The organism is Pseudomonas sp. SWI7 (genome assembly GCF_006351945.1).
Lineage (GTDB): Bacteria > Pseudomonadota > Gammaproteobacteria > Pseudomonadales > Pseudomonadaceae > Aquipseudomonas > Aquipseudomonas fulva.
In genome coordinates this window covers 3,088,561-3,315,469 of the sequence record NZ_CP040930.1, presented here as the reverse complement: position 1 = coordinate 3,315,469, position 226,909 = coordinate 3,088,561, and the positions used below count along the sequence as shown (strand labels likewise).

Genomic DNA, 226,909 nt, shown 5'->3' with positions numbered 1-226,909 from the left:
GCCTGGCGGTGATGCACGGCACATTGTCGTTCGGCATCCTGGTGGATATTCCGGATAACGAAGTGGCGACCAAGCTACTGCAGAGCGTCCAGGCCAAGGCGCACGAGCTGAACCTGCAGGCGCGCTACACACCGATTTCCGAAGCGGACTACCAGCACTGGGCCGATGGCCATGGTGAAGCACGGCACGTGGTCACCCTGCTCAGCCGCAAGATCTCGCCAGACCAGTTGCAGCGTGTCAGCGCCATCATCAGCCAGCACGGGCTGACCATCGAGCGCATCGAGCGCCTGTCGGCCCGGGTGGCCCTGGACGCGGACACCAGCAAGGGCAAGGCTGCGGTGGAGATTTCGGTTCGCGGCGAGCCTGACGATGGCCAGGCGTTGCGCGCCGAGTTCTTTGCCTTGTCCGAGGCCCTGAACATCGACATCGCCTTCCAGCGGGACGACCTGTTCCGCCGCAACCGCCGCCTGGCCGTGTTCGACATGGATTCGACCCTGATCGAGGCTGAAGTAATCGACGAGCTGGCCAAGGCCGCAGGCGTGGGCGAGCAGGTCGCGGCGATCACCGAGCGGGCCATGCGTGGCGAGTTGGACTTCCGGGCCAGCTTCAAGGAGCGCATGGCGCTGCTCAAGGGCCTGGATGTCAGCGTGCTGGAAGAAATCGGCGCATCGCTGCGTTTGACCGAAGGTGCGGAAAACCTCTTTGCCGAGCTCAAGCGCCTGGGTTACAAGACCGCCATTTTGTCGGGTGGCTTCACCTACTTCGCCCGCCAGGTACAGGCGCGCCTGGGCATCGACTACGTTTTTGCCAATGAGCTGGAAGTGGTCGATGGCAAGGTGACTGGCGTGGCGGTGGAGCCTATCGTCGATGCCCAGCGCAAGGCCGAGCTGCTTCAGCAACTGGCCAGCGAAGAAGGCCTGCAGCTGGAACAGACCATCGCCGTGGGCGATGGCGCGAACGACTTGCCGATGCTGGCGTTGGCGGGGCTGGGCGTAGCTTTCCGCGCCAAGCCGCTGGTGCGGCAGTCGGCCAAGCAGGCAATTTCCACGCTGGGCCTTGATGGCGTGCTGTACCTGCTGGGCCTGCGCGATCGCGACACACGCGGCTGATATAGCCTGCGCTTGCGCAAAGCGGCCCCAGGGCTCTGGCGCTAGCGCCCGAACCCTGGGGCCACGTCTCAGGCCATTACGCCTGTAACGGCGTGGCCAACAGCTGGCCCATGCGCACGGCCGAGGCGGCGCCCACGTGTTCGGCCCATTTGACCTGGTCGGGGCCGAACAGCACGATCGCCGTCGAGCCCAACTTGAACCGACCCAGCTCGGCGCCTTTTTCCAGGTGAATCGGCGCACGGCTGGCGTCGTCGTAGCGGAAGGTCTTGAGCTCGCGCTTGGGCGGCGTGATCAGCCCTGCCCAGACGGTCTCGATGGAAGCCACGATCATGGCACCGACCAACACGACCGCCATCGGGCCGCGCTCGGTGTCGAACAGGCAGACCACCCGCTCATTGCGAGCGAACAGTTCGGGCACGTTTTCTGCGGTGGTCTGGTTGACCGAGAACAGCCGCCCCGGCACGTAGACCATCTCGCGCAACGTGCCTGCCAGCGGCATGTGCACGCGGTGGTAGTCCTTGGGTGACAGGTAGACAGTGGCAAACTCGCCGCCCATGAAGGGGGCCGCCATGGCCGGGTCGCCGCCCAGCAGTTCCTGTGCGCTGTAGCTGTGGCCCTTGGCCTGGAAGATGCGGCCGTGCTCGATCGGTCCCACCTGGCTCACTGCACCGTCGGCCGGGCACAGGATGGCGCCGGGGGTCTGGTCCAGGGGGCGTGCGCCGGGTTTCAGGGCACGGGTGAAGAACGCGTTGAAGTGCTCGTAGGCGGTCAAGTCTTCGACCAGCGCCTCACGCATGTCGACCTGGTAGCGCTTGGCAAACCAGGCGGTGAAGGCGTTCTTGAACCAGCGGGCGCGGCACTCGGCAACGCAGCCGGCCAGGCGCGACAGCAGGTGATGCGGCAGCAGGTACTGGCTGATGATGAACAGACGGGATTTCATTCAGGTTCCTTAAACTTCGACAGGCGTGTCCGGGTGATTGCCCCATTCGCTCCAGGAGCCAGCGTACGCTTTGACTCGCGGGTAGCCGAGGGCCTTTGCCACCAGATAAGTGAAGCCGGAGCGGCGATGCGTCTGGCAGTGGGTGATCACTTCCTTGTCAGGCGTGATACCAAGGGACTGCAGCACTTCGGCGATGTCCGGGCGGATGCGCAGATGGTCATTGAGGTCCATGCCGGCGGTCCATTCGAAATTGACCGCACCGGGTATGTGCCCGCCTTTGGCCGCGAGCATTTTTTCGCCGGTGAATTCCTGTGGGGCGCGAGCATCCCAGATTGCCAGGTCATCGGCGCCCAGGCGGCTTTGCAGGTATTCGCGGGTGGCGGTGGGTTCCGGATGCAGGTGCAAACTCACCGGCTGGGTACCCTTGGCAGGCACATCGGTACTGAGCCGGTCGGCAGGCCAGGTCTGGATGCCACCGTTGAGGTAGTGGTACCGGGTGTGACCGATCACATCGAGCAGCCAGATGAAGCGGCCAGCCCAGCCACCGCCATCATCGTCATACACCACATAGACGGCATCGCTGCGGTGGCCCAGTTCGCCGAACAGCTTTTCCAGGTCGCTCAACGGCGGTAGCAGCCCCGGTGCAGGCGGCTGACCGAGCTGAGTCCGCTTGCCCTCGACGAAATGCGCGCCCGGGATATGCCCGCTGACGTAACGATTGGCGCTGCTGAGGTCGACCAGGATCAAGTCGGGCGAGCCCAGGCGTGGCAACAGGTCGGCGGCTTCGATCACCAGCGGCAGGCCGGAAAAGTCGGTCATCCACGGTCTCCAGTGTGCAAAGAGGCGATTGTAGCGCAAGGCTCAGCCCTTGCGGTTGGCAAACACCGATAGCGCCCGTTCGATGCATTGCGAGGTTTTGCCAAAAGCCTGCACGCTGATGTCGGCCAGGGGCCGGCACCCTTGGTCGGCCACCAAGAGCATCAGCACCTGGTCATTGACCGCCAGCGAGCGCAGCAGCACATGCTCGCCTCGGAACAGGGCACGCAAGGGCGGCGGCAACAACGAGGCGAACTGGGTGTGGTTTTCGGGTGTAATGCGCAGTTGCCCGGCCTTGGACATCAGCTTTTGCAGCAGCTTATTCGCCGCCACCGGCAATATCAGGCTGCTCGCCTCTTTCGCTAGCCCGGCTGCCTGCTGCACGCGCAGACAGTCATTGGCACGGTCCAGGCCCAGCAGCAGCAGGCGTTGCATGCCGCACGCCAGTACCGCTTCACGGGCCTGGGCCGCCAGGTGCACGGTATTGGTGAAAGGACTGGGCTGGGCCAGCAAGTCCTGGCAGAGCGACCGCCAGCGCGCCAGTTCTTCGGCGGTGGGGGCGGGGGCGCCAGCATGTCCGGGTGGGGGCGGCGTTGATGCCAGGGCCAGATCAAGGCCTCGGCAGGGTGGAACAGTGCTAGGCGCGCATGACGCCTGGCACTGGCCGCAGCTTGTTGGTGAACCTGCTGTTGAACATCTTCGAGCGAGGTCTGCAGGTAGAGTGCGGTCAGCAGTTGCCAGCGCAGCAGGTGGGGATTGTCCCAGCCCACCTGCGCTGCCAGTGCCAGGTTGTTGGCAAGCAGCACGGTGTTGGCCGGTTGGTTGAACCAGCGCCGCAGGCCGGGCTCGGCATCGAGCCGGTGTTGTTGATTGAGCAGGTCTTCGTCCCGAGCGATGTTCAACACCTGGGCAAGCTGGTCGCGCTCCTCGAGCAGCAGGCGATAGCCCTGGGTCACCCATTGCGGCAGGCGCCACTGCTGGGCCACGGCCTGGCACAGCGCCATGATGCGAACACCGAACAGCTCCTGCTCGACAATGGCGGCGTCTTCACCTTTATGGATGACCCGCAGCTCCCAGGTGTCGAGCAGCTTCGGGTGGGCCAATGCCAGCGGCCATAACGGGGACAGGAACAGCAGGCTACCCCAGTGAATTTCCTGCCACAGCCGCGCCAGACGGCTGGCGAACAGGCCGCTGGCCTGCTGCGAGGCATGCTGGCTGATCAACTGGAACTGGCGCAGCACCGGCGGGATGTCTTCGATCGGCAGGGCTGGCAGGCGCCTGAGCAGGAGAGCGCTACGCTCAAGCCCCAGGCGATTGAGGGCGATCTCCAGGCTTTCGGCCGGCTCGGCCTGGCTGGCGTTGGTCGGGTGGTTGGCTTCGCGCATCACCGAAAGCACCAGGGCCGGGCTGTCCTGCATCAGCTCGGCGATGTCGCGCAATGAACGCCGGTTATCGTTGATGGCCGCCATGACCCGGTCGTAGCTGTGCTTGGGCACAGGAATGCGCACACTCTCCAGCAACTTCACCCAAGCCTCTAGCGTACGCGGGGCCTGGCCGGATACCTCGGTTTCGATTGGCATTTTGACATCAGTCCAAACTGGCTTTTCGCTTTTAGTGGCTATAGTCTGGCGCAGTTCTGCCGATAAGGAGAAGAAGAGTTTTGACGCTCCCGCCTCTTTCCCTGACCACGACAGCAAGTGCTTTGAATCTATGGCTAAAATTATCGGCATCATCGTCGTATTCGCGAGCGTGCTCGGCGGCTACGTCCTCTCCCACGGCAAGATTGCGGCGCTGATCCAGCCGTTCGAAGTGCTGATCATCGGCGGCGCGGCCTTTGGTGCGTTCCTGCAAGCCAACCCTGGCTACATGACGATGCACGTTCTGAAGAAGTCGATGAAGATGTTCGGCTCGCGCTTCACCCATGGCTATTACCTGGAAGTGCTGGGGCTGGTCTATGAGATTCTCAACAAGAGCCGCCGCGAAGGCATGATGGCCATCGAGGCCGACATCGAAGACGCCTCGGCCAGCCCGATCTTTGCCAAGTACCCGACCGTACTTGCCGATGAGCGCATGACTGCGTTCGTCTGCGACTACCTGCGCATCATGTCCACCGGCAACATGGCCCCCCACGAACTCGAAGGCCTGTTCGACATGGAGCTGCTGAGCATGAAGGAGGAGCTGGAGCATCCATCCCACGCGGTCACTGGGGTCGCAGATGGCATGCCAGGCTTTGGTATCGTTGCAGCCGTATTGGGCATCGTCGTCACCATGGCGTCGCTGGGCGATGGTGACCAGGCAGCCATCGGTATGCACGTGGGCGCCGCCCTGGTGGGTACCTTCTTCGGTATTCTCGCCGCCTATGGCTTCTTCGGCCCGCTGGCCAAGTGCCTTGAGCACGATGCCAAGGAAGAACTCAACCTGTACGAGTCGATCAAGGCCTCGCTGGTCGCTTCGGCCTCGGGCATGCCGCCGTCGCTGGCCGTGGAGTTCGGGCGCAAGGTGCTGTACCCCAAGCATCGCCCCAGCTTCTCCGAGCTCGAGCAAGCGGTACGCGGTCGCTGAGTCATGGAGAACAATCAGCCCATCATCGTCAAGCGCGTAAAGCGCTTTGGCGGCGGCCACCACGGTGGCGCCTGGAAGATCGCCTTTGCCGACTTCGCCACGGCCATGATGGCGTTCTTTCTGGTGCTGTGGTTGCTGTCGACGGCAACACCTGAGCAGAAGATCGCCATCGCCGGGTACTTCAAGGACCCGATCGGCTTCTCCGAAAGCGGTACACCTTACGTCATCGACCTGGGCGGCTCGCCCGAGCTGGCGCCGGAAAAGACCATCAACCCCGAGGTGAAATCGGAGCCGACCCCCGACACCAGCATCGAACTGAACAAGGACCAGGTGGAAACCATGGCCGAGCAGGTCGAGCGCGAGCGCCTCGAGCTGCTGCTGCAGGAGTTGCAGAACAAGGTGGAAGAGAACCCGCAGCTGCAGAAGTTCAAGGACCAGATCCTGTTCGAGATCACTCAGGACGGCCTGCGCATCCAGATCATGGACGCCGAGAACCGGCCCATGTTCGACATCGGCAGCGCACGCTTGCAGCCGTATTTCGAGGACATCCTGCTGGCCATGGCCGATACCATCAAGACCGTGCCCAACAAGATCAGCGTCAGTGGCCATACCGATGCCAAGCCGTACGCAGGTGCTGGCGAGTTCGGCAACTGGGAACTGTCGGCCAACCGCGCCAATGCTGCACGGCGAGCACTGGTAGCAGGGGGCTATCCAGAGGGTCAGGTGGCACGGGTGGTGGGGTATGCGTCTTCGTCGCTGTTCGATCGCAAGAACCCGCTCAACCCGGTAAACCGCCGGATCGACATCATCGTGCTGACCAAGAAGGCCCAGCGTGATATCGAAGGCGAGCAGGGCGCCGCGCCCCCGCCGGCTGAAGCGCCTGCCGGGGCGCAGGCACCGTCACCATCCGCACCGGCACCTTCGGCGGTCGATGACCAGACGCCCATGCAGCCACGTGAGTTGCGCCAGAAGCTCAACATCTTCGAGGACGGCACGTTGAAGATGGATGAGACCAAGGAGCAGTGAGGGCTTGGCAGCCCCGTGGGGCTGCCGGTCACTGCCGGATCGGACGAGGCGCCATGCCTGCATCGTGCTCGCAGGGGTTGATCAGTAGGTTTCTTCCGGCAGGCTGGCGATGATCGAGCGGTAGCTGTTCATTCGCTGAGGCTTGATTCGCCCGTCTTCCAGAGCCTTGAGCAGAGCGCACCCGGGCTCGCGATCATGCTTGCAGTCGCGGAAACGACAGGTGCCGAACAGGTCGCGGAACTCGATGAAGCCTTCTTCTACATCGGTGCGGCGGACGTGCCCCAGGCCGAACTCACGGATGCCCGGCGAGTCGATCAGGTCGCCCCCGTTGGGGAAGTGATAGAGGCGGGCGGTGGTGGTGGTATGGGTGCCCTGGCCAGACCATTCCGACAGGTCACCGACCCGGGTGCCGGCCTGTGGCAGCAGGCTGTTGACCAGTGACGACTTGCCCACCCCCGACTGACCGACGAAGACGCTGATGTGTCCATCCAGCGCCTGCTGCAGGCGCTGCATGCCATCCCCTTGGTGCGCCGACACTTCCAGCAGCGGGTAGCCCAGTTCACGGTAGACGTCCAGGAGCGCCTGCAGGCCTGGCCCGTTCTCGTCATTGACCAGGTCGGCCTTGTTCAGCAGCAACAGGGGCCGCAGGCCGGCATGTTCGGCGGCCACCAGGTAGCGGTCGATGAGGTTGGGGTGCGGTTCCGGCGCCGGTGCGAAAACGATGACGATGAGGTCGACGTTGGCGGCCACTGGCTTGAGCTGGCCATGGTTGTTGGGGCGGCACAGTTCGGTTGCACGGGGCATCTGCGCAACGATGACGCCGATCCCCTGGTTGCCGGCACGCCAGACCACGCGGTCGCCGGTGACCAATGCCGGGAGGTTGGCGCGCAGGTGGCAGCGAAATACCTGGCCTGCGGTGTCGCCATCTTGGGCTTCGACTTCGACTTGCACGCCGAAGTGTGCGATCACCAGCCCCAGCTGTTCGGGCCCAAGGTCGCCGCCTTCCAGTTCCTGCAAGGCATGCTGCTCGCGCTTTGCTGCACGTGCAGCGCGCTCGTTCTGGATTTTTTCGATACGCCAGTTCTGGCGACGGTTGAGCTGGCGTTTGGCCATGAACGCTCCGTAGAAGGCCCCGAGCGGGGCGTAGAAAACGACTGGCAGTCTAGCATGCCGGGCCTGAACGCTGTCCGCTTCACTTTGGTTCATGAGGGTGCACTGCGCTAATATAAGCCTCCATCGGAGGAGTGCCTGCATGCAAAACCCACAGAACCTGATCTGGATCGACCTGGAGATGACCGGGCTGGATCCGGACAGCGATGTCATCATCGAGATGGCCACCATCGTCACCGACAGCGACCTCAATACGCTGGCCGAGGGACCGGTCATCGCCATCCACCACAGTGATGAAGTGCTGGCGCGAATGGACGACTGGAACACCCGCACCCACGGCGCCTCCGGCCTGACCCAGCGGGTGCGTGAGAGCCAGGTGAGCATGGCCCAGGCCGAGGCCCAGACCATCGCCTTCCTCGAGCAGTGGGTACCCAAGGGCAAGTCGCCGATCTGCGGGAACAGCATCTGCCAGGACCGTCGGTTCCTGTACCGGCACATGCGTCAGCTGGAAAATTACTTCCATTACCGCAACCTCGACGTCTCCACCCTCAAGGAGCTGGCAGCGCGCTGGGCCCCCGAGGTGCGAGACAGCTTCAGCAAGGGCAACACGCACCTGGCGCTGGACGATATCCGCGAATCCATCGCCGAGCTGCGCCACTACCGCGAACACTTCATCAAATTCTAAAAAAACGTAGCTCACACGCTGCATGCGGCCAGCCAATGACGGGCCGGGCACTGATGCCCGGTTCTTTGCGCTGACGGCCGCTCGCGTGTGTGATCGGTGTGGGTCTTGCTCATGTTGCTGATGCTTTATCTGATCGCCATCACCGCCGAAGCGATGACCGGTGCGCTGTCTGCCGGCCGTCGCGGCATGGACTGGTTCGGCGTGGTGCTGATCGCGTGCGTGACCGCATTGGGCGGTGGTTCGGTGCGTGACATGCTGTTGGGGCACTACCCGCTGACGTGGGTCAAGCACCCGGAATACTTGGTGCTGACCAGCTGCGCGGCGCTGTTGACCATTTTCATCGCGCCGATGATGCGCCGCCTGCGCTCCCTGTTTCTGGTGCTCGACGCCTTGGGGCTGGTGGCCTTTACCCTCATTGGCTGCATGACCGCGCTGGAGATGGGGCAGGGGATGCTGGTGGCGTCCATCAGCGGTGTGATCACGGGGGTCTTCGGCGGAATTCTGCGGGATATCTTCTGCAATGACATTCCGCTTGTGTTCCGCCGGGAGTTATACGCAAGCGTGTCGTTCGCCGCGGCCTGGTTCTACCTGGGCTGCGACTACTTCAAGGTGCCCGCGGAGCAAGCCATGCTGCTGACGTTGTTCGGTGGGTTTCTGGTGCGGTTGCTGGCTATTCGCTTTCACTGGGAGATGCCCAAGTTTCATTACAATGACCAACAGTGAAGGTGGGCGCCCGCACCCGGCTAGCAGGCTCAGGCTTTGTGCTTCACCGCAAGGCTGCAGAGGCGGCGTAGCCTCCCAGCAGGTTCATGCCACCCCGTGCCGGGCAAGCGCCCACTCCACGTGCTCCCTCACCAGCGGCGAGGCATCGTCGCGCCTCGCCTTGAGGGCTTCGATGACCGGGATCGTGGAAGGGGCGTTGCCCAGGCCGACGGCCAGGTTGCGCAGCCAGCGCTCGTAACCGGCACGTCGCAGAGGCCCGCCTTCGGTCTTGCGCAGGAAAGTAGGCTCATCCCACAGAAACATCTGCGCCAGTTCCGCGTTCTCCAGGCCGTGGCGGGGCTGGAAGTCCTGCTCGCGGCTGGGCTTGGCGAAGCGGTTCCAGGGGCAGACGATCTGACAGTCGTCGCAGCCGAATACCCGGTTGCCCATCATCGAGCGCAACTCCACGGGAATCGGCCCTTTGAGTTCGATGGTCAGGTAGGAGATGCAGCGGCGGGCATCCAGCACGTACGGGCCGACGAAGGCCTGGGTGGGGCAGATGTCCAGGCAAGCCGTGCAGCGGCCGCAGTGTTCGCTGGTGGTGGCCTGGTCCACTGGCAGAGGCAGGTCGACGAACAGTTCGGCCAGAAAGAAATAGCTGCCGGCCTTGCGGTTGAGCAACAGAGTGTTCTTGCCGATCCAGCCAAGCCCGGCTTGTTCGGCCAGGGCCTTTTCCAGAACTGGCGCGCTGTCGACGAAGGCTCGGTAGCCAAAGGGGCCAATGGCCTGCTGGATGCGGTCGGCCAGCGACTGCACACGCTTGCGCACCAGCTTGTGGTAGTCCCTGCCCAAGGCATAGCGGGACACGTAGGCCTTCTCCGGCTGGGCCAGGCGCTGCGCCATCTGCGTGTCGCCGGGCAGATAGTCCATGCGCAGCGAGACGACGCGCACGGTGCCTGGGATCAGTTGCTCGGGGTGGGCGCGCTTGCTGCCGTGCGCCCCCAGGTATTCCATCTCCCCCTGATAACCGGCGTCCAGCCAGCGCTGCAGGTGGTGCTCGTGTTCGCCCAGGTCGATACCGGCGATGCCGACGTGGGCAAAGCCCAGTTCCTGGCCCCACAGCTTGATGTTGTGGGCCAATGCGTCGAGGTCAGGTGTGGAGGCGGACATGGATGGGCAAGCAATACGGGCAGAGGTGCGTATAATTCTGCCAGACATTGGAGCTTTTGACCCCATGCAACAGACCAGTAACCCCCTACACACCCCCACAGTGCTGAGCAGCCTGACCGTTGCCCACCTGCCGCCACGCCCTGCTCAGGCCCATAAAGGTGACTTCGGCCATGTGCTGGTGGTCGGCGGCGACCTTGGCACCGGCGGCTCCGTCCTGCTCAGTGCCGAGGCCGCCTTGCGCTGCGGCGCTGGGCTGGTGAGCGTAGCCACGCGGCCGGAGCACGTGGGCGCCGGGCTGACCCGGATGCCCGAAACCATGTGCCTGGGCGTGCAGTCGGCCAACCAGTTGATGACCGTGCTGGCCCGCGCTTCGGTGGCGGTCGTGGGGCCTGGCCTGGGGCAGGCGGCATGGGGGCGCAGCCTGCTGTCCGCCGTGGCCAACGCCGATGGCGCGCAGGTCTGGGATGCCGATGCCCTGAACCTGCTGGCAGCCACGCCCCTTGCGCTGCCCAGTGGCAGTATCCTGACCCCGCATCCAGGCGAAGCTGCGCGGCTGCTGGGTATTTCCACCGAAGCGGTGCAGGCGGATCGCCCGGGTGCAGCGCGCAAGCTGGCACGCCGCCACAACAGCGTGTGTGTGCTCAAGGGCGCAGGTACCCTGGTCGCCGACCCCGAAGGGCGGCTGGCGCGCTGCGACCGTGGCCATCCGGCCATGGCGGGCGCAGGCCTTGGGGATGTGCTCAGTGGCGTGTGCGGCGCGCTGCTGGCCCAGGGGCTTGGCGCCTGGGACGCCGCAGGCCTGGGCGTCTGGCTGCATGCCTGTGCTGGCGAGCGCCTGGGTAGCGGCGGCCGTGGGTTGGCCGCCAGTGACCTGATACCTGTGATTCGTGAGTTGTTGGAGGAGCATTCAGCGTGTCTGGCTTAAACCTGTTTCTGGCCGACGAAGCGGCCATGGTCGCCTTCGGCGGCCAACTCGCCCGGGTAACCGGTGGGCGCGGGATCATCTTCCTGGAAGGCGACCTTGGCGCTGGCAAGACAACCCTGTCTCGCGGCCTTATTCGTGGGTTGGGCCATACGGGTGCGGTGAAAAGCCCTACATTTACCGTGGTAGAACCCTACGAGATTGGTGATGTCCGAGCTTTTCACTTCGACCTCTATCGGCTGGTCGATCCGGAGGAGCTTGAGTTCATGGGCATTCGTGACTATTTCGAGGATGATCCACTGTGCCTGTTCGAGTGGCCACAAAAGGGTGCGGGCGTTTTGCCAAAGCCTGACCTGACCATTACCATAAGCCCCCAGGCGAGCGGACGCTCGCTTGTACTTTCGCCGCAGGGGGCTCGCGGCGACGCCTGGTGCGTGGCACTGGCCGAATACTATAAACAGCAAGCGGGGTAGGTATGCGCATACGCGCACTGGTCGCCATCGTTGGGCTTTTGCTGACAACGGTGACCGTTGAGGCTCTGGCCGTCACTCAAGTCAAGAGCGTGCGCCTGTGGCGTGCGCCGGACAACACCCGGTTGGTCTTCGACCTGTCCGGGCCTGTGCAGCACAGTGTCTTCACATTGAGCGCACCCGATCGGCTGGTCATCGACATCAACGGCGCAACCCTGGGCGCACCCTTGAAGGTGGCAACGTCCAATACGCCGATCAGCAGCGTGCGCTCGGCCCAGCGCACACCGACCGACCTGCGGGTGGTCGTGGACCTGAAGAAGTCGGTCACGCCCAAGAGCTTTACCTTGGCGCCCAACGCGCAATACGGCAATCGTCTGGTGGTCGACCTGTACGACCAGGAGGCGGACGCCATTGCCGCCAGTGCCCCAACGCCTGCGCCGCCACCGGTGCAGGCGCCGGCCACCACGCCAGCGGTGCCCGTCACGCCGACCCAGCCAGCCATCAAGCTGCCACCGGTGCCCAGTGGCAAGCGCGACATCGTGGTGGCCATCGATGCTGGCCACGGTGGCGAGGATCCTGGCGCTTCGGGCTCCAGCGGGCAGCATGAAAAAGACATCGTCCTGCAGATCGCCCGCGAACTGCAGCGCCAGATCAACAGCGAGAAGGGCTTTCGCGCCGAGCTGACGCGCACGGGCGACTACTTCATCCCATTGCGCAAGCGCACCGAGATCGCTCGCAAGAAAGGCGCCGACCTCTTCATCTCCATCCACGCCGATGCTGCCCCGTCGCGCGCTGCCTTCGGCGCCTCGGTGTTCGCCTTGTCCGACCGCGGTGCGACCTCCGAGACCGCACGCTGGCTGGCCGATACGGAAAACCGCTCCGACTTGATCGGCGGTGCCGGCAATGTCAGCCTCGACGACAAGGACCGCATGCTGGCCGGGGTGCTGCTCGACCTGTCGATGACGGCCACGCTCAGTTCCAGCCTCAACGTCGGTCAGAAGGTGCTGGGCAACATGGGGCGTATCACCTCGCTGCACAAGCAGCGCGTGGAGCAGGCCGGCTTCATGGTGCTCAAGTCCCCGGACATTCCGTCGATCCTGGTCGAGACCGGTTTCATCTCGAACAATGCAGAAGCCGCCAAGCTGGCTACGCGCAGCCACCAGCAGGCATTGGCCCGCTCCATTCACACCGGGGTTCGCCAGTACTTCCAGCAGAACCCACCGCCAGGCACCTACGTGGCGTGGCTACGCGACAGCGGCAAGATCGCCCAGGGCCCGCGTGAACATACGGTGCGGCCTGGTGAGACCCTGGCCATGCTCGCGGTTCGCTATCAAGTCAGCGTCACCAGCCTGCGCAGTACCAACAGCCTCAAGACCGATGAACTGAAGGTCGGCCAGCGCCTGGACATTCCTGCCACCACGTTGGCCTCGCAATGAGCGGCGGCTCACGCATCCAGCTGCTCAGCCCGCGGCTGGCCAACCAGATTGCGGCTGGCGAGGTGGTGGAACGGCCCGCATCGGTTGCCAAGGAGCTGTTGGAAAACAGTCTCGACTCCGGTGCTCGCCGGATCGACGTGGACGTCGAGCAAGGTGGCATCAAGCTGCTGAAGGTGCGCGACGATGGCAGCGGCATCTCTGCCGACGACCTGCCGCTGGCGCTGGAGCGCCATGCCACCAGCAAGATCCGCGAGCTGGAAGACCTCGAAGGCGTCCTGAGCCTGGGGTTTCGCGGTGAAGCCCTGGCGTCGATCAGCTCGGTCGCACGGCTGACCCTGACCTCGCGCACGGCCAACGCCAGCGAAGCCTGGCAGGTGGAAACCGAAGGGCGCGAGATGACCGCGCGGGTGCAGCCTGCTGCGCACCCTGTCGGCACGTCCGTGGAAGTGCGGGACCTGTTTTTCAACACGCCGGCGCGGCGCAAGTTTCTCAAGGCCGAGAAAACCGAATTCGACCACCTGCAGGAAGTGATCAGGCGCCTGGCACTGGCCCGGTTCGACGTGGCCTTCCATCTGCGGCACAACGGCAAGAGCATTCTGAGCTTGCACGAGGCCCGCGAAGAAGCCGACCGGGCCCGGCGGGTGGGCGCCATCTGTGGTCCCGGTTTCATGGAGCAGGCCCTGCCCATCGACGTGGAGCGCAACGGTCTGCGCCTGTGGGGGTGGGTCGGGTTGCCGACATACTCGCGCAGCCAGGCAGACTTGCAGTACTTCTTCGTGAACGGGCGCGCGGTGCGTGACAAGCTGGTGGCCCATGCCGTACGCCAGGCTTACCGGGACGTGCTGTTCAACGGTCGTCACCCGACCTTCGTACTGTTCCTTGAGCTTGAGCCCAACGGCGTGGACGTCAACGTTCACCCAACCAAGCACGAAGTGCGCTTCCGTGAAGGCCGCAGCGTCCACGATTTCCTGTACGGCACCTTGCACCGTGCCCTGGCCGATGTGCGTCCCGAAGACCAGTTGGCTGCCCCGGCTGCCCTGCCTGAGGCGACCCGGCCGACGGGGCAGCAAGCAGGCGAGTTCGGGCCTCAGGGCGAAATGCGCCTGGCTGCGGCCGTGCTCGAGCAACCACGTGCTGCGCCGTCTCCCATTGCCGGCAGTGGCAGTGGCGCGGGTTACCAGTACTCATACACGCCCAGGCCGTCGCAGCCATTGCCGGCTGCCGAGGCCCAGGCGGTCTATCGCGAGTTCTACAAGCCCTTGAGCGAAGGCGCTGCCGCGCTGCCGGAAAGCCAGGGCGACATCCCCCCGCTTGGCTTCGCATTGGCCCAGCTCAAGGGCATCTACATTTTGGCCGAGAACGCCGCGGGCCTGGTGCTCGTCGACATGCATGCCGCCCATGAACGGATCATGTACGAGCGGCTGAAGGTGGCCATGGCCAGCGAGGGTCTTAGCGGTCAGCCGCTGCTGGTGCCCGAAACGCTCGCCCTGAGCCAGCGCGAGGCCGATTGCGCCGAAGAACACGCGGCCTGGTTCCAGCGCCTGGGCTTCGAACTGCAGCGCCTGGGCCCGGAAACGCTGGCGATTCGCCAGATTCCAGCATTGCTCAAGCAGGCCGAAGCCAACCGCCTGGTGCAGGATGTGCTGGCGGACCTCATGGAGTACGGCACCAGCGACCGTATTCAGGCACACCTGAACGAACTGCTCGGCACCATGGCCTGCCACGGTGCCGTGCGTGCCAATCGGCGCCTGGCGATTCCTGAAATGAACGCCTTGCTGCGCGACATGGAAAATACCGAGCGCAGCGGCCAGTGCAACCATGGCCGTCCCACATGGACCCAGATGGGCCTGGATGATCTGGACAAACTATTCCTGCGCGGTCGATGACATGAGTGGCAAGCCCCCTGCAATATTCCTGATGGGCCCGACCGCGTCGGGCAAGACCGACCTGGCCATCGAGCTGAGCAAGGTCTTGCCCTGCGAACTGGTGAGCGTTGATTCTGCCCTGGTCTATCGGGGCATGGACATTGGTTCGGCAAAGCCCTCGAAGGTCGTCCTGGCTGCCCACCCGCACCACCTGATCGACATCCGCGACCCGGCCGAAGCCTACTCGGCAGCGCAGTTTCGTGCCGACGCCTTGCGCGTGATGGCCGAGATCACCGCACGCGGCAACATCCCCTTGCTGGTGGGCGGGACCATGCTCTATTACAAGGCGTTGACCGAGGGGCTGGCCGACATGCCGGCGGCCGATGCCCAGGTCAGGGCCGAGCTCGAGGCTCTGGCCGAGGCCGAGGGCCTGGCAGCGCTGCATCGGCAGTTGGCTGAGGTCGATCCGGAGTCGGCCGCGCGCATTCATCCCAACGATCCGCAGCGGTTGATCCGGGCGCTGGAGGTATACCGGGTCAGCGGGCAAAGCATGACGGCCCATCGCCAGCGTCAATTGGCTGAAAGTAGCGGTGTAGACGCAAGCGCCTGCGGTCATTTGCCCTATACTGTCGCCAGTCTTGCGATTGCGCCTACAGATCGTCACATTCTGCATCAGCGAATTGCGTTACGATTTTCACAGATGTTGGAACAGGGCTTTGTCGACGAGGTCCGATTGCTGCGAGCCAGAAGTGACTTGCACGCCGGGCTGCCGTCTATACGGGCAGTGGGCTATCGGCAGGTCTGGGATTACCTGGACGGCCAGCTGACTGAGAATGAGATGCGTGAACGCGGTATCATCGCGACCAGGCAGCTGGCCAAGCGGCAATTCACCTGGCTGCGTGGCTGGCCAGGCGTGCATTGGCTCGACAGCCTGGCCTGCGACAATCTGTCCCGCACCTTGAAATACCTTGGGGCCGTCTCCATATTGAGCTGAGTCCCTGCTGATTGCCGTCTATCCTTGTGAAAGCCGGCCTTACTTATCGTTTTTTCAGATTTTCCAATTATTTATCCTTACAGGAGTGCGGCATATGTCAAAAGGGCATTCGCTACAAGACCCTTACCTGAATACCTTGAGAAAAGAAAAGGTTCCGGTTTCGATCTACCTGGTCAACGGCATCAAGCTGCAAGGCTCGATCGAGTCGTTCGACCAGTTCGTGGTACTGCTGAAGAACACCGTCAGCCAGATGGTCTACAAGCACGCCATTTCCACTGTTGTACCTGCCCGCCCGGTTCGTCTGCCAAGCCCGTCCGATTCCGATCACGGCGACAGCGAGCCAGGCAACGCCTGATAGGAGCCTGCATTGTTCTTTGAGCGCCACGGTGGTGGTGAACGCGCGCTGCTCGTTCACTTGGAAGGTCAGAACCCTGAGGCGCGCGAAGACCCGCAGGAGTTTCAGGAACTCGCGTTGTCGGCCGGTGCCGACATCGTCTCGCTGGTAACGGTCACGAGGCATCAGCCCTCGGCCAAGTACCTGATTGGCAGTGGCAAGGTCGAGGAGTTGCACGACCGTGTCCATGCCGAGCAGGTAGACCTGGTGATTTTCAATCACACCCTCACGCCCAGCCAGGAGCGCAACCTCGAACGCGTGTTCGAGTGCCGTGTGCTCGACAGGACCGGGCTGATTCTGGATATCTTCGCTCAGCGCGCACGTACCCACGAAGGCAAGCTGCAGGTCGAACTGGCCCAGCTTGAGCACATGAGTACGCGGCTGGTACGCGGCTGGACCCACCTTGAGCGACAAAAAGGGGGTATTGGCCTGCGGGGGCCGGGTGAAACTCAGCTCGAAACCGACCGTCGCCTGCTGCGCGTGCGCATCCGGCAGATCAAGTCCCGCCTCGAGAAAGTGCGCAGCCAGCGTGAACAGGCGCGTCGCGGGCGTAAGCGTGCGGACATCCCGTCGGTCTCGCTGGTGGGCTACACCAACGCCGGCAAGTCCACGTTGTTCAACGCCCTGACCCAGTCGCAGGTGTACGCGGCCGACCAGTTGTTCGCTACCCTCGACCCGACGCTGCGTCGGCTTGAGCTCAACGACCTGGGGCCTATCGTGCTGGCCGATACCGTGGGCTTCATCCGGCACCTGCCGCACAAGCTGGTCGAGGCGTTTCGAGCTACGCTCGAGGAGTCGAGCAACTCCGACCTGCTGCTGCACGTGATCGATGCCCATGAGCCCGAGCGCATGGAGCAGATCGAGCAGGTGCTGGCAGTATTGGGCGAGATTGGCGCTGAAGGCTTGCCGATCCTCGAGGTGTATAACAAACTCGACCTGCTCGAAGAGGTCGAGCCGCAGATCCAGCGCAACGCCGACGGCAAGCCGGAGCGGGTCTGGGTTTCGGCACGTGACGGGCGTGGCCTGGAGCTGGTTGGCCAGGCGATTGCCGAGTTGCTGGGTGATGATCTGTTTGTCGGCACCTTGTGCCTGGAACAACGTTTTGCTCGCCTGCGCGCGCAATTCTTTGACTTGGGCGCGGTGCAGAGTGAAGCGCATGATGAAGAAGGGCGCAGCCTGCTGAGCGTGCGTCTGCCCAGGGTCGAACTCAATCGCCTGGTCAGCCGTGAAGGCATGGAGCCGCAAGTGTTTGTCGAGCAACACACTTTGCAATAAATGCCCCACGAGGTCGTCGGGCAGCAGTGACAGGCATTCTGTAGCATTGGACGGCGCGCCGTGGGCGCGTCTTTGCTTTATCAGATGGAGAGCGCTATGGCTTGGAACGAGCCGGGTGGCAACTCGAACAATCAGGATCCCTGGGGCGGCCGCCGCGGTGGCGGTGGTGGCGGCGACAAAAAAGGTCCGCCGGATCTGGACGAGGCCTTCCGCAAACTGCAGGACAGCCTCAACGGCATGTTCGGTGGTGGCAAGAAACGGGGTGGCGGTGACCGCAATGTCGGCAAGGGCGGCGGCCTGGGGCTGCTGGCCATCGGCCTGGCAGTGCTGGCGGCCATCTGGCTGTACAGCGCCGTGTATGTCGTCGACGAGCAGGAGCAAGCCGTTGTGCTGCGCTTCGGCAAGTATTATGAGACGGTCGGTCCCGGCCTGAACATCTACTTCCCGCCGATCGATCGCAAGTACATGGAAAACGTCACGCGCGAGCGGGCCTACACCAAGCAGGGCCAGATGCTGACCGAAGACGAGAACATCGTCGAGGTGCCGCTGACCGTCCAGTACAAGATCAGCAACCTGCAGGACTTCGTGCTCAACGTCGACCAGCCCGAGGTCAGCCTGCAGCATGCGACCGACAGCGCCCTGCGTCACGTGGTGGGCTCTACGTCCATGGACCAGGTGTTGACCGAAGGTCGTGAACAGATGGCCGTGGACATCCGCGAACGTCTGCAGCGTTTCCTCGACAACTACCGCACCGGTATCACCGTTACCCAGGTCAACGTGCAGAGCGCGGCAGCCCCGCGTGAAGTGCAGGAAGCCTTCGATGACGTGATCCGGGCCCGCGAAGACGAGCAGCGTGCCCGCAACCAGGCCGAGTCCTACGCCAATGGCGTGGTGCCCGAAGCCCGTGGTCAGGCTCAGCGCATCATCGAAGACGCCAACGGCTACCGCGATGAAGTCATTGCCCGAGCCAAAGGTGAGGCCGACCGCTTCACCAAGCTGGTCACCGAGTACCGCAAGGCACCTGACGTGACCCGTCAGCGCCTGTACCTGGAAACCATGCAGGCGGTGTATAGCAATTCGAGCAAGGTCATGGTGGCGACCAAGGACGGGCAGAACAACCTGCTCTACCTGCCGCTGGACAAGATGGTCGAAGGCAGCCGCAACCCGTCCGCGCCTGCAAGCGGCGTATCGTCGGCCAACGACGCTGCGGCCGCGCGCTCGGCGCAGGACACGCAACAGCAACAGCAGCCACTGCGCACTAGGGAGAGCCGCTGATGAGCAACCGATCGCTGATCGCCCTGATCGCCGCCGTGGTTCTGGCCATCGTGGCCTGGAACAGCTTCTATATCGTGTCCCAGACCGAGCGTGCAGTTCTGCTGCGCTTCGGTAAGGTCGTCCAGGCCGATGTCCAGCCAGGGCTGCACGTGAAAGTGCCGTACGTGAACCAGGTACGCAAGTTCGACGCCCGCCTGATGACCCTCGACGCGCCTACCCAGCGGTTCCTGACCCTGGAGAAGAAAGCGGTGATGGTCGACGCCTATGCCAAATGGCGCGTCAAGGATGCCGAGCGCTTCTACACGGCCACCTCCGGCATGAAGCAGATTGCTGACGAGCGTCTGTCCCGTCGTCTGGAAAGCGGCCTGCGTGACCAGTTCGGCAAGCGCACCTTGCACGAGGTGGTGTCGGGTGAGCGTGACGCGTTGATGGCCGACATCACCGCTTCGCTGAACCGCATGGCCAACAAGGAGCTGGGTATCGAGGTCGTCGACGTCCGCGTCAAGGCCATCGACCTGCCCAAGGAAGTCAACCGCAGCGTGTTCGACCGCATGAGCACCGAGCGTGAGCGCGAGGCGCGCGAGCACCGGGCCAAGGGTAACGAGCTGGCTGAAGGTATTCGTGCAGACGCCGATCGTCAGCGCCGTGTGCTGCTGGCCGAGGCCTATCGCGAAGCTGAAGAGACCCGCGGTGACGGTGATGCCCAGGCGGCTTCCATCTACGCCAAGGCCTACACGCAGGACGCTGATTTCTATGCGTTCTACCGTAGCCTGCAAGCCTACCGCGAGAGCTTCTCCAGCAAGAGCGACGTGCTGGTCCTGGATCCGAAGAACGAGTTCTTCCGCTTCATGGACAAGAGCAGGCCCTGAGTCGAATTCGGGCAGGCGCCCCGCCTGGCAGCTAAAACGCCAGGCAGGGTGCATCCCGAATCAAAAGGGGTGTATGATGAGTCAGCCGGGAAATTTCCCGGCTTTTTTGCGTCTGCAAGGTTGATCGGCCCGGTGTCGGTCCGCTTTTGACACGTTCGCAAGGCAATTCGAGGGTATCGGGTACGGTGGCTGCGCTGGGATCAGTGCTGCCCGTTGCTGTGCGCGATACCTGCTTTACTGACGGCCGGCCTGCTGGCGGCCGCCCGGACCAGAGGGGAAAAGGCGTAATGGCAACGGTAGACCGCTGGCTGCTGCCAGATGGCATCGAGGAAGTACTGCCACCTGAGGCTGCGCGTATCGAGATCGCGCGTCGCCAGGTGTTGGACCTGTTCCAGAGTTGGGGTTACGAACTGGTCGTCACCCCGCATATCGAGTACCTGGAGTCGCTGCTCACCGGCGCCGGCCAGGACCTGGATCAGCGTACCTTCAAGGTAGTAGACCCGCAGTCCGGCCGCCTGATGGGCTTTCGTGCCGACTTCACGCCGCAGGTTGCGCGCATCGACGCCCATACCCTGCGCCGTGAAGGCCCAAGCCGGTTGTGCTACGCCGGCAGTGTGCTGCATGCCCAGCCGCGTGCCTTGTCCACCTCGCGCAGCCCTATCCAGCTGGGTGCCGAACTGTATGGCGATGCCAGCCCCACCAGCGATGTGGAAGTCATCAGCCTGATGCTCGCCACGTTGCAGTTGGCCGATGTGCCTGATGTCCACATGGACCTGGGCCATGTGGGTATCTACCGTGGGTTGGCTCGGGCCGCCGGTCTGTCGGGCGCGGTCGAGCAGCAGTTGTTCGACGCCCTGCAACGTAAGGCGGTCGACGAAGTGCAGGCGCTGACGGCCGACGTGCCAAACGATGTGGGCAACATGTTGCGAGCCCTGGTCGAGCTATGCGGCGGCAGGGAAGTCCTGGCCGAGGCCCGCGTACGCCTGGGTCGTGCACCTGCCAGCGTGCTGGCGGCCCTGGACGATTTGCTGGCCATCGCCGATCGGCTGGCCGCCCGTTACCCGCAGTTGCCGTTGTACTTCGACCTGGGTGAGCTGCGCGGTTACAACTACCACACGGGCGTGGTGTTTGCGGTGTTCGTACCAGGTGAAGGGCAGTCGATTGCCCAAGGCGGCCGTTATGACGACATCGGCGCCGACTTTGGCCGGGCGCGCCCGGCTACCGGTTTCTCCACGGATTTGAAGACCCTGGTCACACTGGGGCGAGCGGAGGTCGTACTGCCCACGGGCGGCATCTGGATGCCGGACAGTGGCGATGCGGCCCTATGGCAGCATGTCTGCCAGTTGCGCAACGAGGGCCAGCGTGTGGTCCAGGCCCTGCCTGGTCAGCCGCTGAGTGCTGCCCTTGAAGCGGATTGTGATCGTCAATTGATTCAGCAAGACGGGCGCTGGCAGGTTCTGCCGCTGGCCCAGTGAGTTTCTGCGTCGGCAACAGGCCGGCAACCAAGTTTGCGTGAATGAGGACCAATGTAATGGGTAAGAATGTCGTCGTCCTGGGCACCCAGTGGGGTGATGAGGGCAAAGGCAAGATCGTCGATCTGCTGACCGAACATGCTGCCGCCGTCGTGCGCTACCAGGGTGGCCACAATGCGGGCCACACCCTGGTGATCAACGGTGAAAAGACCGTTCTGCACCTGATTCCATCCGGCATCCTGCGTGAAGGCGTGCAATGCCTGATCGGCAACGGTGTGGTCGTTGCACCCGATGCACTGATGCGCGAGATCACCAAGTTGGAAGAGAAGGGCGTACCGGTGCGTGAGCGCCTGCGCATTTCCCCGGCTGCGCCGCTGATCCTGTCGTACCACGTCGCGCTGGACCAGGCCCGTGAAAAAGCCCGTGGCGAAGCCAAGATCGGCACCACCGGCCGTGGTATTGGCCCAGCGTACGAAGACAAGGTTGCCCGCCGTGGCCTGCGCGTGGGCGATCTGTTCCACCGCGAGCGTTTTGCCGCCAAGCTGGGCGAGCTGCTGGACTACCACAACTTCCAGCTGGTGAATTACTACAAAGAGCCTGCCATCGACTTCCAGCAGACGCTGGACGAGTGCATGGCCTACGCCGAACAGCTCAAGCCGATGATGCTCGACGTCACTGCCGAGCTGCACAACCTGCGTCGTGCCGGCAAGGACATCATGTTCGAAGGCGCACAGGGCTCGCTGCTGGACATCGACCACGGTACCTACCCGTACGTCACCAGCTCCAACACCACCGCTGGCGGTATCTCGACCGGTTCCGGCGTGGGCCCGATGTACCTGGACTACATCCTGGGCATCACCAAGGCCTACACCACCCGCGTAGGTTCGGGTCCGTTCCCAACCGAACTGTTCGATGACACGGGCGCCACCTTGGCCAAGCGTGGCCATGAGTTCGGTTCCACGACCGGGCGTGCCCGTCGTTGCGGCTGGTTCGATGCCGTCATCCTGCGCCGCGCCATCGACGTCAACAGCATCTCGGGTATCTGCCTGACCAAGCTCGACGTGCTCGACGGCCTGGAGACCATCAACATCTGCGTAGGTTACAAGGATGCCAATGGTGAAGTGATCGAAGCCCCGACCGATGCCGACAGCTACATCGGCCTGCAACCGGTGTACGAAACACTGCCGGGCTGGAGCGAGTCGACCCTGGGTGCCAAGACCCTGGAAGCGCTGCCTGCCAATGCGCGTGCCTACATCACCCGCATCGAGGAACTGATCGGCGCACCGATCGACATCATCTCCACCGGCCCGGACCGCAACGAAACCATCGTGCTGCGTCATCCGTTCGCCTGATCTGCCCTCCAGGCTGATCTGACGCCGTGGCCCTGAACAGGGGTCGCGGCGTTTTTCATTGTGGGTACGAAGCTCGTATTGCTTGAGCTTGGCGTGTATCCCCGCTGCTACCGGCATAACCCTTGCTGTAAGAATTGTCTGTCGATGCCATCAAAGTAATGGCGCCAGAAAACACGAGGGTTTTACCGTGTCTGCCATCCTTTCGCTGTTACGAAGCCGCCTGTTGCGGCCTGTTTTTGTGGCCTTGGGTATCGCCCTTTTGGTGCAGGTGCTGGTGGCCGTTGCCCTGACACGAAGCACGGTTTCGGCCCTTGAGCGCGAACTGGCCCAACGCCTTGGGCATGACAGCCAACAACTCACGACTGATCTGGAACAAGCCGGCCAGGAGGTGCGCGCAGGCCTCGATGGCTTGTCTGCCAGTACTCGCCAACGCTTGAGTGCAGGGCTCTCGACACGCCTGCAGGCCGAGCAGCAGCAACTGCGCGAGACCCTCGAAGGCACCTTGAAAGAGTCCGCCAACGACATGGCAGAGTTGCTGGCCTCGGTGGCGCCGCGCGCCATCTGGGACAAGGATGTGCCGGTGTTATCGGATTTCGCCCGACGGGCGCAGCGCAATCCCAACGTTCTGTTCGTGATTTATGACGATGCAGAAGGCCAGCACCTGACCCGCTACCTGAACCGACAGAACCCAATCAACCAGGCATTGCTCGAGAAGGGGCAAGGGGAGCGGGCGCTGGACAAAGTAATCGAGGCCGCACGCCGCGACCCTGCTGTGTACATGGTCGAAGCGTCGATCAACCCGAATGGGGCAGAAATCGGCAAGGTGCTGATGGGTGTTTCAACCGCCGGCATCGATCAGCAGCTGGCCGCTCTGGATCAACGTTTCGCGGCCTTGATCACCAGCAGCGAACAGTTGGTTGGCGACAGCCTGGTGGGGGCGGCTGCCGACAGTGGCAAGACACTGCGTGAACGCCTGGAGGCTGCGCAAGGCAGCGCCGCGGCCATGCAGAACAATACAGCTCAAACCGTGCGCGATGCGGCTGCAGAATTGCGTTGGCGCATCGGCCTGGGCCTGGTGCTGGTGGGGCTGGGCGTGCTGTTGGTGGTGGCCATAGTGCTGGGCCGGCGTGTGGTGAGCAAGTTGCGCCTGTTGATCGCGGCGCTCGATGACCTGGCAGCGGGCGAAGGCGACCTGACCAAGCGGGTACCCCTGGACAGCCGCGACGAGATTGGCGACATGGCCTCAGCGGTCAATCGCTTCGTCGACAAGCTGCAACCTATCGTGCGCGAAGCCGGTGACGTGGCCGAGCGCACCGGTGTGGAGATCGGCGCCATGACCCAGCGCAACGCAGGCGCCGATGCCGCCGCCGCGTTGCAGCGTGATGAGGTGGCGGCCAGCCTGAGCGACCTGTCGAGCATGGCTGAAGAAGCCCAGGCCGAGAGCCATGCCATGCAGGCCGCCTTGCAGCAGGTGGTGGACATTCGCCAGGCCACTGACGAAAACAGTCGCACCTCGACGCAACTGGCCGGGCTCATCGAAAACCTGGCCGGGCAGGTGGATGCAGGCTCGCAGGTCATCGAGCGCCTGGCCAAGCAAAGCGAGCAGATCGAGGTGGTGCTGACGGTCATCCACGGCATTGCCGAGCAAACCAACCTGCTAGCCCTCAACGCCGCCATCGAAGCCGCCCGTGCCGGCGAGACGGGGCGAGGCTTTGCCGTAGTGGCGGATGAAGTCAGGGCGTTGGCGAGCAAGACGCAACGCTCCACCGGTGACATCCAGGCGCATATTGCCGCACTGCAGGCAGGGGCGAAGGAGGCGGTGGCCACGATCAGTCAGGCGGGTACAAAGGCCAGCGAAGGGCTGCTGGTGCTGCGTGACAACGAGCGTCGCCAGCAGTCGGTACAGGCTGCCGTCGAGCAGGTGCATGCGGCGATAGGCCTGGCCACCCGCGCCGCCGAACAGCAGGCCAATGGCGCGCAAGCGGTGCGCGGCAGGGTGCAGAACATTCATACCCAGGCCGAACGTTCAGCCGAAGTGGTGATGCAGACCACGGCAAGCAGCAAGGTGCTTGACGATCTGGCGGCCCAGCTTCGGGCAAGTCTGGGCCAGTTCCGGGCGTGATGCGCTTTGGGCCATCACGCGCGGTTCAGGTACATCCGCGTTGTCAGCAAATACACCGGCAACCCTGAAACCACGATCAGCAGCGCCGCATAGGGTGCCGCCGCTGCGAACTCGACATTGGCCGTGTGTGCCCAGACTTCGGTGGCAAGGGTCGTCATGCCGGTAGGACTGAGCAGCAACGTTGCCGTCAATTCCTTCATGGCGTCCAGAAACACCAGGGCGAAGGCCGCTGCCATCGCCGGGAAGATGATCGGCAGGGTCACTTTGCAGAACGCGGCAAAGCTGCTTGCACCCAGGGTGCGGGCCGCCTCTTCCAGCGTAGGGGATGCCTTGTTCAAGGCCGTGCGCACGGGCGACTGGGCCAAAGGCAGGAACAGCAGTGCATAGGCCAGAAGCAGTAACGCCGTGGTCTGGTACAGCGCCGGCACGTAGTGCAGGGCAAAGAACACCAGCGTCAGGGCAATGACAAGCCCGGGCAGGGCATGCAACAGGTAGGGCAGGCGTTCTGCCCAGATGGCCAGGCGCCCCTTGTAGCGCACCACCAGGAAGCTGATCGGCAGAGCCAGCACGACGCAGAAACCGGCGCCGCCTAGCGACACGGACAGCGATGTGAACAGTGCCCTGGAAATATCCGCAATGGGGAACGCTGCGGATGAACCCACACTGAGCCAGTAACCGAGCATGGCCAATGGAATACCGCTGCCCAATACGGCCAGGCCCAGGCAGAACACTTGAGCAGGTATCGCCCAGCCACGCAGCTTTACAGGTTGAGCGCGGCGTGCCACGCCCTGGCCAATGCGTACATGCCGTGCCTTGCCACGTACCCGCAGTTCCAGCCACAGCATGATCAAGCACATGGCCAACAGCACGGCGGACAACATGGCCGCGTTGGCGTTGCTGAATTCCAGCTCGAACTGCTGGTAGATGGCGGTGGTGAATGTCTGCAAGCCCAGAATCGACAGTGCGCCGAACTCCACGAGCATGTGCAGGGCGATCAGCAGGGCGCCACCCAGCATCGACGGCCACAGCAAGGGCAGGGTGACTTTCCGGTACACGCTCCAGCGGCTGCAACCCAATGTGCGCGCCGACTCCTCAAGGGAGGTGTCCAGGTTGCGTAAAGTGGCCGCCACCGGGAGGAAGATCAGCGGGTACTTGGACAGGGCCATTACCAGAATGGCGCCGCCCAAGCCTTCGAAGTCCGAGCTCAGCGAAACCCAGGTAAAGCTGCTGACGAACGACGGCACGGCAAAGGGCAGGCACAGCACCACCCCCCACAACCTGCGCCCGGGCAGGTCGCTGCGTTCCAGCAGCCATGCCAGCGCCAGGCCTACGACCATACAGGTCAGCGTAACCCCGACCATCAGCAGCAGGGTGTTGCGCATCAGCCCCCATACGTAGGGGCGCCACAACAGGTACAGCGCCTCTCGCCAGCCGGCTTCCCAGGCTTTGATGGCCACGTAGAGCAATGGCAGTACGCTCATCGCCACCAGGAAAAGCACGGGCAGCACCACCCAGATCGAGGGGCGCTTGCGGCGCGGTACGAAACGTACCGGCACCGGCTGGGTCAGGGCGGCAGTCATCAGAGCAGACCGACCTCACGCTCAAGCTCAAGGGCTTCTTCGGCATTGCCGAGGTCGGCCGGCGTGATCTTGGGCGGGCGCAACTCGTCGAACGGCTTCAGGCCGCGATCGGAAACCATGCCCTTGTGCAGTGGGTATTCGGCCGTGGTCTGGGTGATCACGCGCTGGCCTTCTTCGCTGGCCATCCAGTTGAGCAATGCCTGGGCTTCCTTGGGATGCTTGCTGGCCTTCACGGCCGCGGCACCCGAAATGGTCACCAGGTTGCCGGCGTCGCCATCGGCCAGGTAGTACAGCTTGGAGTCAAGCTTGCCGCGCTCGCGCTCCAGGGCGTACCAGTAGTAGTTGTTGACCAGCACCGCGCCCACTTCACCTTTCTCCACGGCCTTGAGGGCGACCATGTTGTTGGTGTAGGTCTTGCCGAATGCCTTCAGGCCGGTCAGCCATTCTTCCGTTGCTTCGCGGCCATGCATCTTCAGGATGGCTACCGCCTGCTCCTGGAAGGCCCCGCTGGTGGGTACGAAGCCAACGCGCCCGTCCCATTCAGGGTTGGCGAAGTCCATGACCGTGGTCGGCAGGTCCTTCTCGTCGATTTTCTTGGGGTTGTACACCACCACCCGGGTCCGCGCGGTCACGCCCATCCAGATACCGTTGGCGGCGACATATTCCTTGGGCAGCATGTTGAGCGTGGCATCATCGATCTTTGCCAGCAGGCCCAGCTCACCCAGGTTATTCAGGGGTGGCGACTCTTCGGTATAGATGATGTCGGCCGGCGAGCGCTCGCCTTCTTCGATGATCTGGCTGGCCAGCTGGTTGCTGCTGCCCTTGCGGATATTGATATGGATGCCGGTCTTGGCTTCATAAGCCTTGGCGATGGCCTCGCCGATTTCCTTGTGCTGACCGTTGTACATGGTCAAGGTGACCGGCGCATCTGCCATGGCGGCCGGAGCGCCGATGACCAGGCTCAACACGGCGGCGGCCAGGGTGCGCATCAGCGGTTGCGGGCGGATCGTCATGCGGGTACTTCCTCGCTTACGGCTACATATTTGGAAACAATGGTAAACGAAATCGTTTCTCATGTGGCGAGGTGACGATAAATTCATTGAGCGGGGTGCTTGGGGCTATGCACGCGTCGGAAAGGGCGAGGCGTTGGGTTTTGTGCGCCATCTTGCACAACGCCGAAAACACGGAAGGGCGGGGCCATGATGCTAAATTTCAGGCAAGAAAAAACCCACTAGCAAGCTAGTGGGTTTTTGTATGGTGCCCAGGAGAAGACTCGAACTTCCACGACCGTTAAGTCACTGATACCTGAAACCAGCGCGTCTACCAATTCCGCCACCTGGGCAAAGCTTTACATCATCTGATGAAGGCGACTATTGTTCGCTTCACACAGTAGTAACAGATCCTTGGTCATCTATTACTTGAAAATTTTGGTGCCCAGGAGAAGACTCGAACTTCCACGGCCGTTAAGCCACTGATACCTGAAACCAGCGCGTCTACCAATTCCGCCACCTGGGCACACATTCGAGATAAAAGATGCTTTACAGCGCCGCTCATCTCTACTACAACTTCGGGGTTGTCCGTCGTCGTGGTGCGCACTATACGGATGCCCTCGGGGGCTGTAAAGCCCTCGATCAAAAAAAATCTCAAAAAATTCAACTTGTTGATTTCATGGGCCTATTGCCGCTCGCCGGGCGCTCCTCAGGGGGCTGTCCAAGGCTGACATTTCCGGTTTCAATACGCCTATGCCAGAATTCCTATCTATATACCCCAAGGTGAACCCCTTCTGATGGCCGATTGGCAATCCCTCGATCCCGAGGCCGCTCGCGAAGCGGAAAAATACGACAACCCCATTCCCAGCCGTGAGCTGATCCTGCAGCGCCTTGCCGACCGTGGCGAACCGGCCGCGCGCGAGGAGCTGGCGGCAGAGTTCGGTCTGCACGAAGAAGACCAGATCGAAGCACTGCGCCGCCGCCTCAGGGCCATGGAGCGCGACGGCCAGCTTATCTATACCCGGCGCGGCACCTATGCCCCGGTGGACAAGCTGGACCTCATCTGCGGCCGCGTCTCCGGCCACCGCGACGGCTTCGGCTTCCTCATTCCCGACGACGGTAGCGAAGACCTGTTCCTGAGCCCGTCGCAGATGCGCCTGGTGTTCGATGGCGACCGCGCCCTGGCGCGTGTGTCCGGCGTCGACCGCCGTGGTCGCCGCGAAGGCGCCTTGGTCGAGGTCGTCTCCCGCGCCCATGAAAGCGTGGTAGGCCGCTACTTCGAGGAAGGCGGCATCGGTTACGTGACCCCTGACAACCCGAAGATCCAGCAGGAAGTGCTGGTCACGGCCGGGCGTAACGGTGGCGCGAAGATCGGCCAGTTCGTCGAGATCAAGATCACCCATTGGCCAACGGCGCGTTTCCAGCCGCAAGGCGATGTGGTGGAAGTGGTCGGCAACTACATGGCGCCGGGCATGGAAATCGACGTTGCCCTGCGCAGCTACGATATCCCGCACGTCTGGCCCAAGGATGTGATCAAGGAGGCCCGCAAGTTCCGCTCTGAAGTCGAAGACAAGGACAAGGAAAAGCGCGTCGACCTGCGCCACCTGCCCTTCGTGACCATCGACGGCGAGGACGCGCGCGACTTCGACGACGCCGTTTACTGCGAACCCCTGGGCAAGCTGCGGATGTTCTCCGGCGGCTGGCGCCTTTATGTGGCGATCGCCGACGTGTCGAGCTACGTCCGCCTGGGCTCGGCGCTGGATGTGGAAGCCCAGCAGCGCGGAAACTCGGTGTACTTCCCCGAGCGTGTGGTGCCCATGCTGCCCGAGGAATTGTCCAACGGCCTGTGCTCGTTGAACCCGCACGTCGATCGCCTGGCCATGGTCTGTGAAATGACCATGAACAAGGCCGGGCAGATGGTCGACTACCAGTTCTATGAAGGGGTCATCCACTCTCACGCCCGGCTGACCTACAACAAGGTCAGCAGCATGCTCGAGCATTCACGCACCCGTGAAGGCAAGGCGCTGCGCGAGGAATACAAGGAAGTCGTCCCGGACCTGAAGAACCTCTACAACCTGTACAAGGTCCTGCTCGATGCCCGGCACACCCGCGGTGCCATTGACTTCGAGACCCAGGAAACTCGCATCGTCTTCGGCGAAGACCGCAAGATCGCGGAAATTCGCCCGACCGTGCGCAACGATGCGCACAAGCTGATCGAGGAATGCATGCTGGCCGCCAACGTGGCCACGGCAGAGTTTCTGCAAAAGCACGGTGTGCCGGCCCTGTACCGGGTGCACGATGGCCCGCCACCGGAGCGCCTGGAAAAGCTGCGTGCTTTCCTGGGTGAGCTGGGGCTGTCACTGCACAAGGGCAAGGACCCGTCGCCCAAGGACTACCAGGCACTGCTGGCGAGCATCGCCGCCCGCCCGGACTTCCACCTGATCCAGACCGTGATGCTGCGCTCGCTCAGCCAGGCGGTGTACAGCACCGACAACAACGGCCACTTCGGCCTGAACTACGAGGCGTACACCCACTTCACCTCGCCGATCCGTCGTTACCCTGACTTGCTGGTCCACCGCGCCATCCGCAGCGTCATCCGCTCCAAGGTCGATACCCCACACGTCAAGCGTGCCGGTGCCATGAGCATTCCCAAGGCGCGTATCTACCCGTACGACGAGAACACCCTCGAGCAACTGGGCGAGCAATGCTCGATGACCGAACGCCGGGCCGACGAAGCCACACGTGACGTGGTCAACTGGCTCAAGTGCGAGTACATGAAGGACCGCGTGGGCGAGACGTTCCCGGGTGTGATCACGGCGGTGACAGGTTTCGGCCTGTTCGTCGAGCTGACCGACATCTACGTCGAGGGTCTGGTGCACGTCAGTGCGCTGCCGGGCGACTATTACCACTTCGACCCTGTGCATCATCGTCTGTCGGGCGAACGCACTGGCCGCAGCTTCCGCCTGGGTGACACGATCGAGGTCAAGGTCATGCGCGTGGACCTGGACGAGCGCAAGATCGACTTCGAAGTGGCCGACGCCACCCTGGCCGCTCCGATCGGTCGCAAGCAACGCGGTACACCTGCTGCCGCTGCCCCGACCGAGCAAGCGCCGGAGCAAGAGAAGGCCAGGGCCACGCCCAAGCCGCGCAGCCGCAAGAGCGAAGCCTCCGAGGCGTACTTCCCCAAGGACGCCGTGCAGCGCAACGCCGAGGTGCGCAAGAGCCGCGAAATGAAAAAGGCGCTGATGACCGAGGCCCGCAGTACCAGCCACGGCAGCAGCAAGTCGGACAAGGGCAGCAAGACGTCTGGCAAGCCTACCAAGCACCGTAAAGGGCCGTCGAAATCCGGCGCATCACGCAAGAGCAAGAGCAATTCATGAGTCAGTTGGAAAAGATCTACGGCGTTCACGCGGTACAGGCGCTGTTGCAGCACCATCCGAAGCGGGTCAAGCAGATCTGGCTGTCGGAGGGCCGCAGCGAGCCGCGCCTGCAAGCGCTGCTGGCCTTGGCCGCCGAGAACCGCGTAGCTGTGGGTCAAGCCGAGCGCCGCGAGTTGGACGCCTGGGTCGAAGGCGTGCACCAGGGCGTGGTCGCCGAGGTGAGCCCCAGCCAGGTCTGGGGTGAGCTCATGCTCGAGGAGTTGCTCGAGCGCACTGAAACCCCGCCTCTGATCCTGGTGCTGGACGGGGTGACCGACCCGCACAACCTTGGTGCCTGCCTGCGTACCGCTGATGCAGCGGGCGCAACGGCCGTGATCGTGCCCAAGGACAAATCGGCGACCCTGACGCCTGTGGTGCGCAAGGTCGCGTGCGGAGCAGCCGAGGTGATCCCGCTGGTGGCCGTGACCAACCTTGCGCGTACGCTTGAGAAGCTGCAGCAGCGTGGCCTGTGGGTGGTGGGAACCGCCGGCGAAGCCGAGCAGGAAATCTATCAGCAAGACCTGACCGGCCCGCTGGTGATGATCATGGGCGCCGAAGGCAAGGGCATGCGCCGGCTGACCCGCGAGCACTGCGACTTTCTGGTGAAGCTGCCGATGAGCGGCAGCGTCAGCAGCCTGAACGTGTCCGTGGCCACTGGCGTGTGCCTGTTCGAGGCCGTGCGCCAGCGCCAGGCCAAGGGTTGATCCGATGACCGTGCCGGTCTTTTGGCCGGCACGTGCCCGCTTGAACGGATCCTGCACGGGCCGCTGTACCCGCGACGCGACAGATGCCGCGTCGAAGTGTTTCCGGTTGTTCAAATAATCGCCAATTGCCTTGCTTGTCTGTCTGGCCTTCTCTACAATTGCGCCCCTTGCCGAGCTGGCAGGTGCGCATGTGCCTCTACTCCCTGGCAAGACACACCAGTGTCATTCACTCCTTGTCTGACCAGATTCGCTGGCAGACTACTAACCCGTAAGGAGCATTCATGCGTCATTACGAAATCATCTTCCTGGTTCACCCGGACCAGAGCGAGCAAGTCGGCGGCATGGTTGAGCGTTACACCAAGCTGATCGAAGAAGATGGTGGCAAGATCCACCGCCTGGAAGATTGGGGCCGTCGTCAACTGGCCTATGCAATCAACAATGTTCACAAGGCTCACTACGTGATGCTGAACGTTGAGTGCACCGGCAAGGCCCTGGCCGAGCTGGAAGACAACTTCCGCTACAACGATGCCGTTATCCGTAACCTTGTCATCCGTCGCGACGAAGCCGTTACCGGTCAGTCCGAGATGCTGAAGGCTGAAGAAAACCGCAGCGAGCGCCGTGAGCGTCGCGAGCGTCCTGAGCATGCCGAGTCCGCCGAAGGCGACGACAGCAATGACAGCGACTCCAGCGATAACGCTGACGAGTAATCCACGGACCTTTAGAGGAGCCTATTAAATGGCACGTTTCTTCCGTCGTCGTAAATTCTGCCGCTTCACTGCTGAAGACGTGAAAGAGATCGACTTCAAAGATCTCAACACCCTGAAAGCTTACGTATCCGAAACCGGCAAGATCGTTCCAAGCCGTATCACCGGTACCAAAGCTCGTTATCAGCGTCAGCTGGCTACCGCTATCAAGCGCGCCCGCTTCCTGGCCCTGCTGCCCTACACCGACAGCCACGGCCGCTGAGACCGGGTCGTCGACAAGCAGTAAGGGATTAGCATGCGAGCGTTAGCAAGTTTCATCATGCGCGGTCGTGTGCAGGCCACCCTCGTGGTGGTCATCAGCGCGGTATTGCCGCTGCTGTTCTGGTTGAGTGCCGCTGCCGGCAGCCTTGTGCTGCTGCGACGCGGGTTCAAGGATGCTTCAACGGTCATCGCTGGCGGCTTGCTGGCAGGGTTGGCCGTTTGGGTCATGGGCGATCCGATCACCTTCATGGTGATCGCGGGTGCCCTGGCACTTGCCGGCCTGTTGCGGGCCGAGCATCCCTGGAGTCGGGTGTTGGTGGTCAGTGCCGTGTTCGCCGTGGCGTTCAGCCTCGTGCTTGATCTGGCGCTGGCCCCTACCTTCGATGCGCTGGCCAAGGCGTTTGCCGAAGCCATGCCGCAAGTCGAAGGGCAGCCGGTACTCTCCGGTGAAGTGATCCGCCCATTGCTGGTCACTTCCACAGCCGTGACAGTGCAGTTGTTCTGCGTGCTGGCCCTGGTGCTGGCGCGTTATTGGCAGGCAGCGTTGTACAACCCTGGAGGCTTCGGTCACGAGTTTCGTGCCCTGAAGCTGCCGAAACAGACCATGGTGGCCCTGGTGGCAGTGATGGTGGGGGCCCCGTTCATCGGGCCGCAGTTCATCATCCTGGCATCGGCTTCGAGCCTGGTACTGGTGCTGGCCGGCATCGCTTTGATGCATGGGCTTGTGGCGCAGGGCCGACTGGCCGGTTTCTGGCTAGTAGGGATGTACGTGACGCTGCCGCTGATCATGCAGCTGATTTACCCGTTGCTGGTGGTCCTGGCCATTGTCGACAGCCTGATTGATTTTCGCGGTCGCAAGTCCCCCAAAGGGAATGACTCCGCGAACGGTGAAGGTTAAAAGTTAAGAGGTTTTACCAAATGGAACTGATCCTGCTGGAAAAAGTCGCCAACCTGGGCAACCTGGGCGATAAAGTAAAAGTTAAGGCTGGTTACGGCCGTAACTTCCTGCTGCCATTCGGCAAGGCTACCGTTGCCAACGCCGCCAACCTGGCTGCGTTCGAAGAGCGTCGCGCCGAGCTGGAAAAAGCAGCTGCAGACCGTAAATCGTCGGCTGAAAGCCGCGCTGCCCAACTGGCCGAGCTGGAAGTGACCATCACTGCCACCGCTGGCGACGAAGGTAAGCTGTTCGGTTCGATCGGCACCCACGACATCGCTGACGCCCTGACCGCCTCCGGCGTTGAAGTGGCCAAGGCTGAAGTTCGTCTGCCGAACGGCACCATCCGTCAGGTTGGCGAATACGACGTAGCCGTGCACCTGCATAGCGACGTTGAAGCCACCGTACGTGTGGTCGTCGTAGCTGCCTAAGCTGCGCTGACTGGCTGGCCCGTCAGGTGTCAGCCGGTTAACATCGGGCACGGTCCTGTCTTCGACAGGCCGTGCCCTTTGTCTTTTTCATCCTCCAGAATTCTTTCGTGGCCATGAACGAGATCACTACCTCCGAACAGCTCGACCTGCAAACCGCAGCCCTGAAAGTGCCGCCGCATTCCATCGAGGCCGAACAGGCCGTGCTCGGTGGTCTGATGCTGGACAACAACGCCTGGGAGCGGGTGCTGGATCAGGTGTCGGACGGTGACTTCTACCGGCATGACCACCGGTTGATCTTCCGTGCCGTGCACAAGTTGGCTGACGCCAACCAGCCGTTCGATGTGGTGACGCTGCACGAGCAGCTCGACAAGGAAGGCTTGTCGACGCAGGTCGGTGGCCTGGCATACCTGGCCGAATTGGCCAAGAACACGCCTTCGGTGGCCAACATCAAGGCTTATGCCGCGATCATTCGCGAGCGGGCCACGCTGCGGCAGCTGATCAGCATCAGTACCGACATCGCAGACAATGCGTTCAACCCGCAAGGCCGTGATGCGGCGGAAATCCTCGACGACGCCGAGCGGCAGATCTTCCAGATCGCCGAGGCGCGGCCCAAGACAGGCGGCCCGGTAGGGGTCAACGACCTGTTGACCATGGCCATCGACCGCATCGACACCTTGTTCAACTCCGACAGCGACATCACCGGTATCTCCACCGGTTATACCGACCTGGACGAGAAAACCAGCGGCCTTCAGCCGGCCGACCTGATCATCGTGGCGGGCCGGCCTTCGATGGGCAAAACCACGTTCGCCATGAATCTGGTGGAAAACGCCGTGTTGCGTACCGACAAGGCCGTGCTGGTGTTTTCGCTGGAAATGCCAGGCGAATCGCTGGTCATGCGTATGCTGTCCTCACTGGGTCGTATCGACCAGACCAAGGTGCGCTCCGGTCAATTGAGCGACGACGACTGGCCACGCCTCACGTCGGCGGTGAACCTGCTAAACGACCGCAAGTTGTTCATCGATGACACCGCCGGCATCAGCCCATCGGAGATGCGCGCGCGCACCCGACGCCTGGCACGCGAGCACGGTGAGATCGCCATGATCATGGTCGATTACCTGCAGCTGATGCAGATTCCTGGTTCTTCGGGTGACAACCGCACGAACGAGATTTCCGAAATCTCCCGGTCGCTCAAAGCCCTGGCCAAGGAATTCAATTGCCCGGTCATTGCCCTCTCGCAGCTCAACCGCTCTCTGGAGCAGCGCCCGAACAAACGCCCGGTGAACTCCGACTTGCGTGAATCCGGTGCAATCGAGCAGGACGCCGACGTCATCATGTTCGTGTACCGCGACGAGGTGTATCACCCCGAAACCGAGCACAAAGGCGTGGCGGAAATCATCATCGGCAAACAGCGTAACGGGCCAATTGGCTTTGTGCGCCTGGCGTTCATCGGCAAGTACACCCGTTTCGAGAACTTGGCGCCGGGGATGTATAACTTCGACGACGATGAATAACGCCTGATCCTGCTTCACCAGACGCACCTGCTTACCTGAATCGTGGGGCGAACGTGCCCCACAAGGCGTCACGCCCCAACCGTCGCACGCTTGCCAATTCCCACGAAGACAGTCGGATTTGGTTAAAATTTGTGCTATTCTCCGCGCCCGCGATTTCCCTGCACACCAGAGCCGGTCACTGATATGCAAGCAGCCAAACCACTTTACGATTATCCCAAGTACTGGGCCGAATGCTTCGGGCCAGCACCTTTCCTGCCAATGAGCAGGGAGGAGATGGATCTGCTCGGTTGGGATTCCTGCGACATCATCATCGTGACCGGCGACGCCTACGTCGACCATCCGTCGTTTGGCATGGCCATCATTGGCCGGTTGCTGGAAGCCCAGGGTTTTCGCGTGGGCATCATCGCCCAGCCGAACTGGCAGTCCAAAGACGACTTCATGAAGCTTGGCGAGCCCAACCTGTTCTTCGGTGTGGCTGCCGGCAACATGGACTCGATGATCAACCGCTACACCGCCGACAAGAAGATCCGTTCCGACGACGCCTACACCCCGGGCGGCCTGGCGGGCAGCCGGCCTGACCGTGCCAGCCTGGTGTACAGCCAGCGTTGCAAGGAAGCCTACAAGCACGTGCCCATCGTGCTGGGCGGCATCGAGGCCTCGTTGCGCCGCATCGCGCACTACGACTATTGGCAGGACAAGGTGCGCCACTCGATCCTGATCGACGCCAGCGCCGATATCCTCCTGTTCGGCAACGCCGAGCGTGCCGTGGTCGAGGTGGCGCAACGGCTGTCCAACGGCGAGAAGATCGAATCGATCACCGACGTGCGTGGCACGGCCTTCGTGCGGCGGGACACCCCGGACGGCTGGTTCGAAATCGACTCTACCCGTATCGATCGTCCGGGGCGTGTCGACAAGATCATCAACCCGTACGTCAACACCCAGGACACCCAGGCCTGCGCCATCGAACAAGCCAAGGGCGACCAGGAAGACCCGAACGAAGCCAAGGTGGTGCAGATCCTCGACAGCCCGCGCGTGACGCGTGAGAAGTCGGTGATTCGCCTGCCGTCGTTCGAAAAGGTGCGTAACGACCCGGTCCTGTATGCGCACGCTAACCGTGTGCTGCACCTGGAGACCAACCCAGGCAACGCCCGCGCCTTGGTGCAGAAACATGGCGAGGTGGACGTGTGGTTCAACCCACCGCCCATTCCCATGAGCACCGAGGAAATGGACTACGTGTTCGGCATGCCCTATGCGCGCGTGCCGCACCCGGCCTATGGCAAGGAGCGCATCCCGGCCTATGAGATGATCCGCTTCTCGGTCAACATCATGCGCGGCTGCTTCGGCGGCTGTACGTTCTGCTCGATCACCGAGCACGAAGGGCGCATCATTCAGAACCGCTCGCACGAATCGATCCTCAACGAGATCGAGGAGATGCGCGACAAAGTGCCCGGCTTCACTGGCGTGGTATCGGACCTCGGCGGCCCCACCGCCAACATGTACCGCATCGCCTGCAAGAGCCCGGAAATCGAGAAGCATTGCCGCAAGCCTTCGTGCGTGTTCCCGGGTATCTGCGAGAACCTGAACACCGACCACAGCTCGTTGATCGAGCTGTATCGCAAGGCCCGTGCGCTGCCAGGCGTGAAGAAAATCCTCATCGCCTCGGGCCTGCGCTACGACTTGGCGGTGGAATCGCCGGAGTACGTCAAGGAGCTGGTAACCCACCACGTGGGCGGCTACCTCAAGATCGCCCCCGAGCACACCGAGCGTGGCCCGCTGGACAAGATGATGAAGCCGGGCATTGGCAGCTATGACCGCTTCAAGCGCATGTTCGAGAAGTTCTCCAAGGAGGCAGGCAAGGAGCAGTACCTGATCCCGTACTTCATCGCGGCGCACCCCGGCACCACCGACGAAGACATGATGAACCTGGCCTTGTGGCTCAAGGGCAACGGTTTCCGTGCCGACCAGGTGCAGGCGTTCTACCCCTCGCCGATGGCGTCGGCCACCGCCATGTACCACTCGGGCAAGAACCCGTTGCGCAAGGTGACCTACAAGAGCGAGGGCGTGGACATCGTCAAGAGCGACGAGCAGCGTCGCTTGCACAAGGCGTTCTTGCGTTACCACGACCCCAAGGGCTGGCCAATGCTGCGCGAGGCGCTGCAGCGCATGGGGCGTGCCGACCTGATCGGGCCAGGCAAGCATCAGCTGATCCCGTTGCACCAGCCGCAATCCGATACCTACCAGAGCGCCCGGCGCAAGAACTCGACGCCAGCCGGTAGCCACAAGGTGGGCAAGGATCAGAAGATCCTGACCCAGCATTCCGGCCTGCCGCCGCGCGCCAGCGATGGCAGCAAGCCATGGGACAAGCGCGAGAAGGCCAAGGCGGAGGCGTTCGCCCGCAACCAGCAAGCGGCCAAGGAGCGCAAGGAGTCGGCCAAGGGTGGCAAAGGCGGGAAAAAGCCGCGTCAGCCAGTCATTCCACGCTGAAACCCCGGGCCGCCTGGCGGCCCCTCCTTCAGCGACTACCGGTTACTCGATCACTGCACATCGACATCATTCCGGGCATCACTCGGGGCGCGAGAACTCGCAGATCGCGCCTGTGGCAGCGTGGGCATAGGCAGCGAGCAGGCTGTTCAAGAAACTGGACATGGGCATTTGGTACTGCTCCTAAATGAGAGGTTGTCCCATCGTCTATTAAAAGGGCATGATGTGCCCTTAGATTGGTTGTATACAATCCATTGAACAATTCAACTGGCTGGCCCATTGACATCCCCTTGACGCACGTCACCCAGGGGCTGGACGGTTTCAGGCAGTCTCGCTGTTGATAAAACCCTGCCAAGGAGATTCACGATGTTTGCGAAAGCTGTAGCGGTATCCCTGCTGACCCTCGCCAGCGCCTCTGTCTTCGCAGCCGAGTGCTCGGTAACTGTCGATTCGACTGACCAGATGTCCTTCAGCACCAAGGAAATCACGGTCGACAAGAGCTGTAAGGAATTCACCGTCAAACTCACTCACTCCGGCAGCCTGCCGAAGAACGTCATGGGCCATAACCTGGTTATCAGCAAGACGGCCGACATGCCGGGCATTGCCACCGAAGGCATGAGCCAGGGTCTGGAAAAGGACTACATCAAGGCCGACAACGCCGCCATCATCGCCCATACCAAGATGATCGGCGCGCCAGAGAAGGAAACCGAAGTGACGTTCGACGCCACCAAGCTTGCAGCAGACGGCGACTACAGCTTCTTCTGCACCTTCCCAGGCCATATCTCGATGATGAAGGGCAAAGTCGTGGTCAAGTGATTTGACCGCGCGCTAGAACACGAACTGGGGCCGCAACGCGGCCCCAGTTGCGTATTCAAGGGGCGAACGGCAGTTCGCGCTTGTGCTGGGTCTTGCGGTAATTGGCAACGATGACATCGAAAGCGGCTTGATCGATTTCCTGGCCATGCAGGAATGCATCGATTTGCTGGTAGGTGACCCCATGCGCTGCTTCGTCTGGCTTGCCCGGGTCGAGGTCTTCGAGGTCAGCGGTAGGCACTTTCTCCACCAGTGACTCCGGCGCTCCAAAATGCCGCGCGATGGCGCGTACCTGATGCTTGACCAGGCCACTGAGCGGCGCCAGGTCGCAGGCGCCGTCGCCGAACTTGGTATAAAAGCCCATGACCGCTTCGGCCGCATGGTCGGTGCCGATCACCAGACCTGCGCGCGCGCCTGCGATGGTGTACTGGGCAACCATGCGCATCCTGGCTTTGATGTTACCCACCACGAAATCCACAAGCGTGGGCGAGCCGTTTTTCAACGCCTGCGTTTCGCCTGCCAGTGCCTTGACGGCCGGGGCGATGTCGATGGTATGCGTCTCGTCCGGCTTGATGACCTCCAGGCACGCCTGTGCATCATGCTCATCGTGCTGGACATGATAGGGCAGGCGCACGGCGATGAAGGTGTAGCCCTTGTCACCGGTTTCTTCACGCAACTCGTTGATCGCGCGCTGGGCGAGCAGGGCTGCGGTAAGCGAATCGACGCCGCCGCTGATGCCCAGTACCAGGGTCTTGAGCCTTGCATTGGCCAGGCAGTCCTTGATGAACGCTACCCGCCGGGTCACTTCGGCCTCGAGGGCGGCAGCGTCGGCGAACGGCGGTTGTACCTTGAGTGCCTGGGCAATCTCTTGCTGAACCGCTTGCATGGGGTTACTCCTTGCTGGGAACTTTGAAAACGTGACGTAGGTAAGTGACGAAGTTTTCGTCACGACACTGGGTCTTGGCCGCTTCGTCTGAAATCTTGGCCACCGGTGCGCCGTTGCAATCGGTCATCTTCAGCACGATGCTCATTGGCGTTACGCCCGGAATGTCGCAGGTCAGGTTGGTGCCGATACCGAAGCTTACGTTGATGCGACCACGCAGGGCACGGAAGATTTCCAGCGCCCGTGGCAGGTTCAGCCCATCGGAAAACACGAGCGTCTTGGTCATCGGATCGATGCCCAGGTGCTGATAGTGAGCAATGGCTTTTTCGGCCCAGAGCACAGGGTCGCCGGAGTCGTGGCGCAGCCCATCGAAGAGCTTGGCGAAGTACAGGTCGAAATCGCCCAGGAAAGCATCCATGGTCACGCAGTCGGTCAAGGCGATGCCCAGCAACCCTCGGTATTCACGCACCCAGCAATCGAGCGCGGCGATCTGGCTGTCGATCAACCGCGGGCCCAGCTGTTGGTGGGCCATGATCCATTCATGAGCCATGGTGCCCAGCGGCTTGATGTCGAGCTTCCAGGCCAGGTCCACGTTGCTGGTCCCGACGAAGCGGGCCGGGAAGTCATCGCGCAACACGCGCACCACGTCCTCCTGCACGCGGCTGGAGAAACGCCGGCGGGTACCAAAGTCAGCGACCTGCATTTCGGCCAGTTCATCGGTGCTGGCGTTGGCGCGCAGCCAATCGAATTTACGGTAAAGCTGATCCCGGGCAGCGGCCAGGCGCATGTGCGGGTGCAGCGAACGGTTGCGCACCTCGCTGATGATGGCGAGCAGAGGCACTTCGAACAGGATCACATGCAGCCACGGCCCCTTGAGGCGCAGCACCAGCTGACCGTCGTCGATACCCAGGTGCACGTAGCGCAGGTTGAAGCGGAACAACCTTAGAAAGCGCAGGAAATCGGGCTTGAGAAAGCTGATGCGCTCCAGGAAGGCGAGTTGGCCGTTATCCAGCGTCAGTTCGGCAAGCTGTTCGAGTTGCTGGCGAATGTCGTGCAGGTAGGGACGCAGGTCCTCGCCATTGCGGCAGCGAAACTCCCATTCGACATCGGCGTCAGGGTAGTTGTGGAGCACGCCCTGCATCATGGTGAGCTTGTAGAAATCGGTGTCGAGCAGGTTATGCACGATGCGCTCGGCGAATGCGCTCTCGCTCATCAGGGTGGCTCCAGAAACGGCAATAGGCGGTCATTGTGCCAGTCTTTGCCATGCCGATGTGATTGCGACGCAGACCCTGCGGCGAAGCAGCGCGAAACCTTTCAGAAGAATCTGAATACGATGTCGTACCGGCCAAACCGGACGGCGTTACGTTGCGTGTCGAGTGTAGTTACGGTGCGGGCTGTAGCAGTCACGCACCAGCGGTGTGCAGTTCGGTGACGTTAATTGTTACAGGTCGGTTGCCCATTGGCCTGTGCGCCAGTTGCAACACCCTGACGGTGCGGTTGCCCTGCGCCGCGATAATCGGTGCTACCAGAGGTGGGATAGACGGTTGCACGCTCAATAAAGAAACGGGCAGCGCCCGCCCGCCACGATATGCACGGTGGGGTTTGAAGATGATGCGAATCTAATGGCACGGCCCTTGCTCAGAGCACAGGGCTGAGTCGTTGTAGTGCCAATCAAAAAAACTCTAGGAGCACCACCTCATGTCGCAGACGTTTTACAAGAAAGGTTTCCTGGCCCTGGCCGTTGCCACGGCGCTGGGTGTTTCTTCGTATGTACAGGCCGACGTCAAGATCGGTGTCGCAGGCCCGATGACCGGCGCCAACGCAGCGTTTGGCGAGCAATACATGAAAGGTGCGCAGGCAGCGGCTGACAAGATCAACGCAGCCGGTGGGGTCAATGGCGAGAAGATCGTGCTGGTCAAAGGCGACGACGCCTGCGAACCCAAGCAGGCCGTGTCTGTGGCGAACCGGCTGGTTGACCAGGACAAGGTCATTGGCGTGGTAGGGCATTTCTGCTCCTCCAATACCATTCCGGCATCCGAGGTGTACGACGAAGCAGGCGTCATCGCCATCACGCCAGGCTCGACCAACCCGCAGGTCACCGAGCGCGGGCTGTCGGCCATGTTCCGCATGTGCGGGCGTGACGACCAGCAGGGCGTCGTCGCCGGCAACTATATCGTCGATGTACTCAAGGGCCAGAAAGTGGCCGTATTGCACGACAAGGACACCTACGGCCAGGGGTTGGCCGATGCGACCAAGGCACAACTGGAAAAACGCGGCGTCAAGCCCGTGCTGTACGAGGGCCTGACTCGAGGCGAGAAAGACTTCAGCGCCATCGTCACCAAGATCCGCTCCACCGGCGCCGACGTGGTCTATTTCGGTGGCCTGCACCCGGAGGCCGGCCCCCTGGTACGTCAGCTGCGTGAGCAAGGGCTCAAGGACGTGAGGTTCATGTCCGACGACGGCATCGTCACCGACGAACTGGTGTCCACGGCAGGCGGGGCGCAGTACGTCGATGGCGTCTACATGACCTTTGGCGCCGACCCGCGTCAATTGCCGGACAGCAAGGCGGTGGTCGAGGAATTCCGTAAAGGCGGCACCGAGCCCGAAGGCTACACCCTCTACGCCTATGCCTCGTTGCAGGCACTGGCGGCCGCGTTCAACGGCGCCAAGTCCAACAAGGGCGAAGACGCGGCCAAGTGGTTGAAGGCCAACCCTGTGCAGACGGTAATGGGTGAGAAGAAGTGGGACAGCAAGGGTGACCTGACGGTGTCGGACTATGTGGTCTACCAGTGGGACAAGGACGGCAAGTACCACCAGCTGGAAAAACAACAATAACAACGGCTCCAGGCCCCGGGCGCAAGCTCCGGGGCCGGGCCCCGCGGTACCCGTCTTTATCCGAAGATCAGCACAGTGCTGCAGCGCCATGGCTGCCTGGTACCGGGCCCTGCGTGGGCAGCACCGGTGCGATCTCGATCAGGTGAGATTGCGTTATGGATGGTATTTTCCTGCAGCAACTGGTCAACGGCCTGACCCTCGGGTCGGTCTACGGCCTGATCGCCATCGGCTACACAATGGTCTATGGCATCATCGGCATGATCAACTTCGCGCACGGCGAGGTGTATATGATTTCCGCCTACCTGGCGGCGATCAGCCTGGCATTGCTGGCCTATTTCGGCGTCGAATCCTTCCCCCTGCTGATGTTGGGCACCTTGTTGTTCACCATTGTGGTGACCGGGGTATACGGCTTCACCATCGAGCGCATCGCTTACAAACCCTTGCGCAACTCCACCCGCCTGGCGCCGCTCATCAGCGCCATCGGCATTTCCCTGATCCTGCAGAACTACGCGCAGATCAGCCAAGGTGCGCGGCAACAGGGGGTACCTACCCTGCTTGAAGGCGCCTGGCGCGTCGAGGTGGGCAGCGGTTTCGTGCAACTGACCTACACCAAGATCTTTATCCTGGTGGCGGCCTTCGTTGGCATGGGCCTGCTGACCTACGTGATCAAGTACACCAAGCTCGGGCGCATGTGCCGCGCGACCCAGCAGGACCGCAAGATGGCGTCGATCCTGGGCATCAACACCGACCGGGTAATTTCCTACGTGTTCGTCATCGGTGCCGTGATGGCGGCGCTGGCCGGCGTACTGATCACCATGAACTACGGCACCTTCGACTTCTATGCCGGCTTCATCATCGGCATCAAGGCCTTCACCGCTGCAGTGCTCGGTGGCATCGGCTCACTGCCTGGCGCCATGCTCGGCGGCATCATCCTCGGCATCTCCGAATCGCTGTTCTCCGGGCTGATCAACTCGGACTACAAGGACGTATTCAGCTTCTCGCTGCTGGTGCTGATCCTTATCTTCCGCCCCCAAGGCCTGCTGGGTCGCCCACTCGTGGCTAAGGTGTGACCATGTCCGTTGCCAAATCCGTATCCGTTCCCCAAAAGACAGGTTTCGATCTCAAGCGCAGCGTAGTGGAAACCCTGATTGCAGGGCTGCTGGCGCTCATCGTGTTCGGCCCGGTCGTCGGTGTGGTGCTCGACGGCTACAGCTTCAACGCCGAACCGCGGCGTGTGGCGTGGCTGGTCGGCGGCGTGATGCTCGGGCGCTTCCTGCTCAGCCTTTACCTGCAAACCGCTGCCGGTCGGCGCATGCTGCAAGGCTTCGACAATGGCGGTTCAGGCGTGCATGTGAACCCGCCGGACTACAAGTCGCGGCTGCGCTACATCATTCCTGCGCTCATCGTGATCGCCATCGTCTTCCCGATCTTTGCCAACAAGTACCTGCTGACGGTGGTGATCCTCGGGCTGATCTATGTGCTGCTTGGTCTTGGCCTGAATATCGTGGTTGGCCTGGCCGGGCTGCTGGACCTGGGTTATGTCGCGTTCTATGCCATCGGTGCCTATGGCCTGGCGCTGGGCTACCAGTACCTGGGGCTTGGCTTCTGGAGCGTGCTGCCCCTGGCGGCCATTGCCGCAGCGCTGGCCGGGTGCATCCTGGGCTTTCCAGTGTTGCGCATGCACGGTGATTACCTGGCCATCGTCACCCTGGGTTTTGGCGAAATCATTCGCCTGGTGCTCAACAACTGGCTGTCGTTCACCGGTGGGCCCAATGGCATGCCGGCCCCGGCGCCGACGTTCCTCGGCCTGGAGTTCGGTCGGCGGGCCAAGGACGGGGGCGTGCCCATCCACGAGTTCATGGGTATCGATTACAACCCCAATCTCAAGTTCGTGTTCATCTACGCGGTGCTGTTTTTGGTAGTGCTGGCCGTGCTGTACATCAAGCACAGGCTGACACGCATGCCGGTAGGTCGAGCATGGGAGGCCCTGCGCGAAGACGAGATCGCCTGCCGCTCCATGGGGCTCAATCATGTGCTGGTCAAGCTCTCGGCGTTTACCCTGGGCGCCTCGACTGCGGGGCTGGCGGGGGTGTTCTTCGCCACCTACCAAGGTTTCGTCAACCCGTCCTCGTTCACCTTCTTCGAGTCAGCGCTGATCCTGGCCATCGTCGTACTGGGCGGCATGGGCTCGACGGTCGGCGTGGTGATTGCCGCGTTCGTGCTCACCGTTGCGCCAGAACTGCTGCGCAGCTTCTCCGAGTATCGGGTACTGCTGTTTGGGGTGCTGATGGTGCTGATGATGATCTGGCGACCGCGCGGGCTGATCCGCATCAGCCGGTCCGGTGTGACCCCGCGTAAAGGAGTGGCGCCATGAGCGACGACATCATTCTTTCGGTAGACCACCTGATGATGCAGTTCGGTGGCATCAAGGCGCTCAGCGATGTGAGCCTGAAAGTCAGGCGCAATCAGATCTTCGCCCTGATCGGCCCCAATGGCGCAGGCAAGACCACGGTGTTCAACTGCCTGACCGGCTTCTACAAGCCCAGCGGCGGACGAATCGAGCTCAATGCACGGGGGAGCCATACCAACGTCATTCAGTTGCTGGGCGAGCGCTTCCAGGCGGCGGACTTCGTCTCGCCATCACGGTTCGCCAGCCGGCTGTACTACAAGATGTTCGGCGGCACCCACCTGGTCAACCGGGCCGGTCTGGCCCGGACGTTCCAGAACATCCGGCTATTCAAGGAGATGTCTGTCGTCGAGAACCTGCTGGTGGCCCAACACATGTGGGTCAACCGCAACCTGTTGGCTGGCGTGCTCAACACCAAGGGGTATCGCAAGGCCGAGAGCGACGCGCTGGACCATGCCTTCTACTGGCTGGAGGTGGTGGACCTGGTCGACTGCGCCAATCGCCTGGCCGGCGAACTGTCCTACGGCCAGCAGCGACGCCTGGAAATCGCCCGTGCCATGTGCACCCGCCCCAAGGTGATCTGCCTGGACGAACCTGCCGCGGGCTTGAACCCTCAGGAGACCGAAGCGTTGAGCCGCATGGTGCGGGTCCTGCGCGACGAGCATGACATCACCGTGGTGCTGATCGAGCATGACATGGGCATGGTCATGAGCATTTCCGACCACATCGTCGTGCTGGACCACGGCAACGTGATCGCCGAGGGCGCGCCTCAGGATATCCGCAACAACCCGACAGTGATCGCTGCCTATCTGGGTGCCGACGAAGAGGAGCTGATATGACTGCACCCATTCTGGAATTGAAGGACCTGGATGTGTTCTACGGCCCCATCCAGGCCCTGAAGCAGGTGTCCATGCACATCGACGAAGGTGAGACGGTGAGCCTGATCGGTGCCAACGGGGCGGGCAAGTCCACCTTGTTGATGTCCATTTTCGGGCAGCCCCGCGCCGCTTCCGGCCAGATCATCTACCGGGGCACCGACATCACCCGCAAGTCCTCGCACTACATTGCCGCCAACGGCATCGCCCAGTCGCCGGAAGGGCGGCGGGTGTTCCCGGACATGAGTGTCGAAGAAAACCTGATGATGGGCACCATCCCCATCGGCGACAAGCATGCCGACGAGGACATGCAGCGGATGTATACGTTGTTTCCACGTTTGAAGGAGCGACGCAATCAGCGCGCCATGACCATGTCGGGGGGCGAGCAGCAGATGCTGGCCATCGCCCGCGCCTTGATGAGCCGGCCTCGGCTGCTGCTTCTGGATGAGCCTTCGCTCGGGCTGGCGCCCATCGTCGTCAAACAAATCTTCGCCACCCTGCGCGAGCTGGCCAAGACGGGCATGACCATCTTTCTGGTCGAGCAGAACGCCAACCACGCGTTGAAGCTGTCGGACCGGGCTTACGTGATGGTCAACGGGCAGATACGCATGACGGGTACGGGCCAGGAGTTGCTGGTCAATGAAGAGGTGCGCAGCGCTTACTTGGGAGGGCACTGAGCCCTGATGGTGTTCCAGCCCTGAGTCAATCGGGGCTGGTCAACGCTTCAAGAAAGTGGCCTGCACGTTTCACCAGGCGGTGCCTGATGTGGACAACTGCAATGGCCTCGGGCTTATGCACAGGCTCGAAGCGACTGGCCAACCTTTGTTACCCACAGCCTGATTTAGTCCACCGTTCGTGTGGAGGTGCCTGTGGAAAACATGGTGGCATCTTTCTCCAAGCCAAGGAATTCAGGGGCTCCATAGACTTGATCGTTTTTTGATCAGGATCTAGCTGCATGACGATATCTCTACCTGACTAGTACTTTTCGAGAGTGATGTCATAAACCCGTACGCCTGTGGATAAGGTTGTGGAAAAGCGTTGGACAGACGTCTGGATGCGGCATGGGATAAAGGAATTGGCGCGGTTGAAAAAGGCAGGCGCGACCGTGTAATGCTGAAAGGGTTCCGCCTGGTGCCGCAGTTGCCCCCAATTGGCGGGGAAAGGCTTGTGGATAAGGTGCTCATAGGTGGCTGTAGCCCAGTGTATATGCGGCCTTCAGTGTGTTGATCAAAAAATGATCAGTGCGCGTGACGACTTGCCCGGCGCATCGGGCACGGGCATGCTGCGGTTTCACCCAGGATCTCTTACGTGAGGAACACTGCATGACTTCGACCGTCTTCATCACAGGCGCCACGTCCGGCTTTGGCGAGGCCACTGCCCGCCGGTTTGCCGAGGCGGGCTGGAAGCTGGTGCTCACGGGGCGCCGCAAGGACCGCCTGGATGCCTTGTGTGCCGAATTGTCTGCGCAAACCGAAGTCCATGGCCTGGTGCTGGATGTGCGTGATCGCCAGGCGATGGAACAGGCCATCGCCACCTTGCCAGCGGGCTTCGACACGCTCCGCGCACTGGTCAACAACGCCGGGTTGGCGCTGGGGGTGGACGCTGCACAGCATTGCAGCCTCGACGACTGGGAAACCATGGTCGACACCAACATCAAGGGGCTGATCTACACCACGCGCTTGCTGCTGCCCCGCTTGATCGCCCACGGGCGGGGGGCATCCATTCTGAACGTGGGGTCGGTGGCGGGTAATTACCCCTATCCGGGCAGTAACGTTTATGGCGGCACCAAGGCGTTCGTGGGTCAGTTCTCGTTGAACCTGCGCTGCGATTTGCGCGGTACTGGCGTGCGGGTGAGCAACATCGAGCCTGGCTTGTGCGAGAGCGAGTTCTCGCTGGTTCGGTTTGGCGGTGATCAGGCCAAGTACGATGCTACCTACGCGGGGGCCGAGCCGATCCAGCCGCAGGACATTGCCGAGACCATTTTCTGGATACTCAACCAGCCGGCGCATATCAACATCAATAGCCTGGAGTTGATGCCGGTTAGCCAGGACTGGGCTGGGTTCTCTATTGATCGCTCGGCGAAGGGGTAATTTGGGGTTTTGACCGGGGTGTATGACTGAGTTCTTCTCCACGGGCGAACCCCCGGCGAAATCCTGCCGCATTCGGAAGGGCTATTCGCGAACCTGAATGACCGTTGCCGTTGCCGTTGCCGTTGCCGTTGCCGTTGCCGTTGCCGTTGCCGTTGCCGTTGCCGTTGCTGTTGCTTTGGCTTTTGCTTCTAAGCGCGCGGTAGTCCAGGCGGCGCAGATCGCGACTTCAGGAGGCCGAGCGCCGGGCTTGCGGAGGGAGGTGACAGGCATGGATGCCTGTCAAGCGCTGGGCCCCAGGATGGGGCCTGCAGCGCGGTCCTCCCGGGAGCAAGCCCGGAGCGAGGGGACCCCGGAGCGCAGCGTAGGGGCCGGATGATAGGAGCAGGCGGTTTTTGCTTACTTTTTGACAAGACAAAAAGTGAGCCGCCGTAAGGGCGGAAGGGTGACTGTGCGCCACCCGCGCCAATGAATACCAACTTGCTGTATGTGCCCATGCTTTAAAGTTTGAAGTTTGAAGTTTGAAGTTTGAAGTTTGTAGTTCGATTGGGTTGGTGTGGGTATTGATAGAGAGCATAGTCCATTTGCGATGGCGACGCTTAATCACCTTTTCGCCCTTACGGCGAGTTACTTTTTGTCAAACGCCACAAAAAGTAACCAAAAAAGGCTGCGCTCCGTTCATACGGCCCCTACGCTGCGCTTCGGGGTTCCCTCACTCCGGTCTTGCTCCCGGGAGGACCGCGCTGTAGGCCCCATCCTGGGGCCCAGCGCTTGACAGGCATCCATGCCTGTCACCTCCCTCCGCAAGACCTGCGTTCGGCCTTCTGAAGTCGCGAAGATCAAAAGCAAGATCAAGATCAAGATCAAGATCAAGATCAAGAGCAAGAGCAAGAGCAAGAGTGTCTATAGTGGGGATGATAACGTCTAAACTTGCCGCTATACATAGCCTGTGTAGTGTTCAAGGAGTGTGCTAGCGTTAACTAATTTTGAAGTTATATTTGCTAGTGCAAGAGCAGAGAGCTTTGATTTTCGGTTATGTCATATTCCAAGTATTAGGCAGCGCTATTAGCAGTACGAACATGCGGCGCCATCAAGTCAAGCGCTTGATACTGTGGCAGTTCCTACAACACTCGCCATTGTACGTATTCCAGTGACGAAAACGTGCCAGCGCACTGGACGTCTCCAGGATCTGAGCCTCACTGCCCATTACGGTAACAACATTGCAGGCCCCGACCTCACCCCTCCAATCGCTTCAACCCTTCCAGGCAGGTGGCCAGATGATAAGGCGTAGTCGACGGCATATCATGCCGGCTGACATCGCCTTGCCCGTCCCGGCATTCATACCATCCCGCTTGCCGCAAGAACCGCCCCTGCAGGGCCTGCAACAGCTTGGGCAGCTTTACATCTGCATCAGGGCGCAAGGCCAGGGCCCTGGCGTATTCGGCCTGTGCCCAGATCCGCTGAGTCGCATCCAGCACATGCCCTTGCACATCCAGCATCGCCAGCACCGCCTCGTCCTTCACGCCATGGTGCTCGGCAAAAACAAAGCCCCGCTCAATGGACGCATGCAACGCCGTCCCACGCAGCAGCGGCGAAGTGTGCAGCAAATAGAACCACTCGAACTGATGACCCGGCTCGAACCAGTTATCCACAGTGCCCCGGGGCTTTTCCAGCATCACCCCGTGGGCAGGGTCGATGAAGTGGGCCTGCATCGCTGTGCATAACTGTAGAAGCAATTGCTGCACAGCCTGATCATCACGCACGGCCAACACCTGCAAGAAGGCCTCTGCCAGGTGCATCTGCGGGTTTTGCAGCGCGCCACTGCCCAGGTTGCCCCAGTCTTCACCCAGACTGGCCTCGTACAAGCCATCATCCCGGGCAAAGCGATGCTCGATGACGTCTAGCGCACCAGCCAGGGTGGAGGCCACCAGGCTGTCGCGGACCTGGCCCCAATAGTGCGCGCAGGCGAAGACGATGAACGCGTGGGTATAGAGGTCCTTGCGTCGGTCCAGCGGTTTGCCCTGGGCGTCGATGCTGTAGAACCAGCCACCGTGCTCGGGGTCATGAAAGTGCTTTTGCAAGGAGCGGAACAATGCCGCGGCGCGTTCGGCCGCGCCCGGTTGACCGATGCGGCTGCTGAACAGGTACAACTGGCGTGCGCAAGCCATGGCCCGATAGCGCTGCACCGGCAGCGGCTGATGCTCGGCGTCCAGGGCCTCGTAAGGCAACGCCATCTCGGTGTTCCAACCTGGCCCCTGCCATAGGGGCACGATGCACGCGGCAAAGTGCTGATTGAAGCGGGTCAGTTCGGGCAGGGTAGGGCGGGGGTTGCACATCTTGGCGCTCGTCGCTGTCGGGCAGGGCGCCATGGTAGCAGAAGTCGGGTCTGCCGAGCCCGTCAGCCGGGGTTGCCGAGCCCTTGCCAGTGCCGCGCACCGACGAAAATGAAGCGCAGTTGCTGGGTGATCTTCTCCTGAGGGGTCAACGCCTGCGGCTCACCCCTTTCCGGCCTGTCGATCAATTCGGGCAAGGTGGCGAACACGGTCTTGACCACCAGGTCCGCCATGACGGTAAGCGCCGCATTGTCCAGGTGCTGCCAACGCTGCATCCGGGCCAGGTCGGTGGCCAGGTCAGCGGTAATGTTTTCCCGCAACTGGGCGATGGCCTGGCGCACGGGCTGCGACCCTCCGTACTGCTCCCGTGCCAGGAATAGAAACTGGGCGCGGTGGGCAGCGACTACATCGAGAAATATACGAACTGACGCATCCGTGATACCGCCCAGCTCGAACTCGTTGTGCCGCACCAGCCGGATGGTCTGGCGGAAGGTATCGTCCACCTCATTGACCAGTGCCAGGCCCAGTGCATCCATGTCCGGGAAATGCCGGTAGAAACCGGTGGGCACGATGCCGGCCGCCTTGGCCACTTCGCGCAAGCTGATGCTGCCAAAGCCACGACCACTCTCCATGAGCAGGCAGGCGGCATCGAGCAGGGCCTGGCGGGTCTGTAGCTTCTGTTCGGCACGCGGCAACATGATGCAGGTTTCTATAAAGGGTGGCTGGGCACTCTAGTTAAAAAAACGAAGCCCGGTCAATGGACCGGGCTCGAAGGGGGAGGTCAGGTAGACGACAGCGCGGTGCGTCTTCCATAAGGTCAGCTCACCCGTGCCGTTTGCGACAAGCGATCTGCACCGCCCTCGGCGACACGGGCGCTGCGCTCGATCAGGCGATCGGAACCCCCTTCGGCAACACGGGCGCTGCGCTCGATCAGGCGGTCGGAACCCCCTTCGGCAACACGGGCGCTGCGCTCGATCAACCGGTCGGAGCCGCCTTCGGCGAGTGTTTCAAGTGGTTGGATGGTTTGAACAGCGCTCGAACGCGATTCGGCCGTCAGGTGCTGCTCGGCACCTGGCAGGGCGAACGCATTGGCTGCAAGCAGGGAAAAGGTGAGGGTCAACAGGTGGCGTTTCATGATTCGGTGCTCCTCTGCGGGGCTGGAAAGTGGGTGTGTAGCCAATGCTACGCCTCGCACCTGCACAGAGAAGTTCATCCGGGTAATGGTAAAAATCGACCCCATTGATATCAGGCGTCAAAGGCTCTATTCAGAGCCTTGCAGGGCCGCCGGGGGGCTTGATGGTAGGGGTGCGTAAGGGATGCACCGAGTGAGCATGACGAGCCAAACGCACCCAGACGCGGGAAATTCTTGGCTATCCTCCCCCTGAGATAAAACCCTCACGCCTTTCATCAGTCCCAGATACATGACCCCTCACCGCTACGCTTGTTTTCGCCTTGCCGCATGGAGACTCACGCAATGACGCGCCCCGCCAGAATCATCCTCTGGACCCTGACCACACTGCTGACCGTGCTGGCAATCCTGGTCGTGGTGATTGCCACCTTCGACTGGAACCGCGTCAAGCCGCTGCTCAACGAGAAGGTGTCCGAGGCCTTGCATCGGCCCTTCGCCATCAACGGCAACCTTGCAGTGCACTGGCGCACCGAGCCTGAAGAAGGGGGCTGGCGGGCATGGATACCTTGGCCGCATTTCACGGCTGAAGACCTCACCCTGGGCAACCCGGACTGGCTCAAAGAGCCGCAGATGGTAGCACTGGAGCGCGTGGAGTTTCGCCTGTCGCCGCTGCCCCTGTTGTTTCACCAAGTCAGCATCCCGCGCATCAACTTGACCAAGCCGACTGCCAGCCTGACACGCCTGGCGGACGGCAGGGCCAACTGGAACTTCGACTTCGGCCCGAAAGACGAAAACGAAGCACCGTCCAAATGGGAAATGGACATCGGCGCGATTGGTTTCGACCAAGGTAACGTCAGCTTCGACGACCAGACGCTCAAGGCTCGCATGAAGGTCCAGATCGATCCGCTGGGTAAGCCCATTCCGTTCAGCGACATCGTGGGCAAGGCCACGGCCGAGAAGTCGGCGCCTGCACAGGACTATGCATTCGGCCTCAAGGCGCAGGGGCGCTACAAGGATCAGCCCGTGTCCGGCACTGGCAAGATCGGTGGCCTGCTGGCACTCAAAGCATCCGATCAACCCTTCCCACTGCAAGCGGATGTGCGCATCGCCGACACCCATGTGGTACTGGCCGGTACCCTGACCGATCCGCTCAACCTGGGTGCACTCGACCTGCGACTGCGCCTGTCGGGCGCGAGCCTTGGCAATCTGTTCCCGTTGACCGGCGTGACATTGCCTGACACCCCGGCATATTCCACCGATGGCCACCTTAGCGCCAACCTGCACGCTGAGCAGGGCGCCACCTTCAAGTACCAAGGGTTCAATGGCAAGATCGGTGACAGCGACATTCATGGTGACCTGGCGTACGTCGCCAGCAAGCCTCGGCCCAAGCTCACGGGCAAGCTCGTTTCCAACCAGCTCCTGTTCAAGGACCTGGCGCCACTGATCGGCGCTGACTCCAATGCCGAGCAGAAAGCCCGTGGCGGTGCCAGCAAGCAGCCGTCCGACAAGGTCCTGCCGGTCGAGGAATTTCGTACCGACCGCTGGCGCGCCATGGATGCCGATGTCACCTTCACCGGCAAGCGCATCGTGCACAGCGAGCAGCTTCCCTTCAACGACCTGTCGGCCCACGTGATCCTGGAAGACGGCCTGCTGCGCCTGGAGCCTTTGAGGTTTGGCGTAGCGGGCGGCAACCTGGCATCGCGCATCCGCCTGGACGGCCGCAACGTTCCGTTGCAGGGGCGTGCACGGCTGACCGCCAGGGGATTCAAGCTCAAGCAGCTGTTCCCTTCTTTCGCGCCGATGCAAAGCAGCTTTGGCGAGCTCAATGGGGATGCCGACATTACCGGTAGCGGCAACTCCGTGGCAGCACTGCTCGGTAGCGCCAATGGCGACCTGCGCATGCTGGTCAACGATGGCGCCATCAGCCGCAGCCTCATGGAAATCGCAGGTTTGAACGTGGGCAACTACATCGTCGACAAACTGTTCGGTGATGAAGACGTGAAGATCAACTGCGCCGCTGCCGATGTCGGTATCAAGGATGGCCTTGCCAGCACGCGTCTGTTCATTTTCGATACCGAGAACGCGATCATCTACATCAACGGCACCGCCAACTTCGCCAATGAGCGGCTGGACCTGAAGATCACACCGGAATCCAAGGGGCTGAGGCTGTTCTCCCTGCGCTCGCCGCTGTATGTGCGGGGGGCTTTCGCCAAACCGAGCGCCGGGGTGCAGGCCGTACCGCTGGCGCTGCGCGGTGCCGGCATGGTTGCCCTTGGGGTGGTCGCGGGGCCTGCGGCCGGTCTCCTGGCGCTGGTCGCGCCCAGCAGTGGTGATGATCCCAACCAGTGCACACCGTTGTTGCAGCAGATGAAGGAAGGCAAGGCGCCGGCGGCCGTCAAAGGCCGCAAGTGATGGAAGACGATGGGCGCGGCGGTTCAGAGGTCCTGCCGCGCCCTGCGGCCCTGTTAGCTGCCGAGCTGGAATGCTGGGGGCTGCGCAGCAGCCCCGACCCTCTGAGCTGCCGAGCTGGAATCCCTTGGCGCTGCGTGGCCTGGCAGCCAGCCCAGCACCTCGGCGGGACCGATCACAGGGTTCAGTAACTCAAAGGTCTGGGACAAGACAGTCGGCGCTTCACAATCACCGAGGCTGGGAACGGTCCGATCAGGGCGCCGGACCGACCGCAATGGGCTGCGAAGCAGCCCTGCGTGACGAGCATTACCGCATCAGCGGCCTTGCGTGTTGCGATTGGCCTTACAGACCGTCGAGCAGGTCGGACATGTCATCGGCGTGCTCTTCTTCTTGCGCCAGAATGTCTTCGAAGATACGGCGAGTGGTCGGGTCCTTGTCGCCGATGTACTGGATGATCTCGCGGTAGCTGTCGATGGCGATACGCTCGGCCACCAAGTCTTCCAGGACCATTTCCTTGAGGGTCGCACCTGCCACGTACTGGGCGTGAGAGTTCTTGCTCAGGTTGTCCGGGTTGAAGTCAGGCTCACCGCCCAGTTGCACGATACGCTCGGCCAGCTTGTCGGCGTGTTCGGCTTCCTGGTTGGCATGCTCCAGGAATTCTTCGGCAGCCACACTGGCCTTGACGCCAGAAGCCATGAAGTAGTGACGCTTGTAGCGCAGGGTGCAGACCAGCTCGGTGGCCAGCGAATCGTTGAGCAGCTTGATGATGCGCTCGCGATCAGCATTGTAGCCTTCGGTCACTGCACCATTTTCCACATGCTCGCGTGCACGCTGGCGCAGGGTCTGGATATCGGTCATTTCAGTCGTGTTCATGTTTCATCTCCGAAAAGCATCAGGTAGTCGTAGTCAGGTAGCGGAAGCCTTACGCGCCTTTGACGGCCTCGCGGTCTTCTTCACGTTGTTTGCAGGTCTTGAAACCCTTGGCATCCACATGGCCGGTGGCATCGAAGCGCACGTAGTACGGCTGCTGCTTGCCGTCGCGGTTGAGGATGTAATCGTTGCAGGTACCGCCATTGGGCAGGTCGATGACATTGGACGGGCTGCCGCCGATGGCGATCACGCGCTGCATGGTCATGCCATTTTCGACCTGCTTGACCAGGGGCTCGTTGCGGTAGGTCACATAGTCCACCGGGTTTTCCGGGCGGCTGCCGCATGCCGCCAGGGTGGCGCTGGCCAGAAGGATTGCCAGAGTCTGCTTGAACATCGTCCCGCTCCTTGCACAAAAGGGTATGTGCAGGTTTTGAACCTCACGCAGCGCCAGGAGTTCGATCGAGCTAGCCAATTGCCTGCGTGCAAATGGTTGTCGTGCCTTGATGGCAAACCGGGCCTCGCGCCAGGCTTGTCTACACTGCTGGTGTCACCGTGCGTTGGGCGCGGGCTCAGGAGAACACGACATGAAACGGCTGCACATTCCGTTGCTGATGGTTGCGCTGGTGTTCAGCGCCCAGGGCTTTGCGGCAACTACCACCCAGCAGGAAAAGATGAAAACGTGCAATGCAGATGCCACGGCGCAATCGCTCAAGGGCGACGCCCGCAAGGCCTTCATGAGTGCGTGCCTGAAGAAACAGGTGCCGCCCACCCAGCAGGAAAAAATGAAGACGTGCAATGCCGACGCCACTGCCAAGGTGCTCAAGGGTGATGAGCGCAAGGCGTTCATGAGTGACTGCCTGAAGAAGAAATGATCGGTGCCTATGCCTGCAGGCCTAACGCTGGCAGACTGCGGATCTTCTTCGCTGGCTGCCGCTGAGGCTGTATGACCTTCACCCCCGCCAAGTCACCCTGGCAAGTTTGATCATCGTATTCGCAGGCTTGCTGATGGCGTTGCCGTTGAAGCTGCTGCCCAGCCTGCTGGCAGGCCTGCTGGTGTTCGAACTGGTCAACATGCTCACGCCGCGCCTGCAGCCGTTGATTGCCGGGCAGCGTGCGCGCTGGCTGGCAGTGGCGCTGCTGGGGACGCTGGTGGTGATCAGCCTTGCGCTATTGATCGCCGGGGCATTCAGCTTCCTGTTGCATGAAGCGGAAAATCCAGGCGCTTCGCTGGACAAGTTCATGGCGCTGGTGGAGCGGGCACGCGGCCAGTTGCCGCCGTTCATCGAGGGCTACCTGCCGGCCAGCGCGGCAGAGTTCAAAGTGGCGATCGGCGACTGGATCAAGAGCCACCTCAGTGATTTGCAACTGGTGGGCAAGGGCATGGCGCACATGTTCGTGACCCTGCTGATCGGCATGATCCTGGGGGCCATCGTCGCCCTGCAGCGCATACCCGACATCTCTCGGCGCAAGCCACTGGCTGCCGCCCTGTTCGAGCGTCTGAGCCTGCTGGTCCAGGCGTTTCGCAACATCGTTTTCGCCCAGATCAAGATTTCCCTGCTCAATACCGCATTCACCGGCATCTTCCTGGCCGTGGTGCTGCCGTTGTTCGGGGTGCATCTGCCGCTGACCAAGACCTTGATCGTGCTGACGTTCCTGTTGGGTCTGCTACCGGTCATTGGCAACCTCATGTCCAACACCCTGATCACCATCGTGGGGTTGTCGTTGTCGGTGTGGGTGGCTGCGGCGGCGTTGGTCTACCTGATCGTCATCCACAAGGTGGAATACTTCCTCAACGCCAAGATCGTCGGGGGGCAGATCAGGGCCAAGGCTTGGGAGCTGCTGTTGGCGATGCTGGTGTTCGAAGCGGCGTTCGGCCTGCCGGGGGTGGTGGCAGGGCCGGTCTATTACGCCTATCTCAAGAGCGAGCTGCGCAGGATGGAGCTGGTTTGAATGCGGCCACGGCGGGCCTGCTCAGGGCATAGCAGGGCCGGCGTCAGGCTTGGTCAGGCGGTGTTGACCAGCGCCACCGCCAACGAGGGGCGACCCAAGCGCCCCGTACCCCGGTCATTTCGTCACGCGCCGTAGCGCTTGCGTGCCTCAATGGCCAGCCCACTGCCGATGCTGCCAAAGATGTTGCCTTCCACATGACGGGCATTGGGCAACATCGCCGCCACGCTGTTGCGCAGGGCTGGAATGCCGCTGGAGCCGCCCGTGAAAAATACCGTGTCGACCTGGCCCTGGCTGACCCCGGCCTTGGCCAGCAAGTCCGTGACACTGGCCCGCACCCGTTCCAGCAGGCTTTCGATGGCCATCTCGAACAAGCTGCGAGACAGGTCCACGCCAAGGCCGGGTTCGATGCGGCCGAGGTCGACGTGACGACTGGGCTGTTCGGTCAGCTCGATCTTGCTGGCTTCCACTTCCATGGCCAGCCAATGCCCGGCGCGCTCCTCGATGAGCTTGAACAGCCGATCCACGCCGAGGGTGTCCTCGATGTCGTAGCGCATGTTGCCCAGGGCCAACTGCGACTTCTGTGAGTACAAGGCGTTGATCGTGTGCCAAGTGGCCAGGTTCAGGTGATAGCTGGTTGGCATCAAGGCACCGCTTTTCATGCGGCTGCCATAACCGAACAGCGGCATTACCCCTTGCAGGCTCAGCTGCTTGTCGAAGTCCGTGCCGCCGATGTGTACGCCACCGGTCGCAAGGATGTCGCTCTGGCGCTCGGCTACCGCGTGCCGCTCAGGCGACAGCCTGATGAGGGTGAAGTCGGAAGTACCGCCGCCGATATCGACGATCAGCACCAGTTCCTCCCGGCTGATGCCCGACTCGTAGTCGAACGCCGCAGCGATGGGCTCGTACTGGAACGACACGTCCTTGAAGCCGATCTTGCGTGCTACCTCGGCCAGCGTGTCCTCGGCTTCCTGGTCGGCTGCCGGGTCCTCGTCGACGAAGAATACCGGGCGGCCGAGTACCACCTGATCGAACTCACGGCCGGCCTCGGCCTGCGCGCGGTTTTTCAGCTCACCGATGAACATGCCCAGCAGGTCCTTGAACGGCAGTGCGCTGCCCAGCACGCTGGTGTCGTGCTTGATCAACTTGGACCCGAGCAGGCTCTTGAGCGAGCGCATCAGGCGCCCCTCGTAGCCTTCGAGGTATTCGTGCAGGGCCAGCCGACCGTAGACAGGGCGGCGCTCCTCGATGTTGAAGAACACCACCGAGGGCAACGTGATCTTGCCGTCTTCCAGGGCAATCAGCGATTCCGTGCCCGGTCGGTGCCAGCCAACCGTCGAGTTGGAGGTGCCAAAGTCGATGCCAAGGGCGCGGGCCGGGGATACGTCGGACATGGGGAAAAGGCTTCCGGAGGCAAAACGGCCGCGCAGTGTATGCCAGCTGGCGACAGAATCAAGACCGGTCGTCTGCCATGGAGCAACCCCAAGCGGGCCTTGAAAGGCTATGCTTGATCCCTATCTTCTCCAGCAACACGCACATTCTCACTGGTGATCCCTAGATGGACTTCAAAGACTACTACAAGATACTTGGCGTAGAGCCCACAGCGGACGACAAGGCGATCAAGGCCGCGTACCGCAAGCTGGCCCGCAAGTATCACCCTGATGTCAGCAAAGAGCGCGACGCCGAAGACAAATTCAAGGAAGCCAACGAGGCCTACGAAGTGCTGGGCGATGCGCAGAAACGCGCCGAATTCGATGAAATTCGCAAGTACGGCGGCCAGCATGGTCGGCCATTCCAGGCGCCGCCAGGCTGGGAAAGCCGAGGCGGGGCCGGAGGCGGTTTCGAGAGTGGCGATTTTTCGGACTTTTTCAGCTCGATGTTCGGCGGTCGTGGAGGCAACCCGTTCGGGGGCGCCCGTCAACAACAGCGCAGTGCCGGCAGGCGAGGGCAGGACGTGGAGCTTGAACTGGCGGTATTTCTGGAAGAAACCCTGAGCAAGGAGTCCAAGCAGATCAGCTTCCAGGTTCCGCAAACCAATGCCATGGGCCAGCGTACGGGGTTCACCACCAAGACCCTGAACGTCAAGATCCCGGCCGGCGTGACCGATGGCGAGCGCATTCGCCTCAAGGGCCAGGGTGCCCCGGGTGTCGGTGGCGGTGCCAATGGCGATTTGTTCCTGACCATCCGCATGGCCCCGCACCCGCTGTTCGACGTCGAGGGGCATGACCTGATCATCACCGTGCCGCTGGCGCCTTGGGAAGCGGCCTTGGGCACCAAGGTGGCGGTGCCCACGCTCGAAGGCAGGATCAACCTGACCATCCGCCCCGACAGCCAGAGCGGGCAGCGCCTGCGGGTGCCAGGCAAGGGCCTGGCCGACAAGCATGGCCAGCGCGGCAACCTCTATGCACAGCTCAAGGTCGTCATGCCGACCACCTCTGACGAATCTACCCGGGAACTGTGGGCCAAGCTTTCCGAGAAGGCCGCGTTCGACCCGAGGGCACAATGGAGTAAGTGATCATGAGCAGCACCCTGATCGTTCAACTGGACATGCATACCTTGTGTCAGGAAGCCGACCTTACGGCGGACTGTGTGATCGAGATCGTCGAGCACGGCATTGTGGAGCCAACCGGGCGCAGGCCTGAAGACTGGCTGTTCGACGATCAGGCACCGCTGCTGGCAAGGCGCGCGGCCAAGCTGCACCAGGAGTTGGAGCTGGAATGGGAAGGCGTGGCGCTGGCCCTGGAATTGCTCCAGGAGGTGCAGCAGCTGCGCAACGAGAACAGCATGTTGCGCCAGCGCCTGGGCAGGTTCACGCAGATGTGAGGGGAGTCAGGCGCGGGCAGGGCTGGAGCGCTGGCCTGCGCAGCCTTGTGTCACCGGGCAAGGCTGCGTGAAGGCGGCCTTGCCCAGTGTCATGACAGGTCTGGCTCGGCCCCTGGGTTCAGCACCCGCTGCATGAAGGTCAGGTCCAGCCAGCGCCCGAATTTCACCCCCACCTGCGGCATCTGCCCGGTGACCACGAACCCCAGGCGCTCGTGCAGGTGCACAGACGCTGCGTTGCCGCTTTCGATGGCCGCGACCATGACGTGCTTGCCGCCACCTTGTGCGCGCTCGATCAATGCACGCATCAGCGCCGGCCCAAGCCCTTTGCCGCGCTGATCGCTGCGCACGTACACCGAATGCTCGACCGTGTGGCGGAACCCCTCGAACGGGCGCCAGTCCCCGAACGAGGCGTAGCCCAGCACGTCGGCGCCGTCCACGGCTACCAGTATCGGGTAACCCTGTTGCGCACGGGCGTCGAACCAGGCCTGGCGGTTGGCCAGGTCCACCGGCGTCTCGTTCCAGATAGCCGTGGTGTTGCGCACGGCATCGTTGTAGATGTCGAGGATGGCCGGTAGGTCGGCAGGCAGGGCGTCGCGGATTTCGTGACTCATGGCAGCGTCTCGCAAGGTCGAAGCGTGCAGGTTAAATGGTTACCAGCCCGCGTACACCTTCGGCCTGCATGTTTTCGCCCCGGCCACGCTGTACGATCTGGCCGCGGGCCATGACCAGGTAGTGATCCGCCAACGCTTCGGCAAAATCGTAAAACTGCTCGACCAGCAGGATGGCCATGTCGCCGCGCTGCGCCAGCCGCTGGATCACCGCGCCTATTTCCTTGATCACCGAAGGCTGGATGCCTTCGGTGGGCTCATCGAGAATCAGCAGGCGCGGGCGACTGGCCAGTGCCCGGCCAATAGCCAGCTGCTGTTGCTGCCCCCCGGACAAATCCCCGCCTCGGCGTTGCTTCATTTGTTCGAGCACAGGGAACAACTCGTAGATGAAGGCAGGCACTTCACGTGCCTCGCGCCCCGGAAAGCGTGACAAGCCCATCAGCAGGTTTTCCTCGACGCTCAGGCGCGGGAAAATTTCGCGGCCCTGCGGTACGTACGCGATGCCGGCCTGCACCCGGTGGTGCGGCTTGAGTGCGGTAATGGGCTTGCCTTCCCACTCCACGCTGCCTTCGCGCACAGGCACCAGGCCCATCAGGCAACGCAGCAACGTGGTCTTGCCCACGCCGTTGCGACCCAGCAGGCAGGTGACCTCGCCCAGCCTGGCTTCGAAGGACAGGCCGCGCAGGATGTGGCTGCCGCCGTAGTACTGGTGCAGCGTATCGATCTTGAGCATGCGAGGCTCCTGAAGTAACCGGTTGTGCGACCCCGGTAGCTCACCGGTGTACGCATGATTAAACGTGCACTTGCTCAACGACCGAGGTACACCTCGACCACACGATCATCGGCCTGCACCTGCTCAAGCGGCCCCTCAGCCAGCACCGAACCCTGGTGCAGCACCGTCACATGGTCGGCGATGCTGCCCACGAACCCCATGTCATGCTCGACCACCATCAGCGAGTGCTTGCCTGCAAGCCCCTTGAACAGCTCGGCAGTGAAGGCGGTTTCGGCGTCGGTCATGCCGGCCACGGGTTCATCGAGCAACAGCAATTGGGGTTCCTGAACCAGCAGCATGGCAATTTCCAGAAATTGCTTCTGGCCGTGGGACAGCAGCCCGGCCTGGCGCGAGGCCAGCCCGTTCAGGCGCACGGTGGTCAGGACTTCGTCGATCCTGTCGCGTTGCTCGCCGCTCAAGCGCGACCTCAGGCTCGCCCACACCGACTTGTCGGTCTTGAGCGCCAGCTCGAGGTTTTCGTACAGGCTCAACGCCTCGAACACCGTGGGTTTCTGGAACTTGCGGCCGATACCCGCCTGGGCAATCTGGTATTCGCTCATGCGCGTCAGGTCGAGCGTGTCGCCAAAGTAGGCACTGCCTGCGCTGGGCCGTGTCTTGCCGGTGATCACGTCCATCATCGTGGTCTTGCCGGCGCCGTTCGGGCCGATGATGCAGCGCAGCTCGCCCACGCCGATATACAGCGTCAGCGCATTGAGCGCCTTGAACCCATCGAAACTGACGCTTACCTCTTCAAGGCTCAGCACGGTGCCGTGCCGCGCGTCCAGGCCAGGTACCCGGGCATGGCCCAGGCCTATGGCGTCGCGGCCGATACCCTGCGGGTCGAAGGCAGGTTCGAGCATGAACTCCGGGTGTACCGGGGGCAGGCCTCTCATGGCTGGCTCCTTTTGTTCCACAGGCCGACCAGGCCCTTGGGCAAGTACAGGGTCACGAGGATGAACAGCGCGCCGAGGAAAAACAGCCAGAATTCCGGGAAAGCCACGGTGAACCAGCTCTTCATGCCGTTGATCAGCCCTGCGCCCAGCAGGGGACCGATCAGGGTGCCGCGCCCGCCCAGCGCCACCCAGACAGCGGCCTCGATGGAGTTGGTGGGCGACATCTCGCTAGGGTTGATGATGCCGACCTGTGGCACGTACAACGCGCCTGCCAGGCCACACAGCATGGCACTGAGCACCCATACCAGCAGCTTGAAACCACGCGGGTCGTAGCCACAGAACATCAACCGGTTCTCGGCATCGCGAACGGCTGTCAACAAGCGCCCGAACTTGCTGCGCGTCAGCCGCCAGCACAGGTACAGGCTTGCGACCAGCAGTGCGACGGTGAGCAGGAACAGCACCGCGCGGGTCCCGGGTGCGGCGATGTCGAAGCCCAGCAGGGTGCGAAAGCTGGTGAAACCGTTGTTGCCGCCAAAACCGGTCTCATTGCGAAAGAACAGCAACATCCCGGCAAAGGTCAGGCCCTGGGTCATGATCGAGAAGTACACACCCTTGATCCGCGAGCGGAAGGCAAACCAGCCGAACACCAGGGCCAGCATGCCAGGCGCCAGCACCGCCAGGCACAAGGCCCAGGCAAAGTGCTGGGTCCCTGCCCAGTACCAGGGCAGCTCGCTCCAGGACAGGAACGTCATGAAACCCGGCAGCCCGTCCCCGGCGGCCTGGCGCATCAAGTACATCCCCATGGCATAGCCGCCCAGGGCAAAGAACAGGCCATGGCCAAGCGACAACAGCCCCGCATAGCCCCAGACCAGGTCAAGGGCCAGGGCCACGATGGCGTAACAGAGGATCTTGCCCACCAGTGTGAGCACATAGGCCGACACATGCAGGGCATGATCGGCGGGCAGCAGTGACAACAGCGGCAAGGCGAGCAGCAGGGTCAGGGCGGCGATACCCAGCGCCAGCGACAGGCGAGGGCCGGCTTTGTGCGCGGCGGTGACAAGCAGTGGCTGGTTCATCAGTCGATCACCCGTCCCTTGAGGGCAAACAGGCCTTGCGGGCGCTTCTGGATGAACAGAATGACCAGCGCAAGGATGAGGATCTTGCCGAGCACCGCACCGATCTGCGGCTCCAGCAGTTTGTTGGCGATGCCCAGCCCGAACGCCGCCCAGAGGCTTCCGGCCAGTTGGCCGACACCCCCAAGCACCACCACCAGGAATGAATCGATGATGTAGCTTTGCCCCAGGTCCGGCCCCACGTTGCCGACCTGGCTCAAGGCCACGCCGCCCAGGCCTGCGATGCCCGAGCCCAGGCCGAAAGCGAGCATGTCCACACGCCCGGTGGACACGCCGCAGCAGGCCGCCATGTTGCGGTTCTGGGTGACGGCGCGCACGTTCAGGCCCAGACGCGTGCGGTTGAGCAGCAGCCAGGTCAGCAGCACCACGGCCAGGGCGAAGGCGATGATCACCAGGCGGTTGTAGGGCAGGATCAGGTTGGGCAGGACCTGGATGCCACCCGACAACCAGGCCGGGTTGCTGACCTCGACGTTCTGTGCGCCGAACAGCAACCGCACAGCCTGGATCAGGATCAGGCTGATGCCCCAAGTGGCCAGCAGGGTTTCCAGGGGCCGGCCGTACAGGTGGCGGATCACCGTGCGCTCCAGCGCCATGCCGACACCGGCACTGACGGCGAACGCCACGGGCAGGGCGATCAGTGGGTAAAACTCCAGGGCGCCCGGGGCGTAGCGCTGCACCACGACCTGCACCATGTAGGTGCTGTAGGCGCCGAGCATCAGCATCTCGCCGTGCGCCATGTTGATCACCCCCAAAAGGCCGAACGTGATCGCCAGCCCCAGCGCCGCCAACAGCAGGATCGACCCCAGCGACAGGCCACTGAAGGCCTGGCCGAGCACTTCACCGACCAGCAGCTTGCGCTTGACCTGGGCCAGGCTGGTTTCGGCGGCGGTACGCACCGTGGGGTCCGTTTCCATCTCTGGTTGCAACAGCGCCTCCAGGCGGGTGCGGGCCGTTGGGTCACCGGTTTCTCCCAACAGGCGCACGGCCGCCAGGCGCACCGACGGGTCGCTGGCACCGAGCTGCAGGTTGGCCAACGCCAGGCCCAAGGCTGCCCGCACGGCCGCATCCGGCTCGCTGGCGTAGCGCCGGTCGAGCAAGGCGACCTGGGCCGGTTGTGCACTCTTTTGCAACTGCCTGGCGGCAGCCAGCCGGGTGGCGCTGTCGTCACTGAGTAACCGGTGGCTGGCCAGGGCATTGTCGATCAGCCCGCGCAGGCGGTTGTTCAGGCGCACCTTGCGGTTGTCGTCCTTGGCAATGCGGCCGGCCTGCAGGTTTTCCAACAGCGCCAGCCGGCCCGGCTCGGGTTGGGCGGCCCAGGTATCGAGCAGGCGCGCCTGCTCGGCGGGCTTGGCGGCGAGGAAAAACTCGCCCTCGCTGGCTTGGGCTGCCATGGGCAGCAGCAGTAGCAGGGTAAGCAGGAATCTGAGCATGAGGCTCTCCTGTAAATCAGCGCTTACGCGCAGGCGTACCCGAACGCCGGGCCGCCTACGGGCGGGCTGCAAAGCAGCCTTGGGCCTCAGTTACCTTTCACGGCGTAATCAGGGCGCTTGTCGTTGCCTGGGATGAAGGGGCTCCAGGGTTGTGCCCGCAGCGGTTGCTCGGTCTCCCACACCACGCTGAACTGCCCATCGTCCTGGATCTCGCCGATCATCACGGGCTTGTGCAGGTGGTGATTGGTCTTGTCCATGGTCAGGGTGTAGCCCGAAGGGGCCTTGAAGGTCTGCCCGGCCAGCGCTTCGCGCACCTTGTCCACATCGGTGGATTTGGCTTTTTCCGCCGCCTGCGCCCACATGTGAATGCCCACATAGGTGGCTTCCATCGGATCGTTAGTTACCGCCTTGTCGGCGCCAGGCAGGCCTTTGGCCTTGGCATACGCCTTCCAATCAGCGACGAACTTCTGGTTGACCGGGTTATCCACCGACTCGAAGTAGTTCCAGGCGGCCAAATGACCCACCAACGGCTTGGTGTCGATGCCCCGCAGCTCTTCTTCCCCCACCGAGAACGCCACGACCGGCACATCGGTCGCTTTCAGGCCCTGGTTGGCCAGCTCTTTGTAGAAAGGCACGTTGGAGTCGCCGTTGACCGTGGAAATTACCGCCGTCTTAGCCCCGGCCGAGAACTTCTTGATGTTGGCGACGATGGTCTGGTAGTCGGCGTGGCCGAACGGCGTGTAGACCTCCTCGATGTCCTTGTCGGCCACGCCCTTGCTGTGCAGGAACGCACGCAGAATCTTGTTGGTGGTGCGCGGGTAGACGTAGTCGGTGCCCAGCAGGAAGAAACGCTTGGCGCCGCCGCCATCCTCGCTCATCAGGTATTCCACCGCCGGAATCGCTTGCTGGTTGGGCGCAGCGCCGGTGTAGAACACGTTCGGCGACATCTCTTCGCCCTCGTATTGCACCGGGTAGAACAGCAGACCATTGAGCTCCTCGAATACCGGCAACACCGATTTGCGCGACACCGACGTCCAGCAACCGAACACCACCGCGACCTTGTCCTGGGTCAGCAACTGGCGGCTTTTTTCGGCGAACAGCGGCCAGTTGGACGCCGGGTCCACCACCACCGGCTCCAGCATCTTGCCGTTCACCCCACCTTTGGCGTTGATCTCATCGATGGTCATCAAGGCCATGTCCTTGAGCGACGTCTCGGAGATGGCCATGGTCCCGGACAGCGAATGCAGGATGCCGACCTTGATGGTCTCGGCGGCCTGGAGGCTCCAGCTAAGGCCCATCGCCGCCATCGAGGCGCTGAGGGTGAAGGCCTTGATCAGACTGCGTCGCTTCATGTGCTCTCTCCGCTGAGTTGTTGTGGTGTGGGCAGAAGGGCGATTGCAAAGGCTGTGCCGTGGTGCGCAAGGCTGCGGTCTAGAAGGGTTGTGCTTCTATGCAGGGCTTGGATAGGGGCCAGATTGGTGCTTGCGCGACTGGCCTGCACAGGATTGGGTCCAGGGCGGTGAACAGTTTTGACACATAAGCGGTACTTGAGTACCGTTCGGCACCGCAGTAGATTCTGCGACCGGGATTGGCGTCCCGTTTTACAGAGAGATCGAGCATTGACGCTCCTTGCGACTTTGCTCTGCATGGCTGCACCCGTCATGGGCGGAGCCGTGTGTGGGAGCCTTCGGGCTCACCGGTTCTCTCTGCCGGCACGCCAACCCGCACGGCTCCGTCCACCCATATTGGCGTATGGGCTCGGAGCGTCATAAAGAGAGAGCTGCAAGGAGATGCACCATGCTCAAGAAGATCGTTCCAGATCCACCCCGCACATCGCGTTCCGTGACCGCCAGTGCCGATTTCGGCACCTGCAATCAGGCTCATGATCCAATACTGTCGGTTCAGGCTGGAATCGATAGCGAGGATGCACTTGTGTGCGCCGTTGCCGCGCTGAAAGCGGCTTATGAAACCAATGCCGCAGCACTGGAAAGGGTGGGAGAGCCGCTTCGTAGTCTACTGACCGCGACGGAAAACTCGCTAGAGAAAGGCTTGGCCCTGGCCGAGGCAGTGCTCAAGGGGTTGGAGCAAGGCTGAAGCGGCCTGGCTGTTGTGCGCCCATTCGCCAGTTCTGCCTGAGAATGGGCTGCACAGTTTCCTCATCAGTTGCTCGACGACCCACGTACGGCAGTACGCGGCTGGCGCCGGCTACGCACGAACTGGTAGGTCACCGCCAGGATCACAAACCAGATCGGCGTCACCAGCAGCGCCGAGCGGGTGTCGGCTTCCAGGCTCAGCAGCACCAGGATGCCGGCGAAGAACGCCAGGCACACGTAGCACATCAAGCGCCCGCCAGGCATCTTGTAAATCGACTGCTCGTGCAGCGCTGCGCGGTGCTTGCGGTAGCTCAGGTACGACAGCAGGATCAACGTCCAGACGAACATGAACAGCACCGCCGACACCGTGGTGACCAGGGTGAAGGCTTCGATCACGTTCGGGACCAGGTAGATCAGCACCGCGCCGAGCAACAGGCACAGGCAGGAGAAGTACAAGCCGTTGGCCGGCACGGCGCGACGGGACAGTTTCTCGAACGCTTTGGGCGCATCGCCTTCCTGGGCCAGGCCGAACAGCATGCGGCTGGTGGAGAACACCCCGCTGTTGGCAGACGAGGCCGCCGAGGTCAGCACCACGAAATTGATGATGCTCGCCGCCGCTGGCAGCCCTGCCAGCACGAACAGCTCCACGAACGGGCTCTTGCCCGGAACCACGTCGCGCCATGGGGTCACGGCCATGATCGCGATCAGTGCCAGTACATAGAACACGATGATGCGGATCGGGATCGAGTTGATCGCCCTGGGCAGCGTGCGCTCCGGGTTCTTGGCTTCGGCCGCTGTGGTGCCGACCAGCTCGATGCCCACGAAGGCGAACACCGCGATCTGGAACCCGGCGAAGAAGCCCATCACGCCATGGGGGAACATGCCGCCGTCATTCCACAGGTTGGCCAGTTGAGCCGTGCGCCCGCTGGGGGAGGTGAAACCGGTGATGACCATGTACAGACCGGTGGCGACCAGGCCCAGAATGGCGATGATCTTGATCAGGGCAAACCAGAACTCCATTTCGCCGAACAGCTTGACCGTGACCAGGTTCAGCGACAGCAGCACGGCCACGCAGGTGAGCGCCGGTATCCACTGAGGCAGGTCGGGGAACCAGAACTGGGTATAGGCCGCAATGGCCACCACGTCGGCAATGCCAGTGACTACCCAGCAGAACCAGTAGGTCCAGCCGGTGAAGTAGCCCGCCCAGGGACCGAGCAGGTCGGCGGAGAAGTCGATGAACGACTTGTAGTTCAAGTTCGACAGCAGCAGTTCGCCCATTGCACGCATGACGAAGAACAGCATGAAACCGATGATCATGTAGACGAAGATGATCGACGGCCCAGCCAGGCTGATGGTCTTGCCCGAGCCCATGAACAGGCCGGTGCCGATGGCACCGCCAATGGCGATGAGCTGGATGTGTCGGTTGGTGAGGTTGCGTTGCAGGTGTTGATCGTCGGATGGAGTCGGCGCAGTTTGCGTCATAGGCTGCATTCCCTTGTAGAGGTCAGTCGCGTTGGCTGACGTAGCCGGCTAGGCTATCACGCACTGCAAAGGTGCGGGCGTGACAGATCGACACCATATCGTGAGTGCAGGGCGCTTTAGAAATGATCAGGGTCAAGCGTCGGCGCTTTGGACAATAAAGCTGCACCGACCGGCAGGGCCGTGAAACGCTCGGCGGGCCTTTCGGCTCGCCTGAGGTTCCACGACAGCCGCCTACCGTGCCCTATGCCTGCGCCGCCAACCTGGCGCGCCGTACCATCAGGTTGTCGAGTACCCACATCAGCACCATCGACACCCCCACCAAGGGGAAGACGAGCCCCAATGCCAGCATCACTACCACGGCCGTCTTCCAGCGCGGCAGGTCGTGGCGCAACGGGGGGACGCCCAGGCCGCCTTCGGGCCTGCGCTTCCACCACATCACCAAGCCACTGACCGACCCCAGCAGAATCATCAGGCACACCAGCGCAATGACGATCTGGTTCAGCGGGCCGAACATCTTGCCCTCGTGCAGCATGACCCCCAGTTCCGTGGCGCGGGCCACAGGGCTGTAGTCCTGCCAGCGCACATCGGCCAGCACCTTGCCGGTGTACTGGTCCACATGCAGGGTGGCATCGTTGCGTGGATCGTCGGCGAACACCGCAACGGTGAATACGCCGTCGGCCGTGGTAGGCAAGGTAATGCTGTAGCCCGGCTCCACCTGCCGCGCCGTGGCGATGTCCTCGACCTGTTGCACGCCCACGTTCGGTGCTGCCGGTTGGCTGGACAGGGTGTGATGCCCGGCGTGCTCGGCATGGGCGCCGGACTGGGGCATCGGCGTGTTCTCCACGGCCCAGGGCACGGTCTGGCGGTGAGCATGGTTGAGCTCGCGTGCCTGCTGGTCCGACTTCGGCACATCGTTCCACATCGCTACCGGAAAGCGGTTCCACAGGTCGGCATATTGCTTGCCCCAGAACCCGGTCCAGGTCATGCCGCTGAGCAGCATCAACAACAGCAGCGCCGAGCCCCAGAACCCACTGACCGCATGCAGGTCGCGCCAGAACAGCCGGCCTCGGGCGGCCAGGCGCGGCCACAGAACGCCTGCGCCCAGGCGCCCGCGTGGCCACCACAGGTACAGGCCCGAAACCACCAGCACGATGCCCCAGCCTGCGGCCAGTTCCACCAGGCGATCACCCAGGGTGCCCACCATCAACTCGCCGTGCAGGGCGCGGGCGATGGCTTGCAGGTTGCGCTTGCCGTCCTGCTCGCCGAGGATCTTGCCGCTGTACGGGTCGACGAACACATTCAGCTCGCGCCCGCCGTCGTGCACCACGAACTGCGCACTGCGCTGCGCGTTCAGCGGCGGCAGGTACTGGCCCACATGGCCTTCGGGGTACGCCGTGCGCACCTCGGCCAGCATCACATCGGCCCCTTGGCGATGATGGCCGGCCTCGACCACCATCAGGTCGCGGTACAGCCACGGATCGAGCTGCGGCTTGAACAGGTACACGAGCCCGGTAAGTGCCAGCAGGATCATGAAGGGGGCCACGAACAGCCCTGCATAGAAATGCCAACGCCAGGCCAGGTTGTAGAATGAAACGCGTGTTCCTCTCATGGGAACCTCCAGGTAAACGCACAGGGCGCGGTCACTGCCGCGCCCGCGGTGGATGTCAGAAGCTGAAATCGACTTTGGTCCAGACGGTCCGGCCGGGCTCGTTGACCGGTTGAGGGTCGCTGGCCGGGTAGCCGAAACCGGCGTTGCCTGCCAGGTTCAGGTGTTCGGCGTAGGTCTTGTCGAACAGATTGTCGACCCCGGCGCTGAGTTTCAGATTTTTACTGACCTTGTACGCGCCGTTGAGCGAGAACACCCCAAACCCTGCACTGGCGTCATAGTCCTTGCCGACCACATTGCCCTGGTTGAAGGCGATGCGGTTCTGCGCCGCGACCAGCCGCCAGAGCGCACCTGCACTCCATGCATCGCGGCTGTACGTCAGGCCCAGGCGGCTTTCCAGGGGCGGCATCTGGGGCAGCGCCTTGCCGTCGCTGCTGTTCTTGCCCCAGGCGTAGGCCAGCGTGGCATCGGCCTTCCAGGTATCGCTCAGCGAGTAGGCCGCACCCACCTCGCCACCCATGATGCGGGCGTCGATGTTCTGCGCCTTTGAAGCCCCCATGCCCATCATGCCGGTGCGGTAGTCGAACAAAATGTAGTCGCGGATCTGACCGACATAGCCCGAAGCCCAGGCTTCCAGCCGTTCGCTACGGTACTGGACACCAAAGTCGAGCTGGGTCGTTTTCTCGGGCTTGATGCCGTCGAAGGCATTGACCGACCCGGTGGGCGCCGTCTTCGGCGAAAACAGCTCCCAGTAGTCCGGGAAGCGCTGGGCGTGCCCAAGGCCAATGTAGGCCGTTGCCGGCAGGGCTGCCATGTCGTGTTCATAGCGCACGAAGCCGCTGGGCAGCGTGTCGGCGCGGGTGTCGTTGCGGGTCGGACTGGCCTGACGCAGATCCCGCGCAGACGCGCGGTCCAGGCGGGCACCGGTGATGACCCGGTCGTCGCCGCTGAGCGACCAGGTCAGCTCGCCGAACACGCCGTAATTGTGGAAATCGGCATCCTTGGTCCAGGCCTGGCCTTTGTGCGCGTCTACGCCCATGCCGCCGCGCTGGCGATGCGCGTTGGTCTGCGCGTCGATACCGCTGATCAACTGCACATCGGCCCAGCGCCAGGTCGCCTTGATGCGTGCGCCCATCGTGCGGCGGTCGACGTTGCTGACCATTGGCATGCCCATCATGCCGCTGCCAGAGGGTGTACGCAGGCTGTAGTTGTCCATTACATGGTCGGCATAGTTGTAATAAGCCTGGGCCTCGATCTTGTCGAGCACCTCACCCAGGTTGGACTTTTCAAAGCGCAGGCCCAGGCTTTCACGCTTGAACTGCGAACCGTCCATGCCCCGACCGGCATAGCGCGCCTCCCCATCGCCCTTGCCTGCGGTGAGTTCGAGCAATGTATCGGCATCGGGCGTCCAGCCCAAGGCGACATCGCCGTTCCACTTTTCCCAGCGCGACGGTACCGAATCGCCAGCCCCGTCGTGGTAGTCATCAGCGCGCGACTGATTGCCGACGAAACGGGCATAGGCCTGGCTGTTGCCGGCAGCAGCGTCCAGCACCTTGTCGAAGCGGCCATTGGAGCCGGTGAGCAGGCTGGCATTGACGCGGCTGCCCAGGGTGCCGAATGCCTCGGGATCACGCTCGAACAGGACAGTGCCTGCCGAGCCGCCCGGCCCCCAGATCACGCTCTGTGGGCCCTTGATCACGGTCAGTCGGTCGTAGGTTTCCGGGGCGATGTACGAGGTTGGGGCATCCATGCGGTTAGGGCAGGCGCCCAGCATCAGCCCGCCATTGGTGAGGATGTTCAGCCGCGAGCCGAACATGCCGCGCAGTACTGGGTCGCCGTTGGTGCCTCCGGCACGAATGGCCGAAAAACCGGGGATGGTTTTCAGGTAATCGGCACCGTCACTGGCCGGCACGGGCTGGCGAGGGTCCTTGGGGTTGGTGACCACGGTCAGTGGCGAACTGGGGGCGATGGCGGTGATCACCGTAGGGCCGAGTTCAGGTGCATCGGATGAATGGGCAAGGTGCCCAGGGTCTGCCGCCAGTGCGACAGGCGTCAACAACGAGCCACACAGGGCGGCGATGGTCCCGCGCAGGGACAAAAGAGGGGTGCAGCCGGACATAAGGATTCCAGTCGATCAGTCGTGAGAAGACGCGAAGCGATCAGGCTTCGCGCGCAAACGGGTCAAACACTGATCGATGCAGGCGGCGCGCGGCTGCGGGCGCCGGGGAAGACGGCCTGCCTGGCATGCCCGTGGCGCGTGGCAGGCTGAAGGTGGACTTGAGGCAGGGCGGCTGCCAGGCTGAGCGGGCTGAGCGCCTGGGGCAATGCAGGGCAGTTGAACAACAGGCTGCAATAGCCGCACTTCTCCCACATCACATGAAGCTGGCCGTCCTGGCTCGGGCCGTGATGAGCGTCGCCATGCTGATGAGCAGCCGGCATCGGCATGTCCATCGGCATGGGCATGCCGCCGCCGTGGTGATCCATGGGCATCGACTGGGAAACCAGCGGCCCGATGAAAATCATCCACATGGCGAACAGGCTCAGCCATCCGCCACCGGCGCGCCTGCGATCAGGGCGGGTGGTACGGGGCTGGCGGTGTGGCAGCGAGCGCATCACGCCCTGTCAGCGCCAATCAGTGCTGATGGGCCTGCGGCTGGCCGGTCGGCGGCGCTTTCTGCACCGCCACTTGCACGGTGACGGGGCCAGCTTTCTCGAAGCGAAGGGTCAGCGGGAAACGCTGGCCATCGGTCAGCAGGCTGCGATCCTTGGGCTGCATGAGCATCACATGGTAAGCGCTGGGCGCGAACACCAGATCCTTGCCTGCAGGCACTACTACGTTTGGCACTTGCTGCATGCGCATGGCACCGGCCGCGCTCATGGCGTGCGCATGCAACTGGGTGTCATCGCTGATAGGGGACTCGGCGCTCAGCAGGCGGTCATCGGTGTTGCCATTGTTGTGCACCACGAAATACGCGGCGACGTTGGGGGCATTGGGCGGCAGCTGCAAAGACCAGGGATGAGCGATATGCAGGTCGCCCACGGTGTATTCGTGAGCATGGGCGAAGACGGCGGGCAGCAGGAGGGCGGCCACGGCAAGGGCGTGCTTGAGCATGATGGATGTCCCGATGAAATGAGGTTCAGGCAGACAGCGAGAAACACTCAGGCAAGCGGGGAGGCACGGGGATTGAGCGCGGGCCGGAGCTGGCGCGGCGTAGGCGTGGGTGGCGCATCCAACGACAGTGGGCCGGCAAGACGCACAGGCGGGGCATGCAGTTGTAACGCTTGGCCGCCTGATGCGAGCGGCGGCGCAGCACCCAGGCAGCACCAGCAGTGCATCGTGCTGGCGCTGTCATCGCTTTGCGGACCCAGGTCGATCTTGGCCAGGGCCTGCACATCGACCTTGGCTTTGTTGGCCATGCTGGAACAGAACGCCCCCCACAGCAGTTGCTCTGCCGGGCCTTTGGGCGCAGCAGAGGACAACGGCATGGCCAGCAGGTTGAACAGCACCGCTAGGCAGGCTATCCAGGCGATGTGCCGACGTGGGGGCATGGAGAGATCCGGTCAGGAATCGTGGCGACTATTGTACGGCCGAGTATAAGCAAATTTGGCGGGGTGCGGTGACGTGACGCAGGTGGCGTGCATGGCGGCTGGCTTCGCGATGCTCTGGCACCGCGAAGCCGTTCAGGTTCAGGCCTTGTGGCGGCCCATCAGGCCGCGTACGGTTTCCTGCAGGTCGGCCGGCAGTACCACCACCTTGGCGTTAGTGCTGCTCGCCAGGTTTTCCATGGCGCCAACGTAGCGCTCACCGAGCAGGTACATGGCCGGGACGGTTTCGTTGCCGACCGCTTCGGTGACCAGCGAGATGGCCCGCGCCGAAGCTTCGGCCAGGCTGATCTGCGCCTCGGCATCCAGCCGGGCGGCTTGCAGGCGCGCTTCGGCTTCGAGTACTGCCGCCTGCTTGGCGCCTTCGGCACGGGTGACGTCGGCCTTGCGCTCACGCTCGGCGGCCGCCTGGCGCTCCATGGCCAGTTGCATGTTCTGGGACGGCTTGATGTCCTGGATTTCTACCGAGCGTACGGTTACGCCCCAGTCCTCGGTCTGCTCGGACATGGCCTCGCGCAGGCGCGCTTTGATCTGTTCGCGGCTGGAGAGGGCTTCGTCCAGGTCCATGGCGCCGACGATGGCGCGCAGGGATGTCATGGTCAGGCTGGTGACGGCAAAGGCATAGTTCTGCACGCCATAAGACGCCTTCTGCGGGTCGATGACCTTGGCGAAGCACAGGGCGTTGGCGACGATGACGGCGTTGTCGCGGGTGATAATCTCCTGTTCCTGCACGTCGAGGATGATGTCCTTGGTCGGCAGGCGATAGGCGACTACGTCCATGTAGGGGATGACGACGTTGAGGCCAGGCTTGAGGGTGGTGTGGTAGCGGCCCAGGCGCTCGACGATCCATTCCTCGCCCTGGGGGACAATGCGCACCCCCTTGAACACGGTGATCAGTACGAACAGGGCGATGGCGCCGACGACGATGAGGCTGGTCATGATGACAAATTCCTTTTTTACGGATTCAGGCCCGCATGACGCGGGCGGTATTTCCTTCGACGGCGATCAGGCGTACCCGCTCGCCTGCCGGGATGGTGGTATCGGCAATGCAGGTCCACTCCTCGTTGCCCAATACGGGCTTCTGGAAGCGCACCCGGCCTTTCTGGAACTCGGACACACCTGTGGTCAGCAAGCCGACCTCGCCGATCACGCTGGCGGCGGTCCAGCGCTCATCGGGCTGCTTGCGGCGAAACACCTTGAACCACAGCAGGGTAGTCAGCGATGACAGCACGACCCAGAGCAGCCCTTGCATGGCCAGTTCCAGGCCTGGAAACGCCAGGGAAACCAAGGCCACCAGCACGGCGCCGATACCGAACCAGAGGATGAAGAACGTAGGCAAGACCAGCTCGAGCAACGTCAGCGCGATGCCGAACACCAACCAGATCCACCATTGCAATTCCATATCAGGCACGTCTTCCGAGGGGGGCGCCCGAGTTTAAGGCAGGACTGCGACACATGGCCACTTGCGGGCGCTCGGAAAAAGCCTAAGGGTGTGTAGGAGTCCAACCCCACTAGGCGCGATGCAAGGGGCTTTCGCCACTAAGCAAACAAGGCCGCTACCAGTTCCGGCAGGGCATGGAACGTCCGATCGGTGATCGGCAATGTCGGGCGCTTGAGAATGAACACCGGCAGACCCAGCGCGCGGGCTACCTCCAGCTTGGGTTCGGTGGCGACGCTGCCGCTGTTCTTGCTGATCAGAACGTCGATGCGCCGGTCGATGAACAGCGCACGTTCCTGGTCCAGGTCGAAAGGCCCGCGTGCACCGATCACCTCGCAGCGCGCATTGCCAGGGCAGGCCTGCAAGGCGCGCAGGGTCCAGAACTGGCCATCCGGGATGGCGTCCAGGTGTTGCAGGGGTTCCCGACCCAGGGTGAACAGCGGTCGGGCATAAGGCCCAATGCCCTGCATCAGCGCCGGCCAGTCTTCCACTTCTCGCCAGTCATCCCCCGCTTGTGCCTGCCAGGCTGGACGGTGCAGGGCCCAGCAAGGAATCCCGACACGCTGCGCGGCGCTGGCCGCGTTGGCGCTGATACGAGCGGCATAGGGGTGGGTGGCATCGACCAGCAGTGTGATGCCGTTTTCACGCAGGTACTGGGCCAGCCCCTCGGTCCCTCCGAAGCCGCCCACGCGTACCTGGCACTGCAGGTCGTCGGGCACCCGGCCGATGCCGGCCAGGCTGTAGATGTGGTCTGGGCCCAGCAGGCGCGCGATGGCCAGCGCCTCGGTAATGCCGCCGAGCAACAGAATGCGCGCGTTCATGGCTGACCCGCCCGGCCGACGATGCCGCCCTGGCGGTCGATGGCGACCACCTCGACGCTGACCTGCGCCGGCACGACGCTGCGGGCGAAGGCGAGGGCATGCTGGCACACGGCATCACCCAACTGCACACCCGCGCTATGGGCCAGCGCCAGGGCTTGCTGGCTGGTGTTGGCGGCCACGATGGCTGCCTGAAGCGCCAGATCGGCCCCGCCTGCCGCCGCCCAGCCCGCCAACTGTGGCAGGTCGATGCTCGAATGACGGCTGTGCAGGTCCATGTGCCCGGCGGCGAGCTTGCTGATCTTGCCAAAGCCTCCGCACAGGGTCAGGCGGGGCACCGGGACCTTGCGCAGGTGCTTGAGTACCGCGCCCACGAAGTCGCCCATCTCGATCAGGGCGATTTCCGGCAGCCCGTAGACACGACGCATGGTGTCCTCACTGGCGTTGCCGGTGCACGCGGCGATGTGGGTGTAGCCGTTGGTGTGTGCCACATCGATACCTTGATGGATGGAGGCAATGTAGGCTGCGCAGGAGAAGGGGCGGACGATACCGCTGGTGCCCAGGATCGACAGGCCGCCGAGGATGCCCAGGCGTGGGTTCATGGTCTTGAGCGCCAGGGCTTCACCGTCCCGCACGTTGAGGGTGACCTCGAACCCGCCGGTGTAGCCGCATTCGACGGCCAGGCCCTGCAGGTGGTCCGTGATCATGCGCCGTGGCACCGGGTTGATGGCCGGTTCGCCCACTGCCAGAACCAGCCCCGGCCGGGTCACGGTGCCCACGCCTGCGCCCGCGACGAAGTGCACACCGGGCTGGACACGCAGGCGTACCTGGCTGAACAGCAGTGCACCGTGGGTCACGTCCGGGTCGTCGCCGGCGTCCTTGAGGGTGCCTGCTTCGGCGTAATCGTCGACCAGCCGGCAGAACTCAAGGCGCATCTGCACCACCTTGCCCTTGGGCAGGGTGATGCTCACCGCGTCGCTGTCTGCACCGGTGAGCAGCAGACGCGCTGCCGCCAGGCTGGTCGCGGTGGCGCAGCTGCCAGTGGTCAGGCCACTGCGCAGCGGGGCGGCCTGTTCGCGGGTTTCTTCACGCATCGGCCGGCTTGACCACGTCGAGCAATGTGATGGGCAATGCTTGGCGCCAGGTATCGAAGGCACCCAGGGGCTGGGCATGGGCAACATGGATGCGGGTCAGTTCGCCGCCGTGCTGCTCCTTGAAGTGGGCCAGGGCCAGTTCGCTTTGTACCGTCACGGCGTTGGCCACCAGCCGTCCGCCTGGGCGCAAGCTGGACCAGCAGTGGGCTAGAACCCCTGGACGGGTGACTCCGCCACCAATGAACACCGCATGCGGGGGTTCCAGCCCGTCCAGTGCCATGGGGGCTTTGCCGCGCACCAGGTGCAGACCAGGCACGCCCAAGGCATCGCGGTTGTACTCGATCAACCCCTGACGGCCCTCGTCGGCCTCGATGGCCACTGCGCGGCATGCCGGGTGTGCACGCATCCATTCGATGCCGATCGAGCCGCAGCCCGCGCCCACGTCCCAAAGCAGTTGCCCAGGCTCCGGGGCCAGCCGGCCCAGGGTGATGGCGCGCACATCGCGCTTGGTCAGTTGGCCGTCATGCCGGTAGGCGTCATCGGGCAGGCCTGCCAGACGGTGCAGGCGCGGCGCTTCGGGCGCTGCCACGCATTCGATGGCCACCAGGTTGAGCGCGGCCGTTTGCCCGTGCTGCCACGTGGATGCATGCCCGTGCAACTGGCCCTGAGCCTCGCCACCCAAGTGTTCGAAGACCCACAGGCGGCTGGGGCCGAAACCCCGTTCGCGTAACAACGCTGCAATTGCCGCCGGGCTGTCTCCATCGTTGCTCAATACCAGCAGACGCAGCCCACCATGCAGGTGCGCGTTGAGTGCGGCCAGAGGCCTTGCCACCAGCGACACCACCTGGACGTCCTGCAGCGCCCAACCCAGGCGCGCAGCCGCCAGGGCGCACGAGGAGGGCATCGACAGCACCTGCATCTCGTGGGCAGGCACCTGGCGCGCCAGGCTGGCGCCCACCCCATAGAACATCGGGTCGCCACTGGCCAGCACGCACACAGGCGCGCCACGCAGCGCAAGCACGGGCGCGAGCGAAAAAGGGCTCGGCCAGTGCAGCCGTTCGCCGGTCACGCAACGCGGCAGCAGGGCCAGCTGGCGGGGGCTGCCGAAAATCCGCGCGCCACTGAGCAGCGCTCGGCGAGCTTGTTTGCCCAGACCGCTGAAACCGTCTTCGCCGATGCCTACTACCGTCAGCCAGGGTGCCATTGATACCTCTAGAGTTCGTGCGTGTGCAGCACGCCCAATTGTGCCTTTACCCGAAAGATGCTCGACCACCGGCTTTTCATGCGGGCGGCCAAAGCAGGCATAATACCGCGCCTTCTCCACTCAAGCGCAGTTTCACGGATTGCCGGACACCTCAGCGATGCCACCTCACGCTTCCTACAGTTCGCCTCGCCCCTCGGCTTGCCCGGGGTTGTGGCGTATCGTCAGCGCCCTGGATGGCGGCATCTGCCGGATCAAGCTGCCGGGCGGGGTGTTGCTGGCCCAGCAGGCCGAGGCCGTCGCCAGCGCCGCCGAGCGCTTCGCAGGCGGTGTGATCGAGGCCACCAACCGGGGCAACCTGCAGATCCGTGGCGTGGGGCCTGATCACCCGGGCTTGGTAGCGGCGCTGCTCGCCGCTGGGCTGGGCCCGCGTGAAGCGGCCGGCGACGATGTTCGCAACCTGATGCTCAGCCCCCTGGCCGGGCTTGACCCAGCGGGGGGGCTGGACGTCAGGCCGCTGGCAGGGCAGATCCTCGACCTGCTCGAGGGCACGCCACGCTTTCACGCGTTGTCGGCCAAGTTCGCCCTTCAGCTCGATGCTGGTGAACGCCTGGCCATGCTCGATCACCCGCACGACCTGTGGCTTTCGGTGCTTGAGCTTGAGCAGCGGCCCTGGCTCGCATTCGGCCTGGCCGGCAGCCTTGGTGAGGGTGACGTACTGGGTGCGGTGCCGTTCAGCCAAGGCCTGACCCTGGTGCGCGCCGTGCTCGAACGTTTTCTGGACCTGGCCACCCCAACCCAGTCGCGCATGCGGCATGTGCTGCAGGCCTGCACGGCAGCCGATTTCATCGGTGGGCTTGGCGTGGCGTTGCGCCAAGACCCCGCCGTGCTGGGCTGGCGCCGACCGGTTCGCCCGGTGACGTGGCTGGGGGCACTGCCTCAGCGGCGTGGGGTTGCGCTGGGCGTGGCACCGCCACTGGGGCGGCTCACCCCGGCCATGCTGCGTGAGGCGGCGCGTGTCGCGCGTGAACAGGGCGACAGCAGCCTGCGCTTGACCCCCTGGCAGAGCCTGGTGCTGCCCAACCTGGCGCCCGGCGGCCTCGACCAGGCGCAGCGCAGCCTGATGACGGTCGGGCTGCTCTGCCACGCGGCCGAGCCCCTGGTGCGCATCAGCGCCTGCACCGGCGCCAGCGGCTGTGCCAAGGCCTTGAGCGAGACGAAGGCCGACGCCGCGGCATTGGCCGCATTATTGGGCCCCGGGGCGCCTGCCAGCGTGCATCTCACTGGCTGCCCCCGGTCCTGTGCCCTGGCCCATACCGCCCCGGCCACGCTGCTGGCCCGCGCGCCCGGGCGCTACGATCTTTACCAGCGTGATCCCCGCCTGCCGGGGTTCGGCGCCCTGCGCGCCACTGACATTACCTTGAATGAAGCAGGCGCCATGCTCGACCTGCCGACGGAGCACCTTGATGATTGACTACATCCGCGATGGTCAGGAGATCTATCGCAATTCCTTCCGGATCATTCGTGAGGAAGCCCGACTTGAGCGGATTCCCGCAGACCTCGAAAAGCTTGCGGTGCGCGTGATCCATGCCTGCGGCATGGTCGATGCGATCGATGGCCTGCAATTCTCCGAAGGCGCCGGCCAGGCGGGCCGCCAGGCCTTGCTACGTGGCGCACCGATCCTGTGCGATGCGCACATGGTCGCCGAGGGCATCACCCGGGCACGACTGCCGGCGAACAACCCGGTGATCTGCACCTTGCGCGACCCGAGCGTACCAGACCTTGCCAAGGCCGCTGGCAACACCCGCTCCGCCGTTGCCCTGGAGCTGTGGCGCCCACACCTTGAAGGCAGCGTGGTGGTGATCGGCAACGCGCCGACGGCGTTGTTCTACCTGTTGGAAATGCTCGATGCCGGCGCGCCGCGTCCAGCGCTCATCCTGGGGTTTCCCGTCGGCTTCGTTGGCGCTGCCGAATCCAAGGCCATGCTGGCGGCCGACAGCCGTGGCGTGCCCTTCGTGATCATGCAGGGGCGGCTGGGCGGTAGTGCCATGGCCGCCGCGGCCGTGAATGCCCTGGCCACGGAGGTGGAGTGATGGCCCCGCGTGGACGCCTGATCGGCCTTGGCGTAGGGCCGGGTGACCCTGAACTGATCACGCTCAAAGCCCTGCGCCTGCTGCGCGAGTCGCCCGTGGTCGGCTACTTCGTCGCCAAGGGCAAGCGCGGCAACGCATTCGGCATCATCGAAGCGCACCTGCAACCCGAGCAGACGCTGCTGCCGCTGGTCTATCCGGTGACCACCGAAGCCTTGCCCGCCCCCCTGTCCTACGAGCAGGTGATCAGCGATTTCTATGACGAAGCCAGCGTACAGGTGGCCGAACACCTGGACGCAGGGCGTGATGTGGCGGTGATCTGCGAGGGTGACCCGTTCTTCTATGGCTCCTACATGTACCTGCACGACCGCCTGGCACAGCGCTATGAAGCGCAGGTGATTCCTGGCGTGTGCTCCATGCTCGGTGGAGCCTCGGTGCTGGGTGCACCGCTGGTCTATCGCAACCAGAGCCTGTCGGTGCTCTCTGGCGTCTTGCCGGCCGAAGAACTCAAGCGCCGCCTGGCCGACGCCGATGCGGCCGTCATCATGAAACTGGGGCGCAATTTCCCCAAGGTGCGGCAGGTGCTCGGTGAGCTGGGCCTGCACGCGCGTGCGCTGTATGTGGAACGCGCCACCATGGCCAACCAGAAAATCGTACCGCTGGACCAGGTTGACCCACAGTCCTCGCCGTATTTTTCGCTGATCATCGTGCCGGGGGAAAAATGGCAGGGCTGAACACGCAGGTAGCACCGGCCATCGTCATCCTGGGACAGGGCAGCCTGGCCACTGCCCGTTGCCTTCAGCAGGTCTACGCCCAGGCCACGATTCACGGCCTGCAAGGGCGCGTTCAGGGTGCAGACCAGGATTACAACGCCTTTGGCGATCTGCTGCGCAGCCTTTACCAGCGCGGTACGCCAATCATCGCCTTGTGCGCTGCGGGTATCGTGATCCGCAGCCTGGCCAGCCTGTTGGGGGAGAAGGGCAGCGAGCCGCCGGTGCTGGCCGTGGCAGAAGACGGCAGCGCCGTGGTGCCCCTGCTCGGTGGCCTCAGTGGCGTCAACCAGATGGCACGGGACATGGCCTCGGCGCTGGGTGTGTCAGCGGCCATCACCACCAGCGGCGAGTTGCGCTTTGGTACGTGCCTGCTCAACCCGCCCCAGGGTTACGCCTTGGCGGACCTGGAACAAGGCAAGCGCTTCGTTTCCGACCTGCTGGCCGGGGAGCCGGTTCGCATCGAGGGTCAGGCGCCGTGGCTGGCGCAGGCACAGTTGCCTGCCAGTGATGCCGCGCAGCGCACCATCCATGTAGGCCATCTGGCGCGTCCCGCCAGCCGAGACGAGCTGTTGATTCATCCCCGCTCCGTCGTGGTCGGTGTCGCAAGCGGCGATCTGCAGATGATTCGTGACGCGCTGCAGCAGGCCGGTATTGCGCAGGCGTCACTGGCCTGCGTGCTGGCCGATGAGCGGGCCATGGCGGACACCCGGTTGCAGGCTGCCGCGCAGGCGCTGGGTGTCGAATTGCGCTTTGCCGCTAGGCCCGACGATGTGGCTGGCATGGTGGGCGCTGCACTGCCCGATGCGCGGTTGCAGTGCCAGGGTGAGGTGGTCATCGCCGTGGCACCTGCGCCGATCGAAGTGGCTCAGGTTGGCCGTCGCCGCGGGCGGCTGGCGGTCATCGGTCTGGGGCCAGGCGCAGCGGAGCTGATGGTGCCAGCGGTCAAGGCTGAGCTGGCCCGGGCCGAGGATGTGCTGGGCTACGAAACCTATGTACGAATGGCAGGGCCGTTCCGGGACGATCAGGTGCTGCACTGCACCGACAACCGTGAGGAGATGCAGCGCGCCCGGCACGCATTCGAACTGGCCGCGCGTGGCCGTTCGGTGGTGGTGGTGTCATCGGGGGACCCAGGCGTATTCGCCATGGCCGCTGCGGTGCTCGAGGCGTTGCACGCGTCCACGGACGCTGCCTGGCACGCTGTCGACCTGGAGATACTGCCTGGTGTATCGGCCTCCTTGGCAACGGCTGCACAGGCTGGCGCGCCGCTGGGGCATGACTTCTGCGTGATGTCGCTGTCGGACAATCTCAAGCCCTGGTCGATCATCGAGAAACGCCTGGACCTCGCTGCCCAGGCCGATCTGGTGCTGGCCTTCTACAACCCGATTTCCAAAGCACGGCCGCACCAACTTGGGACCGCGCTGGACGTCGTACGCCGGCACCGTGGTGCTGATACACCTGTAGTCCTTGGCCGTGACATTGGTAGGCCGGGGCAGACGTTGCGCGTCGTCTCTTTGGCCCAACTGGTGCCAGAAATGGTCGATATGCGCACCATGGTGCTGGTGGGCTCATCGACCACGTGCACGTTCGAACGCCCAAATGGTGGGCAGTGGGTCTACACGCCGCGGTGGTATGGCGCCAAGCCCTGAAGCACGGTAGCTCGATCCGAGGGGGAAGCGTTTCGGCGCAGGATGAGCAGCGTCGAGCGGTTAGGTTCAAGGCCGAAGCCACCTGGTTTCGACCGGACCTAACTGGAGCCTTTGACATGACCACCAACAAAGAAAACCTTGAACTGCAAGTTTTGCCTGACATGAACCTGTTCGTGTTCCCCGACACCATGAGCGAGGCCAACCGTACTGCGGCCAAGGCCTGCCACGCCCTGGCTACCCAAGGCGCCAACAAGCAGCACCACCCGATCCAGGAAACCCAGGCCTGGTTCAACCAGTACGTGTTCCTGATGTCGAAGATGGGCTGGACACCCACGCGCGTTGATGTTCAGCGCATTACCCAGAGCGACAGGCACCTGGAAATCAGCAACCTGGTTGGCAAGGGGCTGCAAGCTGCCTATGGCGCCTTTACTGGTGACGTGGCCTCGGCGCTGGAAGGGTTGGGCAAGACCGTCGTTTCCGCACTGGCTGCCAGCACCAAGAATGTCGAACTGCTGGACCGCAAGTCCGTGGAGGATGACCGCAACAGCCTGAGCCTGAACAAGTGTGAGCAGACCGGTGCTGGCCAAGTCGCCATGATGGTGAGCGCAGTCCAGACCGATGCCAAGCCTGACAAGAAAGCCAACTACCTGTTGGCCAAATGGGAGAGCAGCGGCACCACCAACTATGCCTGCGGTGCCGTGCTGAACCTTGATCAGCGCCAGTACGAGAAAGTACGCGCCGTTGTTGAAACCAAGCTCGACGACAACGCCCTGGAAGTGTTGCTGGCCCTCGAAATCTAACCTGTCGGTATGGCTCACCGGAGCCTTGGCTTCGGTGAGCCTGGAGGGTGCATCAATGTCAAATAACTACAGCGTGTGGCGCAATGGCAACAGCCTGGTGCTCGTCGACAAGACCATCAGCGAGTCCTGCAGGCTCGACATGCTCAATATCCAGCTGGCGGCCTACCTCGCCGCGTGCAATGGCGGGGTCTCAGGGGTTGATGGGGACAGCTGGCTCAAGGAATACATACGTGTGCAGAGCGGTTTCGGCTGCACGCTAGCCACGCTACGGTCGCAAACGACACCCATGGTGCCGGTTGCCGCTTTCAGGCCTTGGACCATGCTTTGCGACAGCCTTCTCCAGGCTACGCCTCACCACCTTCGCGAAGCTGTCGCGCAGTGTCTGGAAGCCTGCGCAAGCAGTGAAACATGTGATAACCGGATAGGGGGGCGCTGTGACCTTGGCGAACCCCTTGGCGACACCTGCCTGAACCACGCGCATGCCGAGGTTCGGCTGGTGCTGCCTGACTATTCCATCATCAGCACTCAATTGAACCTTGGAAGTCGAGCGCCGCTTGATACTGACTGGCTCTGGCAATCGTTCGACCCTCCGGCGGTGCCGGCCTGCTGGCAGTTCCAAGGGCAGTATTTGATCGATTCCAGGCGTATGAACCTCATCGGGCCGGGGCTTGCAAAAAAACTTCAGGCCAAGCTCGCCCTTCATCGCAGCGAAATCAGCGTGCAGGAGCCGAACCATGACTAACACCGACGCATCATCGATCGCCGGCCAGCTGGTACACAGCAGTGTGCTGGTCTTTTTGCCAGGCGTATGCCCGCAAGCACGTTCAGACATACTGCTGGCCAACGCTTTTGCTCAGCAGGTGGCATGGGGGGATTTGAAAGACGGTCTCGAACCTGACTGGTTCAGGAATTACTGGCGCAACCTCGCTGCCCTGGGCTTCGATGGCAAGCTGGCGCCAGCAGGGCGGCGGCCGGGGCCTGACCGGGGCAGCCTCGCTGCGCAGGCAATCGAGCACATCAGCCAAGCGGGCTCTGCCCGGCTGGGCGAAGCGGCCAACCAGGCGCTGGAGGCCTTACGTCGTGATGACAAGGCTCTGAAACTGTTCAGCAGCCATTCGATCGTGGGCACTCAAGCGCGTGTGCAGTTGTTGCCCTGCGCCCAGCAGTCCAATGGCTTCATCGACATGGTGCTGCTGCACATGGATGTCTCGATGGAAAAAAGCGCCAGCGACTTCCTGTTCAAGGGCGCGAGCAACGGAATCAGTGTGAGAGACCTGCGACTGGAAGTGATCCATTTCAATCTGCAAGGGTTTCGTGAGGATTATCGGCGCAGGGCAGAGGCCAGTGTTGCGCGAACGGCCGAGCGCGTCATCAGGGATTTGGTGCTCTAGTTGCGCGGCGAGCTGCCGTCCGGACCCAGGCCCTGATCGGCATTGGCCGGCTGCTGGCTGGCCCAGTATTGAATCAACTCTCGCAGTTGCGACAATTCGACGGGCTTGGCCATGTGGCCGTCCATGCCGGCTTGCTTGGCGCGGTCCTTGTGCTCGGCAAGGATATGCGCGGTCAGCGCAACGACGGGCGTGTGCGCGCGCTGGTTGGCGGCTTCCCATTCGCGCAGGCGCCTGGTTGCCGAGAAACCATCCAGAACCGGCATTTCGCAATCCATGAGCACCAAGTCATAGCGCTTGGCTTTCATCGCTTCAAGAGCTTCTTCGCCGTTGGACGCGGTATCGGGCTGCAGGCTCAGCTTGCCGAGCATACCGCGGATGACCTTGGTCGAAATGGTGTTGTCCTCTGCGACCAGCACGCTGAAATGCGGGGGCAGGTCGAGCGCCTGGGGCTGGCCGGGTGCAGCCGCCGGCAGCGCCTGCTCGCGGCCGCGTTGAGCCAGTTCTTCGGCCAGGGTGGTCTTGAGTGTGTAGCCAGCCACCGGTTTGGCCAAGATCCGCTTGATCCCGGCGTTGCGCGCGATGATCTTGCTGGGCGCGTTGCTGATACCGGTCAGCATGACCACCAGAATGTCGTGATTGAGGCTGGGGTCTTCCTTGATCTTGGCGGCCAGTTGCATGCCGGTCATGCCGGGCATGTTCTGGTCCAGGAGCACCGCGTCGAAGTAATCGCGAAGATGAGCCTTGGTACGCAATAGGGCCAGGGCCTCCTTGCCCGAAGGCACTGCGCTGACATTCATGCCCCAGGCGCTGCACTGTTGGACCAGCACCTTGCGGCACGTGTCGTTGTCGTCCACCACCAGTACCCGCGCGTCGCGCAGCGGTCCGTCCAGGTCGGTCGGAGGTTGCTCGAGGCAGGCTGGGTCCAGCGGCAAGGTCAGCCACAAGGTATTGCCGGTGCCGGTGCTGCTCTTGATGCCGAATTCCCCATGCATAAGGCCAATCAGCTGCTTGGCGATCACCAGCCCCAAGTGGCCGCCCAGCCGATTGCTGGACAGGAAATGCCTGCTGTGCAGTTCTGCCTGCAACAGCGCCTCGCGATCGGCTGCCGGCAAGGGATCGCCGCTGTCCTGTACGGCGATGCGCAAGCGGGGCACCTCGCCGCGCTGGTCCAGTGCAACGACAAGCAGAATTTCCCCCTGGTCGGTGTTTTTCAGTGCGTTTTCCATCAGGCTCGACAGCGCCTGACGCAAGCGGGTGGGGTCGCCACTGACCACGCGGGGCACCTGGGGCTGGGTGAAGCTGATCAGCTCGATGTTCTGCTGCTCGGCCTTGGCCCTGAAGATGTTCAAACAGTCTTCGATCAGCGCGTTGAGGTCGAACTGGACGTCGTCGAGTTCGATCTGGCGGGACTCGAGCTTGGAGATATCGAGTATCTCGTTGATCAATGTGAGCAACTCGTTGCCCGCGCTGTGAATGGTCTGGACGTAATCGCGCTGCTTGACCGATAACGGCGTGCCCAGCAGCAGTTCGGTCATGCCCAGCACGCCATTCATGGGGGTACGTATTTCGTGGCTGATCTTGGCCAGAAACTCGGCCTTGGCGTTGATTTCGGCGTCACTGGCCGCCAAGGCGCGGCTGACACTGAAGCGCTCTTCGTTGATACGCCGAAGCCGGTCGCTGACCGCCAGGTTCAACAGCAGCCCGCTCGCCACCGCCAGCCCCAACAGAATGCACAGCAACCAAGGCGTGGAGGTGCGGGTAAGCCCAAGCAGGGCAGGCAGCAGCACCAGCCCGCCAACGTTGAAGATGATCATCGCCAGACCGAACAAACGGGCCGGAGCGTAACCTCGGTACCAATGGTAGCTGCTGACCACCAGCATCGTGACGCTGCCCAGTGCCATCAAGGCATAGGTCATGAGATTGAGCGGCAAGGTATCGATGAACAGCAGCACGATCCCGCTCACCCCCACCAGCAGCATCTCGCCGCTCAACAGCCGGTTAAGGCGCGGCGTGTTGCGCGGTGCGAAGAAGTGCTGGGTGAAATACAGCCCAGCCAGCCCCGCCAGTACCAGCGTAAGGTACGCCGCTGGCGTCTGGGCGCTGTACCACACATGCCACCATGGGCCGCTGAGGTTCAGCAGGATCAGGCCACTGAGCAACATCAGGCCATGGTAGAACGCCAGGATCAGCGCAGTGCTCGAGCGGCTGTAGATGAAGCGAATCAGGTTATGCAGGATCAGCATCACCAGGCCACCGAACAGCATGCCGAAAAGCAACGGCTGGGTCTGGTTGGCGGCGGCTCGCGCAGCAGGCTCCAGGCTGATGGCCGGGCGCAGTTGGTGTTCCGATACCAGGCGCAGGTAGATATCCAGGCCTTGCTTGCTGTTGGGCAACGGCAGCACGTGGTCGCTGCCGCGCAATGTGGGGTTGGCACTGCCGGCTTGGCGGCCGTGATGCAGGTGGCGTATCAGCTTGTCGCCTTGCAGCGCATACAGGTCCAGACCCGACAGATCAGGTGCGAAGACGCGCAGCAATTGTTCCTGCTCACCAGGCTCTAGCCGATAATGCAGCCACAGGGCCTGGTCGGGGGGCGCTGCATCGAGTTCTGCCAGCTCCAGCGGGCTGAACTGGTTGCGATAACGGTCCGAGCGCACGTCGCTCAGTTGCAGGTTGCCTTGTTCGTCGAGCAGCAGGGCCCAGCCACTGTCATGTTCCGCCATCGCGGGGAGCATGCAGATCAGGGTCAGCAAGCTGACGATCAACGCTGAGGCAATCCGGAGCCGGCGCACTACGAAATCCCTTCTTGGCCCATGTGCGGGGTGCTAACTATGCGCGGCGTGCCGAGTTGAAGGCAAGGCCCGCGGGCACGCCGACAAGACGGTTGCCGTGCGCCCGGCTGCACGGGCCCGGGCGCCTCGACATTACAGCGGTGAAGCGGTTATTGCTCGGCACGTTCCCGGGCAATGGCCCGGTAGCCGATATCGGTACGGTAGAAGCTGCCGTCCCAGGTGATCTGCTCGGCCAGGCGATAGGCTTGCTGCTGGGCGGACTCGACGGTTTCACCCAGGGCGGTGGCGCACAGCACGCGACCCCCAGCGGTCACCACGTCACCGTCCTTCAAGGCAGTGCCTGCATGGAACACCTTGCCTTCGAGCTTCGCAGCCGCCTCCAGGCCCGAAATGGCTGCGCCCTTGGCGTAGTCACCCGGGTAGCCGCCTGCGGCCAGCACCACGCCCAGGCTCGGGCGTGGGTCCCACTGCGCTTCGACCTTGTCCAGGGCCTTGGCGAAGGCCGCTTCGATGAGCAGCACCAGGCTCGATTCCAGGCGCAGCATGATCGGCTGGGTTTCCGGGTCGCCGAAGCGGCAGTTGAATTCGATGACCTTGGGGTTGCCCGCCTTGTCGATCATCAGGCCCGCATACAGGAACCCGGTGTAGACATTGCCTTCCTCGGCCATGCCGCGCACGGTCGGCCAGATCACCTGGTCCATGACCCGCTGGTGCACGTCGTCAGTGACTACCGGGGCAGGGGAGTAGGCACCCATGCCGCCCGTGTTCGGGCCGCTGTCCTGATTGCCGACGCGCTTGTGGTCCTGGCTGGTGGCCATGGGCAGCACGTTGTGGCCGTCGACCATGACGATGAAGCTGGCTTCCTCGCCATCGAGAAATTCCTCGATGACCACGCGTGAACCCGCTTCCCCAAAGGCATTGCCCGCGAGCATGTCACGCACGGCGGCTTCGGCTTCTGCCAAGGTCATGGCGACGATCACGCCCTTGCCAGCGGCCAGGCCATCGGCCTTGATGACGATCGGCGCGCCTTTTTCCTGCAGGTACGCCAGGGCCGGTTCGATTTCGGTGAAGTTCTGGTAGTCGGCCGTCGGGATCTTGTGGCGGGCCAGGAAATCCTTGGTGAACGCCTTGGACCCTTCCAGCTGGGCAGCGCCCTGGGTCGGGCCGAAGCAGTCCAGGCCACGGCTGCGGAACAGGTCGACCACACCGATGACCAGGGGCGCTTCCGGGCCGACGATGGTCAGGTCGACGTTCTTCTCGGCAAAATCAGCCAGTTGCTCCAGGGCGCAGACGTCGATCGCGACGTTCTCGCACTTGGCCTCGATGGCGGTGCCAGCGTTGCCCGGGGCCACGAAGACTTTTTCGACGCGTGGGTCCTGGGCGACTTTCCAGGCCAGGGCGTGCTCACGGCCGCCGCTGCCGATGATCAAAACTTTCATGTCAAAACCTCTAGATCTGTCGAGCGAGAGGCCCTGCCTCTCGCTGTGCCAGGTCGCACCGCGGCAGTTGCCTGCCTGGGTGCGGCCGATTGCCGTGAATCAGTGGCGGAAGTGGCGCATGCCGGTGAACACCATGGCGATACCGGCTTCATCAGCGGCAGCGATCACCTCGGCGTCACGCATCGAGCCACCTGGCTGGATGACCGCGCTGATGCCGACCTTGGCCGCATTGTCGATGCCGTCACGGAACGGGAAGAAGGCGTCCGAAGCCATGACGGCACCCTGCACCTGCAAGCCGGCATGCTCGGCCTTGATGGCGGCGATACGGGCGGAGTTGACCCGGCTCATCTGGCCCGCGCCCACGCCGATGGTCTGGCGCTGCTTGGCATAGACGATGGCGTTGGATTTGACGAACTTGGCCACTTTCCAGGCGAACACCAGGTCGTGGATCTCTTGCTCGGTCGGTGCACGCTGGGTGACGATCTTCAGGTCATCGGCCGTGATCATGCCGATGTCACGGCTCTGGACCAGCAGCCCGCCGTTGACTCGCTTGAAGTCCCAGCCGGCAGCCCGCTCAGCTGGCCACTCGCCACATTCGAGCAGGCGCACGTTCTGCTTGGCTGCAACCACATCGCGGGCAGCCTGGGAGATCTTCGGTGCGATGATCACCTCGACGAACTGGCGCTCGACGATGGCCTTGGCGGTTTCGCCGTCCAATTCGCGGTTGAAGGCAATGATGCCGCCGAAGGCCGATTCGGTGTCGGTGGCGTAGGCCAGGTCGTAGGCTTTGCGGATACCGCCTTCGTCTTCAGGCACCACGGCCACGCCACACGGGTTGGCATGCTTGACGATGACGCAGGCCGGCTTGACGAAGCTCTTGACGCACTCGAGCGCCGCGTCGGTGTCGGCCACGTTGTTGAAGGACAGCTCCTTGCCTTGCAGCTGCACGGCAGTGGAAATGCTGGCTTCGCCTTTCTTGGCTTCCACGTAGAACGCCGCACGCTGGTGCGGGTTCTCGCCGTAGCGCATTTCCTGGGCCTTGACGAACTGGGTGTTGAAGGTGCGCGGGAAGTCGCCGCGTGCTTCGGTGCTCAGGGTTTCCTTGGCCTGGTCCACGGTGCCCATGTAGTTGGCGATCATGCCGTCATAGGCTGCGGTGTGCTCGAAGGCCTTGAGCATCAGGTCGAAGCGCTGGGCGTAGGTCAGGCCGCCGGCCTTCAGGCCCTCGACGACGCTGGCGTAGTCACCGGCGTTGACCACGATGGCCACGTCCTTGTGGTTCTTGGCAGCCGAGCGGACCATGGTCGGGCCGCCGATGTCGATGTTCTCGATGGCGGTAGGCAGGTCGCAGCCAGGCTTGGAGATCGTGGCTTCGAAGGGGTACAGGTTGACCGCCACCAGGTCGATGGGCTTGATCCCGTGCTCGTTCATGATCGCGTCGTCGGTGCCGCGGCGACCGAGGATGCCGCCATGGATCATCGGGTGCAGGGTCTTGACCCGGCCATCCATCATTTCGGCGAAGCCGGTGTAGTCGGCCACTTCCACCGCGTTGACACCGTTGTCCTTGAGCAGCTTGTAGGTGCCGCCGGTGGACAGTATCTCGACGCCGAGCTGTTGCAGCTCACGGGCAAATTCGAGGATACCGGTCTTGTCGGAGACGCTGATCAGGGCGCGGCGGACTGGCAGGCGGGTAGTCTGGTCGGTCATTTCGGGTTCCAATAACGCGGTGGAGTCAGCAAAAAAGGCGTCTGTGTTGAGACAGGCGCCTTTTTCGATCGGGATTCTGGCTTACAGCAAGTCGTATTGCTTGAGCTTCTTGCGCAGCGTGCCTCGGTTCAAGCCGAGCATCTCGCTGGCTTTGGTCTGGTTGCCCTTCACATAGCTCATCACGCTTTCAAGCAGCGGCGCCTCGACTTCGGAGAGCACCAGGTTGTACACGTCCGTGACGGTCGCGCCTTCGAGGTGGGCGAAGTAGTTGTGCAGCGCCTTCTCGACGCTGTCGCGAAGGGTCTGGCCCTCTTCGCTCGGCGTGTTCAGGTGCTGTTTCAGGTTGGCGTTGTCGCTCACGGGCGTTGTTCCACTCACAAATGTTTCGGTCATCATCGTCATGCGGCCACCCCTTGTCCGTCCTCTGTCTCAAGGCTCTGTCGACGTTCACTGAAAAACGCGCGAACGTTGGCGCACTGCGCTTGTGTGTCTTCCAAAGCGTTGAACCGGGAGCGAAACTCCTTGCCGCCGGGTCGTGTCGCCAGGTACCAGCCCACGTGCTTGCGGGCGATCCGCACACCCATGACATCGCCGTAGAAGGCGTGCAGGGCGGCCAGGTGCTCCAGCAGGATGCGTTCCACCTCGTCCAGCTGCGGCGCTGGCAACTGCTCGCCAGTGCGCAGGTAATGCTCGATCTCGCGAAAGATCCAGGGCCGGCCTTGAGCGGCCCGGCCGATCAGCAGGCCATCGACGCCCGTGGCGTCGAGCACTGCCTTGGCCTTTTGCGGCGAGGTAATGTCGCCGTTGGCGAAGACCGGAATGGACACCGCTTGCTTGATAGCGGCGATGGTGTCGTATTCGGCTTCACCGGTGTACAGGTCGGCGCGTGTGCGGCCATGCACCGCAAGCGCCTGGATGCCAGCCTGTTCGGCTATTTTCGCCACGTTCAGGCCATTCTTGTTGGCCCGGTCCCAGCCGGTGCGGATCTTCAGCGTCACCGGAACATCCACGGCGCCCACGACGGCCCGCAGAATGTCGCTGACCAAGGCTTCATCTCTCAATAAAGCAGAGCCTGCCGCCTTGTTGCAGACTTTTTTTGCCGGGCAGCCCATGTTGATATCGATGATCTGGGCGCCCGCGGCGACATTGGCCTGTGCAGCCGCCGCCATCATCTGTGCGTCGCCCCCGGCGATCTGGACCGAGCGCGGCTCGGGATCTCCTTCGTGGATGCGGCGCAGGCTCGACTTGCGGCTGTTCCACAGGGACAGGTCGCTGGAGACCATTTCCGACACCACCATGCCTGCGCCCATGCGCTGGCAAAGTGTTCGGAACGGCTGGTCCGTGACCCCAGCCATGGGTGCGAGGATCAGGTTATTGCGCAGTGTATAAGGGCCGATGCGTACCGCCGACATAGGTGTTCCCTGTTGTGGGGCCGAATCTTGAGGTTCGAAAAAGGGTTGGCATGATACCCGCTCTGGATGACCGGATAAAGATGGATTTGGATAAAATCTGAACAACTGAGGGTTGCCGCCCCTGCACCCTGGGCTCCGGGTCGTCAGACCCCGGACAAGCGGCATCATGGCCGGCGCAGCGGCAGCGTACCGGGTTGGCCGTCAGGGTTTATTCCGGCGAGCGGAAGCTCAGGCTGTAGTTCACCGCTCGCTGACCTGGGTCAAGAATATCCAGCGCGATGTGGATCGGCGTCTGGCTGGGCATTTCGCCGCGTCCGGCCAGCTCCCCGGACAGGTATTCGGCCGGCTTGAAACGGCGACTGGCGATCAGCTGGCCATTGAGGTCCGAGAAGCGCAGTTCGAGCAGTGGAAAGGGTTGGGCGAAGGGGGCACGGTTATAGATGATGGCGTCCACGATCAGCGCACCTTTGAAGTCCGGATGGCTGCGCACCACCAGGTTGCTGCTCTTGATCCGGTTCACATCGACACGAGAGGGGACCTGGCAGCCCACGGCCGGACACACCTGCTCGAACAGCGGGCGGTACTGGTCCTGTCGGGACAGCTCGTCGAAATGGAACCAGACGTACTGCAAGGCGAGCATGGCAGCAGCGATCAGCGTCAACCCACCCCACAGCAGGCGCTTGCCCCAGGCCGGGGCCGGCTTCTCCCAGCCCAGTTGCAGCGGGTCGTCCACCACATCCACCAAGGGTTCCTTGCGCCTTGGGCGTTCGGCCTTGTCAGTGACCTCAGGCTCCATGCGCCCCATGGGCAACGGCGCTTCGTCGTGTTCATCGTCGGCGCGCAGGCTGGTTGCCAAGGGTTCGTCGTCGTGCGCGGTGAGGCCGGCAATCGACACCTCGTCATCGTCTTCGGGTCGCAGTGGCGCTCCCAGTTTTGGCTCATCCTCATCCGTCACGATGCTGCCCAGCGGCGGCTCATCTTCTGCGTCTGCGTCCAGGCCGGCGGTGAAGGTCGGCTCGGTACGCGCCTCGCGCCGCGAATCTGCCTGGGGAGCAGGCTCGAGTACGGGGGCAGCAGCAGCCTGTTCCGGTTCAAACGGCTCGCCTGCTGCAGTGCCGAACACTTCGTCCAGGTGTTCGTCCGCGTCCTCCTCGTGACGCCATGCCTGCAGCATGGACGCCTGATCGGCCTCACGCACCTGTACGGGCGCGTGGCGGCGCTCCAGGCGCTCCAGTTCCTTGTCCAGGTCGAGCTCGTCCAAGGCCTGGGCGGTCTGGGCCCAGGCCTCGTCGTCCGGCGCGATGGGGTGCACGTGCGCGGGGGTGGGCGCGGCAGGCGCCGGCGCTGCCTCGGTGGCCGGCAGCGGGCTCGGCGGGAGGGGGGCGCTGCGGTTCTGCTCCAGTAGCTGCTTGGCGGCATTGAACACTTGCAGGCACTGGCCGCAACGCACCACGCCACGGGCCACGCTCAACTGGTGGTGGGTGACACGAAAGCTGGTCTGGCAATGCGGGCACTGGGTGACGAAACTGTCGGTCATGCGGCAATCCGGAGGCTGTGCTGAGGGCTATTCTAGGTTCGACTAGCGGCGGCGACCACTGATTCGCACCCAGCCATCGCGAACGACGATAGGGTCCAGGTCGAAATCGGCAGCGTAGGCGGCGGCCACTTCTTCGCCTTGTTCAGCGAGAATGCCCGACAACGCCAGCAGACCGCCCGGGCGGACCAGGCCGCTGAGCTGCGGTGCCAGCGACACCAGTGGCCCGGCCAGGATGTTGGCCACCAGCACGTCGGCCTGCATGGCAGGCATGTGCTCGGGCAGGTACAGCGCGAACAGCTCGTCGGCAATGCCGTTGCGTTGGGCATTGTCGCGAGAGGCTTCGATCGCCTGCACGTCGATGTCCGTGCCTACCGCTTCGCGCGCGCCCAGCAACAGTGCAGCGATCGCCAGAATGCCCGAGCCACAGCCAAAGTCCAGCACCTGGGTGCCCTGCAACTGCTGACCGTCGAGCCACTCAAGGCACAGCGCCGTGGTGGGGTGCGTGCCCGTGCCGAACGCCAGCCCAGGATCGAGCAACAGGTTCACGGCGTCCTTTTCCGGAGCATCGTGCCAGCTCGGCACGATCCACAGCCGGCGGCCGAAACGCATCGGCTGGAAATTGTCCATCCAGCTGCGTTCCCAGTCCTGGTCTTCGATCACTTCGGCCTGGTGCTGGGGCAGCTCGACGCCCGTCAGCAGGCGCAGGTGCGCGAACACCTGTTCAGGGTTGGTGTCAGCCTCGAACAGGGCCAGCAGGTGGGTGTGCGACCACAGCGGCGTGGTATTGAGGTCTGGCTCGAAGATGGGTTGATCTTCGGCGTCCATGAAGGTGACCGACACCGCGCCGACTTCCAGCAGCGCGTCTTCGTAGGTTTCGGCTTGTTCCGGGCTGATGGCCAGACGTACTTGCAGCCAGGGCATGGCGTGTACCTTTGATAGATCCAGAAGGGCAGCCCAAGGCTGCGCGGAGCCTGGCAGTTTACGCGAGTGCGTAGGGTTTGTAGAGACGCCTGCGCCTGTCAGGTGCCGGTGCCTAGACAAAGCACAGGGACAGGGATTCAGCCCGGTAGGCGGGCTTGTCCTCGTCTTTTATCTCCAGCGTGGCGATGGCCTTGAGCAACCATTGGCCGGGGCGCTTTTGCTGCACATCGGCCAGCTCGACATGCAGGCGCACCTGGCTGTCGACCTTCACCGGCTGAATGAAGCGCACGCTGTCCAGGCCGTAGTTGACGACCATCTTCAGCCCCTGCGGCAAGACCAGGATGTCCTCGATCAGCGTAGGAATCAGGGACAGGGTCAGAAAGCCATGGGCGATGGTGCCGCCGAACGCGGTTTGCGCAGCTCGCTGCGGGTCAACGTGGATGAACTGATGATCGCCAGTCGCCTCGGCGAAACGATCGATACGCTGCTGGTCGATGGTCAGCCAGGCCGAGTGGCCGAGGGACTTGCCGACGTATTGGGTAAGCGCGGTGGCCGGCACTAGCGGCATGGTAATCCTCCTGGGTATGAAATGGCACGCGCGTGCAAGATCAGCATGCTTGGCCAGGCCGGTCAAGTTGCGCTCGGCGCGGGCAGCCTGCCCATGCTTATAATGAGCCGCACGCCTGAAGGAGAACGTTATGCTGTTGCGGGGTTTGACCTGGCTGGTGCTGTTCCAGCTGTTGGGGACGGCAGTCAATCATCTGTTGGTTCCCGTCCTGCCGGGGCCGATCATCGGCCTGTTGCTATTGCTGGGTTTTCTGATGGTGCGCGGCGAGGTGGGTGCGCCCCTCAACGAAGCTGCCGGCAGCCTGCTGCGCTACTTGCCGCTGTTGCTGGTGCCTCCGGCCGTGGGGGTGATGGTGTATGCCCGTGACATCGCCGCCGACTTCTGGGCCATCGTCGGTGCGCTGTTGATTTCCTGCCTGCTGACGCTGGTGGTGGTGGGCGTGCTGATGCAGAAACTCATTCATCGTCAGGCCCGGCGCGAGGACCAGCCATGATGCTCGATTGGCAAGGCGCATTGGATGCAGTGGTCCACCACCCATTGTTCGGCATTGGCGTGACCCTGGGGGCCTACCAGCTGGTGCTGGCCGGGTATGAGAAGACCCGCTGGATCTTCCTGCAGCCGGTGCTGGTGTCGATGGCCCTGGTGATCGGCGTGCTGCTGCTGTGCGGCATCGACTACGCCGAATACCGCAAGAGCACCGAAATCATGAACATCCTGCTGGGCCCTGCCACCGTGGCCTTGGCGGTGCCGCTGTTCCTGAACCTGCGGCGCATTCGCCAGTTGTTCTGGCCGACCTTGACTACGCTGGTACTCGGAGGCCTGTTCGCCACGGTGTGCTGCCTGTTGCTGGGATGGTGGTTTGGCGCCGAGCACATGATCCTGATGACCATGGCGCCCAAGTCCGTCACCTCGCCCATCGCGATGCTGGTAGCCGAGCAGATCGGTGGCGTGGCGGCGCTGGCTGCGGTCTTCGTGCTGATTACCGGGGTGATCGGGGCCATTTTCGGGCCTGCCTTGTTGAGCCGCTGCGGTGTGCTCAGCCCTGAAGCGCGGGGCATGTCCCTGGGCATCACGGCCCACGCGGTCGGCACCTCGGTGGCCTTGCAGGAAAGTGACGAATGCGGCGCCTTCGCCGCGCTGGCGATGAGCCTGATGGGCGTGGCAACGGCAGTGTTCCTGCCGCTGGCCGTCAGCCTGGTGGCTTGAGGAGTGATGATGATGCTACCGCTGTTTCCCCTCGACACCGTGCTGTTCCCAGGGTGTTTTCTCGACCTGCAGATTTTCGAAGCCCGCTACCTGGACATGATCGGGCGTTGCATGAAACAAGGCGAAGGCTTTGGCGTGGTCTGCATCGTGGAGGGCGAGCAGGTCGGCAAGGCGCCGCCCGTGGTGGCGTCCATTGGCTGCGAAGCGGTGATCCGCGATTTCGTCCAGCAGGACAATGGCCTGTTGGGTATTCGCGTCGAAGGGGTGCGGCGTTTCGATCTGCAGGCCACCGAGGTGCAAAAGGATCAACTGCTGGTGGGGCAGGTGCAGTGGCTGCCTGAGCTTGACGACAGCCCCTTGCAGGAAGCGGACGACGACTTGCTGGCCCTGCTGCTGGCCTTGGGCGAGCACCCGATGGTCGAGGCGCTCGACATGCCCCGGCCTGTGGACGGGCGTCAGGCGCTGGCCAACCAACTGGCCTACCTGCTGCCCTTCACCGAGCAAGACAAGCTGGACTTGCTGGCCCAGGACTCGCCCGAGCAGCGGCTGGGCGAGATCCACAGGTTGCTCGAGCGCATCCAGGGTGAGCTGTTTGCCTGAATAGCGCCTGGCGTCAGTACTGGTACCTGAGCAGGGCGTGGGGCAGAGCGTGGGTGGCAAAGAAGGCCAGCAAGGCGATGCAGGCCGGCAACACCAGCCACCAGACCTTCAGGGGCAGGGCCGGCAGGGTCTGACGGTACTGGGACAACGTCAGGCTGATCGCGCAGACGCAGCAGGCCAGCAGGGCGCCGGCCAGGATGTCGGTGGGCCAGTGTGCACCCAGGTACACCCGCGACAGGGCAATGGCCAATGCCGGAATGCAACCTAGCATGATCCAGGTCAGGCGCATGCGCGGTGGCTGGCCGCGGCCGGCGAGCACCGCTAGCACCAGAAAGAACGCAAACGACGCCGAACTGTGGCCGCTGGGCATACTGTAGCTGGTCAGCGGGTCGGTCAGCACTTCCGGCCGGGCCCGGGCGAACAGCCACTTGAGCGTGCCATTGGCGATGGCGGTGCCCATCAGCGCCCCAGCTGCGAAGAAAGCGTGCCGCCACTGGCGTACCACCAGCAGCAAGCCTGTCAGCAGCCCGCCGAGGAAGAACTGGGTGCGAAAATCCCCGAGCCGCGTCACCACCACCACGGCGCCGTCGATGGCCTGGCTGCGATGCTCCTGGACCAGCGTCATCACCCCGTCGTCGAAGGCGTGCAGGTAGGGCCAGCCAAGAAATACCCCGGCCAAGGCCAGCAGGCACAGGGCACCAATCAGCCGTGTGCCGTGGCGACGGTCGCGGATGCTGGTGCTCAGGCTAAGGCCGATGATCACCGCCAGCGTGCCGAAAATGATCCCGGCCTGGGGCCAGAAGCCTTCGGGCAGGGGCAGGCGCATGGCCGCACCGGTGGCCCAACCGGGCAGCAGGTAGGCGATCGACCACCCTGCGGCTGCCACCAGGCTCACGGCGATGAACCGCAGTAGCGGCATGTCGAACATGCCGGCGACCATTGGCAGCATGGGCCGCAACGGGCCGATGAAACGGCCTACGAGCAGGCTGGCGATGCCATAGCGCTTGAAGTAGGTTTCGGCGCTGCCGATCCATTCCGGGTGGTGCCGCAACACCGGCAGGCGGCGAATGTTCTGGTGGAAATGCTTGCCGATCATGTAGGACAGCGCGTCACCCAGTAACCCGCCCAAAAAGCCCAGCAGCAAGGTTTCGCCAAGGCCCAGCACACCGCTACCTGCCAGCACGGCTACCGCAAACAGCAGCACCGTGCCTGGAACGATGATGCCGGCGATGGCCAGGCATTCGATGCACGCGACCAGGAAGATTGCGACGCCAAGCCACTGTGGGTTGGCACCCAGCCAACCGGTCAGGCCGTCGAGCCATTGTTCCATGGTTCAGCTCTCTTGTTCGATGATGGAGAAGTCACGGCCTTCGACCTGGCCGCGCCGCAATGGGTTGCGTGTGCAGAACCGGGCGTATGCGGCGTCGACGAAGCGGTACGGCAGGTGCTCGTCACGCCCGTGGGGAATGCCCAGACGGGCTGCCTGGATCACCCGCGGCACCGGGTTGGCGCAGTCGTCCACATACAGCCGCTGCGGGTCGAAGCGCTGCGCATCCCAATGTGGCACCTTGAGGCCCAGCGCCCGGCACAACAGCGTCTGCCCCGCGCACAGGCGCTCGGCGGAGCGCAGGTTGCCGCTGGCGTCGGGGTTGTTCAGGTGCATCTGCGCCAGGCTGTCGGGCCCTGAGAGGGCGTCCTGCCACGGGTAGGCGGACTTGATGAGCACCGCATTGCCGGGGCCCTGGGCGCTGAAGTTCAGGGAGTCGCCGCCGCGGGCGTAGTACATATAGATGTGCCCGCCATCGAGAAACAGCGCCTTGCGCTTCTCGGTGTAGCCCAGCGACGCATGGCTACCCTTGTCGGTGAGGTAATAGGCCTCGGTCTCGATGATGCGGGCGGCAAGCCACAAGTTGCCCTGGCGGTGGCGAATGACCTTGCCCAGCAGGGCTTTGGCCAAGGTTTGGGCGTCGCGGTCGAAAAAGCTGTCTGGCAGTGCTGGCATGCAAGGGCTTCGCAGGCTAAAGGCATGAGGGTAACAGGCGCTACCTTAACCGAATCTGAAACCTTCGAACATGTGACGGCGCAGGGCAGAGATTTCCACAGAGTTCTGCTTCCTTATGGATAAGACCGGTTACATCTTTCCTACAGATTTGCCACAGCTTTTTCTACCATCCGCCACCCACCGCTGGGCGTACACCTGCGCGACAGTTATAATCAGCCGTTTCCCCACCGCCAAGACACCGAGCCCATGACTGAGTCCGTTCTTGACTACATGACCCGCCTGGGTCGCGCAGCCCGTGAAGCCTCCCGGGTAATCGGCCGTGCCAGCACCGCGCAGAAGAACCGTGCCCTGCACGCTGCCGCCGACGCGCTGGATGCAGGCCGTGACGCGCTGATCGCAGCCAACGAGCAGGACTTGGCCCATGGCCGTGCCTCTGGGCTGGAAGCCGCGTTGCTCGACCGCCTGGCCCTGACCCCGGCGCGCATCGACGGCATGATCACCGGCCTGCGGCAGGTCGCCAGCCTGCCGGACCCGGTCGGCGCCATTCGCGACATGAGCTACCGCCCATCGGGTATCCAGGTCGGCAAGATGCGCACGCCGCTGGGCGTCATCGGCATCATTTACGAATCACGCCCGAACGTCACCATCGACGCGGCCAGCCTGTGCCTGAAGTCAGGCAATGCCACGATTCTGCGCGGCGGCTCCGAAGCCATCCACTCCAACCGCGCGATTGCCGCCTGTATCCAGCGCGGCCTGGCGGCGGCGGGCTTGCCCGCCGCCGTGGTTCAAGTGGTGGAAACCACCGACCGCGAGGCGGTGGGCGCGCTGATCAGCATGCCCGAGTTCGTCGATGTCATCGTACCGCGCGGTGGCCGGGGCCTGATCGAGCGCATCAGCCGCGACGCACGGGTACCGGTCATCAAGCACCTCGACGGTATCTGCCATGTCCATGTCAGCCAGCATGCCGACCTGGACAAGGCCTGGCGCGTGGCGTTCAACGCCAAGACCTACCGCTACGGCATCTGCGGGGCGATGGAAACGCTGCTGGTGGACCAGCTGGTCGCCGAGCGCTTCCTGCCCGAAATGGCGCGCCGTTTCCAGGAGAAAGGCGTTGAGCTGCGCGGTTGCGAGCGTACCTGTGCGCTGATCGACGCGCACGCGGCCAGCGAGGACGACTGGCACACCGAGTACCTCGATGCCGTACTGTCCATCCGTGTGGTGGACAGCCTGGATCAGGCCATCGAGCACATCAACCACTACGGTTCGCACCACACCGACTCGATCATCACCGAGCATCAGGGGGAGGCGCGCCAGTTCATGGCTGAAGTGGACTCGGCCTCCGTCATGCTCAACACCCCGACGTGCTTCGCCGACGGGTTCGAATATGGCCTGGGTGCCGAGATCGGCATTTCCACCGACAAGCTTCACGCCCGTGGCCCGGTCGGCCTCGAAGGCCTGACGTGCGAGAAATACGTGGTGATCGGCGACGGTCAACTGCGCGGCCAGGAGTCCTGCTGAGTTGAGTCAGGCCCAGGCAGTTCGCCGCGTCGGCATTCTTGGCGGCACCTTCGACCCGGTCCACATCGGCCACCTGCGCAGTGCGCTGGAAGTCGCCGAGTTCATGGCCCTGGACGAGCTGCGCCTGTTGCCCAATGCTCGCCCGCCGCACCGAGACACGCCGCAAGTGGCCGCGCACGATCGCCTGGCCATGGTGCAGGGCGCCGTCGCGGGCGTTGCAGGCCTGAGCGTGGACGCGCGTGAACTGGCACGGGACAAGCCGTCGTACACCATCGATACGTTGGAGTCGATCCGTGCCGAGCTTGCCGCTGACGACCAGTTGTTTCTGGTGCTGGGCTGGGACGCCTTCTGCGGACTGCCCGGCTGGCACCGCTGGGAAGAACTGCTGCAACACTGCCACATCCTGGTGCTGCAACGCCCGGATGCGGATGTAGACCCCCCCGACGAACTGCGCAACCTGCTGGCTGCCCGTTCGCAGAGCGATCCCACCGCCATGTCCGGCCCGGCGGGAAACATTTCGTTCGTCTGGCAGACACCGCTTGCGGTGTCGGCTACACAGATCCGACAGCTGCTGGCCAGCGGCAGGTCGGTGAGGTTCCTGGTGCCGGACGCCGTACTGGCCTACATCGAGGCGCACGAACTGTATCGTGCGCCCAACTGACGGTGCCCCTGGCACCTCATCCTACGAGTTGAACGAGTTTTATATGACCAAGCAGAAAATTTACGGCGACGAACTGGTCGCAGTGACCACGGCAGCGCTGGAAGACGTCAAGGCCCAGGATATCCAGGTCATCGACGTGCGTGACAAGCACAGCCTGACCGATTACATGATCATCGCCACCGGTACCTCCAACCGTCAGATCAACGCCATGGCCGAGAAGGTCCGCGAGGCAGTCAAGGCCAAGGGCGCCCAGCCTCTGGGTGAGGAAGGCAAGGGCGACAGCGACTGGGTGCTGCTGGACCTTAACGATGTCATCGTGCACATGATGACTGCGGCTGCACGCCAGTTCTACGACCTCGAACGCCTGTGGCAGGGCGCCGAGCAGAGCCGCGCCGCCGATGGCAAGCACCACAGCCCGGACCATGTCCACGAGTACTCCGACAAGCTCAAAGATCGCGAATAAGGAAAGCGCCGTGCGTCTGCGCCTGATCGCGGTTGGCTCGCGCATGCCGAAGTGGGTCGAGGAGGGCTGGCATGAGTATGTCAAGCGCCTGCCGGCCGAACTTTCGCTCGAGCTGGTGGAAATACCGCTGAACACCCGCGGCAAGAATGCCGACGTCGCCCGCCTGATTCGCCAGGAGGGCGAAGCCATGCTCAGCAAGGTGCAACCCGGGGAGCGCGTCGTAACCCTGGAGGTCCATGGCAAGCCGTGGAGCACCGAGCAACTGGCAGGTGAACTGGACCGCTGGCGCCTGGATGCGCGCACGGTGAATCTGATGGTGGGTGGGCCCGAAGGGCTTGCGCCGCAAGTGTGCGCCCGCGCCGATCAGCGCTGGTCCCTGTCGCCGCTGACCTTGCCGCACCCGCTGGTCAGGATACTCATCGGCGAGCAGGTCTACCGGGCCTGGACGGTGTTGTCCGGGCATCCCTACCACAAATGAGCCTGTAAGCAGCCCGATGTCGCAGCCGATCCGCCTCAAGGACCACGAAAAAGACGCCCGTCTGGTGCGCAACCGCGTCGTGGTCGGCGCCGTGGCGGTCATGCTGCTCATCTGCGTGCTGATTGCGCGGCTGTATTACCTGCAGATCATCCAGTACGACTACCACTCCACGCTGTCTGAGAACAACCGGGTGCATGTGCAGCCGATCCCGCCGACACGCGGGCTGATCTTCGACCGCAACGGGGTAGTGATCGCCGACAACCGGCCCAGCTTCAGCCTGTCCATGACCCGTGAGCGTGCGGGAGACTGGCAGCAAGTGCTGGACAGCATCGTCGAGATACTGGAACTCACTCCAGACGACCGCGCACTGTTCGAAAAGCGCATGCGCCAGGGACGCAGGCCGTTCGAGCCGGTACCCATCCTGTTCGAACTCAACGAGGAACAGATCGCCCGTGTGGCGGTGAACCAGTTCCGCTTGCCAGGGGTGGAGGTGGTCGCCCAACTGGTGCGTCACTATCCACAAGGGGCGCATTTCGCGCATTCGGTGGGCTACGTCGGCCGTATCAACGAGAAAGAGCTCAAAACCCTGGACCCTGTGAACTACAGCGGCACGCACCACATCGGCAAGACTGGTATCGAGCGGTTCTACGAGGCCACGCTGCACGGCCAGGTCGGCTACGAAGAAGTCGAGACCAACGCCCGCGGCCGTGTGCTCAGGGTGCTCAAACGTACCGACCCCAAGCCTGGCAAGGACATCGTGCTGAGCCTGGACATCAGGTTGCAGGAAGCGGCCGAAGCCGCCCTGGCCGGGCGCCGTGGTGCGGTGGTGGCGCTCGACCCACGTACCGGCGAAGTGCTCGCCATGGTGAGCCAGCCCAGCTTCGACCCCAACCTGTTCGTCACCGGCATCAGCTTCAAGGCCTATGCCGAACTGCGTGATTCGATCGACAGGCCGCTGTTCAACCGCATCTTGCGCGGCCTTTATCCGCCCGGTTCGACGATCAAGCCAGCCGTGGCCATCGCCGGCCTGGACAGCGGCGCGGTGACCCCGAGCAGCCGTGTGTTCGACCCTGGGTACTACCAGCTGCCCAACTACGATCACAAATACCGTAACTGGAACCGCTCGGGTGACGGCTGGGTGGACCTGGACACCGCCATCATGCGCTCCAACGACACCTACTTCTACGACCTGGCCCACAAGATGGGCATCGACCGGTTGTCCAGCTACATGAACAAGTTCGGCATCGGTCAGCGGGTGTCGCTGGACATGTTCGAAGAGTCCGCAGGGTTGATGCCGTCGCGGGAATGGAAGCGGGCTACGCGCCGGCAGGCCTGGTTCCCGGGCGAAACCCTGATCCTGGGTATCGGCCAGGGCTATATGCAGGCCACGCCTCTGCAACTGGCCCAGGCGACGGCGCTGATTGCCAACAAGGGTGTATGGAACCGGCCGCACCTGGCCAAGACCATCGAAGGGGAACCGCCGGTGGATGAAAACCCGATGCCGGACATCGTGCTGCGCGACAAGGCCGATTGGGCGCGTGTGACCCACGGCATGGAGCAGGTGATGCACGGCGCGCGCGGTACCGCCCGCAAGGCTGCCATCGGTGCCCAGTACCGCATCGCCGGCAAAAGTGGTACCGCACAGGTGGTGGCCATCAAGCAGGGCGAGAAGTACGACCGCAACAAACTTCAGGAACGTCACCGCGACCACGCCTTGTTCGTGGCCTTCGCACCGGCAGAAGACCCCAAGATCGTGGTGTCGGTCATGGTCGAGAACGGCGAGTCGGGCTCTGGGGTGGCCGCGCCTGTGGTGCGCCAGATCATGGATGCCTGGCTGCTGGACGAAAACGGCCGGCTCAAGCCTGAGCTTGCGCCGGTTACCGCTACTCAGGAGTCGCCGCTGTGATGAACAATTTCGATCGCATGCTCTCCAGCGAGGATGTGATGCGTCGGCGCGCCAGCTTCCTGCAGCGCATCCACGTCGATGGTCCCCTGCTGATCATCCTCCTGACCCTGGCCGCGGGCAGCCTGTTCGTGCTGTATTCGGCCAGCGGCAAGAACTGGGACCTGTTGCTCAAGCAGGCCACCTCGTTTGGCATCGGCCTGGTATCGATGTTCGTCATCGCCCAGCTCGAGCCACGGTTCATGGCGCGCTGGGTGCCACTGGCGTACCTGACCGGGGTATTGCTGCTGGTGGTGGTGGACGTCATGGGCCACAACGCCATGGGTGCAACGCGCTGGATCAACATACCCGGGGTGATTCGCTTCCAGCCCTCCGAGTTCATGAAGATCATCATGCCGGCGACCATCGCCTGGTACTTGTCCAAGCGCACCCTGCCGCCGCACCTCAAGCACGTGGCCATCAGCCTGGTACTGATTGGCGTGCCTTTCATTCTGATCGTGCGCCAGCCGGACCTGGGGACGGCGTTGCTGATTCTGGCCTCCGGTGCCTTCGTCCTGTTCATGGGCGGCCTGCGCTGGCGCTGGATTCTCAGCGTGCTGGCGGCAACGGTGCCCGTGGCGGTGGCCATGTGGTTTTTCGTGATGCACGACTACCAGAAGCAGCGGGTGCTGACCTTCCTCGACCCGGAGAGCGACCCGCTGGGCACGGGCTGGAACATCATCCAGTCCAAGGCGGCGATTGGGTCTGGCGGCGTATTTGGCAAGGGGTGGCTGCTGGGCACGCAGTCGCACCTGGACTTTCTGCCTGAAAGCCACACCGACTTCATCATCGCCGTGCTGGGCGAGGAGTTCGGCCTGGTGGGCATTTGCCTGTTGCTGATCGTGTACCTGCTGCTGATCGGGCGTGGCCTGATGATCACGGCGCAGGCACAGACATTGTTCGGCAAGCTGCTCGCTGGCAGCTTGACCATGACGTTCTTCGTATACGTATTCGTCAATATCGGGATGGTAAGTGGCCTTCTGCCCGTCGTCGGCGTGCCCTTGCCCTTCATTAGCTATGGCGGAACTTCATTGGTGACGCTGCTGTCAGCGTTTGGCGTTCTGATGTCGATCCACACGCATCGAAAGTGGATCGCACAGGTTTGAATAAGGTGAACAATTACATGCAAGCAGTGCGTAACTGGGCTACCCGTTGTGCGCCGTGGTTTGGTGCGGTGAGCCTGTTTGGCGCTGTACAGCTGGCCGAGGCCGGCGACTACGACAACTCGCCCCAGGTGGCCGAATTCGTTGGCCAGATGAGCCGCGACCATGGTTTTGCCCCAGAACAACTGATGGGCGTGTTCCGTGAAGTGCAGCGCAAGCAATCGATCCTCGATGCGATTTCGCGGCCAGCCGAACGGGTCAAACCCTGGAAGGAGTACCGCCCGATGTTCCTCACCGACGCGCGCATTGCGCGGGGCGTGGACTTCTGGCGCCAGCACGAAGCCGTGCTGGCGCGGGCCGAGCAGGAATATGGGGTGCCGGCACAATACATCGTGTCGATCATTGGCGTTGAAACCTTCTTCGGGCGCAACACGGGCAACTTCCGAGTGCTCGACGCGTTGTCCACCCTGGGCTTCGATTATCCCCCACGCGCCGAATTCTTCCGCAAGGAACTGCGTGAGTTCCTGCTGCTGGCCCGTGAAGAACAACTCGATCCCCTGACCCTCAAGGGCTCCTATGCCGGGGCCATGGGGCTGCCGCAGTTCATGCCCAGCAGCTTTCGCAACTACGCCGTGGACTTCGACGGTGATGGGCACATCAACATCTGGACCAACCCCGATGATGCCATCGGCAGCGTGGCGAACTACTTCAAGCGCCATGGCTGGATGGCCGGGCAGAGCGTGGTCAGCCGCGCCACCGTGCAGGGCGAGCGCGCCGATCAAGGCCTGACCACCGGTATCGAGCCGGCCAGCACGGTCGGGGAGTTGCGTGCCCTTGGCTGGTCGGTTCATGATTCGCTGCGCGATGATCTGCCCGTCACGGCCTTCCGCCTGGAGGGTGAGAACGGCCCCGAGTACTGGGTGGGCTTGAAGAATTTCTACGCGATCACTCGCTACAACCGCAGCGTGATGTATGCCATGGCGGTGCATCAGCTTGCGCAACAGCTGGTCCAAGCACGGGGCGTCAACTAATGCGCGCAATTTTCTCTACCACTTCCTTCAAGCTGGTCACCTGCGCCGCCATCGGCCTGGCGTTGGTCAGTTGCTCCTCCAGCCGCCCGGCGCCCAAGAGTTCCAGCGGCGCGAGCGTGGTGCGCAGCCAGCCCGGCCTGGACATCAACCGTGCCCACAAGGACGGTGCGCCGTGGTGGGATGTGGACGTCAACAAGATCCCCGATGCCACGCCCACCCTGCACACCGGCAACTACAAGGCCAACCCCTACACCGTCCTGGGCAAGACCTACTACCCGATGCAGGATGCGCGCAACTACCGCGCCGAGGGCACGGCGTCGTGGTATGGCACCAAGTTCCATGGTCAGAACACCGCCAACGGCGAGCTGTACGACCTGTACGGCATGAGTGCCGCGCACAAGACGCTGCCACTGCCCGCCTATGTAAAGGTGACCAACCTGGCCAACGGTCGCAGCGTCATCCTGCGGGTGAACGATCGCGGCCCGTTCTATTCCGATCGCATCATCGACCTGTCGTATGCGGCGGCGAAGAAGCTGGGCTACGCCGAGATCGGTACTGCCCATGTGCGCGTCGAAGGCATCGACCCCCAGCAATGGTGGGCTCAACGCGGCCAGACGCCGCCCATGGTGCTCAAGGAGCCCCAGGTGGCCCAGACCCAGGCGATCCCGGCCAGCTCCGGTCGGGTAGAGCAGTGGACGCCACCGCCGCAGCAGCATGCGGCGCCGGTGGTGCCGGTGCAGGTCGGTGGCAACAACGTGCCTGCCGGCACTGGCGGCAGCTTCCTGCAGGTCGGCGCATTCGCCAACCCCGATGCGGCCGAGCTGCTGCGCGCCAAGCTCAGCAGCATGGTCAGCGCACCGGTGTTCATCAGCTCGATCGTACGCAACCAGCAGACGCTGCATCGCGTACGCCTGGGGCCGATCAACAGCGAGGGTGAAGTCCAGCAGGCGCAGAACAGCATCCGCCTGGCGAACCTGGGGCAGGCCAAGTTGGTCACAGCTGACTGACCAGGCGTCCCGACAGGGTGACTGACCCCTCGCGCACGCTATGAACAGCCTGCGGGTGGGGTCCACCTATGGACAAGAGCGGTGCAAAGTGGCGGTTTTGTCATGAATTGACAGGCCCAGCCATGTACAATGCCGGTTTTGCCCGCAGCGGCACCCTGTCGCACGTTGCCGGGCCAGGCCCCAGGCCAATAACTAGACTGACCGGTGCTGGGCCGTGTGCTTGCCCAGAAAACATCTCCAGACCATTAGCGATTTTCGAGAGACGGATGAACATCACCAACCTTGCCAAACGACTTTGCTTGCCCGTATTGCTCCTGCTCACCCCGGTGGCCTTCGCGGCCGAGCAGATGACGCCCGCGCCGCCTCAACTGGCAGCCAAGTCCTACGTACTCATGGACGCGTCCAGCGGCAACGTGCTGGTCGAGAACAACGGTGACGAGCGTCTTCCGCCAGCCAGCCTGACCAAGCTGATGACCGCCTACATCGCCACGCTGGACATCCGCCGTGGCCAGATCGGCGAAAACGACCCGGTGACCGTCAGCGAAAACGCCTGGCGCACCGGCGGTTCGCGCATGTTCATCAAGGTGGGCAGCCAGGTGACCGTCAGCGACCTGCTGCACGGCATCATCATCCAGTCCGGCAACGATGCTTCCGTCGCCCTGTCCGAGCACATCGCCGGCAGCGAAGACGCTTTCGCCGACATGATGAACAAGACCGCTGCCGACCTGGGCATGACCAACAGTCACTTCATGAACCCCACTGGCCTGCCGAACCCGGAGCATTATTCCTCTGCTCACGACATGGCGATCCTGGCCCGTGCGATCATCAACGTCGACCCGGCTCACTACGCCATCTATTCGCAGAAAGAGTTCTTCTGGAACAACATCAAGCAGCCTAACCGCAACCTGCTGCTGTGGCGTGACAAGACCGTGGATGGTCTGAAGACCGGCCACACCGAAGAGGCTGGCTACTGCATGGTGGCATCGGCCGTACGTGACGGCCAGCGCCTGATCGCCGTGGTGTTCGGCACCAACAGCGAGCAGTCCCGCGCTGCCGAAACCCAGAAGCTGCTGACCTACGGCTTCCGCTTCTTCGAAACCCAGACCTTCTATCAGAAGGGCACCGAGCTGACCAAGGCTCCTGTGTGGAAAGGCGCCACCAGCGAAGTCAAGGCCGGCCTTGCCGAAGACCTGACCATGACCATGCCCAAGGGCCAGCTCAAGCGCCTGCAGGCTTCGATGACCATGAACCCGCAACTGACCGCCCCCATCGCCAAGGGTGACGTGATCGGCAAGGTTGAAGTCAAACTGGACGACAAAGTGGTTCACAGCGCCGACCTGATCGCCCTCGATGGCGTCGAGGAAGGTGGTTTCTTCCGCCGTATGTGGGATAGCATCCGTCTATTCTTCTACGGGTTGTTCAACTGACACGTGACCTGCACGCCCCCGCGTGATCGCGGGGGTGTTGTTGTTGCCACGGCTTGCGAGGCCGTTTCCGCCATGAGCGAACCAGACGTCAAGTCTCACAAAATCGAATTTCCCTGTGCCGATTATCCGATCAAGGTCATCGGTGACACCGGTGTCGGCTTCAAGGACACCGTGATCGAAGTGCTCAGCAAACACGCCAAGGTCGATCTTTCCACGCTGGCCGAACGCCAGAGCAAGGAAGGCAAGTACACCACTGTGCAATTGCACATCGTGGCCGAAAGCGAAAATCAGCTCCACGATATCAACAGCGCCCTGCGTGCCACCGGCATCGTGAAAATGGTGCTCTGATGCCCGGCTGCCTCGGTGTCCGCGAACTTGGCCTGCAGCCCTATGAACCGGTGCTCGAGGCCATGCGGCGTTTCACTGAGCAGCGCACTGCCGATACCCAGGATGAAGTCTGGCTGGTCGAACACCCGCCGGTCTTCACGCAAGGGCAGGCTGGCAAGGCCGAGCACCTGCTGGTGCCGGGCGATATTCCCGTGGTGCAGACCGACCGGGGTGGCCAGGTGACCTATCATGGGCCAGGCCAGCTGGTGGCCTATCTGCTGCTGGATGTACGCCGCCTGGGCTTCGGCGTACGCGACCTGGTCAGCCGCATCGAGCGCAGCCTGATCGCCCTGCTCGATGGCTACGCGGTGCAGGCCGCTGCCAAGCCCGATGCACCGGGTGTGTATGTAGACGGCGCGAAGATCGCTTCGCTCGGCCTGCGTATCCGCAACGGCCGCTCCTTTCATGGCCTAGCCTTGAACGTGGACATGGACCTGGCACCCTTTTGCCGAATCAACCCCTGCGGTTATGCGGGGCTGGCGATGACCCAGCTGCGTGACCTGGCAGGCCCGATCGAACTCGACGAGGTCAGGACAAGGCTGCGCGAACAGCTGGTCAAGCACCTCGACTACGCAGAGCAGACGACCCTCACGGGCGGAATCGACTGAATATGACTACTGTGCAAGAAGCCGTGCCGAACCTGATCCCAACCCAGGACGCTACTGCGCGTTCCGCCCCCAAAAAGGTCGAAGCCGGGGTCAAGCTGCGAGGCGCCGACAAGGTCGCGCGCATCCCGGTCAAGATCATCCCCACCGACGAGCTGCCCAAGAAGCCTGACTGGATCCGCGTGCGTATCCCGGTCTCGCCCGAGGTAGACCGCATCAAGCAACTGCTGCGCAAGCACAAGCTGCACAGCGTCTGCGAAGAAGCCTCCTGCCCGAACCTGGGCGAGTGCTTCTCGGGCGGCACCGCCACCTTCATGATCATGGGCGACATCTGCACCCGGCGCTGCCCGTTCTGCGACGTGGGGCATGGCCGTCCCAAGCCGTTGGACCTGGACGAGCCGAAGAACCTTGCGGTGGCCATTGCCGACCTGCGCCTGAAGTACGTGGTCATCACCTCGGTTGACCGTGATGATCTGCGCGATGGCGGCGCCCAGCACTTTGCCGACTGCATCCGCGAAATCCGCGCCTTGTCGCCAGGCGTGCAGCTCGAAACCCTGGTTCCGGACTACCGGGGCCGTATGGACGTGGCGCTGGCGATCACGGCCCAGGAGCCGCCGGATGTGTTCAACCACAACCTTGAAACCGTGCCGCGCCTGTACAAGGCCGCTCGCCCGGGTTCGGACTACGACTGGTCGTTGGACCTGCTGCAGAAGTTCAAGCAGCTGGTACCGCATGTGCCCACCAAGTCCGGCCTGATGCTCGGGTTGGGCGAGACCGACGAAGAAGTGATCGAGGTCATGCACCGCATGCGCGAACACGACATCGACATGCTCACCCTGGGTCAATACTTGCAGCCATCGCGCAGCCACTTGCCAGTGCAGCGCTTCGTGCACCCCGACACCTTTGCCTGGTTCGCCGAGGAAGGCTATCGCATGGGCTTCAAGAACGTCGCTTCCGGCCCATTGGTGCGCTCGTCCTACCACGCCGACCAGCAAGCGCACGAAGCCAAGATCAAGCTCTGATCTGACCGTGAAAATAGAAATGCCGATGCGCCGCAAGGCTGCATCGGCATTTTTTTTTCTGCCAGCCAACCCGTAAGCTGTCCGGGACAAGCCGTATGGAGTTGCCCGATGAAGTGCGTTGAACCTTCTGCCTTGCCACTGCGCAAGGCCATTGCGCCCGATGCCTGTTTTGCCGTGGTTGCCCCGGCAGGCCCCGCGCGTCTGGATGTGCACAAGGCGACCCGGTGGTTCGCCGAGCGCGGCTACCGCTGCCGGGTCTATCCGGGTGCGACCCAGGCCGAGGGCTACCTGGCAGGCGCCGACGCGCAGCGACTACAGGACCTGCACGACGCCTTCCGGGACCCGTCCATCGACGCGGTCCTGTGCATGCGTGGCGGCTACGGCAGTATGCGCCTGCTGGACAGGCTCGATTTCGAGCTGTTGCAAAACCACCCCAAGCCCTTGATCGGCTACAGCGATATCACCGCCTTGCATGCGGCGCTCTACCGCCATACAGGGATGATCAGCTTCCACGGGGCCATGCTCAACGCCGACCTGTTGGGGGGCAAGCAGGCACCGACCGAATCGTCGCTGGTGGCGCAGCTGAGCGGGCACCTGGCAGCCGGTGACCCGATCACACACCCGGCGCAGTTCCCCTTGAACACCGTCATCCCCGGCCTTGCCAGTGGCCCGCTGATGGGGGGGAACCTGTCGATGCTGGGTGCAACCCTGGGGACCTTGGCAGAGCTGGATACCCAGGGCTGCATCCTGTTCATCGAAGATGTGAACGAGCCGTTGTACCGGGTCGATCGTCTGCTGACGCAGTTACGGCTGGCCGGCAAGCTGGAAGGTATCAAGGGTGTGCTGGTAGGGGACTTCGCTGGCATTACCGCGGCGGCGCTGGCACCGCTGCTGCGCGACACGTTCGGCCCCTTGGGCGTACCAGTACTGGCCGGGTGGCGCAGTGGACACTGTGACCCCAATATCTGCCTGCCGCTGGGTGCCCGAGTGACGCTGGACAGCGAACGGCAGCGCCTGGTGCTTGAGCAGGCGCTGTTCCAGGCGTGAGCCTGGCGCCAAGGCCACCCCAGGCAGACGATTACCGTTGCTGGGGTAGCTGACCCGCACCATCGCCAGTAAGCGTAAGCCTACGGCTACCGTAGGCTCTCCAGGAGCTTGTGCGTCGGATAACCATCGGCTGGCCAGCCCAGGCCCTGCTGGGCGTTACGGATGGCCTTGCGGGTGTTGGCGCCAATGATCCCGTCGGCGTTACCCGCATCAAAACCCTTGGCATTGAGCAAGTTCTGCAACTCCATGCGCTCGCTGCGGCTCAGGGGCGTGTCGTCCTTGGGCCAGCTGCCAGCGATGAAGCCCCAGCCGGTGAAGCGATCGCTCAGGAGGCTGACGGCCAGCGCGTAGGCCGATGAGTTGTTGTACTTGAGAATGGCGCGGAAGTTGTCGAGAACCAGAAATGCTGGGCCTCGCGCACCAGCGGGCAGTAACAGGGCGGCTGGCAGCTCATTGCTACCGGCTGGCAACTGCGTACCGGCAGGCAGTGTCAGGCCCATGGCCAACCATTCGGCGATAGGCTTGCGCGAGGTCCCGTCAGCTTGCCAATAATCGAAGCCTGCCGGTACCTGCACCTCGAACCCCCAGGGTTGGCCACGCTTCCAGCCTGAGCTTTGCAGGTAATGTGCGGTGGAGGCCAAGGCATCGGGCGTGCTGTTCCAGATATCGCGGCGGCCATCGCCGTCGAAATCCACGGCATGGGTGTTGTAGGTGGTCGGGATGAATTGGGTCTGGCCCATGGCGCCGGCCCAGGAGCCGCGCATCGCGTCGGCTTGGATATCGCCGTGCTGGATGATCTGCAGGGCGGCAATCAGCTGGTCATGCGCAAACTGTGGACGTCGCCCTTCATAGGCCAGGGTGGCCAGGGAGCGGATCACTGACTTGCTGCCCTGGAACTGGCCGAAGTTGCTTTCCATGCCCCATACCGCGACCAGGATCTGGCGATCGACGCCATAGCGCTGTTCCAGACGGGTCAGCAGCTCGGCGTTCTGCTCCAGCAGCCTTTTGCCGTTGCGTACGCGCAGGGGCGACAAGGCACCTTCCAGGTATTCCCAGACTGGCCGGGTGAATTCTGGCTGGCTTCGGTCAGCCTTGATCACGTCCATGTCGGGGGTAACGTCGAGAAACGCCTTGTCGAAGACGTCGGGGGCAATGCCCGCTTGCAGGGCCTGCTGGCGGAAACCTGCTTGCCACTGGGCGAAGGTTTGGGACGGCTGGATATCTGGGTTGCTGTCTGGCGCCTTGCCAGGTGCATTTACGACGGGGGCCGGCTGCGCCTGGGCGAGGGGCAATGCATCGGCTGCCGTGGGTTTTTCCGCACAGGCAACGAGCAGGATGAAGCTGGAGGCCGCAACGAGCTGGCGGGTTTCCCAGCGAGGAAAAAGACGGTAGAGCATGCACAGGTCCAGGTCTGCAGGTCAGGTGATGACCATATCATGCCTGCGCTACGGATGCCTTCATGCCGCCAAAAAGTAAGAAGCCTCCCAATCTCTCGATTGGAAGGCTTCGCGGCGGTAGCTGCCCTTGCCTTTCTCCGGTCGTTCCTGACGGCAACGGAACAGGGGCTGGGCGACGATGGACTTGGCCTTGTTGTGGCCTTGCTTGTTCGGCTTTTTGCTCATGAAGGCGGTTCCTGTGTTCGGACATTGCAGGCTGCATTGTGCAGGGTTGGCCGGGGTCAGGCCAATTGATTGTTTATAGGGTGAGCGTGATCTGGCCGTTTCATGAGGTGGCGTGCCGGCGGTGGCCAACAAGCGCGTGCGCTACAGGCAGGGCACCGGCTATTGGGCAGGCAGTGCCAGGCGCTGGCCGGCCATCAGCAGCGCCAGGCGCGCCAGGCCCGTCCAGGGTGAACCCTGTGCCTGGCCCTTGATCTGGGCGTCGATACGCTGAGCGTCCTGCAGCAGCTGTGGCCAGCGTTGCGCAGGTAACCGCTGCAGGGCCTTGCTGACCAGGGGGCGGCGTTTGTCCCAGATCGGCGGGCGTGCCTGGCTGAAGGCTTTGTCCAGGGGAACGCCTTGACTGAACAGTTGGGCCAGGCCCGCCAGTTGCCGCAGTTCACGGGCCAGGGCCCACAGAATCACCGGCGGCTCCACCCCTTCGCCGCGCAGGCCTTCGAGCATGCGCAAGGCATGGGCGGCTTCACCCTTGAGAATGGCGTCGACCAGCCCGAAGACGTCAAAGCGCGCGCTGTCCGCCACCGCAGCCTGGACGGTTTCCAGGGTGATGACATTGCCCTCGGCCAGCAGCTTGAGCTTTTCGATTTCCTGCGCGGCAGCGAGCAAGTTGCCCTCCACGCGCGCAGCAATCAGGTCCACGGCATCACGCTGGGCGCTCAGGCCTGCCTGTTGCAGCCGCTGATTGATCCACTGAGGCAGCTGATGCGCGTCCACGGGCCATATCTGGATGAACTGGCAGTGATCACCCTCGACCAGTGCCTTGCCCCATTTGGTCTTCTGCGCGCTGGCATCGAGCTTTGGCAAGCTGATCAGCAGCAGCGTGTCTTCGGCAGGGCGGGCGCAGTATTCCAGCAATGCAGCAGCACCCTTGTCGCCCGGCTTGCCCGAGGGCAGGCGCAGTTCCAGCAGGCGTCGCTGGGCGAAGAGCGACAGGCTCGCACCCGCTTGCAGCAGGGTGCCCCAATCGAAGTTGGCATCGGCACTGAACACCTGGCGCTCGTCGAAGCCTTGCTGGCGGGCGGCGCTGCGGATCGCGTCGGCCGCTTCCTGGCACAGCAACGGATCATCGCCGCTGACCACGTAGACGGGCGCGAGCGAGCCTTGCAGGTGTTTGGTGAGTTGAGCGGGGGCGAGTTTCATGGCATTGGGGGGCAGGGCGCCTGGCGGCGCCCTGCACGGGCTCAGTTGCCCGGCACTTCCAGTGGCGACTGCTGAGGTGTCTCGGCCTGCTGGCGACGCGCAGCTTCAAGCGCATCCGCTTCGGCCTTGGCACGCTCATCGGCCTTGCGCTGCAGCTCATCGAGCTGGGCAGGGGTGAGGTTCTGCAGGCGCACGATCATGGCATTGACCAGGTCGCGGCGCATCTCGTCACGGGCGCGCTTGGCATCCTGCTCGGAACCGGTGATGTTCGAGGCGTCGCGCACATAGATCTTGCGCACTTCGACCTTGTCGCTGGTCAGCTCCAGGTTGTTCAGGCCCTGAATGCTATAGTCCAGCTCGGTGGTCAGCTCGAATTCTGCCGTGCGGTTGCCGCTGTTGTAGGTAACGGCGCGCTGGCGCTCCTGTTCGTTGGTCAGCACCAGGCGGTACGGTGCGCCTGCGTGAACGTTCACGCCGCTGCGCTCGAGCACTTCGCGCAGTTGAACCACGGTCGGGCCGTAGGCATTGCGTGCGCTGACGTCCATCTCCTTGACGCTCAGTTCGCTGGTGCCCGTGCCGCGCAGCTGGAACCCGCAGGCACTGAGCATGACCGCCAGGCCGACTACCAGCAGATTGCGTTTGATCATGTTGTTGCTCCCTCGTGAGCCTGTTCCGCCCGTGCGCAGAGCCTGCGAACGGGCGTTGCCATCAGTTGGCGACGATATTGACCAGTTTGCCCGGCACCACGATGACCTTGCGGATGGCCAGGCCATCGATGAAGCGCAGGACATTCTCGTTGCTGCGCGCGGCGGCTTCGACTTCTTCACGGCTGGCTGCGGCCGGCATCTCGATCTGGCCACGCAGCTTGCCATTGACTTGCACCACCAGGGTCACGGTGTCCTGAACCAGCGCGGCTTCATCCACTGCAGGCCAGGCGGCATCGATGACGGCCTGGTCATGGCCCAGTTGCTTCCACAGCTCGTGGGAGATGTGCGGCGTGATCGGAGCCAGCAGCAGGGTGACGGCTTCGAGGCCTTCGTGCAGCAGGGCACGGTCTTGCGCAGTGGCCTGCGGCGCTTTTTCCAGCACGTTCATCACGGTCATCACCTGGGCGATGGCGGTGTTGAACTTGTGGTACTGGCCTACATCGGTGCTGGCTTGCTTGATGGCGGCGTGGATGGCGCGGCGGATCACTTTCTGCGCGTCATCCAGGGTCGCAACCTCCAGCTTGCCAGGCAGGCCTTGGGCGACGTGGGCCTGGGCCAGGCGCCAGACGCGGCGCAGGAAGCGGCTGGCGCCCTCTACGCCGGAGTCGGACCACTCCAGGCTCATGTCGGGCGGCGAGGCGAACATCATGAACAGGCGGCAGGTATCGGCGCCGTACTGCTCGATCATCGACTGGGGATCGACGCCGTTGTTCTTGGACTTGGACATCTTCTCGGTGCCGCCGATTTCAACCGGCAGGCCATCGGTCTTCAGGCGTGCGCCGACGATCTTGGCCTTGGCGTCGCGCTCGACTTCGACATCGGCGGGGTTGAACCAGTCCTTGCCGCCGTTGCTGGCGACCCGGTAGTAGGTTTCGGCCACGACCATGCCCTGGGTCAGCAGGTTCTTGAACGGTTCGTTCGAAGTGACCAGGCCTTCGTCACGCATCAGCTTGTGGAAGAAACGCGCATACAGCAGGTGCAGGATGGCGTGTTCGATGCCGCCGATGTACTGGTCGACCGGCAGCCAGTGGTTGGCCGCTTTGGGGTCTACCATGCCGCCTTCGTAGTTGGGCGAGGCATAGCGCGCGAAGTACCACGAGGACTCGACGAAGGTGTCCATCGTGTCGGTTTCGCGTTTGGCCGCAGTGCCGCACTTGGGGCAGCTGCATTCGTAGAATTCGGGCATGCGTGCCAGCGGCGAGCCTGCACCGTCCGGCACCACGTTTTCAGGCAGGGTAACCGGCAATTGGTCTTCCGGCACCGGCACATCGCCGCAGGACGGGCAGTGGATGATCGGAATCGGGCAGCCCCAGTAACGCTGACGGCTGATGCCCCAGTCGCGCAGGCGGAACTGGGTGCGGGACTTGCCCAGGTCTTTACGCACCAGCGCCGCTTCGATGGCGTCGAAGGCGCCGGCGAAATCCAGGCCGTCGAACTCGCCGGAGTTGATCAGCTGGCCATGCTCGCCATAGGCGGCCTGCCACTCTGCGCCCACTTCGTCACCTGCACTGGTACGCACCACGGCCTTGATCGGCAGGTCGTACTTGCGGGCGAACTCGAAATCGCGTTCGTCGTGGGCTGGCACGGCCATGACGGCACCGTCGCCGTAGTGCATCAGCACGTAGTTGGCGACCCAGACCGGCAGTTTCTCACCGGTGAGCGGGTGCTCGACCACCAAGGACGTGGCCATGCCTTTCTTTTCCTGGGTGGCCATGTCCGCTTCGGCCACGCTGCCGCCCTTGCACTCGTCGATGAAGGCCTGCAGCGCCGGGTTGCCCTGGGCCGCCTGGGTGGCCAGCGGGTGCTCGGCGGCGACCGCCACGTAGGTGGCGCCCATCAACGTGTCCGGGCGAGTGGTGAAGACTTTCAGCGTGCCGGTGTGGCCAATGCTGGCCTGATCGTACGGGAACTGCACTTCCATGCCGCGGGACTTGCCGATCCAGTTGCGCTGCATGGTCTTGACCTGTTCAGGCCAGCCCGGCAGCTCGTCGAGGCTTTCCAGCAGCTCATCGGCATAGTCGGTTATGCGGAAGTAGTACATCGGGATTTCGCGCTTTTCAATCAGCGCGCCGGAGCGCCAGCCGCGCCCGTCGATGACCTGTTCGTTGGCCAGCACGGTCTGGTCAGCCGGGTCCCAGTTAACGGTGCCGTTCTTGCGATAGATGATGCCCTTCTCGAACAGGCGGGTGAACAGCCACTGCTCCCAACGGTAGTAGTCGGGCTTGCAGGTGGTGACCTCGCGGGCCCAGTCGATGGCAAGGCCCAGGCTCTTGAGCTGGGTCTTCATGTAGTCGATGTTTTCGTAGGTCCACTTGGCCGGGGCGACGTTGTTCTTCATCGCCGCGTTTTCGGCGGGCATGCCGAAGGCATCCCAGCCCATCGGCTGCAGGACGTTCTTGCCCAGCATGCGCTGATAGCGGGCAATCACGTCGCCGATGGTGTAGTTGCGCACGTGGCCCATGTGTAGCTTGCCGCTCGGGTACGGGAACATCGACAGGCAGTAGTACGTGTCCTTGCCTGGCTGTTCGGTAACAGCGAACGATTGTTGCTCGTCCCAGAACGTCTGGGCGGCGGCTTCGATATCACGGGGCGTGTATTGTTCGTGCATGGCTACTTTTGGCTGAGAGAGAGGAGACCTTTCCAGGCAGCGAACCTCGCTGCGTCCGGCACTCCGGTGTCATCGGGAGTGAACGCCGTAGCATACAGCAGCGCCGCGCATCGTGGGAAACGTTCGTTGCGAATGGCCGCTGGTCGCAGCGCCGGGCTGCTTTTCGCAACGACGCTAAGCTCTGGGGTGGGGGAGATAATCGTTATCTTCAATGAGGTGAACGAATGGGAGAGTCGCAGCTACCCGCAGTAAAACCAGAACTCTATGAGCGCCTGATCGATAGGCTGGGCCTTGCCCTGGATACGGCCAGAACGTCCATGCGGCTTCGGGACGAGGCGCTGACCGAGTTGGAATTGCGTGGCTTGAGCCGCGCTGAGTTCGATGTGATCAAGGCGTATCTGGATACTTTCCAGAAGCGCGCTAACGAGGCGGCATGCCCTAGGCCGCAGGCTGAGCCTACGTCGGCCAGGATCATCTGGCTCAAGGACATCAAGCGCACCGTGCGCACGCCACGCACACGCAAGGCCTCCCGCCGCTAGGGGTTGCGCGGCGCATGTCCAGGGTTTGCACATTTATCCGACCTTGATCGACGCCGGCCATGTTGTTGGCCGGCGCCGATGCTTTTAGTCTGCACACCTTCGAAGGAGGTGTGCATGCCCATCCGCTATTTCATCAAGCAATGGTTGTTACCCCCCGGTGTGCTGTTTCTGCTGCTGCTTGCAGCCTGGTGGTTGCGCAGGCGTCGCCCCCGGCTGGCCGCTGTGTGCTTTGTGGCAGGGCTGGGCGGGCTGTGGATGACCAGCTTGCCCGTGGCCGTGCAGTACCTGGCAGAAGCGCTGGAAACCGAGCCTGCGTTAGCCGGGCAGGACTGGGCTGGCCTCAAGCGTCGGGCCGATGCCATCGTCGTGCTGGGCGCAGGGCGTGAACGGGGCGACCCTGCCTGGGCGGGTGTCGACCAGCCGACGCCCACGGCCCTGGAACGGCTGCGCCTTGCCGCTCGCCTGGCCAAGGCGTCCGGGCTACCGGTGCTGACCAGCGGCGGGCTGCACTACGGCACACCGCCCAGCGAGGCGCAGCTGATGGCTGACAGCCTGCATGAGGACTTCGACGTTGAGGTGACGTGGTTGGAGCAGGCCAGCCGCACCACTTGGGAAAATGCCCAGTACTCGGCGAGCGTGCTTCAGCCGTTGGGGATACGCCGCGTCGTGGTAGTGACCCAGGCCTGGCACATGCAGCGCTCGCGCTGGAGCTTCGAGCAGGCAGGTTTCGAGGTGGTACCCGCGCCGGTCGGTTTCCTCGGCCGTGATCCCGCGCGGCCATTCGGAGGTTGGCTGCCGGAAAGCCGGGCGATGTGGCAGAGCGGGCAGTTGCTCAACGAGGTGGCAGGGCTGGTGGGGTATCGGTTGTTCTACTGAAGGGGGGCTGCGAAGCAGCCCCTTGCAACGTCAACTGCAAGGCCGCATCACACGGCCCTGGCCACACGCCCGGCCATCAACGCCCAGGCCAGCAGCAACCCACACAGGATCGCAAGCGGCCACGAACGCCATTGCAGATAAGGCGTCAGCTGCTGCATCGGCACGACCTCGCCGTACATCACCGCCTGCTGGAACTGAGGTACCTGGGTCGTGATGCGCCCGAACGGGTCGATCAAGGCCGTCACGCCATTGTTGGTGGCGCGGATCATCCAGCGGCCGGCTTCAAGCGCACGCATCTGAGCCATCTGCAAGTGCTGCAGCGGGCCTATGGAAGTGCCGAACCAGGTATCGTTGCTGATGGTCAGCAGCAAGTCGCTGCGTGCTGCCAGGCCGGCGGCAAACTCGGGGTAGACCACCTCGTAGCAGATGTAAGGCGCGATCTGATAACCCTTGGCCTGGAGCAGCGGTTGGTCCTCAGGGCCCCGGGCGAAATCCGACATGGGCAGGTTGAAGAACTCGATCAGCCCTCGCAGCATGTCTTGCAGCGGGACATATTCGCCAAAGGGCACCAGCTTCTGCTTGAGGTAGGTGCCGTCCCCTTCGCCCGTGACGGTGATGCCGTTGAAGTAACGACGCTGACGGTGCACCACCTCGCGAACCGGCACGCCAGTGATCAGGGCTGAATGCCGCTCTGCGGCGAAGCGGCCCATGACGTCGATGTAGCCTTGGGCCTGGTCCTTGAGCACAGGTACTGCGGTTTCCGGCCAGATCAGCAAGTCGGCAGGCTTTGAACTGAAACTCAGGTCGCGGTACAGGGCCAGCTGGGCGTCGATATGCGCCGGGTCCCACTTCACGTCCTGTTCGACGTTGCCCTGAATGGCAGCGACCTTGAGCGGCTCGCCTGCGGGGGTGGTCCAGGCATGCCCTTTGAGCGCCAACCCCACTGCCCAGGGGGTGAGCAGCAGCACGCAGGCGATGGCAAGAAAGCCCGGGCGGGCACGCAAACGGTTGAGGTTGCACAGCAGCGCAGCCGTCAGGGCCAACGCAAACGACACCAGCCACACCCCACCCAGAGGCGCCAGGCCGGCCAGCGGGCCGTCCAGTTGGCTGTAGCCTGCGTACAACCAAGGGAAGCCGGTGAGGAACCAGCCGCGGAACGCCTCTTGCGCCACCCACAGGGCAGCAAAGCCCAGCGCATCGGCCAGGGGCGCCTCGCTGCGCCGCAACCAGCGCGCCCACAACCAGGTGGGCAGCGCGAAGAACCAGGCCAGGGCCGCAAAGAACGCGACCAGCAGCGCAATGGCCAACAGCGGCGAGGCGCCGCCGTAGTTGGTCATGCTGACGTAGATCCACCAGGTGCCGGCGCCGTAAAGGCCAAAGCCGAACCACCAGCCACGCCACAGGGCCTGGCGCGGGCCAAGCTCGCGCAGGCCCAGGTAGAGCATGGCGATGGACAGCAGCGCCAGTGGCCACAGATCGAATGGCGCCAGGGCCAGGAGGGTAGAAGCGCCGGCCGCCAAGGCCAGCAGGTTACCGGGCCAGCCGGGGCGGGTGATCCAGCGCATGTCGTTCCTTAACGGTTGATCGGGGTCAGGCGCAGCAGGTGTATCCGGCGGCTGTCGGCGTTGAGCACGCGGAACTTGTACGCACCGATTTCGGTGGTTTCGTTGCGCTTGGGCAAATGGCCGAACGCACTCATCACCAAACCGCCGACGGTGTCGAACTCATCGTCGGAGAACGCGCTGTCGAAGGACTCGTTGAAGTGCTCGATCGGCGTCAGTGCCTTGACCAGGAAGTCGCCGTTAGGCAGCGGCTTGATATAGCTGTCCTCTTCGACGTCATGTTCGTCTTCGATATCGCCGACGATCTGTTCGAGCACATCCTCGATGGTCACCAGGCCAGCCACGCCGCCGTATTCATCGATGACGATGGCCATGTGGTTGTGGTTGGCGCGAAACTCGCGCAGCAGCACGTTCAGGCGCTTGGACTCGGGCACGAACGTGGCCGGGCGCAGCAGCGTCTTGATGTCGAAGTTGTCGCCGTTCTCCTTGAGAATCAACGGCAGCAGGTCCTTGGCGAGCAGGACACCGAGCACATCGTCATGGCTTTCGCCGATTACCGGGTAGCGCGAGTGCGCTGCGTCGATCACCGCCGGCAGGAACTCGCGTGGTGACTGGCCGGCCTTGATGCTGTTCATCTGCGAGCGTGGCACCATGATGTCACGCACCTGAAGGTCCGCCACCTGGATGGCCCCTTCGACGATGGTCAGCGCCTCGCTGTCGAGCAGCTTGTTCTGATGTGCTTCGCGCAGCAGCTCCAGGAGCTCCTGGCGGTTTTTCGGCTCATGGGCAAAAGCCTGGGTTAGTTTACCCAGCCAGGACTTCTGCCCGTTGCTCGATCGATCTTCGCTCATGGCGGTTCTCGTGATCCTTGGTCTATCAGTGTGGGGTTGATTCGGTTTCGTCATCGGCGTATGGGTCCGGGTGACCCAGTTGCGCCAGCAATTCTCGTTCCAGGCTTTCCATTTCCTCGGCTTCCTCATCCTCGATGTGGTCGTAGCCAAGCAGATGCAGGCAGCCATGAATGACCAGATGTGCCCAGTGCGCCTCCAGCGACTTGCCTTGCTCGGCCGCCTCGCGTTCAACCACCGCGACGCAGATCACCAGGTCGCCCAGCAAGGGAATATCGAGCAGCTCATCTGGCACGTCGGCCGGGAAGGACAACACGTTGGTCGCGTAGTCCTTGTGCCGATACGTGTGATTGAGCTCGCGTGCTTCCGCTTCGTCGACAAGACGAATGGTCATCTCCGAGTCGGCCTTGCGTTGCTGCAAGGCCAGCTCGCACCAGCGGCGAAAGTCGGCATCAATCGGGGCGAGCGCCTGGGTCGCCCGTTGTATGTCCAGTTCAAGCATTTTTGCCGGGTGCCTCGGGGGTGGCTTGGCGGGCTTCGAAGCGGTCATAGGCCTCGACGATACGCTGCACCAAGGGGTGACGTACCACGTCCTTGGGCTGGAAGTGGGTGAAACTGATACCCGGCACGTCCCGTAGCACCTCGATCACATGCGCCAGACCCGACTTGGTGCCCCGGGGCAGGTCGACCTGGGTGATGTCGCCGGTGATCACCGCCGTGGAGCCAAAGCCGATGCGGGTGAGGAACATCTTCATCTGCTCGAGCGTGGTGTTCTGGCTTTCGTCGAGAATGATGAAGCTGTTGTTCAGGGTGCGACCGCGCATGTAGGCAAGCGGCGCAATTTCGATGACCTGGCGTTCGATCAGTTTGGCCACGTGCTCGAAACCCAGCATTTCATAAAGGGCGTCGTAAAGCGGGCGCAGATAAGGGTCGATCTTCTGAGCAAGGTCGCCCGGCAGGAACCCGAGCTTCTCGCCAGCTTCAACGGCCGGGCGCACCAGCAGGATACGGCGAACCTGTTCACGTTCCAGCGCGTCGACGGCACAGGCCACGGCCAGGTATGTCTTGCCGGTACCGGCCGGGCCGATGCCGAAGTTGATGTCGTTGGCCAGGATCTCCTTGACGTAGCGCTGCTGGTTGGCGCCCCGTGGTCGGATATTGCCCTTGCGCGTGCGCAGCGAGACGCTGACCTCGTTTACCGCCGGGTTGCCGATGTGCTCGACGGCCGATTCCTGAAGGTACAGGTGCACGGTTTCCGGCGACAGCTCGGTGGCCTGGGTCTCACGGTAGAGACGGCGCAGCAGTTGCTCGGCAGCATGGGTGGTCTTGGATTCGCCGATCAGTTCGAACTGATTGCCGCGGTTGCGGATCTCGATGGCCAGGCGCTGTTCGATCAAGCGCAGGTGCTCGTCGAATTGGCCACACAAGTTGGCGAAACGGTGGGCCTCGAAAGGTTCGAGGATGAAACGATGGGGTTCGATGGGTGCGTTCAAGGTCGTTTATAGCCGCCCGACGGCAATGAGTGTGAACTCAAGAATAACCCTTGAATGGCAGTGGCGAAAGTCCTGATGGGTTCAACGGCGTTATGCCCAGCAAAGCCCAGGCTCTGCGTGAAAAGCCTTGATACTCGGTGATTGAAAACAGCCTGGAGCGCCAGCCCGGTCGGAATGCTCATTTACAACCCGTAAACACCGCTTCCTCGGCCGTTTTCGCCTTGTCTGACCTTCGTCTCAAGACTTTTCACACAGAGCCTAGGGCAGCGGGGAGAACGGCGAGCGTCCCTCGGCGTTCTGCAGCTCCAGCAGGTACTTGCGGAAGATCTGGCCGAGCACCTGCGTCGCATGCTCCAGGTCGTCCCTGGGCATCTGCTCTGTCACTTCATCTGCCATGTCCAGAGCATCTTCAGCGCCGTTGACTGCCGCCATCTTCAAGAGAATGTAGGCCTGCACGTTGTTGGCCTTGACCCCTTCGCCGCGGAAAAACATCGACCCTAGGCGGTACTGGGCCTCGGCGTGGCCTTGCAGGGACGCTTTCTGGTACCAGTCCAGTGCCTTGTTGAGGTTCTTTGGCGCTTGCGCATAGAAGTACTCGCCCAGCTCGAACTGTGCCTGGGCATCGCCGGCATCGGCCACCTGTTCACAGCTCTTGAGTGCGCTTGCCAGGTCCTGCGGCTGCACGTTCAAGGTGCAGCGACCCGTCGTCGGGATGAGCAACGAGTTACCGCCCTCCGCCAGGGCCAGCAGGGGCTGGAGAAGCAACAGGCAGCCCAGGGTGAGGGCGCGGCCGGTGCGGTTCATGGGGATCGACTTACCTCTGCAAAGCTGCGGCCAATGTCTCTGGTGGCACATTATGGGATAAGCAGCGCCAACCTTACAAAGTTTTACTCGAATTTATGTCGGCGTGGCGAAACAGGCTGATGGCAAGAGTCCTTCGTTACCCGTATGGCCTCATCGAACGTGCGCCCGTTCACACGGCGTACGCCCCTGGCGATGGCCGGTACAACCACCGTGATAGCGGGTTCTACCGGCGATCACGGTGGGTAAGCGCCGGGTTACTTCAGGGCTGCGAAGGCCTTTTCAGCGGCATCCAGGGTGATCTGCAGCTCGTTGTCGCCATGAGCGATCGAGGTGAAGCCAGCTTCGAACGCGCTCGGCGCCAGGTACACGCCACCGTCGAGCATCAGGTGGAAGAACTGCTTGAAGCGACTGGCGTCACTGGCCATTACGTCATCGAAGGTGACGATGTCGTCGGCCCCGCTGAAGTACAGGCCGAACATACCGCCAGCCTGCGTGGTCACGAACGGCACGCCGGCAGCGTCGGCGCGCTGTTGCAGGCCGTCGAGCATGCGGCTGGTGTAGTCTGTCAGCTCGGCGTGGAAGCCTGGACGACTGATCAGCTTGAGCGTGGTCAGGCCGGCGGCCATGGCCAGCGGGTTGCCCGACAGCGTACCCGCCTGGTAGACCGGACCCAGCGGGGCGATGCAGCCCATGATTTCGCGCTTGCCGCCAAAGCAGCCGACCGGCATGCCGCCGCCGACGATCTTGCCGAAGGTGGACAAGTCGGGGGTGATGCCGTAGTGCGCCTGCGCGCCGCCCAGCGAAACCCGGAAACCGGTCATCACCTCATCGAAGATCAACACCACGCCATGCTTGTCGCACTGCTCGCGCAGGCCTTCGAGGAAGCCCGGCGCCGGCGGTACGCAGTTCATGTTGCCGGCAACCGGCTCGACGATGATGCAGGCCACGGTCTGGCCCACCTCAGCCAGCGTCTTCTCGACGGCGGCGATGTCGTTGAAGGGCAGGGTCAGGGTGTGCTTGGCGAAGTCGGCCGGCACGCCGGCCGAGCTGGGCACGCCTTGGGTCAGCAGGCCGGAGCCGGCCTTGACCAACAGGCTGTCGGAGTGGCCGTGGTAGCAGCCCTCGAACTTGATGATCGCGTCACGGCCGGTGTAGCCACGGGCCAGGCGGATGGCGCTCATGGTCGCCTCGGTACCCGAGCTGACCATGCGCACCATTTCCATGGAAGGCACCAGCGAGCACACCAGGTCTGCCATTTCGGTTTCCATGGCGGTCGGGGCGCCATAGGACAGCCCGTGTTCCAGCTGGCGACGTACCGAGTCCAGCACGTCAGGGTGGCCATGGCCCAGGATCATCGGGCCCCAGGAGCCCACGTAGTCGACGTAGCGCTTGTCATCTTCGTCGACGACGTAGGCCCCCTCGGCATGCTTGAAGAACAAAGGCGTGCCGCCCACGCTCTTGAACGCGCGCACGGGCGAGTTGACACCACCGGGGATGTGCTTCTGGGCTTGGGCGAAAAGTGCTTCGGAACGGGACATGGAAAATTCTCTCGAATCAGGATGCGAACAAGGCGTTGAAGGCGCGGGCGCGGCGGGTGACTTCCTGCGCGCTGTCGGCACCGAACAAGCCGTGGATCACCGCCAGCAGGTCGGCACCGTGGTGCACCAGTGCAGCGGCATTGTCGAGGGTGACCCCGCCGATGGCGGCGATCGGCAGGTTCACCTGGGCGCGCGCCTGCGCCAGAAGACGGACGTCGGCAGCCGGGGCGCCGGGTTTGGTGCTGGAGGTGAAAAAGCGGCCGAAGGCGACGTAACTGGCGCCTTCGCGGGCTGCCTGGGCGGCCAGGTCCAGGCTGGCATGGCAGGTCGAGCCAATGATCGCCGCGCTGCCCAGCAGGGCGCGTGCAGGGGTCAGCGGCCCGTCGGTTTGCCCCAGGTGGACGCCCACGCCCAGGTGCCTGGCCAGTTCGGCATCGTCGTTGATGATCAGCTGGGTGCCGTAGCGCTCGCACAATTGCTGGAGCGCCTGGGCTTCTCTCAAGCGCCGCGCGGCGTCGTCGCTTTTGTCACGGTACTGCAGAAGGCATACGCCCCCTTCGAGCGCTGCCTCCACATGAGACAGGAATCGGCCGGCCAGTAATTGGCTGTCGGTGATGGCATACAGGCCGCGTAGCGTCATGAGCACCTCGAGTCAGGAGCAGAAATCCAGGGGCAGGCGCCGAGGCACGAACTGGCCTCGTCCCAACTGCTCCGCATCGCGCAGGGTGCGCCAGGTGTAGTCCAGGGCCGTGCGCACGGCGCTTTCCAGGTGCTCGCCCAGGGCCAGTCGACCCGCCAGGGCGCTGGCCAGGGTGCAGCCCGATCCGTGGTAGCTGCCCGGCAGGCGTTGGCAGGTCGAGGTGCTGCGGTGACCGTCGCGGCTGTACAGACGGTTGTGGATTTCCACCTCGTCGCCGTGTCCGCCCGTGATCAGCACGTGCTCGCAGAACTCCAGCAGCCTGGCAGCGCACTCGTCGGCGCTGCCGTCGGGCAGCTCGGCGAGAATGCGGGCTTCGGGCAGGTTCGGCGTGGTGATGGTCGCCAGCGGCAACAGGCGTTCACGCAGGGCGTAGCCTACTTCGTCCTTGCCCAGCCGGCCGCCGCCGCCTGCACGCAGCACCGGGTCGCACACCAACGGCAGGTGCGGGTGTGCAGCCAGCAGCTCGGCCACGGTATCGACCATGTCGATCGAGCCGAGCATGCCCAGCTTGACCGCGGCCACCGTGGAGTCGGTGAGCACGGCATTGGCCTGGGCCAGCACCCACTCACGGTCGAGCACGCGGAAGTCGGAAACATTGACGGTATCCTGCACGGTCAGGGCGGTCACCGCGGGCGCGGCATGACAGCCTTGTGCAAGCAGGGCTTCGATATCTGCCTGCAAGCCGGCGCCGCCACTGGGGTCGTGGCCGGAGAGACAGAGGACAACGGGGCGGGAGGCGTAGGTATTCATGGTCGGCGAGCTTACCACCAAACCTGTTTGTGCGGACCTTGCGCGTGCAGGTCGGTGCGTTTTCCGAAGAACGGTATGCGCACCTGAATGCCGCTAAGGCCCGTTCCAGAGCGGTCCTGTGGGTTTTGTGCCGCCGCTCGACGCAGCTTGAGGCTGTGCTAGAGTGCGCAGATAAATCGATAAACAGGTTCTGCAGGATTTCGTCGTCTCAAACGGAAAGGGGGCAACCGCGACGCGACCGGACAGGCCTTGCTGGGGCTGTATGCGCTATTTGCTGATTGTGCTCATGGGTTTGCTGCCCACATTCGCCGAAGCGGTGGACATCACCGCGGCCACCCGTCACCTGCCTCTGGGCAAGGTCATGCAGGTTTATGAAGACCCGGACGGCAGCGCCAGCATCACGGATGTCAGTGCGCCCGACTTCGCACAGCGTTTTCGCCCCCACCCTGAAGACGTCCTCAATGCCGGGTTTTCCACGTCGGTGTTCTGGCTCAAGCTCGAACTTCACCCTGACCCGGCGCCGGGCATGCCCCTGCACTGGTTGCTGGAGCTGGCCTACCCACCCCTTGATCACCTCGAACTTTACCTGACAGGCCCGGACGGGCGCTTTCGCTTGGCCCAGCGCACGGGTGATGCGTTGCCTTATTCAAGCCGGGAGATCCGTCAGGACAACTACCTGTTCAACCTGCAATTGCCACTTGGGCAGGTCACCACCGTCTTTGTGCGACTGCACAGCCAGGGCTCGGTGCAGGCGCCGCTGGCCCTCTGGTCGCCCCAGGCTTACCTGGAAGCCCAGGCCACGCGCCTGTACGTGCTGGGGATGATCTACGGGGTACTGTTGGTGATGCTGGTGTACAACCTGTTCCTGTACCTGAGCGTGCGGGACGTCAGCTACCTGTACTACATCCTCTATATTGCCTCCTTCGGCCTTTACCAGGTCTCGGTCAACGGCGCCGGCATCGCTTACCTGTGGCCTGACAGCCCCTGGTGGGCCAATGCCTGCACACCGTTGTTCGTCGGCGCAGCTGCGCTGTTCGGCTCTCAGTTCGCCCGGCATTTTCTGCAGCTTCGCCATAACAGCCGTGGCTTTGACCGGTTGCTGCAGGCGCTGATGCTGGGCGGTGCCGTGGTGATGGTGCTGTCTGTGAGCGTGCCCTATGGCCTCGCCATGCGCCTTGCCACCGCCTTGGCGCTCGTGTTCAGCCTGGGCGTTTTCTGCGCAGGGCTCGACGCCTGGCGGCGCGGCCTGCGCGTGGCGCGCTGGTTCATCATCGCCTGGACCGCGTTTCTGGTCGGGGGGCTGGTCAACACGCTGATGGTGCTGGGCTACCTGCCGAACATGTTCCTGACCATGTATGCCAGCCAATTGGGCGCTGCGCTGGAGGTGGCGTTGCTATCGCTGGCCTTGGCAGACCGCATCAAGACGCTGCGCGACGAGCAGGCCCGCACCCTGCGTGAGACGGGGCAGCAACTGGAAGTGCTCAACCAGCAACTGGCCAACAGCAACCGGCTCAAGGACGAGTTTCTGGCCTGCGTCACCCATGAACTGCGCACCCCGATGAATGGCGTGATCGGGTCCCTGGAGCTGATGCATACCCTGCCGATGGACGCGGAAATGGCCCGCTTCCACCAGACTGCGGTGGGCTCGGCTCAGGGCATGATGCACATGGTCGACGACATCCTGACCTTGTCCGAATTGCAAGCAGGGCGGCTGCGAGCGCAGCCAGCGCCCTTCGACCTTCGGACATTGCTGCAAGGCTTGCGCGCTACGTATGCCGGCCAGGCGCTGGGCAAGGGCCTGTACTTGAGTGTGGACATGCCGGCGGACCTGCCCGACCGGCTGGTGGGGGATGGGCCGAAGCTGGCCCGCTGCCTGGGGTGCCTGGTGGACAACGGCCTGAAATTCACCCACCAGGGCGGTGTGATGATCCAGGTCCGGGGGCAGCACAGGGGCCCTAATCAACTGGCCTTGACGTTTACCGTGAGCGACACGGGTATCGGTTTCGAAGACCTCGACCAGTCGATTCTTTATCAGCGGTTCTTTCAGGTGGATGGCTCCATGACCCGGCGCTATGGCGGGTTGGGCATTGGCCTTGCCATCTGCAGGCAGATGAGCGAATTACTGGGGGCACGGCTATCGCATCAATCGGCGCCTGGCGTGGGCAGTCGGTTCGAGATGAGTCTGGAGTTGGCGATTTCGCAGGGGCAGGTGGCTGTGCAGGGGCATGCGGGGCGGCGTTGGCGGTAAGCATCGGTAGGTTAGGACGACCCAGGATGCTGATTCGCATGCTCATGGCTTGCCTGCTGGTCAAGAACGAACTCGCAACCTAGCAGGCGGCATCCGCTTTATAGGCGCTTGATTCAGCTTCTAGGAAGACTCCCACGGACGATTGGGAACTGGATTACAAGTTCCTGAAGGCCTCACCGGCTCGGGCGTCGAACGAACACGCCGCTGGCGATCCCGATGAAGCCGGCCGCCTAAGCGCCGCTCATCACGCACCCCTGCGTTTAGTCAGGAATGCCCCTTTGTCCATCGACCAGACAGTGCTTCACTGGGAACCTCACGCCTGCCCGGATTCAGGAGTACCTCCATGAACCTGCACCAGTTCGCTGAAACCCACGAGGTCACCAATCAGCCGCCACCGCTGGACGGGGCCAACCTGTACCGCCTGGACCTGCCGCTACAGGAGTGGTCCAGGCGCTTTGGTGCCGACTGGGCGCAGTCGCGGATCGATGCGTACGGCGCGCTGGCCGGTGGGCCGTTGATGCAGGCAGGCTTTCTGGCCAATGCGCACAAGCCTGTGTTCAGCAGCCATGATCGCTATGGCCATCGCATCGATCTGGTCGAGTTTCATCCCGCCTATCACCAGTTGATGCGCACCGCCGTCGAGCATGGGCTACCGTCGCTGCCCTGGGCCGAGCCGCGCCCGGGCGCCCACGTGGCCCGCGCGGCGATGACCTACCTGCACAGCCAGGCCGAGGCCGGCACGGGCTGCCCGCTGACCATGACCTTCGCTGCGGTGCCGGCCCTGCGCCTGCAACCCGAGATCGCCTACTACTGGCTGCCCAAGGCGCTGTCGCGTGAGTATGACCCGCGCAACGTCGGCGACCGGCACAAGGCCGGCGTCACGTTGGGCATGGCCATGACGGAGAAGCAGGGTGGCACGGACGTGCGCGCCAATACCACCCGTGCCTACCCAGTCGGCGCGCCGGGGCCCGGCCAGGCCTACGAGCTGGTGGGTCACAAGTGGTTCTGTTCGGCGCCCATGTGCGATGCCTTCCTGGTCCTTGCCCAGACCGAGCACGGCCTGAGCTGCTTCCTGCTGCCCCGCCACCGCCCGGACGACACCCGTAACCAGTTCTATATCCAGCGCCTGAAGGACAAGTTGGGCAATGTCTCCAACGCCTCCAGCGAAGTGGAGTTTCGCGGTGCGCTGGCCTGGATGATCGGTGAGGAGGGCCGGGGCGTACCGACCATCATCGAGATGGTGGCCATGACCCGTTTCGACTGCATGGTCGGCTCCAGTGCCCTGATGCGCCAGGCGCTGACCCAGGCCCTGCACCACTGCGCGCATCGGCAGGTGGCGGGCCGCCTGTTGACCGAGCAGCCGCTGATGCAGAACGTGCTCGCCGACCTGTCGTTGGAAAGCGAAGCGGCATTGGCCCTGAGCCTGCGCATGGGCCACGCCCTCGAGCAGCTCGACGACCCCCAGCAGGCGCACTTCGCGCGCCTGGTCACGGCGGTAGGCAAGTACTGGATCTGCAAGCGTGCCCCGGCCATGATCAACGAAGCGGCCGAGTGCCTGGGCGGGGCGGGGTATGTGGAGGACAGCATCCTGCCGCGGCTTTACCGCGAGGCGCCCGTCAACTCGACCTGGGAAGGTTCGGGTAATGTGCAGTGCCTGGATGTGCTGCGCGCCTTGTCCAAGGAGCCGGGTGTGCTGGAGGCGTTGTTCGCCGAACTGGGGGACGGACACGGCGACAAGCGCCTGGCCACCTGCATCGTCAACCTGAAGGATGCGTTCCTCGACACGGGCGACATCCAGTACCGGGCGCGGCAACTGACCGAGACCATCGCCCTGGCATTGCAGGCCAAGTTGCTGCTGGAGGCCGGCCATTGTGCGGTCAGCGATGCGTTCATCGCCAGCCGCCTCACAGGGACGGGGCGCGCTTATGGCACGCTGCCGCGCGGTGTGGACGTACAGGCCCTGATGGCGCGGGCCATGGCCAGCTGACCGGCTTGGCCCAGCTGCGCCGCCTTGCATCATCAAGGGGATGAATTTACCCGAGAAGGCAGGCAAGATGGTTCGCATGCATGTCCAGACAGGAAGCACAGTGTGAGCCACGCGTTTGAAGTCGTTGATACTCCCGAACAGGCCGTCGATCGTCTGGCGGCCTTGCATGAGCAGGCCACCGGTGCCCTGAGCCAGGCCCTCAAGCGTTACCTCAAGGACCGCACCGAGCCCGATGCCCAGCAGCGAGACCTGTTCCGCTACCCGGCGCTGCGCCTGACCTACCACAGCAATGGCGAAGTCGCTGCCACCACGCGGGCCTACGCCAAGGTCCAGGTGGCGGGCACCTACAGCGTCACCATCACCCAGCCGGCTGCTTTTCGCGGCTACCTGCTGGAGCAATTGCGCCCGTTGATGCACGACTACACCGTCACGGTCGAAGTGGGGGTGAGCGAGCAGCCCATTCCGTATCCGTACGTGGTCGACCAGGGCGACGAGCTGGCCGGCAGCGGCATCACCGCCGCGCAGCTGGCGCGGGTATTCCCCAGCACCGACCTGTCCTCGGCCACCGACAACATCGCCGATGGGCTCTACGACTGGGACAGCACCGATACCTTGCCCCTGGCGCTGTTCGATGCCGCGCGCGTGGACTTCTCGCTGCGGCGCCTGGTGCACTACACCGGCAGTGACTGGCGCCACGTGCAGCCCTGGATCCTGCTGACCAACTACCACCGTTACGTGGACCAGTTCATCAGCCATGGCCTTGAGCAGTTGCGCGATGATCCGCGCTTCGTGCGCATGGTGTTGCCGGGCAACGTCGTGATCGAGAAGAGCATGGACCATGGTGAGGCCCAGGCGCTGGTCGCCGGTGTGGTCTGGCACCGCTACCAGATGCCGGCCTACCACCTGATTGCAGGGGACGGCGACGGCATCACGCTGGTCAACATCGGCGTCGGCCCGTCCAACGCCAAGAACATTACTGACCACCTGGCAGTGCTGCGCCCGCATTGCTGGCTGATGATCGGGCACTGCGGCGGGCTGCGCCAGTCGCAGACCATTGGCGACTACGTGCTGGCCCACGCCTACATGCGCCGTGACGGCATCCTTGACCGCGTGGTGCCGCCGAACATTCCGATCCCGGCATTGGCAGAGGTGCAACTGGCCCTGCAGGAAGCCGCTGCGCAGGTGACCGGCGAGCGGGGCGAGCAGCTCAAGAAGCGCCTGCGCACCGGTACCGTGCTGACTTACGACGACCGCAACTGGGAGCTGCGCTGGGCCCAGGAACGGCCGCTGATCAACTTGTCCCGCGCCGTTGCCGTGGACATGGAAAGCGGCACCATCGCAGCCCAGGGCTATCGCCTGCGGGTGCCGTACGGCACCTTGCTGTGCGTGTCCGACAAACCGCTGCACAGCGAAATCAAGCTGCCAGGCTCGGCCAACGCGTTCTACAACCGCGCGGTCAGCCAGCACCTGAAGATCGGGATCGCGGCGCTGGACCTGTTGCGCACCGAGCTCAATTCGCTGCACTCGCGTAAACTGCGCAGCTTCGACGAGCCGCCGTTCCGCTGAGGACCCATGTCACTGCCACCCCGTTCCAAGCCGCGCCGCCCTCAGGGGCGGCCTGTGCCTGGCGCTCACCGCCAGCCCAAGGCGCCACCCGCCGAGCCGCGGTTGATCCTGTTCAACAAACCCTTCGACGTGCTGACGCAGTTCAGTGACGGCGAGGGGCGGGCCACGCTCAAGGATTTCATCGATATCCCGGGCGTCTACCCCGCCGGCCGGCTGGACCGGGACAGCGAAGGCCTGTTGCTGTTGACCAATGACGGCGCGCTGCAGGCGCGTATTGCCGACCCCAAGCACAAGCTGCCCAAGACCTATTGGGTGCAGGTCGAGGGCGAGCCCACCGAGCAGCAGCTGCGCCAACTGCGCGAAGGCGTGCAGCTCAATGACGGACCAACGTTGCCCGCCGAGGCCCGCAGCCTCGAAGCCCCCGCTCTGTGGCCGCGCAACCCACCAGTACGCTTTCGCAAAAGCGTACCGACCTGTTGGCTGGAGCTGGTGATTCGCGAGGGTCGCAATCGCCAGGTACGGCGAATGACCGCCGCCGTGGGCCTGCCCACCTTGCGCCTGGTGCGCGTGCGTATCGGCGATTGGACACTCGATGGGCTTGAGCAAGGCTGCTGGCGCGAGGTGGCGCCGACCCTGCGGCGCTAGGCGGCATGGCCAGCGGGCACGTGGCGACCGCGCTGGCTACACCCCCTCGATGAACCCCACCACCACGCTCTTGATGATGAACGCCAGCACACCCAGGCCGAGCACGAAGAACAGGATCAGGGTGCCGAACCGCCCCGCCTGGGATTTTTTCGCCAGGTCCCAGACGATGAAGCCCATGAAGCCGATCAAGGCGGTCACCAGGATGATCATCATCCACTCTTCGAATACGGCAGGATCCATTGCAGTGCTCCAGGCGGGTTGAGGGGGCAAGTATACCCGTGAGGTGGCAGCCGATCAGCGAAGGTGGGTCAATGGAAGCTCGGTGCTGGCCAACACCTGGTTGAGCACGAAGCTTGAACGCACGCTGGTGACGCCCTCGATGCGCGTGAGGCTACCGAGCAGCAGCTTCTGGTAATGGTCCATGTCGGGCACGACGACCTTGAGCTGGTAGTCGGCGTCCATCCCGGTCACCAGGCTGCACTCCAGCACCTGCGGCAGGTTGCGGATGGTGGCCTCGAAGGTTTCGAAACGCTCGGGGGTGTGCCGGTCCATACCGATGAGTACGTAGGCAGTCAGGCTCAAACCCAGCTTCTTGCGATCGAGCAAGGCCACCTGACGGGAAATGTAGCCGTCGTCTTCGAGTTGCTTGACGCGGCGCGAGCAGGGCGAGGGTGAAAGGCCGATGCGTTCGGCCAGCTCCTGGTTGGAGATGCGCGCGTCACGCTGCAATTCAGCCAGAATGCTCAGGTCGTATCGGTCCAGCTTGCTCATGAATCATGCCTTTTCTGTTCGGATTGCGGCGAATTATCAATCCAGGGTTAAAAATTGCGCAAGTGCTATTTATCTGAGCAATCTTAGCAATCCTGTGCCGGGGCGCGACCGGTATCGTTAACACCAGAATCACTGCCCGGACATCAGTCCACGGCGATGCGCCCCAGACGGGCGCTCGCGGCCAAGCCATCCAACAGGATGGGCCAGGCCCCCGGGCTACGCACCTTCCAGAAGACGGTGTGAGGTGAGCCGGCGCCACAAGTGCCGAGCACGGACGACAATTGCTGAAGGGAGGCCCAGGTGGCCTCCCTTTTTTCATGGCTGAAATTTAATGGGCGGCGTGATGGGGCGCGGTAGACTGGCGCAGTCAGCCGTTTTACCGTCGAGAGGACTACCATGAAGTCGCACATCTGGCAGTGGGCAGGTGTTGGTTTGCTGGGCATGGGCATCAGCGTTGCAGCCCTGGCGGCCGGGCCCAACGACGGCCCAGGTGCTTTGCCCCCCGCCGCTACAGGGCCAGGTGTGGAGGCAGGGCCCGCGCCTGGGCGTGCGCTCAATTCGCGTGACGAAGTCGGTCAGACGCAGCCCCCACGGCCGGGGTTCTACCAGGACATTCCCCGCCGCCCCGATGACGGCCCGCGTTGGCATGGCCCAGGCCCTGGCTACGCGCCTCACGAGGGCTGGCAGGGCCGCCCTGGGGGCCACGGTGAAGGCTGGGGCCCCGGGCCGCACTACCGGCCTGGCCAGACCGTGGAGCGGTTTGCTGACCGTTTCTGGAAGGTGCCCTACCAGGGGCAGGACTATTTCTACTCCGGCGGGTACTGGTACCGCCCCTGGGAAAGGGGTTACCAGGTCGTGGTGCCGCCCCCGGGTGCGCGAGTCAGCTACCTGCCGCCCTATGCGCACAAGTTTCGCGTGGACGGCGCGATGATCTACCTGGTCGCCGACACCTACTATCGCTACCTGGAAAACAGCCGCGAGTACGTGGTGGTCAATCCCCCAGCACCTGCGCCTACAGCGGCGTCGGGGTATGACGTGGTGGCTTATCCGCGCTATGGACAGGGGCAGGAGCAGCAGGATCAGGACCGTTACCAGTGCCATCGCTGGGCGGTCAGCCAGTCGGGGTTCGATCCTGCCATGGCGGCCTACGCGCCGGCGCCTGCGGTTGCAAGTACCTACCAACGGGCGCTTGGCGCGTGCTTGTCCGGGCGAGGCTACAGCGTCAACTAGAGGGCTACACCGGGTCGGCGTGGACCATCACGTCGGCCTTGGGGTACTGCTGGCGGATCACTTCCGACGCCTGCACGCACAGCCCATGTGCGTGATGCAGCGGCAGTTGCCCAGGCAGCTCGATGTGCAATTGCACGAACCACTGGTTGCCCGATACCCGGGTGCGCAGGTCGTGCACGCCCAGCACGCCCTCGATGGCCAGCACGCGGCTGGCCATGTCTTCGCTCACATCCACGGGCAGCTCCTTGTCCATGAGAATCGCCGTGCTTTCGCGCGCGATCTGCAGGGCGCTCCACAGGATGTACAGTGCGATGCCCAACCCGAACAGCGCATCGAGTTGCGGCCAGCCGAAGCGCGCCAGCAGCAACGCCAGCAAGATGCTGCCGTTGAGCAGCAGGTCGGAGCGGTAGTGCAGGGAATCGGCGCGTACCGCCGTTGAACCTGTGGCGCGGATGACCTTGCGTTGCACGGCCAGCAGCGCGACGGTCAGCACCAACGACAACAGCATCACCCCGATGCCGATGGCGGTATCGCCTAACGGCTGCGGGTTGCGCAGGCGCTCCAACGCCTGCAAGGCAATCAGCACGGCACTGCCGCCGATGAACAGCGCCTGGGCGATGCCAGCCAGGGCTTCTGCCTTGCCGTGCCCGAAGCGGTGGTCGTCATCGGCCGGGCGCAGGGCGTAGTGCACAGCCAGCAGGTTGAGGAAGGACGCCACGGCGTCGAGGGCCGAATCGGTCAACCCGGCCAGCAGGCTAACCGAGCCGCTCAACCACCAGGCCAGCGCCTTGCTGACCACCAGGATGCTGGCCACCGCCAGGGAGGCGCGCGTGGCCAGGCGGAGCAACCGTTTGTGTTCGGCCGAAGTGGTCATCTCAGGCGGTCGTCCTTGACGTCAGGCGGCAGGTACCAGCCCAAGGCTGGCCAATTGTTCAGCACTGCCGCGGTGCTGGATCAAGCGTGGGTCGTCCAGCGGCAGGCGCTGCCCCAGTTCGCTTTCCAGAATGGCCTGCAGTTTGAGATTGTCCACGCTGCCATCGGCATTGACGGCGTCCTTCAGTTTGGCCGGGTCCACTTGCGCGGTTTGCCCTGGGGGGTAGTAGATGGCGCCGGTGGCGAAGTCGATGCCGAAGGCGATCAGCCCTGGGATGACGTAGAACAGCAGGCCAACGGCATCCAGCACGGCGATCGCAGGGTCGACCTTGCCGTCGATCTGGCCGCGACGGTCTGGGTAGAAGATGGAGCCGCAAGCCGTCAGTTGCGTCAGCAAGGTGCCCACGAGGGCAGCACCGATCAGGCGGGAAGCAATGCGCATGTAAATCTCCGGGCGTGGCGTTCGGCAGGCCAGGCAAGGCGCCTGAACCCGCGCAGTTAAGACCATGATAGGACAACGTCGGTTCGCCGTTATACTCGCCTGCTTGTTCGAGGGCCACCATGATTTCATTACCTATAGACCGTGTATTGCCAGAGCTACGACAGGCCCTGGCCAGTCGCAATGAAGTGATACTCGAAGCGCCCCCGGGTGCTGGCAAGACCACTCGGGTGCCCCTGGCGTTGTTGCATGAGCCCTGGCTAGCCGGGCAAAAGATCCTGATGCTCGAACCTCGCCGACTGGCTGCGCGGGCAGCGGCGGAGCGTTTGGCCAGTGAGCTGGATGAGCAGGTGGGCGAGACGGTCGGCTACCGCATTCGCCTTGAAAGCAAGGTAGGGCCGCGAACGCAGATCGAAGTGGTCACCGAAGGCATTCTGGCTCGCAGGCTTCAGGAGGACCCGGCGCTGGAGGGTGTGGGCGTGGTCATCTTCGATGAGTACCACCTGCGCAACCTCGATTCCGACCTGGCACTGGCGCTGTGCCTGAGCGCCCGTGAACTGCTGCGCGATGAGCCCCCGCTCAAGCTGCTGTTGATGTCTGCCACGCTGGAGGGTGCCCGCCTCTCGAAGGTGCTCGACGATGCGCCCGTGGTCACCAGTGAAGGGCGGATGTATCCCGTCTCGACGGTATGGGGAAGCCCCTATCAGCCGGGCGAGCGAATCGATGCGCGCATCACGGACACGTGCCTGGCCGCCCTCGATGAACAACCTGGCAGCATCCTGGTGTTCCTGCCTGGGCAGGCGGAAATTCGGCGGGTGGCAGAGGACCTCAAGGCACATCTCGGCAGCCGTCCAGAGGTGATGGTGTGCCCGCTGTACGGTGACCTCGACCTGCAGGCGCAGCGTGCGGCGATAGACCCGGCCCCCAAGGGCTCGCGCAAGGTCGTATTGGCCACGAACATCGCCGAGACCAGCTTGACCATCGAAGGGGTCAGGGTGGTGGTGGACAGTGGCCTTGAACGAGTACCCAGGTTCGACCCCCGCAGCGGCATGACCCGACTCGACACACAGCGCATTTCCAAGGCCAGCGCTACCCAGCGGGCGGGACGGGCGGGGCGCCTGGAGCCTGGTGTCTGCTATCGGCTGTGGTCGCAGTCCCAGCACGAGCAGATGGCCAGCTACAGCACCCCTGAAATCCTCCAGGCAGATCTGGCAGCCTTGGCGCTCCAGCTGGCTCGATGGGGCATGAAGCCGGAAGAGATGACCTGGCTCGATCAACCACCAGCGGCGCCCTTCGCTCAAGCCACAGACCTGCTCAAGCGCCTGGGCGCGCTCGACGATGCTGGACAGCTCACGCCACACGGTGCGGCCATGAGCGCGTTGCCAGCCCACCCCCGGATCGCCCACATGCTCATCAAGGGCAATGCGATGGGCCTGGATGACTTGGCATGCAACATCGCGGCTCTGCTGGGCGAGAAAGATATCCTGCGTGGGGCCGGTGCCGACCTGCACTCCCGGCTCAGCGCACTGTCGGGCGAGCAGCATGCCCGTCGCAGTGGCGGTTCCCTGCAACGCGTGAAACAGTCTGCTCGGCAGTACCGGTCGCTGCTGCGTGGCAAGGCCTCGAGCCCTGTAGACGCGCTCGATCACCCACGGTGGGTAGGATGCCTGCTGGCGTTCGCCTATCCCGACCGAATCGGCCTGCAAAGGCGCGCCAGTGCAGCGGAGTACCGCCTCTCCAACGGCCGGGCAGCCCTGTTCCCCGAGCCCGATGCGCTTACCAAGCACGCGTGGCTAGTGGTCGCCGACCTGGGTAGCCGGCAAGGACAGCGCGAGGAGCGGATCTACCTGGCGAGTGACCTCGATCCGGCCTTGTTCGATAACCAGCTGGCTGACCTGGTGAGGTCGGTCGATGAGGTCGATTGGGACGAGCGCGAAGGCGTGCTCAAGGCGCAGCGGCAGTGGCGGGTAGGCCAGCTCGTGCTGTCGACGAAAGCGCTGGCGAACCTTGACGAGCAAACCCGTTCGCTGGCCTTGGTCAGCCTGGTGAGGCGCAAGGGCATCGAGCTTCTGCCCTGGAACCCCGAGCTGCGGCAATGGCAGGCCCGGGTGGGTCTGCTGCGCCAGCTGGATATCGAGCGTGGGCAGGCACAAAGCAAGTGGCCTGACCTGAGCGATGCCAATCTGCTGGACACGCTCGACCAATGGCTCACGCCCTACCTGGGTAAAGTCACGAGGCTCAGCCACTTCAGCCAGCTGGACCTGCCCTCGATCATCAGAAACCTTCTGCCCTGGCCGCTTCCACAGGAGCTGGACACCCAGGCACCCCAGGCGATCCAGGTGCCATCCGGCTCGAATATCCGTATCGACTATTCGCAGCATCCGCCAATTTTGGCCGTGCGGCTTCAGGAGCTGTTTGGCCTGGCAGAAACCCCACGCATCGCTCAGGGCAGGCAGCCGCTGGTTCTGCACCTCCTGTCGCCGGCTCGCAGGCCTGTGCAGGTCACCCAGGATCTGGCGAACTTCTGGCGCAGCACTTACGTGGAGGTGAAGAAGGATCTGAAGGGGCGATACCCGAAGCACTATTGGCCTGAAGACCCGCTGGTGGCCGAAGCGACTGCCAGGGCTAAGCCTAGGAAGTAGCGATGCGCATACGTAACTGAACGTCGCCCGCCGTGTGCAGAACGGCTTGGTGAGCGAGCACAACGCACTGGAAATCCTCGCCGGCAAGCTGGGCGACGACCAGACCGGCGTGCCGGTGGTCGGCATCGACATCATCCTCAGCAAACAGCCCTCTACGCCAGCGCCGCCACCTGATGGACAGTGCCCTGGCCAGCCAGGATGTCATCAATCTGAGCCTGTGCGTGGCCCTGACCGGCGCGCAGGTCGGAGCACTGACCCATGACATCGTGTGGATGAAAAACAGTGTCATAGGCGGGCAGACCATACGGGTGCCGACTTCGTACTTGATCCAAGCGGACGCCCACAAAGTTCGTAGCCGCCGTAGTATTCCTTTCCGTCGATAGCGGAAGGTTCAAGAACCTTAGCGCTTGAGGGCAGCGGTTGGGTATCTCGGAGTTTTGTACAGCCTTAGCGACGCATTTTGACAGTTCTAAAATCATGGACACTGGGGATAATAACGGGCATGCCGTTCCGCATCAATGTCGCCAGTTCTGCATTAGACTCCACCGGCATGCTTGGTTTGTAGAGTCCTTCTTCCAACAACGACTCAATAACGTGTACGAGGCGTCCTGTAATCTTTGAATTTAATGCTTCAGTCAATACATGGTGGCGGTTCTCAGTTTTAACATATTTCTCGATGGCCTCTGAAGCATCATTTGGGCTGCGCAGTATATTGCGTTTCGCTTCTTTTAACTCCCCTTTGGAAATCTTGAACCAGTGTTGAATCTCTTTATAGGACATTTCCTTCAGTTTCATATTGCTGAAATCCCTTTTCGCTAACTCCGAGGGATGTGTCGGCCACTTGCCTGCTTCGCCGCGACTCGGCAGCGTAATAGCTGGTCTTCGCACATTTTTGTTGGGGTATAGGAAAGAGTGCCCAGTGGGATCGCTGCGGTTCACGGGGTCGTTTGAACAGTAGGCGTAGGTATTCATGCCACCCGCGTCGAACGGGCTTAGGCTATCAGGTGAAAGAAAACGCATTAAGCGCGTGTTGTAGACTCTGTATCCGGAGCCAAGCAGGTAGAGCGGTGTCAGCGCTTGCGCATGCTCACCATTGAAGCCAAGTAACGTGTGTGCAGATCGAATCTCTGCGGCAAAGCCGTAAGGCGAGTACGCCGATCTCTCGAGTCTGTTCATGCGATTGTGCTCGCGGTTGGAGAACTGTCGTTTCGCCCGTTAGCAGGGCGGGCGTCTTGAGTATCCGGGTGATGTACGCACCCGGCCACTGGCAAAACTGACAGGTGTTAGAGAACGGCCTTGGGCCCCGCACGAAATCGCGAGCAACCCAATCGCCGAACCACGAATGCCAACGGTTATAAAGATCCATGCCATTACGCATTTGTTATCCGTCGACGGCCGGAAGCCTCATAGAATTCCAGCTGCGAAGAACGCCACCGAATTTTTCCAGATTTCGCACTGGCCGCAATCATCCGATCCCCACCCTGACCCAAGCCCTGCGGGGCATATCTCCAAGCCCCGCAAATCATACTGCCCACTCGACCTCAAGCCTCCTCGAAATGCATCTCTGGCGGCTGTTGGCGCAACCCACGGGTGATGACCAGCAGGTACAGGCACCCCATGCCCAGCCAAGCCACGCCAAGGTAGATGGCCATGGGGTCCAGGCTTGCCATCAGCCACAGATCCGCCATCAGCCCGACCAAGGGGAAGGCCAGGTACACCGCTGCAGCCTTGAGCCCGCGCTCGCCCTGGGCGATCCAGTAGTGAAAGATCACCGACAGGTTGACCAGGCTGAACGCCAGGAAAGCGCCGAAGTTGATGAACGAGGTGGAGGTCGTCACGTCCATGCGCAAGGCCAGCAGCGCGACTACGCCACACAGGACGATGCTGATGACCGGTGTGCCGAACCGCGTACTCAGTCGCCCGAACCAACGCTTGGGCAGCACACCGTCGCGGCCCATGGCGAACAGCAGGCGCGAGGCACTGGCTTGGGCGGAAAGCCCCGAGGTGAACTGGCCCACGATCAGGCCGATCAGGAAGAAACTCACGAAAATGTCCCCGCCAATGGCCTTCGCGATTTCGTAGGCGGCCGAGTCCGGGTTGCTGAAGGTCGCGCTTGGGTGCGCGAGTTGGACGAAGTAGCTGGCCACGATGAAGATGAAACCGCCCAGCAGGGTGATGAGCAGGATGGCGCGAGGGATGGTCTTGCGCGGTTCATGGGTCTCCTCGGTCAAGGTGCTGACCGCATCGAAGCCCAGGAACGAATAACAGGCGATGGCGGCGCCACTCATGATCAGGGGCAGCTGGAAACCGTCCTGATGAAAGGGTGCCAGCGACCACAACGGCTGGTTCAGCTCGCCGGTGGCGTAATGCACGGCCAGGCCCACGAAGGCTGCCAGTACCAGGAACTGAAGCAGCATAAGCACGCCATTGACGGTCTTGGCCAGCTGCAGGCCGATGATGTTGATGGCCGTGGTGACGGCAATGAAGGCCAGCACCCACACCGGGTGCGGCACCGCCGGAAAGGCCGAATGCAGGTAGGCCGCGCCGATCAGCCAGATCGCCATGGGCAGGAACAGGTAGTCCAGCAGCACCGCCCAACCGGCCAAAAAACCCAGCTTGGGGCTGATGGACTTGCGCACGTAGGTGTAGGCCGAGCCGGCGACGGGGAAGGCCTTGGCCATCTTGCCGTAGCTCAGGGCGGTGAACAGCATGGCGATGGAGGCGGCCAGATAAGCCGAGGGCACGGCGCCCTGGGTGGTGTCGGCGAGGATGCCGAAGGTGCCCAGCACAATGATGGGGGTCATGTAGGCGATGCCGAACAGCGTCACCGCACCCAGCGACAGGGTGCGTTTCAAGTGGGCCATGGTGTTACTCCGGATTGTGTTTTTTATGGAGTTCAATGTCAGGGCCCGGCCTGGGCCCTGGGCGCCAGCCGTGGCGCAAAGGTTCAGACGGTGGTCAGGATCAGTTCTCGCAAGCCGTCAGGGTGCTCGACCTGCTGGCCTGGCAGTTCGAAGCGGCGCTCGGCCAGGTAGCTGTAGTCCTGGCGCGCTTGCCCGATCAGCGCCAGGTCGAGGTCCAGTTGCAGCCGGCAGGCGGTGCGCCCTGCCTCGCATAACAGTTGGCCGTAAGGGTCGACCACCGCGCTGCCGCCTGCAAAGACCAGGTTGCCATCGCCCTGGCCGACGCGATTGACCATGACCGCATAGGCCTGGTTTTCCATGGCGCGGGCGCTGATGGCGGTGCGGTGCGTGGGGCCATAGGGGTCCATGTTGCCGTTGGTCACCAAGATCAGCTCGGCGCCCAGCTGGCCCAGGGCGCGGGCGCTTTCGGGGAATTCGATGTCGAAGCAGATCAACAGCCCTACGCGCACCCCTTTGTACAGCGCCGTGGCGTAGCGATCGCCCGCCGTGAAGATGCCCTTGTCGGAGGCCCACAGGTGGGTTTTGCGGTACTTCAACGCGACACCGTCCGGGGTGATCAACACGGTGGTGTTGTAGAAGTGCCCGTCTTCGCCCGCTTCGGCAAGGCCAACCACGGCTGCCACGCCCTTGTCGGTCACCGCTTGGGCGACGGCAGCAAGCGTCGGGCCGGTCAGGGGCTCGGCGATAGCCGCGATGTTGTCATGGGTTGGAAAGCCCATCAGTTGGGTTTCCGGGAACACGATCAGGTCCACATCCGCTGCTGCGCGGTGGATCGCCTCGAGGGTGCGTTCCAGGTTGTAGGCGGTGTCGCCGTCGCGACCGTCCAGCTGGACGAGTTCTACTTTCATTGCAACTCCTGAATGCGCAGCCCAACGGCTGCCAGGTGATCGACGCGGCGTGAAACCAGCTGCTGTGGCGCACGGTGAGTGCCCGAGTATGCCGCTGCCATCGGCGGCGGGGTAATTACGCCCTTGAGGTAACCCATAGGGGTTAGCCCCATGCAAATCCGTCGGTACTGGTCAACGCTGCGCTGAAAACAGCGCCGCAATGCCGATGCACTCCAGTACACTTTGCCTGCTCGGTTGTATTCACCCTGACCTGCGTCTCACCTTTTGGTACAGAGCCCGGACATGAACCTTACACTTCAGGACATTGCCTGGCATCGCTCGGTCGGCCAGGTGATCGATGCGTTGGACCACCCCGGCTTCTGGCTGCGCCTGGTGCGTTTGCTGGAGCAATACGTGGCGTTCGACAGCTGGGTCGCGTTTCTTTTCAGTGAGCACCGCCCATTGGTGTATGCCGAATCCCCGGGCAGCGACGGCGGGCTGGACCCGTTATTCCAGGATTACCTCAAGGGCCTCTACCTGCTGGACCCGTTCTACATCGCCAGCCGGGAAGCACCGGCAAGCGGCCTGGTCCAACTGGCCGACGTGGCCCCTGAATGCTTCGAGCGCACCGACTACTACCAGCGTTATTTCCGCCTCAACGTGGTGGCCGACGAGGTGCAGTACAACGTGGCCCTGGATGCAGGGCGCACGCTTTGCCTGTCGCTCGGTAGCCGCTCACGCTTCGCAGGTGAGCAGATTGCGTTGCTGCACCTTTTGCAACCCTGGGTGCTGGCCACCATGCGCCAGCGCTTTCGGTTCGAGCACGATGTCGACGAAGTCACCCCGGCGCCTGCGTGGCAGAACCACTTGGCCGAGGGCTTTGGCCACCTTGAAACGCCGCTCACCGCCCGCGAACTGGAAGTGGGCCGCATGCTGCTAAGCGGCTGTTCCAGCAAGGAGATCGGCCGCAAACTCGCCATTTCATCGGAAACCGTGCGGGTCCATCGCAAGCACATCTACCGCAAGCTGGGCATCAAGTCCCAGTCGGAGCTGTTCGCGCTGTTCCTCAAGGCCCAGCGCTAGCAGCCAACGGCTGCGTTCAGGTGCGCTGCTCGACTTCGAGCAGCATGAACAGCCGGTACATGACCACCGTGCCGAACAATTGCAGGAAGCCTGCCAGGCTATCCACGAGCAGTTGCACGCCAGGGGAAGGATCGGGGATGGCCATCAGGATCAGGCCTTCGATCAGCCAGATCGACGCCAGCACCCCCAGCAGGCACACCAGAATGCGCATGAAATGGCCAGTAGTCATGCGGGCGCTTTCGCGCATCGCCTGCACCACGGGCAAGCCGCGCAGCACCAGCAGGTATTCGCCGAACACCAGGTTGACCATGATCCACACCCCTGGGAACACGAACAAGGCCATGCCGGCCATGATCAGCAACGAGCTGATCAGCACCAGCAGCGTCAGCGCCGGCCAGAGCTGCACCGCACGGGCAAACAGGTCGCGCTTGGCGATGGCCTGGCCATTGCTGCGGGTATCGAGGTAGAGGATCAGTGCAGCGCTGTACAACGGGTAGCACAGCACGTAGATCAGCATGCCGTAGGCCGGCGAGGCCTGCTCGCCCAGCTGGCGATACAGCACCTGGGTCAGCACGGCTTCGAGCACCACCAGCGGCAGGCACAGTTGGGCAATACCGGCCAGGTGGCGGGTGAAGAAGTGGAGGGAGTCGCGCAAAACGCTCAGCGGATTCATGGGTCAACATCGCATGGCAGTTGAAACAGGGGGTCTAACTCTAGCCCAAAGCGACCTCTGATCCGTCACTTGCTGAAAAAAGTTTCACCCCGCCAGTGATTGAATCAGCCGCGTTAACGCCCCATCTTTGAGCCTGTCCGTTGTCCCGCTACCCACGAGGTCGCCCCATGAATACCGAAGAACAATCCCTGATCGATGGCCTGTTCAGCCGCATCAAGCAGGCCGAAGACCCAAGCCAGCCCCGTGATGCGCAGGCACAGGCCTGTATCGAGGCGCACGTGCGCCAGCAGCCGGCGGCCCCTTACTACATGGCCCAGGCGATCCTGGTGCAGGAAGCGGCCATCAAGCGCCTGGACGAACAGAACAAACAGCTCGAAGCCGAACTCAAGCAGGCACGTGCCCAGGCCGAGGCTGCGCAGGCCGGCGCCTCGCAGAACACAGGCGGCGGCGGTTTTCTGTCCAGCATCTTCGGCGCTGGTGGGCGCAGCTCGGCGCCGGCACCTGCCCCTCAACCCCAGCGCTCGGTCGCGCCGTCCGCACCCGCCGGTGGCGGCTGGCGCGAGCCGGCGGCACCTGGCTTCTCGCAGCCGCCGGCCCAGCAGCCGGGCTTTGGCGCAGCGCCCGCGCGTGGCGGTGCCAGCAGCTTCCTGGGCGGCGCCATGCAGACTGCGGCCGGTGTAGCCGGGGGTGTCTTGCTGGCCCAGGGCATCAGCAGCCTGTTCAACCACAACGCCCAGCCCGAAGAGGTGGTCGAGGTGATCAAGGAGGAGCCTGCGCAGGCCAGTGACAGTGGCGGCTGGACCGACCAGAACGAGCAGCAGCACGTGGCCGACAACAGCGGCTGGGGCAGCGACCAGGGCGGTTACAGTGACGCCGATTACGGCGGTGATGACGGTGGATTATTCTCCGACGACGATTCCTACGTCTGACGGCTCTGGCATACTGCTGGCCTTCGCGGGGCGCTGAACCCGCCCCGATTCGGCCAGACGAGGTGCCAAGGTGAAAAAGATCGCGTTGTTCGCCGACGTGCAGAACCTCTATTACACCGTGCGCCAGGCCCACGGTTGCCATTTCAACTACACCGCCTTGTGGAACCAGGTCAGCCGAGAAGGCCAGATCGTCGAGGCGGTGGCCTATGCCATCGATCGGGGCGACAGCAAGCAGCAGCAGTTTCAGCAGATACTGCGCAACCTGGGTTTCGATGTGCGCCTCAAGCCCTTCATCCAGCGCAGCGATGGCTCGGCCAAGGGCGACTGGGATGTCGGCATCACCCTGGATGTGATCGATGCGGCCAGCCGCGTGGATCAGGTGGTACTGGCCTCGGGTGACGGGGATTTCGACCTGCTGCTCGACCGCGTGATCCAGCGCCACGGCACCGAAGCGGTGGTCTACGGCGTGCCGGGGCTGACGGCGATGTCGCTGATCCGCGCCGCCACCCGCTATGTGCCCATCGAGGGCCCGTTGTTGCTCAAACACTAAGGTTTTTATGGAACGTATCGCTGTCATCGACTTTGAAACCACCGGCATTTCCCCAGGCACCGGTTGCCGCGCCACTGAGGTGGCCGTGGTGATGCTCGAGCGCGGGCAAATCGTCGAGCGCTATCAGAGCCTGATGAACGCGGGGGTGTCGGTGCCTGCTTTCGTGTCGGGCTTGACCGGCATCACCACCGCCATGGTGCGCAAGGCACCCCCGGTGGAGCAGGTGATGAACGAGGTGGCCGAGTTCGTGGGGGCCACGCCGCTGCTGGCCCACAACGCCGCCTTCGACCAGAAGTTCTGGGATTTCGAACTGAGCCGCATCGGCCGCAGCCGCAGCCAGCCCTTCGCCTGCTCGCTGTTGCTGTCCCGGCGCCTGCTGCCGGCCGCCCCCAACCACAAGCTGGGCACACTGAACCACTGGGCCGGGCTGCCCAACACCGGCACGGCCCACCGGGCCATGGCCGACGCGGAAATGGCCGCTAACCTGGTCCAGCACCTGGCCGGCGTGCTGCGCCAGGACCACGGGGTGCAGCAGCCTTCCCACGACTTGTTCTGCCGTTTGCAGAATACCCCCGCCGCCAAGGTGCGCGACGCGCTGGCAGCCTACCGCTGAAACGGGCAGCGCCTGGCGTCGCACGCCCGCGGCTGCAAGTGTGCTGCTTATCCAACGCCTCACTGTAGGGTTGCCGCTGCGTTTCACACCGTTAGACTGCGTCACCCGCAAATGGATTTTCGAGTCGACCATGTCCAGCACCCGCCGCTTCCCGCTGTTGCTCATCGGGGCCTTCGTGGCCCTGTATTTCGTATGGGGTTCAACCTACCTGTTCATTCGCATCGGTGTGGAAAGCTGGCCGCCCATGCTCATGGCTGGGGTGCGCTTTCTGATTGCCGGGGGGCTGTTGTACGGCTTCATGCGCTGGCGAGGGGCGCCATCACCGTCCTGGCCGCAGTGGCGGACAGCGGGGCTGGTGGGCTTTTTGCTGCTCAGCTGTGGCAACGGGGGCGTGACGATCGCTGAGCATGCCGGCGTGGCGTCCGGCGTGGCAGCGCTGGCGGTGGCGACCGTGCCCTTGTTTACCCTGGTGTTTGGGCTGATGTTCGGTTATCGCAACTCAGGGCTCGAATGGGCGGGCATCGTGCTTGGCCTGACCGGCATCGGCTTGCTCAACCTGGGCTCCAACCTGCAGGCGAGCCCGCTTGGCGCGGCGCTGTTGATCTTCGCCGCCGCCTCGTGGGCATTCGGGTCGGTCTGGAGCAAGCGCCTGCCCATGCCTCCGGGCCCCATGGCCAGCGCTGCACAGATGCTGGTCGGTGGTACGGCGTTGCTGTTGGGCAGCCTGCTGTCGGGTGAACGCATGACGCAGATGCCCACCGCTGCCGGCTGGGGCGCGCTGGCCTACCTGGTGTTCTTCGGCTCGATCCTGGCGTTCAGCGCCTACATGTACCTGCTCAAGCACGTTCGCCCGGCGGCGGCCACCAGCTATGCCTACGTCAACCCGGCCGTGGCGGTGCTCTTGGGCATCGTGTTTGCCGGCGAGCAGATCGGTGCCGAAGAGTGCGTTGCCATGGCCGTGATCATTGGCGCGGTGGTCCTGATCGGCCTGCCGCAGTGGCGCAAGGCGCGGCCCATCGCCTAGCCGCTCGACCGGGAAACCTGCAAGTGCACAGGGGGGATGCGGTAGACTTGCCGGCTTCGCTGAACCCCTGATGGTATTGCCATGAATTTCGCCAAACTCGGCCTGATCGAACCCTTGCTGCGCACCCTTGAGCAGCGCGATTACACCAACCCGACCCCGGTACAGGCCCAGGCCATCCCCGCCGTGCTGGCCGGCCGCGACCTGATGGCCGCCGCCCAGACCGGCACCGGCAAGACCGCAGGTTTTGCCCTGCCCGTGTTGCAACGCCTGGCGCTCGAAGGCGAGAAGGTCGCGGCCAACTCGATTCGTGCCTTGGTCCTGGTGCCCACCCGTGAACTGGCCGAGCAGGTGCATACCAACGTGCGCGAGTACGCCGAGCACCTGCCGCTGAGCACCTATGCGGTGTATGGCGGGGTCAGCATCAACCCGCAGATGATGCGCCTGCGCCGTGGTGTGGACCTGCTGGTGGCGACCCCGGGCCGGCTGCTGGACCTGTATCGCCAGAACGCGATCAAGTTCAACCAGGTGCAGATTCTGGTGCTCGACGAAGCCGATCGCATGCTCGACCTGGGGTTCGCCGAGGAACTGCAATCGGTCTATGCCGCGCTGCCCCGCAAGCGCCAGACGCTGCTGTTCTCGGCGACGTTCTCGGACCAGATCCGCCTGCTTGCAGGGCTCGCGCTCAACGACCCGCTCAGCATCGAAGTCAGCCCGCGCAATGCCACGGCGGCGAGCGTCAAGCAATGGCTGGTGACGGTGGACAAGAAGCGCAAGGTCGACCTGTTCTGCCACCTGTTGCGCAAGCAGCGTTGGAAGCAGGTGCTGGTCTTCGCCAAGACCCGCAATGGCGTCGATCAACTGGTCGAGCGCCTGCTGGCCGAAGGGGTCAAGGCCGACGGTATCCATGGCGACCGCCCCCAGGCGACACGGCAACGGGCGCTGGACAGCTTCAAGGCACGCGAGGTGCAGGTGCTGGTGGCCACCGACGTGGCTGCGCGCGGGCTGGACATCGACGACCTGCCGCTGGTAGTCAACCTGGACCTGCCGATCGTGGCCGAAGACTATGTGCACCGTATCGGCCGCACTGGCCGTGCGGGCAACACGGGTGAGGCGATTTCGCTGGTGTGCGCGGATGAGGTGCAGTTGCTGGCGGCCATCGAAGTGCTGACCCGGCAGACACTGACGCGTCATGAAGAGCCTGACTTCATTCCTGATCACCGGGTACCCCTGACCGATGCCAGTGGTCAGGTGATGAAAAAGCCCAAGAAACCGAAGAAGCCCAAGGAGAACAGTGCCAAGCGTGGGCTGGGTCGCTGGATGGACAGTGATGAGGCAGGCACCGCGCCACCTGCGGTGAAGGCCGTGCGCAAGGTGCCTAGCTTCAATGGGGGGCCGCGCAAGCGCAAGCCCTGACGGTTAGAGCGTTGGCGTGAGGCAGTGGCTTTTGATCTCAACGGGGCAGGTACGAGCCTTGGCACCGCGTAGGGCGCTGCCTCTCCTTAAAACGAGAATCACCGGGCGCCATTCAATGAATCCAGTCCAACCGCCAGTCGGCACTCGTAGGGGTGCGCACACCGTAGCCCCGACGATCACATCGGCAGGACGGTACTTCCAGAGACCGTGCAGCCTTACTTGCAGTACAGAGCCTGGCCTGACAAATCTGCCAGTTTTTTTCACCAGGCACATTGCACATCATTAGATACCCCGATAGGACTAGGTGTGTCTCATGTGTCATACAGCAAGCTTGGTATCACGGACTGGCCAAGCATTCTCCTATTTGCCCTATGGCGACCAACGCTGCGCCCCACGCCTCTATGGACTGGCTTACAGCGGCCAGCTACTGGACCGTAGTACCGGGGGGTATCTGCTCAAGAGAAGGATGTACCAACCCCAGCTGAGGCGTTTCTACACCCCAGATCCGCTGAGTCCTTTCCTAAAGGGAGGCTTGAACGCGTATGCCTACTGCGAAAACGATCCGGTTAATTTCAACGATCCTGAAGGGAGTAACCGATTCAAGTTGTATAAAAGTAATCTAGAGCCTGTTTGGAACAAGATCGAAAATAGAAAACTTCGGCTGAAGGGCTTCTCTTACGACTCCTCAAAGCCCGAGGGTGAACGTATTAAGAGGTTTCGTGTGAAAGTGGCAAATGGCCAACCGCTAGAGCGTGCTGACCCAGATGCTCCCACGAGTGGTTCTTTCTATGTTAACGAGGACCAATCTCTGTTCATAAGTGAGTATCTCGTTGCCGATGACAAGGTGGGTTTGTATCGGTTGAAAGATTTCGGTTTCATCGAAGCAGGCTTTACGTTGAAGGATGTGAACCCTACCCATATCAAAGTGGTAAATGGAAAACCTGTACCGGATAGCAACATGATCATGGTCAACGATTCAGGCAAGACCGATTATTCGAAACAGGATCTGCGACTGCCTGGGTTGAACGACGCAATCCGCAAAGGGCAGCCTGGAATGCGTTGATCACTCATTGCAAGGTAAGCAGCTGGTGGCACAGCCGGGGCTTGAGTAGCCCCGATTGCACAAAGCGAGGACAGGCCTGTGAAACCTGCGATCAGCCCGTCGTATTCCCCTGCCGCCCCACCCACGCCGCCGCTGCCCGACCGGCCCGCAGCCCGCTGGCGAAGCAGGCAGTCAGCAGATACCCGCCTGTTGGCGCTTCCCAGTCCAGCATCTCGCCCGCACAGAACACCCCTGGCATGTGCTTTATCATCAGCCCCTCATCCAGGCTTTCGAAACGCACCCCGCCGGCACTACTGATCGCTTCGTCCAAGGGACGAGTGCGCACCAGCGTGATCGGCAGGGCCTTGATCGCCTGGGCAAGGGCTGGCGGGTCGGCGAATGTGGCCGGGTCGGTCAGCTCGCGCAGCAGCGCCGCCTTGACCCCGTCCAGGCCCAATTGCCCTTGCAAGTGCTTGGCCATGGACCGCGAGCCCCTCGGGCGTGCCAGGGCCTGGGCAATCTTGTCCACAGGCTTGTCCGGCAGCAGGTCCAATATCAGCACACCGCTGCCACATTGCTCGATGGCCGCACGCACCTGCGCCGACCAGGCGTAGACCAGGCTGCCTTCCACACCCTGGGCGGTCAGGATGAACTCGCCTTTGCGCGGCGCACGGCCTGGCACGCTCAGGGCAATGTTCTTGACCGGCGCCCCTGCGAACTTGTCGGTGAGCACCGCACTCCAGCCCGCGACCTCGAACCCGCAATTGCTCGGGCGCAGGGGTGAGATATCCACAGCGCGGTCAGCCAGGGTTGCCTGCCAGCGCCCATCCGATCCCAGCCGCGCCCAACTGCCGCCACCCAGTGCCAGTACGACCACGGCGGGCCGGACCAGCCGCTCGCCCTGTGGATAAGCAATGCGCAGCGCGCCGTCCTCGCTCCAGCCCAGCCAGCGATAACGGTTGTGGATAACCACGCCGGTTTCACGCAGGCGCTTGAGCCACGCGCGTAGGAGCGGGGCGGCCTTCATGTCGGTTGGGAACACGCGGCCCGAGCTGCCCACGAACGTGGCGATACCCAGCCCGTGAATCCACTGGCGCAAGGCGTTGGCGTCAAAGTCGCGCAACAGCCCGTCAACCTCGCTTTGGCGCTCGGCATACCGCGCCGCGAAGGCAGGGTAGGGCTCGGAGTGGGTGATGTTCATGCCGCCCACGCCTGCCAGCAGAAACTTGCGACCCACCGAAGGCATGGCGTCGAACACTTCCACCGAAAGCCCGGCCTGTGCCAGGGCTTCAGCCGCCATCAGGCCGGCGGGGCCGCCCCCAATGACAGCGGCGACAGGAGGGGCGGGGTGACTTACTTCGGACATGATGGGCTGCAGGCTGTGGAAAAGATGCGCATTCTAGCGCAGCACAGCCCTCACAAGCACTGATCAAAAAATGATCAATGTCGCGCAGGCAGCGCTATTAAAGGGCTACAGCCTGTTTCGCTCAGGTTATCCACAAGCGGTTCCACAGTCATTGTGCACAACGCAAGACGTTGGCCGCCGTGTGATGAAGCACGCCATGGCGCTTGGCCAGCGCTCTGCGATCCTTGCTGTAACCGCCCCCGATCACGCCCATGACCGGAATGTCGCGGCCCAGGCACTGGCCGAGCACGCGCGCGTCACGTGCGGCCAGCCCTGCATCGGTGATTTGCAGGTAACCCAGGGCATCGTCCTTGTGAACATCGACCCCGGCGTCGTACAGCACCAGGTCAGGCTGATAGAGCGGCAGCAGGTAATTGAGCGCCTCATCCACCACGTGCAGGTAAGCGTCGTCCCCCATGCCACGTGGCAGGGGGATGTCCCAGTCGCTTTGCGCCTTGCGGGCCGGGAAGTTCTGCTCGCAATGCAGGGAGACGGTAATGGCGTCGGGCGTGTCTTCAAGAATGCGCGCGGTACCGTCCCCTTGATGAACATCGCAATCGAAGATCAGCACCCGGTGCACGCGGCCGGCTTCGAGCAGGTAACGGCTGATCACGGCCAGGTCATTGAAGATGCAAAAGCCGGCTGGGTGGTCGTAGTGGGCATGGTGGGTACCGCCCGCCAGGTGACAGGCCACCCCGTGTTGCAGGGCCATCTCGGCCGTCAACAGCGAACCCCCGACTGCGCGCACGGTGCGCCGCGCCAGCGCTTCGCTCCACGGCAGGCCCAGGCGCCGCTGGTCCTCGCGGGATAGCTCGCCGTGCATGTAGCGCTCGATGTAACGGCGGTCGTGGGCCAGCGCAAGAATGTCATTGGGGCAGATCTCGGGCCGCAGCAACGCCTGGTCGGTGGTCAACCCACTGTCGATCAGGTGATCGTGCAGCAGACGAAACTTGTCCATCGGAAAACGATGGTCCGGCGGAAACTCTGGGCTGTAGTCTTCGTGGTAGATCAGCGGCAGCGACATGGGTTATCCACAACAAGAAACAGACTTGATCTTGCCATGACAGCCAACGGCTGTGGAAAACTTTGCTAGCCCAGCGTGCAAGCCGGTGCCCACCTATGCAACGGGCACTTTCAACGTGCGGCGCTGGCCAGCACGCGCTGCCATTCGGGCGCGTTCAACCGCCCCAGGATGCGTGCCTTGCCATTGTCGTCCACGGAAACGAACAAGGCACTGGCATAACCGCTGTCCCGTTCGCCGCCGGTAACGTTCTGCTGGCGAGCGAACTGATCGACGCAGCCGTTGTGGGTTACCAGCACCAGGTTGTGTTCAGGGCGTTTGGCTGCCAGCGCCTGAGCCGGGAAGCCGCCGTCGCACTGGCCGATCCATTCCCGCGTGGCCACCGGCTGCCCCAGAATGAAATGCGCCGTCTGCTGGGTGCGCACCTTCGGGCTGCTCAACAGGTCGGCATCGGCCAGCCCCAGGTGCTTGAGGCCTTCGCCCACGCGCCCGGCAGCCTGGCTGCCGGCGACCGTGATGCCAGCCGGGTCGCCCAGGCAGGGGCCCGGTGCGCTGTCACAGCGCTCGGCATGGCGGATCATGACGATCACCGCACCGTTGGCCCAGGCCTGGAGCAGGCCGCTTTTGCTGAGTTGTTGTTCGCTACCAAGGTCCACGATGGAGGTTCTCGTCATAAACCAGGAGGTCGATGCCGCCACGGCCAGGCACAGGCTCAAGGCGACGGTCACGGTGCTGCGGGGCAGCCATCGCTTGCGCGGTGAATGCATTGCGTAGGGCGGCAGAGTGTTGCTCGACAGCATGGGTGGCTCCGACAGGGAAACCGCGCGCTGGGCGCGGCAGGGATGGCGGCATTTTGCTAACCCGCGTGTTGCCAGCCGGTGAAGCGCATGTGAAAAATGCATTCGGCTACTCATTACCCGGTGCGCGGTCGTGCCTGCGCCTACGCTGTACAGTGCAGCACGCCAAAACGGAGCGAACCCCATGACCCCCATTCTGGAACTGGAAAGCGCGCGGCTGATTCTGCGCCAATGGCAGGACGAGGATCTGCGCGAGTTCGCTGCCCTGTGCGCCGACCCCCAGGTCATGCGCTACTTCCCCGCGCCGCTCACACGCCTTGAAGCGGCTGCCTTAATCGGCCGCATCCGCGGGCATTTTCATGAGTACGGGTTTGGCCTGTGGGCGCTTGAGCGCAAGGACAGTGGGGCTTTCATCGGCATGACGGGCCTGCTCAATGTCAACTTCGACGCGCCCTTCGCCCCGGCAGTCGAGATCGGCTGGCGCCTGGCACGTCGGCACTGGGGCCTGGGGTTTGCCAGTGAGGCGGCCTGGACGTGCTTGCGCTGTGCGTTTGCCCAGTTGCAGGTCGAGCAGGTGGTGTCCTTTACCAGCACCCTCAATCTGCCCTCGCAGAAGGTGATGCAAGCCATCGGCATGGAGCAGGACCTGGCAGGCAGTTTCGACCACCCGCGTGTCGCCCTCGGCCATCCACTGCGCCCGCATGTGCTGTATCGGATCGATCGCGCGCGGTGGGAGCAGACCTTGCGGGCCGAGTGAACCGCCAGGGGGGCTGGCGATGTCAAACCCTGTATTATTTGCGCTATTGGACGGTGCGGCTCATGCGTGGGCCGCGCCGGTTGAATCGAGCGCCGGCCCACGGCGCCTTGTGAGCACGTCTTGCGTCTACGGAGAACCCTGATGAGTCATGTGTTGGACGACCTGGTCGACCTGTTGAGCCTCGAAGCCATTGAAGAAAACCTGTTCCGCGGCCGCAGCCAGGACCTGGGTTTTCGCCAGCTGTATGGCGGCCAGGTGCTGGGCCAGTCCTTGTCGGCCGCCAGCCAGACGGTAGAGGATGCCCGCCACGTGCACTCGCTGCACGGCTACTTCCTGCGCCCGGGCGATGCCAGCCTGCCGGTGGTGTACTCGGTGGACCGCGTGCGTGATGGCGGCAGTTTCAGTACCCGACGTGTCACGGCGATTCAGAAGGGCAAGACGATCTTCACCTGCAGCGCCTCGTTCCAGTACGACGAGGACGGGTTCACCCACCAGGCACAGATGCCCGATGTGGTCGGCCCTGAAAACCTGCCCACCGAAGTGGAACTGGCCAGCGCCATGGCCGATCAGCTTCCTGAGCGCATCCGCGACAAGGTGCTGTGCGCCAAGCCCATCGAGATTCGCCCAGTAACCGAGCGTGACCCGTTCAACCCCAAGCCCGGCGACCCGGTGAAATACGCCTGGTTCCGCGCCGACGGCAATCTGCCGGCTATCCCTGCGCTGCACAAGTACATCCTGGCCTACGCCTCTGATTTCGGACTGCTGACCACATCGATGCTGCCCCATGGCAAGTCGGTCTGGCAGCGGGACATGCAGATCGCCAGCCTGGACCACTCTTTGTGGTTCCACGGCAACCTGCGGGCTGATGAATGGCTGCTGTACGCCACCGACAGCCCCTGGGCTGGCAATGCCCGTGGCTTCTGCCGCGGCAGCATCTTCAACCAGGCCGGCCAACTGGTCGCCTCGTCCAGCCAGGAAGGCCTGATCCGTCATCGCAAGGACTGGGCATGAACCTGGGCCAGGTGCGCCATTGGGTGTTCGACATGGACGGCACCCTGACCGTGGCCGCGCATGATTTTGCCGCTATCCGCGTGAAGTTGGGCATTCCTCCCAAGGACGACATTCTGGCGCACCTGGCGGCTCTGCCCGCAGACGAAGCCGCCGCCAAGCATGCCTGGCTGCTGGAGCACGAGCGTCATCTGGCGCTGGTCTCCAAAGCTGCCCAGGGGGCGGTGGAGCTGGTCCGTGAGCTGGCCAGCCGTGGTTGCCAACTGGGCATCCTCACCCGCAATGCCCGCGAACTGGCACACATCACGCTCCAAGCCATTGGCCTTGCCGACTGTTTTCCGGTGGCGCACATTCTTGGGCGTGACGAAGCGCAGCCCAAGCCCAGCCCCGATGGGCTGCTCAAGATTGCCGGCGCCTGGGGCGTCGCGCCGCAGGCGATGGTGATGGTGGGCGACCACCGCTTCGACCTCGACTGCGGGCGAGCCGCCGGCGCGGGCACGGTGCTTGTGAACCAGCCGCACGACGCCTGGCCGGGCCTTGCTGACCGACATGCGCCCGACTGTCATGCCTTGAAGCGTATGCTGGGCTGACCCCACGCTCGCCGACCACTTTCCTTTTTACAGATGGAGCACTCGACCATGAGCAGCAAGGCGATCTACGTTCAACCCGGCGGCGGCTACGACAAGGTCGAGGTCGGCACCTGCGAGGCCACTGCCCCAGGCGTGGGTGAAATCACCGTACGCTTGCATGCCAGCTCCCTCAATTACCACGACTTCGCCGTGGTCAGCGGCATGTGGGGCCCAGCCGAACGGCGCATCCCGATGGCCGACGGTGCCGGCGAGGTGATCGCCGTGGGCAGCGGCGTCAGCGACTTTCAGGTCGGTGACAGCGTGGTCAGCACCTTCTTCCCTGACTGGCTGGATGGTGAGGCCAATGTCGAGGGCTTTGCCCGGGTGCCGGGCGATGGCCTGGACGGTTATGCCCGTGGCCATGTGACCGCGCTGGCCACGGCCTTCACCCGCGCGCCCAAGGGCTTCAGCCACGCCGAGGCGGCGACCTTGACCACCGCCGGGCTTACCGCCTGGCGCGCGCTGATGAGCGACGATCACCTCAAGCCCGGTGACACGGTGCTGGTACAGGGCACCGGCGGGGTGTCGATCTTTGCCCTGCAGTTCGCCAAGCTGGCCGGTGCGTCGGTGATCGCCACCTCTTCCAGCGATGCCAAGCTCGAGCGGCTCAAGGCCTTGGGCGCCGACCACGTGATCAACTACACGCGCACGCCGGCCTGGGGCGAAAAGGTGCGTGAGCTGACCGACAACCGTGGGGTGGACCATGTGATCGAAGTCGGCGGGCCCGCCACCCTGGAGCAATCGATGATCGCCGCACGCATCGGGGGCCATGTCTCGCTGATCGGCATTTTGACCGGTGTGGCGGGGCAGCTGCCGCTGGTGCAGGCCCTGGTGCGGCAGATCCGCCTGCAGGGTGTGCTGGTAGGCAGCCGTGCCCAGCAGCAGGCCATGGTCCGGGCCATCGAGGCCAACGGCCTGCGCCCGGTGGTGGACAAGCACTTCGAGCTCGAACACATCGTCGATGCGTTTCGCTATCAGGAAAGCAACCGCCATTTCGGCAAGATCTGCCTGACCTGGTAACGCCTTGGGGTAACGGGATGTAATGGCTGGCGACCAGACCAATACATTCGCGCACATCGGGAGCACAGGCGGCTGGCTAGAATGCCCGGCTCCGTTGCGACTGATTCTCTCTTCAAGAGGACGCCCCGATGTGCCTGTTCCCCCGTTTGCGGCAGCGCCTGCTGCCTGCCTTGCTGCTGCTGGCGTCCTGCCTCGGCTTTGCCCACACCGCCCAAGCCCTGCAAGTTACCGATGTGCTGGGGCGTACCGTCGAGCTTGACCACGCCCCGCAACGTATCGTGCTGGGCGAGGGGCGTTTGTTCTTCGCCCTGGCGCTGCTCGACCGTGATAACCCCTTCCAGCGCGTGGTGGGCTGGCAGAACGACATGCGCTTGCTGGACCCGCATACCTATGAGGTCTACGCCCGGCAGTACCCGCAGATCGCCAAGCTGCCCTTGATAGGGCAGGCCTCCGAGCAGAGCGTGAGCGCCGAGCAGATCCTGTCGCTCAAGCCTGACCTGGCCATTTTCAGCATCGCCGGCGAAGGCCCGACCCAGCACAGCCCGGTGGCCGATCTGCTGGCCAAGGCCGGCGTGCCGGTGTTGTTCATCGATTTTCGTGTGCACCCCATGCGCAATACCCACGTCAGCATGCAGGCGCTGGGTACGCTGCTAGGCCGTGAACAGCAGGCGCAGCAGTACCTCGACCTGTACGACCGTCACCTGGAGCAGGTGAAAGCGGGCGTGGCTGGCATCAAGGAAAGCGAGCGGCCCAAGGTGTTTCTGGAATTGCTGGCCGGGGTGTGGCAAGCGCCTGGCCATACCACTGGCAAAAGCGGCTTGGGCAGTGTGGTCCAGGCGGTGGGTGGCCATAACATCGGTGCCGACGTGGTGCCCGGTGCGCTGGGCGATGTGAGCGTCGAGTACGTGCTGCAAGCCGACCCCGACGTCTATATCGCCACCGGCAACCGCGCCCCCGGCGTACTGCTGGGGGCCGGGGTTTCCGAAAAAACGGCCCGGGACAGCCTGGCGAAGATCACCGCCCGCCCGGAATTCGCCCCCTTGCGGCCCATCCAGGCCGGCCAGGCCCATGGCTTGTGGCATGACTTCTACAACTCGCCGTTCAACATCCTTGCAATTGAAGCGATGGCGCGCTGGGTGCACCCGGAGCGGTTCAAGGACATCGACCCGCAAGCGACCATGGCCGAGATCAACCGCATGCTCAAGGTAGGGCTGGACGGTCAGTACTGGGTCGACGCCCAGTGACCGCACAGGCGCTGCCAGGCGTGCAACAGGCCGCCTGGCACTACCGCCGGCTGCTGTGGCGGCGTACCGGGCTGGTTGCCGGGCTGGCCGTGCTGTTGCTGGTTTCGGTCTTGAGCGACCTGGCCAGCGGTGCGTCGGGGATGAGCCTGGGGCGACTGGTGCAAGGCCTGTTCGACCCGGCCACGCTCAGCGCCACGGAGCGGGTGATCATCTGGAACGTACGCTTGCCCTACGCGCTGATGGCCGTGCTGGTGGGCACGGCACTGTCGCTCGCAGGGGCCGAGATGCAGGCAATCCTCGACAACCCGCTGGCCAGCCCCTTCACCCTGGGGGTGTCCTCGTCAGCGGCACTGGGGGCTTCGCTTGCCATCGCCTACCCGCTCAGCATCGCCTGGATGACGGCGGGGGTGCAGGTGACGGTGATGGCCTTCGTCTTCGCCTGCCTGTCGGTGGTGTTGTTGCAGGCCATGTCGCGGCTTCGCGGGGCGGGCGTGGAGAGCCTGGTGCTGTTCGGCATCGCCCTGGTGTTCAGCTGCAATGCCCTGGTGTCGCTGTTGCAACTGCTGGCCACCGAAGACGTATTGCAGCAACTGGTGTTCTGGACCATGGGCAGCCTGGCCCGGGCCGATTGGAACAAACTCGGCATTCTGGCGCTGGTCGTGGCGCTGGTGTTGCCGTTTTCGCTGCGGGCGGCACCTTCGATGACGCTGCTGCGCATGGGCGAGGACCGGGCGCGCAGCTTCGGTGTGGACACCCGGCGGCTGCGTTTTGCCTCGCTGCTGCGCATCAGCCTGTTGTCGGCAACCGCCGTGGCATTCGTTGGCACCATCGGCTTCGTCGGCCTGGTCGGGCCGCACATTGCGCGCTTGCTGGTGGGGGAAGACCAGCGGTTCCTGCTGCCGGCCAGCGCGCTGGTGGGCGCGCTGATGCTGTCGTTGTCCTCCATTGCCAGCAAGCTGATCATGCCAGGCGTCATCGTGCCGGTCGGCATCGTCACCGCCCTGGTGGGGGTACCGATTTTCGTGACGCTGGTGTTCCGGCGAGGGAGAAAGCTGTGAGCCTGGTGATCGACAAGGTTTCGGTCGCCTACGGTGCGCGGCAGATTTTGCACGAGGTCAGCCTGCCTGCCCTGCCCGGAGGCAGCCTGGTGGCGCTGGTGGGGCCCAACGGGGCGGGCAAGTCCACGCTGCTCAGGGCCCTGGCAGGGCTTGAACGCATGCGTGGCGGCCTGCGCCTGGATGGCCAGGACGTGAACCGCCTGGCCTTTGCCGAGCGCGCTCGACGGCTAGCCTACATGCCCCAGCAGTTGCCCCCCGGCATTGCCCTTGGCGTGCTGGAAAGCATCATGGCCGCACTTCGCGTAGGCAGCGCGGACGACCTGCTGGGCCAGGCCTTTGCGGCCCTGCGCCAGCTGGGTATCGAGCACCTGGCCCAGCGCTCGCTGGACAGCTTGTCCGGTGGGCAACGGCAATTGGTGGCGCTGGCCCAGTTGCTGGCGCGCAACCCGCAGGTGCTGCTGCTCGATGAGCCCACCAGCGCGCTGGACCTGCATTATCAATTGCGGGTCATGGACGCCGTGCGTGAGCGCGTACAGGTGCATCGCCTGTTGGCAGTGGCGGTGCTGCACGACATCAACCTGGCTGCCAGCCATGCCGACTGGCTGGTGGTGCTGCGCGAGGGCAGGGTGGTCGCCAGTGGTTCGCCGCAGGATGTGTTGGTGCCCGACCTGCTGGCGCAGGTGTATGGCGTCCAGGCGCGGGTCGAGCGCTGTTCCCAGGGGCGGCTGCAAGTGCTGGTCGACCACGCCTTGGCCTGATGCCCGCGCCACCCGCTGCCTGCTGGACAGGTAGCGGGTGCAACACACTCGAATGAAAAACAGAAGGGTCATTGGCGTTGATGGCGCGTTCGGACATGCCAATCGCGACATTTGTCGCTTGCACAAAAGCGCTGTCGTGATCGAACAGTTCCGGGGCGTTCTCGTGTAATTTCCCTCATCCCTGCGGGGCTTAAATGAAGCCCGACCCCCACTGGCACGTTGCCTTGTGATGCGCTGCAAAGATCAACAACAGAGCGCAAGCAACCTGTCGACCTGAACCCTTCAAGGAGCTATTTTCGCCTACGCCTGCCCGTCCATCCTTGTGTCAGCAAAAAGAGAACAACATCAATGAACACCGTGGGATCTGATGGCAACCTTGCACAAGGTTTCAAGCCACGTCATGTAACGATGCTGTCCATCGCCGGCATCATCGGCGCCGGACTTTTCGTCGGCTCGGGCCACGCCATTGCGGCAGCCGGCCCGGCTACCATAATCTCCTATTTCGTGGCCGGGACCTTGGTCGTCCTGGTCATGCGCATGCTCGGCGAAATGGCCGTCGCGCACCCCGATACCGGTTCCTTTTCCACCTACGCCGACCAGGCCATCGGCCGCTGGGCCGGCTACACCATCGGCTGGTTGTACTGGTGGTTCTGGGTGCTGGTCATTCCCATCGAAGCCCTGGCGGCAGGGCATGTGCTCAACGCCTGGTTCCCGCAGATAGACAGCTGGATCTTCGCCTTGGCGTCCGTGCTGTTGCTGGCAGGTACCAACCTGTTCAGTGTGGCCAAGTACGGTGAGTTCGAGTTCTGGTTCGCCATTTTGAAAGTGACTGCGATCCTTGCCTTCATCAGCCTCGGCTTCGCGGCGCTGATGGGGTGGCTGCCCAACCGTGAAGTCAGCGGTTTGAGTGGGCTGATTGCCGAGCATGGCGGTTTTGCGCCCAATGGCTGGGCGGCGGTGGTGGGCGCGTTCATCACTGTGATGTTCAGCTTCATCGGCACGGAGGCAGTGACCATCGCCGCTTCGGAGTCGAGCGATCCTTCGCGCAACATCGCCAAGGCCACCCGTTCGGTCATCTGGCGCATCAGTACCTTCTACATCCTCTCCATCTTCGTGATCATTTCCGTCGTGCCGTGGAACGACCCACAGTTGGCTATGGTGGGCTCGTATCAGCGTGCACTGGAAATCATGAACATCCCCAATGCGGCCTTGCTGGTCGACCTGGTGGTGCTGGTAGCGGTCACCAGCTGCATGAACTCCTCGATCTACATCGCCTCGCGCATGATGTATTCGCTGGCCAAGCGTGGCGATGCGCCGGCAATGCTCAAACACACGTCCAAGGTCGGCGTACCCCGTGCTGCGGTGTTCGGCAGCACCCTGATCGGTGCATCCATCGCCGTGCTCAACTACTTCGCACCCAAGGGCGTGTTCGAGTTCCTGCTGGCAAGCTCAGGTGCCATCGCGCTGCTGGTCTACATGGTCATCGCCATCTCCCAACTGCGCATGCGTCGCCGTCTTGAGCGGGAGAATACTGAGCTCAAGTTCCGCATGTGGCTGTTCCCCTGGTTGACCTGGGCGGTGATCATCTTCATTGCCCTGGCCTTGGCGGTGATGATGTACACGCCCGAGCACCGGGCGGAAGTGAGCGCCACGCTGGGGCTTGCGATCCTGATTTCCTTCCTGGGTATCGTGACGACACGCGGTCATGCGCAGCCTGTGGGGGCGCGGTCGTTGGGTTGAGATGAGCTTTGCTGGAGCCTTGAGGCTGCGATGCGGCCTCAGGGTTATCAGCTTCGCAACTCAGGGTGCTGGGGCCGCTTTGCGGCCCATCGTGGCACGAGGCCTGCTCCTACTTGGATGGGTAAGCCTTCGGGGCTGCACACGTCTGTACTGAGGCAGGCGGGAATGCCAGCCTTGCAGGGCTGGCAGCTCATAGGCGCTGGGCGGCGAGGCGATCAGCCTACTGCGCCGGGCGCTTGTCTTGCGTGCAGGCAACGTAGGTACTGCCCGACTCGCCCCGCAACGACACATCGTGGTTGCCAACTTCCTGGGTGTAATGCCCCAGGTCATCCTTGCCGATGCCGCTCAGCTTGGCGATGTCCTCGACGCGCTGGCCCTTGAACATCCCCGAAAATTCGTTGAAGTCACCTTCGCCGTCACTGGCAGCATGTGCTGTCAGCTGCGTGATCGGTTGGCCGTAGACCTCCACTGGCTGCGCCAGCGAATACTCAGCGTCCGACAGCTCCGACGCCTGGACGGTGGCCTGGCCCTTGGCCGCCGTGACCAGTGCATCGAACTGCTCGGGTGAGACCACGCGCTTGCACGTCAGAACTTGGCCGATACGCGTGAGAGCCTCGGTTTGATCGAGGTTTTCAGCGTGAGCGGTGGCCACGCCAGCAAGGCTGGCAAGCAGGGGCAGGATCAGGCGAGTCGTGTTCATGCATCAGTTCCTTCTGGTGGGTAGCCCCTATTGAGTGCCGGGGTCACCAATGGTTTCAAGGCGCAGGGACGCTACCGGCCATGGCGTGAAGAGGCAGTCGCACCCACACTTGGTCCGGTGCTCACGGCGCACTCGCCTGCCCTTGATCCAACCTGCCAAATTTCTTTGAGCAATGGACTACCATCCGATGGCCTAATGCAATTAAATGCGCCACCCGGACAACTATTCCGGCCAGTAACTGTCACTCACAAAACACCCGGTCATAGCGTGAAGGTGCCCGCTTTCACCACAGGAGCTCAGATACATGGCAGCACTGCAAAGCAGTACGTTGGACGCGGTCGAAAACAACCAGGATCAGTTGCTGACCCAGTGGTTGGCAGGCCTGGAAGCCAACGGTGCCACGCGCAACGTCAAGGAACAGGTGCTGGCCCAAGAGACACGCGAGTTCCTGCAACTGTTGGTGCAGGGCTTGAAGGGCCAAGGTGGCGCCAACCTGGCAGCCGCCGATTGGGAGGCCGTACGCCGGTTCCTCGAAAAGCTGTCGTCATCGCGCGCGCAGATGGGCCATGACTCCCACCAGACCGTGCACTTCATCTGCGCCCTGAAGCGTCCGCTGTTCGCCTTGCTGCAATCGCACTACAGCGCCGACCCGGCCACGCTGGCCGAGGAACTCTGGCGCGTGTCCGAGCTGCTCGACAGCATGGGCATGCACACCATGCGCACTTACCAGGCGAGCCGTGAAAACGTCATTCGCCGCCAGCAGGAAGAACTGCTGGAGCTGTCTACGCCGGTGGTCAAACTGTGGGACGGTGTGCTGGCCTTGCCATTGATCGGCACCCTCGACTCCCAGCGCAGCCAGACCGTCATGGAGTCGCTGCTGCAGCGCATCGTCGACACCGGTTCGGAAATCGCCATTATCGACATCACGGGCGTGCCCACCGTGGACACCCTGGTGGCGCAGCACCTGCTCAAGACCGTGACGGCCATTCGCCTGATGGGCGCCGATTGCATCATCAGCGGCATCCGCCCGCAGATCGCCCAGACCATCGTGCACCTGGGCCTGGACCTTGGCACCCTGACCACCAAGGCTAACCTGGCCGATGCCCTGAAGCTGGCCCTGACCCGCGTGGGCAGCGACCTCGGCCAGCGAGCCTGAGCCATGGAGCGTATCCCGATCCTGCAGATGGGGGAATTCCTGCTGGTGACCATCCAGGTGGACATGCACGACCAACTGGCCCTCACCCTGCAGGAAGACCTGACCGACCGCATCAGCAGCACCTCCGCCCGCGGCGTACTCATCGACATCTCGGCACTGGACATGGTCGACTCGTTCATCGGGCGCATGATCGCCAGCATCTCGGGCCTGTCACGCATCATGGACGCCGAGACCATGGTGGTCGGCATGCAGCCTGCCGTAGCGATCACCCTGGTGGAACTGGGCCTGACGTTGCCCGGGGTAAGTACGGCCTTGAATGTGGAACGCGGCATGCAAGTGCTGCGTCAGCGTGTGACCCGCAAATGAATGTGCGCGACAGCGGTAGCCTGCCGGTGCGCATCGAGCAGGATGTAGTCCTTGCGCGCCAGTTGGCCCGCAAGCTGGCGGGCGAGTGCGGCATGCGCCTGGTCGACCTGACCAAGCTGGTCACCGCCGTCAGCGAGCTGGCCCGCAACACCGTGGTCTACGGACGTGGCGGCGACATGGACTGGCAGGTGCTGGAGGACTTCGGTCGCGTGGGCCTGCGCCTGCATTTTCGTGACGAAGGCCCTGGCATTCCCGATATCGGCCTGGCGTTGACCGACGGCTGGACCTCGGGCGGTGGCATGGGCCTGGGCCTGACCGGCGCGCGGCGCCTGGTGGATGAGTTCGAGTTGGATACCGCGCCTGGCGAGGGTACCCGTGTGACGATCACACGATGGGCGTGAGCATCGCTGCCAGCCAGACCTGCGTCGTACCGTTGGCTGACCCCAGTGACGTTGGCCACGCTCGACGGATCGCGCAAAAACTTGCTCAGGCCCACGGTCATGACGAAACGGACGCCGGACGTGTCGCGCTGGTGGTGACCGAGCTGTGCACCAACGTGCTCAAGCATGCCGGGCACGGCGAGCTTCATCTGCGGGCGCTGCCGCGCGGTGACGGCAGGTTTGGCATCGAAGTGCTCACCCTCGATCGCGCGCAAGGGTTCGATGCCCAAGCCTGCCTGGCCGACGGCTATTCGTCGGCGGGCACCCAAGGCATTGGCCTGGGCGCCATCGCCCGCCAGGCTCAAGTCTTCGACGTCTATGCCGATACCCGGGGAGCCGTAGTTCTGGCGCGGTTGTATGCCCAGAATGACCCAGGTACTGACCTGCGCTTCGGCGTCAGCCAGCATGCCCTCAATGGCGACCCGGCCTGCGGCGACACCTGGCACCTGACCTTCGATGGGCTGCGCGTGAGCGCCCTGGTGATCGACGGGCTGGGGCATGGCAGCGAAGCCGAAGCGGCAGCCCAGGCGGGCGCGGCAGTGTTCGCACAGGCACCGTTCGCCCACCCGCAGCAGCAGCTTCTGTCCATGCACCAGGCGATGGCAGGCACACGCGGTGGCGCCGTGGCCCTGGCGCACTACGACGGCTGCAATGCACGGCTGAGCTACACCGGCATCGGCAACATCGGCGCGAGCCTGGTCAATGGCAGCCAATCACGAGGCCTGGCGTCAATGCCCGGCATCGTCGGCGGGCAATTCAGAAAAACCCAAGTGTTCGACTACGCTGATCTGAACGGAAATGTGTTGATCATGTACAGCGATGGCCTGCAGTCCCGGTGGAACCTCAAGGATTACCCTGGCCTGGTGCACCGTCATCCGGCCGTGATCGCTGCGGTGCTGCACCGCGACTTCTGCCGAGGCCGGGACGATGTCACCGTACTTGTCATCGACCTGGAGCTGCCCAATGGCTGATGCCGCACTGATTGCCCGCCTGCAAGCCGAGAACGACGCCTTGCGCGCCGAGCTGGATGAAACCAACCAGGGCGTGCTGGCGCTGTATGCCGAGCTGGATACCCAGGCTGAGCACCTGCGCCAGGCCTCGGACCTCAAAAGCCGCTTCCTGTCCTACATGAGCCATGAGTTTCGCACCCCGCTGGGCTCGATCTTGAGCATCACCGGCCTGCTGACCGACGAGCTCGACGGGCCGTTGTCGGCGGAACAGCACCGTCAGGTCACCTTCATCAGTACCGCTACCCGCGAGCTGTCCGACATGGTTGACGACTTGCTCGACTTGGCCAAGATCGAAGCCGGTCGCATCACCATTTCGCCGGCCTGGTTCGACATGTTCGACCTGTTCGCCGCCCTGCGAGGCATGTTCAGGCCCATCGTCGATGCCACGGCCGTGGACCTCATCTTCGAAGAACATGCCGGCCTGCCGCGGCTGTACACCGATGACAAGAAGCTGGCGCAGATTCTGCGCAACTTCATTTCCAATGCCCTGAAGTTCACCTCACAGGGCGAAGTGCGTATTTCCGCCTGCCTGGAAGGCGATGACAGTATCCGTTTCGCCGTGAGCGACACGGGTATCGGCATTGCACCGGAGCTGCTGGGTACCCTGTTCGAAGACTTCGCCCAGGTGGACTCGCCGTTGCAGAAACGCTTGCGCGGTACGGGCCTGGGCCTGTCGCTGTGCAAGCGCTTTGCCGAGCTGCTGGGAGGTCATGTGGGCGTCGAGAGCGAGCCGGGCGTCGGCTCCTGTTTCTTCGTGGTGATCCCGCTTGCCCTCGCCCCGGAGAGCACTGAATGAATGCCGATGTGCGCTTGCTGATCGTCGATGACAACGTTGCCACCCGCTACGCCATGCGCAGGCGGTTGGCGGTGCACGGGTACCAGGTACTGGAGGCCGGCACGGGCGGCGAGGGCCTGGCGCTGATCCGCGACAGCCAGATCGACGCCTTGATCCTGGACGTGAACCTGCCGGACATGAGCGGCTTCGACATCGTCCGGCTGCTGCGTCAGGACCCACGCACGGCGCTGCTGCCAGTGATTCATGTGTCGGCCGCGTCGATCCAGAGCGGCGACATCATCACCGGGCTGAACGCTGGCGCCGATGCCTACCTGATTCACCCCGTCGACCCGGACGTGCTGCTGGCCACCCTGCGCACCTTGCTGCGCGTGCGCGACACCGAGCGCGCATTGCGCCAGAGCGAGGCACGCTTTCGCGAGATTTTCACCAGTGTGTCGGCGCCGATTGCCGTGATGGACGCCCAGCTGAAGGTGCATGAATGCAACCAGGCGTTCAGCTACCTGATCCAGGACAACCGCCACCCCGAGCAGCTGCACGACTGCTTCGCCGATGGGCAGGAGGCGGCGCTGGCCAGCCTGCGCGAGCACCTCATGGCTGGCGAGCGCTGGCAGGGCACCTTGAGCATGCAGGTGCATGGCCATGTACGCGAGACCGAGTGGCAGCTTTCGCCGTATCAGGCGCCGGGTTTGTGCCTGGTGTTCGTCGAGGACATCACCGAGCACCGTCACCGCGAACGCTCGCACCTGGCCCGGCTGGACGACGCGACCAGCCAGTTGGCCCATGAAGTGGCCGTGCGCGAACGCACCGAGGCGCAGCTGGTGCAACTGCAAAAAATGGAGGCACTGGGCAGCTTGACCGGCGGCATCGCCCACGACTTCAACAACCTGCTGACCGGCATCATCACCAGCCTCGAACTGATCTGCAAACGGGTGGCCGAGAACCGTGTCGACAGAGTGCCGCGCTATGCCGAAGCTGCGCTCAGCTCGGCCAACAGCGCGGCTTCGCTGACCCATCGGCTACTGGCCTTCGCTCGCCAGCAACCGCTGGACACCCGGCCCGTGGACGTCAACCGCCACGTGCGCTCGCTCGAAGAACTGCTGACCCGCACCATTGGCGAGCGCATCACGTTGACCCTGAACCTCTCCACCCAACCGGCCATCGCCCTGGTCGACCCGGTGCAGCTGGAAAGCGCGGTGCTCAACCTGGTGATCAACGCCCGCGACGCGCTGCCCAAGGGCGGGCGGATCTGGCTCGACACGGCCGCCATCTGGTCCCAGGAAAACCCCAATCTTGCCGACGGCCCCTATGTGATGGTCAGCGTGCGCGACAACGGCACCGGCATCGAACCTGAGTTGCTGGACAAGGTGTTCGACCCGTTCTTCACCACCAAGCCTGTCGGGCAGGGCACCGGCCTTGGGTTGTCGACCATCTATGGTTTCGCCCGGCAGTCCGGCGGCCACGTGATGCTCAACAGCGTGGTGGGGCAGGGCACCGAAGTGGCGCTGATGCTGCCGGCCAGCGCGCAGGCAGCCGTGCCCGTGGTGCGCGAGCGTGGGCTCGATCTACAGGGTAACGGCGAGCATGTGCTGATCGTCGAGGACATGGCCTCGGTGCGGCTGTCGGTGGCCGAAGCGCTGGCCGATGCCGGCTACCACTGCACACTGGCTTCGACCACCGACCAGGCGCTGGAATACCTGCGCGACGACCCGAGCCTGGACCTGATGCTGACCGACGTTGGCCTGCCAACGCTCAGCGGCCGAGAGCTGGCCGACCTTGCCCGTGGCTACCGGCCCGAACTGCCTGTGCTGTTCATGACCGGCTATGCCGATGCCGCGTTGGACCGGCAGGCGTTTCTCGGCGATGGCATGGACATGCTGATCAAGCCGTTCCGTATGGGTGAGCTGCTGGGCAAAGTGAGGCAGGCCATCGGTAAGGTGTAGGACCCAACCTACAACCGAAGTTAATTAATCTGAAAATAAATGAGGTGTTTTCTCATTCTCGTTCGGCAGGTAGGGAAGGCCGGAATACAGGCCGCCCGCCGATACGCTACGGAGCGAGAGAATGAGTTCTACCCCGGTTTCACCGCGCCACCCCCTGAACCGAGCCCTGCGTGGCGCCTTGCTCGGGCTCGTGGTAGGCAGCCATGTCCTGCCAGCCCTGGCCCAGCCTGCGGCCACTGACAGCAGCAGCCCGCTCAAGCAGTGGAACATTCCGGCAGGCCCGCTGGCGCCAGCGCTCGATCGTTTTGCCAGGGAAGCCGGCATCAGCCTCTCGTATGACGCGCAAAGCGTGGCCCACCAGACGACGCCGGGCGTCCAGGGCTCGCTGGGTACCGCAGCGGCCTTGTCTTCGCTGTTGCAGGGCAGTGACCTGCAATCTGAACAGCAAGGCCCCAACGCCTACCTGCTGCTGCCCCAGCCCAAGCCCACCGGCCCGCTGGAGCTGGGCGCCACCGAGGACTACCGCCTGGCCCCGGTAATCGTCAACGCCAAGGTCAAGGCCAGCGCCGACGACGACATCAACTCGGTCGTGGCCAAGGAGTTGTGGGTGGGGGGCAAGGTCGCCACCAGCATCCTCAATACCCCGGCGTCGGTATCGGTGGTGACCCGCAAGGAGATGGAGCAGCGTAGCGTCAGCACCACCGAAGAAGCGCTGCAGTACACCCCAGGGGTGATCAGCGACTTCTATGGGTCGGACGACCGTAACGACTACTTCCAGATTCGCGGCTTCCAGGCCACCACCTACCGTGACGGCCTGACGCTCAGCTCCATGCGTGGCGTGCGCGAAGACCCTTACGCCTACGAGCGTATCGAGATCATTCGCGGCGCCAACTCCACCCTGTTCGGCCCCGCCGACCCAGGCGGCTCGGTCAACTTCGTGACCAAACAGCCACGGTTCGAGCGCTTCGGCCAGGGCTACGTGACCTACGGCTCGTACGACCATGCCGAGACCGGCATCGATGTGGGCGATGTGCTCAACGAAGGCGGCACCGTGGCGGGGCGCTTCACGGCCAAGCTGCAGGACAGCGACCGTGAGTACGACCATTCCCGGGACGACAGCCGCCTGGTGATGGGCGGGCTGACCTGGGCACCGAGCGACTTCACCTCGGCCACCGTGGTGCTGGACTACCTGAAGACCAACAGCTCGCCCAACAGCGGTGGCTACCCGCTGGACAAGGAGTACGACCGAAGCAAGTTCTTCGGTGAGCCCGGCTACAACTTCCACGATGTGGAGCGCACCAGCCTGTCCGGCAACATCACCCACGACTTCGACAACGGCTTTGTATTGCGTGGCAACCTGCGCTACAGCGAACTGACCGACGATTTTGGCTACGCCTACTTGAGCGACAGCCCATCGCGGGTGGGCACGACCATCCCGCGCTATGTGTTCGGCACCGACAGCGACGCCGACCAGCTCAACGGCAACCTGATGCTGCAATACGATGCGCAGTTCGAGCACATCGACAGCAGCACCCTGGTGGGGGTGGAGTACCTGGACTCCTCGACCAAGCAGCGCTCGGTCTATAGCCTCGCCACCCCGATCGACATCGCCAACCCGGTGTTCACCGGCGTGCCGCGTGGCATCGAGCCCTATAGCCGCAAGAAGCAGGACGTGACCACCAAGGCTGTGTTCATGCAGCAGAACCTTTCGTTCTACGACCGCGTCATCGCCACCGCTGGCGTGCGCAATGACTCCATGGATCTGTCCAGCACCGAGTACGTGGGCGGGGCCGCCAAGCAGAGCGACGATTTGTCGGAAACCTCGTATCGCGCGGCGCTCACCTACATCGTCAACGACGAAGTGTCGACGTACGTGAGCATGGTGGAGTCGGTGTCCCCACCCCAGGTGGGCGTGACGCCGCAAACCGGCAAGCAGTACGAAGTGGGCGTGAAGTACTCGCCCATCGGCATGGACGCGATGTTCTCCGCTGCGGTGTATGACCTGACCCAGGAAAACGTCACCATCGCTGTGGTACTGCCCAGCGGCATCATCGAACAGCAAACCGTCGGTGAGTCCCACGCACGCGGCCTGGACCTGGAAGCCAAGGCCCAGGTGACGGCTGATATCAGCGTGATTGGCGCCTATTCGTACATGGACACCGATGTGAAACGCGGGTCGCTGTATGACGGCTCTTCGCTCAAGGGCAACGCTTTTGCCACCGCGCCCAAGCATTCGGCTTCGTTGTGGACGTACTACGACATTCCGGCGACCGACGTGAGTGTCGGGCTGGGTGCGCGGTACGTGGGGGCTTACTACATGGATGCGGCCAACACCAAGAAGACCGACGGCACCACGTTGTTCGACGCGGCATTCAAGTACCAGATCGCCAAGGGCACCGACCTGGCGGTGAACGTGAGCAACCTGTTCGATGAACAGCACGTGGTGGGCTCGGGGACGGCTGATTATTACAACCCTGGGCGTGAGGTGACGGCGCGGGTGAGTTATAGCTGGTAAGCGATTATTGGGGGGGCTGAGCAGTGTCTGTAGAGGCTGCAATCGATGGCCTGTGCAGTCTGGCCGTTGTGAGCCGCACGGTAGGCGTTGAGCTCTAATGTGGAGCTGAAATGTTGGGGCCGCTTCGCGGCCCATCGCGGCCCATCGCGGCCGGTCCGGCATCCCGGCGAGGCCGCGTCCACTAATACCGCGCAACCCTTAGTCCCGCACTATCAAGCAGCTAAAGGCTCGCTTGAACCTGAGCCACTGCCTCCTGCAGGCGTTCGGTGAATCCGGAGTGGGTCTGATGGGTCATCACCAGCCTGTCCACGGCGCGGGTCATGGCTACATACAGCAAGCGCATCTCATCGGCTTCGTCTTCGCCCTGCACCGGCATCTCGTGCAAGCGCGGAATCACCACGAACCCGAATTCCAACCCCTTGCTCGAATGCATGCTCACGATCTTCACCGTGTTCTCGCCATACAGCGCGCTGCGTTTGGAAACGGTCTTGGCGCTGGTGTACGGGATGCCCGTGGCCTTGAGTGTGTCCTCGATCCAGGTGGCCTGGAAACCTTCTCGGTAAATCACGGCCATGTCTTGCCATGCCCGGCCGTTTGCCTGCTCATGCTCAAGCCGGGCGACAATGCATTGGGCTTCCTGCACAAGCCCAGGGTGGCTGAGCAGTTGCGGCAAGTCGCCGCGCCGGCCTGCGCTTTGCGGGGCCAGTACCGGGATATGGTCATCTTCGGCATCCCGGGCGCTGAGCAAATCCTTGGAAAACGCATGCGCGACCGACAGCACTTCCAGCGTATTGCGGTAGTTGATGCGCAAGATGGTGGTCCGCCCTGACGCCTTGATCCCTACACTGGCGAAGCTGAATGTCATCTTCGAGGCAAGGGTGGCCTTGCCGCGGTAGATGGCCTGGGCGTCGTCGTAGAGCACTAGCAGGTTTTCCTGCTCCTGGTCGAGTTGATGAACGACCAGGCGGAACCACTCCGGTTTGAAGTCGTGGCCCTCATCGATCAGGATCGCGGCATACCGATCACCGTCCAGCTTGCCGTCCGCCATGTGCTTGAGCACATCGTCCTCGAGCGCCTGGAAGAACTTCTGCCCCTTGAGTTGAGGGATGGGCAGCTGCGCATCGGTCAGCAGCTTGCGACACCAGGCATGAAAGCTCATGGCAACTACCTGAACGTCTTGCTGGTGCGCCTTGAGCACCTGGTTCAAGCGCGCTGCGAGGGTCTTGTTGTAGCACAACACCAGCACCGGCTTGCTGGAGGTGCGCGCCAGGTAGAGGCTGCGGTACACCAGGACCATGGTTTTGCCGCTGCCGGCCACGCCGTGAATCACCCGGTGCCCACTGCCCATGGAACGCGCCAGTTGCTCCTGCTGCAGGTCCATGACCTTGATCAGGCTGGGCATGGGCGCCTCCTGCTCACCGAACAGCCCGAACTGGGCACGTGCAGGGTTCAGGCGAATTTCCGGGAACAGGTGGTAACGCACGCGGTCCACGTGCTCGTCCGACAGCGCCACGGGAAAGTGCTGCACGAACATGGCCTTGAAACGTTGTTCGAACAGGCCTGCATCCACGGTTTCGAACATTTCGTCCTTGCAGATGACACGCACGCTTTGCAAGGCCGAACCGGCTTGCAGCGAGGTGAATTCCTTGCGCGTCATCTCTGGCAGCACGACGCCCCAGGTATAGGGCATCAACAGTTTGCCCGCTCGGATAGAGCCTGGCTTCTGGGTCAGCGCGGGGTCCTTTTCCAGCGCTTCCTTCGTTTCGAACGCGTTCTTGCGGGCCTGCGCCATGGGGTTGATGACGGTGACTTCGCGGCCGTTCTCAAGCTTGGTGACCTCGTTGATCGTCACCTCTTTCAGCGAGCTCAGCTTCCAGTCCTTGACCTCGAGAATGAGCAAGCCCACTTCAGGGTGCAGGAGGACGAAGTCCGGTTGCAGCCCCTTTGGGCCAACCGGCACGTTGAACCAGCATAACCAGTCATCGGGGAGTTTCTTTTCGAGGCGCTCAGCCAGGCGTTTTTCCCCGGGCGAGTCGAAACGGCACGCGCCGAGTGTTGGGATGATTTGGGCCATATCCTTATTGTCCATATCCAAAACGACGCGCCACAGTAGGATTTATCCTTCTGCAGTGCAAATCTGAACCACTGTCCTGCACCCGATCTGACGGTCAGATAACCCGAGCGTAATGGCTCGCCTAGTTCGCAGGCATCAACGTCTTGATCAATGCGCGCACCGTCCCCGGCAGGGCCTCCAGCTCCCGGACGAGTATGCTGCGTTCGCGCTCGGCCCAGGGTTCGTCCAGGGCGATGGTCACCAGGTTCATGGTGTGGCTGTGGCGCGATGCGGACGACTCGGGAATGATGCCGATGCCCACGCCTGCCTCGACCATGCGGCAGATGGCCTCGAAGCCCGACAGCTGGATACGCAGGGCCAGGGTTTCACCCATGCGCTCGACCTGGTCGCGCAGAAAGGTCAGCAGGGTGCTGCCGTCGTGCAGCCCGATGTGCTGGTAGGCCAGGGTCTGTTTCAACGTCACCTGGCGGCGGTTGGCCAGCTCGTGGCCGGCGGGCACGATCAGCACCAGCCGATCGGTGCTGAAGTGCATCACCTGCAGGCCGCTGGCCTCCACAGGGCCGGCGATGATGCCCATGTCGGTGCTGCCATCGAGCACGCCTCGCACGATGTCGCGGGACAGGCGTTCCTGCAGGTCGACCGTGACACCCGGCCGTTGCGCCAGAAAGCCTGCCAGCACCTCGGGCAGAAACTCGGTCACCGCCGTGGTGTTGGCAAAGATGCGGATATGCCCCGCCGAATCGCCGCCGAACTGAGTGAACTCCGCCTTCAGGTAATCGACCTGGCGCATCACCAGGCGTGCGTGGGTCAACAGCGTGTGCCCGGCCGGGGTCAGTTCGACGCCGCGGCTGTCGCGGTACAGCAAGCGCGTGTCGAGCTGCGCTTCCAGCGCCTTGATACGCGCACTGGCGGCGGCGGGAGAGAGGTGGGCTCGGCGGGCGCCCTGGGTCAGGCTGGGAGATTCGCCGATGTGGATGAACAGGCGCAAGTCAGCCAGATCGAAGTGCATGGGCAAGTCCTGGGTAGGGAAGGCGTTCGGCATTTATGAACGCCGGGTTATGGAAATGCAAATTCACAGAATGCGCGACAGGGTCGCATGATCGTCCCTGTCGCCTGCGCAGCGTCGATGACGCGTCTGCAAGCGGCCTGCCATAACAACAATTCCAGAGGCCCACCCATGCCCACTACGCCCTTTGATTACAGCCCTTGGCTCGGCCGCACCGAGCACGCCTGGGATGTGCTCAGCCGCAACCTGGTGCAGCGCATCGCGGCGACGTTCGGCGAGACCGCCCCGGCCCATGGCGAGGCGTTGCCGCCGCTGTGGACCTGGTGCTTCTTTCAAGACCCTGTACCCGAAGCGCAACTGGGCACCGACGGGCACCCGGCACGCGGGGGCTTTCTGCCGCCGGCTGACGGGCGCAACCGCATGTGGGCCGGTGGCCGGGTCGAGTTCATCGCCCCGCTGGTGGTCGGCGGCGAGGCGCAGCGTACCTCGACCATCCTGCACATCGAGGAGAAACACGGCCGCAGTGGCGCCTTGCTGTTCGTGACGGTGCGCCATGACTACACCCAGCACGACCAGCTGTGCATCCGCGAAGAGCAGGACATCGTCTACCGCGAGCCGACCCCGCCCAAGGCGAGCACAGGCGAGCCTTGTGAAACCGGCACCTGGGGTGAAACCGTCACGCCCACCGCGACCCTGCTGTTCCGCTATTCGGCGGTCACCTTCAACGGCCACCGCATCCATTACGACTACCCCTATGTCACCGCCACCGAGGGATACCCGGACCTGGTGGTGCACGGCCCCCTGATCGCGACGCTCAACCTGCGGGCCTTTCTGCGCGCCAACCCCGGTGCCCGCCTGCGCCGCTACAGCTACCGCAGCCTGCGCCCGCTGACCCTGCCCACGCCCTTCCAGCTCAGCGGCTGCCTCGACGGCCCAGGCCAGGCGCGCCTGTGGGCCGGCAACGCTGCCGGCGTGGCGCAAAGCGCCGACGTCACCTTCGACTGACCCCCTTTCAGCACCGTAGAGAAGCCTGCCATGCACAGCTACGACAGCGATGACCTCAACGCCATCCGCGAAGGCGTGCGCGCCTTGTGCGCCGAATTTCCGGCCGAATACTGGCGCACCCTGGACGAGCAGAAGGCCTTCCCCGAAGCCTTCGTCAAGGCCATGACCGACGCCGGCTGGCTGTCGGCGATGATCCCCGAGGCCTACGGCGGTTCAGGGCTGGGCCTGGCCGAGGCGTCGGTGATACTCGAGGAAGTGAACCACTGCGGTGGCAACTCCGGCACCATCCACGGGCAGATGTACAACATGTTCACCTTGCTGCGCCACGGCAGCGAGGAACAGAAACGTCATTACCTGCCCAAGCTGGCCAGCGGCGAGCTGCGCCTGCAGTCGATGGGCGTGACCGAACCGACCACCGGCACCGACACCACGCAGCTCAAGACCACGGCCGTGCGCGAGGGCGACGACTACGTGATCAATGGGCAGAAAGTGTGGATCTCGCGCATCCAGCATTCGGACCTGATGATCCTGCTGGCGCGTACCACGCCGCTGGCGCAGGTCACGCGCAAGTCCGAAGGCATGTCCATCTTCCTGGTGGACCTGCGCACGGCCATTGGCAACGGCCTGACCGTGCAGCCGATTGCCAACATGGTCAACCACGAAACCAACGAGCTGTTCTTCGACAACCTGCGCATCCCGGCCAGCAGCCTGATCGGCGAGGAGGGCAAGGGTTTTCGCTACATCCTCGACGGCCTGAACGCCGAGCGTACGCTGATCGCTGCCGAGTGCATCGGCGACGGGCGCTGGTTCGTCGAAAAGGCCAGCCAGTACGCCCGCGACCGCGTGGTGTTCGGCCGCCCGATCGGCCAGAACCAGGGCGTGCAATTCCCCATCGCCGAAGCCCACATCGAACTGGAGGCGGCCGACCTGATGCGCTGGCGGGCGTGCGCCGAGTACGACAGCGGCGCCAACGCCGGTGCTGCCGCGAACATGGCCAAGTACTTGGCAGCCAAAGCCTCGTGGGAGGCGGCCAACGCCTGCCTGCAAACCCACGGCGGCTTCGGCTTTGCCAACGAGTACGACGTGGAGCGCAAATTCCGCGAGACCCGCCTGTACCAGGTGGCGCCGATTTCCACCAACCTGATCCTGTCGTACGTGGCCGAGCACCTGCTCGAGCTGCCGCGCAGCTTCTGAAGGAGGGTATGCCCATGCGTGATACCCAAGCACTGGCCACCTTTCTGGCCGACCTGCGCTACCAGGACATCCCGCCCGCCGTGCTGGCGCGTACCGAAGACCTGTTCCTCGACTGGCTCGGCTCGGCCCTGGCCAGCCAGGGCGCGCACCCGGTGCCGCTGTTCGAGCGCTACGCCGAGCGCATGGGGCCACCTGCCGGTAAAGCCCGGTTGATGAGCACCGGCCGTGGCACCTCGCCGTATTTCGCTGCGTTGGTCAATGGCGCAGCGTCGCACCTGGTGGAGCAGGACGACCTGCACAACAGCTCGGTGCTGCACCCGGCCACGGTGGTGTTTTCCGCAGCCCTGGCTGCCGCGCAGGACCTGGACAAGTCGGGGCCGGACCTGCTGCTGGCGGCTGTGGCCGGCTATGAGGCTGGCATTCGCATCGGCGAATTCATGGGCCGCTCGCACTACCGCATTTTCCACACCACCGCCACCGTCGGCACCCTGGCCGCGGCTGTCGCGGTGGGCAAGCTGATGAACTTCGACCAGGCCCAGTTCATCAACGTGCTGGGCAGTGCCGGCACTCAGGCGGCCGGGCTGTGGGAGTTCTTGCGCGATGCGGCCGATTCGAAACAGCTGCACACCGCCAAGGCCGCTGCCGACGGGCTGCTGGCGGCCTACCTGACCGCCGATGGCCTGAGCGGGGCGCGCAACATTCTGGAAGGCGACCAGGGCCTGGCGGCCGGCATGTCCAGCGACGCCGACCCGGCCCGCCTGTCGGACCGCCTGGGCAGCCGCTGGGCGCTGGCCGAAACCTCGTTCAAGTTCCACGCCTCGTGCCGCCACACCCACCCGGCGGCCGATGCCTTGCTCGAACTGATGCAGCGCGAAGGGCTGCGCCACGGCGACATCGCCGAGGTGATCGCCCACGTGCACCAGGGCGCCATCGACGTGCTCGGCCGGGTGAAGGTGCCCACCAGCGTGCACCAGGCCAAGTTCTCCATGGGCACGGTGCTCGGCCTGATTGCCGTGCACGGCAGCGCGCAGTTGCTGACATTCCGCGACCTGGCCCTGAGCGACCCGGACGTGGCGGGGTTCCGCGACAAGGTGCGCATGCAGCTGGACCCCGAGGTGGACGCCGCCTATCCGGCCCGGTGGCTGGGCCGGGTAGAAGTGGGCTGCAAGGACGGGCGCCGCTTCACTGCTGCCATTGACGAACCCAAGGGCGACCCCGGCAACACCTTGTCCCGCGCGGAACTGGAGGACAAGTTCCAGCGCTTGCTGGCCTACGCCGGCCAGCGCAGTGCGGCCGACGGCCGTGCCTTGATCCAACGTGTCTGGCAGCTGCGCGATACCCGCTCGCTGGCCGACCTGCCATGACTCCCGCACAGGACCTTGCCATGAGTGCATCTGCCCCCCGCCCCCTGGACGGCATCACCGTCGTCAGCCTGGAACACGCCATCGCCGCGCCGTTCTGCACCCGCCAACTGGCCGACCTGGGCGCCCGGGTTATCAAGGTCGAACGCCCCGGCAGCGGTGATTTTGCCCGAGGCTATGACCAGCGCGTCGACGGCCTGGCGTCCCACTTCGTGTGGACCAACCGCTCCAAGGAAAGCCTGACCCTGGACCTGAAGCAGCCTCAGGCCGATGCCATCCTCGAAGGGCTGCTGGCCAAGGCCGACGTGCTGGTGCAAAACCTCGCACCTGGCGCTGCGGCGCGCATGGGCCTGGGGTTCGAGGCCCTGCATGCGCGCTTCCCGCGGCTGATCGTGTGCGATATTTCCGGCTACGGTGAAGGTGGCCCCTATGAGAAGAAAAAGGCCTACGACCTGCTGATTCAAAGCGAAGGCGGTTTCTTGTCGGTCACCGGCAGCCCAGGCGAGGAGGGGATGGCCAAGGCTGGATGCTCGGTGGCCGATATCGCCGCTGGCATGTACGCCTATACCGGCGTGCTTTCGGCCCTGCTGTTGCGTGATCGCACCGGGGTGGGTAGCCGCATCGACGTGTCCATGCTCGAAAGCCTGGTGGAGTGGATGGGTTACCCCATGTACTACGCCTACAACGGTGCACCGCCACCGCCTCGCGCGGGTGCTTCGCACTCGACCATCTACCCGTACGGCCCTTTCCCCACAGGCGATGGCGGCACGGTGATGCTGGGGTTGCAGAACGAGCGTGAATGGCAGCTGTTCTGCGAGAAGGTGCTGCTCGACCCGGCGTTGGCCACTGACGAGCGCTTCTGCGCCAATTACCTGCGCTCGGAGAACCGCGACCTGCTGCGCCAGATCATCGTCGACGGTTTCGCCACGCTGAGCCTGGAAGACGTCGTGGCGCGCCTTGAGACCGCCCAGATCGCCAACGCCCGGGTCAACGACATGCAAGGGGTGTGGCAGCATCCCCAGTTGCAGGCCCGTGACCGCTGGCGCGAGGTGGACAGCCCGGCGGGCAAGCTGCCGTCCCTGCTGCCGCCGGGGCGCAACGCGGCCTTCAGCCCGCGCATGGACCCGGTGCCTGCACTGGGCCAGCACACCTCCGCGATCCTGGCCGAGCTGGGGTATGGCGACGATCAGCAGGCGCAATTGAACAGCGCAGGCGTGGTTTAGTAGAGGAGCAAAAGCATGCCATACCCCATCGTTCGCTCCGCCCTGTTCGTGCCCGGTAGCCGCCCGGAGCGCTTCGCCAAGGCCCTGGCTGCCGGTGCCGATGCCGTGATCGTGGACTTCGAAGACGCGGTCGAAGAACCGCTCAAGGCCCAGGCCCGCGAGCACCTGGCGCGCTTTCTGGGCGAACACCCCGACGCCCGGGTGTGGGTGAGGGTCAACGCACCCAGCCATGCAAACCACGCCGAGGACTTGCAATTGTGCGCGCAGCATCTGGGCGTGACCACGGTGCTGCTGCCCAAAGTCGAGAGCGCCGCACAGGTGGCGGTTGCCGCCCGGACGGGCAAGGCCGTCGTGCCGATCATCGAAACCGCCAAGGGGCTGTTGGCCCTTGAACGTATCGCCGGCGCCGAGGGCGTCGAGCGCTTGTCGTTCGGCAGCCTGGACCTGGCGCTGGACCTTTGCCTGAACACCGACAGCCCGGCAGGCCAACGCTTCATCGACCAGGCCCGCATGGCCGTGCAACTGCATTCCCGGGGCGCCGACCTGGCGCCGCCGCTGGACGGTGTGTTTCCTGCGATCCGCGACCCGCAAGGGCAGCGCGAGGCCATGCGCCATGCCTACGACATGGGCTATGGCGGGGCGCTGTGCATTCACCCAAGCCAAGTGCCGGTGATTCACGAGGCCTTGCAGCCCAGCGAGCACGAACTGGCCTGGGCGCAGCGCGTGCTCGAGGGCAGCGCAGCGGCGGGTGGGGCAGGGGCCTTCCAGCTGGACGGGCAGATGGTCGATGCGCCAGTGGTATTGCGCGCGCAGCGCCTGCTGGCGTTGGCCCATGCTGGCTAGTGGCTATGGTCCAGGCCAGGCCATGAGGGTCGGCGTTCGCTTTTGCCGAACGCAGCCTTACACAAAAGCAGATTCCCCAAACACCTATACTTGCGCCACCGTAATCTTGGCTACGCTTCCCTGCTGACCTTACCAACAACAATAACAGGTGAAACCCATGTTGAAGCTGACCCAGGCGCTGTTCTGCGCCGCCGCCGTCTCCCTGACCTCGTTCGCTTACGCCGCGGACCCGGTCATCATCAAGTTCGCCCACGTGGTGGCCGACAGCACGCCCAAAGGCCAGGGCGCGCTCATGTTCCAGAAGCTCGTGGAGGCCGATGACAAGCTCAAGGGCAAGGTCAAGGTCGAGGTTTACCCCAACTCGTCGCTGTTCGGCGACGGCAAGGAAATGGAAGCGCTGCTGCTGGGCGACGTGCAGATGCTGGCGCCCTCGCTGGCCAAATTCGAGCACTACAACAAGCAGGTGCAAATCTTCGACCTGCCGTTTCTGTTCGACAACCTAGCGGCGGTCGACCGCTTTCAGCAGGGGCCCCAAGGCAAGGCGCTGCTCACCTCCATGGAAGACAAGGGCATCCGCGGCCTGGCCTACTGGCATAACGGCTTGAAGCAGCTGTCGGCTAACAAGAAGATCCTGCTGCCCAAGGATGCCCGTGGCCTGAAGTTCCGCGTACAAGCCTCCAGCGTGCTGGAAGAGCAGTTCAAGGCCGTGCGCGCCAACCCGCGCAAGATGAGTTTTGCCGAGGTGTACCAAGGCTTGCAGACCGGCACCGTCAACGGTACCGAGAACACCTGGTCGAACTACGAAAGCCAGAAGGTCAACGAAGTGCAGCCGTTCTTCACCGAGACCGACCACGGCCTGATCGACTACATGGTGATCACCAACGCCAAGTTCTGGAACGGCCTGCCTGAAGATGTGCGCACCGAACTGCAGGGCATCATGGACAAGGTCACCGTCGAGGTGAACAAGCAGGCCGAGGCGCTGAACCAGGCCTCGCGGCAGAAGATCATCGACGCCAAGACCAGCGAGGTCGATGCGCTCACCCCCGAGCAGCGTGACGAATGGCGCAAAGCCATGCGTCCGGTCTGGGACAAGTTCGAAGGCCAGATTGGCGCCGACCTGATCAAAGCCGCCCAGGACGCCAACACAGCCACTTGATTGGCCCCGCCTGCAGCCGCCCCTGCGTGGGCGGCTCAGCCTCATTCTGCGCGGAGAATGCCCATGCAAACGTTACGGCGCGTCTGGGAGCGCTTCGAGGAAGGCATGATCGCCTTTCTTCTGGCGGCCATGACCCTCATCACCTTCATCTACGTAGCGCTGAACAACCTCTACACGATGTTCTACAACTTGAGCGACCGTTGGACCTTTGCCAGCGAGCCGCTGTTGAACATCGGTGACCACTTGATGGGCTACGCCCAGGAAATGACCTGGAGCATCGCCCTGACCAAGGCCCTGTTTGGCTGGCTGATCTTCTTCGGCATCGCCTATGGCGTACGTACCGCCGGCCACCTTGGGGTCGATGTGCTGGTCAGGCGCACCCGCAAGCCGGTGCAGCGTGTGCTGGCCATGGTTGCCTGCGCCTGTTGCCTGGCGTATGCCGGGCTGTTTCTGATTGCCAGCATCAAATGGGTCAGCGCTGTGCTGGCGGCTGGCATCGGGGCCGAAGACCTGGACCGCTACGGCATCAAGATCGGCCACATCGCGATGATTGTGCCCTTCGGGTTCGCTTTGATCATCGTGCGCTACCTGGAAATCCTCTACCGCATCTACACCCACCGCCAGATCAACCTGGGCCTGGCCGACGAAGCGGCCGAGGCGAGCAAGCTGGCCAACCCCGGTGAGGAGTCGCAGCAATGACCGTTATCTGCCTGTTCCTGCTGCTGTTCATCTTCATGTTCCTGGGCGTGCCCATTGCCATTTCCCTGGGCCTGTCGGGGGCGGTGTCGATTCTGCTGTTCAGCCAGGACTCGCTCAGTTCGTTGGCGATCAAGCTGTTCGAAACCTCTGATAGCTACACCTTCCTGGCCATCCCCTTCTTCCTGCTGTCTGGCGCCTTCATGACCACCGGCGGCGTTGCGCAGCGTCTGATCGATTTTGCCAACGCCTGCGTGGGGCACATTCGGGGCGGCCTGGCCATTGCCGCCGTGCTGGCCTGCATGTTGTTCGCTGCGTTGTCCGGCTCGTCGCCGGCCACGGTGGCGGCAGTGGGTTCGATCGCCGTGGCCGGCATGGTGCGCTCGGGGTATCCGAAGGAATTCGGCGCCGGCATCATCTGTAACGCCGGTACGCTGGGCATCCTGATCCCCCCGTCGATCGTGATGGTGGTCTATTCAGCCGCGACCGAAACGTCGGTGGGCAAGTTGTTCATGGCTGGCGTGATCCCTGGGATCTTGCTGGGCGTGTCGCTGATGGTAGCCATCTACATCGTGGCGCGGGTCAAGAAGCTGCCTGCCCAGCCACGTGCCAGCTTCCGCGAATGGCTTACGGCCGCGCGGCGGGCGTTCTGGGGGCTGTTGTTGCTGGTGATCATTCTGGGCGGCATCTACAGCGGCATGTTCACCCCCACTGAAGCGGCGGCCGTGGCGGCGGTGTACTCGGCGTTCATCGCCCTGTTCGTGTACAAGGACATGACCTGGCGCGAGTGCCCCAAGGTGTTGCTGGAGTCCGGGCGGCTGACCATCATGCTGCTGTTCATCATCGCCAACGCCATGCTGTTCGCCCATGTGCTGACCACCGAGCAGATCCCGCAGCAGATCACCCAGTGGGTGCTCTCCGAAGGCCTGACGCCCATCGGCTTCCTGATCATGGTCAACGTGGTGCTGCTGATTGCCGGCAGCTTCATGGAGCCGTCGGCGATCATCCTGATTCTGGCGCCGATCTTCTTCCCCATCGCCATGGAACTGGGCATCGACCCGATCCACCTGGGCATCGTGATGGTGGTGAACATGGAGATCGGACTGGTTCACCCGCCAGTGGGGTTGAACCTGTTCGTGACCAGTGCCGTGACGGGCCTGACATTGGGCCAGACCATTCGCGCAGCGCTGCCGTGGCTGTCGATCTTGTTGCTGTTCCTGATCCTGGTCACCTACGTGCCGTACATCTCCCTGGCGCTGCCTGAGTTTCTCGGCATGCCCTAACCAGCGGCTCGATCAACCCTGCCCTTGCACCGATGCCACCGCCTATCCGGCGGTGGTTTCACTTTCGGCCAAGGGGGCAGGGGTGTAGGTTGACCTTCCAAGGGTGCCACCAGCCCGCCAGCCTTCCACAAGCCCCGAGCGGACCCACCATGACAACAACAAGATCACTGCTGTGCCTTGCCATCGCCTGCGCCTGGCTCACCAGCCCCGCGGCCCAGGCCGCCAACACCGCCGACAACCCGTGCAAGACCACCGCCGAATGCGCCGAACAGGCCCGCAAGATCGGCGCCTTCGTGGAAAAGACCCCCGACGGCCAGCGCCACGGCGAGACCCAGTTCGACTACCTCAACCGCATCAACAAAGCCTCGCTGGTGATGCTCAAGGAAACCGGCATCGTCACCGCCGAACAGGCCGCGACCATTGCAGGCGGGGTACGCCACGCCATCGACCAGGCCACCCAGCCAGACGGCAAGCGCCCCAGCGATGTGCTGCAACTGGAGCAGATCATCACCGACAAGGTCGGCCCCGAGGCCTCGCTGATTCACTCGGGGCGCAGCCGCCAGGACATGTACGCCACCTACCGCCTGGCCTCGCTGCGCCGCCACGTGCTGGCCTATGGCGACGCCCTGGACGCCACCCGCCAGCGCTTGCTCACCCTGGCCGCCCAACACGTCGATACCCTGGTGCCGGCCTATACCAACGGCGTGCAAGCCATGCCCATCAGCTACGCCCATTACCTGCTGGCCTACGAGGCCTCGTTCGAGCGAGACGCCCAACGCCTGCACGAACTCTACGCCCGCCTGAACCTCAGCCCCATGGGCACCGCCGTGCTGGCCAATTCCGGCTACCCCATCAACCGCGAGCGCCTGGCCCAGCTGCTGGGCTTTGACGGCGTGCGCGAGAACTCGCTGGACGCAAGCCAAGTCTCGACCTACGACATCCCGCTGGAAACCGCCGGCCTGGTCTCGTCCTCGGCCATTCGCATCGGCGCCTTCATCGGCGACATTCACACCCAGTACCACCAGACCCGCCCCTGGCTGCTGCTCGACGAAGGCGCCACCTACACCAGCAGCGCCATGCCGCAAAAGCGCAACCCTGGCCTCTTGATGCGCACTCGCGAAGCCGCCTCCGACGTGGTCGGCCTGGCCAACGCCACCACCCTGCGCGCCCACAACGTCACCACCGGCATGACCGACTACAAGGCCGCCTTCGACGACCTGGGCCTGTTCCGCTCCACGGGGGACATGTTCAAGCGCCTGGACCAGGTGCTCGACGCCCTGAAAATCAACGCCGCACGCGCCGAAGAAGAACTGGACGCCGACTGGACCACCTCCATGGAGCTGGCCGACACCTTGGAGCGCAAGCACCACGTCCCCTTCCGCATCGGCCACAGCTTCGCCTCGCTGATCGTCGAAAAAGCCCGCGCCGACGGCACCTTGCCCAAGGACTTCGCCTACGCCGATGCGCAGGCGTTGTTCACCCAGGCGGCGGACAAGTACAAATGGAAGGACAACACCCTGCCCCTGAGCGAAGCGGATTTCCGCGCCAGCCTGTCCCCCCGCGCCATGGTGCAAAGTCGCAAGGGTACTGGTGGGCCGCAGCCTGAAGAAGTGCGGCGCATGTTGGCTGAGGCCCAGGCGCGGTTGAAGGAGGATCAGGCCTGGATGGAGCAGCGGCGGCAGAAGCTGGTGGATGCGGATGCGGGGTTGGACAAGGCGTTTGATGGGCTGACGAAGCGGTGATCTGGCAGGGGCGCTTGCTCCGATGACTCGGTGATTCGGCGGGCGCACGCGATCCGTGTGGGAGCGGCCTTGCGCCGCGATGGGCCGCATAGCGGCCCCAGTATCTTGGCTTCAAACCACGAATTGGCAGATCCACTACTCCACACAACGGTTAAGTGATCTGACAGAAAAACGCCCTCCGTGTGGGAGCGGCCTCGCCGGAGCGCCGGACCGGCCGCGATGGGCCGCATAGCGGCCCCGGCGATTTGAGGTGCTGGCTTAAATCCTGGGGCTGCTGCGCAGCCCATCGCGGCACAAGGCCGCTTCCCACAGTGGGTCGGGTGACCTTGAAAAGATCGCACCCGACCCCCGAAACATTTTGAACCAAAAATCTCACCCCCCTCTCCATCCGTAAACGAAGCGGCTAAATAACCCGCGGCGAACCCCGGCATCCCCTTGCATGCACCCGGGCCTTTTACTGCTGGTAGCGGAGCCTCAAATGATCCAAACCCCCTTGCTGATCGGTTTCATCGTCATGGCCCTGGCATCACTGGCCATCTACATCAAAGGCGCACATTACGGCCCGCTTCTGGGCCACACCCTCATCCACGCCGCCGTCCCCTTCATCGCCGCCACCGCCTACCTGTGCATGTACCTGGGCGTCGGCAACCTGATCAAAGTCGACGGCAGCGTCACCTACCTGGCCCGCTACGTGGACTGGGCCTTCACCACCCCACTGTTGTTGGCCGGCGTCGTCAGCTCCGCCTACTACGGCACCCGCGACCTGTACGGCAAAAGCGGCTACATCACCGCCATCGTCACCCTCGACGTCATCATGATCGTCACCGGCCTGATCGCCTCCCTGGCCCCTTACGGCGTGATCAAATGGGTGTTCTTCGCCTGGTCCTGCGCCGCCTTTGCCGGCGTGCTGTACCTGCTGTGGAAACCTGTCGCCAGCATCGCCAGCCAACAACCCGGCGTCAGCCCCGCCTACCGCCGCAACGTAGGCTTTCTCACCGTGCTGTGGCTGATCTATCCCGTGGTCTTCGCCGTCGGCCCAGAAGGCTTCTGGGCCGTGAGCGACGCCACCACCGTGTGGGTATTCCTGGTGCTCGATGTGCTGGCCAAGGTCGTCTACGCCTTCACCTCGGAACGTAACCTGCGCGCCGTGCCGGTAGGCCGAGGCTACTGAGCATGACCTGCACAGGGCGCAGCTGGCGCGCCCTTGTGGGGCTAGCGATAGCGGCCAGCCTTGCAGGCGGGCTGGCACCGCTGGCTTACGTGCTGCTGGTCGGGCTCGGGCTTGGCCTGCTGCATGGGGCAAGCGACCTGTACCTGATCGAGCACGGGCAGCGCAGGCGCTTTGTGCTCAGTTACCTAGGCGTGGCCGTGGTGTGCGCCTTGGTCTGGCAAGTGGCGGGGGCGCTGGCGCTTACCGCCTTTTTATTACTGTCGGTTTGGCACTTCGCCCATGAGGACGAGGTGTTCCAGCGGCGGCATGAGCAGATTGCGCTGGGGCTGTTCATCCTGGGCGGGCCTGCGGTGCTGCACAGTGACGCAGTAGCCCAATTGCTCAACCTGGCGATGGCGGCCGGTGCCTCTTCTGCCTTGGGCGGATGGCTAGCGGTGACGCTGGCGTGTGCCGGCCTGATTGCTCTCGGTGTGCTGCTGATGAATGCCTGGCAACAGCGTGACCTACGACTGGCGCTGACCTTGCTGCTGGTGGTGGTAACCCCGCCGCTGATCGGGTTTGCGCTCGGGTTCTACCTGCTGCACGCCGAACCCCAAACCCGTGTGCGCGAGCGCATGGTAGGTGCCTTGTCGATGGGCGACTACCTGCATCGCACCTGGCCAGTGCTCGTCGGGGCAGGGGTGTTTGCCCTGGTGGGTGGGGCTGTGTTCTGGCAGCAGGAGCAGACCGGCATTCGGGCGCTGTTCGTGGTGCTGGCGGCATTTGCACTGCCGCATATGGTGGTGTTGCCACGTTTTCTCTCGGGGCGCGCAGTGCCCCAGGTGTCGGGTCCGGTTTGACCTGATCGACAGCCCCGGCGCGCAGGTGCGCCGGGGGACCGGGATCAGCGCATCATGCCCAGTTCAGCGTCGTCCAGCAGGGCTTTGCCGAGTGCGCAGAGGTAGTGGGCGGCCCAGATCAGTTTGGGTTTGTCTTCCATCAAGCCTTCGAGGGTGAGGTCGCGGGCGTAACCCATCAATTCCGAAGCCTGTTCGCGCGCGTGTTGGCAGGAGATGCCCGGCTCGATGCGGAACAGCGCGTGGGTGTGGTTTTCGCCTTGGTAGAAGACGGTTTGGCCTGGGGTGCAGGGGGGTGTGCAGGGGGGGTGTGCGGTGGACATGGGTGTGGCTCCCTGAAGTTTTTTGGGCTGGCTGTTTTTGTGCTGCGGCTGGGTTACTGCCGTTTTGATTGAGCCAGGGGCTTGAGGGTTAGTGCGTGGGGGGGCGCGAGGGAGGGTGATGGATTTGGAGGAGGGCGGATTCCAGCAGGCGGCGCAGGGATTCGAGCTCGTGCATGGAAGCCATGATCAGCGGGGCTGCCGGGGAGCGGGGCTGCATGAGGAGGGCTTGTTGGGCCACGGCTTCGGCGCAGAGGGCGTAGTCGGCGGCTAGGGTTAGGGTGTCTTCCAGGGTGGCGGGTGGAGGTGGTGGATCAGGGACGATCTTCAGCATGTTCTGGTCCTCAGTGGAGCGACCAACGCTTGCTGTCAAACAAGTGGTGGCAGCTGTGCATGGGTTGACAGACCGGTGAAGACCAAACCGGCGCACACGAGGTGCCCCACACACAGCCGCCATAGGCAATCCGCGTGCTTGGTCGTCATCAGCCTGTCAAAGCTAGTCGTTGATGTGCAACGACGTGCTGAGACTAAGGGGGCGGAAAAACGACCGCAATGGGAAAGGTGGGTTGGGAGTATCTTTGGGAAATGGACTACAGGGAAGGAAAAAAATCTGAAAGTTTGGGGTTGTTTTAGACGTACTGACTATGGATGTGCCAGAGCTTTAGCGCTGCGAATAATGCAGGGCGCTGCAGCGGCAAACCGGGGCTAGCCAAAAAGGTGGCAGCTCTACGTGAGTTAGCCGACCGGGACGTCAGGCACCCGGCGCACCCAAGGTGCCACACGCAAAGCTGCCATAAAACGGCACGTCGAGACTGCTGTGTGTTCTCAAGGTGTGCAATGAGGAATCGGCCTGGCCAGTGTCTTTGGGAAGTCACCTACAGGGAAGACACTCTGATTCTTTTCTATGGATAGAAAAGCAGTGTAAGTCAGCCGAATCTCGTTCTCTGATCTTCTTGGAGCAAGACGATAGAGCCCCGCAGTATTTCATTAGCCAATTCCCCAAAGAACTCCCGGGCCTCCTGATCTTGTGCGAGTCCCGGCGTAATGAGCAGCTTCATTTCGCCGGGATCTGCAGGCTCAGCGCATCATGCCCAGTTCAGCGTCGTCCAGCAGGGCTTTGCCGAGTGCGCAGAGATAGTGGGCGGCCCAGATCAGTTTGGGTTTGTCTTCCATCAAGCCTTCGAGGGTGAGGTCGCGGGCGTAACCCATCAATTCCGAAGCCTGTTCGCGGGCGTGTTGGCAGGGGATGCCTGGCTCGATGCGGAACAGCGCGTGGGTGTGGTTTTCGCCTTGGTAGAAGACGGTTTGGCCTGGGGTGCAGGGGGTGTGTGCGGTGGGCATGGGTGTGGCTCCCTGAAGTTTTTGGGCTAGCTGTTTTTGAGCTGCGGCTGGGTTACTGCCGAATTGCTTGAGCCAGGGGCTTGAGGGTTAGTGCGTGGGGTGTCGCGAGGGAGGGTGATGGATTTGCAGGAGGGCGGATTCCAGCAGGCGGCGCAGGGATTCGAGCTCGTGCATGGAGGCCATGATCAGTGGGGCTGCCGGGGAGCGGGGCTGCATGAGGAGGGCTTGTTGGGCCACGGCTTCGGCGCAGAGGGCGTAGTCGGCGGCTAGGGTTAGGGTGTCTTCCAGGATGACGGGTGTGGGTGGTGGATCAGGGACGATTTTTAACATGAGTTGCTTCCGTTGCTGGGCCGACATCCGCCGCTGTCAAACGGTGGGTGGCAGCTGTACGTGGGTTGACAGACCGGCGGAAACAACAAGATCCGGCGCACGCAAGCGTGCCCGCACGTACAGCCGCCATAAGGGCGACCGCTTAGTTGTTTACCGCTGCGACCTGTCAAAGTCGTGTCGTTGGGTTGGCAACGACGGGGTGAGACTAGGACGCTGGGAAGGCTGACGCAACGGGAAACAGGGGAGGGGAGTATCTTTGGGAAATGGACTACAGGGAAGGGGGGAAGTCTGAGGTTTTGGGTGGGATGGGCTAATCCTGAGCGTGGTTGCATGGGCGTCCGGCTTATCGGATTGACGCTGTGTACCCAAATCTCAAGTGCCGACTGGCGCTCACAGATATATTGATATCGTAGGCTGCTGAGCCGGGGTAATTTGAACAAGACCTGTATCTATATGATTTTAAAGATAAAAATTCGGTTAAAAAATTTCATGGAATACTATTTGGAATACTGTTAGCGGAAACTCATTGGAAAGAGGTTGGCGGAGGTATGGCTTTTTGTCGAGTTGGGCGGGGTGCGGAGAGAGGCGGTTTGCTCACGTGCTTCCGCTATTTTCGTATGTGCCCCCAAAGGCGTAGTTACCAATCTCGTGGAGTTCTTTTCGGAGCAGTTTCGGATGGCTTCGTTGCCTGTTGCTTTTTATCATCAGCTTTTTGGGCTTTGCGTGCTGCTTGCTGAATTATGCCCTCCAAGGTATCGATAATCGTTTTTTTCTGTCGCTTGGCAAGGTCGTCAAGCTGAGCTTTTACCTCGCTATCCAGGATGAAACTGTATGACTTTTTACTGATTTGTCGGTTCCTGTGCTGTTTCTGTCGCCATGCTGCCTTCATATTTCTTATCAGCAGTTCATCGATGGCCTCATCCCCAAGGTTGCGACTCCAGCTGACGAGGTTGTCGTAGTCCGAGGCTTCAGGGTACTTCCGAATCTGCTCTCTCTTCGCGATCAAGTAATCAATCACCCATCTATGCTGCCGCCAATCGTCAGGGCTGAGCCAGTCAAGCATCATTTCTTGGGGGGGTGATGAGGAGCGATTCTCAAGCTTTTGAAGTCGCATGCATTGGGCTCTGTGAGATGTTTATGTAATGTTATTTCATACTAAGATATGTTGTATAACAAAATAACGTTACTAGATTTCACTACGCAGTATCAATACGCATGACGTTACGTTGTAATTGTACGATGTTTCGTTATGTCGTAGCTGTAGCCACTTTGACCCAATATAAGCTGGGTTTGATATCCTGAAAAACTCGAAAAAATTGGCGTAATAAGCCAATTTTAGACGATAATGTGGATATGGCGCGGCGATGCCTTGTGCGCTAAAAGTTCATGGATGTGTGCACAAAACTGCGACTGTACTGGGGAGAGATCGGGGGCGTGGGAAGCTTAGTCGTCCTGAGCGGGCTGAAATAACGGAAGGGCGAGTGTGTCTGTTCGGTATATAGGTCGATTGCAATGCAGACTTTGCCCCAAAGGTGAGTTTTCTGCCAGCAGCTCGGTGATGAGAGCGGCTCTTATCGCAGCGACCATGCTGCTCCAGTTTGCCGGGCTGAGCTTCAGCGAATCCTTCCAGTGATTCTCTGCTTCCCGCGTTTGCTGGAAACGTTGAACTGACTCAAATGAATTCTGGTGCTCGTGCTCATGGGTATTTTTTTACAAGCTCCACCAATCCTCTGAACAAACATGAGGAGCCTGTTCATGAGGATTATTCGTCTAAAAGACGTCATCGATTCCACCGGTCTGGGCCGGTCCACTGTCTACAAGTACATCTCGGAAGGGACCTTCCCCAAGCCGGTCTCGCTGGGTGACCGTTGCGTCGGCTGGGTTGAAGGCGAGGTGCATGATTGGATCCTGGCAAGGATAGAGGAGCGTGACCTGGCCGAGGTCGCTGCAGCCTAATTGAAAAGTGAATAAGCAAGCACCATGACCGGGGAAGCCCCGGTCATGGTGCTTTATGCCGCATCAGCCGGCTGAGGTGGTTCCCATCTCAGACAACTCCCTCGACGGGCTCATAGCAAAAAGCACTGATAGGCTGGGCAATGTCGCTTTCCATTGTGCCGCTTCCCTGGGCAGTGCCTTCCTTCGCGAAGCTGGTTTTATTGATATAGCCATATAGATAGCCATAGCCTCTACTCAATACCACCAATCTATTATAGTCATATTCAATAAGTTACGACCTTTCAATAGCCTTGAGCGGAGAATGTCTCAGCGGTTAAAACATACTCACTGAGTATCTGGTGTGCATCCAACCAACCAGGTACTCAACCATGCACTCATTCAGCAATACCGCCCTCATCAGCTTCTCCCAGTCTCAAGCCTCGATCAGGATCGAACGACTCGTTCAGTCCATTGAGCGTACTGACAAGCCAGCTTTCGAGATCATCCAAACTCAATCTGGATACGAACGTGCACAACGGACCAGGCTCTCCAAATACTTCGACTCAATGCAGCAGATGGTTGACCTCTTCGATGACCTTCACCCCTACGTCTACAGCGAACACCTGCAAGCCTTCTGGGAAGCTTGTCAGGACATTGGCTTGGAGCGTGGTCCGGCAGGTGTGACCTGCCTCAATGAGCATGGGACGGCGTATCTGGATTTCCATCTTTCCATGAATATACTGGTCGCTCGGATACGTCAGCTGATCAGCAGCAAGCGGTACAAGCGCAAGGCGGATGACCGCCGCTACGAAGCCAGTCGCAAGCAAGCCACGCTCAGCGAGTACGTCAGCCAGGTGCTGGATCGTTACTCCCGCACGGTGGTCATTCGTGTGGATCTGCATTATCGAACGATGGTTCGTCCACGTTTGCGCATTGAGCATGTGTTCAATGACCTGGATAAGTTCATTCGTGCGCGGGAGCGTAATCCCATCTTCGAGCATGAGACAGGCTATGTCTGCACAGTCGAGCACGGAGAGGATAAAGGCTTTCATATCCATGCGGCCTTCTTCTTCAACGGTGCCGAGGTACGCAGCGATTTCGCTAAGGCGAGAAAGGTCGGCGAGTTGTGGGAACAGATCACTCGTGGCCAGGGTTACTTTTTCAGCTGCAACGATGACAAGGCCCGTTATGGTGACGAGCTCGGAATCGGGGTGATCAAGCGAGCTGACAGCGAGGCATGTCGAAAGTCCATCAAGGCCGTGTGTTATCTGACCAAGGACAACCAATACCTGCGCATGAAGCCTGCTGGGGCGAGAACCTACCGCACTGGTCGTATTCACAGAACAACTGACTGAAAAGTCTACAGGCCAGAACCATCGTTCTGGCTCCGACTTGTCCAAGCGGTTATCTGCCGTCTGAATCTGGCAACGTAATCAGTCATCTCCAGATTCGTCGATTCCTTGACCCGCAGAATTCAATCAGCGCGACAGAACACCTACAACCGTCTTCGGTCTGCATGGGCTAGTGCGTTGGAAATTTCTGTCGACGATGCCGATGGTTTGGTGGATATCCCTGCCAACGCTGAATACCACCTCTCTCAGGATGATCCAGCGGAGGGGGGGCGGTACTTCCACCGGGTGAGCTATATCTGCAAGGCTGCGACCAAGGACTACGGCAGTCGCTGCTGTGTGTTTGGTTGCAGTAGAGGGTGAGCCACAGCAGCAGATCAGAGGGGAATTGCTTAGCTTTCACTGGTAGACCACGCAATGTTGCTCCCTATCGCTCGACCTACAGGGCTCCATGAATCAGTGTCCAAGCCGGACAGGGTTCGCACCGATCCTCTTGTCGCTGCGACGCTTGTGGTAATCATAAGGCGACGAATATACAAATCAAAATAGATTCATGTACAGATTCTAGAGCGGACCATATACTTTCCGAAATAACCCGCACAAGCATTCGCTAACCCGAACGAGCCAGCCAGGATGTCGAACGAACAGCTTGCAGATCTAACTCAGCCACAACGCGACCGCCTCGCGTTCGTGGAATTGCGTGTGCGCTTCATTGGGGATATACGCCGCCAGGACCTGGTGGCGCGGTTTGGCATCCAGTCCGCCGCCGCTTCAAGAGATCTGGCGCTGTACAAGGAGTTGGCTCCAGGCAACATCGACTATGACTCCAGGGGCAAGTCTTATGTTCTTGGGCCGAACTTCCATCCGGTCTACGACTTTCCCCCTGAGCGTGTGCTGTCGTGGCTGACCCAAGGCTTCGGCGACGGCGAGCCGGTGCGGCTCAAGGCGTGGGTGGCCAGTGAGAGTCCGTCACGGCTTACGCACCCGGATCTGGATGTGCTGGCGAGTGTCACCCGGGCGATTCACCAGGAGTGCCCGCTTGGCATTGAGTACCACTCGATCTCCAGTGGCCGCACTAAGCGGGAGATTGTCCCGTTTGCACTAATCGATAACGGGCTGCGATGGCACGTCCGCGCCTTCGACCGGAAGTCGCAGGAGTTTCGAGACTTCGTCATTACCCGGATCAAGCGGCCGATCCTGATGAAGGGGGAATGCGTTCAGCTTCATGAACGCAACGACCAGGACATTCAATGGACTCGGATCGTCGAGCTGGAAATAGTGCCGCACCCCGATCAGCCACGCCCCGAAATCACGCAGATGGACTACGGGATGGTTGGCGGTTCGCTGCGAATGAAGCTACGCGCTGCCACCGCCGGTTACATCTTGCGGCAGTGGAGTGTTGACTGTTCGTCCGACCACAGCTTGTGTGGCGACGAATACAGGCTGTGGCTGAAAGACCATCTGGCGCTCTACGGCGTCAAGAACGCGGTATTGGCCCCGGGCTACCGCTCGCCCGATAAGAATAAAGGTAAAGGAGAGCAATAACGTGGCCTACGATCCAAAACGCGCGCTGGAACTGCTCCGAACCGGTTCTGGGCGTGCTGATGCCACTTTCCGTGATGGCCAAGAAGATGCCATTCGCCACATCGTCGAAGGCAACGGCCGCTTGTTGGTCGTGCAGAAGACCGGGTGGGGCAAGAGTTTCGTCTACTTCATCGCGACCAAGTTACTGCGGGAAGCGGGTGCGGGCCCTGCGTTGTTGATCTCGCCGTTGCTCGCGCTGATGCGAAACCAAATCGCTGCGGCAGAGGGGATGGGGGTTAGCGCCGCCACGATTAATTCCGACAACATGGACGACTGGACGGCAGTCGAAGGCAAGCTGGCCAACGGGGAAATCGACATTTTGTTGATCTCGCCCGAGCGGCTGGCAAATGAGCGTTTTCGTACGCAGGCGCTGGCAGGTATTGCTGCGCAGATTTCGTTATTGGTTATCGATGAAGCGCACTGCATTTCTGATTGGGGGCATGACTTCCGCCCTCATTACCGACTGCTGGAACGCATCGTCAAGACGTTACCGCCCAATCTTCGACTGCTTGCTACAACCGCGACTGCGAACAACAGGGTGATGGAAGACCTCGCAGCAGTGCTCGGACCCAAACTCGATGTATCTCGGGGCGATCTAAATCGCACCTCACTTTCTTTGCAGACCATCCGCATGCCCAGCCAAGCCGAGCGTCTTGCATGGCTGGCCTTGCAGCTCGCCACGCTGCAAGGCCACGGCATCATCTACACGCTGACTGTGCGTGACGCCAATCAAGTGGCGGAATGGCTGAAAACCCAAGGCCTCAACGTAGAGGCCTACACTCGCGAAACCGGTGACCGTCGAGAGCAACTGGAACAAGCGCTGCTCAATAACCGGGTCAAAGCGTTGGTTGCCACAATGGCTTTGGGCATGGGCTACGACAAGCCTGATCTGGCATTTGTTATTCACTACCAGATGCCGGGTTCGGTAGTCGCCTACTACCAGCAAGTTGGCCGTGCGGGGCGTGCGCTGGACTCCGCCTACGGTGTGCTGCTCAGCGGCGAAGAAGAAACTGACATTACTGACTGGTTTATCCAAAGTGCTTTTCCGACTCGACGGGAAGTAGCCGATGTCCTGGATGCGCTTGAAGAAGAGTCCAACGGATTGTCCGTCCCCGAGTTGCTGAGTCGAGTCAATCTGAGCAAGGGGCGTGTCGAAAAAACGATTGCGTTGCTTTCCCTCGAGGCGCCAGCGCCCATCGCCAAGCAAGGCAGCAAGTGGCAGCTCACGGCAGCAACGCTGAGTGACGGCTTCTGGGATCGAGCAGAAAGGCTCACTGCGCTTCGACGGGACGAACATCAGCAGATGCAGGACTACGTAGGCCTGCCGTTTGGTGATCACATGGGCTTCCTGGTCGGCGCGCTCGACGGCGATCCAAGTCTTGTCACGGAGCCTGCCTTACCGCCTCTGCCTACAACTGTGGATACAGAACTGGTTAAAGCTGCCGTCGCATTTCTTCGTCGGACAAGTTTGCCCATTGAGCCGCGCAAAAAGTGGCCAGATGGCGGGATGTCCCGGTACGGTGTCAGAGGGTTCATCGCGCCCGCTCACCAAGCCAATTCAGGTAAAGCACTTTGCGTGTGGGGGGATGCCGGTTGGGGACGCGTTGTTCGAGATAATCGGTATCAAGACGGTTTTTTTTCCGATCAGTTGGTTCAGGCATGTGCTGAGATGATCGCCCAGTGGCGGCCGGAGCCCGCTCCAGAATGGGTCACTGCTATCCCATCTTTAAAGCACCCCGAGATTGTGCCGAATTTCGCAAAAAGGCTGGCTGACTCGTTAGGGCTGCCTTTTTATGAAATGCTCGTGAAAACGGAAGACAGACCAGAGCAGAAGACTATGGCCAACGCCACTCAGCAGGCACGTAACCTCGACGGTTCTCTCGCGTTAGTCGATCAGCCTATTCCGCGCGGGCCAGTTCTCCTCGTTGATGACATCGTTAACTCTCGATGGACTCTAACTGTGGCAGCATGGCTCTTGCGGATGGGGGGGAGTGGTGAGGTTTGGCCAATGGCCCTTTCACAAACTGGGCACGACGAATAATGCCAGTCCTTTCACCCAACACCCAGGCGATCCTGTTGCTGACGGCGCCACTCATTGCTGGACGTGGCACACCATCATCCGATCTGCTGTCTCCCGGAGAATACAAACGTCTCGCCCGCCATTTGCGCGAGATCCAACGTCAACCCGCTGATCTCGTTTCCCCAGGATCTGTTGAGATTCTGCGTGCATGCCAACCGGTGATTGATGAGAGCCGCCTGCTGCGACTGCTGGCGCGTGGATTTCTACTGAGTCAGGTGATCGAGCGCTGGCAAGCGCGCGCTATTTGGGTGGTTAGTCGTGCCGATTCAGAGTATCCACGCCGCTTGAAAGCCCGGCTCCGTGAGGACGCACCGGCGATACTCTATGGCTGTGGTGATATTGGCCTACTAGAAACAGGTGGACTTGCCGTTGTCGGGTCGCGCCGGGTGAACGACGATTTGATTGACTACACCATGTCCATTGGAAAGCTGGCTGCCTGCGCTGGTCGGACCATAGTTTCGGGTGGTGCCAGAGGCGTCGATCAGGCAGCCATGCGAGGTGCTTCGGAATCAGGTGGAAAGGTTATTGGTGTTCTTGCTGAAAACCTTGAAAAGACCGTCATGAATCGTGAGGAAAGAAATCATTTACGTGACGGTAACTTGGTGCTCGTTTCTGCTTACGATCCCAGCGCTGGCTTCAACGTCGGCCATGCCATGCAGCGGAACAAGCTGATTTACGCATTGGCTGATGCGTCCCTCGTGGTGAGTTCCGACCTTAACAAAGGTGGTACTTGGGCGGGTGCCGTCGAGCAGCTCGACAAACTCAAGTTCGTCCCAGTCTTCGTTCGAACGATAGGCGACTCTTCCGCCGGGCTGGATGGTTTGCGAAAGAAAGGCGCACTTCCTTGGCCGAACCCGCAAGACGTAGATTCGTTCGAGGCGGTACTCAACGTAGCGATGTCTACACCGACGGCCACCCCTCGAGCTGGGTTTGCGTTGTTTTCGAACGACGTGCCATCGCCGGCCGACGCCAAGCCAACGGCACCCGTGCTACTCGACGCCGCTCCAATACCCGAGGCCGAGAGCGACCCTTCGGCTCCTGTCGACGTTTTTTTCGATGCGCAACCACAAGCTACGGCATCGGAAGAGCCGCCAGTCACACCGGAGTGCCTGGTACTGACTGGCGAGACTAAGGGATCTCCTCAGCCGGACTCGACTCCGGCAGAAATGCTTTTCGCTGCAGTGCGTACAGCGATTCAGCAGCTCTTGAATGCGCCAATGAAAGACGTCGAAGTGGCCGCAGCGCTGGACGTTTCAAACTCGCAGGCCAAGGCATGGTTGCAGCGTCTGGTCGACGAAGGCGTATTGGAAAAACAGAAGAAACCAGCAGGCTACGTCGTCAAGCAAATACGGCTGTTTGAGTAACCGATGAAGACCACACAAAAACACAAGCCGAATTGCGACGGCATCGCTATAGAAGGGTCATGCGTTTGAGCGACCAACAAATCACACTTAGTCAGCTGGAAAGCCACCTCTGGGAATCGGCCAACATCCTGCGCGGCCCGGTGGATGCGGCTGATTTCAAGACCTACATTTTCCCACTGCTGTTCTTCAAGCGCATTTGCGACGTCTGGGATGACGAGAGTCGCGAAGTCGTTGAAGAGGGCGGCGATCCTGAACTGGCTCTTTTCCCTGAGTCGCATCGGTTCCAGATTCCTGACTACTGTCACTGGGAACATGTGCGCGAGAAATCGATCAACGTAGGCTCAGCCCTTCAATGGGCTATGCGGGAGATCGAAAAAGCGAACCCAGAGAGCCTTTACGGCGTCTTCGGCGATGCGCAGTGGTCGAACAAGGAGCGTCTCTCAGATCCTCTTCTTAAGAATTTGATCGAGCACTTCTCCAAGCTTCCGCTAGGCAACAAGAATGTAAGTTCAGACCTTCTAGGCGACGCCTACGAGTACCTGATCAAGAAATTTGCCGACGCTACCAACAAGAAAGCAGGTGAGTTCTATACCCCCCGCAGCGTGGTGCGGCTGATGATCGACATGCTCGATCCGAAAGAGGTCGACACCATCTACGACCCAGCTTGTGGGACGGGAGGTATGTTGCTCGCTGCTGTCCAGCATGTGAAGGAAAAACACGGCGATGTAAAACGCCTTTGGGGCAAGCTCTTCGGCCAGGAGAAAAACCTAACGACCTCAGCCATCGCCCGCATGAACTTGTTCCTGCACGGCATTGAGGACTTTCAGGTAGTGCGAGGCGACACGCTTCGCAACCCTGCTTTCTTCGAAGGCGACCATCTGGCGAATTTCGACTGCGTGATTGCCAACCCTCCCTTCTCGCTTGAAAAATGGGGGGAGGAACAGTGGATCAATGATCCTTTTGGCCGGAATTTCGCTGGTCTACCACCATCCAGTTCTGGCGACTTCGCCTGGGTGCAACACATGGTAAAATCCATGGCTGATGCAACGGGGCGAATGGCTGTGGTACTACCCCAGGGAGCCCTATTTCGCAAAGGCGCAGAAGGTAGCATCCGCCAGAAGCTGTTAGAAATGGATTTGATTGAAGCTGTTATTGGTCTAGCCCCCAATCTGTTCTACGGCACGGGCCTTGCCGCAAGCATCTTGGTCCTACGCAAACGCAAGCCAGTTGAACACAAAAATAAAGTATTAATCGTCGACGCATCACGCCTATTCAAGCGGGGTCGTGCGCAAAACTTCCTTGAGTCGGAACATGCCGATGAAATCCTGGTCTGGTATCAGAGCTTTACCGATGTGCAGGATGCAGCAAGGGTCGTCACCCTTGATGAAATTAAGGCGGAAGACTGGACGCTGAACATTTCGCGCTATGTCCTGCCACCGCAGCAAGAAGACATTCCGCCACTGCCTGACGCCATCGCGGCATTCAAGGACGCACTCACCCGCTGTCGCGAGGCCGAAGAACGGCTCGCGAAGGTCATGACAGAAGGGGACTGGCTGAAATGAGTCACCCAAGCAAACGCATCTCCCAACAAGAACTCGAAAGCTACCTGTGGGGCGCAGCCGTGCTGCTGCGCGGTCTCATCGACGCGGGCGACTACAAGCAGTTCATCTTCCCCCTGCTGTTCTACAAACGTGTAGCCGATGTATGGGAGGAGGAATACCAAGCGGCGCTAGCCAACTCCGCCGGCGACCTCTCTTACGCCCAGTTCGCTGAAAACCACAGGTTTCAGATTCCTGATGGGGCCCATTGGAAGGATGTAAGACAGACTGCGACGAATGTGGGGGCTGCGATTCAAAGGGCCATGCGCGCCATTGAATCAGCCAACCCAGATCTGCTCGATGGCATCTTCGGCGATGCGTCCTGGACTAACCGCGAGCGCTTACCCGACGAAACGCTTAAAAACCTCATCGAGCACTTTTCGACCCAGACGCTTTCGGTGGCCAACGTGCCCGAGGACGAGCTCGGTAATGCCTACGAGTACCTGATCAAGAAGTTCGCCGATGACTCGGGCCACACGGCAGCCGAGTTCTACACGAACCGCACCGTCGTCCACCTGATGACGCAACTCCTGGAGCCGCAGGCGGGTGAGTCGATCTATGACCCCACCTGCGGCACTGGCGGCATGTTGATTTCGGCGCTGGACGAGGTGAAACGCTCAGGCGGCGAATACCGCACGCTCAAGCTCTATGGGCAGGAGCGCAACCTCATCACGTCAAGCATCGCCCGTATGAATTTGTTCCTGCACGGCGTGGAAGACTTCGAAATCATCCGGGGCGACACCCTGGCCGACCCTAAGCACATCGAGGGCGACCGACTTCGCCAGTTTGACGTGATCCTGGCCAACCCGCCGTATTCCATTAAACAGTGGAACCGCGAGGCTTGGAGCAGTGACAAGTGGGGTCGCAACTCTCTCGGCACTCCGCCGCAAGGCCGCGCCGATTACGCCTTTCAGCAGCACATCCTGACTAGTCTGACGGCCAAGGGGCGTAGTGCTGTGCTCTGGCCCCATGGCGTGCTGTTCCGCAATGAAGAACAGGTGATGCGCACCAAGATGATTGAGCAAGACTGGGTCGAGGCCGTCATCGGCTTGGGCCCCAACCTGTTCTACAACTCCCCAATGGAGTCGTGCATCGTCATCTGTAACCGCAAGAAGACGGCTGCGCGCAAGGGCAAAGTGATCTTCATCGACGCAGTGAACGAGGTCACCCGCGAGCGCGCGCAGAGTTTCCTCAAGCTTGAGCACCAGCAACACATCCTGACCGCCTACAAGACCTTTGCGGATGTGCCTGGTTTCGCCAAGGTCGCCACTCTGGCCGAAATCGGTGCCAACGCTGCCAACCTGTCGATCCCGCTGTACGTGAAGCGAGTTGCGGCCGCGCCTGCAATTGACTGCAACGGCGATGCGGTATCGCTGCGCTCCACGTGGGACCAATGGCAAAGCGACAGTAGCGCCTTCTGGCAACAGATGGACACGCTGGTGGAAACGCTGGATGGACTGATCACGGAGGACATCGAGCGTGTCTGATCACAAAAATCTCAACCCGGGTTGGAAGGCCTGGCGCTTCGATCAGATGGCGACCAACGTCAATGTGCGTATCGACATCCCGTCCGAGTCAGGGATGGAGCACTACGTTGGCCTGGAACACCTCGATGCGGAGTCGCTGAAGATCCGCCGCTGGGGCTCGCCGGATGACGTGGAAGCCACCAAGCTGATGTTCATGAAGGGCGACATTATTTTTGGGCGCCGCCGGGCTTACCAGCGCAAGTTGGGAGTAGCAGCATTCGATGGCATTTGCTCGGCCCATGCGATGGTGCTGCGTGCTAAACCTGAGGTTGTGCTACCCGAATTTCTACCCTTCTTCATGCAGAGCGATCTGTTCATGAGGCGTGCAGTCGAAATTTCGGTTGGCTCTCTATCGCCAACGATCAATTGGAAAACGATGGCGGCTCAGGAATTCGTGTTGCCCCCCCTAGAAAAACAGCAACGGACAATCCACTTCCTTTCGGCCGTCGAGGACCAGGCGGAGGCTGTTCTGCATGCGCTCACGGCTGCGACGAAATTAAGGAAGTCGATAGCGCTGGAGGAGTTCTCAAGAAGCGATTATCCAATAGTCAGAATGGGCGCGGTGGCAGAGATAAGAAACGGCTCAACACCGCGTCGAGCAACAGATGCCTATTGGAAGGGGGACATTCCTTGGCTCCCGACAGGTAAAGTTAACGAGCGGGTAATTCGAGCTGCTGATGAGTTCATCACTGAGAAAGCCTTATCGGAGTGCCCTCTAGCATTGATCCCCGCGGGCGCAACACTAGTTGCCATGATTGGTGAAGGCCAAACACGAGGGCGTGCAGCAATGCTAGCGATTGACTCGTGCATTAACCAAAACTTCGGTGCAGTCATTCCTGGAAGCTCGCTAGACCCTTGGTATCTGTTTTACCTGTTGGAGTCTAACTATGAGGCTCTTCGTCATTGGTCGCAGGGTACGAACCAGCGTGCGCTGAGTTGCGGCCTACTGAAAAGTTACCCGATCCCCGTTCCACCACTCGAAGTACAGCAGGAGTTGGTAGGCCAGCTCAAGGATATTGAAGCGGCAGAAAGTCGGTTGGCATTGCGGCTTGATATGACTCATGAAATGCGCCGTGCTGCCCATCTAACAGCGTTGTCAATGGAGTAGCACTATGGCCGTTTTTAACGAATCCAACACAGTCGAAGCCTACGTCCGCGACCTGCTCGCTGGCCCAATCAAGTCGGCACCGGCAAACACTATCCAAGAGCCGCTGGCCAGTTATGGACCCAGCCCAAAAGGCATTGGCTGGCGCTATGCAGCACCTGCTGAAGTACCCCGCCAGATTCAGGAAGTGCTGGTCGAGCGCTGGGTACGCAATGCGCTGATCCGCCTGAACACCGAGATCGCCGCCCGGCCAGATCGCGCCGATGAGGTGCTCTACAAGCTGCGCGCCATTGTGCTATCGGTGCGTTCGGATGGCCTAATCCGGGCCAATGAAGAGATGACCGCGTGGATGCGAGGCGAGCGCTCCATGCCCTTCGGTCAGAACAACGAGCATGTGCCGGTGCGGCTGATCGATCTGGATGATCTGTCGCAGAACCAGTACGTTGTGACTCAGCAGTACATCTATCGCGCAGGTCCTACCGAGCGCCGGGCCGATCTAGTGCTGTTGGTCAACGGTCTGCCGCTAGTGCTGATCGAGGCCAAGACGCCGGTCAAAAAATGCATCAGCTGGGTCGATGGCGCAGTGCAGGTGCACGATGACTACGAAAAGTTCGTGCCGGAGCTGTTCGTCTGCAACGTGTTTTCGGTGGCCACCGAGGGCAAGGCCTACCACTTCGGGTCGATTGGGCTGCCAGTCAAGGATTGGGGCCCATGGCACCTGGACGGTGGCGATACGCAGCACCACCCACTGAAATCCCTCAAGCTGTCCGCCGAGAGTATGCTGCGGCCGCATGTTGTGTTGGACATCCTCGGTAGCTTCACCCTGTTTGCCACGGACAAGAAGAAGCGCCGCATCAAGATCATCTGCCGCTATCAGCAGTACGAGGCGGCTAACAAGATTGTCGAGCGCGTGCTGGCAGGCTACCCCAAGAAAGGACTGATCTGGCACTTCCAGGGTTCGGGCAAGTCGCTATTGATGGTGTTTGCCGCGCAAAAGCTGCGGATGCACGCCGGGTTGAAGAACCCCACGGTGTTGATCGTGGTGGACCGAATCGATCTCGACAGCCAGATCACCGGCACCTTCACCGGGGCGGACATTCCCAATCTGGAAAAGGCCGACACGCGCGAGAAGCTGCAGCAACTGCTGGCGCAGGATGTGCGCAAGATCATCATCACCACGATCTTCAAGTTCGGCGAGGCCACAGGCAGCCTGAACAATCGCAGCAACATCATTGCGCTGGTGGACGAAGCCCATCGCACGCAGGAAGGCGACCTGGGTCGCAAGATGCGCGAGGCCCTGCCCAATGCGTTTCTGTTCGGCCTGACCGGAACGCCGATCAACCGCGCCGACCGCAACACCTTCTACGCCTTTGGCGCCGATGAAGACGATAAGGGCTACATGAGCCGCTACGGATTCGAGGAATCGATCCGCGACGGCGCCACGCTGAAACTACACTTCGAGCCGAGGCTGATCGATTTACACATCGACAAGGCCGCTCTCGATGCCGCCTACAAAGATTTGACCGGCGGCCTGTCGGACCTGGACAAGGACAATCTCGCCAAGACCGCCGCCAAGATGGCCGTGCTGGTGAAGACCCCCGAGCGTATCAGCAAGGTATGTGAGGACATTGTTCAGCACTTTCAGGACAAGGTAGAGCCCAATGGCTTCAAGGGCCAGATCGTTACCTTCGACCGGGAGTCGTGCCTGCTGTTCAAGGCGGAGTTGGATAAGTTGCTGCCACCGGAGGCTACCGATATCGTGATGTCGGTGCAGGCCGCCGATAAGAAGGCGCACCCGGAGTACGCTGCTTACGACCGCTCGCGCGATGAAGAGGAACGGCTGCTCGACCGCTTCCGCGACCCGGCCGACCCGCTGAAGCTGATCATCGTCACAGCCAAGCTGCTGACCGGCTTCGATGCGCCGATCTTGCAGACGATGTACCTGGACAAGCCGTTGCGTGACCACACCTTGTTGCAGGCGATCTGCCGGGTGAACCGGACCTACTCCGAGCAGAAAACCCATGGCCTGATCGTGGATTACCTGGGCATCTTCGACGATGTGGCTGCTGCGCTGGAGTTTGATGACCAGAGCGTCAAACAGGTTGTTAGCAACATCCAAGAGCTGAAGGACAAGCTGCCCGAAGCGATACAGAAGTGCCTGGCCTTCTTCCCCGGCATCGATCGTGACCAGCAAGGCTATGAAGGCCTGATGGCTGCGCAGGAGTGTTTGCCAAATAACGAGGTGCGTGACAACTTCGCCGCCGAATACAGCGTACTCAACAAGATCTGGGAGGCGTTGTCGCCCGACTCGGTGCTAGGTCCCTTCGAGAAAGATTACAAGTGGCTGTCACAGGTGTATCAGTCGGTGCAGCCTTCCAGCGGTCATGGCAAGCTGATCTGGCACTCACTAGGTGCCAAGACTATCGAGCTAATCCACCAGAACGTGCATGTGGATGCGGTACGCGATGACCTCGACACCCTGGTGCTGGACGCCGATTTGCTAGAGGCAGTTCTCTCGAACCCTGACCCGAAGAAGGCGAAGGAAATCGAGATCAAGCTTAAGCGCAAGCTTCGTGGGCATGTGGGGAACCCAAAGTTTAAAGCCCTGTCGGAACGGCTCGATGCGCTGAAAGATCGCTTCGAATCCGGACAGATCAACAGCGTCGACTTCCTTAAAGCTTTGCTGGAGATCGCCAAGGAAACCCGGCAAGCCGAGAAGGAAGTCCCGCCAGAAGAGGATGAGGACCGTGGCAAGGCGGCGCTGACCGAGTTGTTTAACGAGGTCAAGACGGCCGAAACGCCGATCATGGTCGAACGCGTGGTAGCGGACATCGACGAGATCGTGCGTCTGGTGCGCTTCCCCGGTTGGCAGGGAACCCAAGCTGGTGAGCGCGAGGTGAAGAAGGCACTGCGCAAAGCACTCTTCAAGTACAAGCTGCACGCGGATGAGGAGCTATTCGAGAAGGCCTACAGTTACATCCGCCAGTATTACTAAGAAGTTCAGAGATGAATGACAAAGCGAGCGGCAACGTATGCAGTCGAATTGTTGACGCTGTGCTAGGCAGGGGTAGCCGATCTAGTGAAAAAATAAAAGCATCTGAATGAGAGCAAACAGGGCAGCTGTGGCTGCCCTGTTTGCTTTGCTCCGGTTACTCGAATTTTGAGGAGCGTTTTTGCACGATACAAAATAGCAAGCATGCAACGATAAACGTGATCAAAAATGGTGGAAATCGCAGCATCAGAATCACAGCAAACATCAAAGCTGAAGCGCTTGCCAGTACGCCGATGAAGGTGAGAAGTGCGATCAGGAAGCGTATCATGCCATGGGACTTTCTCCTGGAGTTGAGGCGATATTGGTTCATGTCCGGGACGTCGCGGCTGCCACCTACTGGATCGGCTTGCCTGGCGCATGCCAAGGGCAAAGCGCTCCTACAGATGTCCCCGTTCTGCCAGCGATACGCAGCCTTCATAACCCACGACGACATGATCCAATATTTGAGTGCCAATCATGTTGAGGGCAGTTTTGAGGGTTGTGGTCAGTGCGCGATCGGCGTGACTGGGCTCTGGGTCACCGGAGGGATGGTTGTGTACCAGGATCACGGCGGCAGCGTTGTGTTCCAGGGCGATCTTGACCACTTCCCTTGGATACACGCTGGCCCCGTCCAGGGTGCCTCTGAATAGCTCTCGGAAACCAATCACCCGGTGCTTGGTATCGAGCAGCAATAACGCAAAGACTTCATGCTCGTGGTACTGCAGCAGTGTTTGCAGATGGCTGAAGACCTGCTTAGGTTCAGTCAATGATCTGCCTTTCGACAAACGACTCATCGCGAGTTGTTGAGCCATCTGCAGGATGTCGGCTTCGGTGACGGGGGATTCCATGACATAGGTGCCGGATGTCTCTCCTGCCCGGAGTTTGTGATATTTCATGACGGTCTTCCTGTGCGAATGCGGGGAGATTGAGGCACGCGGTTACTGGGCGCTGGGTCTAGCGTGCCGGCTGGCTTGGGATTCCAGCTTTTGGGCCAGTGATGTTTTTGCAGGCGTTGCCGGTTGGGGTTCTGCGTGGCTGTGCACGACCTCAGTGGCGGGAAAGAATTCCTCGACGATGACGCCGGTGTCTTCCTCACTGTCTTCAAACGCGCCGTTGTTAAAGCCCTGACGGGCCGCCTGATCCAAGGCGGTTTGGTCAAAGCCGGAGGCTTGCCGGGTCTCATCCAGCTGCTTGGCTTCCAGTAAAGCGTCTTCTAGGCTCAGACCGCTACGTACCGTGATGTCTACGTAGAAGATCGGTGTGCCGTGGCTCTGCCGGGTGGATTTGCCGCGCAGACGCAACTCCAGCGGCAGACAGGCCAGGCGGTTACCGGAGATGGCTTGGAAGTACTGCAAGCGTGCCGCCAGGGTGCGGATGCTGTTGAAGCCGGTGGTGCGAAACACAAAGCTGCCCAGCGGATCGTCGTCGCCAATCACCACGTTCAGCCGACCATAGGGCTTGCAGGCATTACCCTGAGCCAGTGAGCAGCCATCGGGTGACGGGCAGGGCAGGGTCTTGATCCCGTCCTCACATTGGCGCTTGCAGGTGTCCCCATTGCCGACACACAAAGGTCGGCCAGTGGTGCGGTCGAACAGGCTGTAATCGGCGCGGAAGTTCAGATCCGGTTCGTTGAACAACAAACGGATCGGAATACTGCGCAACTTGCCGTCCTGGCCGTTACGCAGTTCCTCATTGAGCGGGTGCAGCAGCCATCCGTCGCGGCTTTGTACCTGCGAGGTGATGGTGAATTGATCGTCTTTCTCCGGCAGGCGTTTGCCGTTCTTCTCGACAACCTTGCCGATGGAAATGCGCCCAAGTACCGGTGGGGTGATGGCTAAACCTTTGAGCATGGCGGTTCTCCTGCATCTGAAAATTAAAAAGCCACCGGGACGTGAGCGGTCCTGGTGGCTTGGGGGAGGGGGAAGATTCAGGCAATCAGAAAACGGCGACTGCCTTCGCGGGGCTTGCTGTAGCGGGCCTGCAGGTAGGGTTTGTCCTTGAGCATGCGTTCGATATCCAGCCCGGTGCTGTCCCTGGACTTCTTCCAGCTGATGTAGCCCTCGGCAAACTGCGCACGGGTGGCTTCACCTATGGCCTGCTGCAGGACTTGTTTGAGCTGCGCCTCACGCGTCTCCTGCAGGGCAATGCTCTGGCGAACAGCCTTGAGCTCCAGGTACGTGCTAGCCAGCTCCGTGTGCTGGCTGAAATCCAGGGTCTGGCCGTTGTCCTCGGGGTAGAGGCAACGCAATGCCGCCTCTGCGGAGTCCGTACCATCGGCCGGTGGTGGGGTGTCACTGACCACGTAATCCCAGAACAGCCGCTCCAGGTCGATCAGCCGAGCAATCATCGATTCGTCCCGTTCGATGCGATGGATCTCCAAGTGCTGACCACCGAGCAGCACCGCCACATCGGCCGCTTGCTTGCCCGTCACAGCCAACTGGTGCATCACTTGTAACTGCACATACTCCGGCACGCCCTCTTTCCAGAGGCGTGCGCCGTTTATGCCGGCAGTTTTGCATTCAAGGATGTGTACATCGTCGGCGCCGATGACCTCGCGGTCGATGTTGGCCAGCATCCAGGGCAGTTGAGGATCAGGATGCTGCAACACGGCATTGACCCGCCGTACCCGGTTGCCGGTGCGCTGGGTGTAGTGGGTCGCCACAATCGGTTCGAGGATGTTGCCCCAGTAGGCGGGGCTCTCTTCATCCTGAGGGTCGAGCTTGGGCAGTGAGGTGTCACGGCCGGTTTTCTCCAGCCACAGTTCGAGCTGGGACTTGTAAGGGTTAAGGCCTACTGCAGCGGCGGCATCTGAGCTGCCGATGCCTTGTTTGCGTACCGCCAGCCAGTCCTCTCGGGGCAGTTGTTTAGTGCCCACCAGGCGTAAGGCAGGACGGGGTTTTGTGCTGGGGTTTTGCAGTGTTTGCGTTGCCATAATGATTTCCTGTTCGGCATAAAAACGCCCGGCCAGCAGAAGCTGACCAGGCGCTTTAATAGTTGAGTTGGTGAGCGGAGCTAGGCAGCGAGTTGCAGTGCTGCCTGTAGGGCGCGTTGTTTGATGACAGCACCTTGGCCAAACCAGGCCGAGTCCATGCGGTATTCAGTGCTCCTGGCGCGTCGCTCGTGATCGACATACTCGGTCACGGCGTTGAGCAAGCCCCATGCAGTTCCTTGGGCGGATTCCAGTGTCGCTCCACGACCTTGGCCTTCATATAACCCTTGGACTTTGCGTAGCGCCCGCTCGTTGGGTAGTACAGCTGGTAGCGGACTGTTAGGACTGGCATCACACAGTACATTCATGAAGAAGCCCATCGCTTCATGCCACTGCACCTTGCGCTCCGCCAGTGCGCGCATGCGGTACATGAACTCGTCCCATTGCGAGACGGCGATGCCCAACTGCTTTTTCACTGCCTGCTGATCGAAGCGGGTGTTATGCGGCACCTTGATCGCGCGGGCGGTGCCATCGAGGGCGATGGTCAACGTGTTGTTGCAGACCACGCGCACGGTGGTCGGAGTGGCGGTGGTGGCCAGAGTACCGTCACAGGAGGTGGCTAGCAGCAGATAGCCATTGACCTGATCGTTACCTTTCAGCGCTGTTCCCTGGCCAGTCCGTGCCAATGCCCAGAACTTGCGACCGCCTTTGAGTACGCCAGCGGTTTCCAGCTCGTAACCGGAGACCTCAGTGAGATCCCGGTAGAACTCCAGCACCTCACGTGGCTGCACAACCTGGTAGCGGTTGGATACCACCGACAATGGGGCCTTGGTGTCGGAGCGATACAGCACCTTCTGTTCTGGAAAGGAGTGGATCGAGCCCAGGGTGCCAATACTGTCCGATTTGAAATGCACTGGGCTGTCCTGGATTTGCCAGTTCATGCCGGCTTCGCGCTGCCAGACTTCCAGCGGTTGTTTTTGCGTCAGGCGGTTACCCAGACCATGCCAGGGGGTAGCGCCAACATATGCCATTTGTTCAACGAGGTGTGCCATGGGAGTGATTCCTTTGGGTGCAGGCCGGCATAAATGCTGCGCATCGCGCAGCACTGGCCGAAGAATGTTGTAAGAGGATTAGGCGGGTAGGTTGAAGCGATGATTGCAGGCGAGGCAGAGGTTGTTGGCGAGCACATGGCGATCCAGCTGTTCTCCGAGCTGAGCGCCGAGGGCGCAGCCTCCCACGCCTCCAGCGAGTCCACCGAGAATGGCCCCCGAGACTGTGCCTAGGGTGATACCAATTGGACCGGCAATAGCACCGAGAGAGGCGCCCACCTGGCCACCAGCAAGCGCGGTGCTTACTCCGCGAGCGGCGCCGCCCACCGCGCCAACGGCGGCAGTGATTTTCGTGGCTGTTCTTAAGGTCGCGATCTTGGGGGAGTTACAGCGAGGGCACTGCAATGACATGGTTTGAGCTCCATGGTGTGGATGTCATGGCAGTGATGTAGGACTATAATTTTTTTGATTGGAAATTCATGAAAATGTTGCACGCTCAGCCATCTGACCAGACCCTAGCATCGTGAATCGTGAATCGTGAATCGTGAATCGTGAATCGTGAATCGTGAATCGTGAATCGTGAATCGTGACGTCCGGATCAATCCGATAGCGCCCCAGATGGAGCCTTGCTGCCCCAGTCAAATCGAGAGAGTTCAAAGCCTTCTAGAAAAAACTGCCCATATACTCATCCGAGCCATTTACGTGAGAGGCGTCACACGATACTTTGTACCTGATGGCAATATGCCAATCGGTTGATTGGCGGCTGCGGTCAGGGAGCTTTAATATCCTCCTTTTGAAGAAATATTCGGCATCATCCGAAGGCTTTTCGTGTGTGGTGTTGGCTTACCATCCCATGCCTAACCTCGTCCGTCAGAGCGCTTCAGTTTATACAGATTTCTAAGAGCTGCTGCACGGATGTAAAATTTGTTTCTAAATAAAACTAAAAAAGGAGTCGCATCAGTGAGTGAAGTCATGCAGTACGGGTTGATTGGTTTGCTTGCTTTGGCTGTAGTAGGTCTTGGTGTCAAGGTTACGCTTTCTTATAAAGGGGGGAATAAGGTTAATATGAAAAATATAAAGGCCAAGGGAGACGTTGTCGGTCGCGATAAGAAATAGGCGCATGAGTGCTTTTAGCTGGTTCAGAGGTATCACTGCCGGTGGTGATGTAGTCGGTCGTGATAAAATCACTAATAATAACCTGCCTCATCCTCGGCAGCTTGATTTGCTGTCTGAAAGCTTTAAAGGGGAAGTTGCAAGAAACGCTACCACTACTGAAATAATAGATGAGCTTCATCATTATAGTAACGTGAGGACGGACATAAGGGATTTGTCTCAGAAGTTGAATGGGGCGGGTTTTGGCTATTTGCTAAGTGAGGCTGAAGAGTTAAAGCAGCTAGTTGCTAAGCTAATTATTAAGTACCAGCACTACCGATCTGCCCAGAAAATAATTACCTATTTGTTGGCTGAGGTTGAATCTATTTTTAATGCTAAAATTAAGGGAAAATTGCCGTCCGTATCTTCTGAGGCAGAGCTTAAGCTTATACTGAGGGAGTGCCTTATTGTCGAGATTCAAGATAAGCTTGGCGATAATGTTCTTGATATATTTAATCGGCAAGTAAATGGAATGGTGTTCTTTTTGACAGGCAACTGTCACTTGGAGTGGAGTTAATGCTTTTATATAATAAGGCGGTGGATGTAAATCATACCTTGTTAAGATTTGCTGCGCTGATATTGATGTTGGATGTTAAGGTGGTAGAGCTTGATAGGCTAAGAATTTATGACTTTGTGGTGGCTAATCCATTTCATGTTTCTAAGTTATCGCTAAGTCAAGATCTTTTAAAGGCTAAAAATGTTTTTAAAAGTTATGCTAATAGATATCAAATATACGATCCGAAAGGGCTTTTTGAGTCGATGAGGCCTGTGCAAAATATAGCTATACTGAATTTGAAGGAGATGGGTGTTCTTTTGGAGGATGCGTATAGCGGTAGATATTTGCTGCAGCCTGATGAGATTCCTGATCAATTGGCTCGAATCGCTCAAGATAAAGAAAATAGTGTTTCATTACAGGTCTTAAAGTTTATTGAGGAACATCTAGTTGTTATGGATTTGGTCGGGCCAAAAGGGCTGAAGCAAGCGAGCGGACTAATGGAATATAGATATGACGTTGCTTAAACCGACGATTATTGTTGAAGAACTTCTTGCAAAAGCTGGAGGGAAAGTAGCTTATCAAGAAAAATTTCATAAGGGGATTAATGTTCTGAGTGGCTGTAATGGAGGTGGAAAAACTTCTGTTGTTCAACTGCTTATGTTTGGTCTCGGCTATGAGATAGTTAAGTGGAAGGACGAGGCCTCACAGTGTGATTGTATCTATGTTGGTGTGCGTCTAAATGGTACCCCGGTTACGTTAAGAAGGATTAATAGGCTTGCTGACAAGCAGTCTATGGATATTTGTTATAAGGGGATTGACGAGGCACTGAAATCACCAGTTGAAGAGTGGTTTAATTACCCTTATGCCATTTCAGCGGCGAGAGAGAGTTTTTCTCAAAAGATCTTTTCTTTACTAGATATTCCTGAGGCGAAAGCCGATTCGAACGGCAATAGTGTAACGCTGCATCAGGTTTTTAGATTGATTTATAGTAATCAATCTAATTCTTCGGGTAGTTTGTTTAATGCTGAGCCTTTCGATTCTGCATTTAAGCGGGAGTCTGTCGGGAATTATTTGCTTGGGCTTTACGATGATGAGCTTTATAACTCTAAAATATCTCTTGCGGTCCAAGAGAAAAATTTAGATAGGCTGGTCGCTAAGCTGCAGGCCGTATATTCTGTCGTTGGTAAAACATCTTTTGCAAAGGACTTTGGAACTATAGACGAGGCGCGGGCGCATTATGTTTCTGAAATCGCTGCTGCTAATTTAAAGGTATTAGATGCGAAGCAGTCAGCATCTATTTCCTATGTTAAAGAGAAGGGGGTTACTGAAGGAGGCGCTGTAGAAAGCGTCAAGATCAAGGGGAAGCTGCTTGAGTGTGAAAGTGATATTCAAGTCCTCAGTTACGAGATTGAGGATTCGAGAGAGTTTCTTGCTGAGTTGATTGATAAATCAAAATCTATTCAGGATTCCATTAAAGTGGATTCTGTTGTTGGGGATGTGGTTTTTAAGTTTTGTCCTGGTTGCTATAGGAAAATCGATAAGAAGGCTGATGGCTGTTGTTGCCTTTGTGGGGCCGAAGGGGAAGCAGGTCAAGTCAATGGTCAGTTTAATTTACTTCGTATGAAGAATGAAATTGACATTCAAATAAGAGAGTCTGAGCGTATTCTTATAAAGAAAGAAGAGCGCTTGCTAAGTTTGGTCGAGGATAGAAAGAAGCTCAGAACTGCACTTAGGCAGAATATTTCAAAAATCACATCAACTATTTCATCTGTGAACTCTGAAAGCGAATCAGAAATTTATAATTTGTATCGTGAGATGGGTGAAATAGAAGAGAAAATTTCTACTCTTGATAGAGTGGCAGAACTTCATCGTTCTATATCTGAGTTGACGGCTCAGAAAAATACGGCGCAAGCTGAGGTAACTCGACTTAGAGATCTAATAAGTCTAAAAAAATCTCAATATTATCTTCGTGAGCCGGAAGTGAAAGGACTCATAGCTACTCATCTGATTAACATCTTAAGGCAAGATGTGGGTGCCGAAAAAGAATTTAAGAATGCAGAAACTGTTGAATTCGATTTTGCATCAAATACAGTGTCCATTAATGGGAAAGTCGCATTTTCTGAAAGTGGTACAGTGTACTTGAATAACGCCTTCCATTTGGCGTTATTTATAACTTCCTTGGAGAAAGAGTACGTTCGTATACCTAGATTCATGGTTTTGGACGGAATTGAGAATGGTGGGATGGAAGATGTTAGGTCAAGAAATTTTCAAAAGGTTATGGGGGATTATCTCTCTAAATATACGGTTGATTATCAGCTAATATATGCGACTAAAAGTATTTCTCCATTCTTGGATAGTAGTGCATATGTTGTAGGTCGGACATTTACCGAAGATGATAAAAGTCTAAATTTATAACATATTTTAAGGCTTAAAATTAATTTGATATCCGTGTTGGAGAAGCTGTTATTAAGGCTGCTAAGTTTGTAGAGAACCGGCAATAAAAGGTAGCTCACTGAAGGCAAGTGAGGGCACTAAGCCAGGATTTAACGTCGAATGGCTTTTGCAGCTTGCCTTGCTAAGGTTGCCCGGCCATGTTTTGAGCGGGCTTCAGTTTAAGGTTTTGAGTATGGGGGGCGTGGCGTGTTTACGGTACAGATTACTAAGCCTTCATCCTAATCAGGTCTCTTGTCTCCTGAATGGCTGAAATAGACAAGCTGCCAGTTGCCGCTTCTTGGATGTGCTCACTCCACCAGGCCATCATCGGGCGTCTGCGTTCGATGTAATCTGCCCGGTTATAAGCGCTGCGTACCTCATCTTTATCGACGTGGGCGAGCGCTACCTCAATCAACTCAGGATCCCAACCCTGCTCGTTGAGGATGGTGCTCGCCATTGAGCGCATGCCATGACTTACTAAGCGCCCCTCGAAACCCATACGCTTCAGCGCCATGTTGGCGGTCTGGCTATTGCAGTGGGTGCGAGGGTCTCGGTCTGCAGGGAAAACGTACTCCCTATGCCCACTGTAGGGCTTGATCGCTTCCAGGAGCGCCAAAGCTTGTTCAGTGAGCGGAATGATGTGTATCCGACGTTTCTTCATGCGCTCCGCCGGTATCGTCCAGATCTTCTTTTCGAAGTCGATATCAGCCCAACGGGATGTGGCAGCCTCGGCTGGCCGGGTCATGGTGTGAAGTTGCCACTCAATTAGGCAGCGCGTAGTTCTTTTTATGCTGGCGTTGGCAATTGCCACCATGAGCTCTTTCAGCTCATCGGGTGTCAGGGCCGCCATATTTTTCTTTTTGGGCTTTTTGAAGACGGAGCGAATCCCACTGAGTGGATTCGCGTGAATCAATCCCGAATTAACTCCATAGGTCATGATTTCATTGAGACGCTGAGTCAAACGTTTAACAGTTTCGAGGCTGCCTTTCGTTTCGAGGGGGCGGAGCAAGGCGATGACCTTAGGAGCAGTGATAGCTGAGATTGGGGTCGGGCCCAGGTCGGGGAAAACATGCAGCGTGAGGGAGCGCCAAATATCCTCGGCGTACGCTGGGGTGACTGAATCCTTTTTGAGCTCGAACCACGCTGTCGAGATATTTTCAAAAGTGTGTTCCGTGGCTGCTTTTTTCGCATGTCGCTCGGCGTCGCGTTTCTCTTTAGGGTCCAGCCCTTGGGCGACGAGCTCTCTTGCCTCAACGGTTCTTTTGCGGGCTTGCGCCAGGCTAACCTCAGGAAAGGTGCCTAGCCCCATATTGATCCGTTTTTTCGTCACGGGTTGAATGTAATTAAAATTCCAAAGCTTAGAGCCATTGATTCTCACCCGCATCTGAAGGCCATTACCATCCGTGAGAATGTAGTCCTTATCCTTTGGCTTCGCGGCTTTCACTTTTACGTCTGAAAGGCGCGTGGCTTGGGCCCCCATGGTGTATTCCAGTGCTGTTTATGTATTCCAAAAAATAGCAGCTGAGCGCTTGGAATACCACTTGGAATACACGAAATCATAGATGCTGTCGGACGTTGACGGACGCTATAGGGTCCTAAGCCCTTGTATTTACTGGATTTCCGGCACAAAAAAAGACGTCCGTGGACGTCTTTAGATGATTATTTGGTGGAGCCGGGGGGATTTGAACCCCCGTCCGCCAGTACTCCGCTGTCGGTACTACATGCTTAGCCGTGTCTATTGAGTTAATCCGCAGCCGCCCGACGGGCAGGGTGCTTTGGACGAGTTGGGTAAGTTTTAGTCGCTTTGCCCCCAACGTGCTACACGACGATCCTGTTCTGTATGACAATCACTTCGGGTTTACAGGCATCCCCTGGTGATTGCTGGAGCCGAAGCTACCAGGAGAGCGGGCTCAGCTGCTTACGCAGCGAGAGCGTAGCCCTCGTAGTTTTCGTCATTGGCAACTATAGAAAGTTGCAACAGTGGATTTACGAGTTCTGTTACCAACTCGGCATGCACCTAGAGTTTCGCTACCGGCGTCGAATCCTAATCGGCCCCCCACTAGCTCTAAGCTAACGCACCTTACGGCACGTGAACCGGAGTATACGGCATTGCGCGGGCGGCGTCGACAACTGAGCGCTCACCCGCGCGATGCATCAGGCGCCGCCGCTGCTCGAGCCGCTGCCTTTGTTGGTGTTTTGCAGCGTGGTCAGGGCTTTTTGAGTGATTGCAATGCACTCCTTGTCATTGCCTTTTGCCTGGGCAGCTTTGGCCTTGGTCACTTCATCATCGATTTGCGTTTTGAGGCCTTCCGAGGTGGCTCCGGCGGTGGCCATGGTGTCGTTGATTTCCTGCAGGTTCAGGGCGCACAGGTCTTTTTCGGCAGCGAAGGCCGGCGAAGCGAGCAGGGTAGCGGCCGCGAACAGGGCCGAAAGCGCGGTACCTTTCATGGGAGTCTCCTCTGTGGCCTCTGGTAGGTGGGCCTGTAAAGGTGGACTGTTCCGTTTGGCTGACAGTTCCGTTTTGATGGTGGCGGGATGGCATGAGGGTTTGTGGCGGGATGTTGCTGGAGAGCAGAGTGGGAAGGGGCCGCTTTGCGGCCCATCGCGGCTGGTCCGGCGCCCCGGCGAGGCCGCTCCCACAGGGGGGTAGCTTTAGGCTACTGGGCAGGCGGTTGGGCGGGTGCCGTCTACGACTTCGTTGTAGGGCGCCTGGTCGCGGTCGCGCAGGCCATAGTCGCGGATGACCGAGGTGACGCGCACGCGGTAGTCGTCGAAGATCTTGTCGCGGCCGGCGCGTTGGGCAGAGAGGTGGGCGGTGACGTTGCGCCATTGCACCACGGCTTCTTCGTCGCGCCAGGTGGTCACCGACATCACTTTCTTGGGGTTTAGGGTGCTCTGGAAGCACTCTACCGAGATGAACCCTTCCATGGGCTTGAGCAGGGGGGTGAGCTTGTTGACCAGGTCAACGTAGGTTTCGCCCTGGCCGGGCAGTGCTTGCAACTCGAACAATACGACGATCATGGGGCGTGCCTCATCCTTGATGACTTTGTTGTTTTCATGCGGTGGTGGTGCAGCGGGTTACTTCAGGTTGGCGAGCCAGGCGCGCATCACGCGGGCGGCGGCCTGGGTCAGGCGCTCGCCAAGTTCGGCGGCGGCCGAGCGCAGGGCGATGGGGTCCAGGCCGGTCTGGCCGACTTCGTTGGCGTGGCCTACCAGCCACTGCTCTATGCGGGCGGGGTCGGCTTCCAGGTGGCATTGCAGGCCCAGGATGCGGTTGTCCACGGCAAAGGCCTGGTGCGCGCAAATATCGGTCTTGGCCAGCAGCACGGCGCCCTGGGGGATGTCGAACTGGTCGCCATGCCAGTGCAGCACGGGTACGTCGCCCAGTTCGGCAAGCGGCGACTGCTGGCCTTCGGCGGTGAGGGTAAGCGGCGAGAAGCCGATTTCCTTGACGCCCATGGGGTAGACCTTGGCGTTCATGGCGCGGGCGATCAGTTGTGCACCCAGGCAGATGCCCAGCAGGGGCTTGCCGGATTCGACGCGTTGGCGCACCAGCTCCAGTTCGGTCTTGAGGAAGGGGTAGGGCTTTTCGTCGTAGGCGCCAATGGGGCCACCCAGCACGATCAGCAGGTCGGCCTGCATCACTTGCTCGGCGTGGAGGGTTTCGACGGTGGGGTCGATGTAGGTGAGGCTGTAGCCGGCCTCTTTCAGGACGGGGGCCAGGGTGCCGACGTCTTCGAAGTGGATGTGGCGCAGTGCGATGGCTGTTTTCATGTGCAAACCCGAGGATGAAAGGAGTGAGGGCGCGGTTTACGCCGTAGGGTTGAGGTCGACCTTGATCGTACCGGCCTTGGGGAAGGTGCAGCAGGCCAGGGCGTGGCCGTCGCGCTTGTCCTGGTCGGTCAGGCAGAAGTCGGGTTCGACGGTGTACTCGCCTTCCGACACTTTCAGCCGGCAGTGGCCGCAGATGCCGGCGCGGCACAGGCTGCGCACGGCGATGCCGCTGGTTTCCAGCATCTCCAGCAGGCTCTTGCCCGCGGCGGGCTCCAGCACCTGGTCGTTGTGCTGAAGGTGCAGGCGCAAGGGGCTTTCGGCCTGGGCAGCGTCTGGCGTGGCCGGGGTAGCGGAGGCTGGTGGGGTGAAGGACTCGATCAGCAGGGGGCAGGTGGGGAACAGCGCCAGCAGGTGCTCGCGCATGCCCTGGGCGAAGCCGTGGCTGCCACAGATCACCACGCTGTCCGGGTTGCCCAGCGCTTGCAGGTCCTGGGCTTGCGGGCGGCCGGCCTTGAAGTGGCCTTTGCCGTGCACCGCTTCGCGGGTGACGAACACCTGCAGGTCGAACCAGGGGCAGCTCAGTTCCAGTTGCAGCAATTCGTGCAGGAACGGGATGTCGGCAATGGACGGCACGCACAGCAGCAGGCTGACCTGGGGCACGTTCAAGCCGCGCAGGGCGCGCTCGTGCAGCCCGCGCAGCAGGGCGATCGGCAGGGTGATGCCGATGCCGCCGGCCAGCAGGCCGACGTGGCGGCAGGCCTGGACCGAAGCCAGGGTGATGTCACCTGCGGCGAACTGCACGTCGAAACGCGCGCCGGGCTGGCAGGTGGCGTGCAACTGGTCCGAGACCCCGCCACGGCCTTCGCGCTTGATCGCCAGCTCGAACTGGTCGTTGCCAAGCCTGCGGGTAATGGAGTACAGCCGTTGCTGACGGGCGCCGGACAGGTCCGTTGCCTGCAAGGCCACATGCCGGCCGGGCACGAGGTCTGCCAGAAAGGCGCTGGAGGCGTTGAGTACGCGCAGGCCAAATACCTTGATCTGCGCGGTCTCGCTGCTGACGTGCTCGCACACGGCTTCAAAGCCTGTCGGGGTACTCATGCGCTAGCCCTCTCGCGCAGCTGTTCGACGGCCTGTTCGGCGCTCTCCAGGCCATTGCCGGCCAGGCCGATGCGGTTGACCAGGGCTTCGAGGGAGTCGGTATAGACGCTGATCTCGTTGTTGTCGCCCACGTCGTGCAGGATCTCGTTGCCGTTGGGGAAGCCCAGCATGTCGAACACCCGCGACCAGGCGCCCATCTCGTTGTTGGCGAACATCTGCACGGTGCGCAGGATGATCGAGCGCAGGTACAGGCGTTCCTTGCGGGTCAGTCCGTTGACGATGTCGGTGGCGACGAAGCTGAACACGCTGGAGTGGCTCCACTCGTCCATGGCGTGGGTGCGGGTGACCTCGTGGCAGACCGACTGGATGGTGATGTCTTCGGCCATGGTCTTGAGGTAGTCGGTGATCAGCGTTTCGCTGGCGCAGGCGATGCCAAAGCGGGTCAGGCGGCGTTCCCATTCGGCGGTGCAGTTGGCCAGCAGCGCTTCGCGCCAGGTCACCAGGTTGAAGGCGCTGAAGTCCAGGGGGGTAAGTTGGCGCATGTCGTAGATATAGTTGCAGGCCATGATCGACATGCGTGTATGCAGGGCTTCATCGAGCAGGGCTTGAGACATTACATCTTGCAGCAGTGCGCGGTTATGGCTGTGGGGCGGGGTCTTGATAATGTCTTCGCAGGCCGGCACCACCACATTGCATTCAATATAAATGGTCTTGAGGTTATAAATGCCCCAGGCGTAGGACATGCACTTGGACTGTAAATCCTTGGGGGCTTCAAGCCAGGCCTGGTGGTTGCGAAACGGCAGCAGTGAATGGCTGAAGTCGTTCTTGTTGGCATCGAACGCCAGGCCCCAGTAATCGGGTTGTGGCTGGTTCACGGCAGCGCGGGTTTTCCACAGGGTTGAAAGTTTGGCGAGCATGCCTTTAACTGCATCATCGGTACCGCTATGGTTAACATCCATGTTAAAACTCCAGGCTATCGGTTGTCGTTGTTCAGTTTGATTACGCCGGCTGGCTGGCACACACAGGTGCGGGCGGCGCCCTTCAAGTTTGCGGTACAAATGTGTCGTTATTATTGCGTCAGGTCATTTAAATGAAAGTTGCAGCGCAATGACTTTGCGCTGCCGCGCCATTACCCATTCCTGCAACAATGTCAGGGCGACGGTCAGGCCCATGAAGGCGGCACTGGCCCAGAAGATCGCGTTGGGGTGGCCCTGGTCCAGCAACCAGCCGAACCCGACTGGCCCGATGGCGCCGCCGATGTTGAAACCCGTGGACACGATGCCGAAGGTCTTGCCTTCAGCCCCTTTGGTGGCGGCAGCCCGTACCAGCATGTCCCGTGACGGGGCGATCACGCCGGTCAAAAAGCCCGCCAGGCCCAGCACGGCAAGCAAGAGCGGCTCGCTCAGGCCCGCCGTGGCCACCAGCAACATCAGCATGCACGCCACCCCAAAAGCGCTGGCCGCCACCACCCCGTGACGCTGGGTGCGGTCGGCCAATGCACCGCCTGCCAGCACGCCGAATGCGCTGGCGAACAGGAAGGCGGTCAAGGCCGAGTTGGCCCAGTACAAGGCCACGCCCTGGCCCTGCATCAGGGCCGCGACGGAAAACTTTTCGATGGCGCCAGTGCTCAGGTTCAGCAGCACGAACAGCAGCGTCAGGCTGATGATCATCGGCGAGAGCAGCGCCACGCGTTGCGCCTGCACGGGCTTGGGTGCCGGGGCGGGCGGCGCGTCACTGACCTGGGCCAGTGCCGAGCCGGGTATCAACAGCAGGGCCAGTGCTGCAAAGCCCACCAGCGCTGCGGTCGCGAAGGCCATGGCCGGGCCGCTGGCTACCGCCACCCCCAGCAGCAACACCGGGGCCACCGCCGCGCCCAGAAAACCTGCAAAGGTGTGCACCGAGAACGCCTTGCCGATGTGCGCAGGGTTGATGTGCCGGGACAGCAGGGCGTAGTCGGCAGGGTGGTAGACGGCATTGGCCACGCCCGCCAGCGCCATGCCCACCAGCAGGCAGGTGTAGCCGGGCAGCAGGGCAATCAACAGGAAGCTGCAACTGCCCAAGGCCAGGGCCATCAGCAGCAGGCGCCTGGCGCCATGGCGATCGACGGCAAACCCCATGGGGGCCTGCACCAGCGCGGTGACGATGTTGAACACGCTGAGGGCCAGGCCCAACGCCACATAATCCACGTTCAAAAAAGCAGGCAGCAGCGGAAAGAGCGCCGCCAGCACCATGATGTGCAGGTGGCTGACAAAGTGCGCTGCGGCGACTTGCGGCAACAGGCCGATACGTATCGTCATGGTGAAACCTGTAGGGGCATGAGCTGAGTCGGCGCAGAGCTTAATGAGGCTTTGGTCTTGTCGGGTAGTCCAATTAGTGGCAATAGGCCAGACCGCTTTGGCCCATCTTTCGCGCGTTCTGGCATGCCCAGGCCAGACGCCTGCTTGCCGGGCCAAGCCAGGTGGTCTGCAACAGCGCGGGCAACCGGTACGGTCGCAGGCGCCGCAGGCCGCTAGGGTAGTGCGGTTGTCGCCAGCGTTCAGACCAAGGAGTACACATGCCGCATTTCGCTTATAAAGAGGGCCACGCGCTGCCGGGCATCAGTGCCGCTGCGCTGCCGCAGGTGGACAGCGAGGTGTGGACCGCCATCGATGCCGAGCGGTTGCGCCAGGTGCAGTCCATCGAGCTGATCGCCGCCGAGAATGTGGTCAGCCGCGCGGTGCTCGAGGCCCAAGGGTCGGTGCTGACCAACAAGTACGCCGAGGGGTACCCGGGGCGACGCTATTACGCCAGCTGCGGCAATGTGGATGTGGTCGAGGACCTGGCCACCGAGCGGGCCCGGCTGCTGTTCGATTGCAGCTATGCCAACGTGCAGCCTCACTCCGGCAACCAGGCCAACCAGGCGGTGTTCCTGGCGCTGCTGGAGCCGGAGGACAAGATCCTCGGCCTTGACCTGAAGTCGGGCGGGCACCTGTCCCACGGGGCGGCGTTCAACGTGTCCGGGCGTTGGTTCCAGGCGGTCAGCTACGGTGTGCACCCGCTGACGCACCGGGTCGACATGGACCAGGTGGCGCAGATTGCCCGTCGTGAGCGGCCACGGCTGATCATCGCCGGGGCGTCGGCGTATTCACGCGCGCTGGATTTCGCCCGTTTCCGCGCCATTGCCGACGAGGTGGGGGCGTATCTGATGGCCGACATCGCCCACGTCGCCGGGCTGGTCGCAGGCGGCGCCTATCCCTCGCCAGTGCCCCATGCCCACGTCACCACGCTGAGCACCCACGCGACCCTGCGCGGCCCGCGCGGAGGGATGATCCTGTGCAACGACCAGACCCTGGCGCGCAAAATCAACGCGGCGGTGTTCCCCGGCCTGCAGGGCGCTGCACTGATGCACACGGTCGCGGCCAAGGCGGTGGCGCTGGGCGAGGCGCTGCAACCGGGTTTTGGCCCCTACGCCCATGCGGTAGTGGCCAATGCCCGGGCCTTGTGCGGGCGGCTGGCCGAAGGTGGCTTGCTGGTGGTGTCGGGCGGCACGGACTGCCACTTGGGGGTGATCGACCTGCGCCCCTGGGGCCTTGCCGGCAACGCCGCCGAGGGTGCGCTGGAGGCGGTCGGCATCACCGTGAACCGTAACGTCGTGCCCGGTGACGAGGTCAAGTCCAGCGTCACCTCGGGCATTCGCCTGGGCAGTGCGGCCTGTACCTCCCGGGGCATGGGCGAGGATGAGTTCCGCGAGATCGGGGACATGATCCTGGCCATGCTCGGGGGCGTGCGCAGCGGTGCCATGGACAGCCGCACCGAGCGCTCGATCCGCGAGGGCATCTTCGACCTGACCCGGCGTTTCAAGCTGCCTTACTGAACCCGGCGCTCAAAGCTTGAGGGCGTTGGCCAGGCGCAGCATGGCCGCTTCGATCTCATAGGCCGTGAGCGAGGAATACCCCAGCAGCCAGCCGTGGGTCTGCGGCTCGCCCAGGTACAGGCTGCTCAGGCCCGACAGCTGCACGCCGGCCGTGGCCGCCTGGCGAATGGTCTTTTCTTCGGACCAGCCTGGCTTGAGCAGGCAGGGGATCTGCAAGCCACCTGGCGGCAGGTGGGCGGTGACCACCGGGCTCAGGTACTTGGCGATGGCATCGTGCATCACCGCCCGGCGCCCGGCGTACAACTTGCGCATGGCACGCACGTGGGCGTTGTAGTGCCCGTCCTCCATGAAGCGCGCCAGGGTCAGCTGCAAGGTCTGCGGGGTGTGGCCATCCATCATGCTGCGGGCATAGGCGAAGGGCTTGACCAGTTCGGGCGGCAGCACGATGTAGCCCATGCGCAGGCCGGGGTAGAGGGTTTTGCTGAAGGTGCCGATATACAGGGTGCGCTGGTAGCGGTCCAGGCCCTGCACGCAGGCGGTGGGCTGGCCGTCGTAGTGAAACTCGCTGTCGTAGTCGTCCTCGATGATCCACTTGGCTTTCTGCGCGGCCCAGTTGATCAGCTCCAGCCGGCGCTCCAGGGGCAGGGTCGCGCCGGTGGGGTACTGGTGCGAGGGGGTGACGTACACGCAGTTGGCGCCGCTGCGGTCGGCGAACAGCAGGTCGGTGCGGATGCCCCGTTCGTCCACGTCGATGGGCAACACCTTGGTTTCGGCGATGGCGAACGCCTTGCGGGCGCCGTAGTAGCCGGGGTTTTCCAGCAGGATGGGTTTGCCGGCATCTACCAGCAATTGCGCGCACAGGTACAACGCCTGACGCGTACTGCTGAGCACCAGCACCTGGTCGGGGGTGCACGTGGCCCCGCGTTCGAGGTTCAGGTAGGTGGCGATGGCCTTGCGCAGGGGTTCGGCGCCTTGCGGGTCACCGTGCAGCAGGACGCTGGCGCGGTAGTCCTTGACCACTTGACGCTGCAGCCGCTCCCAGACGTCGGTGGGGAAGCTGCGGGTTTCCGGCAGGCCGGTGGCGAAGGCCTTGATCACTTGCTGGTCACGCACGCCGCCGGTCTCGAAGATCATGCGCCCGCGCTGGCTGAGTTCGGCGCCGGGCGCGACCACGCTGCGCCGCACCTCCTGGGTCCGTTGCCGGCGTGGGCCGGCCCCGCGCAATTCGGCGCCCACCGTGTCGCACACGTAGCTGCCCGCGCCGCCGCGGCGCACGATGAAACCGTCCCGGTGCAGCTGTACGTAGGCGTTTTCGACGGTATCGCGGGCGCAGCCCAGGGACTTGGACAGCGCACGGGTGGAGGGCAGTTTCAGGCTCGGGCCCAGCGCGCCATCCAGGATCAACGCACGCAAGGCACGCTGGATGCGCTGGTGCAGGTCCAGCAGCTGAAACTCGGCGTCGTTGAGCCGAATCTTCAGGGTGTCCAGCGCGAAGGTCTTCGCCATGTGGTCTGCTCTCCATCCATGAACTGGCAGGTAAGGGCAGGCCAGTTTATCCGTAGACTCCGGCCTTCGCCACCCAGGCCTGGCCTGGTATTCACCGCGTCGGCGCGTTCACGCACAGGAGCCCACCCACCATGGCACGGTCACACAATTTCAGCGCAGGCCCCACCGCAGTCCCTCTGGAAGTGCTCAACCAGGCGTACGACGAGTTCCACGATTTTGCCGGCACGGGCATGTCCATCATGGAGATGAGCCACCGCTCGCCCATCTTCCGCGCCATTGCCGAGCAGACCGAGGCCGACCTGCGCGAGCTGCTGGAGGTGCCGGCGCATTACCGCGTGCTGTTCGTGCAGGGCGGCGCTTCGTTGCAGTTCGCCCAGGTGCCCATGAACCTGGCCGGGGACAACGGCAGCGTGGACTACCTGCACACCGGGTTGTGGTCGGGCAAGGCGATCGAGGCGGCGCGCCAGTATGGCGAAGTGCGCGTGGTCGCCAGTGCCCAGGGCACCGGCTTTGACCGGGTGCCGGCGGTCGCGCACTGGCAGCTGAACCCAAAGGCGGCCTACCTGCACTATACCGAGAACGAAACCGTGCACGGCGTGCAGTTCACCGAAGCGCCCGCCAGCGAGGCGCCGCTGGTGTGCGATGCCTGTTCGAGCCTGCTGTCCAAGCCCATCGACATCGCACGCCATGGTCTGGTGTATGCCGCCGCCCAGAAGAACATGGGCGTGGCCGGGCTGACGGTGGTCATCATGGACCCGGCGCTGCTGGATCGCTGCCATGGGTTCACCCCGGACATCCTCAACTACGGGCGCATCAGCGATGCCCAGTCGATGCTCAACACGCCCGCCACCTTCCCCTGGTACCTGACCGGCCTGACGTTGCAGTGGATCAAGCGCAGCGGGGGCTTGCAGGTGCTGCACCAGCGCAACCAGACCAAAGCCAGCCTGCTGTACGAAACCCTCGACGGCAGCGACGGTTTCTACCGCAACCCGGTGCAGCCGGCCTATCGCTCGATCAACAACGTGCCGTTCCGGCTGGCCGATGAAGCACTTCAAGCGGTCTTCCTGCGCGAGGCCGAGGCGGCCGGGCTGCATGGCCTGAAGGGCCACGCCAGCGTCGGCGGCATTCGCGCCAGCCTGTACAACGCCATCTCCGTCCAAGCGGTGGCCGCCCTGTGCGAGTTCATGGGGGCGTTCGCCCGCAGGTACGGTTGAGCGCACTGAAAGTGGTCTGGTCCGCCCCGGTGAAGCGTCGGGGTAAAACCAGCCAATCTGCGGCTATAAATGACTGCCTACCGCAGCCGGATACAGCGTCTAGCAAGGAGCCAAGACCTATGTCATCTACTCGTACCCCCTCGCCCCTGCGCCTGCAGGACCTGCTGCACCCGGTGGTGGCCGGGCTCATTTCGGTAATCGTCAACTATGGCGGCACTTTCATCCTGGTATTTCAGGCTGCCAAGGTTGCAGGGCTCAGCCCCGAGCTGACCGCCTCGTGGGTGTGGTCGGTGTCCATCGGCGTGGGCGTGACCGGGCTGCTGCTCAGCTGGGTCAGCCGCGAGCCGATCATCACGGCCTGGTCCACGCCGGCGGCGGCGTTCCTGATCGTGGCCCTGGCCACCACGCCCTACGCCGAGGCGGTGGGGGCGTACATGGTGTCGGCGGTGGCCTTCGTGCTGCTGGGCGTGTCGGGCTACTTCGAAAAAGCCGTGCGCCTGATTCCGCCGGGGGTAGCTGCGGGCCTGCTGGGCGGCATTCTGTTGCAGTTCGGTATCGGCGCCTTCGCCAGCATGAGCGTCGACCCCCTGCTGGTCGGGCTGCTGATCGGGGCGTACATCGTGTTCAAGCGCCTGAGCGCTCGCTACGCCGTGGTGGGCATCCTGGTGCTGGGGCTGGTCTACCTGGTGATGCAGGGCCGGGTCGATTTCGCTGGGCTGTCCCTTGAATTCGCCACGCCGGTATTTACCCGCCCCGAGTTCTCGCTCAACGCACTGCTGAGCGTGGCGCTGCCGTTGTTTCTGATCACCCTGACCGGCCAGTACATGCCCGGCATGCTGGTGTTGCGCAACGACGGGTTTCGCACCAGTGCCAACCCGATCCTCGGCATCACCGGGCTGGGCTCGCTGTTGATGGCGCCGTTCGGCTCCCACGCCTTCAACATCGCCGCCATCACCGCCGCCATCTGCACCGGCAAGGAAGCGTCCGAAGACCCGTCCAAGCGCTGGGTGGCCGGCGTGGCCGCCGGCATCTTCTACATCCTGGTGGGCATTTTCGGCGTGACGCTGGCGGCGGTGTTCATGGCCTTCCCGGCCACCTTCATCACCACCCTGGCGGGGCTGGCCCTGCTGGGCACCATCGGCGGCAGCCTAGCCAACGCCATGCTCGATGCAAAAGCACGCGAGGCGTCGTTGATCACCTTCCTGGCCTGTGCGGCCGACATCACCCTGCTGGGCATCGGCGGTGCGTTCTGGGGGCTGGTAATCGGCCTTGTGGCCTACGCCGTGCTCAACGGTCGCCTGCCACGCCGGGCCAAGGCCGCCCAGGCAGAACCGGCCGCAGTGCCCACCAAAGGAGCGACGAATTGATGACCGAGTACGCCGAAGACCTCACCACCCTGCATGCGCGCCATGGCCGCTACCCGCAGGCCAACACCGTCGAGGATTTTCGCCGCAACCTGGCCGCCGTGCATGAGCGCATCGCCCGGGCCTGCGAGCGGGTCGGGCGAGACCCGGCCGAAGTGCGCCTGCTGCCGGTCAGCAAGACCTTCGACGAAGCCCACCTGCGCCTGGCCTATGCCGCCGGTTGCCGCCTGCTGGGCGAGAACAAGGTGCAGGAGGCCCAGCGCAAGTGGGAAGCCATGGTCGACTTGCACGACTTGCAGTGGTCGGTGATCGGCCACTTGCAGACCAACAAGGCCAAGCAGGTGGCGCGCTTTGCCAGTGAGTTCCAGGCACTGGACAGCCTGCGCGTGGCCGAGGTGCTGGACCGCCGGCTGCGCATCGAAGGGCGGCAGATGGATGTGTTCGTCCAGGTCAACACCTCGGGCGAGGCCAGCAAGTACGGGCTGGTGCCCGATGACGTGGCGGCGTTTCTACAGGCACTGCCCGCGTTCCCGGCGCTGCGTGTGCGCGGCCTGATGACCCTGGCGCTGTTTTCGGCCGACGCCGCGCGGGTACGCCCGTGCTTCGTGTTGCTGCGTGAGCTGCGCGACCAGCTGCGCGCCACTGCGCCTGAAGGGGTGTCGTTGCAGGAGCTGTCGATGGGCATGTCGGGTGATTTCGAAGTGGCCATCGAGGAGGGCGCCACGGTGGTGCGTGTCGGCCAGGCGATCTTCGGCGCCCGCGCCATGCCCGATGCCTACTACTGGCCCACCGCCGATGCCGCGCCGCACCCGGACGCTACTCCGTCGCTGGCCACCAGCCATTGACCACTCTGTACAGGAAACCTGCAATGTCTGCTGCTCCCGCTTACCTCATGCACACCTCAGCCCGCCAACCGGTTGCGTTCAGCCGGGGCCAGGGCGCCTTGTTGTGGGATTCGCACGGGGTCGAGTACCTCGATGCCATCGCCGGGGTGGCCGTGACCAGCCTGGGGCACGCCAACCCCGAGATCGCCTCGGCCCTGGCCGAACAGGCCGACGTGCTGCTGCACACCACCAACATGTTTCGTATCCCATGGCAGGAACAGCTAGGCGAGCGCCTGTGCCGGCTCTCGGGCATGGAGCGGGCGTTCTTCTGCAACTCCGGCGCCGAGGCCAACGAGGCCGCGCTCAAGCTGGCGCGCTTGCACGCCACGGCCCGCAATGTTGCCCAACCTCAGGTGCTGGTGATGGAAAACAGCTTCCATGGGCGTACCCTGGCAACCCTGGCCGCCACCGGCAACCCGGCCGTTCACCGCGGTTTCGAGCCGCTGATGCCAGGCTTCATCCGCGTGCCCTACGATGACATCGAGGCGGTGCGCCAGGTGGCGGCCAACTCGCCCAACGTGGTGGCCGTGCTGGTCGAGCCCGTGCAGGGCGAGGGCGGTGTGCACCCGGCATCGGCGGGCTATCTGCAAGCGCTGCGCCAGCTGTGCGACGCGCACGACTGGCTGATGATGATCGACGAGGTGCAGACCGGCATGGGCCGTACCGGCACCTGGTTCGGTTTCCAGCACGCCGGCATCGAGCCCGACGTCATCACCCTGGCCAAGGCCCTGGGCAATGGCTTCCCCATCGGCGCGTGCCTGGCCCGAGGCAAGGCCGCCGAGCTGTTTTCCCCCGGCCACCATGCCTCCACCTTCGGCGGCAACCCGCTGGCTTGCCGCGTGGGCTGCACGGTGGTGGACATCATGCAGCGCGATCAGCTGCCGCAGCGCGCTGCGGTGCTGGGCCAGCGTTTGCTGGCGGCCTTGCAGCTGGCGCTGGGCGGGCACCCTGAAGTGGTGTCGGTGCGCGGCCTGGGCCTGATGGTCGGCATCGAGCTCAGCCGCCCCTGCGCCGAGCTGGTCGACCGGGCCCGGGACGAGCAACACCTGCTGATCACCGTCACCCGCGGTACCACCGTGCGCCTGCTGCCGCCCCTGATCTGCTCCGAGACGCAGATTGACGACATCGCTGCACGCCTCACCCGCTTGCTGTCACCCCAAGCCTGATTCAGAACAAGGACGCTTAACCCATGTACGACTCGACGCTGACCCTCAACGCCTTCGATCCAGAGCTGCACGCCTCGATTCGCAACGAAGTGAATCGCCAGGAAGACCACATCGAGCTGATCGCCTCGGAAAACTATGCCAGCCCCTTGGTGATGCAGATCCAGAGCACGGTGCTCACCAACAAGTACGCCGAAGGCTATCCCGGCAAGCGCTACTACAGTGGTTGCGAATACGTGGACGTGGCCGAAAGCCTGGCCATCGAGCGGGTCAAGGCCCTGTTCAACTGCGACTACGCCAACGTGCAGCCCCACGCCGGCGCCCAGGCCAACGCGGCGGTGTTTTTGGCGCTGATCCAGCCAGGCGACACCGTGATGGGCATGAACCTGGCCCAGGGCGGGCACCTGACCCACGGCAACCCGGCCAACTTCTCGGGCCGCCACTACAAGATCGTGCCCTACGGCCTGGACCCTGAAACGGGCTTTCTCGACTATGACGAGATGGAGCGCATCGCGCTGGAAACCCGCCCGAAGATGCTCATCGGTGGGTTCTCGGCCTACTCGCGCTACAAGGACTGGGCACGCATGCGCAGCATCGCCGACAAGGTCGGGGCGATCTTCTGGGTGGACATGGCCCACGTGGCCGGGCTGGTTGCCGCAGGCGAATACCCAGACCCGCTGCCCCACGCCCATGTGGTCACCAGCACCACCCACAAGACCCTGCGCGGCCCGCGCGGCGGCCTGATCCTGTCCAAGGGGCAGGACGAAAGTTTCTACAAGAAGCTCGACTCGGCGGTATTCCCGGGTGTCCAGGGTGGCCCACTGATGCACCAGATCGCGGCCAAGGCCGTGGCCTTCAAGGAAGCGCTGTCGCCGGCATTTCGCAGTTACCAGACCCAGGTGGTGACCAATGCCCGGGCCATGGCCAAAGTGTTGCAGGTGCGCGGGTACAAGATCGTGTCGGACGGGACCGACAACCACATGATGCTGATCGACCTGTCGGCCAAGCCCTACACGGGTAAGGA

At 62.4% G+C, this 226,909-nt stretch carries 211 protein-coding genes, 2 tRNA genes, 1 other RNA gene and 1 pseudogene (2 of these 215 running past the window's edge); 124 read left to right on the top strand and 91 right to left on the bottom strand.

From position 1 onward, the window contains the following. Positions 1 to 1,109, top strand: partial view of a phosphoserine phosphatase SerB gene (gene serB / locus FH041_RS15245; RefSeq protein ID WP_168199545.1) — the 3' portion only. The gene continues 106 nt to the left of window position 1, outside the view; only the last 1,109 of its 1,215 coding nucleotides appear in the window; its start codon lies off the left edge, out of view; it ends in the stop codon at positions 1,107 to 1,109. 76 nt (positions 1,110 to 1,185) lie between these two features. Here serB and asd read toward each other — a convergent pair whose 3' ends face one another. The 3 genes and pseudogenes from asd to FH041_RS15230 all read right to left on the bottom strand — a co-directional run bounded on the left by asd (position 1,186) and on the right by FH041_RS15230 (position 4,445). Then, positions 1,186 to 2,049: an archaetidylserine decarboxylase gene (asd, locus tag FH041_RS15240; protein ID WP_027913964.1), complete on the bottom strand. Its 864-nt coding sequence runs from the start codon at positions 2,047 to 2,049 to the stop codon at positions 1,186 to 1,188. A 9-nt stretch (positions 2,050 to 2,058) separates the two neighbouring features. After that, the gene (locus tag FH041_RS15235) at positions 2,059 to 2,868 is read right to left on the bottom strand and encodes a rhodanese-like domain-containing protein (RefSeq protein ID WP_027913963.1); all 810 of its coding nucleotides are present in this window, start codon (positions 2,866 to 2,868) and stop codon (positions 2,059 to 2,061) included. A 42-nt stretch (positions 2,869 to 2,910) separates the two neighbouring features. Beyond that, positions 2,911 to 4,445: pseudogene (locus FH041_RS15230) on the bottom strand (HDOD domain-containing protein). A 130-nt stretch (positions 4,446 to 4,575) separates the two neighbouring features. Between FH041_RS15230 and motA the strand changes: the two are divergent. Then, positions 4,576 to 5,427 carry a flagellar motor stator protein MotA gene (gene motA / locus FH041_RS15225; protein WP_023532967.1) on the top strand — a complete coding sequence of 284 codons (852 nt, stop codon included), beginning with the start codon at positions 4,576 to 4,578 and terminating at the stop codon, positions 5,425 to 5,427. Positions 5,428 to 5,430: 3 nt separating this feature from the next. After that, the gene (gene motB, locus FH041_RS15220) at positions 5,431 to 6,453 is read left to right on the top strand and encodes a flagellar motor protein MotB (RefSeq protein ID WP_049696704.1); all 1,023 of its coding nucleotides are present in this window, start codon (positions 5,431 to 5,433) and stop codon (positions 6,451 to 6,453) included. An 81-nt stretch (positions 6,454 to 6,534) separates the two neighbouring features. Here motB and rsgA read toward each other — a convergent pair whose 3' ends face one another. Next, on the bottom strand, positions 6,535 to 7,566 hold the full coding sequence (rsgA, locus tag FH041_RS15215) for a small ribosomal subunit biogenesis GTPase RsgA (protein WP_104925732.1): 1,032 nt from the start codon (positions 7,564 to 7,566) through the stop codon (positions 6,535 to 6,537). Between the two features lie 139 nt (positions 7,567 to 7,705). Between rsgA and orn the strand changes: the two genes are divergently transcribed. Next, entirely contained in the window at positions 7,706 to 8,248 is a 543-nt protein-coding gene (gene orn, locus FH041_RS15210) for an oligoribonuclease (protein WP_027913960.1), read from the top strand. Positions 8,249 to 8,359: 111 nt separating this feature from the next. Next, positions 8,360 to 8,971 carry a trimeric intracellular cation channel family protein gene (locus FH041_RS15205; RefSeq protein WP_027913959.1) on the top strand — a complete coding sequence of 204 codons (612 nt, stop codon included), beginning with the start codon at positions 8,360 to 8,362 and terminating at the stop codon, positions 8,969 to 8,971. An 84-nt stretch (positions 8,972 to 9,055) separates the two neighbouring features. On the opposite strand, the gene queG is transcribed toward FH041_RS15205, so the two are convergent. Continuing rightward, positions 9,056 to 10,120, bottom strand: a complete 1,065-nt coding sequence (queG, locus tag FH041_RS15200) for a tRNA epoxyqueuosine(34) reductase QueG (RefSeq protein ID WP_028687879.1) — start codon at positions 10,118 to 10,120, stop codon at positions 9,056 to 9,058. 64 nt (positions 10,121 to 10,184) lie between these two features. Between queG and FH041_RS15195 the strand changes: the two genes are divergently transcribed. The 12 genes from FH041_RS15195 (at position 10,185) to FH041_RS15140 (ending at position 24,566) form a co-directional block, all read left to right on the top strand. After that, positions 10,185 to 11,045 carry an NAD(P)H-hydrate dehydratase gene (locus FH041_RS15195; protein WP_027913957.1) on the top strand — a complete coding sequence of 287 codons (861 nt, stop codon included), beginning with the start codon at positions 10,185 to 10,187 and terminating at the stop codon, positions 11,043 to 11,045. Continuing rightward, the gene (gene tsaE, locus FH041_RS15190; RefSeq protein ID WP_027913956.1) at positions 11,033 to 11,515 is read left to right on the top strand and encodes a tRNA (adenosine(37)-N6)-threonylcarbamoyltransferase complex ATPase subunit type 1 TsaE; all 483 of its coding nucleotides are present in this window, start codon (positions 11,033 to 11,035) and stop codon (positions 11,513 to 11,515) included. The genes FH041_RS15195 and tsaE overlap by 13 nt, the downstream gene beginning before the upstream one ends. 2 nt (positions 11,516 to 11,517) lie before the next feature. Further along, a complete protein-coding gene (locus tag FH041_RS15185) occupies positions 11,518 to 12,948 on the top strand; it encodes an N-acetylmuramoyl-L-alanine amidase (RefSeq protein ID WP_027913955.1) in 1,431 nt (476 codons plus the stop codon). Beyond that, positions 12,945 to 14,834, top strand: coding sequence for a DNA mismatch repair endonuclease MutL (mutL, locus tag FH041_RS15180; protein ID WP_027913954.1), 1,890 nt, complete (start codon positions 12,945 to 12,947; stop codon positions 14,832 to 14,834). Before FH041_RS15185 ends, mutL begins: the two co-directional genes overlap by 4 nt. 1 nt (position 14,835) lies before the next feature. After that, positions 14,836 to 15,807: a tRNA (adenosine(37)-N6)-dimethylallyltransferase MiaA gene (miaA, locus tag FH041_RS15175; protein ID WP_028687881.1), complete on the top strand. Its 972-nt coding sequence runs from the start codon at positions 14,836 to 14,838 to the stop codon at positions 15,805 to 15,807. Positions 15,808 to 15,901: 94 nt separating this feature from the next. Beyond that, complete coding sequence (gene hfq / locus FH041_RS15170; RefSeq protein WP_015272006.1) at positions 15,902 to 16,162, top strand: RNA chaperone Hfq; 261 nt, start codon at positions 15,902 to 15,904, stop codon at positions 16,160 to 16,162. Between the two features lie 12 nt (positions 16,163 to 16,174). Further along, complete coding sequence (hflX, locus tag FH041_RS15165; protein ID WP_027913952.1) at positions 16,175 to 17,476, top strand: ribosome rescue GTPase HflX; 1,302 nt, start codon at positions 16,175 to 16,177, stop codon at positions 17,474 to 17,476. A gap of 96 nt (positions 17,477 to 17,572) precedes the next feature. Then, complete coding sequence (gene hflK / locus FH041_RS15160) at positions 17,573 to 18,751, top strand: FtsH protease activity modulator HflK (RefSeq protein WP_027913951.1); 1,179 nt, start codon at positions 17,573 to 17,575, stop codon at positions 18,749 to 18,751. Further along, the gene (gene hflC / locus FH041_RS15155) at positions 18,751 to 19,620 is read left to right on the top strand and encodes a protease modulator HflC (protein WP_027913950.1); all 870 of its coding nucleotides are present in this window, start codon (positions 18,751 to 18,753) and stop codon (positions 19,618 to 19,620) included. The genes hflK and hflC overlap by 1 nt, the downstream gene beginning before the upstream one ends. Before the next feature lie 287 nt (positions 19,621 to 19,907). Continuing rightward, complete coding sequence (locus FH041_RS15150; protein ID WP_027913949.1) at positions 19,908 to 21,095, top strand: ATP phosphoribosyltransferase regulatory subunit; 1,188 nt, start codon at positions 19,908 to 19,910, stop codon at positions 21,093 to 21,095. Between the two features lie 56 nt (positions 21,096 to 21,151). Continuing rightward, positions 21,152 to 22,444 carry an adenylosuccinate synthase gene (locus FH041_RS15145; protein ID WP_023533002.1) on the top strand — a complete coding sequence of 431 codons (1,293 nt, stop codon included), beginning with the start codon at positions 21,152 to 21,154 and terminating at the stop codon, positions 22,442 to 22,444. 187 nt (positions 22,445 to 22,631) lie between these two features. Further along, positions 22,632 to 24,566, top strand: coding sequence for a methyl-accepting chemotaxis protein (locus tag FH041_RS15140; protein ID WP_125922705.1), 1,935 nt, complete (start codon positions 22,632 to 22,634; stop codon positions 24,564 to 24,566). A gap of 14 nt (positions 24,567 to 24,580) precedes the next feature. Here the strand turns inward: FH041_RS15140 and FH041_RS15135 are convergent, their stop codons facing one another. The 4 genes from FH041_RS15135 to FH041_RS15120 all read right to left on the bottom strand — a co-directional run bounded on the left by FH041_RS15135 (position 24,581) and on the right by FH041_RS15120 (position 27,661). After that, complete coding sequence (locus FH041_RS15135) at positions 24,581 to 26,146, bottom strand: iron ABC transporter permease (protein ID WP_027913947.1); 1,566 nt, start codon at positions 26,144 to 26,146, stop codon at positions 24,581 to 24,583. Further along, positions 26,146 to 27,159 (bottom strand): extracellular solute-binding protein, encoded by a 1,014-nt coding sequence (locus FH041_RS15130; protein WP_140174811.1) that lies wholly within the window; start codon positions 27,157 to 27,159, stop codon positions 26,146 to 26,148. The genes FH041_RS15135 and FH041_RS15130 overlap by 1 nt, the downstream gene beginning before the upstream one ends. A 242-nt stretch (positions 27,160 to 27,401) precedes the next feature. After that, positions 27,402 to 27,488 (bottom strand) — tRNA-Leu (locus FH041_RS15125). Positions 27,489 to 27,574: 86 nt separating this feature from the next. Next, positions 27,575 to 27,661, bottom strand: a tRNA-Leu gene (locus tag FH041_RS15120). 271 nt (positions 27,662 to 27,932) lie between these two features. On the opposite strand from FH041_RS15120, the gene rnr reads away from it, so the two are divergent. The 9 genes from rnr to azu all read left to right on the top strand — a co-directional run bounded on the left by rnr (position 27,933) and on the right by azu (position 38,396). Further along, positions 27,933 to 30,515 carry a ribonuclease R gene (rnr, locus tag FH041_RS15115; protein ID WP_027913945.1) on the top strand — a complete coding sequence of 861 codons (2,583 nt, stop codon included), beginning with the start codon at positions 27,933 to 27,935 and terminating at the stop codon, positions 30,513 to 30,515. Beyond that, positions 30,512 to 31,258, top strand: coding sequence for a 23S rRNA (guanosine(2251)-2'-O)-methyltransferase RlmB (rlmB, locus tag FH041_RS15110; RefSeq protein ID WP_027913944.1), 747 nt, complete (start codon positions 30,512 to 30,514; stop codon positions 31,256 to 31,258). Before rnr ends, rlmB begins: the two co-directional genes overlap by 4 nt. Positions 31,259 to 31,539: 281 nt before the next feature. Beyond that, positions 31,540 to 31,965 carry a 30S ribosomal protein S6 gene (gene rpsF / locus FH041_RS15105; protein ID WP_021783885.1) on the top strand — a complete coding sequence of 142 codons (426 nt, stop codon included), beginning with the start codon at positions 31,540 to 31,542 and terminating at the stop codon, positions 31,963 to 31,965. Positions 31,966 to 31,993: 28 nt separating this feature from the next. Continuing rightward, entirely contained in the window at positions 31,994 to 32,224 is a 231-nt protein-coding gene (rpsR, locus tag FH041_RS15100) for a 30S ribosomal protein S18 (RefSeq protein ID WP_003249563.1), read from the top strand. Between the two features lie 33 nt (positions 32,225 to 32,257). After that, on the top strand, positions 32,258 to 33,121 hold the full coding sequence (locus tag FH041_RS15095) for a hypothetical protein (RefSeq protein WP_059183430.1): 864 nt from the start codon (positions 32,258 to 32,260) through the stop codon (positions 33,119 to 33,121). Positions 33,122 to 33,141: 20 nt separating this feature from the next. After that, a complete protein-coding gene (gene rplI / locus FH041_RS15090) occupies positions 33,142 to 33,588 on the top strand; it encodes a 50S ribosomal protein L9 (protein ID WP_012316464.1) in 447 nt (148 codons plus the stop codon). Between the two features lie 113 nt (positions 33,589 to 33,701). Beyond that, positions 33,702 to 35,099, top strand: a complete 1,398-nt coding sequence (dnaB, locus tag FH041_RS15085) for a replicative DNA helicase (RefSeq protein WP_023532900.1) — start codon at positions 33,702 to 33,704, stop codon at positions 35,097 to 35,099. Positions 35,100 to 35,282: 183 nt separating this feature from the next. Next, on the top strand, positions 35,283 to 37,583 hold the full coding sequence (locus FH041_RS15080) for a YgiQ family radical SAM protein (RefSeq protein ID WP_027913943.1): 2,301 nt from the start codon (positions 35,283 to 35,285) through the stop codon (positions 37,581 to 37,583). Between the two features lie 363 nt (positions 37,584 to 37,946). After that, positions 37,947 to 38,396: an azurin gene (gene azu, locus FH041_RS15075; RefSeq protein WP_049696701.1), complete on the top strand. Its 450-nt coding sequence runs from the start codon at positions 37,947 to 37,949 to the stop codon at positions 38,394 to 38,396. A gap of 55 nt (positions 38,397 to 38,451) precedes the next feature. Here azu and nadE read toward each other — a convergent pair whose 3' ends face one another. Both nadE and pncB read right to left on the bottom strand, forming a co-directional pair. After that, positions 38,452 to 39,279 (bottom strand): ammonia-dependent NAD(+) synthetase, encoded by an 828-nt coding sequence (gene nadE / locus FH041_RS15070; RefSeq protein WP_028687883.1) that lies wholly within the window; start codon positions 39,277 to 39,279, stop codon positions 38,452 to 38,454. A 4-nt stretch (positions 39,280 to 39,283) separates the two neighbouring features. Continuing rightward, complete coding sequence (pncB, locus tag FH041_RS15065) at positions 39,284 to 40,489, bottom strand: nicotinate phosphoribosyltransferase (RefSeq protein ID WP_027913940.1); 1,206 nt, start codon at positions 40,487 to 40,489, stop codon at positions 39,284 to 39,286. Positions 40,490 to 40,974: 485 nt separating this feature from the next. Here pncB and FH041_RS15060 point away from each other — a divergent pair, with 485 nt between their 5' ends. From FH041_RS15060 to FH041_RS22825, 7 genes are all read left to right on the top strand, one after another. Further along, positions 40,975 to 42,111 (top strand): branched-chain amino acid ABC transporter substrate-binding protein, encoded by a 1,137-nt coding sequence (locus FH041_RS15060; protein WP_023532927.1) that lies wholly within the window; start codon positions 40,975 to 40,977, stop codon positions 42,109 to 42,111. A gap of 155 nt (positions 42,112 to 42,266) precedes the next feature. After that, positions 42,267 to 43,181: a branched-chain amino acid ABC transporter permease gene (locus FH041_RS15055; protein WP_023533025.1), complete on the top strand. Its 915-nt coding sequence runs from the start codon at positions 42,267 to 42,269 to the stop codon at positions 43,179 to 43,181. A 2-nt stretch (positions 43,182 to 43,183) separates the two neighbouring features. Then, positions 43,184 to 44,485, top strand: coding sequence for a high-affinity branched-chain amino acid ABC transporter permease LivM (livM, locus tag FH041_RS15050; RefSeq protein WP_111475910.1), 1,302 nt, complete (start codon positions 43,184 to 43,186; stop codon positions 44,483 to 44,485). Next, complete coding sequence (locus FH041_RS15045; protein WP_023532980.1) at positions 44,482 to 45,357, top strand: ABC transporter ATP-binding protein; 876 nt, start codon at positions 44,482 to 44,484, stop codon at positions 45,355 to 45,357. Before livM ends, FH041_RS15045 begins: the two co-directional genes overlap by 4 nt. Continuing rightward, positions 45,354 to 46,070, top strand: coding sequence for an ABC transporter ATP-binding protein (locus FH041_RS15040; RefSeq protein ID WP_023532899.1), 717 nt, complete (start codon positions 45,354 to 45,356; stop codon positions 46,068 to 46,070). The genes FH041_RS15045 and FH041_RS15040 overlap by 4 nt, the downstream gene beginning before the upstream one ends. 645 nt (positions 46,071 to 46,715) lie before the next feature. Then, entirely contained in the window at positions 46,716 to 47,483 is a 768-nt protein-coding gene (locus FH041_RS15035) for an SDR family oxidoreductase (protein WP_140174809.1), read from the top strand. A gap of 781 nt (positions 47,484 to 48,264) precedes the next feature. Continuing rightward, positions 48,265 to 48,408 carry a hypothetical protein gene (locus FH041_RS22825; protein ID WP_168199544.1) on the top strand — a complete coding sequence of 48 codons (144 nt, stop codon included), beginning with the start codon at positions 48,265 to 48,267 and terminating at the stop codon, positions 48,406 to 48,408. 307 nt (positions 48,409 to 48,715) lie between these two features. Here the strand turns inward: FH041_RS22825 and FH041_RS15020 are convergent, their stop codons facing one another. The 3 genes from FH041_RS15020 to FH041_RS15010 all read right to left on the bottom strand — a co-directional run bounded on the left by FH041_RS15020 (position 48,716) and on the right by FH041_RS15010 (position 50,948). Next, the gene (locus tag FH041_RS15020; protein WP_140174807.1) at positions 48,716 to 49,816 is read right to left on the bottom strand and encodes an AGE family epimerase/isomerase; all 1,101 of its coding nucleotides are present in this window, start codon (positions 49,814 to 49,816) and stop codon (positions 48,716 to 48,718) included. Positions 49,817 to 49,878: 62 nt separating this feature from the next. Beyond that, positions 49,879 to 50,511 carry a TetR family transcriptional regulator gene (locus FH041_RS15015; RefSeq protein WP_027915307.1) on the bottom strand — a complete coding sequence of 211 codons (633 nt, stop codon included), beginning with the start codon at positions 50,509 to 50,511 and terminating at the stop codon, positions 49,879 to 49,881. A 119-nt stretch (positions 50,512 to 50,630) separates the two neighbouring features. Next, positions 50,631 to 50,948 carry a hypothetical protein gene (locus tag FH041_RS15010; RefSeq protein ID WP_027915306.1) on the bottom strand — a complete coding sequence of 106 codons (318 nt, stop codon included), beginning with the start codon at positions 50,946 to 50,948 and terminating at the stop codon, positions 50,631 to 50,633. A 339-nt stretch (positions 50,949 to 51,287) separates the two neighbouring features. Between FH041_RS15010 and FH041_RS15005 the strand changes: the two genes are divergently transcribed. Continuing rightward, positions 51,288 to 53,354 (top strand): AsmA family protein, encoded by a 2,067-nt coding sequence (locus FH041_RS15005; protein ID WP_027915305.1) that lies wholly within the window; start codon positions 51,288 to 51,290, stop codon positions 53,352 to 53,354. 339 nt (positions 53,355 to 53,693) lie between these two features. On the opposite strand, the gene FH041_RS15000 is transcribed toward FH041_RS15005, so the two are convergent. Both FH041_RS15000 and osmE read right to left on the bottom strand, forming a co-directional pair. Beyond that, positions 53,694 to 54,224, bottom strand: a complete 531-nt coding sequence (locus tag FH041_RS15000; RefSeq protein WP_104925737.1) for a bacterioferritin — start codon at positions 54,222 to 54,224, stop codon at positions 53,694 to 53,696. Between the two features lie 49 nt (positions 54,225 to 54,273). After that, a complete protein-coding gene (gene osmE, locus FH041_RS14995) occupies positions 54,274 to 54,615 on the bottom strand; it encodes an osmotically-inducible lipoprotein OsmE (RefSeq protein WP_027915304.1) in 342 nt (113 codons plus the stop codon). A gap of 190 nt (positions 54,616 to 54,805) precedes the next feature. Between osmE and FH041_RS14990 the strand changes: the two genes are divergently transcribed. Both FH041_RS14990 and FH041_RS14985 read left to right on the top strand, forming a co-directional pair. Continuing rightward, positions 54,806 to 55,093, top strand: a complete 288-nt coding sequence (locus tag FH041_RS14990; RefSeq protein ID WP_104925738.1) for a PsiF family protein — start codon at positions 54,806 to 54,808, stop codon at positions 55,091 to 55,093. Positions 55,094 to 55,160: 67 nt separating this feature from the next. Further along, complete coding sequence (locus tag FH041_RS14985; RefSeq protein WP_140174805.1) at positions 55,161 to 56,171, top strand: AI-2E family transporter; 1,011 nt, start codon at positions 55,161 to 55,163, stop codon at positions 56,169 to 56,171. A 122-nt stretch (positions 56,172 to 56,293) separates the two neighbouring features. Here the strand turns inward: FH041_RS14985 and FH041_RS14980 are convergent, their stop codons facing one another. Continuing rightward, a complete protein-coding gene (locus FH041_RS14980) occupies positions 56,294 to 57,562 on the bottom strand; it encodes an Hsp70 family protein (protein WP_028687180.1) in 1,269 nt (422 codons plus the stop codon). A gap of 164 nt (positions 57,563 to 57,726) precedes the next feature. Here FH041_RS14980 and cbpA point away from each other — a divergent pair, with 164 nt between their 5' ends. Together cbpA and FH041_RS14970 are read left to right on the top strand one after the other, a co-directional pair. Further along, a complete protein-coding gene (cbpA, locus tag FH041_RS14975; protein ID WP_023534572.1) occupies positions 57,727 to 58,683 on the top strand; it encodes a curved DNA-binding protein in 957 nt (318 codons plus the stop codon). A gap of 2 nt (positions 58,684 to 58,685) precedes the next feature. Continuing rightward, complete coding sequence (locus FH041_RS14970) at positions 58,686 to 58,991, top strand: chaperone modulator CbpM (RefSeq protein WP_023534557.1); 306 nt, start codon at positions 58,686 to 58,688, stop codon at positions 58,989 to 58,991. Positions 58,992 to 59,080: 89 nt separating this feature from the next. Here FH041_RS14970 and FH041_RS14965 read toward each other — a convergent pair whose 3' ends face one another. From FH041_RS14965 to urtA, 6 genes are all read right to left on the bottom strand, one after another. Next, positions 59,081 to 59,602, bottom strand: a complete 522-nt coding sequence (locus tag FH041_RS14965; protein WP_111475503.1) for a GNAT family N-acetyltransferase — start codon at positions 59,600 to 59,602, stop codon at positions 59,081 to 59,083. A 31-nt stretch (positions 59,603 to 59,633) separates the two neighbouring features. Continuing rightward, the gene (urtE, locus tag FH041_RS14960; RefSeq protein WP_027915298.1) at positions 59,634 to 60,332 is read right to left on the bottom strand and encodes an urea ABC transporter ATP-binding subunit UrtE; all 699 of its coding nucleotides are present in this window, start codon (positions 60,330 to 60,332) and stop codon (positions 59,634 to 59,636) included. A gap of 74 nt (positions 60,333 to 60,406) precedes the next feature. Then, positions 60,407 to 61,264, bottom strand: coding sequence for an urea ABC transporter ATP-binding protein UrtD (gene urtD, locus FH041_RS14955; RefSeq protein ID WP_140174803.1), 858 nt, complete (start codon positions 61,262 to 61,264; stop codon positions 60,407 to 60,409). Continuing rightward, positions 61,261 to 62,340, bottom strand: a complete 1,080-nt coding sequence (gene urtC, locus FH041_RS14950; protein WP_140174801.1) for an urea ABC transporter permease subunit UrtC — start codon at positions 62,338 to 62,340, stop codon at positions 61,261 to 61,263. The genes urtD and urtC overlap by 4 nt, the downstream gene beginning before the upstream one ends. Then, on the bottom strand, positions 62,340 to 63,827 hold the full coding sequence (gene urtB, locus FH041_RS14945; RefSeq protein ID WP_027915295.1) for an urea ABC transporter permease subunit UrtB: 1,488 nt from the start codon (positions 63,825 to 63,827) through the stop codon (positions 62,340 to 62,342). The genes urtC and urtB overlap by 1 nt, the downstream gene beginning before the upstream one ends. A gap of 86 nt (positions 63,828 to 63,913) precedes the next feature. Further along, entirely contained in the window at positions 63,914 to 65,179 is a 1,266-nt protein-coding gene (urtA, locus tag FH041_RS14940) for an urea ABC transporter substrate-binding protein (protein WP_027915294.1), read from the bottom strand. 445 nt (positions 65,180 to 65,624) lie between these two features. Here urtA and FH041_RS14935 point away from each other — a divergent pair, with 445 nt between their 5' ends. Then, the gene (locus tag FH041_RS14935) at positions 65,625 to 65,921 is read left to right on the top strand and encodes a hypothetical protein (protein ID WP_027915293.1); all 297 of its coding nucleotides are present in this window, start codon (positions 65,625 to 65,627) and stop codon (positions 65,919 to 65,921) included. 65 nt (positions 65,922 to 65,986) lie between these two features. Here FH041_RS14935 and cycA read toward each other — a convergent pair whose 3' ends face one another. The 11 genes from cycA to cbiE form a co-directional block, all read right to left on the bottom strand. Next, positions 65,987 to 67,402: a D-serine/D-alanine/glycine transporter gene (cycA, locus tag FH041_RS14930; protein WP_027915292.1), complete on the bottom strand. Its 1,416-nt coding sequence runs from the start codon at positions 67,400 to 67,402 to the stop codon at positions 65,987 to 65,989. Between the two features lie 241 nt (positions 67,403 to 67,643). Continuing rightward, a complete protein-coding gene (locus FH041_RS14925; RefSeq protein WP_027915291.1) occupies positions 67,644 to 69,011 on the bottom strand; it encodes a PepSY domain-containing protein in 1,368 nt (455 codons plus the stop codon). A 55-nt stretch (positions 69,012 to 69,066) separates the two neighbouring features. Next, positions 69,067 to 71,127, bottom strand: a complete 2,061-nt coding sequence (locus FH041_RS14920; protein WP_132578033.1) for a TonB-dependent copper receptor — start codon at positions 71,125 to 71,127, stop codon at positions 69,067 to 69,069. A 62-nt stretch (positions 71,128 to 71,189) separates the two neighbouring features. Next, the gene (locus tag FH041_RS14915; protein ID WP_140174799.1) at positions 71,190 to 71,621 is read right to left on the bottom strand and encodes a DUF2946 domain-containing protein; all 432 of its coding nucleotides are present in this window, start codon (positions 71,619 to 71,621) and stop codon (positions 71,190 to 71,192) included. Positions 71,622 to 71,640: 19 nt separating this feature from the next. Next, positions 71,641 to 72,120, bottom strand: a complete 480-nt coding sequence (locus FH041_RS14910) for a copper chaperone PCu(A)C (RefSeq protein WP_027915288.1) — start codon at positions 72,118 to 72,120, stop codon at positions 71,641 to 71,643. 47 nt (positions 72,121 to 72,167) lie between these two features. After that, complete coding sequence (locus FH041_RS14905) at positions 72,168 to 72,557, bottom strand: DUF2946 domain-containing protein (protein WP_027915287.1); 390 nt, start codon at positions 72,555 to 72,557, stop codon at positions 72,168 to 72,170. A 138-nt stretch (positions 72,558 to 72,695) separates the two neighbouring features. After that, positions 72,696 to 73,550: an SPFH domain-containing protein gene (locus FH041_RS14900; protein WP_027915286.1), complete on the bottom strand. Its 855-nt coding sequence runs from the start codon at positions 73,548 to 73,550 to the stop codon at positions 72,696 to 72,698. Positions 73,551 to 73,575: 25 nt separating this feature from the next. Further along, positions 73,576 to 74,013, bottom strand: a complete 438-nt coding sequence (locus tag FH041_RS14895) for an NfeD family protein (RefSeq protein WP_027915285.1) — start codon at positions 74,011 to 74,013, stop codon at positions 73,576 to 73,578. A 137-nt stretch (positions 74,014 to 74,150) separates the two neighbouring features. Further along, positions 74,151 to 74,870 carry a cobalt-precorrin-6A reductase gene (locus tag FH041_RS14890; protein WP_027915284.1) on the bottom strand — a complete coding sequence of 240 codons (720 nt, stop codon included), beginning with the start codon at positions 74,868 to 74,870 and terminating at the stop codon, positions 74,151 to 74,153. Continuing rightward, a complete protein-coding gene (locus tag FH041_RS14885; protein WP_110607096.1) occupies positions 74,867 to 75,961 on the bottom strand; it encodes a cobalt-precorrin-5B (C(1))-methyltransferase in 1,095 nt (364 codons plus the stop codon). The genes FH041_RS14890 and FH041_RS14885 overlap by 4 nt, the downstream gene beginning before the upstream one ends. Next, positions 75,954 to 77,165, bottom strand: coding sequence for a precorrin-6y C5,15-methyltransferase (decarboxylating) subunit CbiE (gene cbiE / locus FH041_RS14880; RefSeq protein WP_125922146.1), 1,212 nt, complete (start codon positions 77,163 to 77,165; stop codon positions 75,954 to 75,956). The genes FH041_RS14885 and cbiE overlap by 8 nt, the downstream gene beginning before the upstream one ends. Positions 77,166 to 77,322: 157 nt before the next feature. On the opposite strand from cbiE, the gene cobG reads away from it, so the two are divergent. The 7 genes from cobG (at position 77,323) to FH041_RS14845 (ending at position 83,862) form a co-directional block, all read left to right on the top strand. After that, positions 77,323 to 78,636 carry a precorrin-3B synthase gene (gene cobG, locus FH041_RS14875; RefSeq protein WP_140174797.1) on the top strand — a complete coding sequence of 438 codons (1,314 nt, stop codon included), beginning with the start codon at positions 77,323 to 77,325 and terminating at the stop codon, positions 78,634 to 78,636. Further along, the gene (locus tag FH041_RS14870; RefSeq protein WP_027915280.1) at positions 78,629 to 79,255 is read left to right on the top strand and encodes a precorrin-8X methylmutase; all 627 of its coding nucleotides are present in this window, start codon (positions 78,629 to 78,631) and stop codon (positions 79,253 to 79,255) included. Before cobG ends, FH041_RS14870 begins: the two co-directional genes overlap by 8 nt. Continuing rightward, the gene (locus FH041_RS14865) at positions 79,255 to 79,986 is read left to right on the top strand and encodes a precorrin-2 C(20)-methyltransferase (RefSeq protein ID WP_104925741.1); all 732 of its coding nucleotides are present in this window, start codon (positions 79,255 to 79,257) and stop codon (positions 79,984 to 79,986) included. The genes FH041_RS14870 and FH041_RS14865 overlap by 1 nt, the downstream gene beginning before the upstream one ends. Further along, positions 79,974 to 81,671 carry a precorrin-3B C(17)-methyltransferase gene (gene cobJ, locus FH041_RS14860; RefSeq protein ID WP_027915278.1) on the top strand — a complete coding sequence of 566 codons (1,698 nt, stop codon included), beginning with the start codon at positions 79,974 to 79,976 and terminating at the stop codon, positions 81,669 to 81,671. Before FH041_RS14865 ends, cobJ begins: the two co-directional genes overlap by 13 nt. Before the next feature lie 116 nt (positions 81,672 to 81,787). After that, positions 81,788 to 82,471, top strand: coding sequence for a hypothetical protein (locus FH041_RS14855; RefSeq protein WP_027915277.1), 684 nt, complete (start codon positions 81,788 to 81,790; stop codon positions 82,469 to 82,471). 34 nt (positions 82,472 to 82,505) lie between these two features. Continuing rightward, entirely contained in the window at positions 82,506 to 83,213 is a 708-nt protein-coding gene (locus FH041_RS14850) for a hypothetical protein (protein ID WP_134325434.1), read from the top strand. Beyond that, positions 83,206 to 83,862 carry a hypothetical protein gene (locus tag FH041_RS14845; RefSeq protein WP_027915276.1) on the top strand — a complete coding sequence of 219 codons (657 nt, stop codon included), beginning with the start codon at positions 83,206 to 83,208 and terminating at the stop codon, positions 83,860 to 83,862. The genes FH041_RS14850 and FH041_RS14845 overlap by 8 nt, the downstream gene beginning before the upstream one ends. Here FH041_RS14845 and FH041_RS14840 read toward each other — a convergent pair. From FH041_RS14840 to FH041_RS14805, 8 genes are all read right to left on the bottom strand, one after another. Next, entirely contained in the window at positions 83,859 to 86,651 is a 2,793-nt protein-coding gene (locus FH041_RS14840; RefSeq protein WP_042139369.1) for a hybrid sensor histidine kinase/response regulator, read from the bottom strand. The genes FH041_RS14845 and FH041_RS14840 overlap by 4 nt on opposite strands. 149 nt (positions 86,652 to 86,800) lie before the next feature. Then, positions 86,801 to 88,090: a phosphoribosylamine--glycine ligase gene (purD, locus tag FH041_RS14835; RefSeq protein ID WP_027915275.1), complete on the bottom strand. Its 1,290-nt coding sequence runs from the start codon at positions 88,088 to 88,090 to the stop codon at positions 86,801 to 86,803. Between the two features lie 99 nt (positions 88,091 to 88,189). Continuing rightward, positions 88,190 to 89,797, bottom strand: a complete 1,608-nt coding sequence (gene purH, locus FH041_RS14830; RefSeq protein WP_027915274.1) for a bifunctional phosphoribosylaminoimidazolecarboxamide formyltransferase/IMP cyclohydrolase — start codon at positions 89,795 to 89,797, stop codon at positions 88,190 to 88,192. Between the two features lie 81 nt (positions 89,798 to 89,878). Continuing rightward, entirely contained in the window at positions 89,879 to 90,199 is a 321-nt protein-coding gene (fis, locus tag FH041_RS14825) for a DNA-binding transcriptional regulator Fis (protein ID WP_023534526.1), read from the bottom strand. Then, a complete protein-coding gene (gene dusB / locus FH041_RS14820; RefSeq protein WP_027915273.1) occupies positions 90,196 to 91,209 on the bottom strand; it encodes a tRNA dihydrouridine synthase DusB in 1,014 nt (337 codons plus the stop codon). The genes fis and dusB overlap by 4 nt, the downstream gene beginning before the upstream one ends. Before the next feature lie 208 nt (positions 91,210 to 91,417). Beyond that, positions 91,418 to 92,746, bottom strand: coding sequence for a DUF3426 domain-containing protein (locus FH041_RS14815; RefSeq protein ID WP_111475498.1), 1,329 nt, complete (start codon positions 92,744 to 92,746; stop codon positions 91,418 to 91,420). A gap of 42 nt (positions 92,747 to 92,788) precedes the next feature. After that, on the bottom strand, positions 92,789 to 93,667 hold the full coding sequence (gene prmA, locus FH041_RS14810) for a 50S ribosomal protein L11 methyltransferase (protein ID WP_027915271.1): 879 nt from the start codon (positions 93,665 to 93,667) through the stop codon (positions 92,789 to 92,791). 112 nt (positions 93,668 to 93,779) lie between these two features. Then, positions 93,780 to 94,235, bottom strand: coding sequence for a MaoC family dehydratase (locus tag FH041_RS14805; RefSeq protein ID WP_059183423.1), 456 nt, complete (start codon positions 94,233 to 94,235; stop codon positions 93,780 to 93,782). 130 nt (positions 94,236 to 94,365) lie between these two features. Between FH041_RS14805 and FH041_RS14800 the strand changes: the two genes are divergently transcribed. The 3 genes from FH041_RS14800 to FH041_RS14790 are packed head-to-tail and all read left to right on the top strand — an operon-like array spanning position 94,366 to position 96,041. Further along, positions 94,366 to 94,728, top strand: a complete 363-nt coding sequence (locus FH041_RS14800; protein WP_023534554.1) for a CidA/LrgA family protein — start codon at positions 94,366 to 94,368, stop codon at positions 94,726 to 94,728. Further along, the gene (locus tag FH041_RS14795) at positions 94,725 to 95,441 is read left to right on the top strand and encodes an LrgB family protein (protein WP_027915269.1); all 717 of its coding nucleotides are present in this window, start codon (positions 94,725 to 94,727) and stop codon (positions 95,439 to 95,441) included. The genes FH041_RS14800 and FH041_RS14795 overlap by 4 nt, the downstream gene beginning before the upstream one ends. A gap of 9 nt (positions 95,442 to 95,450) precedes the next feature. Then, positions 95,451 to 96,041 (top strand): LON peptidase substrate-binding domain-containing protein, encoded by a 591-nt coding sequence (locus tag FH041_RS14790; RefSeq protein ID WP_110607094.1) that lies wholly within the window; start codon positions 95,451 to 95,453, stop codon positions 96,039 to 96,041. A 13-nt stretch (positions 96,042 to 96,054) separates the two neighbouring features. Here the strand turns inward: FH041_RS14790 and FH041_RS14785 are convergent, their stop codons facing one another. Both FH041_RS14785 and FH041_RS14780 read right to left on the bottom strand, forming a co-directional pair. Further along, positions 96,055 to 97,371, bottom strand: a complete 1,317-nt coding sequence (locus tag FH041_RS14785) for a bifunctional DedA family/phosphatase PAP2 family protein (RefSeq protein WP_027915267.1) — start codon at positions 97,369 to 97,371, stop codon at positions 96,055 to 96,057. A gap of 3 nt (positions 97,372 to 97,374) precedes the next feature. Next, positions 97,375 to 98,043, bottom strand: a complete 669-nt coding sequence (locus tag FH041_RS14780; protein WP_027915266.1) for a DNA-3-methyladenine glycosylase — start codon at positions 98,041 to 98,043, stop codon at positions 97,375 to 97,377. Between the two features lie 246 nt (positions 98,044 to 98,289). Here FH041_RS14780 and FH041_RS14775 point away from each other — a divergent pair, with 246 nt between their 5' ends. The 13 genes from FH041_RS14775 (at position 98,290) to FH041_RS14715 (ending at position 110,734) form a co-directional block, all read left to right on the top strand. Continuing rightward, a complete protein-coding gene (locus FH041_RS14775) occupies positions 98,290 to 99,561 on the top strand; it encodes a glutamate-5-semialdehyde dehydrogenase (RefSeq protein WP_027915265.1) in 1,272 nt (423 codons plus the stop codon). 1 nt (position 99,562) lies between these two features. Then, entirely contained in the window at positions 99,563 to 100,222 is a 660-nt protein-coding gene (gene nadD / locus FH041_RS14770) for a nicotinate-nucleotide adenylyltransferase (protein ID WP_027915264.1), read from the top strand. A 43-nt stretch (positions 100,223 to 100,265) separates the two neighbouring features. Beyond that, the gene (gene rsfS, locus FH041_RS14765; protein ID WP_027915263.1) at positions 100,266 to 100,685 is read left to right on the top strand and encodes a ribosome silencing factor; all 420 of its coding nucleotides are present in this window, start codon (positions 100,266 to 100,268) and stop codon (positions 100,683 to 100,685) included. A 10-nt stretch (positions 100,686 to 100,695) separates the two neighbouring features. Further along, positions 100,696 to 101,163, top strand: coding sequence for a 23S rRNA (pseudouridine(1915)-N(3))-methyltransferase RlmH (gene rlmH, locus FH041_RS14760; RefSeq protein WP_027915262.1), 468 nt, complete (start codon positions 100,696 to 100,698; stop codon positions 101,161 to 101,163). 16 nt (positions 101,164 to 101,179) lie between these two features. After that, on the top strand, positions 101,180 to 103,069 hold the full coding sequence (gene mrdA, locus FH041_RS14755; protein WP_027915261.1) for a penicillin-binding protein 2: 1,890 nt from the start codon (positions 101,180 to 101,182) through the stop codon (positions 103,067 to 103,069). Positions 103,070 to 103,107: 38 nt separating this feature from the next. Continuing rightward, on the top strand, positions 103,108 to 104,211 hold the full coding sequence (gene rodA, locus FH041_RS14750) for a rod shape-determining protein RodA (RefSeq protein ID WP_042139378.1): 1,104 nt from the start codon (positions 103,108 to 103,110) through the stop codon (positions 104,209 to 104,211). A 17-nt stretch (positions 104,212 to 104,228) separates the two neighbouring features. Further along, the gene (mltB, locus tag FH041_RS14745; RefSeq protein WP_027915259.1) at positions 104,229 to 105,239 is read left to right on the top strand and encodes a lytic murein transglycosylase B; all 1,011 of its coding nucleotides are present in this window, start codon (positions 104,229 to 104,231) and stop codon (positions 105,237 to 105,239) included. Then, complete coding sequence (locus FH041_RS14740) at positions 105,239 to 106,246, top strand: septal ring lytic transglycosylase RlpA family protein (RefSeq protein ID WP_027915258.1); 1,008 nt, start codon at positions 105,239 to 105,241, stop codon at positions 106,244 to 106,246. Before mltB ends, FH041_RS14740 begins: the two co-directional genes overlap by 1 nt. 266 nt (positions 106,247 to 106,512) lie before the next feature. Further along, the gene (locus FH041_RS14735) at positions 106,513 to 107,673 is read left to right on the top strand and encodes a D-alanyl-D-alanine carboxypeptidase family protein (protein ID WP_023534573.1); all 1,161 of its coding nucleotides are present in this window, start codon (positions 106,513 to 106,515) and stop codon (positions 107,671 to 107,673) included. 72 nt (positions 107,674 to 107,745) lie between these two features. Beyond that, a complete protein-coding gene (locus FH041_RS14730) occupies positions 107,746 to 108,021 on the top strand; it encodes a DUF493 domain-containing protein (RefSeq protein ID WP_027915257.1) in 276 nt (91 codons plus the stop codon). Continuing rightward, a complete protein-coding gene (gene lipB / locus FH041_RS14725; protein WP_027915256.1) occupies positions 108,021 to 108,668 on the top strand; it encodes a lipoyl(octanoyl) transferase LipB in 648 nt (215 codons plus the stop codon). The genes FH041_RS14730 and lipB overlap by 1 nt, the downstream gene beginning before the upstream one ends. A 2-nt stretch (positions 108,669 to 108,670) precedes the next feature. After that, a complete protein-coding gene (gene lipA, locus FH041_RS14720; RefSeq protein WP_027915255.1) occupies positions 108,671 to 109,687 on the top strand; it encodes a lipoyl synthase in 1,017 nt (338 codons plus the stop codon). Between the two features lie 108 nt (positions 109,688 to 109,795). Continuing rightward, positions 109,796 to 110,734 carry an LD-carboxypeptidase gene (locus FH041_RS14715; RefSeq protein ID WP_088523395.1) on the top strand — a complete coding sequence of 313 codons (939 nt, stop codon included), beginning with the start codon at positions 109,796 to 109,798 and terminating at the stop codon, positions 110,732 to 110,734. A gap of 86 nt (positions 110,735 to 110,820) precedes the next feature. Here the strand turns inward: FH041_RS14715 and FH041_RS14710 are convergent, their stop codons facing one another. The 5 genes from FH041_RS14710 to leuS form a co-directional block, all read right to left on the bottom strand. Next, positions 110,821 to 112,131 carry a lytic murein transglycosylase gene (locus FH041_RS14710; RefSeq protein WP_027915253.1) on the bottom strand — a complete coding sequence of 437 codons (1,311 nt, stop codon included), beginning with the start codon at positions 112,129 to 112,131 and terminating at the stop codon, positions 110,821 to 110,823. Between the two features lie 60 nt (positions 112,132 to 112,191). After that, positions 112,192 to 112,356 (bottom strand): alternative ribosome rescue factor ArfA, encoded by a 165-nt coding sequence (gene arfA / locus FH041_RS14705; protein WP_027915252.1) that lies wholly within the window; start codon positions 112,354 to 112,356, stop codon positions 112,192 to 112,194. A gap of 159 nt (positions 112,357 to 112,515) precedes the next feature. Then, positions 112,516 to 113,553, bottom strand: coding sequence for a DNA polymerase III subunit delta (holA, locus tag FH041_RS14700; protein WP_023534580.1), 1,038 nt, complete (start codon positions 113,551 to 113,553; stop codon positions 112,516 to 112,518). A 41-nt stretch (positions 113,554 to 113,594) separates the two neighbouring features. Beyond that, the gene (gene lptE / locus FH041_RS14695) at positions 113,595 to 114,200 is read right to left on the bottom strand and encodes an LPS assembly lipoprotein LptE (RefSeq protein WP_027915251.1); all 606 of its coding nucleotides are present in this window, start codon (positions 114,198 to 114,200) and stop codon (positions 113,595 to 113,597) included. 61 nt (positions 114,201 to 114,261) lie between these two features. Further along, complete coding sequence (gene leuS / locus FH041_RS14690; RefSeq protein ID WP_104925748.1) at positions 114,262 to 116,868, bottom strand: leucine--tRNA ligase; 2,607 nt, start codon at positions 116,866 to 116,868, stop codon at positions 114,262 to 114,264. Positions 116,869 to 117,092: 224 nt separating this feature from the next. On the opposite strand from leuS, the gene FH041_RS14685 reads away from it, so the two are divergent. Together FH041_RS14685 and FH041_RS14680 are read left to right on the top strand one after the other, a co-directional pair. Beyond that, a complete protein-coding gene (locus FH041_RS14685; protein WP_027915249.1) occupies positions 117,093 to 117,407 on the top strand; it encodes a hypothetical protein in 315 nt (104 codons plus the stop codon). Between the two features lie 114 nt (positions 117,408 to 117,521). Beyond that, positions 117,522 to 118,283, top strand: coding sequence for a YdcF family protein (locus FH041_RS14680; protein WP_088523397.1), 762 nt, complete (start codon positions 117,522 to 117,524; stop codon positions 118,281 to 118,283). A 47-nt stretch (positions 118,284 to 118,330) separates the two neighbouring features. On the opposite strand, the gene lnt is transcribed toward FH041_RS14680, so the two are convergent. From lnt to FH041_RS14640, 8 genes are all read right to left on the bottom strand, one after another. Continuing rightward, entirely contained in the window at positions 118,331 to 119,848 is a 1,518-nt protein-coding gene (lnt, locus tag FH041_RS14675; protein WP_027915247.1) for an apolipoprotein N-acyltransferase, read from the bottom strand. Between the two features lie 8 nt (positions 119,849 to 119,856). Then, on the bottom strand, positions 119,857 to 120,696 hold the full coding sequence (locus tag FH041_RS14670) for an HlyC/CorC family transporter (protein ID WP_023534628.1): 840 nt from the start codon (positions 120,694 to 120,696) through the stop codon (positions 119,857 to 119,859). A gap of 25 nt (positions 120,697 to 120,721) precedes the next feature. Beyond that, on the bottom strand, positions 120,722 to 121,195 hold the full coding sequence (ybeY, locus tag FH041_RS14665) for an rRNA maturation RNase YbeY (RefSeq protein ID WP_027915246.1): 474 nt from the start codon (positions 121,193 to 121,195) through the stop codon (positions 120,722 to 120,724). Beyond that, on the bottom strand, positions 121,188 to 122,186 hold the full coding sequence (locus FH041_RS14660; RefSeq protein WP_140174795.1) for a PhoH family protein: 999 nt from the start codon (positions 122,184 to 122,186) through the stop codon (positions 121,188 to 121,190). The genes ybeY and FH041_RS14660 overlap by 8 nt, the downstream gene beginning before the upstream one ends. Positions 122,187 to 122,444: 258 nt before the next feature. Then, positions 122,445 to 122,990, bottom strand: a complete 546-nt coding sequence (locus FH041_RS14655) for a tetratricopeptide repeat protein (RefSeq protein ID WP_027915244.1) — start codon at positions 122,988 to 122,990, stop codon at positions 122,445 to 122,447. Positions 122,991 to 123,244: 254 nt separating this feature from the next. Beyond that, a complete protein-coding gene (gene hemL / locus FH041_RS14650) occupies positions 123,245 to 124,528 on the bottom strand; it encodes a glutamate-1-semialdehyde 2,1-aminomutase (RefSeq protein WP_027915243.1) in 1,284 nt (427 codons plus the stop codon). 16 nt (positions 124,529 to 124,544) lie between these two features. Further along, positions 124,545 to 125,168: a thiamine phosphate synthase gene (thiE, locus tag FH041_RS14645; RefSeq protein ID WP_027915242.1), complete on the bottom strand. Its 624-nt coding sequence runs from the start codon at positions 125,166 to 125,168 to the stop codon at positions 124,545 to 124,547. A gap of 12 nt (positions 125,169 to 125,180) precedes the next feature. Next, on the bottom strand, positions 125,181 to 125,978 hold the full coding sequence (locus FH041_RS14640; protein ID WP_027915241.1) for a hydroxymethylpyrimidine/phosphomethylpyrimidine kinase: 798 nt from the start codon (positions 125,976 to 125,978) through the stop codon (positions 125,181 to 125,183). Between the two features lie 262 nt (positions 125,979 to 126,240). On the opposite strand from FH041_RS14640, the gene FH041_RS14635 reads away from it, so the two are divergent. The 4 genes from FH041_RS14635 to FH041_RS14620 all read left to right on the top strand — a co-directional run bounded on the left by FH041_RS14635 (position 126,241) and on the right by FH041_RS14620 (position 132,424). After that, positions 126,241 to 128,226 (top strand): hybrid sensor histidine kinase/response regulator, encoded by a 1,986-nt coding sequence (locus FH041_RS14635; protein ID WP_140174793.1) that lies wholly within the window; start codon positions 126,241 to 126,243, stop codon positions 128,224 to 128,226. 343 nt (positions 128,227 to 128,569) lie between these two features. Next, a complete protein-coding gene (locus tag FH041_RS14630; protein WP_140174791.1) occupies positions 128,570 to 130,213 on the top strand; it encodes an acyl-CoA dehydrogenase family protein in 1,644 nt (547 codons plus the stop codon). A 102-nt stretch (positions 130,214 to 130,315) separates the two neighbouring features. Beyond that, positions 130,316 to 131,779, top strand: a complete 1,464-nt coding sequence (amn, locus tag FH041_RS14625; RefSeq protein ID WP_049696675.1) for an AMP nucleosidase — start codon at positions 130,316 to 130,318, stop codon at positions 131,777 to 131,779. A 6-nt stretch (positions 131,780 to 131,785) separates the two neighbouring features. Next, the gene (locus tag FH041_RS14620) at positions 131,786 to 132,424 is read left to right on the top strand and encodes a pseudouridine synthase (RefSeq protein WP_088523404.1); all 639 of its coding nucleotides are present in this window, start codon (positions 131,786 to 131,788) and stop codon (positions 132,422 to 132,424) included. Between the two features lie 36 nt (positions 132,425 to 132,460). Here the strand turns inward: FH041_RS14620 and FH041_RS14615 are convergent, their stop codons facing one another. Beyond that, positions 132,461 to 132,664, bottom strand: coding sequence for a DUF2788 domain-containing protein (locus tag FH041_RS14615; RefSeq protein WP_023534618.1), 204 nt, complete (start codon positions 132,662 to 132,664; stop codon positions 132,461 to 132,463). A gap of 54 nt (positions 132,665 to 132,718) precedes the next feature. Then, on the bottom strand, positions 132,719 to 133,195 hold the full coding sequence (locus FH041_RS14610; RefSeq protein ID WP_023534579.1) for an Lrp/AsnC family transcriptional regulator: 477 nt from the start codon (positions 133,193 to 133,195) through the stop codon (positions 132,719 to 132,721). A 396-nt stretch (positions 133,196 to 133,591) separates the two neighbouring features. Here FH041_RS14610 and FH041_RS14605 point away from each other — a divergent pair, with 396 nt between their 5' ends. Then, on the top strand, positions 133,592 to 134,425 hold the full coding sequence (locus tag FH041_RS14605; RefSeq protein ID WP_027915233.1) for a DUF6515 family protein: 834 nt from the start codon (positions 133,592 to 133,594) through the stop codon (positions 134,423 to 134,425). Positions 134,426 to 134,429: 4 nt separating this feature from the next. Here the strand turns inward: FH041_RS14605 and FH041_RS14600 are convergent, their stop codons facing one another. Further along, a complete protein-coding gene (locus FH041_RS14600) occupies positions 134,430 to 135,299 on the bottom strand; it encodes a cation diffusion facilitator family transporter (protein ID WP_027915232.1) in 870 nt (289 codons plus the stop codon). Positions 135,300 to 135,320: 21 nt separating this feature from the next. After that, positions 135,321 to 135,740, bottom strand: coding sequence for a hypothetical protein (locus tag FH041_RS14595; protein ID WP_027915231.1), 420 nt, complete (start codon positions 135,738 to 135,740; stop codon positions 135,321 to 135,323). A gap of 119 nt (positions 135,741 to 135,859) precedes the next feature. Between FH041_RS14595 and hrpB the strand changes: the two genes are divergently transcribed. Together hrpB and FH041_RS14585 are read left to right on the top strand one after the other, a co-directional pair. Further along, entirely contained in the window at positions 135,860 to 138,379 is a 2,520-nt protein-coding gene (gene hrpB, locus FH041_RS14590; RefSeq protein WP_140174789.1) for an ATP-dependent helicase HrpB, read from the top strand. A 49-nt stretch (positions 138,380 to 138,428) separates the two neighbouring features. Continuing rightward, entirely contained in the window at positions 138,429 to 138,641 is a 213-nt protein-coding gene (locus FH041_RS14585; protein ID WP_128610956.1) for a hypothetical protein, read from the top strand. A gap of 185 nt (positions 138,642 to 138,826) precedes the next feature. Here the strand turns inward: FH041_RS14585 and FH041_RS14580 are convergent, their stop codons facing one another. The 4 genes from FH041_RS14580 to FH041_RS22820 all read right to left on the bottom strand — a co-directional run bounded on the left by FH041_RS14580 (position 138,827) and on the right by FH041_RS22820 (position 142,303). Continuing rightward, positions 138,827 to 139,555: an RHS repeat-associated core domain-containing protein gene (locus tag FH041_RS14580; RefSeq protein WP_140174787.1), complete on the bottom strand. Its 729-nt coding sequence runs from the start codon at positions 139,553 to 139,555 to the stop codon at positions 138,827 to 138,829. Positions 139,556 to 139,920: 365 nt separating this feature from the next. Then, complete coding sequence (locus FH041_RS14575) at positions 139,921 to 141,243, bottom strand: APC family permease (RefSeq protein ID WP_027915227.1); 1,323 nt, start codon at positions 141,241 to 141,243, stop codon at positions 139,921 to 139,923. Between the two features lie 83 nt (positions 141,244 to 141,326). Next, complete coding sequence (locus FH041_RS14570; protein ID WP_027915226.1) at positions 141,327 to 142,151, bottom strand: carbon-nitrogen hydrolase family protein; 825 nt, start codon at positions 142,149 to 142,151, stop codon at positions 141,327 to 141,329. Further along, on the bottom strand, positions 142,148 to 142,303 hold the full coding sequence (locus FH041_RS22820) for a hypothetical protein (protein ID WP_154665194.1): 156 nt from the start codon (positions 142,301 to 142,303) through the stop codon (positions 142,148 to 142,150). Before FH041_RS22820 ends, FH041_RS14570 begins: the two co-directional genes overlap by 4 nt. Positions 142,304 to 142,433: 130 nt before the next feature. Between FH041_RS22820 and FH041_RS14565 the strand changes: the two genes are divergently transcribed. Next, the gene (locus FH041_RS14565; protein WP_028687140.1) at positions 142,434 to 143,213 is read left to right on the top strand and encodes a helix-turn-helix transcriptional regulator; all 780 of its coding nucleotides are present in this window, start codon (positions 142,434 to 142,436) and stop codon (positions 143,211 to 143,213) included. 16 nt (positions 143,214 to 143,229) lie between these two features. Here the strand turns inward: FH041_RS14565 and FH041_RS14560 are convergent, their stop codons facing one another. Next, positions 143,230 to 143,886: a membrane protein gene (locus FH041_RS14560; protein WP_027915224.1), complete on the bottom strand. Its 657-nt coding sequence runs from the start codon at positions 143,884 to 143,886 to the stop codon at positions 143,230 to 143,232. Between the two features lie 167 nt (positions 143,887 to 144,053). On the opposite strand from FH041_RS14560, the gene FH041_RS14555 reads away from it, so the two are divergent. From FH041_RS14555 to FH041_RS14530, 6 genes are all read left to right on the top strand, one after another. Further along, on the top strand, positions 144,054 to 144,815 hold the full coding sequence (locus FH041_RS14555; RefSeq protein ID WP_027915223.1) for a DUF2076 domain-containing protein: 762 nt from the start codon (positions 144,054 to 144,056) through the stop codon (positions 144,813 to 144,815). A 70-nt stretch (positions 144,816 to 144,885) separates the two neighbouring features. Continuing rightward, positions 144,886 to 145,365 carry an NYN domain-containing protein gene (locus FH041_RS14550; RefSeq protein ID WP_023534583.1) on the top strand — a complete coding sequence of 160 codons (480 nt, stop codon included), beginning with the start codon at positions 144,886 to 144,888 and terminating at the stop codon, positions 145,363 to 145,365. Between the two features lie 7 nt (positions 145,366 to 145,372). Continuing rightward, positions 145,373 to 145,978: a PolC-type DNA polymerase III gene (locus FH041_RS14545; RefSeq protein ID WP_140174785.1), complete on the top strand. Its 606-nt coding sequence runs from the start codon at positions 145,373 to 145,375 to the stop codon at positions 145,976 to 145,978. Positions 145,979 to 146,108: 130 nt separating this feature from the next. Further along, positions 146,109 to 147,002: a drug/metabolite exporter YedA gene (gene yedA / locus FH041_RS14540; RefSeq protein ID WP_140174783.1), complete on the top strand. Its 894-nt coding sequence runs from the start codon at positions 146,109 to 146,111 to the stop codon at positions 147,000 to 147,002. Between the two features lie 81 nt (positions 147,003 to 147,083). Continuing rightward, on the top strand, positions 147,084 to 148,415 hold the full coding sequence (locus FH041_RS14535; protein WP_027915220.1) for a DEAD/DEAH box helicase: 1,332 nt from the start codon (positions 147,084 to 147,086) through the stop codon (positions 148,413 to 148,415). 313 nt (positions 148,416 to 148,728) lie between these two features. Continuing rightward, positions 148,729 to 149,478, top strand: coding sequence for an RHS repeat-associated core domain-containing protein (locus FH041_RS14530; RefSeq protein WP_082693180.1), 750 nt, complete (start codon positions 148,729 to 148,731; stop codon positions 149,476 to 149,478). Between the two features lie 91 nt (positions 149,479 to 149,569). Here the strand turns inward: FH041_RS14530 and FH041_RS14525 are convergent, their stop codons facing one another. The 3 genes from FH041_RS14525 to FH041_RS14515 form a co-directional block, all read right to left on the bottom strand. Continuing rightward, complete coding sequence (locus FH041_RS14525) at positions 149,570 to 150,823, bottom strand: TIGR03862 family flavoprotein (protein WP_140174781.1); 1,254 nt, start codon at positions 150,821 to 150,823, stop codon at positions 149,570 to 149,572. A gap of 148 nt (positions 150,824 to 150,971) precedes the next feature. Beyond that, positions 150,972 to 151,886 carry a histone deacetylase gene (locus FH041_RS14520; protein ID WP_027915218.1) on the bottom strand — a complete coding sequence of 305 codons (915 nt, stop codon included), beginning with the start codon at positions 151,884 to 151,886 and terminating at the stop codon, positions 150,972 to 150,974. Positions 151,887 to 151,996: 110 nt separating this feature from the next. Continuing rightward, complete coding sequence (locus FH041_RS14515; protein WP_028687133.1) at positions 151,997 to 152,683, bottom strand: Ais protein; 687 nt, start codon at positions 152,681 to 152,683, stop codon at positions 151,997 to 151,999. A 181-nt stretch (positions 152,684 to 152,864) separates the two neighbouring features. On the opposite strand from FH041_RS14515, the gene FH041_RS14510 reads away from it, so the two are divergent. The 8 genes from FH041_RS14510 to gabP all read left to right on the top strand — a co-directional run bounded on the left by FH041_RS14510 (position 152,865) and on the right by gabP (position 160,894). After that, on the top strand, positions 152,865 to 153,437 hold the full coding sequence (locus FH041_RS14510; protein ID WP_027915216.1) for a GNAT family N-acetyltransferase: 573 nt from the start codon (positions 152,865 to 152,867) through the stop codon (positions 153,435 to 153,437). Between the two features lie 141 nt (positions 153,438 to 153,578). Then, on the top strand, positions 153,579 to 154,448 hold the full coding sequence (tesB, locus tag FH041_RS14505; protein ID WP_023534523.1) for an acyl-CoA thioesterase II: 870 nt from the start codon (positions 153,579 to 153,581) through the stop codon (positions 154,446 to 154,448). Next, positions 154,445 to 155,035: an HAD family hydrolase gene (locus FH041_RS14500; protein ID WP_027915215.1), complete on the top strand. Its 591-nt coding sequence runs from the start codon at positions 154,445 to 154,447 to the stop codon at positions 155,033 to 155,035. The genes tesB and FH041_RS14500 overlap by 4 nt, the downstream gene beginning before the upstream one ends. 48 nt (positions 155,036 to 155,083) lie before the next feature. Beyond that, positions 155,084 to 156,094: an NAD(P)-dependent alcohol dehydrogenase gene (locus FH041_RS14495; protein WP_088523411.1), complete on the top strand. Its 1,011-nt coding sequence runs from the start codon at positions 155,084 to 155,086 to the stop codon at positions 156,092 to 156,094. 128 nt (positions 156,095 to 156,222) lie between these two features. After that, positions 156,223 to 157,338, top strand: a complete 1,116-nt coding sequence (locus FH041_RS14490; RefSeq protein WP_027915213.1) for an ABC transporter substrate-binding protein — start codon at positions 156,223 to 156,225, stop codon at positions 157,336 to 157,338. Continuing rightward, the gene (locus tag FH041_RS14485) at positions 157,335 to 158,396 is read left to right on the top strand and encodes an iron ABC transporter permease (RefSeq protein WP_111475486.1); all 1,062 of its coding nucleotides are present in this window, start codon (positions 157,335 to 157,337) and stop codon (positions 158,394 to 158,396) included. The genes FH041_RS14490 and FH041_RS14485 overlap by 4 nt, the downstream gene beginning before the upstream one ends. Next, the gene (locus tag FH041_RS14480; RefSeq protein ID WP_140174779.1) at positions 158,393 to 159,154 is read left to right on the top strand and encodes an ABC transporter ATP-binding protein; all 762 of its coding nucleotides are present in this window, start codon (positions 158,393 to 158,395) and stop codon (positions 159,152 to 159,154) included. The genes FH041_RS14485 and FH041_RS14480 overlap by 4 nt, the downstream gene beginning before the upstream one ends. A gap of 348 nt (positions 159,155 to 159,502) precedes the next feature. Next, positions 159,503 to 160,894, top strand: coding sequence for a GABA permease (gabP, locus tag FH041_RS14475; RefSeq protein ID WP_027915210.1), 1,392 nt, complete (start codon positions 159,503 to 159,505; stop codon positions 160,892 to 160,894). A 220-nt stretch (positions 160,895 to 161,114) separates the two neighbouring features. Here the strand turns inward: gabP and FH041_RS14470 are convergent, their stop codons facing one another. After that, positions 161,115 to 161,594, bottom strand: a complete 480-nt coding sequence (locus FH041_RS14470) for a hypothetical protein (RefSeq protein ID WP_111475485.1) — start codon at positions 161,592 to 161,594, stop codon at positions 161,115 to 161,117. 304 nt (positions 161,595 to 161,898) lie between these two features. On the opposite strand from FH041_RS14470, the gene FH041_RS14465 reads away from it, so the two are divergent. From FH041_RS14465 to FH041_RS14435, 7 genes are all read left to right on the top strand, one after another. Beyond that, complete coding sequence (locus FH041_RS14465) at positions 161,899 to 162,750, top strand: STAS domain-containing protein (protein ID WP_140174777.1); 852 nt, start codon at positions 161,899 to 161,901, stop codon at positions 162,748 to 162,750. Between the two features lie 3 nt (positions 162,751 to 162,753). Next, positions 162,754 to 163,116, top strand: coding sequence for an STAS domain-containing protein (locus FH041_RS14460; RefSeq protein ID WP_027915208.1), 363 nt, complete (start codon positions 162,754 to 162,756; stop codon positions 163,114 to 163,116). Next, the gene (locus tag FH041_RS14455) at positions 163,113 to 163,517 is read left to right on the top strand and encodes an anti-sigma regulatory factor (protein WP_023534560.1); all 405 of its coding nucleotides are present in this window, start codon (positions 163,113 to 163,115) and stop codon (positions 163,515 to 163,517) included. The genes FH041_RS14460 and FH041_RS14455 overlap by 4 nt, the downstream gene beginning before the upstream one ends. After that, positions 163,508 to 164,527, top strand: coding sequence for an ATP-binding protein (locus FH041_RS14450; RefSeq protein ID WP_373682125.1), 1,020 nt, complete (start codon positions 163,508 to 163,510; stop codon positions 164,525 to 164,527). Before FH041_RS14455 ends, FH041_RS14450 begins: the two co-directional genes overlap by 10 nt. Continuing rightward, positions 164,520 to 165,362, top strand: a complete 843-nt coding sequence (locus FH041_RS14445; protein WP_028687124.1) for a sensor histidine kinase KdpD — start codon at positions 164,520 to 164,522, stop codon at positions 165,360 to 165,362. The genes FH041_RS14450 and FH041_RS14445 overlap by 8 nt, the downstream gene beginning before the upstream one ends. Next, complete coding sequence (locus FH041_RS14440; protein WP_140174775.1) at positions 165,359 to 167,302, top strand: response regulator; 1,944 nt, start codon at positions 165,359 to 165,361, stop codon at positions 167,300 to 167,302. Before FH041_RS14445 ends, FH041_RS14440 begins: the two co-directional genes overlap by 4 nt. 121 nt (positions 167,303 to 167,423) lie before the next feature. After that, positions 167,424 to 169,817, top strand: coding sequence for a TonB-dependent siderophore receptor (locus FH041_RS14435; RefSeq protein ID WP_104925759.1), 2,394 nt, complete (start codon positions 167,424 to 167,426; stop codon positions 169,815 to 169,817). A 220-nt stretch (positions 169,818 to 170,037) separates the two neighbouring features. On the opposite strand, the gene FH041_RS14430 is transcribed toward FH041_RS14435, so the two are convergent. Next, entirely contained in the window at positions 170,038 to 171,891 is a 1,854-nt protein-coding gene (locus FH041_RS14430; protein WP_140174773.1) for a DEAD/DEAH box helicase, read from the bottom strand. A 121-nt stretch (positions 171,892 to 172,012) separates the two neighbouring features. Beyond that, positions 172,013 to 172,900: a LysR substrate-binding domain-containing protein gene (locus FH041_RS14425; protein WP_027915202.1), complete on the bottom strand. Its 888-nt coding sequence runs from the start codon at positions 172,898 to 172,900 to the stop codon at positions 172,013 to 172,015. 168 nt (positions 172,901 to 173,068) lie between these two features. Here FH041_RS14425 and FH041_RS14420 point away from each other — a divergent pair, with 168 nt between their 5' ends. From FH041_RS14420 to FH041_RS14370, 11 genes are all read left to right on the top strand, one after another. Then, a complete protein-coding gene (locus FH041_RS14420) occupies positions 173,069 to 173,902 on the top strand; it encodes a MaoC family dehydratase N-terminal domain-containing protein (RefSeq protein WP_027915201.1) in 834 nt (277 codons plus the stop codon). A 30-nt stretch (positions 173,903 to 173,932) separates the two neighbouring features. Further along, positions 173,933 to 175,096, top strand: coding sequence for an acyl-CoA dehydrogenase family protein (locus FH041_RS14415; protein WP_023534647.1), 1,164 nt, complete (start codon positions 173,933 to 173,935; stop codon positions 175,094 to 175,096). Between the two features lie 14 nt (positions 175,097 to 175,110). Beyond that, positions 175,111 to 176,460 (top strand): MmgE/PrpD family protein, encoded by a 1,350-nt coding sequence (locus FH041_RS14410; RefSeq protein ID WP_140174771.1) that lies wholly within the window; start codon positions 175,111 to 175,113, stop codon positions 176,458 to 176,460. A 20-nt stretch (positions 176,461 to 176,480) separates the two neighbouring features. Then, positions 176,481 to 177,680, top strand: a complete 1,200-nt coding sequence (locus FH041_RS14405; RefSeq protein ID WP_140174769.1) for a CaiB/BaiF CoA-transferase family protein — start codon at positions 176,481 to 176,483, stop codon at positions 177,678 to 177,680. A gap of 15 nt (positions 177,681 to 177,695) precedes the next feature. Beyond that, positions 177,696 to 178,523, top strand: a complete 828-nt coding sequence (locus FH041_RS14400) for a CoA ester lyase (RefSeq protein WP_110607058.1) — start codon at positions 177,696 to 177,698, stop codon at positions 178,521 to 178,523. Positions 178,524 to 178,680: 157 nt separating this feature from the next. Further along, positions 178,681 to 179,679: a TRAP transporter substrate-binding protein gene (locus FH041_RS14395; RefSeq protein WP_140174767.1), complete on the top strand. Its 999-nt coding sequence runs from the start codon at positions 178,681 to 178,683 to the stop codon at positions 179,677 to 179,679. Between the two features lie 63 nt (positions 179,680 to 179,742). Then, positions 179,743 to 180,378: a TRAP transporter small permease gene (locus FH041_RS14390; RefSeq protein ID WP_027915196.1), complete on the top strand. Its 636-nt coding sequence runs from the start codon at positions 179,743 to 179,745 to the stop codon at positions 180,376 to 180,378. Continuing rightward, entirely contained in the window at positions 180,375 to 181,658 is a 1,284-nt protein-coding gene (dctM, locus tag FH041_RS14385; protein WP_027915195.1) for a C4-dicarboxylate TRAP transporter large permease protein DctM, read from the top strand. The genes FH041_RS14390 and dctM overlap by 4 nt, the downstream gene beginning before the upstream one ends. Positions 181,659 to 181,807: 149 nt before the next feature. After that, positions 181,808 to 183,400, top strand: coding sequence for an argininosuccinate lyase (locus FH041_RS14380; protein WP_140174765.1), 1,593 nt, complete (start codon positions 181,808 to 181,810; stop codon positions 183,398 to 183,400). Positions 183,401 to 183,878: 478 nt separating this feature from the next. Then, positions 183,879 to 184,571, top strand: a complete 693-nt coding sequence (locus tag FH041_RS14375) for a bacteriorhodopsin (protein WP_023534529.1) — start codon at positions 183,879 to 183,881, stop codon at positions 184,569 to 184,571. Between the two features lie 2 nt (positions 184,572 to 184,573). After that, a complete protein-coding gene (locus FH041_RS14370; RefSeq protein ID WP_140174763.1) occupies positions 184,574 to 185,410 on the top strand; it encodes a beta-carotene 15,15'-dioxygenase, Brp/Blh family in 837 nt (278 codons plus the stop codon). Between the two features lie 44 nt (positions 185,411 to 185,454). Here the strand turns inward: FH041_RS14370 and FH041_RS14365 are convergent, their stop codons facing one another. The 5 genes from FH041_RS14365 to FH041_RS14345 all read right to left on the bottom strand — a co-directional run bounded on the left by FH041_RS14365 (position 185,455) and on the right by FH041_RS14345 (position 188,512). Further along, a complete protein-coding gene (locus FH041_RS14365) occupies positions 185,455 to 185,730 on the bottom strand; it encodes a DUF3077 domain-containing protein (RefSeq protein WP_140174761.1) in 276 nt (91 codons plus the stop codon). An 88-nt stretch (positions 185,731 to 185,818) separates the two neighbouring features. After that, positions 185,819 to 186,061, bottom strand: coding sequence for a hypothetical protein (locus tag FH041_RS14360; protein WP_140174759.1), 243 nt, complete (start codon positions 186,059 to 186,061; stop codon positions 185,819 to 185,821). Between the two features lie 743 nt (positions 186,062 to 186,804). Beyond that, positions 186,805 to 187,068 carry a DUF3077 domain-containing protein gene (locus FH041_RS14355; protein WP_140174757.1) on the bottom strand — a complete coding sequence of 88 codons (264 nt, stop codon included), beginning with the start codon at positions 187,066 to 187,068 and terminating at the stop codon, positions 186,805 to 186,807. A gap of 87 nt (positions 187,069 to 187,155) precedes the next feature. Further along, positions 187,156 to 187,398, bottom strand: coding sequence for a hypothetical protein (locus FH041_RS14350; RefSeq protein ID WP_140174755.1), 243 nt, complete (start codon positions 187,396 to 187,398; stop codon positions 187,156 to 187,158). A gap of 637 nt (positions 187,399 to 188,035) precedes the next feature. Continuing rightward, complete coding sequence (locus FH041_RS14345) at positions 188,036 to 188,512, bottom strand: hypothetical protein (RefSeq protein ID WP_140174753.1); 477 nt, start codon at positions 188,510 to 188,512, stop codon at positions 188,036 to 188,038. Positions 188,513 to 189,153: 641 nt separating this feature from the next. Between FH041_RS14345 and FH041_RS14340 the strand changes: the two genes are divergently transcribed. From FH041_RS14340 to FH041_RS14295, 10 genes are all read left to right on the top strand, one after another. Further along, positions 189,154 to 189,354 carry an AlpA family transcriptional regulator gene (locus tag FH041_RS14340; protein WP_140174751.1) on the top strand — a complete coding sequence of 67 codons (201 nt, stop codon included), beginning with the start codon at positions 189,154 to 189,156 and terminating at the stop codon, positions 189,352 to 189,354. A gap of 368 nt (positions 189,355 to 189,722) precedes the next feature. Continuing rightward, complete coding sequence (locus FH041_RS14335; RefSeq protein WP_140174749.1) at positions 189,723 to 190,688, top strand: inovirus-type Gp2 protein; 966 nt, start codon at positions 189,723 to 189,725, stop codon at positions 190,686 to 190,688. Between the two features lie 105 nt (positions 190,689 to 190,793). After that, complete coding sequence (locus tag FH041_RS23265; RefSeq protein ID WP_168199543.1) at positions 190,794 to 191,045, top strand: inovirus-type Gp2 protein; 252 nt, start codon at positions 190,794 to 190,796, stop codon at positions 191,043 to 191,045. A gap of 270 nt (positions 191,046 to 191,315) precedes the next feature. Continuing rightward, positions 191,316 to 192,227, top strand: a complete 912-nt coding sequence (locus tag FH041_RS14325; protein WP_140174747.1) for a WYL domain-containing protein — start codon at positions 191,316 to 191,318, stop codon at positions 192,225 to 192,227. A 1-nt stretch (position 192,228) separates the two neighbouring features. Further along, positions 192,229 to 194,307, top strand: a complete 2,079-nt coding sequence (locus FH041_RS14320) for a RecQ family ATP-dependent DNA helicase (RefSeq protein ID WP_140174745.1) — start codon at positions 192,229 to 192,231, stop codon at positions 194,305 to 194,307. Continuing rightward, positions 194,304 to 195,710, top strand: coding sequence for a DNA-processing protein DprA (locus FH041_RS14315; RefSeq protein ID WP_140175131.1), 1,407 nt, complete (start codon positions 194,304 to 194,306; stop codon positions 195,708 to 195,710). Before FH041_RS14320 ends, FH041_RS14315 begins: the two co-directional genes overlap by 4 nt. Positions 195,711 to 195,769: 59 nt before the next feature. Then, a complete protein-coding gene (locus FH041_RS14310; RefSeq protein ID WP_140174743.1) occupies positions 195,770 to 197,272 on the top strand; it encodes a class I SAM-dependent DNA methyltransferase in 1,503 nt (500 codons plus the stop codon). Next, the gene (locus tag FH041_RS14305; protein WP_140174741.1) at positions 197,269 to 198,795 is read left to right on the top strand and encodes a class I SAM-dependent DNA methyltransferase; all 1,527 of its coding nucleotides are present in this window, start codon (positions 197,269 to 197,271) and stop codon (positions 198,793 to 198,795) included. The genes FH041_RS14310 and FH041_RS14305 overlap by 4 nt, the downstream gene beginning before the upstream one ends. Then, positions 198,788 to 199,942: a restriction endonuclease subunit S gene (locus FH041_RS14300; protein WP_177438156.1), complete on the top strand. Its 1,155-nt coding sequence runs from the start codon at positions 198,788 to 198,790 to the stop codon at positions 199,940 to 199,942. The genes FH041_RS14305 and FH041_RS14300 overlap by 8 nt, the downstream gene beginning before the upstream one ends. Positions 199,943 to 200,126: 184 nt before the next feature. Continuing rightward, entirely contained in the window at positions 200,127 to 202,934 is a 2,808-nt protein-coding gene (locus tag FH041_RS14295; RefSeq protein WP_373682123.1) for a type I restriction endonuclease subunit R, read from the top strand. A gap of 434 nt (positions 202,935 to 203,368) precedes the next feature. Here the strand turns inward: FH041_RS14295 and radC are convergent, their stop codons facing one another. From radC to FH041_RS23020, 5 genes are all read right to left on the bottom strand, one after another. Continuing rightward, on the bottom strand, positions 203,369 to 203,866 hold the full coding sequence (radC, locus tag FH041_RS14285) for a DNA repair protein RadC (protein WP_140174735.1): 498 nt from the start codon (positions 203,864 to 203,866) through the stop codon (positions 203,369 to 203,371). Positions 203,867 to 203,908: 42 nt separating this feature from the next. Then, entirely contained in the window at positions 203,909 to 204,820 is a 912-nt protein-coding gene (locus tag FH041_RS14280; RefSeq protein WP_140174733.1) for a hydrolase or metal-binding protein, read from the bottom strand. 77 nt (positions 204,821 to 204,897) lie between these two features. Continuing rightward, the gene (locus tag FH041_RS14275) at positions 204,898 to 205,902 is read right to left on the bottom strand and encodes a YqaJ viral recombinase family protein (RefSeq protein ID WP_140174731.1); all 1,005 of its coding nucleotides are present in this window, start codon (positions 205,900 to 205,902) and stop codon (positions 204,898 to 204,900) included. Between the two features lie 80 nt (positions 205,903 to 205,982). Continuing rightward, the gene (locus FH041_RS14270; protein WP_140174729.1) at positions 205,983 to 206,951 is read right to left on the bottom strand and encodes a DUF932 domain-containing protein; all 969 of its coding nucleotides are present in this window, start codon (positions 206,949 to 206,951) and stop codon (positions 205,983 to 205,985) included. A gap of 78 nt (positions 206,952 to 207,029) precedes the next feature. Beyond that, positions 207,030 to 207,359, bottom strand: coding sequence for a hypothetical protein (locus FH041_RS23020; RefSeq protein WP_140174727.1), 330 nt, complete (start codon positions 207,357 to 207,359; stop codon positions 207,030 to 207,032). Positions 207,360 to 207,908: 549 nt separating this feature from the next. On the opposite strand from FH041_RS23020, the gene FH041_RS22815 reads away from it, so the two are divergent. From FH041_RS22815 to FH041_RS14250, 4 genes are read left to right on the top strand one after another with little or no spacing between them, the layout of a single operon-like run. Then, positions 207,909 to 208,064 (top strand): hypothetical protein, encoded by a 156-nt coding sequence (locus FH041_RS22815; protein WP_165369521.1) that lies wholly within the window; start codon positions 207,909 to 207,911, stop codon positions 208,062 to 208,064. A 4-nt stretch (positions 208,065 to 208,068) separates the two neighbouring features. Further along, positions 208,069 to 208,617, top strand: coding sequence for an ABC-three component system protein (locus FH041_RS14260; protein ID WP_140174725.1), 549 nt, complete (start codon positions 208,069 to 208,071; stop codon positions 208,615 to 208,617). Next, on the top strand, positions 208,617 to 209,120 hold the full coding sequence (locus tag FH041_RS14255) for an ABC-three component system middle component 5 (RefSeq protein WP_140174723.1): 504 nt from the start codon (positions 208,617 to 208,619) through the stop codon (positions 209,118 to 209,120). The genes FH041_RS14260 and FH041_RS14255 overlap by 1 nt, the downstream gene beginning before the upstream one ends. Then, entirely contained in the window at positions 209,107 to 211,011 is a 1,905-nt protein-coding gene (locus FH041_RS14250; protein ID WP_140174721.1) for a hypothetical protein, read from the top strand. The genes FH041_RS14255 and FH041_RS14250 overlap by 14 nt, the downstream gene beginning before the upstream one ends. Before the next feature lie 244 nt (positions 211,012 to 211,255). On the opposite strand, the gene FH041_RS14245 is transcribed toward FH041_RS14250, so the two are convergent. From FH041_RS14245 to FH041_RS14210, 8 genes are all read right to left on the bottom strand, one after another. After that, the gene (locus FH041_RS14245; protein ID WP_140174719.1) at positions 211,256 to 212,509 is read right to left on the bottom strand and encodes an integrase domain-containing protein; all 1,254 of its coding nucleotides are present in this window, start codon (positions 212,507 to 212,509) and stop codon (positions 211,256 to 211,258) included. A gap of 184 nt (positions 212,510 to 212,693) precedes the next feature. Next, positions 212,694 to 213,085, bottom strand: a transfer-messenger RNA (tmRNA) gene (gene ssrA / locus FH041_RS14240). A 98-nt stretch (positions 213,086 to 213,183) separates the two neighbouring features. After that, on the bottom strand, positions 213,184 to 213,477 hold the full coding sequence (locus FH041_RS14235) for a hypothetical protein (RefSeq protein ID WP_027915439.1): 294 nt from the start codon (positions 213,475 to 213,477) through the stop codon (positions 213,184 to 213,186). A gap of 204 nt (positions 213,478 to 213,681) precedes the next feature. Further along, positions 213,682 to 214,050 (bottom strand): antibiotic biosynthesis monooxygenase, encoded by a 369-nt coding sequence (locus FH041_RS14230; RefSeq protein WP_027915438.1) that lies wholly within the window; start codon positions 214,048 to 214,050, stop codon positions 213,682 to 213,684. 57 nt (positions 214,051 to 214,107) lie between these two features. Next, positions 214,108 to 214,803 carry a glutamine amidotransferase gene (locus FH041_RS14225; RefSeq protein WP_132578586.1) on the bottom strand — a complete coding sequence of 232 codons (696 nt, stop codon included), beginning with the start codon at positions 214,801 to 214,803 and terminating at the stop codon, positions 214,108 to 214,110. A gap of 36 nt (positions 214,804 to 214,839) precedes the next feature. Then, on the bottom strand, positions 214,840 to 215,901 hold the full coding sequence (locus tag FH041_RS14220; protein ID WP_132578584.1) for an iron-sulfur cluster-binding domain-containing protein: 1,062 nt from the start codon (positions 215,899 to 215,901) through the stop codon (positions 214,840 to 214,842). Further along, the gene (locus tag FH041_RS14215; RefSeq protein ID WP_132578582.1) at positions 215,898 to 216,860 is read right to left on the bottom strand and encodes a diiron oxygenase; all 963 of its coding nucleotides are present in this window, start codon (positions 216,858 to 216,860) and stop codon (positions 215,898 to 215,900) included. Before FH041_RS14215 ends, FH041_RS14220 begins: the two co-directional genes overlap by 4 nt. Positions 216,861 to 216,983: 123 nt before the next feature. Next, positions 216,984 to 218,198: an MFS transporter gene (locus FH041_RS14210; protein WP_027915434.1), complete on the bottom strand. Its 1,215-nt coding sequence runs from the start codon at positions 218,196 to 218,198 to the stop codon at positions 216,984 to 216,986. A 257-nt stretch (positions 218,199 to 218,455) separates the two neighbouring features. Between FH041_RS14210 and FH041_RS14205 the strand changes: the two genes are divergently transcribed. Continuing rightward, entirely contained in the window at positions 218,456 to 219,754 is a 1,299-nt protein-coding gene (locus FH041_RS14205) for a serine hydroxymethyltransferase (RefSeq protein ID WP_104925825.1), read from the top strand. A 9-nt stretch (positions 219,755 to 219,763) separates the two neighbouring features. On the opposite strand, the gene FH041_RS14200 is transcribed toward FH041_RS14205, so the two are convergent. After that, positions 219,764 to 221,260, bottom strand: a complete 1,497-nt coding sequence (locus FH041_RS14200) for a PLP-dependent aminotransferase family protein (protein WP_023533154.1) — start codon at positions 221,258 to 221,260, stop codon at positions 219,764 to 219,766. Between the two features lie 131 nt (positions 221,261 to 221,391). Between FH041_RS14200 and serC the strand changes: the two genes are divergently transcribed. The 5 genes from serC to glyA form a co-directional block, all read left to right on the top strand. Further along, complete coding sequence (serC, locus tag FH041_RS14195) at positions 221,392 to 222,474, top strand: 3-phosphoserine/phosphohydroxythreonine transaminase (RefSeq protein ID WP_132578580.1); 1,083 nt, start codon at positions 221,392 to 221,394, stop codon at positions 222,472 to 222,474. Between the two features lie 119 nt (positions 222,475 to 222,593). Then, on the top strand, positions 222,594 to 223,841 hold the full coding sequence (locus tag FH041_RS14190; RefSeq protein ID WP_132578578.1) for a benzoate/H(+) symporter BenE family transporter: 1,248 nt from the start codon (positions 222,594 to 222,596) through the stop codon (positions 223,839 to 223,841). Then, complete coding sequence (locus tag FH041_RS14185) at positions 223,841 to 224,683, top strand: YggS family pyridoxal phosphate-dependent enzyme (protein ID WP_132578576.1); 843 nt, start codon at positions 223,841 to 223,843, stop codon at positions 224,681 to 224,683. The genes FH041_RS14190 and FH041_RS14185 overlap by 1 nt, the downstream gene beginning before the upstream one ends. A gap of 23 nt (positions 224,684 to 224,706) precedes the next feature. Next, a complete protein-coding gene (locus FH041_RS14180; protein ID WP_132578574.1) occupies positions 224,707 to 225,888 on the top strand; it encodes an aspartate aminotransferase family protein in 1,182 nt (393 codons plus the stop codon). A gap of 23 nt (positions 225,889 to 225,911) precedes the next feature. Next, positions 225,912 to 226,909, top strand: partial view of a serine hydroxymethyltransferase gene (gene glyA, locus FH041_RS14175; protein ID WP_132578572.1) — the 5' portion only. The gene runs 268 nt beyond the window's last position; 998 of the gene's 1,266 nt are visible here — the first part of the coding sequence; it begins with the start codon at positions 225,912 to 225,914; the stop codon falls past the right edge of the window.

Bases quoted from the DNA above. Each gene is read 5' to 3' on its own strand.
- cbpA (WP_023534572.1), top strand. From the start codon at position 57,727: ATGGACTTCAAAGACTACTACAAGATACTTGGCGTAGAGCCCACAGCG.
- FH041_RS15150 (WP_027913949.1), top strand. From the start codon at position 19,908: ATGGCAACGGTAGACCGCTGGCTGCTGCCAGATGGCATCGAGGAAGTA.
- FH041_RS14600 (WP_027915232.1), bottom strand. From the start codon at position 135,299: ATGACCACTTCGGCCGAACACAAACGGTTGCTCCGCCTGGCCACGCGC.
- pncB (WP_027913940.1), bottom strand. From the start codon at position 40,489: ATGAGCGAGAGCGCATTCGCCGAGCGCATCGTGCATAACCTGCTCGAC.
- gabP (WP_027915210.1), top strand. From the start codon at position 159,503: ATGAACACCGTGGGATCTGATGGCAACCTTGCACAAGGTTTCAAGCCA.
- FH041_RS14670 (WP_023534628.1), bottom strand. From the start codon at position 120,696: ATGAGCGAAGATCGATCGAGCAACGGGCAGAAGTCCTGGCTGGGTAAA.
- hfq (WP_015272006.1), top strand. From the start codon at position 15,902: ATGTCAAAAGGGCATTCGCTACAAGACCCTTACCTGAATACCTTGAGA.
- holA (WP_023534580.1), bottom strand. From the start codon at position 113,553: ATGAAACTCGCCCCCGCTCAACTCACCAAACACCTGCAAGGCTCGCTC.
- rsgA (WP_104925732.1), bottom strand. From the start codon at position 7,566: ATGGCCAAACGCCAGCTCAACCGTCGCCAGAACTGGCGTATCGAAAAA.
- FH041_RS14520 (WP_027915218.1), bottom strand. From the start codon at position 151,886: ATGTCGCTGCCGCTGATCTACCACGAAGACTACAGCCCAGAGTTTCCG.
- FH041_RS15095 (WP_059183430.1), top strand. From the start codon at position 32,258: ATGCGAGCGTTAGCAAGTTTCATCATGCGCGGTCGTGTGCAGGCCACC.
- lipB (WP_027915256.1), top strand. From the start codon at position 108,021: ATGCCCGGCTGCCTCGGTGTCCGCGAACTTGGCCTGCAGCCCTATGAA.
- FH041_RS14780 (WP_027915266.1), bottom strand. From the start codon at position 98,043: ATGCCAGCACTGCCAGACAGCTTTTTCGACCGCGACGCCCAAACCTTG.
- FH041_RS14435 (WP_104925759.1), top strand. From the start codon at position 167,424: ATGAGTTCTACCCCGGTTTCACCGCGCCACCCCCTGAACCGAGCCCTG.
- FH041_RS15185 (WP_027913955.1), top strand. From the start codon at position 11,518: ATGCGCATACGCGCACTGGTCGCCATCGTTGGGCTTTTGCTGACAACG.
- FH041_RS14620 (WP_088523404.1), top strand. From the start codon at position 131,786: ATGTCACTGCCACCCCGTTCCAAGCCGCGCCGCCCTCAGGGGCGGCCT.
- cbiE (WP_125922146.1), bottom strand. From the start codon at position 77,165: ATGGCACCCTGGCTGACGGTAGTAGGCATCGGCGAAGACGGTTTCAGC.
- livM (WP_111475910.1), top strand. From the start codon at position 43,184: ATGTCCGTTGCCAAATCCGTATCCGTTCCCCAAAAGACAGGTTTCGAT.
- ybeY (WP_027915246.1), bottom strand. From the start codon at position 121,195: ATGCTTGAACTGGACATACAACGGGCGACCCAGGCGCTCGCCCCGATT.
- FH041_RS14935 (WP_027915293.1), top strand. From the start codon at position 65,625: ATGCTCAAGAAGATCGTTCCAGATCCACCCCGCACATCGCGTTCCGTG.
- FH041_RS14795 (WP_027915269.1), top strand. From the start codon at position 94,725: ATGATGCTCGATTGGCAAGGCGCATTGGATGCAGTGGTCCACCACCCA.
- FH041_RS14530 (WP_082693180.1), top strand. From the start codon at position 148,729: ATGTGTCATACAGCAAGCTTGGTATCACGGACTGGCCAAGCATTCTCC.
- FH041_RS14390 (WP_027915196.1), top strand. From the start codon at position 179,743: ATGCAAACGTTACGGCGCGTCTGGGAGCGCTTCGAGGAAGGCATGATC.
- hrpB (WP_140174789.1), top strand. From the start codon at position 135,860: ATGATTTCATTACCTATAGACCGTGTATTGCCAGAGCTACGACAGGCC.
- FH041_RS14335 (WP_140174749.1), top strand. From the start codon at position 189,723: ATGCACTCATTCAGCAATACCGCCCTCATCAGCTTCTCCCAGTCTCAA.
- FH041_RS14305 (WP_140174741.1), top strand. From the start codon at position 197,269: ATGAGTCACCCAAGCAAACGCATCTCCCAACAAGAACTCGAAAGCTAC.
- orn (WP_027913960.1), top strand. From the start codon at position 7,706: ATGCAAAACCCACAGAACCTGATCTGGATCGACCTGGAGATGACCGGG.
- FH041_RS14450 (WP_373682125.1), top strand. From the start codon at position 163,508: ATGGGCGTGAGCATCGCTGCCAGCCAGACCTGCGTCGTACCGTTGGCT.
- queG (WP_028687879.1), bottom strand. From the start codon at position 10,120: ATGTCCGCCTCCACACCTGACCTCGACGCATTGGCCCACAACATCAAG.
- FH041_RS14865 (WP_104925741.1), top strand. From the start codon at position 79,255: ATGGCCCCGCGTGGACGCCTGATCGGCCTTGGCGTAGGGCCGGGTGAC.
- miaA (WP_028687881.1), top strand. From the start codon at position 14,836: ATGAGTGGCAAGCCCCCTGCAATATTCCTGATGGGCCCGACCGCGTCG.
- cycA (WP_027915292.1), bottom strand. From the start codon at position 67,402: ATGACGCAAACTGCGCCGACTCCATCCGACGATCAACACCTGCAACGC.
- FH041_RS15060 (WP_023532927.1), top strand. From the start codon at position 40,975: ATGTCGCAGACGTTTTACAAGAAAGGTTTCCTGGCCCTGGCCGTTGCC.
- lnt (WP_027915247.1), bottom strand. From the start codon at position 119,848: ATGCGCTGGATCACCCGCCCCGGCTGGCCCGGTAACCTGCTGGCCTTG.
- FH041_RS14980 (WP_028687180.1), bottom strand. From the start codon at position 57,562: ATGTCCGACGTATCCCCGGCCCGCGCCCTTGGCATCGACTTTGGCACC.
- purH (WP_027915274.1), bottom strand. From the start codon at position 89,797: ATGACCGACCAGACTACCCGCCTGCCAGTCCGCCGCGCCCTGATCAGC.
- FH041_RS14375 (WP_023534529.1), top strand. From the start codon at position 183,879: ATGATCCAAACCCCCTTGCTGATCGGTTTCATCGTCATGGCCCTGGCA.
- radC (WP_140174735.1), bottom strand. From the start codon at position 203,866: ATGAAATATCACAAACTCCGGGCAGGAGAGACATCCGGCACCTATGTC.
- urtC (WP_140174801.1), bottom strand. From the start codon at position 62,340: ATGAACCAGCCACTGCTTGTCACCGCCGCGCACAAAGCCGGCCCTCGC.
- FH041_RS14425 (WP_027915202.1), bottom strand. From the start codon at position 172,900: ATGCACTTCGATCTGGCTGACTTGCGCCTGTTCATCCACATCGGCGAA.
- cobJ (WP_027915278.1), top strand. From the start codon at position 79,974: ATGGCAGGGCTGAACACGCAGGTAGCACCGGCCATCGTCATCCTGGGA.
- FH041_RS14350 (WP_140174755.1), bottom strand. From the start codon at position 187,398: ATGTTAAAAATCGTCCCTGATCCACCACCCACACCCGTCATCCTGGAA.
- FH041_RS14970 (WP_023534557.1), top strand. From the start codon at position 58,686: ATGAGCAGCACCCTGATCGTTCAACTGGACATGCATACCTTGTGTCAG.
- FH041_RS14210 (WP_027915434.1), bottom strand. From the start codon at position 218,198: ATGACGATACGTATCGGCCTGTTGCCGCAAGTCGCCGCAGCGCACTTT.
- FH041_RS14455 (WP_023534560.1), top strand. From the start codon at position 163,113: ATGAATGTGCGCGACAGCGGTAGCCTGCCGGTGCGCATCGAGCAGGAT.
- FH041_RS14680 (WP_088523397.1), top strand. From the start codon at position 117,522: ATGCCCATCCGCTATTTCATCAAGCAATGGTTGTTACCCCCCGGTGTG.
- FH041_RS14655 (WP_027915244.1), bottom strand. From the start codon at position 122,990: ATGAACCGCACCGGCCGCGCCCTCACCCTGGGCTGCCTGTTGCTTCTC.
- dnaB (WP_023532900.1), top strand. From the start codon at position 33,702: ATGAACGAGATCACTACCTCCGAACAGCTCGACCTGCAAACCGCAGCC.
- mltB (WP_027915259.1), top strand. From the start codon at position 104,229: ATGCAAGCAGTGCGTAACTGGGCTACCCGTTGTGCGCCGTGGTTTGGT.
- FH041_RS14465 (WP_140174777.1), top strand. From the start codon at position 161,899: ATGGCAGCACTGCAAAGCAGTACGTTGGACGCGGTCGAAAACAACCAG.
- FH041_RS14870 (WP_027915280.1), top strand. From the start codon at position 78,629: ATGATTGACTACATCCGCGATGGTCAGGAGATCTATCGCAATTCCTTC.
- FH041_RS14510 (WP_027915216.1), top strand. From the start codon at position 152,865: ATGACCCCCATTCTGGAACTGGAAAGCGCGCGGCTGATTCTGCGCCAA.
- serC (WP_132578580.1), top strand. From the start codon at position 221,392: ATGGCACGGTCACACAATTTCAGCGCAGGCCCCACCGCAGTCCCTCTG.
- FH041_RS14370 (WP_140174763.1), top strand. From the start codon at position 184,574: ATGACCTGCACAGGGCGCAGCTGGCGCGCCCTTGTGGGGCTAGCGATA.
- purD (WP_027915275.1), bottom strand. From the start codon at position 88,090: ATGAAAGTTTTGATCATCGGCAGCGGCGGCCGTGAGCACGCCCTGGCC.
- FH041_RS14565 (WP_028687140.1), top strand. From the start codon at position 142,434: ATGAACCTTACACTTCAGGACATTGCCTGGCATCGCTCGGTCGGCCAG.
- FH041_RS15055 (WP_023533025.1), top strand. From the start codon at position 42,267: ATGGATGGTATTTTCCTGCAGCAACTGGTCAACGGCCTGACCCTCGGG.
- FH041_RS14805 (WP_059183423.1), bottom strand. From the start codon at position 94,235: ATGCCGCTAGTGCCGGCCACCGCGCTTACCCAATACGTCGGCAAGTCC.
- FH041_RS14845 (WP_027915276.1), top strand. From the start codon at position 83,206: ATGACTAACACCGACGCATCATCGATCGCCGGCCAGCTGGTACACAGC.
- FH041_RS14815 (WP_111475498.1), bottom strand. From the start codon at position 92,746: ATGACCGACAGTTTCGTCACCCAGTGCCCGCATTGCCAGACCAGCTTT.
- mutL (WP_027913954.1), top strand. From the start codon at position 12,945: ATGAGCGGCGGCTCACGCATCCAGCTGCTCAGCCCGCGGCTGGCCAAC.
- FH041_RS15135 (WP_027913947.1), bottom strand. From the start codon at position 26,146: ATGACTGCCGCCCTGACCCAGCCGGTGCCGGTACGTTTCGTACCGCGC.
- FH041_RS14345 (WP_140174753.1), bottom strand. From the start codon at position 188,512: ATGCGACTTCAAAAGCTTGAGAATCGCTCCTCATCACCCCCCCAAGAA.
- FH041_RS14415 (WP_023534647.1), top strand. From the start codon at position 173,933: ATGCACAGCTACGACAGCGATGACCTCAACGCCATCCGCGAAGGCGTG.
- prmA (WP_027915271.1), bottom strand. From the start codon at position 93,667: ATGCCCTGGCTGCAAGTACGTCTGGCCATCAGCCCGGAACAAGCCGAA.
- FH041_RS14460 (WP_027915208.1), top strand. From the start codon at position 162,754: ATGGAGCGTATCCCGATCCTGCAGATGGGGGAATTCCTGCTGGTGACC.
- hemL (WP_027915243.1), bottom strand. From the start codon at position 124,528: ATGTCCCGTTCCGAAGCACTTTTCGCCCAAGCCCAGAAGCACATCCCC.
- FH041_RS15005 (WP_027915305.1), top strand. From the start codon at position 51,288: ATGACGCGCCCCGCCAGAATCATCCTCTGGACCCTGACCACACTGCTG.
- FH041_RS14250 (WP_140174721.1), top strand. From the start codon at position 209,107: ATGACGTTGCTTAAACCGACGATTATTGTTGAAGAACTTCTTGCAAAA.
- urtA (WP_027915294.1), bottom strand. From the start codon at position 65,179: ATGAAGCGACGCAGTCTGATCAAGGCCTTCACCCTCAGCGCCTCGATG.
- FH041_RS14380 (WP_140174765.1), top strand. From the start codon at position 181,808: ATGACAACAACAAGATCACTGCTGTGCCTTGCCATCGCCTGCGCCTGG.
- FH041_RS14400 (WP_110607058.1), top strand. From the start codon at position 177,696: ATGCCATACCCCATCGTTCGCTCCGCCCTGTTCGTGCCCGGTAGCCGC.
- FH041_RS14710 (WP_027915253.1), bottom strand. From the start codon at position 112,131: ATGCTCTACCGTCTTTTTCCTCGCTGGGAAACCCGCCAGCTCGTTGCG.
- FH041_RS14605 (WP_027915233.1), top strand. From the start codon at position 133,592: ATGAAGTCGCACATCTGGCAGTGGGCAGGTGTTGGTTTGCTGGGCATG.
- FH041_RS14790 (WP_110607094.1), top strand. From the start codon at position 95,451: ATGATGCTACCGCTGTTTCCCCTCGACACCGTGCTGTTCCCAGGGTGT.
- asd (WP_027913964.1), bottom strand. From the start codon at position 2,049: ATGAAATCCCGTCTGTTCATCATCAGCCAGTACCTGCTGCCGCATCAC.
- FH041_RS14775 (WP_027915265.1), top strand. From the start codon at position 98,290: ATGACTGAGTCCGTTCTTGACTACATGACCCGCCTGGGTCGCGCAGCC.
- FH041_RS14525 (WP_140174781.1), bottom strand. From the start codon at position 150,823: ATGTCCGAAGTAAGTCACCCCGCCCCTCCTGTCGCCGCTGTCATTGGG.
- FH041_RS14365 (WP_140174761.1), bottom strand. From the start codon at position 185,730: ATGTCCACCGCACACCCCCCCTGCACACCCCCCTGCACCCCAGGCCAA.
- FH041_RS14190 (WP_132578578.1), top strand. From the start codon at position 222,594: ATGTCATCTACTCGTACCCCCTCGCCCCTGCGCCTGCAGGACCTGCTG.
- tesB (WP_023534523.1), top strand. From the start codon at position 153,579: ATGAGTCATGTGTTGGACGACCTGGTCGACCTGTTGAGCCTCGAAGCC.
- FH041_RS14735 (WP_023534573.1), top strand. From the start codon at position 106,513: ATGAACATCACCAACCTTGCCAAACGACTTTGCTTGCCCGTATTGCTC.
- FH041_RS14990 (WP_104925738.1), top strand. From the start codon at position 54,806: ATGAAACGGCTGCACATTCCGTTGCTGATGGTTGCGCTGGTGTTCAGC.
- yedA (WP_140174783.1), top strand. From the start codon at position 146,109: ATGTCCAGCACCCGCCGCTTCCCGCTGTTGCTCATCGGGGCCTTCGTG.
- FH041_RS15195 (WP_027913957.1), top strand. From the start codon at position 10,185: ATGCAACAGACCAGTAACCCCCTACACACCCCCACAGTGCTGAGCAGC.
- FH041_RS14235 (WP_027915439.1), bottom strand. From the start codon at position 213,477: ATGAAAGGTACCGCGCTTTCGGCCCTGTTCGCGGCCGCTACCCTGCTC.
- FH041_RS14220 (WP_132578584.1), bottom strand. From the start codon at position 215,901: ATGAGTACCCCGACAGGCTTTGAAGCCGTGTGCGAGCACGTCAGCAGC.
- FH041_RS14515 (WP_028687133.1), bottom strand. From the start codon at position 152,683: ATGCTGTCGAGCAACACTCTGCCGCCCTACGCAATGCATTCACCGCGC.
- FH041_RS14555 (WP_027915223.1), top strand. From the start codon at position 144,054: ATGAATACCGAAGAACAATCCCTGATCGATGGCCTGTTCAGCCGCATC.
- FH041_RS14595 (WP_027915231.1), bottom strand. From the start codon at position 135,740: ATGCGCATTGCTTCCCGCCTGATCGGTGCTGCCCTCGTGGGCACCTTG.
- FH041_RS14730 (WP_027915257.1), top strand. From the start codon at position 107,746: ATGAGCGAACCAGACGTCAAGTCTCACAAAATCGAATTTCCCTGTGCC.
- urtB (WP_027915295.1), bottom strand. From the start codon at position 63,827: ATGCTCAGATTCCTGCTTACCCTGCTACTGCTGCTGCCCATGGCAGCC.
- FH041_RS15045 (WP_023532980.1), top strand. From the start codon at position 44,482: ATGAGCGACGACATCATTCTTTCGGTAGACCACCTGATGATGCAGTTC.
- FH041_RS14640 (WP_027915241.1), bottom strand. From the start codon at position 125,978: ATGAATACCTACGCCTCCCGCCCCGTTGTCCTCTGTCTCTCCGGCCAC.
- FH041_RS14615 (WP_023534618.1), bottom strand. From the start codon at position 132,664: ATGGATCCTGCCGTATTCGAAGAGTGGATGATGATCATCCTGGTGACC.
- FH041_RS14630 (WP_140174791.1), top strand. From the start codon at position 128,570: ATGAACCTGCACCAGTTCGCTGAAACCCACGAGGTCACCAATCAGCCG.
- FH041_RS15235 (WP_027913963.1), bottom strand. From the start codon at position 2,868: ATGACCGACTTTTCCGGCCTGCCGCTGGTGATCGAAGCCGCCGACCTG.
- hflK (WP_027913951.1), top strand. From the start codon at position 17,573: ATGGCTTGGAACGAGCCGGGTGGCAACTCGAACAATCAGGATCCCTGG.
- FH041_RS14800 (WP_023534554.1), top strand. From the start codon at position 94,366: ATGCTGTTGCGGGGTTTGACCTGGCTGGTGCTGTTCCAGCTGTTGGGG.
- FH041_RS14890 (WP_027915284.1), bottom strand. From the start codon at position 74,870: ATGAACGCGCGCATTCTGTTGCTCGGCGGCATTACCGAGGCGCTGGCC.
- FH041_RS14740 (WP_027915258.1), top strand. From the start codon at position 105,239: ATGCGCGCAATTTTCTCTACCACTTCCTTCAAGCTGGTCACCTGCGCC.
- FH041_RS15040 (WP_023532899.1), top strand. From the start codon at position 45,354: ATGACTGCACCCATTCTGGAATTGAAGGACCTGGATGTGTTCTACGGC.
- rlmB (WP_027913944.1), top strand. From the start codon at position 30,512: ATGAGTCAGTTGGAAAAGATCTACGGCGTTCACGCGGTACAGGCGCTG.
- FH041_RS14275 (WP_140174731.1), bottom strand. From the start codon at position 205,902: ATGGCAACGCAAACACTGCAAAACCCCAGCACAAAACCCCGTCCTGCC.
- FH041_RS14575 (WP_027915227.1), bottom strand. From the start codon at position 141,243: ATGGCCCACTTGAAACGCACCCTGTCGCTGGGTGCGGTGACGCTGTTC.
- FH041_RS14715 (WP_088523395.1), top strand. From the start codon at position 109,796: ATGAAGTGCGTTGAACCTTCTGCCTTGCCACTGCGCAAGGCCATTGCG.
- leuS (WP_104925748.1), bottom strand. From the start codon at position 116,868: ATGCACGAACAATACACGCCCCGTGATATCGAAGCCGCCGCCCAGACG.
- FH041_RS14355 (WP_140174757.1), bottom strand. From the start codon at position 187,068: ATGCCCACCGCACACACCCCCTGCACCCCAGGCCAAACCGTCTTCTAC.
- osmE (WP_027915304.1), bottom strand. From the start codon at position 54,615: ATGTTCAAGCAGACTCTGGCAATCCTTCTGGCCAGCGCCACCCTGGCG.
- FH041_RS14920 (WP_132578033.1), bottom strand. From the start codon at position 71,127: ATGTCCGGCTGCACCCCTCTTTTGTCCCTGCGCGGGACCATCGCCGCC.
- FH041_RS14570 (WP_027915226.1), bottom strand. From the start codon at position 142,151: ATGAAAGTAGAACTCGTCCAGCTGGACGGTCGCGACGGCGACACCGCC.
- rpsF (WP_021783885.1), top strand. From the start codon at position 31,540: ATGCGTCATTACGAAATCATCTTCCTGGTTCACCCGGACCAGAGCGAG.
- FH041_RS15145 (WP_023533002.1), top strand. From the start codon at position 21,152: ATGGGTAAGAATGTCGTCGTCCTGGGCACCCAGTGGGGTGATGAGGGC.
- FH041_RS14395 (WP_140174767.1), top strand. From the start codon at position 178,681: ATGTTGAAGCTGACCCAGGCGCTGTTCTGCGCCGCCGCCGTCTCCCTG.
- FH041_RS14855 (WP_027915277.1), top strand. From the start codon at position 81,788: ATGACCACCAACAAAGAAAACCTTGAACTGCAAGTTTTGCCTGACATG.
- FH041_RS14255 (WP_140174723.1), top strand. From the start codon at position 208,617: ATGCTTTTATATAATAAGGCGGTGGATGTAAATCATACCTTGTTAAGA.
- FH041_RS23020 (WP_140174727.1), bottom strand. From the start codon at position 207,359: ATGTCATTGCAGTGCCCTCGCTGTAACTCCCCCAAGATCGCGACCTTA.
- FH041_RS14225 (WP_132578586.1), bottom strand. From the start codon at position 214,803: ATGAAAACAGCCATCGCACTGCGCCACATCCACTTCGAAGACGTCGGC.
- motB (WP_049696704.1), top strand. From the start codon at position 5,431: ATGGAGAACAATCAGCCCATCATCGTCAAGCGCGTAAAGCGCTTTGGC.
- FH041_RS14200 (WP_023533154.1), bottom strand. From the start codon at position 221,260: ATGGCGAAGACCTTCGCGCTGGACACCCTGAAGATTCGGCTCAACGAC.
- FH041_RS14410 (WP_140174771.1), top strand. From the start codon at position 175,111: ATGCGTGATACCCAAGCACTGGCCACCTTTCTGGCCGACCTGCGCTAC.
- thiE (WP_027915242.1), bottom strand. From the start codon at position 125,168: ATGACGCTACGCGGCCTGTATGCCATCACCGACAGCCAATTACTGGCC.
- FH041_RS14610 (WP_023534579.1), bottom strand. From the start codon at position 133,195: ATGAGCAAGCTGGACCGATACGACCTGAGCATTCTGGCTGAATTGCAG.
- FH041_RS14895 (WP_027915285.1), bottom strand. From the start codon at position 74,013: ATGGAATTGCAATGGTGGATCTGGTTGGTGTTCGGCATCGCGCTGACG.
- dusB (WP_027915273.1), bottom strand. From the start codon at position 91,209: ATGTCGGCGGTACGCATCGGCCCTTATACACTGCGCAATAACCTGATC.
- FH041_RS14560 (WP_027915224.1), bottom strand. From the start codon at position 143,886: ATGAATCCGCTGAGCGTTTTGCGCGACTCCCTCCACTTCTTCACCCGC.
- FH041_RS14500 (WP_027915215.1), top strand. From the start codon at position 154,445: ATGAACCTGGGCCAGGTGCGCCATTGGGTGTTCGACATGGACGGCACC.
- cobG (WP_140174797.1), top strand. From the start codon at position 77,323: ATGCCACCTCACGCTTCCTACAGTTCGCCTCGCCCCTCGGCTTGCCCG.
- FH041_RS14215 (WP_132578582.1), bottom strand. From the start codon at position 216,860: ATGGATGTTAACCATAGCGGTACCGATGATGCAGTTAAAGGCATGCTC.
- FH041_RS15205 (WP_027913959.1), top strand. From the start codon at position 8,360: ATGTTGCTGATGCTTTATCTGATCGCCATCACCGCCGAAGCGATGACC.
- FH041_RS14180 (WP_132578574.1), top strand. From the start codon at position 224,707: ATGTCTGCTGCTCCCGCTTACCTCATGCACACCTCAGCCCGCCAACCG.
- FH041_RS14885 (WP_110607096.1), bottom strand. From the start codon at position 75,961: ATGCGTGAAGAAACCCGCGAACAGGCCGCCCCGCTGCGCAGTGGCCTG.
- FH041_RS15080 (WP_027913943.1), top strand. From the start codon at position 35,283: ATGCAAGCAGCCAAACCACTTTACGATTATCCCAAGTACTGGGCCGAA.
- FH041_RS15130 (WP_140174811.1), bottom strand. From the start codon at position 27,159: ATGACGATCCGCCCGCAACCGCTGATGCGCACCCTGGCCGCCGCCGTG.
- dctM (WP_027915195.1), top strand. From the start codon at position 180,375: ATGACCGTTATCTGCCTGTTCCTGCTGCTGTTCATCTTCATGTTCCTG.
- FH041_RS15035 (WP_140174809.1), top strand. From the start codon at position 46,716: ATGACTTCGACCGTCTTCATCACAGGCGCCACGTCCGGCTTTGGCGAG.
- mrdA (WP_027915261.1), top strand. From the start codon at position 101,180: ATGTCGCAGCCGATCCGCCTCAAGGACCACGAAAAAGACGCCCGTCTG.
- FH041_RS15015 (WP_027915307.1), bottom strand. From the start codon at position 50,511: ATGTTGCCGCGTGCCGAACAGAAGCTACAGACCCGCCAGGCCCTGCTC.
- FH041_RS14430 (WP_140174773.1), bottom strand. From the start codon at position 171,891: ATGGCCCAAATCATCCCAACACTCGGCGCGTGCCGTTTCGACTCGCCC.
- FH041_RS14440 (WP_140174775.1), top strand. From the start codon at position 165,359: ATGAATGCCGATGTGCGCTTGCTGATCGTCGATGACAACGTTGCCACC.
- motA (WP_023532967.1), top strand. From the start codon at position 4,576: ATGGCTAAAATTATCGGCATCATCGTCGTATTCGCGAGCGTGCTCGGC.
- FH041_RS14965 (WP_111475503.1), bottom strand. From the start codon at position 59,602: ATGAGTCACGAAATCCGCGACGCCCTGCCTGCCGACCTACCGGCCATC.
- rnr (WP_027913945.1), top strand. From the start codon at position 27,933: ATGGCCGATTGGCAATCCCTCGATCCCGAGGCCGCTCGCGAAGCGGAA.
- FH041_RS22820 (WP_154665194.1), bottom strand. From the start codon at position 142,303: ATGGGGCTAACCCCTATGGGTTACCTCAAGGGCGTAATTACCCCGCCG.
- FH041_RS14340 (WP_140174751.1), top strand. From the start codon at position 189,154: ATGAGGATTATTCGTCTAAAAGACGTCATCGATTCCACCGGTCTGGGC.
- FH041_RS14535 (WP_027915220.1), top strand. From the start codon at position 147,084: ATGAATTTCGCCAAACTCGGCCTGATCGAACCCTTGCTGCGCACCCTT.
- FH041_RS14185 (WP_132578576.1), top strand. From the start codon at position 223,841: ATGACCGAGTACGCCGAAGACCTCACCACCCTGCATGCGCGCCATGGC.
- FH041_RS15010 (WP_027915306.1), bottom strand. From the start codon at position 50,948: ATGAAACGCCACCTGTTGACCCTCACCTTTTCCCTGCTTGCAGCCAAT.
- FH041_RS14230 (WP_027915438.1), bottom strand. From the start codon at position 214,050: ATGATCGTCGTATTGTTCGAGTTGCAAGCACTGCCCGGCCAGGGCGAA.
- nadE (WP_028687883.1), bottom strand. From the start codon at position 39,279: ATGCAAGCGGTTCAGCAAGAGATTGCCCAGGCACTCAAGGTACAACCG.
- FH041_RS14900 (WP_027915286.1), bottom strand. From the start codon at position 73,550: ATGACCAGCCTCATCGTCGTCGGCGCCATCGCCCTGTTCGTACTGATC.
- FH041_RS14635 (WP_140174793.1), top strand. From the start codon at position 126,241: ATGCGCTATTTGCTGATTGTGCTCATGGGTTTGCTGCCCACATTCGCC.
- FH041_RS14785 (WP_027915267.1), bottom strand. From the start codon at position 97,371: ATGGAACAATGGCTCGACGGCCTGACCGGTTGGCTGGGTGCCAACCCA.
- arfA (WP_027915252.1), bottom strand. From the start codon at position 112,356: ATGAGCAAAAAGCCGAACAAGCAAGGCCACAACAAGGCCAAGTCCATC.
- hflC (WP_027913950.1), top strand. From the start codon at position 18,751: ATGAGCAACCGATCGCTGATCGCCCTGATCGCCGCCGTGGTTCTGGCC.
- FH041_RS14280 (WP_140174733.1), bottom strand. From the start codon at position 204,820: ATGCTCAAAGGTTTAGCCATCACCCCACCGGTACTTGGGCGCATTTCC.
- FH041_RS14260 (WP_140174725.1), top strand. From the start codon at position 208,069: ATGAGTGCTTTTAGCTGGTTCAGAGGTATCACTGCCGGTGGTGATGTA.
- FH041_RS22825 (WP_168199544.1), top strand. From the start codon at position 48,265: ATGCCTGTCACCTCCCTCCGCAAGACCTGCGTTCGGCCTTCTGAAGTC.
- FH041_RS14495 (WP_088523411.1), top strand. From the start codon at position 155,084: ATGAGCAGCAAGGCGATCTACGTTCAACCCGGCGGCGGCTACGACAAG.
- FH041_RS14685 (WP_027915249.1), top strand. From the start codon at position 117,093: ATGGGAGAGTCGCAGCTACCCGCAGTAAAACCAGAACTCTATGAGCGC.
- FH041_RS14545 (WP_140174785.1), top strand. From the start codon at position 145,373: ATGGAACGTATCGCTGTCATCGACTTTGAAACCACCGGCATTTCCCCA.
- FH041_RS14925 (WP_027915291.1), bottom strand. From the start codon at position 69,011: ATGAGAGGAACACGCGTTTCATTCTACAACCTGGCCTGGCGTTGGCAT.
- FH041_RS14420 (WP_027915201.1), top strand. From the start codon at position 173,069: ATGCCCACTACGCCCTTTGATTACAGCCCTTGGCTCGGCCGCACCGAG.
- FH041_RS15020 (WP_140174807.1), bottom strand. From the start codon at position 49,816: ATGTGCAACCCCCGCCCTACCCTGCCCGAACTGACCCGCTTCAATCAG.
- FH041_RS14360 (WP_140174759.1), bottom strand. From the start codon at position 186,061: ATGCTGAAGATCGTCCCTGATCCACCACCTCCACCCGCCACCCTGGAA.
- urtD (WP_140174803.1), bottom strand. From the start codon at position 61,264: ATGAGAGGCCTGCCCCCGGTACACCCGGAGTTCATGCTCGAACCTGCC.
- FH041_RS14445 (WP_028687124.1), top strand. From the start codon at position 164,520: ATGGCTGATGCCGCACTGATTGCCCGCCTGCAAGCCGAGAACGACGCC.
- FH041_RS14580 (WP_140174787.1), bottom strand. From the start codon at position 139,555: ATGAACAGACTCGAGAGATCGGCGTACTCGCCTTACGGCTTTGCCGCA.
- FH041_RS14405 (WP_140174769.1), top strand. From the start codon at position 176,481: ATGAGTGCATCTGCCCCCCGCCCCCTGGACGGCATCACCGTCGTCAGC.
- rodA (WP_042139378.1), top strand. From the start codon at position 103,108: ATGCGTCGGCGCGCCAGCTTCCTGCAGCGCATCCACGTCGATGGTCCC.
- lptE (WP_027915251.1), bottom strand. From the start codon at position 114,200: ATGATCAAACGCAATCTGCTGGTAGTCGGCCTGGCGGTCATGCTCAGT.
- FH041_RS14915 (WP_140174799.1), bottom strand. From the start codon at position 71,621: ATGCGCTCGCTGCCACACCGCCAGCCCCGTACCACCCGCCCTGATCGC.
- FH041_RS14270 (WP_140174729.1), bottom strand. From the start codon at position 206,951: ATGGCACACCTCGTTGAACAAATGGCATATGTTGGCGCTACCCCCTGG.
- rplI (WP_012316464.1), top strand. From the start codon at position 33,142: ATGGAACTGATCCTGCTGGAAAAAGTCGCCAACCTGGGCAACCTGGGC.
- FH041_RS14325 (WP_140174747.1), top strand. From the start codon at position 191,316: ATGTCGAACGAACAGCTTGCAGATCTAACTCAGCCACAACGCGACCGC.
- rsfS (WP_027915263.1), top strand. From the start codon at position 100,266: ATGACCAAGCAGAAAATTTACGGCGACGAACTGGTCGCAGTGACCACG.
- rpsR (WP_003249563.1), top strand. From the start codon at position 31,994: ATGGCACGTTTCTTCCGTCGTCGTAAATTCTGCCGCTTCACTGCTGAA.
- FH041_RS14910 (WP_027915288.1), bottom strand. From the start codon at position 72,120: ATGCTCAAGCACGCCCTTGCCGTGGCCGCCCTCCTGCTGCCCGCCGTC.
- FH041_RS14470 (WP_111475485.1), bottom strand. From the start codon at position 161,594: ATGAACACGACTCGCCTGATCCTGCCCCTGCTTGCCAGCCTTGCTGGC.
- fis (WP_023534526.1), bottom strand. From the start codon at position 90,199: ATGACGATGATGACCGAAACATTTGTGAGTGGAACAACGCCCGTGAGC.
- FH041_RS14205 (WP_104925825.1), top strand. From the start codon at position 218,456: ATGCCGCATTTCGCTTATAAAGAGGGCCACGCGCTGCCGGGCATCAGT.
- azu (WP_049696701.1), top strand. From the start codon at position 37,947: ATGTTTGCGAAAGCTGTAGCGGTATCCCTGCTGACCCTCGCCAGCGCC.
- FH041_RS14490 (WP_027915213.1), top strand. From the start codon at position 156,223: ATGTGCCTGTTCCCCCGTTTGCGGCAGCGCCTGCTGCCTGCCTTGCTG.
- FH041_RS14905 (WP_027915287.1), bottom strand. From the start codon at position 72,557: ATGCCCCCACGTCGGCACATCGCCTGGATAGCCTGCCTAGCGGTGCTG.
- FH041_RS14245 (WP_140174719.1), bottom strand. From the start codon at position 212,509: ATGGGGGCCCAAGCCACGCGCCTTTCAGACGTAAAAGTGAAAGCCGCG.
- urtE (WP_027915298.1), bottom strand. From the start codon at position 60,332: ATGCTCAAGATCGATACGCTGCACCAGTACTACGGCGGCAGCCACATC.
- FH041_RS14310 (WP_140174743.1), top strand. From the start codon at position 195,770: ATGCGTTTGAGCGACCAACAAATCACACTTAGTCAGCTGGAAAGCCAC.
- lipA (WP_027915255.1), top strand. From the start codon at position 108,671: ATGACTACTGTGCAAGAAGCCGTGCCGAACCTGATCCCAACCCAGGAC.
- FH041_RS15000 (WP_104925737.1), bottom strand. From the start codon at position 54,224: ATGAACACGACTGAAATGACCGATATCCAGACCCTGCGCCAGCGTGCA.